A 163396-nucleotide genomic window follows, 5' to 3' on the forward strand; every position below is an offset into this window, starting at 1 on the left:
TCTCCCCGGCTTGTCTCTCGAGTCAAGAAGAAAACACACCCCCCCGACGGGTTCTCCCGGCCCCCCCCCCCCCCCCCCTCTCTTCCCCCCCCCCCCCCCCCCCCCCCGCGTCCACCCCTCCCACTGACGGGCCCCGCCCTCCGCGGCGGGGCCGAGATCGGGGACGCATGACAACCCGCACACACCCACCGACGACCGGCACCCGCCCACCGACGGCCCGCCGGCGCCCGTCGACACCCCGAGGACGACCGTCACGGACCCTGTGCGCCGTGCTGGCCACCGGCCTGCTGGCCCTCGGCGGCCTGCTGGCCGACCCCGCCTCGGCGGCCGGGGGACCCGACCTCGCCGCGGGAGCCCCCGCGGCGGCGAGCAGCTCCCACGGTGAGTACCCCGCGGCGAACATCACCGACGGCAACCAGTCCACCTACTGGCAGAGCGCCGGCAGCGACCTGCCCCAGTGGGTGCAGACCGACCTCGGCACCACCAACCGGGTGGACGAGGTCGTGCTGAAACTGCCGGCCGGCTGGGAGAAGCGCAGCCAGACGCTGTCCGTGCAGGGCAGCGCCGACGGCACCGGCTTCACCACCCTCAAGGCACCGGCCTCGTACGCCTTCGACCCGGGCTCCGGCAACACCGTCCGGGTGGGCTTCCCGGCCGCGCAGACCCGGTACGTCCGCGTGGCGATCACCGCCAACACCGGCTGGCAGGCCGCCCAGCTGTCGGAACTCCAGGTCCACGCGGCGGGGGAGTCGTCGGAGAACCTCGCCCGCGGACGGGCGTTCACCGCGAGCAGCCACACGGAGGTCTACACGGCGGCGGGCGCCGGCGACGGCAACCGGGCCACCTACTGGGAGAGCCGCAACCACGCCCTGCCGCAGTGGCTCCAGACCGACCTCGGCTCAACGCGGCGGATCGACCGCGTCGTGATCGGGCTCCCCGCCGGGTGGCCCGCGCGCACGCAGACGCTGAAGCTCCAGGGCAGCACCGACGGCTCGGACTTCACCGACCTGACCGCGAGCAGGCAGTACACCTTCGACGCCCGCACCGGCAACGCGGCGGACCTCACCTTCGACGCGCTCACCACGCGCTACGTGCGCGTCCTCGTCACCGCCAACAGCGTCCAGCCGGCCGCACAGATATCCGAACTGGAGGTGTACGGGCCCGCCACCGGCGACACCGAGGCGCCCACCGCCCCGAAGAACCTGGCCCTGACCGAGCCCGAGACCGGAAAGATCCGGCTGACCTGGGACCCGGCCGCGGACGACACCGGCGTCACCGGCTACGACGTGTACGCCGACGGCGACCTGCTCACCTCCGTCGCGGGAGACGTCACCGCCTACACCGACACCCGGCCGCCCGGCACCCGCGTCAGCTACACCGTGCGCGCCAGGGACGCGGCGGGCAACCAGTCCCCGGACAGCAACACCGTCACCCGCCCCGGGGACGACGGCGACACCGAGGCGCCCACCGCCCCGGCCCATCTGACCCTCACCGAGCCCGAGACCGGACGGATCGCACTCACCTGGGGCGCGTCCGTGGACGACAAGGGCGTCACCGGCTACGACATCTACGCCAACAACGCCAAGCGCGCCTCCGTCGCGGGCGACGTGACCACCTGGACCGACACCCAGCCCGCCTCGGCGACCGTCACCTACCACGTGCGGGCCCGGGACGCCGCGGGCAACCAGTCGCCGAACAGCAACAGCGTGACCCGCAACGGCAGCGGCCAGGCCTCCGACCTGGCCGTCGGCAAGCCGATCTCCGCCTCCTCGGTGATCCACACGTACGTCGCGGAGAACGCCAACGACAACGACACCGGGACCTACTGGGAGGGCGCCGCCGGCTCCTACCCGAACACGCTCACGGTCCGGCTCGGGGCCAACGCCGACGTCGACCGGCTGGTACTGCGCCTCGACCCGGGCTGGGGCAGGCGCACCCAGACCATCGAGGTCCTCGGACGCGAGCAGGACGCCTCCGGCTTCACCTCCCTGGTCGGCGCGGAGGAGTACGTCTTCGATCCGGCGCGGGACCGCAACAGCGTCACCGTTCCCGTCGGGAAGCGGGTCGCCGACGTCCGGCTGCGGTTCACCGCCAACAGCGGGGCGACGGCCGGTCAGATCGCGGACTTCCAGGTGATGGGGGTGCCCGCACCCAACCCGGACCTCGAGGTCACCGAGCTCGTGGCCTCGCCGGCCTCGCCCGTGGAGTCGGACGAGATCTCCGTCGCCGCCACGGTCCGCAACGGCGGCACGGCCGGCGCGCCGCAGAGCGAGGTCGCGGTGCGGCTCGGCGGCACGACCGTCGCCACCGCCCGGGTCGAAGCCCTCGGCGCGGGGCAGCAGACCACGGTCACCGCGTCCCTCGGGACCCGCGAGGCGGGATCGTACGAGCTGAGCGCCGTGGCCGACGAGGAGGAGCAGGTCGTCGAGGAGAACGAGACGAACAACACCCACGTCAGCCCGGACGCCCTCGTGGTCAGGCCGGTGGAGAGCGCGGACCTGGTCGCCGCCTCGGTCACCACCTCGCCGTCCTCCCCGGCCGCGGGCGACGACGTGACGTTCGAGGTGGCCCTGAAGAACCAGGGGACCGTCGCCACCGCGGGAGGCGACCACGCCATCACCCTCACCGTGACCGACTCCGGCGGCTCCACCGTCAAGACCCTGACCGGCACCCACAGCGGTGTCATCGGCGCCGGCGACACCGCACCCGCCGTGACCCTCGGGACGTGGAAGGCCGCCGACGGCTCCTACACCCTGAAGGTCGCCGTCGCCCCGGACACCGAGGAGGTCCCGGCCAAGCGCGAGAACAACACCTCCACGCGGCCCCTGTACGTCGGGCGCGGCGCCGACATGCCCTACGACACCTACGAGGCGGAGGACGCCGTGGCCGGCGGCGGCGCCGAGGTGGTCGGGCCCAACCGGACCGTCGGCGACATCGCGGGCGAGGCGTCCGGCCGCCAGGCCGTCCTTCTGGACGCCACCGGCGAGTACGTCGAGTTCACGGCCAAGGCGAGCACCAACACCCTCGTCACCCGCTTCTCGATCCCGGATGCGCCCGGCGGCGGGGGCATCGACGCCACGCTCGACGTCTACGTCGACGGCGTGCTGAAGAAGGCGATGCCGCTGACGTCCCGGTACGCCTGGCTGTACGGGGCCGAGGCCGCACCCGGCAACTCGCCCGGGGCGGGCCCGCCGCGGCACATCTACGACGAGGCGCACCTCATGCTCGGCGAGACCGTCCCGGCGGGGTCGAAGATCCGGCTCCAGAAGGACGCGGCCAACACCTCCACCTACGCGATCGACTTCGTGGACCTCGAACAGGCCGCGCCGGTGGCCAACCCCGACCCGGCCGCCTACGTCGTACCGGCCGGCTTCGGCCACCAGGACGTGCAGAACGCCCTGGACCGGGTCCGGATGGACGGCACGGGCACGCTGGCCGGCGTGTACCTGCCGCCGGGCGACTACCGCACGACGGGCAAGTTCCAGGTGTACGGCAAGGCGGTGAAGGTGGTCGGGGCCGGGCCGTGGTTCACCAGGTTCCACGCCCCCCGGGAGCAGGAGAACACCGACGTCGGCTTCCGGGCCGACGCCTCCGCCAAGGGCTCGGTGTTCGCGGACTTCGCCTACTTCGGCAACTACACCACGCGCATCGACGGCCCGGGCAAGGTGTTCGACTTCCAGAACGTGTCGGACATCGTGATCGACAACATCTGGAGCGAGCACATGGTGTGCCTGTACTGGGGCGCCAACACCGACCGGGTCACCGTCAAGAACTCCCGGATCCGCAACACGTTCGCCGACGCCGTCAACATGACCAACGGCTCGACGGACAACCGCGTCGTCAACAACGACGCCCGGGCCACCGGCGACGACAGCTTCGCCCTCTTCTCGGCGATCGACGCCGGCGGCGCGGACATGAAGAACAACCTGTACGAGAACCTGACGTCCACGCTCACCTGGCGGGCGGCCGGGGTCGCCGTGTACGGCGGCTACAACAACACCTTCCGCAACATCCGTATCGCCGACACCCTCGTCTACTCGGGCATCACCATCTCGTCCCTGGACTTCGGCTATCCGATGAACGGGTTCGGCCCCGACCCGACCACGTTCGAGAACATCTCGATCGTGCGGGCCGGCGGGCACTTCTGGGGAGGCCAGACCTTCCCCGGGATCTGGGTGTTCTCCGCCTCGAAGGTCTTCCAGGGCATCCGCGTGAACAACGTCGACATCGTCGACCCCACCTACAGCGGGATCATGTTCCAGACGGACTACGTGGGAGGACAGCCGCAGTACCCCATCAAGGACACCGTCTTCACGGACGTGACCGTCACGGGGGCGCGCAAGAGCGGCGACGCCTTCGACGCCAAATCGGGCTTCGGCCTGTGGGCGAACGAGATGCCGGAACCGGGGGAGGGGCCGCCCGTCGGTGAGGTCGTCTTCCACAACCTGCGGCTGAGCGACAACGCCGTGGACATCCGCAACACCACCTCCACCTTCACGATCATCCGAAACCCCTAGGAGGCCGGCAGCAGACCCAGCAGGCAATCTCGGCTGAAACGCGTAGCGCAAGTCCTTGCGGGGCTTGCGCTACGCTTGCGCGTATGACGCGACGACTTGCTCAGGTGGCGAAGAAGGTTGGGGTCAGCGAGGCCACGGTCAGCCGGGTCCTCAACGGCAAGCCCGGGGTCTCGGAGTCGACCCGGCAGTCGGTGCTCACGGCGCTGGACGTGCTGGGCTACGAGCGTCCGACGCAACTGCGCGGGGAGCGGGCCCGGCTGGTGGGCCTGGTCCTGCCCGAGTTGCAGAACCCGATCTTCCCGGCGTTCGCCGAGGTGATCGGCAGCGCGCTCGCGCAGCAGGGGCTGACCCCGGTGCTGTGCACCCAGACCAAGGGCGGCGTCTCGGAGGCGGACTACGTCGAACTGCTCCTCCAGCAGCAGGTCTCCGGCGTCGTCTTCGCGGGAGGGCTCTTCGCGCAGGCCGACGCGCCGCACGCGCACTACCGGCTGCTCGCCGAGCGGCGTATCCCGGTGGTGCTGGTGAACGCGGCCATCGAGGGGCTCGACTTCCCCTGTGTGGCCTGCGACGACGCCGTGGCGACGGAGCAGTCCTGGCGCCATCTGGTGTCGCTGGGGCACGAGCGGATCGGGCTCGTGCTCGGCCCCGCGGACCACATCCCCTCCGGGCGCAGGCTCCGGGCCGCCGCGCGGGCCGCCGGCGGCCGGCTGGACGACGCCTTCGTGGAACGGTCGATGTTCTCCCTGGAGGGCGGGCAGGCGGCGGCCTCGCGCCTGCTGGAGCGCGGGGTGACGGGGATCGTCTGCGCCAGCGACCCCCTGGCCCTGGGGGCGGTGCGGGCCGCGCGCCGGCGCGGTCTGCGGGTGCCGGACGACGTGTCCGTGGTCGGCTACGACGACTCCGCGTTCATGACCTGCACCGAGCCCCCGCTGACCACGGTGCGTCAGCCGATCGAGGCGATGGGGCGCGCGGCGGTCGAGCTGCTGGCGTCCCAGATCCAGGGCGCGGACGTGCCGCACCGCGAGCTGCTGTTCGAGCCCGAGCTGGTGGTCCGCGCCTCCACGGCCCAGGCCGTCGGTTTGCGCGCGGCGATTCCCGCATGACTGTCAATCATTTACGAAATCAGCGCGAGATATTGCGTCCACTTGTCCGTGGTGGTTGAGTGAGCGGCGCCCCACAACGCATCGGCGGTGGGGCGCCTTCCACGTTCATGCCCGAAGGGGTCACCCATGAGAAGTGCTCGGTTCCGCCGTGTCCGCAGTGCGGGCACCATGACCCTCGTCTCCGCGCTCACGCTCACCGCGCTGGCCGCCTGCGGCACGAGCAGCAGCAGCGGCGACTCCGGATCCTCCGGCGGCGGGTCCTCGGACCCCGCGGCCCCGCTGGACCCGAAGACGAAGGTCACCATCACCATCGACTGCATGCCCCCGGCGGCGAAGGCGGCCGAGCTGAAGCAGTGGAAGGAGGACGTCGAGGAGTTCAACAAGACCTACCCCAACGTCACCGTCGAGGGCCGCTCCACCCCCGGACAGTGCCTGGAGCCCCCGCGGTTCACCGCCATGCTGAAGGCCAAGTCCCAGCCGGACGTGTTCTACACCTACTTCACCGACCTGCCGCAGGTGCTCACGCACGACGGCGCCGAGGACATCAGCGCGTACGTCAACGACAAGACGGTGCCGCTGCTGGACGACATCGACCCGGACGTCCTCGGCACGCTCGAGCAGGACGGCAAGCTCTACGGCCTGCCCACCAGCAACTACACCATGGGCCTGCTGATCAACCGCAAGCTCTTCGAGCGGGCCGGCCTCGATCCCGACACACCGCCGCGCACCTGGGAGGAGGTCCGCGCCGCGGCCAAGAAGATCGCCGCCCTCGGCGACGGCATCGCCGGCTTCGGCGAGTACAGCGCGGGCAACACCGGCGGCTGGCACTTCACCGCGCAGATGTACAGCATCGGCGGCGACATCGTCGACGACAGCGGCAGGAAGGCCGCGTTCAACACCGAGCAGGGCCGGCAGATCGCCGAGAACCTGCACGCCATGCGCTGGCAGGACGACAGCATGGGCAAGACCCAGCTGCTGAAGTGGGGCGACCTCCAGAAGCAGATGGCCACCGACAAGCTCGGCATGTTCCTCGCGGCGCCCGACGACATCGCCTACATGGTCCAGCAACTCGGTGCCGAGTACCGCGACTTCGGCATGGGGCCGATCCCCGGGGGCCGGAACACCCTCGCCGGCGGCAACAGCTACATGATCAAGAAGGGGATCTCCGGCGACAAGATCAAGGCCGCGATCGCCTGGCTGAACTTCAAGAACCTCACGGTCGGCGAGGGGCAGTTCGACTGGGCGCGCACCAAGGCCGACGGCCTGCCGGTCGGCATCCCGCAGCCCAACTTCTGGCAGGGCGAGTCGAAGAAGAAGGACGACGCCGCGCGCGTGGAGCACGCCACGATGCCGGTCGCCAACTTCAAGGCGTTCATGGACGACCCCGTCCCGGGCAAGGCCGAACCGCCGAAGGCGCAGGAGATCTACAAGGTCCTGGACAACGTCATGTCCGGCATCCTCACCAACGAGGACGCCGACATCGACAAGCTGCTGGACACGGCCGAGGACCAGGTGAACCGGGTCCTCGCCCACCAGTGACCGGACCCCGGCGGGGCGGGACTTCCTCCTGACCCCGCCGGGCGCCGCCCCCCGGGCGGCACGGCCCCCGGTCATCCGCGGCGTCCGCGACAGCACCCCGGCAGACCAGCAGCAAGGAGCGACGATGTCGGCCCCCAGCGTCACCCCGAGAAAGGCGGCCAGTCACCGCCGCACCCCGCCGCCCGCAGCGGACCCCGGGCCCCCCGGCGGACGCCTCGGCCGCAGCCTGCGGCGCAACCTCACCGCCCACGGATTCCTCATCGGCGCGGTGATCTGCTTCGCGCTGTTCTCGTGGTACCCGATGATCCGCGAGTTCTTCCTGGCCTTCCAGAAGACGGACGGCGGCGAGGTCTCCTGGGTGGGGCTGGACAACTTCGCCACGGTCTTCAACGACCCGGCGTTCTGGCAGGCCTGGCGCAACACCCTGCTGTTCACGGTCCTCGCACTGCTCCTCGGCTTCGCGGTGCCGTTCGTGGTCGCCGTGGTGATCAACGAGTTCCGGCACGGCAAGGGCTACCTGCGCCTGCTGGTCTACCTGCCCGTCATGCTGCCCCCGGTCGCCTCGGTGCTGCTGTTCAAGTACCTCTACGACCCGGGGTACGGGCTGCTCAACGAGATGCTCGGGTTCTTCGGCGCCCCGGAGCAGCAGTGGCTCCAGGACCCCGACATCTCGATGCTCTCCGTCGTCATCGCCTCGACCTGGATGAACATGGGCGGCGCCGCCCTGATCTACCTCGCGGCGCTCCAGGGCATCCCCGGCGAACTGTACGAGGCCGCCGAACTGGACGGCGCGGGGGTGCTCCGGAAGATCTGGCACGTCACGATCCCGCAGACGCGGCTCGTCCTGTCCCTGATGCTGCTCATGCAGATCATCGCCACCATGCAGGTCTTCGTCGAACCCTTCCTGCTCACCGGCGGCGCCGGCCCCGAGGGATCGACCACGACGGTCGTGTACCTCATCTACCAGTACGCCTTCAACTTCAACGACTACGGCGCCGCGGCGGCCCTCGGCCTGCTCCTGCTCGTACTCCTCGCCGGGTTCTCGGCGGCGTACGTCAGGCTCAGCCGCGCCGAGAACGAGTAGGACCCGGGAGACCCAGCATGTCCGCACGCACGCTCATTTCGCCGGCCCAACTCGCCCGGCCCCGGGGCAGGGCCCTGTACTGGCTGACGTTCGCCGTCGTCGTCGGCGGCTTCACCCTCGTGTTCCTCGGCCCCCTGTACTGGCTGGTCTCCAGCGGCTTCAAGGACGCCCAGGAGGTGATCCGGACCCCGCCGACCCTGGTCCCCGGCTCCTTCGAGGCCGGCAACCACAGCCGGGCCTGGGAGGTCATGGACCTGGCCAGGCTGCTGTTCAACACCCTGTACTACGCCTTCGGCGCCCTGGCCTTCCAGCTCGTCCTGGACGTCGCCGCGGCCTACTCGCTCTCCAAGCTCCGCCCCGTCTTCGGCAAGGCCGTCCTCGGCATGATGCTGGCGACGCTGATGATCCCCGCGACCGTCCTCGTCGTACCGCAGTACCTCACCGTGCTCGACGTGCCCGTCGTCGAGCGCAACCTGCTCAACACCCCCTGGGCGATCTGGCTGCCGTCGGTGACGAACGCCTTCAACATCTTCCTGCTCAAGCGGTTCTTCGACTCGATCCCCAAGGAACTGCTGGACGCCGCCGCCATGGACGGTGCGAGCCCGATGCGCACCCTGTGGTCGGTGGTGCTGCCGATCTCCCGGCCCATCCTCGGCGTCGTCTCCATCTTCGCCGTCGTCGGGGTCTGGAAGGACTTCCTCTGGCCGATGCTCACCCTCCCCGACCCGGCCCTTCAGACCCTCAACGTCGGCATCTACTCGCTCTCCAACGGCGTCCCCGTGAACGTGCTGATCGCCGCGCTCACGATCGCGTCGCTGCCCACCCTGCTGATCTTCCTGATCTTCCAGCGCAACATCATGAGCGGCCTCACCGCCGGCGGGCTCAAGGGCTGACGCCCCGAACCCCCGCCCCTGGCGCCGTGTCCACGCCTTCGCCGCCGGCCCGTCCGACGCCCCGCCTCCTGGCCGGCGGCGAAGATCCACCCTGCCCGAAAGGAACCGCAACGTGGCAGCCCCTCTCCCGCCCCGCACCGACGACTGGTGGCGCGACGCCGTCATCTACCAGGTGTACCCACGCAGCTTCGCCGACGGCGACGGCGACGGCACCGGGGACCTCGCGGGCGTCCGGTCGAGGCTGCCCCACCTCGCCACCCTCGGTGTCGACGCCGTCTGGTTCACCCCCTGGTACGCCTCCCCGCTGGTCGACGGCGGCTACGACGTCGCCGACTACCGCGCCATCGACCCGGCCTTCGGCACCCTCGACGAGGCCGAGAAGCTGATCGCCGACGCGGCGGAGCTGGGCATCCGGGTCATCGTCGACATCGTCCCCAACCACGTCTCCGACCAGCACGCCTGGTTCCGCGCCGCCCTCGCCGCCGGACCCGGCAGCCCCGAGCGGGAGCGCTTCCACTTCCGGCCCGGCCGCGGGCCGGGCGGCGAACTCCCGCCCAACGACTGGCCGTCGCAGTTCGCGGGGAGCACCTGGACCCGCCTCCCCGACGGCGAGTGGTACCTGCACCTGTTCGCCCCCGAACAGCCCGACCTCAACTGGGCCCACCCCGACGTCCGCCGGGAGCACGAGGACATCCTGCGCTTCTGGTTCGACCGCGGCGTGGCGGGCGTGCGCATCGACTCCGCCGCCCTGCTCGTCAAGGACCCCGCCCTCGCCGACTTCCGGGAGGGCGTCGATCCCCACCCGTACATCGACCAGGACGAACTGCACGACATCTACCGCTCCTGGCGCGCCATAGCCGACGAGTACGGCGGCATGTTCGTCGGCGAGGTCTGGCTGCCCGACGCCGAACGCTTCGCCCGGTACCTGCGCCCCGACGAACTGCACACCGCCTTCAACTTCAACTACCTCACCTGCCCCTGGGACCCGGAGCGGCTGCGCCGCACCATCGACGCCACGCTCGCCGAGCACGCCCCCGTCGGCGCACCCGCGACCTGGGTGCTCAGCAACCACGACGTCACCCGCACCGTCACCCGGTACGGACGCGAGGAGACCGGCTTCGACTTCGCGGCCAAGGCCTTCGGCACCCCGACCGACCTCGCCCTCGGAACGCGCCGCGCCCGCGCCGCCGCCCTGCTGACCCTCGCCCTGCCCGGCTCCGTCTACCTCTACCAGGGCGAGGAACTCGGGCTCCCCGAGGCCGACATCCCCCTGGACCGCATCCAGGACCCGATGCACTTCCGCTCCGGCGGCACCGACCCCGGACGAGACGGCTGCCGGGTGCCGATGCCCTGGGCGGCCGACGAGCCGTGGTGCGGCTTCGGGTCGAGGACCGAGCCGTGGCTGCCCCAGCCGGCGGACTGGTCCCGCTACGCCGTGGACCGGCAGCGCACGGACCCCGACTCGATGCTCTCGCTGTACCGGGAGGCTCTGTCGCTGCGCCGGGCGGGCGAGGGCTTCGGCGACGGCCCGCTGACCTGGCTGCCCGCCGAGGAGGGCGTCCTGGCCTTCGGCAGAGGGCACGGGCTGCTGTGCGTGGTCAACCTCGCCGAGCCGTCCGTCGCCCTGCCGCCGCACGAGCGGGTGCTGCTCACCAGCGGCCCGCTCGACGGCGACGGCCGTCTGCCGCGCGACACGGCGGTGTGGCTGCGCGCCTGACCCCGCGGCGCCGGAGAGGGCCGGACGCGCCGGGGCGGCCCCCCGGACAGGCGCTGAGTGTCGTACGCACGGCGACGACGGACCACTTCGCACAGGACCCGCGCTCGAACTGGGAGCGCATGACGGCCGGTGACCTCTACATCGCCGACGACCCGGGACCGGGCGGGCGGCCTCGGCGTCCCTGGAGCCGGGGCCCCGGCGCGACAAGCTGGAGGCGGCCCGGCCGGTCACCATCGGGAACAACGTGTGGCTCGGCGGCGGCGCCATCGTGCTGCCCGGCGTCACCATCGGGGCTCGACTCGGTGATCGGCGCCGGCGCGGTGGTCACCGGGGACGTGCCCGCGCGCGTCGTCGCCGTGGGCAGTCCGGCCCGTGTGGTCCGGGAGCTGTGAGCCCGCCCCCGTGGCCACCGGACACACCGACCCGCGGCGCCGCAGCGCATCCTCGCGGCCACGCTGGAGCTGATCGCCGAGGAGGGCGTCGCGGGCGTCTCCCATCGGAAGACCGCCTCACGCGCCGCCGTCCCGCTCGGGTCGATGACCTATCACTTCGACGGCATCGACGACCTGCTGCGCGAGGCGTTCGCCCGGTTCACCGACCACATCGTCGCCGTCTTCGACGCGCACCTGGCCGGCCCGGCCGGTCCCGAGGAGGCGCGGGAGGCGGTCACCGACCTGGTGCACGCCCTCTCCGACGGGGAGCGGCGGGACCTGGCGCTCACCCAGGAGCTGTACATCCTCGCGGCCCGCCGGCCCGCCGGCCCGCGTACCGGGAACTCACCCAGGAGTGGATGCGGCGCAGCCGGGTCCACCTGGAGAAGCACTTCGACCCGGACACGGCCCGGCAGCTCGACGCCCTGATCGAGGGGCTGACCCTGCACCGGGCCCTGACCCGCGAGCCGCACGGGTGGGCCCTGGCCGCCGAGGCCGTGGCCCGGATCACCGGGGCCGGCGGCCCGGCCCGCTGAACGCCCGTGCGGCACGGACCTGACCGCCGTGCCGCACGGGCTTCCGTCGTGCGGCGGTTGTCAGACCGCCGGCGCCGGGTACGTCGGGTACTCCACGCCCGAGACGTGCTGGACGACGCGGACGACCTGGCAGGAGTAGCCGAACTCGTTGTCGTACCAGAGGTAGAGGATCGCGTTGTCGCCCTCGACCTTGGTCGCGCCGGCGTCGACGATCGAGGCGTGGCGCGAGCCGATGAAGTCGCTGGAGACCGCGTCGGGGGCGGCGATGAAGTCGATCTGACGCTTCAGCGGCGAGGTCAGCGACACCTCGCGGAGGTGGTCGAGGACCTCCTCGCGGCTGGTCTCGCGGGCGAGCTGGAGGTTGAGGATCGCGATCGAGACGTCCGGCACGGGGACGCGGATCGAGCTGCCGGTGATCCTCGCCTTGAGGTCCGGAAGGGCCTTGGTGACGGCGGAGGCCGCACCGGTCTCGGTGATGACCATGTTCAGCGGCGCCGAACGGCCGCGACGGTCGGCCTTGTGGTAGTTGTCCAGCAGGTTCTGGTCGTTGGTGAAGGAGTGGACGGTCTCCACGTGCCCGCGCAGCACGCCGAACTCGTCGTCCATCGCCTTCAGCGGCGGCACGATCGCGTTGGTGGTGCAGGAGGCGCAGGACAGGATCTGCTCGTCGGGCTTGATCGTGTCGTGGTTGACGCCGTGCACGATGTTGGGGACGTCGCCCTTGCCCGGCGCGGTCAGCACGACCTTGTCGATGCCGGGGCGCAGGTGCTTGGACAGGCCCTCGCGGTCGCGCCACTTGCCGGTGTTGTCGATGAGGATGGCGTTCTTGATGCCGTGCGCCGTGTAGTCGACCTGCGTCGGGTCGTCGGCGTAGATCACCTTGATGGCGTTGCCGTTGGCGACGATCGCGCTGTTCGCCTCGTCGACCGTGATCGTCCCCTGGAACTGGCCGTGGATGGAGTCACGGCGCAGCAGCGAGGCGCGCTTGACGAGATCCTCCCCGGCCCGTCCCGCACCGCCGCGCACGACGATCGCGCGCAGCCGCAGGCCGTTGCCCGAGCCGGTCTTCTCGATGAGCAGGCGGGCGACGAGACGGCCGATGCGGCCGAAGCCGTAGAGCACGACGTCGCGCGGCTCACGGCGGTCGATCTTGTCGGCGCCCGTGGCACCGGCCACGGCCTCGGCGGTGAACTCCGCGATCGACAGGCCCCGGTCGTCGTCCTTGTACGTCGCGGCGAGCATGCCGATGTCGATCTGGGACGGGCCCAGGTCGAGGGTGGTCAGGGCCTGGAGGAAGGGCAGCGTCTCGGTGACCGACAGCTCCGCGCCGGCGATCTGCCGGGCGAACCGGTGGGTCTTCAGGATGCTGACCACCGACTTGTTCACCAAGGAACGGCTGTGCAGCAGGACCGTGACGTCCCGCTCCCGGTGCAGCTTCCCGATCATCGGGATCATCGACTCCGCGATCTCCTCGCGGTTCTTCCAGTTGGTGAACGAGTCGTCGTTGACAGTCACAGTTCGCATCTTTCGAGCTAGGCGGCGCTCATATGTTAACCACACCGCCGGGGTGATCGATCAACGGGGGTCGCACGGAACCGGCCGGGCTCGTGGAGCCCGGCCGGTTCCGCCGGTGGACGCCTGCCGGTGGGCCTGTCGGTGGGCTGTTCGGCGGGGCCTGTCGGCGAGCCGGTCAGCGGGCGCCGGTCCAGTTGTGGGCGACGTCCACGACGAGGCGCCCGTCCAGCGTCAGCACGCGGAACGGCAGTCGGGCGCGCACGCCGAGCCCGAACTGGGTCTCGCCCTCGAAGCTGCCCCCGAACCGGGCGTCCCGGAAGGTGCGGTGGCCGTCGAGGTCGACGCCCGGGAGCGGGCGGCCCACCCGGCCGGGATACGTGGGTGTGCCGGTCTCCGGCCGGTAGGCGGGCGCCGTCACCCGGATCTCCAGCACGGCGCCGCCGGCGACGGGGAGGGGGCGGCCGGAGCCGGGCTGGTGGAGCCGGTCGACGTACCCGACGGTGTGGCCGAGCCGGCCGGCCTTCGCGCCGGGGACGTCGACGACCAGCCGGTCGAAGCAGGCGTGGCGTCCTGTGCGCACGTTCGTGACCGGGATCGCCGTGCCCGTGGTCCGGGTCTCGGGGAGGCTGCCCCAGCCGGTGGGGCAGGCCGTGGTGCGGGCCGCGGCGGGCGCCGTGGCGAGCGGGGCGGCGCCGGCCGCGACCGTGGCCGGGACGAGCGCGGCGCTCGCGAGAGCGGCCGTCACCCATGCTGATCTGCTTCGTCGCATTGTGTCCCCCCAGGGTGCGCATGTTCAGGTATTGGGTGAGACATACGGATTGCCCGGAAGGTTGCGGAAGATTGCGACGCCGTGCCGCGTCACGCTGCGGCACGGTGTGCCACGACGGCGCGTACGGCGGTGGGCCGGCCCCGGGCCGCGCGGCGGAGCCGGCGCGGCCCGGGGGCGGGGCGTCAGCGGTCTCGGTGCAGTTCCTCCTGGACCGGCGGCTCGGGCACCTCGCGCAGGTGCTGGGACTGGCCCGGCCGGCCGCCGGCCCGGGCCTGCTCGGCGCGTTGCGCGGGGGAGGTGCCGAGGTCGGAGTCGGGGTCCACGCGCACCGACCGGGCCACCTCGTCGCGGTTGGCGTAGTTCTCCGGCGGAATGCCGCGCAGTGCCTTGACCGCCTCCTGCGAGGCGCCGGCCTTGCGTGCCGCCTGGATCAGTTCGTCCTTGCCCGCGGGGAAGTCGACGTCCTTGATGGCGTCCACCACCTCGCGGGCGCTCGTGGTGTGGGACATGAGCACATCTCCCGGTCCGTGGTCCGACCTGCGTGCGCGTTCCGGGTAACCGCCGGGGCGGCGGTACTCACCTCCCGCCCGTCCGATCGAACCCGACCACATCGGATCATGCCGGGCGCTTTCGTTTCATTGGTTGGCCGAAGGGTGGCCGAAGGGGATTGCTCGGGCGGCGACCGGGTACGCGTGGACGGACCGCGCCCGTGCCGATCATGCCGGGGCGGGCCGCACGACCGCCGCTACCAGGGAACCTGCCATGGAGACACCCGCGAACGACAACACCGTCACGCCCGCCCAGCGGGCGCTGGACGCGCTCGCCGAGAACACCGAGAACACGGCGGCGCTCGACACGCTGGCGAGCAGCGACGTGCTCGTACCGGTGCCGGACGACGCCAGCGACGAGGACGCCGCGAACCCCGCCACGCTGGCCCTGCCGGTGCTGGAGCAGTCGGGCGGCGGGCAGGTGGTGCCCGTGTTCACCTCGGAGCTGGAGATGGCCGACCTGCTGCCGTTCGTCTCCCGCTACCGCATGGTGCCGCTGGGTGCCCTCGCCGCGCAGTGGCCCGCCGACGACCTGTCGCTGTCGATCGACGCCGGCTCCGAGCACCGTCTGACCCTCACCTCGGAGGGCGTGCGCACGCTGCTGGCACGTCCGTAGGCCCCCGGCCCCCGACGCGCGCGCCGGGCGGCGGATCAGCCGTCGCCCAGCGACCGCTCCAGCGCGGCCCGCTGCAACGGCAGCACCCGGGCGTGCACGTCGCGGCCCTTGCCGGTGAGTGCCACGTACACCCCGCGCCGGTCCTCGGCGCACACGGACCGCTGAACGAGTCCGTCCCGCTCCAGCCGGGCGATGAGCCGGGACAGCGCACTCTGGCTCAGGTGCACCCGTCCGACGAGGTTCTGCACCCGGCAGTGGCCGCCCTCCCCGGGCGCCGAGGCGAGGATGTCGAGCACCTCGAAGTCGCTCGCGCCCAGGCCGTGGGGGTGCAGCTCACGGTCTATCTCGCACATCGTGCGCGCGTGCACCGCGAGGATCTCCCGCCACCGCTCCTCGAGCCGTCCACCGGCCGCAGTGGCCGCCGTGCCTGCCATATCTGCACGGTAACACCACGACCGCCACTGGTTGACTGTGCAACTAGGCTTTCCGGAAGTCGGCGCCCCTCCCGGACCGGGGCGGGCCGGGAGGTTCTCCGCAGCCCGCCGGTGCTCCGCCGGACCTCAGGTCGATTCCCGCCGCACCAGTTCCGTCGGCAGGATCACCGCCGCCGGGTCGTCCCCGCCGATCTGCGCCAGCAGCACCCGGACCATCTCCGAGCTGATCCGGTCCCAGGGCTGCCGGATGGTCGTCAGCCGCGGGCTGGCCGCCACGGCCGCGGGGGAGTCGTCGAACCCGCCGACCGCGACGTCCTCCGGCACCCGCCGCCCCGCCCGTTGCAGGGCCGTCAGCACGCCCTGCGCCATCAGGTCCGAGGCGACGAACACCGCGTCCAGGTCGGGCGCCCGGGCCAGCAGCCGCTCCGCGCCCGCCTCGCCGCTGGCCCGGCTGTAGTCGCCGGAGACGACGAGCCGCTCGTCGGCCTCGATCCCCGCCTCGGCGAGCACCTCCCGGTACCCGGCGAGCCGCTCGACACCGCCCGGGGTGTCCGGCGGGCCGGTCACCACGCCCACCCGGCGCCGGCCCAGCGACAGCAGATGGCCCACCATCTCCCGGGCGCCGTCCCGGTCGTCCGCCGCCACATAGCTGACCTTGGAACCCAGCCCGATCGGCTTGCCGCACGCCACCAGCGGCACGCCCGCCGCCCGCAGCTCCTCGGCGACCGGGTCGCCGGAGCGGCTGGAGACCAGCAGCACGCCGTCGACGTGGCCCGCGGTGATGTAGCGGGTGATGCGCCGCCGTTCGGCGTCCGTCCCGGCCAGCATCAGCAGCAGCGGGATGTCGTGCGCGGCCAGCGCCTGGGTGCAGCCGCGCAGCAGGACGTTGAAGTTGGGGTCCTCGAAGAACCGCTCCTGCGGCTCGGTGAGCAGGAAGCCGACCGAGTCCGAGCGGCCGGTGATCAGCGAGCGGGCGTGCCGGTTGACGACGTAACCCGTTCTGCGGATCGCCGCGTTGACCGCCTCCTGCGCGGCCGGGCTGACGTAGTGCCCGCCGTTGAGCACCCGTGAGACGGTGCCCCGCGAGACCCCGGCCTCACGGGCCACGTCGTGGATCGTCGGTGCGCGGCGCCGGCCCCCCGTGTTGCTCATGGTCATGACTTTACGGCTCCGGACAGCAGGTCGAGGCTCCAGAACCGCTGGACGACCAGGAACAGCGCGACCAGCGGCACCACCGCGAGGAACGCGCCGGTGATCACCAGCGTGTACAGCGCGGGCGTGCTGGCCCCCTGCTCCAGCAGCGTGTGCAGGCCGAGCGTGATCGGGAACCGCTCGTCGTCGCTGAGCATGATGTACGGCAGCAGGAAGTTGTTCCACACGGCCACGAACTGGAACAGGAACACCGTCACCAGCCCCGGCACCATCATCGGCAGCGCGATCCGGGTGAAGATCCGCCACTCGCCGGCCCCGTCCATCCGCCCGGCCTCCACCACGTCGGCGGGCACGGCCGCCGCGGCGTAGATCCGCGCGAGGTACACGCCGTACGGGGAGAGGATCTGCGGGAGCAGCACCGACAGGTACGAGTCCGTCAGACCGGCCCCGGCCAGCAGCAGGTACTGCGGCACGGCGAGGATCACCGGTGGCATCAGCACGCCCGCCAGCAGCACGCTGAACAGCGCCTCCCGGCCGCGGAAGCGGTAGACGGCCAGCGCGTAGCCGCTCACCGCCGACACGGCCGTGGACAGCAGGGCGCCCAGCCCGGCGTACAGCGCCGAGTTGGCCATCCACCGCCAGTACACACCGTCGCGGTAGGCGCTGAGGTCGGCGAGGTTGTCGGCGAACCCGGTGCCGGGCAGGAAGGTGAAGGTGGAGAACAGCTCCCGGCCCGACTTGGTGGCCGCGATCACCACCCACGCCACCGGCAGCAGGCAGTACACCGCGCCCAGCAGCAGGGTGAGCGTCGGGACCAGCGCGGTCCGGCGGCGCGGCGGCCCCGCGGCGGTGCCGGGCGTGGTGCCCGCCGCCGGCCGGGTCCCGCGGACGGCGAGAGTGCTCATCGGGCTGCCTCCTGCCGGGTGCGGCGGTTGGCGGCGCGCAGGAAGCCGAAGGAGAGCGCCAGGGTGGCCAGCGCGATGATGGTCGCCTGCGCGGCCGCCGCGTGGACGTCCCCGTTGCCGAAGGCGTCCTGGTACACCTTCATCAGCGGACTCCAGGTGGTGGACACCGAGTTGGTCAGCGGCTTGAGCGTGGTCGGCTCGCTGAAGACCTGGAGCGTGGCGATGATCGAGAAGAAGAAGGTCAGCACCAGCGAGGGCGCCACCATCGGGATCTTGATCCGGAGCGCGATCTGGAGCGGGGTGGCCCCGTCCAGCTTCGCCGCCTCGTACACCTCCGCCGGGACGGCCCGCAGCGAGGTGTAGATGACGATCATGTTGAAGCCGGTGCCGCCCCACACGGCGATGTTCGACAGCGCGAGATACAGCGGCCCGCCGTCCAGCAGGTCAGGCTGCGGCAACCCCAGCTCGCCGAGCACGAAGTGGAAGGGGCTGACGTCCGGCAGGTAGAGGAAGCCCCACAGCAGGGCGGCCACGACACCGGGGACGGCGTACGGCAGGAAGATCGCGAGCCGGGTGAGGGGGGTGAGGCGGACCCGTTCCGCGTCGAGCATCAGCGCGAACAGCAGGGCCAGCCCCAGCATCACGGGGACGACGATGCAGCCGTAGCCGAGCACGCGCAGCGCCCCGGCCAGCAGCTCGCCGTCGGTGAGGGCGTCCGTGTAGTTGCGCAGGCCCGCCCACACCTCCGTGCGGGCCCCGGCGCCCAGGCCCAGCCCCGACACCTCCATCTTGCGGAAGCTCAGCCAGAGCGCGTAGCCGATGGGCAGGGCGAAGAAGAGGAGGAACAGCACCGTCGCCGGGAGGAGGAAACCGTAGGGGGCGCCCTTCGCCCCGTACGGCCTCCGGCGTGCCGTCGCGCCGCTCATCCAGCGACCTCGAAGCCCTGCTTCTTCAGGTCGGCGACCGTGTCCCGCTGCATGGTCCGCAGGGCGGCGGTGAAGTCCGACCTGTTCTTGGCGGCGGCCCCGAACGCGTCCTTGAAGGACGTGTAGGCGACGTTGACGTTCGGACCCCAGGCGGACGGCGCCGTGGTCTTCGCTATCTCGGCGGCCCGGGTGTAGAAGTCGGGCTGGTTGGAGAAGAACTCCGGCGGTTCGGCGAACGCGCCGCTGACCTGGGCGGCGGTGGCGGCGGGGTAGATGCCGCCCTCCTTGGCCAGCGCGTTGAGGGCGGCCTCGTCGGTGTTGAGCCACGCGGCGAACTTCGCGGCGGCCTCCTTGTGCGCGGAGTCCGTGGTCACGCCGGTGGAGGAGCCGCCCCAGCTGCCGGTGCGGCTCTCGCCCGCCGACCACTGGGGGAGCGGGGCCATGGCCCACTTGCCCTTGGTGGCGGGCGCGGCCGTGGTCAGCGTGCCGGGGGCCCACACGGCGCTGACCCAGGCGAGCTGCTCGCCGGTGTCGAGCGCCTTGTTCCAGGCCGGGGTGTACATGGGCTGGTTGTCGATCGCGCCTTCCGCGACCAGCCCGCCCCAGAAGTCGGCCACCTTGCGGGTCGCCGGGTCGTCGATGCCGACCTTCCACTTCTCGCCCTCGGTCGTCCACCACCGCGCACCGGCCTGCTGGGCGAGGCCCGCGAACAGGCCGGAGTCGTTGGCGGAGAAGGTGGTGAGGTCCTTGTCCGGGGCCTTCTTCTTCAGCGCGCGGGCGGTCTCGGCGAACTCCTCCCACGTGGTGGGGACGTCGAGGCCGTATTTCTCGAACAGGTCCTCGCGGTAGTAGAACATCATCGGTCCGATGTCCTGCGGCACCGCGTAGACCGCGTCCGTGCCCAGCGTGGTCTGCTGCCACACCCCGTCGGCGAACTCGCCCCGCACGTCCTCGACCTCGGCCGATATGTCGGCGAGCGCGTCGTTGCTGACCAGGGTCGGCAGCGCCTGGTACTCGGCCTGGACCAGGTCGGGCGCCTCGCCCGCCTGGTGCGCGGTGAGGATCTTGGTGACCAGCGTGTCGCCGGACGCCTGCTTCTTCACCGTGACGGAGATCTGCTCCTTCCTGCCCGGGCCCTCGTTCCACAGCTCGACGACCTCGTCCATGCCCGGTGTCCAGGTCCAGTACGTCAGCGAGACCGGCCCCGACCGGGCGTCGCCGTCGTCGCCGGACGATCCGCAGCCGGCGAGTGCGGTGGCGCCGAGCGTGACCGCGACGGCGGATGTCACGAGGCGTCGGCGCTTCGTGTACGGCATGGAACTCTCCCCTGACCTGGGCCCCCGCCATGGTGCGCGGGCCGGGCTCGTGTCTGTGAGCGTTCACAGTAGAGAAACGTTCCGGACACTTGTCAATGGTTGATGCTGTGCGGTTATGTTGGGCTCGCATCGCCGATCATGTGTGTGCACGTTCCCAAACGATCGATCACTTCGGGAGAGATTCCATGCCGGAGACCACCCCCAGGGGCCTCGCCGGGCTCGCCTTCGGCGGGGACTACAACCCCGAGCAGTGGCCGGAGAGCGTCTGGCAGGAGGACGTCCGGCTGATGCGGGAGGCCGGCGTCACGATGGTGAGCGTCGGGATCTTCTCCTGGGCCCTGCTGGAACCCGCCCCCGGCGCCTACGACTTCGGCTGGCTCGACCGGCTGCTCGACCTCCTCCACGAGCACGGCATCCGCGTCGACCTGGGCACGCCCACGGTGGCGCCGCCCGCCTGGTTCTACCGCGCCCACCCCGAGGCCCTGCCCGTCACCGCCGACGGCGTGCGCCACGAGTTCGGCTCGCGCGGCGCCATCTGCCACAGCAACGCCCACTACCGGGCCGCCGCCGCGAGCATCACCACCCGGCTCGCCGAACGCTACGGCGCCCACCCGGCCCTGGCCCTGTGGCACGTCCACAACGAGTACGGCGTCCCCGTCTCGGCGTGCTACTGCGACTCCTGCGCCGCGCACTTCCGCCGCTGGCTCGCGACGGCCTACGGCGGGGTGGACGAGGTCAACGAGGCCTGGGGGACCGCGTTCTGGGGCCAGCGGTACGCCGACCTCGAGCAGATCAACCCGCCCCGGCTCACCCCCACCGTCGGCAACCCCGCCCAGGCGCTGGACTACCGGCGCTTCGCCGACGCCACCATGCGCGAGAACTTCGTCATGGAACGGGACATCCTGCACCGGCTCTCCCCGGGCGTCCCGGTCACCACCAACTTCATGACCGCCCTCAGTCAGTGCGACTCCGTCGACTACTGGGCCTGGGGGCGCGAGGTCGACCTGGTCACCAACGACCACTACCTGATCACCGACGGCCGCCGCACCCACGTCAACCTCGCCATGGCCGCCGACCTCACCCGCTCGGTGGCCGGCGGCGCTCCCTGGCTGCTCCTGGAGCACTCCGCCTCGGGCGTCAGCTGGCAGCCCCGCAACCCGGCCAAGGCGCCCGGCCAGATGGCCCGCAACTCCCTCGCCCACGTGGCGCGGGGCTCCGAGGGCGCCCTGTTCTTCCAGTGGCGGCAGTCCCGGCGCGGCGCGGAGAAGTTCCACTCGGCGATGCTCCCGCACGGCGGCACCGACACCCGCGTGTGGCGCGAGGTCGTCCGGCTCGGCGCGTCCCTGGAGTCGCTGGCACCGGTCCGCGGCACCCGCACCGCCGCCGACGCGGCCGTCCTGTGGGACTGGCACTCGTGGTGGGCGCAGAACCTCGACTGGCGCCCCAGCGCGGACCTCGACGCCCGCGAACGCGCCGACGCCTACTACGAGGCCCTGTACGACCGGCACCTCACCGTCGACTTCGCCCACCCGGAAGCCGACGTGTCGGCACATCCCCTCGTCGTCGTCCCCGCCCTGTACCTGATGACCGAGGCGGCCGGGCGCAACCTCACCGCCTACGTGGAGAACGGCGGCACGCTCGTCGTCTCCTGCTTCTCCGGCATCGTCGACGAGCACGACGCCGTCCACGAGGGCGCGTACCCCGGTCCGCTGCGCGACGTGCTCGGCCTGACGGTCGAGGAGTTCTCACCGCTCCTCCAGGGCGAGCGGGTGCGCCTGACCGGTCCGGACGGCTCCACGCTCGATGCCGACGTGTGGACGGAGTGCGTCGTGCCGCGCGGCGCCGAGACGGTGTGGACGTACGCCGACGGCCTGACCGCCGGCCGGCCCGCCGTCACCCGGCACCGCCTCGGCGAGGGAACCGCCTGGTACGTCTCCACCCGGCTGGGCCCGGCGGGCCTGGACGCGGTGCTCGGCCGGGCCGCCGAGGACGCCCGCATCGCGCCGCGCGCCGAGCTGCCCCGTGACGTCGAAGTGGTCCGCCGCACCGGTGAGTCGGGGACCTATCTGTTCGCGATCAACCACACCGCCGCCGAAGCCGAGGTGCCCCTGGAGACCCCCGGCACCGAGCTGCTCACCGGTGAGCGCGCCGCGGGCCGCCTCGCGGTCCCGGCCCAAGCCGTCCGGGTCGTACGACTCGACGGCTGAGCCGACTCCCCTCCGCCCGTGCGAGCACCTCAGCCGCGGGCGGAGGGGCCGCCCCTCACCGCTCGGTCGAGGGACGCATCCCCTCTTCTCACGTCGAAGGGACGACGGACGACGATGTTCCATCCCGGACGCACACTCAGGGCCCTGCTGCTGCCGCCGCTCGCCGCCGGGCTCGCCCTGACCGCCCTGCCCGCCCAGCCGGCCGGAGCGGCCGGCACCCTCGCCAACGGCGGCTTCGAGGCCGACGGAACCGGCACCGCCGCACCGGCCGGCTGGTCCGAGTACGGCTCGGCCGCGGCCTCCTTCACGGAGGCGGGGGGCCGCGGCGGCGGCCACCGCCTCAGCCACTGGTCCGCCACGGCCTACAAGGTGGAGACCTACCAGTACCTGTCGGGACTCGCCGACGGCAGCTACAGGCTGACCGCGTGGGTGCGCTCCGGCGGCGGGCAGAACGCGGCGTACCTCGCCCTGAAGAACTGCGGCGGGCCCGAACAGCGCACGGACCTCCCGGTGTCGGCGTCGGGGTGGATCCGGATCGTCGTGCCGGTCAAGGTCTCCGGCAACCAGTGCACGATCAGCGTCAACAGTGACGCGAACGCCGGCAACTGGATCAATGTGGACGACCTCACCTTCGCGCCCGGCACGTCCGGCACCTCGATCAAGGGCGCCGACATCTCGTCGCTGCCCAAGAGCGAGGCCGGGGGCGGCGTCTACCGGACCGCCTCCGGCACGGCCGGCGACCCGGTGGCGATCCTGAGGTCCGCGGGCATGAACTACGCGCGCCTGAAGGTCTGGGTCCACCCGGCCGACGGCTACAACGACAAGGAGCGCGTCCTGGCGATGGCCGAGCGCGTCAAGGCGCAGGGCATGAAGCTGCTGGTCGACTTCCACTACTCGGACACCTGGGCCGACCCGGGCGCCCAGTCCAAGCCGGCCGCCTGGGCGGACCATGGGTACAGCCGCCTCAGGACGGACGTGTACCGGCACACCTACGACGTGCTGAGCGCGCTGAAGGCGCAGGGAACCACCGCCGACATGGTCCAGGTCGGCAACGAGATCAACGGCGGCATGCTGTGGAACGAGGGTTCCACCGACAACTGGACGCAGCTCGCCGGGCTGCTCAACAGTGGATACGACGCGGTCAAGGCGGTCGACCCCGGCACCCGGGTCGCCCTGCACCTCGCCAAGGGCGGCGACCTCTCCGGCACCCGCTGGTGGTTCGACAACGCCGTCGCCCACGGCGTGCGGTTCGACGCGATCGGCCTGTCGTTCTACGGCTACTGGCACGGCTCGCTCTCCGACTTCCAGACCACGCTGGACGACGCCGCCGCCCGCTACGGCAAGCCGGTCTTCGTCGCCGAGACGGCCTACCCGTTCCGGCTGGACAGCGAGGACGCGCACGAGAACATCATCGACAGGAGCGAGGAACTGGTCCCCGGCTACCCGGCGTCCACGGCCGGGCAGACCCGGTGGATGAACGACATCGCCGGCATCGTCGAAGCCGTGCCGAACGGCCGCGGCCTCGGGGTCTTCTACTGGGAGGCCACCTGGACCGCGGTCGACGGCAACGGCTGGGACCCCACCGACCCGGCCTCCGGCAACGGCTGGGAGAACCAGGCCCTGTTCGGCTACGACGACCGGGCACTGCCGGCGACGGCCTGGTTCCGGCACCGCTGAGATCCGCCGGCGGGGCCGGGGCGCCGGCGACCGGGAGGCCGGCGGCGCCCGCCCGGCCCCGCCCCGTCGGCGCCGGGACCGGGGCGCGGGCAGAATGGCGATCATGACTGCGTCCACCACCTTCGAGCCGGTCCTGGAGCGCATCGCCGAGGAGGTCCAGCGCACTCCCGGCAGCGGGCGGCCCGCCGACTACATCCCGGCGCTCGCCGCCCGCGACCCGCGCAGCTTCGGCATGGCCGTGGCCGAGCCGGACGGCACGGTGTACGGCGTGGGGGACTGGCGGCAGCCGTTCTCGGCGCAGTCCATCACCAAGGTCTTCACCCTCGCCCTCGTCCTGGCCCGCGAGGGCGGTGAACTCTGGGACCACGTCGGCCGTGAGCCGTCCGGCAACCCGTTCAACTCCCTGGTGCAGCTGGAGTACGAGAACGGCATCCCGCGCAACCCCTTCATCAACGCCGGAGCCCTCGTCGTCACCGACCGCCTGCACACCCGTACCGGCGACGCGGCCGGCGAACTGCTGTCCTTCCTGCGCGCCGAGAGCGGCAACCCCGCCCTGGCCTTCGACGAGGAGGTCGCCGCGTCCGAGACCGCGCACGGCGACCGGAACGCCGCCCTGGCCCACTTCATGGCCTCCTACGGCAACATCGACAACGACATTCCCGAGCTGCTCGACCAGTACTTCCGGCAGTGCTCCGTCGCCGCCTCCTGCGCCGACCTGGCCCTGGCCGCCGGCTTCCTCGCCCGGCACGGCATCCGGGCCGACGGCACCCGGCTGCTCAGCCGCAGCCAGGCCAAACAGGTCAACGCCGTGATGCTGACCTGCGGGACGTACGACGCGGCCGGCGACTTCGCCTACCGGGTCGGTCTGCCCGGCAAGAGCGGGGTCGGCGGCGGCATCATCGCCGTGGTCCCCGGCCGCTGCACCCTGTGCGTGTGGAGCCCGGGCCTGGACGAGCGCGGCAACTCGGTGGCCGGCGTCGCCGCGCTGGACCGCTTCACCACGCTCACCGGCCTGTCGGTCTTCTGACAGCGGCCGGTCCTCCAGGGCCGCGTGCCGTTCCTCCGGGAGCGGCGGCGGGCAGGCCCCCGCCCCGGGCGTCGCCGTCCCGCCCCGTCCTTACCCCGCAGTCCCGCCCGTCCTTACCCCGCCGTCACCGGCCGCTCACTCCTCCTCCGGGCGGCCGACGACGAGCCGGACGCCCAGCGCCACGACGCCCGCGCCGAGCCCGGCGGCGCCCGCGATCGCGAGGGACTCCGGCCAGCCGGGCCCGTCCTCCGGCCGGGACGCCACGACCGCCGGTGCGGCCTCGGGACCGGCCTGCCCCCGGACCCGCAGGGCGTCCAGCGAGCCCACCGGTTCCACGCGTCCGGCCGCCGCGAACCCCCAGTCCAGCAGCGCGCGCGCCTCCTCGTACACGGCGAAGCCGCCGCCCCGCTGCGGGTTCATCACCGTCACCACCAGGGTGCGCCCGTCGCGCCGGGCGGCGGCGACGAGGGTGTGACCGGCCCTGCTGGTGTAGCCGTTCTTGATACCGATGGCGCCGGGATAGCGCTTGACGCCGTCCGCGCCGGTCAGCAGCCGGTTGGTGCTGCGGATGCCGTAGGAGCCGCCGGCCCGGCCGGGGAAGCGGGCCTCGACCCGGGCGGAGTACCGGGCGAAGTCCGGGTTGCGCAGCCCGGCCCGGCCGAAGACCGCAAGGTCGTAGGCCGACGACACCTGGCCCGGCGCGTCGTAGCCGTCGGGGGAGACCACGTGCGTGTCGCGGGCGCCGAGCGCGCGGGCCTCGGCCTGCATCCGCTCGGCCGTCGCCTGCCAGCCGCCGGTGAGTTCGGCCAGGACGTGCACGGCGTCGTTGCCGGAGTTGAGGAAGACCCCGTTCCACAGGTCGGCCACCCGGTAGGTGCCGCCCTCGGCGACGCCGACCAGGCTGCTGCCCGGCCCGACGTCCGACAGCTCCGTGGCCCGCACCTCGTGCCGCACGCCCCCGGGCAGGACGGGCAGCACCGTGAGCGCGAACAGCGTCTTCAGAGTGCTGGCGGGCGGCAGCTTGCGGTGCGCGTCGTGCGCGGCGAGCACCGCGCCGGTGTCGGCGTCGGCCACGATCCAGGACAGGGCGGAGAGCTTCGGGACCTCCGGCGTCCCCGGGTGCGGCCGGACGTGCGTGCCGGAGCGGTACAGCAGCGCCGGTCGGGGCGCCGCCGCCCCCGGTCCGCCCTGGACCCCCGGGTCCGGCGGCCTGGACCGGGCGCCCGCGGCGGCGGGGGCGAGCGCCAGGAGCCCCGCCACGCAGAGAGCGCAGGCCGACACAGCGGTCCGGTAAGTGAATCCGACAGTCATACCGCAAACGTAGGAATGTGTCGGCCGAACGCCCTGCTGCCCGGGGCGCGTCGCGCCTGCGAGCACCCGGATGCCGCACGGCGCCCGCCGGGCTCGCGCTCATCCGCGCGCCAGAACCTCCGCCTCCCGCGCGATCCGGTCGAACTGCGCGCCCATGGCCTCGGCCAGGGCCTGGAGACCGGACAGCGGACGCACCATCACCATCAGCTCGTCGACGCGCCCGTCCTCGTCGAGGTGCAGGAAGTCGCAGCCCGTGACCTCGCGGTCGCCCACCCGGGCGGTGAACACCAGAGCGTGGTCGCGGCCGTCCGGGTCGCCGATCTCCCGCACGTAGCGGAAGTCCTCGAAGACGCGTACGACGCCGCGCAGGATCGCCGACGTGATCGCCTTGCCGCGGTAGGGCTTGAACACGGCCGGGCTGCTGAAGACCACGTCCTCGGCGAGCAGGGCCTCGACCGCCTCGATGTCGCCCGCTTCGACGGCCGCACGGAAGGGGTGCATCGCCGCCTCCTTATTCAAATAGTTGAGTAGGTGCAGAGGAGAATAGCCATCCGTTGCTAGCGTGTCGACATGTCTCTGAAGTACGCCGTGCTCGCCGCCCTGCTGGAGGGCGAGGCCTCGGGCTACGAGCTGTCCAAGGTGTTCGACGTGTCGTTCGCCAACTTCTGGCCCGCCACGCCGCAGCAGCTCTACCGCGAGCTGGAGCGACTCGCCGGTCAGGGGCTGATCGAGGCGCGGATGGTGCGACAGGAGCGCCGTCCCGACAAGCGGCTGTTCTCGCTCACCGAGGCCGGCCGGCGGCACCTGGGCGACTTCGCCGCCGAACCGACCCGGCGGCCGACCGCCGTCCGGGACGAGTTCCTGATCAAGGTGCAGGCCATGGACGGCGTCGGAGTGGACCCGCGCACGGCCCGCGCGCTGGTCGAGGAGCGCAGGTCCTGGGCGCTGGGCAAGCTCGCCCGGTACGAACGCGTGCGGGAGCGGCTGCTGAACGGCCGCACCGAGGAGGCCTACCTGCGAGAGGCGGAGCGCGTCGGTCCGTATCTGACCCTGCTGGCCGGGATCACCTTCGAACGGGAGAACGCCCGCTGGTGCGACCGCGTCCTCGCGGTCCTCGCCGAGCGCGCCCAGCCGGCCGACTAGGCTGGCGGGATGTTCCGCCCCGAGGGCCCCACGCTGCGCGAACTCGCCGTCCAGGCGCTGTCGTCGGTCGAGCGGGGATACGACCTGCTCGCCCCGAAGTTCGACCACACCCCGTACCGGACTCCCGACGCGGTGCTCGATGCGGTGGCGTCCGCCCTCGCGCCGATGGGGCCGTTCGACGCCGGACTGGACCTGTGCTGCGGCACCGGCGCCGGGACGGGCGTCCTGACCCGGGTGTGCCGCCGCAGCGTCACGGGCGTCGACTTCAGCGCGGGCATGCTGACGGTCGCCCGCGAGCGGCTCTCGCCGGGACGCGCGGGCAGGCCCGCGCGTCCCGGCGGGCCCAGGCCTGCGGGCCGGAGTCTGATCGCCGGGCCGCAGCGACCGGATGGACCGAAGCCATCGGATGCGGCGGAGCCGTCCGCGGGGCCGGATCTGTCCTGGGTCCGGGCCGACGTGCGTGCGCTGCCGTTCACCGCCGCGTTCGATCTCGTCGTCAGCTTCGGGGCCTTCGGACACTTCCTGCCGGGGGAACGCCCCGGCCTGTTCGCCCAGGTCCGCTCCGTGCTGCGGCCGGGCGGCTGCTTCGCCTTCCCCGTCGTGGCGCCCCCGCGGCCGGGCACCCCCGGCTACTGGGCGCTGCTCGGCTTCGACACGGCGATGCGGGTGCGCAACGCGCTGTGGCGGCCCCCGTTCGTCATGTACTACCGGACGTTCCGGCTCGGGGACGTCCGGCGCGAGCTGACCGGGGCCGGCTTCCGGGTCGGTCTGCACCCCTTGGAGGAGTTCGGCCGGCGCCCCGACGGCAGCCCGCGCGTCCGGCTCGTCGAGGCGCGGGTGCCGTAGCCGCGTCGCGTCGTGCCGCGTCGTGCCGCGCCCGCCGCCGGGTCAGCCCGCCGCCGGCAGGGTGAACTCGTAGACCAGGGCCTCCTGCTGGGCGTCCACCAGCAGGTCGGTGATCTCCAGCAGCCGCGCGTGCTGGTCCTGGACGAGCCGGGTGACCCGGACCGACGGGCCGTCCGGGAGCCGGGAGATGGTGTCCCGGTGGTGCAAGGTCAGGCCCGCCCGGCGCATCCAGTCGTAGACCCGGCGCAGCTGTGCCGAGGCGGCGCCGTCCGCGCGGTCGCGGTACCGGGCCAGCTCCTCCACCTCGGCGAGGGCCACGGACGAGAACGAGGTGACGGCCGTGCGCCGCCCGGACCCGTCGGCGGCGAGGGACGCGTAACGGTGGACCAGGGTCGGCCGGCCCGGCGCCAGCCCCAGGGCGGCGGCGTGCTCGGCCGGCGGCGGCTCCCAGGTGACGGTGGCGAGGTCCGCCGTGCGCGGGTCCGCCGGCCGCGCGCCGACCGGGAAGGACAGCGCCGCCGGGCTCTGCGCGGGCGGGCCCGGCAGCGCGGCGTGACTGCCCCGGCGGTCGGTGGCGACCAGCCCGTCCCGGCGCAGCACCTCCAGCGCCTGCCGTACGGTCTCCCGGCTGACCCCGAAGTGCTCGGCCAGCCGGCGCTCGCCCGGCAGCCGTTCACCCGGCGGAATGGTGCCGTCGTGCAGCTCGTCGAGGAGTTCCGTCGCGATCCGCCGGTACAGCGGCCGGCCGGCGGCGGCGGGGCCGGCGAGGAAGGGGTGGTGGGGGGTGGTGCGGGCCATGCCGCGCCTCCTGGTCGGTGACGTTCGGTAGCCATGCGGACTCGGTGCGCCACCAGAACTACCATTGGTCTAAACCAGCAGGGAAGGGCGGTCCGCGAGATCGGCCGAAATCCGACCGCCCGGTCAGAGCCGGGAGCCCAGCCAGCGCAGCTTGGCCGCCTCCTGGTAAGGGCCGCCGCCCTCGTGGTCGTTGAAGTCGTAGACCTCGATCGCCTTGTCCTCGTGCGCCCAGGCGTTGAAGGCCGCGAACACCGTCGAGGGCGGGCAGGTCTGGTCCTCCAGTGCCGCCGAGAACAGCGCGGGCGCCCGGCCGCGCGCCGCGAAGTGCACGCCGTCGAAGTAGGACAGCGTGCGCAGGGCGTCGGCGGTGCGGCCGCGGTGGGTCTTGAGGTAGAGGCCGACCTCGCGGTACGGGTGCCGGTCGGTGAGCGTCGTCGCGCGCGGGAAGTCGCACAGGAACGGCACGTCCGGCGCCACGGCCGCCAGATCCGGCACCAGGGCGCCGACGGCGAGCGTGATGCCCCCGCCCTGGCTTCCGCCGACGGCCGCGGTGCGCGCCGGGTCGGTCAGCGGGTGCGAGCGGGCCGCCTCCACGGCGCGCACCGCGTCCGTGAACACGCGCCGGTAGTAGTAGTTCTCCGGGGCGTCCAGGCCCCGGGTCATGAAGCCCGGGTACGCGGGCGTCCCGCCGACCGGGTCCGCGGTGCCGCCTCCGCCGCCCCAGGCACTGCCCTGGCCGCGGGTGTCCATCACGAAGTGCGCGCGGCCCGTGGACGCCCACAGCAGGTGCTCGTGGGGCAGGCCGCGCCCGCCGCCGTACCCCACGAACTCCACGACCAGCGGCAACGGCGCCTCGGTCCCCGCGGGCAGCACCAGCCAGCCCTTCACCGGGTGGCCGCCGAACCCCGCGAACGTCACGTCGTACACCGACACGGTGGTCAGGCCGGTCTCGACCGGTTCGAACCGGGCGTCCAGGTCGTGCGTGCGCGCCTCCGCGAGCGTCTTCGCCCAGAACGCGTCGAAGTCCTCGGGCGCGGTGGACGCGCTGCGGTAGGCGCGGAGTTCGTCGAGCGGGAGGTCGAACAGGGCCATCGAGAACCGCCTTCGGGAGGGGAACGGTGGACGCCGTGCGGATGATCACACCGTACGTGGGCGGTCGGCGCGCTGACCAGGGGCCGCCCGGCCGCCGCCGGGTGCCGCGACGGGGTGTCCGGTCAGGCTCCGCGGTGCGTCCACTGCGGTTCGACCCGAGCCCACGCGCGGTCCCACTCGGCCATGCGGTGCCGCATGGCGACGCGGCGCACCGCACCGCGCCCCAGGAGGACCGTCAGCACGGTCCCGGCCGTGGTGCACACGCCGATGGTGAGCGTGTTCTGCCACACCGTGGTGGAGTCGGCGGGCGGCGGCACGTACCGCCCCCGGGAGTCGAGCCACACCTCGACCGTGTCGCCGCGCCGGCTGTCCGCCGGGACGCGCGCCGGAGTGGTCCGCTCGGCACCGCCGGGCTCCGTCCAGCGCACCGTCGCCCGGTACGAGTGGTGACCGCCGGCCTCCACCGACGGGAGTGCGTCGGGGGTTCTGCCGACCACTTCGGCGCGCACCTGCCGGCGTTCGGCCCGCTGCTCCGCCGCGACCTCGCGTGCCTGGCCGTGCGCCCACCACGCGGCGGCCACACCGAGGACGGGCGCCCCCACGAACAGCAGCACGGCGACGGCCAGCACGGTCCACGCCTCGACGACGTCCGACCGGCGCCGCAGCGGGTTGCGCCGCCAGCGCCAGCCCCGTACCCGGGTTCGCATCTCGACCTCCTCGCGTCCACCGCGGTCGAGGGCGGGAGGGGGCGGCCGGACGAGGGCGCGACCGGCGCTCCCTCCGCAGCGCACCGCGCAAGGGTGCCCGCACTGCCATGGTGCCCCGTCCGGCGCCCGATCACCATGCCTCCCCGCCCCGGACCGCCGGTCAGGTGCCCGCACGGGGCGGTCGGAAACCGGGGGACGGTGACCCGCCGCGCGGACCCGTGGACGCAGCGTCGCCCGGAGCGGTCGGACCGGCCGGCGGGACGGCCGGGGACGGCCGCTCCGGGGTCAGCCGAAGCGCTCGATGCGGATGCGGTCGACGGGCTGTCCGCCTGCCACCAGCAGCCGCGAGGCGTGCTCCGCGAACGCGTTGGAGCCGCACACGTACGCCTCCCAGCCGCCGGCCGGCCGCTCGGCCAGCACGGGCGCCAGATGCGCCGCGGCCAGCCGCCCGACCGGCACGCCCGGCGGAGCGACGCGCGTGAACACCGGCGTGGTCTCGGTGCCGTACTCCCGCGCGTAGATCAGCTCCTCGGGGCTGCGCGCGGACACCAGCAGCCGCAGCGGCACCGTGAGCCGCCGCGCCCGGTGGTGCCGGACCATGGACATCAGCGGTACGACCCCGGAGCCGGCGCCGACCAGCAGCGCGGGCCGGTCGCCGGGCCAGGCGAAGAAGCCGCTCAGCGGGCCGCGCACCTCGACCCGGTCGCCGGGCCGGGCCACCGTGTGGAACCACCCGGACACCTCGCCGTCCGCGACGTGGTCGAGGGTCAGCTCGATGTGCCCGGAGTCGTCGGGGGCCGACGCCAGAGAGTAGTGGCGCTGGGCCACGTAGCCGTCCGCCGCGGTGAGCCGCAGCATCAGGTGCTGGCCCGGCAGATGCCCCGCCCAGCCGGGTACCGCGAACCGGAAGGTCGCCGCCCGCGGCGTCTCGCGCCGGATCTCGGTGAGCGTGGCGGTCTGCCACCGCGCGGCCACCTGCTCGCTCACCGCGATGCGGCCGGGCACCGCGAACCGCGTCGGGGGAGTGAAGGCGGGCACGGCCCGTGTCGCCGCCCCGGACACCGTCTCCGTCTCCGCCCTCGCCTGCGCCGTCTCCACCGTCTCCGTCTGCGTCGTCTTCGTCCCCGCCACCGTCTCAGTCACCGGAGTACCGCTGCTCCTCCCAGGGGTTGCCGCGGGCGTGGTAGCCGTTCTGCTCCCAGAAGCCCGGCTGGTCGTGGTCGAGCAGTTCCAGCCCGGCGACCCACTTCACGCTCTTCCAGAAGTACAGGTGCGGCACCACCAGCCGGGCCGGGCCGCCGTGTTCGGGGGCGAGCGGCCGGCCGTCGCAGTCCCACACGATCCAGGCGCGCCCGCCGGTCAGGTCGGCGAGCGGGAGGTTCGCGGTGTACCCGGTGTGGGCGTAGGCCACCGCGTGCGTGGCCGCCGGCAGGGGCCCCGCCGCCCGCAGGAAGGCGTCCAGGGACACCCCGCCGAACCGCATGCCGAACCGGGACCAGCCGGTCACGCAGTGGATGTCGCCCTCGTAGGCCGAGGCCGGCAGCCGGTGGGCCTCCTGCCACGTCCAGGTGCGCGGCTCGGCCACCAGGCCGCCGACGCGGAAGGACCAGTCGGCGGCGTCGAGGTCGGGCGTGACCTCGGCGGACAGCACGGGCCAGTCGTCGCCGGCGTCGTACTGGCCCGGTGGCAGGCCGGCGCGGTCGGTGCGCGGGCGGCCGGTGAAGCCTCGGGTGGTGTTCATGCGGTCGGTGCCTTCCGGGCCGCCGCTTCGAGCGGCCCGCGGGTCGGTCCTGGTCGGTGCGGGCACGGCACCGCGCGGTCGGTGCGCGGGGCGTACCCCACCACCGTACGTGCCCGGCGGCTACCGGTCGGCGCCGGGCCCCGGCCGGGCGTTGTACCGCGCCAGATACGCGGCGAAGCGCACCAGGTCCTCCTCCGGCCAGCCGGCGAGCCGCTCCCGGACGGCGGTCCGGCGCCGCACGGTGACCTGGGCCAGGGCGCTGCGGCCGGCCCCCGTCAGATGCAGCACCTGGACCCGGTGGTCGTCCGGGTCCCGGCGGCGCTCGACGAGCCCGGCGCGCTCCAGGGCGGCCACCTGGCGGCTGACGGTGGACTTGTCCAGGGCGTAGTGGGCGGCCAGGTCCGTGGCCCGGCAGCCGTCGCGCACCTCCAGGTGTCCGAGCAGCGTGTACGACACCAGCGACAGCTCCGGGTGCATGCGTCCCGCCGAGGCGCGGGCGCGGCGGGCGAACGCGGTCATCTCCCGCTGGATGGTCTCCACGGCCGCGTCCGCCGCCCGGCCGCCGGCGGCGACGGGCAGCTCGTCGGGCGTCTCGGCTGCGGACACGGCGCCTTCCTCGGGCGTCTCGGCTGCGCGCACGCGACCTCCTCGGCTCTTGGTTGCAGAGTACAACCACAAGTCCGCAGGCGCGGACGCCGACGGTGCGGGGAGGGGACCGGCGGCGGCTGATCATTGGGGTAGGGTGGCCGGCGGTCGCGGACCGTCCCGGCCGTCGGAACCGAGGAGGTGAGTCCCATCACCGCTGTGCCGGCCCGGGTGCTCTCACCTCTCGGCAGGGTCACCGTCAGCAGGTGACCGCGGGAGCGCCCTTCGTACGTCGAAAGGCTCCCCGCTTCCATGTCCTCCCCCTCTCCCGCCGTTCCCTCCCGTGACTCCGTCGTGGCCGCGCTGCGCGCCGCCGGGTGCGTCTTCGCGGAGGACGAGGCCGCCCTGCTCCGCGCCGCCGCCCGCACCCCCGGGGAGCTCACCGCCCTGGTGGACCGCCGTGTCACCGGCCTGCCGCTGGAACTCGTCCTCGGCTGGGCGGAGTTCCGCGGTCTGCGCGTCGCCGTGGCGCCGGGCGTCTTCGTCCCCCGCCGCCGTACCGAGTTCCTCGTCGCCCAGGCCCTGGCGCTCGCGCCCGGCGCCCGGCTCGTGGTGGACCTGTGCTGCGGTTCGGGCGCGGTCGGCGCGGCCCTGGCCGACGCGCTCGACGGGGCCGAGGTGCACGCGGCCGACATCGACCCGGCGGCCGTGGCGTGCGCCCGCGGCAACCTGGCGCCCTACGGCGGCCGGGTCCACGCCGGTGACCTGTACGAGGCGCTGCCCGCGGCCCTGCGCGGCCGGGTCGACGTCCTCACCGCCAACGTGCCCTACGTGCCCAGCGACGAGGTCGCCCTGCTGCCCGCCGAGGCCCGCGACCACGAGCCGCTGACCGCCCTCGACGGGGGAGCCGACGGCCTGGACGTGCTGCGCCGGGTCGCCGCCGGGGCGCCCCGCTGGCTGGCCCCCGGCGGCTGCCTGCTGGTCGAGACGAGCGGGCGGCAGACCGCAGCCGCCCTCGCCGCCTTCTCCGCCGCCGGACTGCGGGCGCGGGCCGCGGTGTCCGAGGAGATGCACGCCCATGTGGTGATCGGCGTCCACGCGCCGGCCCGGACGCCGCCGCCCGTCAGGCCGGGTGCGTCGCCCGGGCGATGAGCAGGGCCACGTCGTCGGCGTTCTCCGGCTCGTGCAGGGTGCGCAGCAGCAGGTCGCACACCTCCTCCAGCGGCCGGTCCGGGCCGTCCAGCAGCGTCAGCAGCGTGCCGAGCCGCTCGTCCAGCGGATGCCGCCGGGTCTCGACCAGGCCGTCGGTGTAGAGCACCAGCCGGTCGCCGGGTGCGAGGTCCACGGTGGTGGTGGAGAAGGGGACCCCGCCCACCCCGAGCGGCACCCCGGTGGGCAGCTCCAGCAGTTCCGGGCGCCCGCCGGCGCGCACCCGGATCGGCGGCAGGTGGCCGGCGTTGGCGATCCGGCACTGGCGCCGGTGCGGGTCGTGGACGGCGTAGACGCAGGTGGCGATGGACTGCTCCAGGCCGCCCGTGGTCCGCTCCAGGTGCTCCAGCAGCCGCGCCGGGTCCAGGTCGAGGGAGGCCAGGGTGTTGGTCGCGGTCCGCAGCCGGCCCATGGACGCCGCCGCCGTGATGCCGCTGCCCATGACGTCGCCGACCACGAGCGCCGTCTTGCAGTCGTCCAGCTCGATCACGTCGAACCAGTCGCCGCCGACCTCGCTGGTGGCCTCCGCCGGCTGGTAGCGGGAGGCGACCTCCAGACCGCCCGTCACGCGCGGGTGCCGCGGCAGCATGCTGCGTTGCAGGGTGAGCGCGGTGTCCCGGGCGTTCTGGTACCAGCGGGCGTTGTCGATCTGCACCGCGGCACGGCCGGCCAGTTCCCGGGCGAGCAGCAGGTCGTCCTCCCCGAACGGCATGGGATTGCGGGTCCGCTTCAGATCCAGCGAGCCCAGCACCTCGCCGCGGGCGATCAGCGGGACCGCCAGGTAGGAGTGGACCCCGGCCCGCCGCAGCAGCTCGGCCGCCTCGGGCGAGCGGGCGATGCGCGGCAGGTCCTCGTCCCGCACGTGCCGGACCATCACCGGACGCCCGGTGCGCACGCACTCGGTCACCAGCCGGTCGGGCCCGTACCGGGCGACCTGACCGGGCGGGTCGGCCGCCTGGAGGGCCTCGGGCTCGTCGGCGGCCTGCACGGCCAGGGCCCGGATCACCGCGGGCTCGGACGGTCCCAGGGTGCTGCGCCGGCCCTTGACCACCGCTTCCAGCAGATCCACGGCCGCGACGTCGGCGAGCGCCGGCACCGCCACGTCGGCCAGCTCGTGCGCGGTGCGGTCCAGCTCCAGCGTGGTGCCGATCCGGGCGGAGGCGTCGGCGACGACCGCCAGCCGCCGCCGGGCGCTCTCCGCCTCGACGTTCGCCCGGTACTGCTCGGTGACGTCCACCACCGACAGGGCCACGCCCAGCACCGTGCCGACGGCGTCCTCCAGCCGGTACACCGACACCGACCAGGCGTGGTCGTGCTCCGGGTCGGCGGGGGTCCGGCCGACGGTGGGCTGGTCGACCAGCGGCCGGCCCGTCTCCAGCACACGGCGTGCCGCGGCCTCCACCGCGCTCGGGTCCAGCCGCGGCAGCACCTCTCGGGTCGTCCGCCCGATGTGCTGCTCGGCCGGGATGCCGTTGATCTGCTCCAGCGCCGGGTTGACGGACACGTAGCGCAGATCCGTGTCGAGGACGGCCAGCCCGATCGGGGACTGCTCGATGACCCGGGTGGACAGCGCCACCTCCCGCTCCAGCCGCCGCACGGTGGTCTGGTCGGCGGCGAGCCCCAGGGCGTAGACGTCGCCCCGGTCGTCCAGCAGCCGCATGTTGCGGAACTCCACCAGCCGGGTGGTGCCGTCCTTGCGTCGGATCGGGAACGCCCCCGCCCAGCTCCGGCCGGTGGCCATGACGTCGGTGAACAGCTTCACCACGAGGTCGAGGTGCCGCTCGTGCACCATGACCCGGGCGGCGTACCGGCCCAGCGCCTCCTGCGCGGGGTAGCCGAACAGCTCCTCGGCCTGCGGGCTCCACAGCACGATCCGCCCCTCGGCGTCCAGCACCACCGAGGCCACGCCCAGGACGTCGAGCAACCCGCTCGGCCGCACGGGTCCGCGCGGCGGCTCCTCGCCCTGGAACGCGGGCGATCCGGCTGCACTCATCCCAGGTCCCGCCTTCGCCGATCCACGCGGCACGCCTCTTCGATGCCGACTCCCCTGTTCTACCGCGTTCTACCGCGGACAGCGGCCTTTCTCCGAGGCCACGGCGGCCGACCGGTGGAGACGGATGCCGTTTCGATATGCACATGGCGAGCATGGACACGCCAAACTGACGGAGTGCGCTGAGCCCCGTCCCCGCGTGCCGACCGTGCCCTTCCCGCGCGTCCGCCACCCCCCACGAGGAGCCGCCCATGCCCCCGCGCGCCCGGCAACGATGTCGCGCCGCCCTCACGGCGGCCGTCGCCCTCGCGACCGCCGCCGTCCTCGCCGCCGCCCCGCCCGCCCGCGCCGAGACCGCCGCCCCGCCCGCCCGCGCCGCGAACGCCGGCACCTGGACCGAGGTGGGGTCCGACCGGGCCCGGCCGCTCACCGAGAGCCAGGGGCTGACCTCCGTGGAGGTGCCGGCCGGCAGCCCCAACCGCTACACCGGCGTCGGCACCATCCCGCTCGGCGTCTCGACGCGGGGCTGGAACCACGTCGGCGACCCCGACGCCTCCTACGACGGCCACTACGTCGAGCCGTACCAGCGCGACGACGGCGCCGGAAAGATGTTCCGGGTGCAGGGCCCGGACGGCCGCTGGGCGGAGTACGTGCACACGCTCGCCCCGGGGGAGGCGCCGAACAACTCCTGGGCCGCGATCTCCCCGGACGGCCAGTGGATGCTCTCCGGCGAATGGGGCACCATGAACCGGCTGCTGGTCTTCCCGACCCCCGGCGTCAACCCGGCCACCTCGCCCGCCGCCGACCTGCCGTGGGCGGCCACCGTGCACCTGGACCGGGCCGTGCGCGACGTCCAGGGCTGCGACTTCGTCACCGCCACCCGGCTGCTGTGCTCCTCCGACGACCCGGAGGGCACCCTCTTCGGCATCACCAAACCGCTGCTGCGGATCGACCTGTCCGCCGCCCCGAACGGCACGGCGGACGTCACCGGCGAGGTCACGGCCCTGCGCCAGTTGCCCCTGCGCAGCTCCTGCCCGGGCGGCTTCGAGACGGAGGGCGTCGACTACGACCGCCGCACCGGCACCCTGCGGGTGATCGTGCTGTCGCCGGGCTTCTGCCTGCTGACCGACAGCAAGACCTACCGCTTCCGGCGCGACTGAGCGGACGGGCCCGGGCGGCCCGGCCTCGCACGGCCGGGCCGCGCCGGTAGTGCTCCGCCCGCGGTAGTGCTTTTCTTGGGGAGGGGGTGCGGTTCCGCGGAGCGCCCGCGGGCCGCGCCGCGGCCCGAGAGGAGCGATCACCATGGACGGCGAGCGACTGCACCCGGAATCCGTCTCGGTCGAGATCAGCGGATGCAGCAAGGAAGACGCCCGCGTCGTCTTCGACGCCCTGTGCGCCTGCTACTCGTCCGACCGGTGCGCGGAGGACGTGCCCCGGGAGTACCACGAGGTGCGCCCCACCGTGTGGCTCGGCACCTTCGACGTCGCCGACGCCCGCGAGGGCGACCACCGTCCCGCGCCGCTGCGGGCGTCGGTGGAGGCCGACGCGCACGGCGGCTACTGGGCGATCGAGCGCTTCCGCACCACCCTGGACTCCCTGTTCACCGTGCAGGACCTGACCGGGGCCTCCGGAGACCAGGAGCGGGAGCTGCACGTACGGCTGGAAAACCGCTGAACCGCGGGCCCACCGTGTGCGACGCCACCTTATGCAACTAGTTGCAAAAGGTGGCGGGCGTCCTCTACAACAGAGGCACGACACCGCGCACGGAGGGCCCCATGAGCCGTTACCCCCACCTGCTGAGCCCGCTCGACCTGGGCTTCACCACGCTGCCCAACCGGGTCCTCATGGGCTCCATGCACGTCGGCCTGGAGGAGGCCGAGCGCGGCTTCGAGCGCATGGCCGCCTTCTACGCCGCCCGCGCCCGCGGGGGAGTGGGCTTGATCGTCACCGGCGGCATCGCCCCCAACGACGAGGGCCGGCCCTACGAGGGCGGCGCCAAGCTCACCACCGAGGCGGAGGCCGAGCGGCACCGCGTCGTCACCGACGCCGTGCACGCCGAGGGCGGCCGGATCGCCCTGCAGATCCTCCACTTCGGCCGCTACGCCTACCACCGCGACCTGGTCGCGCCGAGCCCCCTCCAGGCGCCCATCAGCCCCTTCCCGCCCCGCGAGCTGACCGACGCCGAGATCGAACGCACCATCGACGACTACGCCCGCACCGCCCGGCTGGCCCGCGCGGCCGGCTACGACGGCGTGGAGATCATGGGCTCCGAGGGCTACCTCATCAACGAGTTCATCGCCGCGCGGACCAACCACCGCACCGACCGCTGGGGCGGCGCCTACGAGAACCGCATGCGCCTCCCCGTCGAGATCGTCCGCCGGGTGCGCGAGGCGGCCGGCGAGGACTTCATCCTGATCTACCGGCTGTCCATGCTCGACCTGGTGCCCGACGGCTCCACGCTGGACGAGGTGATCACCCTGGCCAAGGCGGTCGAGGACGCCGGGGCGACCCTCATCAACACCGGCATCGGCTGGCACGAGGCCCGCATCCCCACCATCGCCACCTCCGTGCCGCGCGGCGCCTACACCTGGGTGACCAAGCGCCTGATGGGCGAGGTGTCCGTTCCGCTGGTCACCACCAACCGCATCAACACCCCCGAGCTGGCCGAGCAGTTGCTCGCCGAGGGCGCCGCCGACATGGTGTCGATGGCCCGCCCGATGCTCGCCGACCCCGACTTCGTCGCCAAGGCCGCGGCCGGCCGGCCCGAGGCGATCAACACCTGCATCGGCTGCAACCAGGCCTGCCTCGACCACACCTTCAGCGGGCAGATCACCTCCTGCCTGGTCAACCCGCGCGCCTGCCACGAGACCGAACTGGTCCTCGCCCCGACCCGGCTGCGCAAGCGCATCGCGGTCGTCGGCGCCGGACCGGCCGGCCTCGCCTGCGCGGTCACCGCCGCCGAACGCGGCCACGCCGTGACCCTCTTCGACGCGGCGAGCGAGATCGGCGGCCAGCTCAACGTGGCCCGCCAGGTCCCCGGCAAGCAGGAGTTCGACGAGACCCTGCGCTACTTCCGCACGCAGCTCGACGCCCACGGCGTCGACGTACGCCTGGACACCCCCGTCACCGCCGACGGCCTCGACGGCTACGACGAGGTCGTCGTCGCCACCGGAGTCACCCCGCGCGTCCCCGACATCCCCGGCGTCGACCACCCCAGCGTCGTCGGCTACCTGGACGTGCTGCGCGACAAGGCCCCCGTCGGCGACCGCGTCGCGATCCTCGGCGCCGGCGGCATCGGCTTCGACGTCGCCGAGTACCTCACCGACGGCGGCGACAAGGCGCACGAGGACCCCGGGACGTACTTCCGCCACTGGGGCGTCGACATGGCGTACGGCGCCCCCGGCGGACTCGCCGCCCCCGAGCGGCCCGCCCCGCCGCGCACCGTCCACCTGCTCCAGCGCAAGACCACCAAGGTGGGCGCCGGGCTCGGCAAGACCACCGGCTGGATCCACCGCACCGAGCTGAAGCACCGCGGCGTCACCATGATCCCCGGCGTGACCTACGACCGGATCGACGACGCCGGGCTGCACCTGACCGTCGACGGCGAGAGCACGGTGCTCCAGGTCGACACCGTCGTGCTGTGCACCGGCCAGGAGCCGCGCCGCGACCTCTACGACGAGCTGCTCGCCGCCGGCCGCAGCGCACACCTGATCGGCGGCGCCGACGTGGCCGCCGAACTGGACGCCAAGCGCGCCGTCAAGCAGGGCACCGAGCTGGCGGCGGCGCTGTGACCGGGCCGCCGGCGGCGCGGGAGCGGCCCGGGCCGTCCCTAGGATGAGCCCATGTCACTCCCGCACGCGATCCTCACCGCCCTGCTCGAGAAGCCGTCGTCCGGGCTGGAGCTGACCCGCCGGTTCGACAAGTCGATCGGCTACTTCTGGTCGGCGACGCACCAGCAGATCTATCGCGAGCTGGGCAAGCTGGAGGCCGAGGGGCTGATCAGGGCCCTGCCGGCCGCACAGCCGGCCCGCGGGCAGAAGAAGGCCTACGAGGTCCTGCCGGCGGGCCGCGCCGAACTGGCCCGCTGGACCGCCGCCGCCCAGGACCCCAAGCCGCTGCGCGACGCCATGCTGCTGCGGCTGCGGGCGGCGGCCGTCGTCGGCACCGAGGGGATCGAGGCGGACCTGCGACGCCATCTGGAGCTGCACGAACGGCAGTTGGCCGAGTACGAGGAGATCGAGCGGCGCGACTTCCCGCCCGGCCGGGACAGCACCGAGGACCGCCTGCGGCATCTGGTGCTGCGCGCCGGCATCGACCTGGAGACCTTCTGGACCGGGTGGCTGCGGCACGCCCTCGCGGAGTTCGCCGACCTGCCCGGCTCCGAACCGGCCTGACCGGCCGTCCGGGACGTCGGAACCGGCGACTCAGAGCCGGTAGGTCGAGCTTCGGTACGGCTGAGACTCGGTACGGCTCAGATCCGGTACGGCAGAGACTCGGTACGGTTCAGAACCGGTACGGCTTGGAGCGGCGGCGCAGGAACCAGGCCGCGGCGATCACACCGGTGCCGACCAGCGCGCCCCCGGCCGCGAGCGTGATCGTGCCGTAGTCCTCGACCGCGCCGCCGAAGCCGCCCATCACCCCGCGCGAGGGGGAAGCCGAGGGGGAGGGCGTGCGGCTGGGCGACGGCGCGGGCGAGACGATGACCGTCTGGGTGCCCGCGGTGCTGTTGTTGGAGCACACCACGACGACCGTGTAGGTGCCGGGGCTGACGTCCGACCACGCGGCCGACTGGCCGGCGCTGGTCCCCGACAGCGCCACCTGGCGCCCCTGGGCGAAGCTCGACTGGCCGCTGCTGAGCAGCGAGGCGGTGCCCCAACTGCCGTTGAGCCGGCCGCAGGCGGTGGTGGTGACCGAGACCGTGGAGCCGGTGGTGCTCACGGAGATGCCCGGTCCCGCGGCGGCCGGCCCGGCGGTCAGGGCGAGGGGCAGCGCGGCCGCGGCTGCCACGGTCAGGCCGGAGCGGAGAAGTGGCTGAGAGATGCGCATGTGGACTGCCCTCCGGCGGCACGGTCGGCGGAACATCCCTGGCACCGCCGAAAGGGGAACGCCGTGCTGCCTCAGACGCAGCCAACAGGGCGCCGGTACGGCCCGCATGCCGAGCGCATCCGGCCAGGTGACGCGGGCATCCCGGCCCGTTCCCGTCCCCGGTGTGGTGTCAGCGGTCGCCGGTCGTCACCGTCCGCTCCGCGGAGAAGCCGCCCCAGGTCCCGTCGGGCAGCTTCGCCCGGACCCGCACCCGGTGCGTGACGCCGGCCTTCTCACCCGCGTAGAAGCGGTACTCGGCCCGGTCGCGCGGGGCGTCGCCGCCGAACACCAGCGAGGTGGCCGGGCGCCGGTCGAGCTGGACCTCGTACTCGGTGATCACCCCGTCGGTGCGGGGCGGCACCCAGGTCAGGTCGATGTAGTAGCCCCCGTCCGCGCCGTGGCTGCTCGCGCGCAGCTCCGTCGGCGCGCCGGCCCGCCCGTCGTCGCGGCCCGGGGTCGTCAGCCGGACGGCGGCGCTGGGCGGGGAGACGTTGTCGGCCGCGTCCCGGGCCCGGACGGTGAAGACGTAGCGCGTCCCCGGGCGCAGTCCGCCGACCACCGCCGCCGTCTGGCCCCCGCCCACGCTGTGGATCTTGCTGTCGCCCTGGTAGACGTCGTACGAGGTCACGTCCCGGTCGTCACGCGCCGCGGACCACGACAGCTGGACGGACCGGCCCCCCACGGCCCGGCCCCGCGCCCCGCCCGGAGCCGTCGGGGGCGCGTCGTCCGCCGCGGCCGCCGCCGGCGTCGTCGCGCGGACCTCACGGCTGCGCGGCCCGAGCCGGCCCTCGGCGTCCCGGGCCCGCACGGTGAAGACGTGGCCGGTCGACGGGGCCAGCCGGGTGACGTCCACCATGCGCTCCTCGCCGGACACCTCCTCGACCTTGGTGCCGCCGCGGTACACCTCGTAGCGCTCGGCCCCGGGCACGGCGTTCCACATCACGTGCACGCTGGTCGCGCTCCCGGCCTCGGCGGTGACCCCCGTCGGCGCCGCGGGCAGCGTACCGTCGCCGTCCTCGGCGGCGCCCCAGCCGCAGGACGCGACCAGGGCGAGGGTGCCGCCGAGCAGCACACAGCGGTGCAGCAGGGTCCGAGCCGTGGACGCTGCCGGAGACGGAACCCCTCGCACGATCGGACCTCCCGGGGAGATGAAGCGACGGCATTGGTCCGGACCAATATGACCCGCTGACGCGACCACATCAAGAGGGGGTGGTGGTCCACATCGCGTGGGGGATGGGGTCGGGATGGTTGCCGACGGCCCGGAAGCGTTACGTATGCTGATTCCTCCCGCGGTCGAACTCCCCCGGAGGGGCGACGAGTTCGGCCGACGGCGCGGATCGCTGTCGTCGCTCGTCCCGCGCCGGCACGGGCGGTCGGGCGGCCGGAACCGGTACGGTTCGGCCGCCCGCCCCCTGTCCCGGGCGACGCGCGGGGCTGCCGCGGTGCGCTCCAGTACTGGACGAGAGGTCGATTGAGGGCCACATTGGGCGGAATGTCCGTCATGTCCCCCAGGAGAGGCCTTCACGTGCGTGCCCAGTCGCTGACCCTGGTCGCTGCGAGCGCCGCCCTGCTCGCCTCGACGACACCCCCCGACGCCCCCCACCCGGCACGGCCCGGCGTCCAGGCACGCCCCGAGTCCCCGGCACGGCCTGAGTCCCCGCCACGGCCCGGCGCCCAAGCACGCCCCGAGTCCCCGGCACGCCCCGGCTCCCACGCACCGCACGACGGCGGAGTCGACGCCGCCGACCTGCTGGCGAAGGTGCGCGACTGCGCCCCCGTCTCGCACGGGCGCTACCGCAGCGACGCCGGTGCCCCCGCCGACATCCCGGTCTGCGGCACCCGGGACGCCGTCTTCTGGAAGGCCGACCTGGACATCGACTGCGACGGGCAGCCCGGCGAGCGGTGCAACGGCCGGACCGACCCCTACTTCACCGCCGCCACCGCCTTCCCGCAGTCCGACGGCCGCCCGCTGGACGCCGAGACCCTGCCGTACATCGTCGTGCCCACCCCGAGCGGCGTGTGGGACCACCGCGAGCACGGGGTGCGCGGCGGCTCCGTCGCCGCCGTGGTGTACGAGGACCGTGTGCGGTACGCGGTCGTCGGCGACGTCGGCCCCCGCGAGATCATCGGCGAGGCCTCCTACGCCGCGGCGAAGGCCCTCGGCATCGATGCCGACCCGAAAGCCGGGGGAGTGCCGTCCGGCGTCACCTACATCGTCTTCCGGAACAGCCGCGTCGAGCCGATCGAGGACGCCGCCGCCGCCGAACGCACGGGGGAGCAACTGGCCCGCCGCCTGCTGGACGGGGCCCCGGCCGCCGCCCCGCGAGCCTCCGTCCCTCGAGCCGCCGGCGACTGAGGCCGCCGCCCGCAGAGCTGCCGACGGCGGCCGGCCGGGCGTCCTCGGGCGCGCGGCTCCGCGTGGCGCGCGCCGGTACGGGGGGTGTGGGCCGACCGCTGCGAGCCGCGGGCCGTGCTTCCGGCGGTGGCCGGCCGGGCGGCCTGGGCGCGCCGCTTCGCGCGGGGCGCCCGTACGGGCTGTGGGCCGACCGCTGGACGTGTCGCCTGCGCCGGCCCGCGGACGCGCCGGTCGGGCGGGGCCGGCGGCCCGGTGTCCCGGCTCCCGTCGTCCCGGCCGGGTTACTGTGCCGCCCCCGGCGGGGCTGCGCCGCGCCGGCCGGGCCCTCGGGGCCGACGGCACAGAGTGTGCCGCCGGACCGCGTTCCGGGCGCGCGGGCGCGGCTGCGGGCGCCGGTCCGCTGTCACGTCTTGCGGTACGAGTACGCCTCCATCGCCGCCGCCTCCACCGCGGCCAGATCCGCACCGGTGGCCGCCGTGACGACCGCGGCCACCGCGCCCTCGACGAAGGGCGCGTCGACCAGACGGGTGGGCTCGGGCAGTTCGTCGCCCTCGGCGAGCAGCGCCTTCACGGTGAGCACCGCGCTGCCCAGGTCGGTGAGCACGGCGACCCCGGCGCCCCGGTCCACGGACGCCGCCGCGGCGGCCACCAGCTCCGCGCTGGTGCCGAACCCGCCGCCCGCCGTGCCCCCCGCGGGGGCGACCGGCACCGCCGTGCCCCCGCCGGACAGCGCCTTCGCCAGCTCGGCCACGGACGCGGCCACCTCCGCGCTGTGCGACACCAGCACGATCCCGACCAGCTTCTCGTCACTCACCGGCGGCCTCCGCGGTCTCGGCGAGGGCCGCCAGGAGCAGTGCGGCCGACGTGGCCCCGGGGTCCTGATGCCCGATGCTGCGTTCCCCGAGATAGCTCGCCCTGCCCTTGCGGGCCTGCATCGGCGTGGTCGCCTCGGCCCCCTCCTCGGCGGCGGACCGCGCCGCGGCGAAGGACTCGCCGAGCGCGTCCACGGCCGGCACCAGCGCGTCGATCATGGTCTTGTCCCCCGGGGCGGCCCCGCCGAGCGTCCTGACCGCCTCCACGCCCGTCCGCAACGCCTCGGCCAGCTGCCCCGCGCTCACCTCGGCGTCCTCGCCGAGCGCCTTGCCGGTGCGGCGCAGCAGCGTGCCGTAGAGCGGTCCCGAGGCGCCGCCGACCGTCGAGACGAGCTGCCGTCCGGACAGCATCAGCACCGCGCCCGGCGTGGCGGGGGGTTCCTTCTCCAGCGCCGCCACGACGGCCCGGAAGCCGCGCTGGAGATTGCTGCCGTGGTCGGCGTCGCCGATGGGCGAGTCGAGGGCGGTGAGCCGTTCGGCCTCCCGGTCGACCGACGCGGCGGCCGCCGTCATCCAGCGGCGGAAGAAGTCGGCGTCGAGCACTGGATCTCCTTGCCTGGTAGGTACGGAGTGTTCTCTTCCCCGCCGGGCGTCACATGCCCCACCGCAGGCCGGCCGTCTTCACCGGGGCGTCCCACAGCCGCAGCAGCTCCTCGTCCACCTGGCACAGGCTCACCGAGGCGCCCGCCATGTCGAGCGAGGTGACATAGTTCCCGACCAGGACGCGGGCCACCGCCACACCCCGCTCGCCGAGCACCCGCTGCACCTCGGCGTGGAAGCCGTACAGCTCCAGCAGCGGCGTCGCCCCCATGCCGTTGACCAGCACCAGCACGGGGTTGCGCGGGGTGAAGTCGTTCAGGATCGCGTCGAGGGATGCCTCGGCGATCTCCGCGGCGGTCATCATCGGCCGCCGCTCCCGGCCCGGCTCGCCGTGGATGCCGATGCCCAGCTCCAGCTCGCCGGGCGGCAGGTCGAACGTGGGGCTGCCCTTGGCCGGGGTCGTGCAGGCGCTGAGCGCGACACCGAAGCTCCGGGAGTTCTCGTTCACCTGACGGGCGAGGGCCTCGACCCGCTCCAGCGGCTGCCCCTCGTCCGCGGCCGCGCCCGCGATCTTCTCCACGAACAGGGTCCCGCCGACCCCGCGCCGTCCGGCGGTGTAGAGACTGTCGGTCACCGCCACGTCGTCGTCGACCAGCACCTTGGCGACCTGGATGCCCTCGTCCTCGGCCAGCTCGGCGGCCATGTCGAAGTTCAGCACGTCACCGGTGTAGTTCTTGACGACGAACAGCACCCCGGCGCCGCTGTCCACGGCCGCCGCGGCCCGCACCATCTGGTCGGGCACCGGGGAGGTGAACACCTCGCCCGGACAGGCGGCCGACAGCATGCCGGGGCCCACGAACCCGCCGTGCAGCGGCTCGTGCCCCGAACCGCCCCCGGACACCAGTGCGACCTTCCCGGCCACGGGTGCGTCCCGCCGCACGATCACCCGGTTCTCCACGTCCACGGTCAGCTCCGGATGGGCCGCCGCCATACCGCGCAGCGCGTCCGCGACGACGGTCTCCGGCACGTTGATGAGCATCTTCACGGGTACCTCCTGGGAGGGGGAGCAGGCCGGTCGCTGACCTGTGTCCGGGTCGGCGGGCCCGTCGGACGGTCGGGGTGAGCGTCGGCCGGGCGCCGCTGTCGGCAGTATCGGTCCTGCGGCAGCGAAGGTCACGCGCGAGAGCGGCATGGGCGCGTCCCGGGGCCGTCGCACGCAGGCCGGAGCACGTCGGACTCGCACGGGCGAATCCCGGCCTCACGTGGCGGCCACCGCGGAACCGAGGGTGGAATGCACGGAATGCCGGAGATCTGGGAGCGCTCCCGGGCGCGGATGCGGAACGGGGCTCCGGCGACGGCCGGAGCCCCGTCGTCTTCCAGCCGGGGATGTCGTCCGTTCCTCAGTCGATGGGGACGGCGTCCGTTTCTCAGCGGGTGGGAGGCTGTCCGCTGCTCAGTCGGTGGGGAAGTTGTCCGCCGTGCTGATCCGGCTCTTGAGCAGGGCACCGGACTCCGTCAGCACGCCACTGCTGCTGTAGTCGGTGCCGTCGCAGGTGCCCGGCTTGAACGCCGCGCTGCCCTCATCGGCGTCGGAGTACGTCCAGTTCGCGTAGCTGATCTTCAGCTGGTCGAGCAGGTCCAGCCACGCGATGCTGCTCGCCCGGTCCACCGCACCTCCGCCGGTGTAGCTCACCGTGCCGAACTCCGAGACGAACAGGGGGAGTCGAGAGGCGGCCCGGCTCACCGCGGCGCGGTAGTCGTCCTTGTGGCTCGCGGCGTAGAAGTGGAACGCGTACATGATGTTGGTCGCGTTCACCGGGTTGTCGACGATCTCGCTCTCGTCGGAGCCGTCGGAGACGCCCAGCGAGGACCAGCCGCGGGTGCCGACGATGATCACGGCGTCCGGGTCGGCGGCGCGGATCACCGGGATGACCTGCTCGGCGTAGTTCTTGATGGCCGTCCAGCTCACGCCGTTGGGCTCGTTGGCGATCTCGTAGATCACGTTCTTCTTGTCGGCGTTGCGGGCGGCGACCGACCGGAAGAACGTCTTGGCGTGGTCCAGGTTGTAGTTCGGGTCGCCCGGCGTCAGGGTGTGGAAGTCGATCACCGCGTACATGCCTCGGGCCTCGGCCATGTCGACCAGGCCGTTCACCCGGCTGGTGAAGCCGGCCGGGTCGGTCTCGTAGCCCTGCTCCTGCACGTACATGGCGACGCGGAACAGGTCCGACTTCCACTCCGTCGCCAGTGCGTCCAGCGACGCGTCGTTGTAGCACTTGCCGAACCACTGGATGCCGTGCGTGCTCATGCCGCGCAGCTGGATGGGGCGGCCGTACTGGTTGCACAGGTTCACCCCGCACACCTTCAGCTGACCGTTGATCCCCACCGGGGTGCCGGTCGCGGGTGGGTCGGTCGGGGGGTCCGTCGGCGGGTCGGTGACGGAACCCGTGCACGTCACGCCGTTGAGAGTGAAGGACGTCGGCTCCGGGTTGGAGCCCGTGAAGGACCCCACGAAGCCCAGGTCGGTGGATGCGCCGGTGGCCAGCGTGCGGTTCCAGTCGACGCCGGTGGCGCCGACCGTGGCCCCGGACTGCGACCAGGTGGCGTTCCAGCCCTGAACGACCCTCTGTCCGGAGTCCGGCATGGTGAACTTCAGCGTCCAGCCGGAGACGGGGTCGCCCAGGTTGGTGACCTTCACCCCGGCCTGGAAGCCGCCCTGCCACTGGCTGGTGACGGTGTAGTCGACCCGGCAGCCGGTGGCGGCCGCGGCTGGGGGGCCGGCCACGGTCATCAGGCCCAGCCCCGTCGCCGCGGCCGCCAGTAATGTCACGAAGCGTTTCACAGCGTTCCTCCTCGTGCGAAGCGGAAACCCGTTTGGGAGCGCTCCCAAACGCGCCGGTCCGAGACCGTACACGGTGCGCGGAGGCGCGTACAGGCATCCGGCGCACGCATCCGGCGGTCAGCGTGCTCGAACGCCGGAGGGGACGGGGCCCGAGGGCGCGGAACCGGCGGGAGCGCGGCCGGAGGAGGCGGGCTCGCCGGGGCCCCCCGGGGGGAGCGGCGTGCAGCTCGGCGGCGATCCGGCCGCGCCGGGGTCCAGCCTGTCGGGGATGTGCTCGACGCGGGAGTCGGCGGTGCGGCGGCGCAGTCGTCCGACCGTCCGGCGCGCGGCCGGACGGTCACGGGAATGTCACACCCTCACGCTAGTGTGCGCACGTGAGTCTTCAAGTCGTTATAGGTTTTGGACCCGCAGGTGCCGCAACTGCTCGGCTCCTGGCGGAAAATGGTCATTCCGTACGGGTCGTCACCAGATCGGGCCGCAGCCCGGAGCCCGGTATCGAGCACGTGGCGCTGGACGCGGCGGACCCCACGGCACTGCGCGACGCCGTGCAGGGCGCCACCGCGATCCACGGTTGCGCCGCACCGCCCTACCATCGCTGGACGAGCGACCTGCCACCGCTCACCTCGTCGCTGTGCGCGGCGGCCGAGTCCAGCGGCGCCGTCCTGGTCCTGCTGGGCAACCTCTACGGATACGGCCCGGTGGACGGTCCCCTGACCGAGCAGCACCCCCTGGCCGCGACCGGGCCCAAGGGGCGGGTGCGCGCAGCCATGTGGGAGCAGGCGCTCGAACTGCACGAAAAGGGGCGGATCAGAGCCGTCGAGGTGCGGGCCTCGGACTTCTTCGGGCCCGGTGTGACCGACGGCGGTCATCTGGCCGCACGGGTCATGCCCCGGCTGCTGCGCGGCAAGCCGGTCTCCACGCTCGGTGACCCGGACGCCCCGCACAGCTGGACCTATGTGCCCGACGTGGCCCGGGCACTGGTGGAGGTCGCCGGGGAGGAACGGGCCTGGGGCCGGCCCTGGCACGTTCCGACCCCGCCTCCGCAGTCGGTGCGGGAGATGACCGGCCGCCTCGCCGCGGAGGCGGGGACGGCACCGGTCGAGGTGCGCGGGCTGCCGCCCGCCGTGCTCGCCGTCGGATCGGTCTTCTCCCCGCTGCTGCGCGAACTCAAGGAGATCCGCTACCAGTTCGACCGCCCCTTCGTCGTCGACTCCAGCGCCTACGAGTCCGCCTTCACGGTGCGGGCCACGCCCGTCGACGAGCAGATCCGGGCGACCGTCGACTGGTGGCGGCGACGACTGGCCGGCAACGGGTGATTTCGGTGAGAGGGGGAGATTCCACAGTGGACGCAGCACGACCGCACCACGACGACGTGGCGATCGTGGGGATGGCCTGCCGGTTCCCGGGGGCGCGCAACGTCAACCAGTACTGGCGGCTGCTGACGGCGGCGGAGCCGCAGTTCGCCACGGTGCCGGACTCGCGATGGCGCACCGCCGCCTTCCTCAGCGACTCGCTGCGCGACGCGTCCGCGGCGTACACGGACACCATGGCGCTGCTGGCGGACGTCGGCCATTTCGACGCGGTGCACTACGGCATCCCGCCGCGGCGGGCCCGGGCCATGGACCCGCAGCACCGCCTGCTGATCGACCTCGCCCGCGAGGCGATCCAGGACGCGGGATGGGAGGCCGACGGCTTCGACCGCGAGGAGACCTCGGTGATCACGTCCCTCACCGAGAGCGGCTACCGGGAGATCAGCACCCTGCAGATCCGCATGCGCCAGCTCGCCGGCGGGGAGTTCGGGGCCCGCGCGGACGACGACCGGTTCCGGGAGACGGTCCGCGCGGTCGACGGGCTGCACGGCACCTCCGTGGCCGGCCTGCTGCTCAACATGGGGCCGAACACGATCAGTTCGGTCTTCGACCTGCACGGCGAGAGCTACGCCCTGGACTCGGCGTGCTCCGGCGGGCTGATGGCGGTGGCCAACGCCGTGTTCGCCCTGCGCTCGGGCCGCTGCCGCATCGCCCTGGCGGGCGGCGCCCAGCTGGTCCTCACTCCCGACCTGCTGGTGGGCCTGTGCCGGATCGGCGCCATCTCGCGCAGCGGCCGCTGTCTGCCGTTCGGTGAGGGCGCCGACGGCTTCGTCCTCGGGGAGGGAGCCGGAGTCCTGGTGCTGCGGCCCCTGCGGGACGCGCTGGCCGCCGGGGACCGCGTCTACGCGGTGATACGGGGTGTGGGGACCGCCAACGACGGGACCGTCCAGGGCGGCATGCACCCCCAGGCGGCCGGTCAGCTCCGGGCGCTGCGCCGCGCCTACCGGGACGCCGGCCTGCCCCCGGGCGCGGTGGGCTATCTGGAGGCGCACGGCACCGGGACCACGGTCGGCGACCCGGTCGAGGTCGGCGTCCTGCGCGAACTGCGCGGCGAGCAGGGGCCGCCCGCCTTCCTCGGCGCGGTCAAGGCCCTGGTCGGGCACTCGCTCAACGCGGCCGGGCTGGCCGGGCTGATCAAGTCGGTTCTGGCCGTGCACCGGGGCGTCGTACCGCCCCAGCCCGAGTTCACCCTCGCCGACCGCTCCGCCCTCGACGCGGCGCGGCTGACCGTCCCCACCAAGCCGACGGTGTGGCCGACGGCCGACGAGCCGCGCCGGGCCGGGGTGAGCGCGTTCGGCTTCGGCGGCACGGGCGTGCACCTGGTGGTGGAGGAGTGCACCGCGGCACCGGCCCGCCCGGCCCGGGAGGACGGCCCCCGCCTGCTGGTGCTCAGCGCCCGCGACCGCGCCGGACTGGCCGGTTACGCGCGGGAGCTGGCCCGCACCCTCACCGAGGACCAGCCGACCCTGTCCGAGGTGGCGGGCACGCTGGCCCGCCGGACGCCGCTCACGGAGCATCTCGCGCTGGTCGCGCGGGACGCGGCCGACGCCGCCGCCAAGCTGTCCGCCGCGGCCGACGCCGTGGCGGCGGGCCGGACCGGCGACCTCGGGCCCGGGCAGGCGGTCGGCACGGTGACCCCCGGCGACCCGTCGGAGGCGGTCGTCCCGCAGCCGTCGGCGCAGTCCGCCGAGGCACGCACCGCCGCTCTCGAACAGCTCGCCGCCCGCGCGGTCACCGGCTCCGGGCTCCGCCCGGCCAGGGAGCCCGTACCGCCGTGCACGCTGCCGCCCAGCCCGCTCGCCCCGCGCCACCACTGGGTGGTGGACGAGTCGGCCACGGAGCGGGCGGTCGACGCCGGTCCCGCCCGCCCGGCCGAGGCGGAACCACCGGCGCGGCAGGCCGGCCCCGCTCGGTCGCCCGTGACGGAGCGCGTCGCGCTGCCGGCCGACGGTTCCTCCGTGGCGTCCGTGGTGCTCGAGGAGGTGTCCCGGACCGGTGTCTTCCCCCTCTCCGATCTGAGCGAGCGGATGGAGCTGGTGGGGGACCTCGGCTTCGACTCCCTGATGCTCCAGGAACTGGAGGTCGCGATCGGCAGACGAATACCGGGCTTCCGCACCGACGAGATCTTCTCTCCCGGCCTGACCATCGAGCGGCTGATCACCCTGATCGACCCGGACCACCGGCAGGAACCGGCCTCCGACGGGCCCGTGACCCTGGAGACCGGGCCGGAGTGGGACCCGGCGACCGCGCGCGTGGACGACTTCCCGGAGGTCACGCGGTTCGAGGAACGGCTGGAGTCGGTCACCGGCAGCGGTGCGGACTTCCCGTACTTCCGGGTCCACGAGGGCACCATCCGCGACCGGACGGTGATCGGCGGCCGGCCCTACCTGTCCTTCGGCAGCTACAACTACCTGGGCCTGTCCGGCCATCCGGCGGTCAACGAGGCGGCCCGCCGGGCGGTCGACCGCTACGGCACCTCCGTCTCCGCGAGCCGGGTGCTCTCCGGGGAACGGGACCTGACCGTCCGCCTGGAGCGGGCGCTCACCGACTTCCTCGGTGTGGGGGACTGCCTGGCGCTGGTCAGCGGCCACGCCACCAACGTCACCGCGATCGGGCACCTCGTCGGCCCGCACGACCTCGTCGTGCACGACGCGCTCGCCCACGACAGCATCCTTCAGGGCTGCGCCCTGTCCGGGGCGGCGCGCCGCCCGTTCGCGCACAACGACATCGGCCGGCTGGAGCACATGCTGCGGCTGAACCGGTCCCGGTTCCGCCGTGTGCTGATCGCCGTCGAGGGCGCCTACAGCATGGACGGCGACCTCGTCGACCTGCCCGCCGTCATCGAGCTGAAGCGTCGCTACGGCGCCCTGCTGATGGTCGACGAGGCGCACAGCATCGGCACGGTGGGCGAAACCGGCCGCGGGGTCGGCGAGCACTTCGGTGTCGACCGGTCCGACGTGGACCTGTGGATGGGCACGCTCTCGAAGGCCTTCGCCAGCTGCGGCGGCTACCTCGGCGGCTCGGAGCGGATGGTGCGCTGGCTGCGGCACACCCTGCCCGGCTTCGTCTACAGCGTCGGTCTCACCCCGGCCAACGCGGCGGCGGCACTGGCCGCCACGGAACTGATCACCGCGGAGCCGGAACGGGTGGGCCGGCTCCGGCGCAACGCCGGGCTGTTCCTGCGGCTGGCCGCGTCGCACGGTCTGGCGACGGGCTCCAGCGCGGGCACCCCGATCGTGCCGTGTCTCCTCGGCGACTCGGCACGGACCCTGCGTGTCGCCGACCGGCTGTACTCCCGGGGGATCGTCGCCGACCCGATCTTCCATCCGGCCGTGGAGGAGGGGCTGGCCCGGCTGCGCTTCTTCCTCACCAGCGAACACGACGAGGACGACATCCGGCACGCGGTGTCGGTCCTGGCCGAGGAGGTGACGGCCGCGGAACGCGGGACGGGATGAGCGGCGCACGTCAGATCAGGGTGCGTTCGATCCGGCTGAGCGTGGCGTGCTTCCCGGCGTCCTCGCTCTCCTCCGACTCCTGGGCCGGGGACGCGTCCTGCTGCTCGGTGCCGTGCAGCCGCTGGGACAGGAGGTAGGCGATGATCTCCGCCTCCTGTTCCTGGACGTCGTCGTAGGTCGCGCGCAGGAGCATGTCACGCACGAGGTCGGGGTCGAGGTTGGGGAAGAGGAGGCGTGCCGTCGCCTCGTCCAGCCAGCCCGCCCCGCGGTGGCAGCAGATGATGTGGCCCAGCTCGTGCAAGATGATGTGCTCCTGATGCGCGCTGGTGGTGTTGGCGTCGTAGAAGATGAGGTCCTCGTCGCGTGCGGCGACCCACATGCCGCACGGGTGCGAGGCCGGCATCTGCATCGGCACCAGGGTGATCGGGCGGCCCCGCACCTCGCCGAGGTGGCGGCAGAGTTCGGCGACGTCGGACAGGTGCGGCAGGTCGAGTTCGGCGAGCCGGCGCGCACCGTCCTTGCGGAGCCGCTTGAGCTGGCTGCGGCGGTCCTGCTCGGCCGGCCGGCCCTTCCTCGGGGCCCTCACTCGCGCTCCGGGGACTCGGCGGAGTCGGTGTCGGTGACCGGCGGCAGGCCCTGCAACTGCCGGTACTGGTCCATGATGGCCGTGATGGCCTGGAGGTTCTCCTTCTTCATCCCGGCCGCCCGCATCGCCACGGCACGGACGCCGGACTGGCGCAGCGCCTCGATGGCGGCGACCTCGCTGAGGACGGACTTGGCGACCTCGTCGTCGAAGAAGTAGGCGACGGAGACGCCGAAGAAGCGCGCCAGGGCCGCGAGGAGATCGGGTGAGGGGTTGGAGCGCTTGCCCGTCCGCAGCTGCGACAGATACACGGCGCCGACCCGGAGTTCGGGGTTGGCCCGCTTCAGCTCCTCGGCCACCTCGGCGTTGGTCCAGTGCCTGCCCTTGGGGCGCACCGTCCTGAAGAGGTCGTCCAGGCGCACGGCCAGCAGGGGCCGGTCGTCAGTCTCGGACATGGTCGATCTCCCTCCCGTCACCTCCCCGGCATAGCCCTCGGCTAAGTGACAGTCTCGCAGATTAGCGGACAGTTGACAATCGGCCGAGACTCCGCCAACGTTGGAGCCCGCAGATAGCTGGCAGCTAACTTGGCCTACGGGGGTAGTCGAGTTGGCTCCGGCCATGTGGCCGGCCCGGCCCACGAACCCGGGGCCGGGCCGGTGGGCGGGAGAAAATCGCCCGGACCGGAGAGAAACGGGGACCCCACGGGGGAGAACGGGGAAACCACGGGGGAGGAAGAACGGGGGAAACGGGGGAGAGAAACGGGAGAACCCGCCCGGTCTGACGGGGGATACAGGCCGGGCGGGAGCTCTCAACCCGCGCTCTTGAGTTTACTGTAGGCGGCGGCGACTTTGGCGAGCCATGCGACTTCCGCCGAGAAGTTGTCCGTATCACGGTCCTCGAAGTCGCCGGCGTCCTTGTTGTCGTCAGGGATGACGCCGGTCCGCTTGGCCTTGAGCGCCTGTCTGATCTGTGCCGCCTCGGCGTAGGCCTGCCGGTGCTCCTCGCTCACGCCCGGGCCCGGCCCGGCCGCCTCGCCCGCGGAACGGTCGATGTAGGGCCGCAGGTCCCGCCACCCGTCCCGTATCTCCACCACCCGCCGGTGCAGGCGGTAGTCGAGGTCGGAGACTGCGGCGTTCCCGGCCGGCTCCAGGACGATGCCGGGGGACGCCTCGTACAGATCCCGCCAGAGCGGGTAGAGCGCGCGGTAGGACCGGTAACTGCGCATCCAGTCGGCCAGTTTGGCGACGGAGGCGCCCCAGGAGGACATCGTCAGGCTGAGCGAGAGCAGGAAGATGCCCGCCGCGCTGAACAGGGACGGGGTCACCGTCCAGGCGCCGATGTCGGCACCGGCCGCCGCGGTGAGGATGTTGACCGTGCGGGCCGTGCAGTAGAGGAAGAGGACCACGGCGGCGACCGACAGCAGCCGCAGTGCCTGCCGCAGCGAGGCGTTGTCGGTCATCCGCGCGTACGGCCCGCACTGCCGGAAGATGGTCACGCACGGCACCGCCTGGGAGACGATGAAGAACAACAGGTAGGCGAGCACCAGCGGCTGCCCGCTGCCGGTGTCGAAGTCCGAGGACGGCCGGCCGGGGCCGTCGGCCAGGAAGAACAGCGCCGCCAGCAGGGCGTCGAGGCCGACGCCGGTGATCAGCCAGTAACGGGTCTTCTGCGCCGCCTTCTCGTCGGCGGTCGCCCAGTGCAGAAGGATGATCTGGGCGCTGACGCAGAAGGCGACCGCGGACAGGTGCATCACCAGGATGGCGAGGTTGCCGACGCCGAGGAAGCTTCCGCCGCCCATGGCGACGGCGCCCATCGTGAAGGTCAGGCACTGGAACAGCAGCGTGACCACCAGCGTGCGGTAGGCGCTGTCCCGCCAGCTGCGCCGCGCCTGGCACAGCCGGTAGACGAGAGCGGCGTACGACGATATCGCCGCGATGACGAAGCAGATGGTTCTGATGGAGTTCACGGCCTGATTCCTGTGGGGGGCGCCGCGCCTGCGGGGTGAGGGAAGAGCTGGGGACGGGAGGGGAGGAGCGGTCAGCCGGTGGCGTCGTGGTCGCCCAGCGGCACCTCGAGGCCGATGCCCTCGGCGGCCACGGCGACGGCGAAGTCGAAGAACCGCGCCTCGTCCCGGACGCTGTCGTGCGTGCGGCTGAAGACCTGGAACACCAGCAGCCCGATCAGATTGCTCCACAGCACGATGCCGCGCTCGATGATGTCCGAGAACGGAGCCTCGGGCACGCCGCCGAACAGCTCCACGGCCGCCGGCAGCAGCAGCGGCGGACCGGACACCGCCCTCCGGGGCGGGGTGAGTTCACCGGCCTCGAGGGCGGAGCGCACGATGCCGGCGAGCACCGCGGGGGTGCGCGAGGCGGGCGGGACCGTCTCCTGCGGGGCGTGGTAGCCCGGCACCGGCGAACCGTAGATCAGCGTGAACTCGGCGGGGTTGGCGAAGGACCACTCCCGCAGCGCGCGGGCGGCCGCCAGCAGCCGGGCACCCGCCGGGCCGCCCGCCTTCCTCGCCGCCTCGTCGGCCTGCTCCATCGCGGCGCCGGACGCGTCGTAGGCGTCCACCACCAGCGCGGTCAGCAGGTCGTCCCGGTGCGGGAAGACGGCTTCCACCTCGGTGACGGAGAGCCCGCCGGCGTCCGCCACGGCAGCCGTGGACAGCCCCGCGGCACCTGCCTTCACCAGCACGCGGCGCGCGGCGTCCTTGACGGCCGCGGGCCGCGCCTCGTCGTTGTCATCGGCCCGGTCTGTTGCGGAAACCTCCATGGCCCACACCGTACCCGGCGGCACCGGCCGTGCCGATCTCCGGTACCGGGGCCGTCCGCGCCGTGCATCCCGATCCGGCCACCCCCGGCGAACAGCGGAAACGGGGCAAAGTCCAATGAAGGTCCCCGGACCCTCGCCGTGCGCCGACTCCCGGGCGGGGATGGCATGATGACGGCGACAGGGCGACGGCGGTCCGAGGAAGCCGGTGGGAATCCGGCGCGGTCCCGCCACTGTGATCGGCGAGCGGATCCCTGCGGGCCACTGCCCCCTCGCGGGCGGGAAGGCCGGGACGAGCGGTGACCCGAGAGCCAGGAGACTCACGCGGTCGCCTCCTCCACCCACACCGGGGCGGATCTCCCCGGGGAGAGGAAGGTGCGGCATGCCCGCGAACCGGTCCGGGAACGCCTACGGACCCCGGCCGTGCCGGGTCGTCGTCTGCCGGGACTGCTGCTGCGGCAGCGCCAAGGTCACCGGCGTCGACCACGCGGCGCAGACAGCGCGCCTGCGGGCCGAGGTGCCCGTGCGCGTCTCCGAGTGCCTCGACGCCTGCGACCACGCCAACGTGGTCGTCGTACAGCCCTCCGCCGCCGGCCGCGCCGCCGGCGCCCGCCCGGTCTGGCTGGGACTGGTCAACGACCCCGACGCGACCGACGACATCGCCGCCTGGGCACGCGCGGGCGGCCCCGGCGTCGCCCCCATGCCGGAGATCCTCGGCCTGTACACCATCACCCCGCCGGGCAGGCGGAACCGGCCGTGACCGGGACCCTCCACCGGCGCGGAGCCCGCCCCCGCCCGCCGCGGCCGGCCGCCCCCGGTGGCGCAGGTCACGTGTAGCGACGGGGCCGCCGGTGCATGTCGTACAGGACACCGAACGCGAGACGAGGAGCCCGGGACGATGCCGACGACGAGCCGCGGTGCCGGAGAGGAGAGCGCCGGGGCGCTGGACGGGATCCGGATCGCGGACTTCTCCCGGGTGCTGGCCGGGCCGTACGCCACCATGCTCCTCGCCGACCTCGGTGCCGAGGTCGTGAAGGTGGAGCGGCCCGGCACCGGCGACGAGACCCGCGCCTGGCGCCCGCCCGCCGACGCCGACGGCACCTCCACCTACTTCCTCGGCGTCAACCGCAACAAGCGCTCGGTCGCCCTGGACCTGAGCACCCGTGAGGGTCGGGAACGGGCCCGGGAGCTGATCGCCCGCTCGGACGTCGTCGTGGAGAACTTCCGGCCCGGCACCATGGCCCGGCTGGGACTCGGGCCCGACGAACTGCTCGCCGCCGACCCGCGTCTCGTCTACTGCTCCGTCACCGGCTTCGGCACCGGAGCGGGCGCGGCACTGCCCGGCTACGACCTGCTGGTGCAGGCCGTCGGCGGACTGATGAGCGTCACCGGCGACCCCGACGGCGAACCCACCAAGACGGGCGTGGCCCTGGTCGACGTCATCACCGGCCTGCACGCCTCGCTCGGCATCCTCGCCGCCCTGCGCCACCGGGAGCGCACCGGCCGGGGCCAGCTCGTCGAGGTGAGCCTGCTCGGCTCCCTGCTGTCCGCCCTGGTGAACCAGGCGTCCGGATACCTCGCGGCCGGCGCCGTGCCGGGTCGGCTCGGCAACGCCCACCCGAGCATCGCGCCCTACGAGACGTTCCCCACGGCCGACCGGCCGATCGCCCTCGCGGTCGGCAACGACGGGCAGTTCGCCGCGCTCGCCACCGCCCTGGGACGGCCCGGCCTCGCCGGCGATCCGCGGTTTCGCACCAACCCCGACCGCGTCGCGCACCGGTCCGCGCTGCGCACCGCCCTGCGGGAGCTGCTGCGCACGCACGGCGCCGACCACTGGGCCGAGGTGCTGCCCGCCGCCGGTGTGCCGGCCGGACCGGTCAACACCCTCGACGAGGCCTTCGCCCACGCCGCTCGGCTCGGCGTCGACGCCGTCGTCGACGTCGGCGGAACCCGCCAGGTGGCCCATCCGATCCGGCTCGGTGACACCCCGGCGAGCTACCGGCTCCCACCGCCCGAGCTGGGCGAACACACCGGCGCCGTCTTCCCCGAAGGGGAGGCCGGCGGCGGCTGACGCCCCGTCCGGCGTGGCCCGGCGACTGCTCTCGCCGACCCTGGGTACCCTCCGCCGCATGGCGGTCGACCCCAGGACGGAGCAGCCGCGCCGCGCGCCGGCGCGGACACGGACGAACCGCACGCTCGGGCGTGCGCTGGTGCGGTGGGCGACGACCACCGACCACAAGGTCATCGGCAACCTGTACCTGACGACGTCCTTCTGCTTCTTCCTCTTCGGCGGCGTCCTCGCCCTGCTGATGCGGGCGGAACTCGCCCGTCCGGGGCTGCAACTGGTCAGTCAGCACCAGTACAACCAGCTGTTCACCGTGCACGGCACGATCATGATGCTGCTGTTCGCGACCCCGCTGTTCGCCGGGTTCGCCAACGCGATCATGCCGTTGCAGATCGGCGCCCCCGACGTCGCCTTCCCCCGGATCAACGCCCTGTCGTACTGGCTGTACCTGTTCGGCGGCCTGATGGTGGTGGCCGGGTTCCTGACGCCCCAGGGAGCGGCGTCCTTCGGCTGGTTCGCCTACGCCCCGCTGAACAACGAGGTCTTCAGCCCCGGCACCGGCGGCGACCTGTGGGTCATGGGCCTGGTGGTCACCGGCGTCTCCACCACGCTCGGCGCGGTCAACTTCATCACCACCATCCTGTGCCTGCGCGCCCCCGGCATGACCATGTTTCGGATGCCGATCTTCACGTGGAACGTGCTGTTCACGTCGATCCTGGTGCTGCCCGCCTTCCCGGTGCTCACCGCCGCGCTGCTGGCGCTGGAGGCGGACCGGAAGTTCGGCGCGCACATCTTCGACGCGGCCGGCGGCGGGGCCCTGCTGTGGCAGCACCTGTTCTGGTTCTTCGGCCATCCCGAGGTGTACATCGTCGCGCTGCCGTTCTTCGGCATCGTCTCCGAGATCATCCCGGTCTTCAGCCGCAAGCCGATCTTCGGCTACGTCAGCCTGATCGGCGCCACCATCGCGATCACCATGCTCTCGGCCGTGGTCTGGGCGCACCACATGTTCGCCACCGGGGCCGTGCTGCTGCCGTTCTTCTCGCTGATGTCCTTCCTCATCGCCGTGCCCACCGGGGTGAAGTTCTTCAACTGGATCGGCACGATGATCCACGGCTCGCTGTCCTTCGAGACGCCCATGCTGTGGTCCCTGGGCTTCATGGTGACGTTCCTGCTCGGCGGGATGAGCGGGGTCCTCATCGCCTCCCCGCCCCTGGACTTCCACCTGACGGACTCCTACTTCATCGTCGCCCATCTGCACTACGTGCTCTTCGGCACGGTCGTCTTCGCGATGTTCGCCGGCTTCTACTTCTGGTGGCCCAAGCTCACCGGCCGGATGCTCGACGAACGCCTCGGGAAGATCCACTTCTGGACGCTCTTCACCGGCTTCCAGATCACCTTCCTCGTCCAGCACTGGCTGGGCCAGCAGGGCATGCCGCGCCGCTACGCCGACTACCTGGCCGCCGACGGGTTCACCGCGCTGAACACCGTCAGCTCCATCGGGGCGTTCCTGCTCGGACTGTCCACACTGCCGTTCCTGTACAACGTCTGGCGCAGCCGCCACCGGGGCCGCGAGGCCGCCGAGAACGACCCCTGGGGCTACGGACGTTCCCTCGAATGGGCCACGTCGTGCCCGCCGCCGCGCCACAACTTCCACGCGCTGCCCCGGGTCCGCTCCGAGTCCCCGGCGTTCGACCTGCACCATCCCGACATCAGCCGACACGACCAGAGGCAGGTGCAGTGAAGACCGAAGCCCGACTGTTCGCCGGTGTGGCGGCCTTCTTCGCCGTCACCGCGGCCGGCTACGGCTGGTTCTCCGAGGAGCCCGCCGGCACCGCCGTACTGACCCTCGCCTTCCTGATGGCCGCGCTCGTCGCCTTCTTCCTCTTCGTGCAGTACCGGCGGCGCGGGTTCAGGGCCCAGGACCGCCGGGACGCCGAGGTCGCCGACACCGCCGGCCCGCTGGACTTCTTCCCGCCGCACAGCCCCTGGCCGATCACCGTCGCCGTGGGCTCCGTGGTCGTCGCCCTCGGCGTCGTCTTCGGCCTGTGGCTGGCCCTGCTCGGCTTCGGCGTGCTGGGGCTCGGTGTGTTCGGCATGGTCTTCCAGTACGCCGGCCGGTAGGCTCAGCGCTCCAGCTCGCCCGCGGACGGCTCCGACGCCCGGTCCGGGGCGCCGCCGTCCCCACCGTCCCCACCGTCCTCGACGTCCTCGACGCCGACCCGGTCGTCGTAGTACCAGGCGCTGAGCGCCGACCGCAGCCGCCGTACCCGCGGTTCCTCGCCCTCCTCGTCCACCGGTGCGAGCGGTGCCGGCAGCCGGCGGGTGCGCAGCACGTAGTGCTCCTCCTCGTCCAGCGGCTCATGGGCCGGGGCGTAACCACCGGCCAGGGTCTGCCGGACCTCGCCCGTCTCCTCGCCCTCGGCCAGCCGCTCGGCGTCCTTCTCCTGGAGGGCCAGGCAGATCCGCTTCGTCACCATGAAGGCCACCGGCGGCAGCACCACGAAGGCGATGCGGAACACCCAGGTCAGCAGGTTCAGCGAGACGTCGAAGACATGGGCGAGGATGTCGTTGCCGCCGGCCGCCAGCAGCACCGCGTACGCGCTGATCGCGGCGACGCCCAGACCGGTGCGCACCGGCTTGTCCCGGGGCCGGTCGCACAGATGGTGCTCGTTCTGATCGCCCGTCACCCACCGCTCGAAGAAGGGGTAGGCGTACAGCACCGCGAACAGGGCGCCCGGCAGCACCACCGCGGGAAGGAACACGTTCCACATGATCGTGTGCCCGGCCACCGTCGTCTCCCACGGCGGCACCAGCCGCAGCGAGCCCTCCAGGAAGCCGACGTACCAGTCCGGCTGGGACCCGGTGGAGACCACGTCGGCGCGGTAGGGGCCGTACGCCCACACCGGGTTGATCTGCGCGACGCCCGCCATCAGCGTCAGCACGCCGAAGACGATGAAGAACAGGCCCGCTGAACTCGCCGCGAACTGCGGGAACATCGGCTTGCCCACGGCGTTGCGGTTGGTGCGGCCCCGGCCCGCCCACTGGGTGTGCTTCAGGTGGAACACCAGGATCAGGTGGAGCGTGACGAGCGCGAGCAGCAGGCCGGGCAGCAGCAGGATGTGCAGCGAGTACAGCCGCGGGATCAGATCGTCGCCCGGGTACTCGCCGCCGAACACGAACATGCTGACGTACGTCCCCACCACCGGGATGGACAGCATGATGCCCTGCGCGATCCGCAGGCCCGTCCCGGACAGCAGGTCGTCGGGAAGGGAGTAGCCGGCGAAGCCCTCGGCGAGCGCCAGCAGGAACAGCGTCACGCCGATCACCCAGTTGGCCTCACGTGGACGGCGGAAGGCCCCGGTGAAGAACACGCGCAGCAGGTGCACGCCGATCGCCGCGAGGAACACCAGCGCCGCCCAGTGGTGCAGCTGACGCATCAGCAGACCGCCGCGCACGTCGAAGCTGATCTCCAGCGTCGAGGCGTACGCCTCCGTCATGGTCAGGCCCTGCAACGGCACGTACGAGCCGCGGTAGACCACCTCGTTCATCGACGGGTGGAAGAACAGCGTGAGCCAGACACCGGTCAGCAGCAGGACGACGAAGCTGTACAGGGCGATCTCGCCGAGCAGGAACGACCAGTGGTCGGGGAACGCCTTGCGCAGCAGCTTCCCGCCCTCGACGACGGGGAGCCGTCCGTCGGCCCAGTCGGCGGTTTCCTCGGCAGCGCGACGGGCCCGCGCACCGGCGCGGGCCCTACTCCTCTTCGACAACACGGCGCATGGGTTCCCCACCGGCCGTGCGGGAAACTACACGGCGCTACGTGCGGTCACCCTTCGGCTTGCCGAACTGGTCGGGCGTGCCGTGCGGCGGCGGGCTGTGCGGCTCGGGCGAGGTCGCGGGCGAGACGGGGGAGCCCGTCCGGCTCGCGCTCTGCTCCGGACGTACCGCGCCGGGGTCGCCGGACGACGGCTCGGAGCCCGAGCGCAACTGCTCCAGACGGGACGCCAGCAGTTCGGTCACCGGCAGCCGGTCGGCGTGCGACCGCTCGTAGGCCAGCAGCTCCTCCACGTCCTCGACACCCAGCGACCGGATGCGGCTCTCCAGCCCGCCGATGGGCAGATGGTCGTAGTCGGGCAGCGGCAGGGCGCTGCGGGCGGGGTCGGCCATGGTTCTCACTCCCTCTGTACGGCGGCCTCGGTGCTGTACGGCCTCGGTGCTGTACGGCTCCGGCGGAGCGGCGGACGGCTGCGGGGGCGGTCAGCCCGGCCCGCCGCTGCCGAACGAGCCGCTCGTGCCCTCGTCCCAGCGGCGCCGTTCCTGCTCGGGTGCGGTCCGGCTGCCCTGGTGCCGCAGCTCGTGCGGCAGCAGCCGCTGGTCGCTGTGGGGCACCTCGTCGGGCTCGCGGGCCTCCCGGCTCTCGCGGACGGGCCCGCCGTCGGGCGGATGCGGCTGCTCGGCGGGGTCCGGCGGCGGCGGCTCGCGGCGCTTGACGCGGATTCCCATCGCGAAGGCGCCGATCAGCAGCGCCACCACCACGATGCCCGCCACGATCAGGCCGACGCCCATGGCGCCGGAGGTCGCGGCCAGGTTCGTCCATGCGCTAGTCATGGGGCGCGAGTACCCCGGGCGTCCGCCGCCAACCTGCTCAGTCCGACCGGGCCGATCGCGTCCGCGAACGGTTGGCCTTGCGGATGGCACCGAGCAGTTCGTCCTTCGACATCCTGGAGCGCCCCTCGACGCCGAGCCGCTTGGCGACGTCGTACAGATGCTGCTTCGAGGCCTTCTCGTCGACTCCCTCGCCGCTGCGTCCGCCCCGTCCGCGCGGCCGGCCGGACTGCGGGTCCGAGGGGCCCTTGCGGCCGCCCTCCTTGCGCTCCCAGTGGTCACCGACCTTCTCGTACGTGTGCTTCAGCGCGCCGTACGCCACCCGGTGGGCGCGCTCGCCCTCGCCGTACTGGTCCACGGCCGAGTCGTGCGCCTTGATCCAGGTGCGCTGGGCGTCCCGGGAGGACCGCTCCAGGGTCGACGGGAGTTCCTGCCGTCCCGGCATGTCGTCCACCTCCGTGATGGTCGCTTGCGGAGCGTCACGGGTGCCCCGGGGACGCGGCCGGAAAACGAGCCGGAACCCTTGGGAACACCGGCATCGGAGGGTTTGGCGGCCGATGCGGCGGCAACCCGCGCGGTGTGACCACGACGCCTTCACAGCAGGAGCTGTTCCGGTTCCTGGAGGACCGCTTCGCATGCGCTCAGGCGTGCACGGAGTGCGCGCGGGCCTGTGCGCTGCGCGCGAGCCTCGTGGACCCGGACGGCACCGAGAACCAGGAACTCGTACGACGCAAGGGCATCATGTGCGCGGAGGTGTGCGACGCGACCTGCCGCGTGCTGTCCGAGCAGAACCAGGCGGACGAGGCCGCGATCCGCGTCCAGGTGGAATGGTGCCGGCAGGTGTGCCTGGAGAGCGCGCACGTCTTCGACCAGCAGCCCGGCGCGGAGGAGAGCGCACAGGCGTGCCGCGCCTGCGCCCGGGCCTGCGACGAATTCCTCACGACGCTGCGCTGACGGACCACGGGCCGGGGAACGCCGCGGAGTGGGGCGTGGTGAGCGCCTCGGCAGGGCACGGCGACGGTGGCGCCAGGGCGATTGCGCCCAGGCGCGTGCGGTGCGCCACCGTGGCCGGTACCGGCTCCCGTGCACGTCCGGCACCGTACAAATCCGGACCATAGCCCGCCATACTGGACGGGCCAGGGGAGGGCGGAGCGACTGCGACGGGGGCGCGCTTCTATGGGGGACAGCACGCTGATCCAGGGCCGGTACCGGCTGCTCGACCTGATCGGGCGCGGCGGCATGGGAGAGGTGTGGCGGGCACGGGACGAGTCGCTCGGCCGCCGGGTCGCCGTCAAGTGCCTCAAGCCGCTCGGCGGCCACCACGACCAGTCCCTCGCCCGCGTGCTCCGGGAGCGGTTCCGGCGCGAGGCCCGCGTCGCCGCCGCCCTCCAGCACCGCGGGGTGACCGTCGTGCACGACTTCGGGGAGTCCGACGGCGTGCTGTTCCTGGTCATGGAGCTGCTGCGGGGCCGCAACCTCAGCCAGCTCCTGGAGGACAACCGGCACCACCCGCTGCCGCTGCCCGACGTCGTCGACATCGCCGAACAGGTGGCCGCCGCGCTCGCCTACACCCACGAGCAGGGCATCGTGCACCGGGACCTGAAGCCCGCCAACATCGTCCGGCTCGCCGACGGCACGGTGAAGATCTGCGACTTCGGCATCGCCCGGCTCGGCCGCGACGTCGGCTTCACCGCCCGGCTGACCGGCACGGGCGTCGCCATGGGAACCCCGCACTACATGTCACCCGAGCAGATCGGCGGCAGCGACGTCGACCTGCGCAGCGACCTGTACTCGCTGGGCTGCGTGCTCTACGAGATCGCCACCGGCGCCCCGCCGTTCGACCTCGACGACGCGTGGGCGGTCCTGGTCGGCCACCGCGACACCCCGCCGGAGCCGCCCCGCCGCCACCGCCCCGACCTGCCGCGCTCCCTGGAGCGGCTGATCCTCGACCTGCTCGCCAAGCGGCCCGAGCAGCGCCCGGCCGACGCCGGGGAACTGCTGCGCCGGATCACCGCCGAGCGCTCCGCCTCCGCCCGTCCGCCCGCCACCGCACGGGCGGGGGGCCCGGACCCGGAACCTCCGGGGGCGCCGGACGGCGCGGGGCTGCCCTCCTGGTCGCACGGCATGGCGGCCGGCCACCAGGCGGCCGGCCGCGGCCCGCGCCGGACCCCGCCCGACCACCCGGCGTCCGGACTGTCCGGCGCCTGGACGTCCGGCATCTCCGGCGCCTGGACGCCCGGCCGCTCCGGCGACCGGACCCCGCGACCGACGGCCGCCGAGACCGTGCCCGCACCCCGGGCCGGGGCCCCCGAGGTCCCGCAGGAGCGGACCGCCCCGGCGCCGGAAGCCGTCGCCGCTCTCGCCGCGCGGCACGACGCGGGCCTGAGCCTGGGCCGGCTCGGCCGCTGGATGCAGGCCGGCGAGGTGCACCGCGCGGTCGCCGCCGAACGCGAACACCTGCTTGGCCCCCGCCATCCGCACACCCTCGCCAGCCGCCACGAGGTCGCCTTCAGCCTCAGCCGCACCGGCCGCGCCGCCGACGCACTGCGCGTCTACCGGCAGGTCGCCGAGGCCCGTGCCGGCGTGCTCGGCGCCGACCATCCGGACACCCTGGCCACCCGCCAGGAGATGGCCTACGTCCTCGGAAGGCTGGGCCGCCACCGCGACGCGCACCGGGTCTACGCGGCCGTGCTCGCCGCCCGCGAGGCCACCATGGGCGCCGACCACCCCGACACCCTGCGCTGCCGGCACAACCTCGCCTTCAGCCTGGGCCGGCTGGGCCGGGCGGCGGACTCCCACCGGATGGCCCGCGAGGTGGCCGCCGCCCGCGCCCGGGTGCTCGGGCCCGGCCATCCCGACACCCTGGTCACCCGCTACGAGGTGGCCTACGCGCTCAGCCGGCTGGGCCGCTGGCAGGAGGCCCTGGAGGAGTACCGGGAGGTCGCCCGCGGGCGCGCGGACGCGCTGGGCCCCGACCACCCGGACACCCTCGCGACCCGCTACGAGATCGGCATCAGCCTGGGCCGCCTAGGACGCAGCGCCGAGGCGCTCACGGTGTACCGGGCGCTGGCCGAGGACCGCACCCGCGTGCAGGGCGCCGACCACCCGGAGACCCTGCGCGCCCGGCACGGCCTCGGCGTCAACCTCGGCCGGCTCGGCCGCTGGGAGGAGGCGCTGGCCGAATCCCGCGCGGTGTGCGCGCTCCGCGAACGGGTCCTCGGTGCCGATCACCCCGACACCCTGGTCAGCCGGCGCGAGGTCGCCGTGGGGCTGGGCTGGCTGGGCCGCTGGGCGGAGGCGCTCACCGCGTACCGCCGGGTGGCCGCCGCCCGCGAGCGCCTCCTCGGTGCCGACCACCCGGACACCCTCACGGCCCGCGACGACGAGGCGCACTGCCTGGAGCGACTGGGCCACACCATCGAGGCCGCCGCCCTGTACCGCCGCGTGGCGGTCCGGCGCCGACGCCCACCGGAGAGCCTCCGCCCGCCGGCACCCGCGTAGGGGCCCCGAACCCGCGGTCCGGTTCTCCGCGCGGGCGGTTCTCCGCGCCGGACGGTTCCTCGGCCGGCTGGCCGCACCGGCCGGCTCCCCGCGCGGGCGGCCCCCGTGTCCGCCGCCCCCTGGCACCGGCGATCACCACGTGTTACCAAGAGCCATGACCCCACACCCGGGACGCAGGTCCTACGACGCCGTGATCGTCGGCGGAGGCCACAACGGGCTCGTCGCCGCCGCCTACCTGGCCCGCGCCGGGCGCTCCGTGCTGGTGCTGGAGCGGCTGGAGCACACCGGCGGAGCCGCCGTGTCCACCCGGCCGTTCGCGGGCGTCGACGCACGGCTGTCCCGGTACTCCTACCTGGTCAGCCTGCTGCCCCGGAAGATCGTGCGGGACCTCGCCCTGGACTTCCGGGTCCGGACGCGCACCGTCTCCTCGTACACCCCCGCCGAACGGGACGGACGGCCCACCGGCCTGCTGGTCGGCGGAGGCGAGCGCCGCACGCGCGAGTCGTTCGCCCGGCTCACCGGCTCCGACCGCGAGTACACGGCCTGGCAGCGTTTCCACGCCATGACCGGCCGGCTCGCCGAGCGCGTCTTCCCGACCCTCACCGAACCGCTGCCCACCCGCGAGGAACTGCGCCGCCGGGTCGACGACGAAGGCGCCTGGCGGGCCTTCTTCGAGGAACCGGTCGGCGCCGCGATCGAGGAGCACTTCGCCGACGACCTGGTGCGGGGCGTGGTCCTCACCGACGCCCTGATCGGCACCTTCGCCGACGCCCACGACCCGTCGCTGAAGCAGAACCGCTGCTTCCTGTACCACGTGATCGGCGGCGGCACCGGCTCCTGGAACGTCCCCGTGGGCGGCATGGGCGCCCTCACCGACGCGCTGGCCGGGTCGGCCCGCGCGGCGGGGGCACAGCTCGCCACCGGGCACGAGGCCGTACGGATCGACACCGACGGCCGCACGGCGGAGGTCACGTACCGCACGGCCGACGGCGAGGGCGTCGCCGCCGCCCGCCACGTCCTGGTCAACGCCTCCCCGCACGAACTGGCCGCGCTGACCGGCGCCCCGCCGCCCCCGCCGGCCGAGGGCGCCCAGCTCAAGGTGAACATGCTGCTCACCAGGCTGCCCGCGCTGCGCGACGCCTCGGTCGACCCGCGCGAGGCCTTCGCCGGCACCTTCCACATCGCCGAGGGCTACACCCAGCTCGCCGAGGCGTACGCGCGGGCGGCGTCCGGCGAGCCGCCCGCCGCCCCGCCCTCGGAGATCTACTGCCACTCGCTCACCGACCCCACCATCCTCGGCCCGGACCTGGCCGCGAGCGGCCACCACACCCTCACCCTGTTCGGCCTCCACACGCCCGCCCGGCTCTTCGCCCGGGACAACGACGCCGCCCGCGCCGACCTGCTCAAGGCGACCCTGGCGCAGCTCGACGCGCATCTGGCCGAGCCCCTCACCGAGTGCCTGGCGACCGACGCGGAGGGGCGGCCCTGCATCGAGGCCAGGACGCCGCTGGACCTGGAGCGGGACCTCGGGCTGCCCGGCGGCAACATCTTCCACCGCGAGCTGGCCTGGCCGCACGCCCAGGACGGCACCGGCCGCTGGGGCGTGGAGACGGCCCGACCGAACGTGCTGCTGTGCGGGGCGGGCGCGGTCCGCGGCGGAGGGGTGAGCGGGGTGCCGGGACACAACGCCGCCATGGCCGTGCTGGAGCAGACCGGCGGCTGACGGACGCATGCGTTCCGGCGGGACGGGTACCGCGGGATAACGGAGATTCCGTGCGGATCCCGTACCAACCCCCACATGTGCGACGAGGAGACTGCCATGGCGGACCTCAGCCCCATCGACCTGCAGAAGGCCCTCAGTGGCATGGACTACCCGGCGAAGAAGAAGGCGCTGGTGGACTGCGCCCGCAAGAACCACGCCGACGACAAGGTCGTCAGCCGTCTCGACGGCCTGAAGCAGGACAACTTCGACGGCCCCAACGAGGTGCAGAAGGCCGTCTTCAACGAGTAGCCACGGCCCCGCGCCCACCGGCGGCCGGCCCGGCCGCCGGTCAGTCGGCCGACCGGGTCCAGCCCACCGCAGTGATCCGGGCCGCGTCCCGGGGACGCGCCTCGTCGAACAGGACGCCGCCGGGGGACTCGGCGCGCAGCCCGTCCACGTACGCCCCACGGCCCACGTAACGCTGGTCGGTGGTGTACCGCCAGCGCAGCGTGAGCCCGGAGGCGGGCGGCAGGTCGGCGGTCAGCCGGTGCCAGGCACGGCCCGACCAGCCGGTCGCCGTGCCGTCCGCGTGCTCCACCGGCCGCGCGCCCCGCCGGCCGGCCGTGAACGGCACGGGCCGCCAGGTGGCACCGCCGTCGCCGGTGGCCTCCAGGACGAGGACGTCGGACCGGGGCTCGGTGTCCCACCACAGCGCGCAGCGCAGCCGTGCGCCGCCCGCCGACGTGTCCAGCGGGGGCAGCGTGAGCGTCGCGGACGTCGAACCCGCCATGCCGGAGAACCAGGCGGTGCGCCCCCGCTCCGGGCGGACGGGCACGGCCCGCGCCAGCAGGTTCGCCGCCGCCACGCGGGGCGCCGAACCGGAACGCCAGCTGCGCACCGGGTGGACGGAGTTGCCCAGCACCACGAGGAACGAGTCGGTCGTCGGGTCGAGGACGAGCGAGGTGCCGGTGAACCCGGTGTGCCCGGCGGTGCGCGGCGTCGCCATCGCCCCCATGTACCAGTGCTGGTACAGCTCGAAGCCCAGGCCGTGCTCGTCGCCGGGGAAATCGGTGTTGAAGTCGGTGAACATCAGCTCGACCGACTCCGGCCGCAGGATGCGCGCCCGCCCGTAGGAGCCGCCGTTGAGCAGGGTGCGGCCCAGGACGGCGAGGTCCCAGGCACAGGAGAAGACGCCCGCGTGGCCGGCGACCCCGCCGAGGCTGAAGGCGTTCTCGTCGTGCACCTCGCCCCACACCAGGCCCCGGTCCAGACCCGACCAGGGCGCACGGGCGTCCTCCGTCGCCGCGATCCCGGGCCTCCAGGAGGCGGGCGGGTTGTAGCGGGTGCGGCGCATGCCGAGCGGGCCGGTCACGTCGTCGCGCAGCAGGGCGTCCAGGGGCCGGCCGGTGATCTCCTCCAGGACCAGCTGGAGCGAGATCAGGTTGAGGTCCGAGTAGAGGTAGCCGGTCCCCGGCGGGGCGACGGGCTCCTCGTCGAAGATCAGGGCGACCTTCTCCTCGTACGTCGGCGCCTGGTACAGCGGCAGCCACGGGCGGAAACCGGAGGTGTGCGTGAGCAGCTGACGGACCGTGACGCCCTGCTTGCCGGCCCGGCCGAAGTCCGGCAGGTACGAGGCGACGGGCGCGTGCAGCTCCAGCCGGCCCCGCTCGATCTGCTGCACGGCGAGGATCGAGGTGAACAGCTTCGACACCGACGCCAGGTCGAACACGGTGTCCTCGGTCATCGGGATCTGCTCGCCGGGCGGGAACTCGACGCCGGTGTCGGTCTTCTCGTCGTACGCCCGGTAGCGCACCGCCATGCCGATGGGCTCGTGCAGCGCCACGGTGCCGCCGCGGCCCGCGAGCAGCACCGCGCCCGCGTACCAGGGATGCCGGGGGGAGGGGCCGAGGAACGCCTCGGCGTCCTCGACGAGTTGCCGCAGGTGGGAGCCGAGCAGCCCGGCGCGCTCCGGTGAGCCGCGCCGCAGGGTGTGGTGGCGGCCCCGGTCCCCGACGGCCGCGGCGGGCCCCGCCGCGAGCGGGGCGATCGCCAGGGCGCCGCCCAGGGCCAGGGCGCGGGCGCCCAGTTGCCGACGGGTCAGTCCGCTCGCCGTCTCGTCCGCCATCGAGGAGCCTCCGTGTCCGGTCTGAAAGTATCTTTCCGGGGCCGCCGTGCGGAGTGAAACTTTCCTGTCAGCGACGGGCGGTGTCAATGGGGCGTGCGGCACGGGCCGCCCCCGGGCCTCCATGTGACGGTCGGTCAGCTCCGGACGCCCGGCCCGCTCGCGAGAAGACACGGGCGGACGCACGCGTCTTGACCCGCCCCCGGGCCGGGCCGAGGATCATCAGTCATGACGCCCGGACACGGCAGCACCGTCGACGGCGTGCTGCGACGCAGCGCCCGCCGCACCCCGGCACGCATCGCGGTCGAGTACGGCGACCGCACCTGGACCTACGAGGAACTCGACACCGCCGTCTCCCGCGCGGCGAGCGTCCTGCGCCGTCAGGGTCTGTCGCCCGGCGACCGAGTCGGCGCCTTCGGCCACAACTCCGACGCCTATCTGATCGCCTTCCTCGCCTGCGCCCGTGCGGGCCTGGTGCACGTGCCGGTCAACCAGAACCTCACCGGCGACGACCTCGCCTACATCGTCGGACAGTCCGGCAGCACGCTGGTCCTCGCCGACCCGGACCTGGCCGGCCGGCTCCCCGCCGGCGTACGGACCCTGCCGCTGCGGGACGCGGACGGCTCGCTGCTCGCGCGGCTGGATCCCGCGGACCCCTACGACGGTCCCGAGCTCGGCGCCGAGGACCTGGTGCAACTGCTGTACACCTCCGGCACCACCGCCCTGCCCAAGGGCGCGATGATGACCCACCGGGCGCTGGTGCACGAGTACCTCAGCGCTATCATCGCCCTCGACCTGAGCGCCGGGGACCGGCCCGTGCACGCCCTGCCGCTGTACCACTCGGCGCAGATGCACGTCTTCCTGCTGCCCTGCCTGGCGGTCGGCGCCACCAACATCATCCTCGACGCACCGGACGGCGACCGGCTCTTCGACCTCGTCGAGACCGGCCGCGCGGACAGCCTCTTCGCGCCGCCCACCGTGTGGATCGGCCTGGCCAACCGCCCCGACTTCGCCACCCGCGACCTCGGCGGCCTGCGCAAGGCCTACTACGGGGCGTCGATCATGCCGGTGCCTGTCCTGGAGCGGCTGCGCGAGCGGCTGCCGGGCCTGGCCTTCTACAACTGCTTCGGGCAGAGCGAGATCGGGCCGCTCGCCACCGTCCTCGGACCCGACGAGCACGAGGGCCGGATGGACTCCTGCGGCCGGCCCGTGCTCTTCGTCGAGGCCCGGGTGGTCGACGAGGACGGCGAGGACGTGCCCGACGGCACCCCGGGCGAGATCGTCTACCGCTCCCCGCAGCTGTGCCAGGGCTACTGGGACAAGCCCGAGGAGACCGAGGAGGCCTTCCGCGGCGGCTGGTTCCACTCCGGAGACCTCGCCGTCCGCGACGCGGACGGCTACCTCACGATCGTCGACCGGGTGAAGGACGTCATCAACTCCGGTGGTGTGCTGGTCGCCTCACGCCAGGTCGAGGACGCCCTCTACACCCACGAGGCGGTCGCCGAGGCCGCCGTGGTCGGCCTGCCCGACGAGCGGTGGATCGAGGCCGTCACGGCCGTCGTCGTCCCGCGCGGCGAGGTCACCGAGGCGGACCTGATCGCCCACGCCCGCGAGAGGCTCACCGCGTTCAAGGCGCCCAAGCGGGTGCTGTTCGTGGACGAGCTGCCGCGCAACGCCAGCGGGAAGATCCTCAAACGGGAGCTGCGGGACCGGTTCGCCGCCCCGCGGCCCTGATCCGTTCTGCCTGCGACCCCGCGGCCCTGGTCCGTCCTGCCCGCACCCCGTTACCCCGTATCCCTGACGGCCGTCCTGCCCGACGCCCTATCGCGGGCGCTCGTCGACGATCCGCCGGATCTTGCCCACCGACCGCTCCAACGTCTCCGGATCGACGATCTCCACGCCCGCCGACACTCCGATGCCGTCCTTGATCTGCCGCGCGATCTCCCGCGCCGCCGCCGCACGCACCTCGGGCCCGGCGTCCGGGCGGGCCTCCGCCCGCACGGTGAGGGCGTCGAGCCGGCCCTCGCGGGTGAGCCGGAGCTGGAAGTGCGGTGCGACGCCCGGCGTGCGCAGCACGATCTCCTCGACCTGGGTGGGGAAGAGGTTCACCCCGCGCAGGATCACCAGATCGTCGCTGCGGCCGGTGACCTTCTCCATCCGGCGGAACACCCGCGCCGTCCCCGGCAGCAGCCGGGTCAGATCGCGCGTCCGGTACCGGATCACCGGCATCGCCTCCTTGGTCAGCGAGGTGAAGACCAGCTCGCCCTCGCTGCCGTCCGGGAGCACCTCCCCGGTGACCGGGTCGACGATCTCCGGGAAGAAGTGGTCCTCCCAGACGTGCAGCCCGTCCTTGGTCTCCACGCACTCCTGGGCCACGCCCGGACCGATCACCTCCGACAGGCCGTAGATGTCGACCGCGTCGATCGCGAACCGCTCCTCGATCTCCCGCCGCATCTCCTCCGTCCACGGCTCCGCGCCGAAGACGCCGACCCGCAGCGAGGTCCCCCGCGGGTCGACGCCCTGCCGCTCGAACTCGTCCAGCAGCGTGAGCATGTACGACGGGGTGACCATGATGATCCCCGGCTCGAGGTCCTGGATCAGCTGCACCTGGCGGGCGGTCATGCCGCCGGAGGCCGGGACGACCGTGCAGCCCAGCCGCTCCGCGCCGTAGTGGGCGCCCAGCCCGCCGGTGAACAGCCCGTAGCCGTAGGCCACGTGCACCGTGTCCCCGGGCCGGGCGCCCGCCGCCCGCAGCGAACGGGCCACCATGTCCGCCCACAGCGACAGGTCGCCCTCGGTGTACCCGACGACCGTGGGGCGTCCCGTGGTGCCGCTGGAGGCGTGGAGGCGGCGGACCTTCTCGCGGGGCACGGCGAACATCCCGTACGGGTAGTTCTCCCTCAGGTCCGCCTTGGTGGTGAACGGGAAGCGGGCCAGGTCGGCGAGCGAGCGGCAGTCCTCCGGACGGACCCCGGCCTTGTCGAAGGACTCCCGGTAGAAGGGCACGTTCTCGTAGGCGTGCCGCAGCGACGAGCGCAGCCGCCGAAGCTGCAACGCCCGCAGTGCCTCGGAATCCAGCCGTTCCCCCGCGTCCAGCAGGTCCGTCCTCGCATCCGTCATCGGGACTTCTCCCTCGCCCACCACGTCATTCCGGACGACCGATCATTCGGTCGAGGTGCCGGAGATCAGTAATACAGGCCGCGCGCGCACAGACAAGGGGCCCGCCCCTACTTTTCCGGCCGCACACGCGTCACCGCCGCGGCCCGGCGAACCCCGTTGCGGCCCGCGGCCCGCCGGGGCGAGGATCGACGTCATGCCGATCTTCACCTCGTACGACGGGACCGGACTCGCCTACCACGTCCGGGGCGAGGGCGACCCGCTCGTCGTGCTCCCCGGCGGCCCGATGCGCGCCTCGGCCTACCTGGGCGACCTCGGCGGACTCGGCGCCCACCGCCGGCTGGTCCTGCTCGACCTGCGCGGCACCGGGGACTCCGCGACCCCGGCCGACCCGGCGACCTACCGCTGCGACCGGCTCGTCGCCGACGTCGAAGCGCTCCGCGCCCACCTCGGCCTGGACCGCATGGACGTACTGGCCCACTCGGCGGGCGGCAGCCTCGCCACGCTGTACGCCGCCGCGTACCCGGCCCGGGTGGCCCGGCTCGTGCTCGTGACGGCCACGCCCCTGGCGCTGGGCATGCCGGCCACGGCCGAGGACCGGCGGGCGGCGGCCCTGCTGCGCCAGGACGAACCGTGGTACGCCGAGGCCCTCGGCCCGTTCGAGGCCTGGCTGGCCGGCACCGGCGACTACGACCCGGTCTTCGCCCCCTTCTTCCACGGCCGCTGGGACGAGGCGGCCCGCGCGCACGAGCGGGCCGGGGACACCGAGACCAACGACGCCGCGGCCGTGGTCTTCGCCGCCGAGGGCGCCTTCGACCCGCCCGCCACCCGGGCCGCGCTCGCCGGCCTGCCGGCCCCCGTGCTGGTCCTCGCCGGCGAGCTCGACGGCGGCCCCCGCCCCGAACTCGCCCGGCGCGGCGCCGAGGCCTTCCCGCACGCCGAGTACGCGGTGCAGCCCGGCGCCGGGCACTACCCGTGGCTGGACGACCCCGAGTGGTTCGTAGAGCGCGTCGTCACCTTCCTGGACGGCCGGCACGAAACCTGATCCGCAAGGGTGTTCGTATCATGTATCGATGCACTGAACGGGTCATCGGCTCTACGGGGCATCTCGAGGGAAACGAGGGGATTTTGACACAGCAATTCCACAGAGGTGCCCTGCGAAGACTCGTGGGGGTGGTGGTCGGCGGACTGGCGCTGCTGGCCTCGATGCTGGTGGCCGTCACCCCGGCGCAGGCGGCCTCCGCGCTGCCCGCCGGCAAGAAGAACTGGGTGGTCTCGGTGGGCGGCCTCGACACCCAGGACGGGAACGACTTCCACAACTGGGTACGGCTCGGCTACTACCGGTTCGCCGAGGACGGGACCGTGGAGACCACCTACTGGGACTGGTACCAGCGGGACGAGCCAGAGCGTGTCCACGCCATGACCGCCGACTGCGGCGGGGACGTTCCGGCGTGCTCGGTCAGGACGGTCGAGGGCTTCGAGACCTCGCTTCCGCCGCAGGGCAGGTTCTCCGGAGTCTTCGACCACCTCGCCGACGGCACCCTCGTCGTGACCTGGGAGCGGGGCGCGGACGGGGCGGCACTGGACAGGAAGCTCGTGGAGCACTGGACGGTGGAGGCCGGTCTGGCCGGCGGCACGGCCGCCCGCATGACCAGTCCCACCTTCTACGGCCCTTACGGATCAGGCGTCGTCGTGCCGCAGCCCGGCACGGGACCGGGCCACTTCTCCAACTACAGCGCGACGTTCGGCGTCGGTTACGGCAGCAACGCCTCTCTCGCATGGGACAGCGGAGTTCCGCTGAGCCGACTGATCACCGACGAGACGTACGCGTCACAGCGATACCGGGGCGCCTTCGTCACGGCCAACGGCGGCCAGGTGAGACGCGAGGGCGCGGGTGGCGACTGGACGTTCGGCGGCGGGGCCGGCAACGGTGACAATCCGAACGATCCGTGGAAGCGGTGCACGACGGCGGACTGCATCGGTTACCTCCAGCCCGGCGCGACGAAATGCGGCGAAGCGGTGGAGGGCCACAACCGGGTCCGCTACATCGGCGCGATCGGCCAGGGACGGCAGAACACCGAGGAGTACTGGTGCCAGGGCCTGGCGGCGACCGAACTGGATCCGCTGGCCTGCTACCGGTACAACTCCCACCCGCGGCCGATGCTCCAGATCATCGACGACCTCGGCAGGTTCCAGGGCTGGGTCGGCGTCGAGGCGTTCAGCCATGTCGACACGCGCACCGGAGAACCCGACAGCGCATGGAGTTCGGGCTACTGGGGCGTCTTCGACATGGTGTCCCTCTCGACGATGCGGCCCGGCGTCCCGCACTCGGCGATCAGCCCGTTCTCCAAGTTCCGCATACCGTACGGGAACAGCTCCGCCACCGGGAGCCTGCGCTGGTACGACAGCCCCGAGCGCGTGGTGTTCATGGGGGTCAACCACGTGGTCAGCGGCTGCCGGTACGTCGAGGTGGTCGGCTTCCTCCCGGACGGGTCCACACGCCGGGGGACGACCAGCCGGTTCTGCGCGGGGATGTCCCAGGTGCCGGCCAACGCCCCCGCCGGCATGAGGAATTTCGTCCAGTACATCGACCACACCGGAGCCGAAGCCCCCACACGCGTCCAGATCACCTACTGGGTGGCGGACGGACTCTCCGGCCCCTACACCACGAAGGGCACGGTCCAGTGCACCCGACTCGGCGGGACGTGCGTCGCCGCGCCACGCGACCCGGGCCCGGTGACGGGGTTCCAGGTGGCTCACGGCAACAGCGTCGCCAACGGCTCGCTGACGTGGTACCAGCGGTCGGTGAGCTTCGAGGGCGACAACCACGTCGCGAGCGGCTGCCGCTTCGTGGAACTGATCGCCACGGGCGCCGACGGCTCGAAGCAGACGTCGACCACCAGACGCCACTGCGCGTCGGGCGGTGACCTCCCGTTCGGCCCGACGAAATTCGAGTTCCCCGACGTGCAGGGCGGCGTCGTGAACGTCGTCGTGACGTACTGGGTCTCGGAGGACGGCGGGAAGACGTACGCCACGAAGCAGACGCAGAAGTGCACGCGCACCGGATGCGTCACCGATCTCTCCGCACGTGACCGCGTCACGGAGTTCCAGCTGGTCTACGGAGCCAGCATCGCCCACGGCTCCCTGACGTGGCTCAACCGGTCCGTCGTCTTCCAGGGCAACAACCACGTCACCAGCGGATGCCGCCACGTCGAGTTCGTCGCCACCGGCGCCGACGGTTCCCAGGTACGGGGCACGTCCAGCAAGTTCTGCTCCGCCGGGGACCGGCCGTTCGGCCCGCAGACGCTCGACCTGTCCGGCGTGCCGGGCGGCGCCGTCAGCGTCCTGGTGCGGTACCAGGTCGACGACGGTGGCGGTGCCTCACCCAAGGTGTCCGTCACCTGCACGCGCGACGGGTGCGCCTAGCCACGGAGCGCCGCCGTCACCGGGTGCCCGGTGCGGATGGTTCCGGGCGACCGGCAGGCATCCCCGGCGGGCCTCACCCCGGCGAACTCCTCCCCACGTGGCCTGTTGGCACCCGGGGCCGCTCGCTAGGCTGGCCGCGGACGACGCAATCGGGAGGAGCACGGACGTGGCCGAGACCACTACCCACCAGCGCCCGCTCACCGGCTGGGACAAGCCGGAGCTGGACCTCAGCAACGCGCAGTGGCAGTCCAGCAGCCGGGGCCGGGGGGATGTCCAGATCGCCTTTGTCGAGGGCTTCATCGCCATGCGCAACAGCGCCCGCCCCGAGAGCCCCTCCCTGATCTTCACCCCCGACGAGTGGGGAGCGTTCGTGTCGGGAGCCCGGGAGGGGGAGTTCGATCTCACCTGAGCCCGGCCGCGGCTCCGCGCTCGCCTGAACCGGGGGTGTCGACCTCGATTTTCCGGACACGCGACCTCCAGCGCCCCTGGGCCGCCGGTGCCTGAGGAAGGCTGGCGCCCGACAGGGGACAGGGCGTACCCCGGAGGTGAGGAACCCATGAGCACCCTGCCGGTCATCGCGGCGGTCGACGGTTCGGACGACAGCATGCGGGCCCTGGACTGGGCCCAGGACGCCGCCCGCAGGCGCGAGGCCCCGCTGCGCGTGATCCATCTGCGCCAGTACGGCACCTGGGGCCGGCCCGAGGTGCTCGCCGTCGCCCCGCCCCCGCCGGAGGACGACCCGGTGCTCCAGCAGGCCCGGACCCGGATCGAGAATCGGCCCGGCGCACCCGCCGTCGAGTACGCCGCCATGGACGGCGTCCCGGCCGCCGCGCTCGCCGAGCTGGGCGCCGAGGCCCAACTGCTGGTGCTCGGCTCCCGCGGCCGAGGTGGATTCGCCAGCCTCCTGCTCGGCTCCACCTCGCTGGCCACCGCCCGCGACGCCGAGTGCCCCGTCGTGGTCGTGCCCCGCCCCGGCCGCGAGGTCCACGGCGAGGCCCCGGCCGGACCCGGCCCCCGCGTCGTCGTCGGCCTGCACGCGGACAGCCCCGACGAGGCCACCCTCTCCTTCGCCTTCGCCGAGGCCGCGCGGCGCGACGCCCGCCTCCAGGTGGTCGCCGCCTACCCGGCTCCGGTGCAGACCTGGGCCGCGCCCGGACAGGTCGTGCCGCCGGTGATCGACGAGGTGGCCCTGGACAGCGAGACCCGGGCCCTCGTCGACGGCTTCCTCGCCCCGCACCGCGAACGTCACCCCGGCGTCCCCGCCGAGCCCTACGTGGCTGCGGGGGACGCCGCCGGGCACCTGGTCGCGGCCTCCCGGGACGCCGAGCTGGTCGTCGTCGGCCGGCACCGGCGCCGTCTGCTGGCACCGGCCCGCATGATGGGCTCGGTCACCCAGGCCGTCCTGCTGCACGCGGCGAGCCCCGTCGCCGTGGTGCCGCCCGCGCCACCCGAGGACTGAGCCGGTCCCGGACGCGGCCCGGGCCGCCGCCCACGGCGAGCGCACGGGCCGCCACCGGCCCCGGCCGGACCTCGCCCGCACGCCGCGCGAGCCGCCCGGCCACGTACCATGGCGGCATGTCGTTCCTCCGCCGCCGCAGTGCCACACCCGCCGGGCCCGACTTCGACGTACTGGCCATGGACCCGGGTGACTGGCCCGGGAACCTGGGCGCCGGGCTGCTGCCCGCGCCCGACGGCACCTGCCAGGGCGTCTTCCTGCGCTACGACCTGTTCGGCGGCCGCGGCCCCGCGATGATCATCGGCAATCTGCCGGAGGGCTCCCCGGCCCGTGAGCTGCCCGAGGGACAGCCCCCCTTCGAGGTCGCGCAGCTGCTGCTGGCACTGGAGAACGACGAGGAGGTGACCGTCGTCGGCAGCGAGGACGTGCCGGTGATGCAGGGCGACAACCTGCTGATCGTGCGCCGCCTCAAGCTCTCCGAGGGCCGCATCTCCTGCGTGCAGTTCGACCGCAGCGACAAGGTCCTGGTCACCATCGCCGCCTGGGACCGCCCCATCACCGACGATCTGTACGCCCTGCTGAAGCCGCTCCCGGCGGAGCTGTTCCAGCAGGGCTGACCCGGCCGCCGCCCGACGGCTACGACCCCGCCGACAGCAGACGGACGTCGGCGGCCCGCACGAACGCCACCCGGTGGCCGTACTGGATCTGGTAGTAGGTGTCCCGTCCGGTCACCACACGGTGGGAGCCCTCGTCGAAGGTCACCGCGTAGTAGTACTCCCCGGGCATCTCGTCCCCGACGACGTAGGCCTGCCCCGCGGGCAGCCGGTACGGCAGCGGGGACACCGCCTGGGCCGGGACCCCGTCCGGATAGGCGGTTGCCTCCGGATAGGCCCGCCCGTACACCGGCACGCTGTCCCGGCCCTCCCGCGGGGTGACGACCCGCCCCTTCGCGGGCACCGCCGTCGGCTGGTCCGCCGGGTTGCGGAACCAGGCCTTCTGCCCCAGGTACCAGATGGCCGTCCAGTCGCCCCAGCGGTCGGCGACCGCGTACTGCTGGCCGGTGGAGACCCGCGACGACAGATCGTTCACCCCCGTGGACGGGGCGGTGCCCAGCCCGACGTCCCTGATCAGCGGCGCGTCCTCGCTGTGGTCGGCGTACAGCCGCACCGCGCTGGAACCGTGCACGGCACACGGCTCGCCCCGCCGCTCGCACCCCGTGAACACCGGCCGGTTGGCGGCGTAGTCGGGCCGGATCGTCACCACGTCGGCGTCCTTCCCGGCGGACGGCGTGAGGGGACGGCCCAGCAGCCGGAAGTAGTGCGCCCAGTCCCAGTAGGGGCCCGGGTCGGTGTGCATGCCGGGGATGGTGCCGGTGGTCGGGCCCGGCACGGTGTCGTGGCCGAGGATGTGCTGCCGGTCGAGCGGGATGTCGTACGTCCGGGCGAGGTGGCGCACCAGCCGCGCCGAGGACCGGTACATGGCCTCCGTGTACCAGGCGTCCGGTTCGGCCAGGAAGCCCTCGTGCTCCAGACCGATCGAGCCCGCGTTGACGTACCAGTTGCCCGCGTGCCAGGCCACGTCCTTCGCCTTCACGTGCTGGGCGATGTGGCCGTCGGTGGAGCGGAGCGAATAGTGCCAGGACACATAGGTCGGGTCCTGCACCATGTCGAGGACGCCCTCCCAGGCGCCCTCCGTGTCGTGCACGACGATGTACCGGATGCGCTGGCTCGCGGGCCGGTCGGCCCGGTCGTGGTTGCCGTAGTCGCCGTCGCCGAACTCCTCGTAGGGCGCCGGGATCCACTCGCAGGACACCGTGGGCGGGCACTCCGTGCCGGCCGACGCCGCCGCCCGCAGTCCGGTCCGCCCCAACTGCGCGGTGTCCGGTGCGAGTCCCGGGCGGGCGGTGAGCGCGACGCGCTGGCCCGCGTCCGTGGTACGGGCCGCGCCGTCCCGGATGACCGCGTACACGTCGTTCGCGTACGCCGCGGCCGTCGCCGAGTCCTCCGCTCCGGAGAAACGGGCCACCGCCCCGTACCAGTCGGCGGGGTCCGCACTGGCCGGCTCGCCCAGCTCCCGTTGTGCGGCGGCCAGCAGCGCGGCGCCCCCGGCGACGTTGGCGGCCGGGTCGGTGCGCAGCTCCTCGGGGCTCAGCCCGGTCAGCTCGGCCGCCCGGGGCAGCGTGGTCAGCCGCTCCGGCAGGTCCGCGGTCCGCGGCGCCGGGGGCCGGGGACGCAGCGGGGCGCGGGCGTCGTCGCCGCGGGGGTCCTCGGTGCCGTCGTGGTGGTGCGCGGACGCCTCGGCCAGGGCGGTGCGGGCGTCGGTCAGGTGCATCGGGCCGTACCCGCCGGTCACGCTCGGCGCGCCGCCGTGCGCGTCCCAGCGGGACTGGAGGTAGGAGACGCCCAGCAGCACGCTCTCCGGTACGTCGTGTGCGGCCGCGGCGGACGCGAACGCCCGCTGGAGCCGGTCCGGTGCGGGCGGTGCGCCGTCCGGCCGGGCGGCGCCGGGGGCCGCGCCGAGCAGGGGCAGCAGCAGTGCCGCCGTGGCCACGGCGCAGGCCGCGGTGCGGGCGCGTCCGCCGCCGGGGGCGGGCGCGGGGGAGGGGACGGGTCCTCGCAAGACGGCCTCCTGTGACCGTGGGGCATGACGGGACGTGCGGGGCCGGGCGTCCGTCAGTGGTACCCGGCGGTCCGACGATCCGTCAATCATGCGGGGACGTCTGCCTCTTCCCGGTGATTTCCCATGTCAGCGGGGGGTCGGGCGGGTTTCGCCGTGGCGGTGCGCGGGCCTGCGCGGCGTCAGTGGCGTACACCTGTGGCCCTTCGGCGGGCCCGTGCGGTCGGCGGCCCGCGCGGACCCGGCCGGACGGCACAGGCCCGCGGTGCGCCCGGACATGCGCACCGCGGGCCTGTGATCCCGGGTCAGCGGGTGCCGACCGCCGCGCGCACGGCCCGGCGGGCCAGCTGGCAGTCGTCGTGCAGCCGGCGCAGCAGCAGCCGCTGCTCCTCGCCGGAGGGCACGCCACCGGCGGGGACCGGCGGCGCCGGCTCCTGCATGGAGCGCTGCACGGCCGTCTCGTACGTCCGGATCTCCCGGGTCAGCACCAGCATCAGGTTCACCAGGAACGCGTCCCGCGAGGCCGGGCCCGCCGACTGGGCGATCTGGCTGATCTGACGGCGGGCCACCGGTGCGTCACCGAGGACCGCCCACAGCGTCGCGAGGTCGTAGCCCGGCAGGTACCAGCCCGCGTGCTCCCAGTCGACCAGCACCGGTCCGGCCGGTGACATCAGGACGTTCGACAGCAGCGCGTCGCCGTGGCAGAACTGTCCCATGCCGCCACGGCCGGCCGCGTGCGCGATGCCGTGCAGCAGCTTCTGAAGGTCGCCCAGGTCCCGGTCGGTGAGCAGCCCCAGCTCGTGGTACCGGGAGATCCGTGCCGCGTAGTCCAGCGGGGCGTCGAACGTCCCCGCGGGCGGCCGCCAGGCGTTCAGCCGGCAGATCGCCCCGAGGGCGGCCCGGATGTCGGCCCTCGGCGGCGTCTCCGCCGGGTGCCGCTGCAAGGCCGCGACCCGCCCCGGCATCCGCTCCACGACGAGCGTGCAGTTGTCCGGATCCGCCGCGATCAGCCTCGGCACCCGCACCGGCGGGCGGTGCCGGACGAACGAGCGGTAGGCCGCTATCTCGTGCCTGATCCGCTCGGCCCACGCGGGGGAGTGGTCCAGTAAACACTTGGCGACGGCCGTGCTGCGTCCGGTGGTGCCGACCAGGAGCACCGAGCGCCCGCTGCGGCGCAGCACCTGCACCGGAGCGAACTCCGGGCAGATCCGGTGCACCGAGGCGATCGCCGCGCGCAGCTGGGCGCCCTGAGGGCCGGACAAGTCGATTCTCCCGCTGAGCGGTTGGGTGCCGGGTCCCGCCGCGCGCCGCGTCCGGCCCGCCCCGAGCACGGGGGCCGCCGGGCGAGCCGGGGCGAGGTAGGGGCCGCTGCCCGCCGGTCGGGTGTGCAGCGGCCGGGACGGGGCGGACACGGGGGACGATGCTGCGTACATGGGCGAGACAGATCCCTTCGTGTGCCTGCTGTGCCTGTCGGTGGACTCCTCGAACCGCCGCGCTCGCTGAATCCGGCGAACCCGTCGTGCCCGTCGAAGTCGTCGCGCTGCCCTGACCCGGCCGCCGCGGACGCACCCTGGGGAATGCCCCTGCGGCGACCTGGTCGGGGTGGCGCGTTCCTACCTGACACCCGCTCGGCCCTGGCACACCATCTGGCGCACCCTGGCGAACCCTGGCGAATAGTCGCCGGGCAAGTCCTGCCGGGCTACTGTCAACTTCAGCCGAGTACCTGGGGGCTTGATGTGAGCGGACGACCCAACACCCGTCTCGCGGACCTGTTCGGCCTGGCCGGCTGGTCCAAGGGCGAACTCGCGAGGCTGGTCAACCGGCAGGCGGCGGCCATGGGCCACCCCCAGCTGGCGACGGACACCTCGCGGGTGCGGCGGTGGATCGACATGGGAGAGATCCCGCGCGATCCCGTGCCGCGGGTGCTGGCGGCTCTGTTCACCGAGCGTCTCGGCCGTGTCGTGACCATCGAGGATCTCGGTCTGGTCCGGCACGGGCGCGCGGGGAAACGGCAGGGCGACGGGAACGAGCGTCCCGACGGTGTGCCGTGGGCGCCCGAGCGGACGGCCGCGGTCCTCACCGAATTCACGGGAATGGACCTCATGCTCAACCGACGCGGCTTGGTGGGCGCGGGCGCCGCGCTCGCCGCGGGCTCCGCACTCAGCAGCGCCATGCACGACTGGCTGCACACCGACCCGGCCCTCGCTGCCGACGCTCCCGACCTCCACCGTCCCCTGCACACCGCCGACCCCGCCGGGTTCGACCGCTACGAGGCCGCCCCCGTCGGGTCGCAGGAGATCGAGGAACTGGAGCGCTCGGTCGAGGTGTTCCGCGCCTGGGACGCCGCACGCGGCGGCGGACTCCAGCGCAAGGCGGTGGTGGGCCAGCTCAACGAGGTGGGCGGCATGCTCGCCTACCACCACCCACCCCACCTCCAGCGGCGCCTGTGGGGCGTCGCCGCCAACCTCGCCGTCCTGGCGGGCTGGATGTCCCACGACGTGGGTCTCGAACCCACGGCGCAGAAGTACTTCCTCATCGCCGCGCACGCCGCGCGCGAGGGCGGCGACCGGCCCCGCGCGGGCGAGGCCCTGTCCCGGGCGGCCCGGCAGATGGTGCACCTCGGCCGGCCCGACGACGCGCTGCATCTGATGAAGCTCGCCACGTCCGGCTCCGGGGAGCAGATGCTGCCCCGCACCAAGGCGATGTTCCACACCATCGAGGCCTGGGCGCAGGCGTCGATGGGCAAGGGCCAGGCCATGCGGCGCACGCTGGGGCAGGCGGAGGACCTGTTCGTCTCCGACCGCAACGACACCGAGCCGCCGGACTGGATGCAGACCTTCAAGGACGAGGATCTGTACGGCATGACGGCGCTCGCCTACCGCACCCTGGCGGAGTTCGAGCCGGGTGCGGCCGTGCACGCGCAGTACTACGCCGAGAAGGCGCTGGAGCTGCGGGTCGACGGCCGGGAGCGGTCGAAGATCTTCGACCATCTGTCCATGGCCTCGGCCTGCTTCATCGCCGACGACCCCGAACAGGCGGACCGCTACGCGCGGTTGGCCCTGATGTCCATGGGCTCCAACTCCTCCCACCGCACCTGGGACCGGCTGCGCCAGATGTACCGGCTGACCGCCGAGTACGCCGGGTACCCGAAGATCGAGGAGCTGCGGGAGGAGATCAAGCTGGCCCTGCCCAAGGGGAAGGGGAAGGCCGGCGGCGGCGCCCCGGCGTGAGGACACCGGGGGGGTACGGGCACGGCGATCCGCGGTCCCGGCGCCGGCCAGGCCTCATCCGGACCTCTCCCGGCCGATCGGCGTCTCCCGGGTGATCGGGGAGCGGTCAGGGCAGGACCCGCGCGACCAGGAAGCAGGCGGTGCCGCGTGGGGAGCCGGGGCCGGACGCGCCGAGCTGCTCCAGGACGGCCCCTACACCGTCCTGTGCGGTGCGGGCGCCGGTGAGCCGCCGGCCCAGGGGGAGGAGCACATCGGGGGAGTCCAGGGGCCCCGCGGGGTGCAGGAGCAGCAGGTCGCCCGCTTCCAGGGGCACTTCGGCCTGTTCCGCCTGCTCAGCCTGTCCCGCCGGTGCGGGCAGCCTGCGGACCGTTCCCTCGCGGACGAGCAGCGGGGCGGGAAGGCCGGTGCGCGCCCACTCCAGGGTGCGGGAGCCGGGTGTGCAGCGGCAGCACACGGCGCTCGCCAGGGCCTGCCGCCCGGCGGTGTCCCGCAGTCCGGCCAGCGAGGCGAGCAGCGGGCCGGGCCGGGTGCCCGCCAGCGCCATCCCGCGCAGGGTGCCCAGCAGCAGCGCGGCCTGCGAGGCGTCCTCGGGCCCCGGTGCCGCCAGGGCGCCCATGCTGAGCAGTACGCCGCCGTCGGCCAGTTCGAGGACGTCGGACCAGCCGTCGTCCGGCAGTCCCCGGCCGGCGACCTCCAGGACCGGCGGACGGTGCGACGGGAGCCGCAGGAAGCCCTGCCACCTCAGCGGCGCGGCCTCCCGCGGCTCCGCCTCGGCCCGCTGCTCGTCCCGCGGCCGGTCCTGGCGGAGCGAGTCACGGGTCTCGCTCACCGCCCGCTGGCTGCGCCGCAGTTCGCTGACGTCCCGCAGCACCGCCCACATCGAGGCGGTGCTGCCGTCGGCGTCGAGCACGGGCTCGCCCATCATGTGCACGGTCCGCACGGTCGCGTCGGGGCGCACGATGCGGAACTCCCCGTCGATGGGCCGGGCGTCGACGAGACAGTCGGTGACCATGGCCGTCAGCCGCGGCCGGTCCTCGTCGCACACCAGGGACGGCAGTTCGTCGAGGGTGAGCGGTCCGGCCGCGGGATCGCGGCCGAGGATCTGGTAGAGCTCGCCGGACCAGTCCGCCTCGTCGGTCAGCAGGTTCCACTCGGCGCTGCCGACCCGGCTGAGCAGCGAACCCGTCCGGGGCGCCGAGGGGGCGGGAGAGGCCGGGGCGGGCAGCGGGCCGTCCCGCAGCTGTGCCAGGTGGGTGTCGAGGTCCTCCAGCTGGTGCAGCGCCAGGTCGTACAGGGCGCGCTGCCAGCGCACGCGTGGATTGGTCCCGTCGGCCGGCGTGCCGCGCCGCACGGCGTCGACGTCGCCCTTGAGCCGCCGCGCCTGCGTTATCAGCGCCTCGACCGAGCCGCCGTCGGGCGGCTGGGCGGAGGGGCGGTCCGCGGAGAGATGGGACGGCATGACGCACTCCGGTGTGCAGACGGTTCGGCTCGGCTGGGCGGAACCAGGGCTGGGGGAGGGACCGTTACGACTGTTGCACAGCTCGCGACGGGGTGTAAGGGATTTGGCGACACACGATACGGCGGTGCCGACGGCATATGCCATAGTCTCCGCGGAGTGACTGCGGCGCCCGAACGGTCTAGTCCCGGGCCCCCTCAAGTCGTAGAAGACATACGGGACTTGGAGGAGGCGTGGCGCGAAGTGACGGTCGTCCCGGTGTTCGACGTGCGGGTGTTCTAAAAGGTGTCGTCGGGTTCCGCGTACAGGGCGGGGCGCGCTGCCAGGGACACGGGTGTGCGGGCGCCGCTCTCCAGGGCGCGGACGCCCGCCGCGGCGACGGCGGAGGCGGCGTATCCGTCCCAGGCGCTCGGGCCGGTGACCCGGCCGCGCCGGGTGGCGTCGACCCAGGCCTGCACCTGGCGGTCGTAGGCGTCCGCGAACCGTACGATGTAGTCCTGCGGCACCTCCTCGCCGGTACGGCCCGCCGCCGTCACGACCATGGCGTGGGCGTCCCCGATCCGCGCGCTGCCCGCCTCGCACACGGCCTCGCAGCGCACCTCGTACCCGAAGCCGCAGTTGACGAAGACCTCCACGTCGACCAGTGCGCCCCGCTCCGTCTCGAACAGGACGAACTGCGGATCGGCCAGCCCCGCGGGCGCACCCGCCGGCGGCGCGGGGCGCAGCACGCTGACCGCGGTCAGCTCCTGGCCGAGCAGCCAGCGGGCGGCGTCGATCTCGTGCGAGACGGAGCTGGTGATCAGCATGGCGGAGGTGAAACCCGGCGGGGAGGACACGTTGCGGTGGGTGCAGTGCAGCATCAGCGGCCGGCCCAGCCGCCCGGCGTCCAGCAGCGACTTCAGCTGCCGGTACTCGGCGTCGTAGCGGCGCATGAAGCCGATCTGCGCCAGCCGCCGGCCCAGCCGCGCTTCCGCCTCCACGATCCGCAGGGCGCCCACCGGGTCGGGCACCATCGGCTTCTCGCACAGCACGGGCAGCCCGCGGGCGAACGCGGCGAGCAGTGCCGCCTCGTGCGCCTCGCCCGGCGAGGCGATCAGGGCGGCCCGCACACCGGGAGCGTCGAGGGCGGCCTCGGCCTCCGTGTGCACGGTGACCCCGTCGATGCCGGCGGACGCGTCCTTCGCCCGCTCGGCATCCGGATCGGCCACCGCGGCGACCCTGGCCCCGCTCACCACTCGGTCCAGACGTCGTATGTGGTCGGCGCCCATATGGCCGGCCCCCAGGACCGCCACCCCCAGCAGCTCGCTCACGCTCCGTCGGCTCCTCCCCCGCCCGCGGCCCACCCGCGCGGCGGATATGTGTACGGCGAACAGGGTTTCACGGTCGTCAAGACCCGGCCGTACACGGCCGCGCGGGCACCCCGGCGTCACCGGGTTCAGAAGCGCAGCACGCCCGCGATGCCCTCCATGTCCCCCAGCGTGCCGTCCGGGACGAAGCGGACCTCGGCGCCCGTCTCCAGGCACTGCTCGACGATCTCGTCCACGACGTCCTCACGGGCGTCGAGGTCACCGCCGTCGGCCGGTTCCAGATGGTCGCCGGCGTCCACGACCGTCGTCCGGTAGTTCTCCTCGACGGCCAGCAGCCGCACCCGGCCGGCCCGCGCGCTCTGCCAGATCTCGTCGACGCCGGCCGCGAAGTCCCGCCGCCCGCGGGCGGACTCCAGCTCCTGGGAGACCGCGTCGGCCGACCGGCGCGCCTCGGCGGCGAGCAGCGGCCGGACCGCCTGCCGGACGGCCTCCGGCGACCCGTGCGCCAGTCCGCCGTGCGGGACGTGCACCGCGCCCCGGGCGACGCTGCCGGCCCCTTCCAGGACGGCCAGCGCGGCCTCCGGACCGGTGACGTACAGCGGGCGCGGCTGCTCGCGCAGCACCCTGCCGAGTGCCGCGTCGGCCTCGCGCAGGAACCGGCGGGTGCCCTCGTCCCGGAAGGTGCTCGGGGAGTCGCCGGTGCGCTGCCGGCGCTCCGGGTCGAAGTTCTCCGCCGGCCGGGTCATGGGGAAGCCGGCGATGCGCTCCTCCACGACGCGGTCCGGGCCGCCGCTCCACAGGGTGACCCGGTCGGCCGCGACCGACAGCACCCAGAAGGGCCGCTCGGCGGTGTGGGCCGCTACCAGGTTGCGGGTGAGGAAGGTGTCCGAGAGCACCACACGCTCGGGCACACTGCGGCTGAGGGTCCAGACCTGGTGCTCGCCCGGCGCGGCGAAGATCGCCAGTCCGTCCTCGGCGTGCGTCAGGTCGACCTCGGCGAGTGCCTCGTCGAGCTGCCGGACGACCTCCAGGCGGCGCTCCCGGGTGACTGCGGGATCGGCCTCGAGCCGTTTCCGGGCCTCTCCGACGGCGTGGCGCAGCCGGAGCCGGTCCTGGGCGTTGTCGGGTTCCCGGCGGTGGGTCGGCGTCAGCACCGACACCGCCGGATAGGGGCGGGGGCGCCGGAGTTCGGCGAGGGCGGCGGGGGTGAGATCGTGCTCCATGTCAGCACGATAGGTCCGATGGGCGTATCAGGCATTCGGAGTAATCAGTGCATACCGAGCAATCTGCTTAATTGGTACTTCCGAGGCGGTTCTGGTCTGTGCTTTCCGGGCCCCGGCGCAGCGCGCGGGGCGGCCGCCCCGGTCGTCGGCTCAGGAGTCCTCGTCCGTCTCTCCCGCGGCGTCCTGGGAGCCGCAGGAGCTGCCGTGGGGCGGCAGCGAGCCGTGCAGCAGGAAGTCGTCGACCTTGCGGTGCACGCACTCGGAGGAGGCGTAGCCGGTGTGGCCCTCGCCCTTGTTGTCCAGCACCACGGCGGACGGACCCAGCCGCTCGGCCGTCTCCACCGTCCAGCGGTACGGCGTCGCCGGGTCCCCGCGCGTGCCGACCAGCAGCATTTTCGGGGTGTCCAGGTCCTTGACCTCGTCGCGGAGGAAGTCGGTGCCCTTGGGGCGGCCGTAGCACATCAGCACCTGGGTGAGCCGGTACCGGCCGAAGACCGGCGAGGCCTCCTCGTACCGCTCGCGCAGCCGGCCGAGGGAGCGGGTGACCTGCTCGGCGGTGGGGCGGTCCGGGTCGTCGGCGCAGTTGATCGCCATCAGCGCCGCGGGGAGGTTGTCCAGCGGGACGTCCTCGGGGTCGGTGAGGCCGCCGGACGGCCCCCGGCGGACCGGGAAGGTGACACCGCCGGAGACGAAGCCCTCCAGGCCGCGCGTGTCGCCGTCCTCCACGAGCTGCGCCAGGGCCCGGGACAGGGCGGGCCACAGCTCCCGGCTGTACAGCGCCTGCCCGACGGCGGCCACCAGGTCCTGACCGGAGAACGGTTCCCCGAAGGCGCTCGGCACCGGGTCCTCGTCCAGCGATCCGACCAGCTGGACGATCTGCCGCCGGGCGTCGCGGGCGTCCTGGCCGAAGGGGCAGGCGATGTCCTCGGCGCACCAGGTGAGGAAGTTCTCCAGCGCCCGCTGCTGCCCCTGCGCACCGGCCAGGCCCTGTTCGGTCAGCGGTTCGGTCAGGGTGTCCACGCCGTCCAGCACCACCCGGCCCACCTTGTCGGGGAACTGGGCGGCGTAGACCGCGCCGAGCCGGGTGCCGTAGGAGAAGCCGAGGTAGTTCAGCCTGTCGTCGCCGAGCGCCGCGCGCATCACGTCCATGTCGCGGGAGGCGTTGACCGTGCCTATGTGGGGCAGGACGGGGCCGGAGTGCTCGGCGCAGTCGGCGGCGGCGTTCCGCAGCTGCCGCAGGACGTCCTTCGGGTCGCGCAGGTTCTCGTCCCCGTCGGTCGCCTCCATGATCTCGACGGAGCCGGGGCCGCAGCTGACGGGGGAGGACCGGCCGACGCCGCGCGGGTCGAAGCTCACCACGTCGTAGCCGTTGGTGAGGTGCATGAAGTCCTTGCCGCCGGCGGCCAGTTCGCTGACGCCCGAGCCGCCGGGGCCGCCGAAGTTCAGCAGGACCGAGCCCTTGGAGTCGCCGGTCGCCCGGTAGCGGGCGAGCGCCAGGTCGAGCGTGCCCGCGCCGGGGCGGGCGTAGTCGAGCGGCACGGTGACCTTTCCGCACTGGAGGTCGTCGGGGGCGTCCAGGCCGTCGCACGCCGACCAGCGGATCTTCTGATCGTAGAACCGGGCCAGACCGGGCGCTCCGCCGTCGTCCGCCGCCACGGGCTGCGCCGCCACGGGCAGTGCGGTGGCGAGCAGTACCAGCCCGAGCATCCCGACGACCGTACGGCGCCGGACCGCGGCCCTGGGCCCTGTCGACAGCTTGACCAGCATCGATGCCTCCCGGGCGCCCCGTCGCGGACCGGAGGGCGGCGCCCTCGCCCACCATAAGCGGCACCCGGACGGCCCGCCTCCGGGCGGGCGGTCACCCCCGAGTGCCGCGTGCCCGGGGTACGGCCCGGCGTGGCGTCCGGCCTCTTTGCCGCTCGTTCGACAAACGGGCCACTCGATTGGGTGAAAGGCCGATAAGCCATAACTCGGATGGTGCGCCCGCGTTTTATCCGGTGCGGGTGAGTGCCCGCGACCAAGTCTGGAAGGCAGGGAACCTATGAGAAGGGTTACCCGATACGGTGCGCTCGCGGTCGCCGCCTCCGGTGCGATGGCCATGACGGTTCCGGGTGCGGCCTTCGCCTCCGACGGCGCCGCCGCCGACGGATCAGCGGCCGGCTCGCCCGGGGTGATCTCCGGCAACACCGTCCAGCTCCCGGTGCACGTCCCGGTGAACGTGTGCGGGAACACCGTGAACGTGGTCGGGCTCCTGAACCCCGCGACGGGCAACAGCTGCGCCAACACCGGCGGGGGCGAGCGGGCGAAGCAGAAGCAGGACGGTGGCTCCCGGGACGCCGGCCGGGGGTCGTCCGGTGGAGCCCGCGCCGAGGGGCGTGCGGCGGACTCGCCGGGCCTGGTGTCGGGCAACGGCGTCCAGCTGCCGGTCGAGCTGCCGGTCAACGTCACCGGCAACTCGGTGAACGTGGTGGGCATCGGCAACCCGGCGACGGGCAACGAGTCCGAGAACGGTCCGGGCGACCGTCCCGAGCGCCCGGACCGCCCCGCCGAGCCGGAGCCGGAGACCTCCGAGCCGCCGGCGGAGCGCGCCGAGCCCGGGCCGGCCCCGCAGGCCGCCCCGCCCCGGGCCACCTCGTCGCTGGCCGACACCGGGGCCGACGGACTGCTCCCCGCTGTGGCGGGCGGGGCCACGCTGCTCCTCGGCGGCGCCGTCCTCTACCGCCGCTTCCGTCCGGGCGCCGACACCTGACCCGGGCGGTCGGCGGTTCCCCTCACGAGCCGTCCGGCGTTCCGGCAGACACCGGGCCCTGGACGGACGCCGCCGGGGCAGGGCAGGCACCGAGGCCGGCAGGCGCCCGGGCCTGTAGGTGCCGCCGGAGCCTGGCGGGCATCGAGGCCGGCAGGCGCCCGGCGTGTCGGTGGAGCCGGGGCGTGGCGCGGCGTCGGCGTCACCCGTGTCCGCCGTGGAACCGGCGGTGCAGCGCGTGCACCTCCTCCACCAGCTCCGGCACGGGGCCGTCGACGGCCACGCCCGGCGCCACCTCCTGGATCGCCAGGGTCCGCACCGGCGGAGCGGGCACGCCCAGGTCGGCCAGCCAGGCCGACAACTGGTCGGACGAGGCGACGTACACGATGCGGCCGAGCCCCACCCAGGCGTGCGCGGCGGCGCACATCGGGCAGTGCTCGCCGGACGTGTACACCGTCGCGGCCGCCCGCTCCTGCGGTGTCATCCGGGCGGCCGCCCAGCGGGCCAGCGCGAACTCCGGGTGGCGGGTGCGGTCGCCGTCGGCCACCCGGTTGCGGTCCTCCGCCAGCACCGCGCCGTCCGCGCCCACCAGCACCGAGCCGAACGGCTCGTCCCCGGCCTCCAGTGCCTCGGCCGCCAGCTCCACGCACCGGCGCAGACGGGGCAGCTCGGCTTCCTTCACGACCATGGCGCGGGACCTGCCTTCCTCGTGAGTGATCTACGACCGATCACCCTACGGCGGCGGGCCTGGGGGCCGGACGGACCACAGGCCGGTCCGCGGGTGCGGATCGGCCTGCCTGCTGGTCCTTTCCTTCTCGGAACTACGGCTTGGGGGTGCTCTTCGCCGCCGTACCGGCGCAGACCATCCCGAGGACAAGGGCCAGCGCGCCGATGATGATGTTGTTCCACACGACGCCGGCATCCGGACTGCTGCCGACGATCCAGGGCGCGATGATCATCCACACGCCCATGGCGCACATGGCCCAGCTGAGGCCGTACATGCGCTCCGGGGCCCTGGTGAACCCGAGAGCCAGCAGCCCGATGGCGATGCCCACGATCAGGTTGTGGGTGGCGAGCGACGGCTGGCTCGTTGTGTAGTGGACTATCCACGGGGACACGGCACAGTACAGGCCGAGCAGGAACACCGGCCCGTCCACGAGTGCCACGTCACGGCCGCCCAGCATGCGGGCGTAGCGTGCCTGCATCTCCTGGGCGTCGGGGTGGGCCGAGATGTCCCCTCTGGGGTGCGAGACGTTGGCCATGAGTCGTCTCCTTATCGACTGGCAGAGCAGACCGCTTCTGTGCGGTATGCGGTAAGCGCCGCGTAGGTTCATTCTGCGCTTATTTGTCCCTTATGTGTAGGGGTGGCCGGGGAGAGGCCGGGCGGCCGGGGCGATCCGCCGCGGCCTGGACCCCCGGGCATCGGCGGCCGGTACATGACAGGAAAGATCCGGGGCAGGCGATTCGTACGCACGGAGTGCGTTCCCGTCGATCGTGACCGGTCGTGTCGACCGTCGTGGTCGTGTCGCTCGTTCGGTGTGGTGGAGGTGTGTGCCGCTATGGGCGCGAAGGTGTTGGAGCGGTTTCCCGCGGGGGCTCCGCGCGGTTCGTGGCCGGCGGAGGAGTACGCGGCGGCGCGGCGCGCCGAGGGCGAGCCAGCGACGGTCGTGATGGACCTGAAGTCGGACGCGTTCCTCGTGGTGGTGCCGGGGCGCGACGAGGAGTGAGACCGGCGCCGCCGGCCGAGACGAGGGGTGACACGGGCGTCGCCGGCCGAACCGGGCGGCGGGCCGAGAGCCGTGTGCGGTGCCGGCCCGGACGCTCAGGTCGCCCCCAGTGCGGCCAGATGGGCCTCGCGCACCGGTGCCGTCTGACCCTGCACCAGCAGGAACACGCCCTCACGGGCGAGGCGTTGGGCCGGGCTGTCCAGGCTCGTCGCACGGCCGCCCCCGGCGACGACCGCCGCGGTCGTCGCCGCGCGCATCAGGTCGTACGCCCGCGTCCGCACCGCCAGCCGCTCGTCCATGTGCTCGTGCGGGGCGGGGTGTTCGGCGAGTGCGTACGCCCGCTCCCGCGCCTCGTCCAGTCGGTCCCGCAGTGCGCGCGACGCCTCCCGGCCCCCCGGGGCGTCGGCCAGCAGCCGCAGCGCGGCGTATGCCACGCCGAAGACGGCCGGCGAGGTGTTGGTGCTGCGCGGGATGTCGACGCGCGCGAACTCCGCCTGAGGAATGCGCAGGGCGACGGAGTCCTCCGGCACCCACAGCCCGTCCAGGTCGAGCGAGACCGTACGGGCGGCCGTCAGCGCCGCCAGCCGCATCGGCGGTGACGCCCGCAGTCCCGGCTGCTCCCTCGCCTCGGTGAACGCGAACACCGCCTCGGCCGCCTCCGTGACGCCCGCGAGCAGCATCACGTCGTTCAGTCCCCAGCCGGTGTACCAGGGCACCGTGCCGTCGAAGCGCCAGCCGCCCCGCTCGGCCGTGGCCCGCACCGGGACCCGGGGGAAGGCGCGGAGGTGGGCGTACGCGATGCCGGACAGCAACTCGCCCGTCGCCAGGGGCCGCAGGAGCCGCTCGCGCACGGGCACGTCGCCCGCAGCCCTCGCCAGCATCCGCACGGGCGTGTGGTGCTGGGTCTGCACGAACCAGGTCGAGCAGCAGGCCCCGGCGAGGATCTCCTGGATCTCCCGCGCCACCGAGTCCGGTGCGCCCGCGCCACCGGACTCCTCGGGCGCGCTCACCCCGAGGATGCCGGACCGGCGGACGGCGTCCAGGTGGGAGACGGGGACACCTTCCTGGTCGACGCGCTGGGCGTGGGGGGCGAGGAGGTCGTCCGCGAGCCGGCGGGCGCGGGTGACGAGTGCGTGAGGCGTGGTGGTCATGAAGGGATTCTCGCGATCGCCGGGCCGCTCCGTGCCGGCCCCCTCCATGCCGGCTCCCCCCTCCATGCCGGCCTCCTGCACGCCGGCCCCCTCCGCGCCCTACCGCTCCGCGCCGAAGCGTCCCTCCCGCGCCGTACCGCTCCGCGCCGGCGCCCCTCCCGTGCCGTACCCCCTCCACGTCGGCCCGCTTCGGCGCAGCGGATCCCCGGCGCCGCGCCAGGTGTTTCGCACGGCGCCCGGCCGCTCGGCCCGCCAATCCGGCCGGTGGCTAGCTGAGTTGACTGGTCTAAACCCTTGACTGGTACAGACCAAAGCGGTTGAGTGTGCGTCCACACCCCCCACCACGGCCGCCCTCGCCGTGGCCGGTCCGGACCGGCACGTGCGTCCGAGGCTCCGCTCCGCCCTGCCCCGGTACGGGAGCGGCCGTGCCGCACGAAGGAGTTGATCCCTGTGTCGAGGCGCCGTCTGTCCGCCGCCGTGGCCGTGCTCGCCCTCGCGGGCGCCACGCCCGTCCTGCTGCCGGCCTCGCCGGCCGCCGCCGCCCCGTGCTCCAGCTACCCGAACTGGGTGGCCGGCAAGTCCTACGCCGCCGGTGACATCGTCCGCTACACCGACGGCAAGGCCTACATCGCCGAGCACGCCAACCCGGGCTACGACCCGACGATCAGCACCTGGTACTGGGAGCCGTACGCCTGTGACAACGGCTCCGGGACGCCCGTCGGCACCTTCGTGGTCACCGAGGCCCAGTTCAACCAGATGTTCCCCAACCGGAATTCGTTCTACAGCTACAGCGGCCTGACCGCCGCGCTGAAGGCCTACCCCGGCTTCGCCAACACCGGCAGCGACACCACCAGGAAGCAGGAGGCCGCCGCCTTCCTCGCCAACGTCAGCCACGAGACCGGCGGGCTGGTGCACATCGTCGAGCAGAACACCGCCAACTACCCGCACTACTGCGACTGGGGCCGGCCCTACGGCTGCCCGGCGGGCCAGGCCGCCTACTACGGGCGCGGCCCGATCCAGCTCAGCTGGAACTTCAACTACAAGGCCGCGGGCGACGCCCTCGGCATCGACCTGCTGAACAACCCCTGGCTGGTCCAGAACGACGCGGCCGTCGCCTGGAAGACGGCCCTGTGGTACTGGAACACCCAGTCCGGGCCCGGCACGATGACCCCGCACAACGCCATGGTCGGCGGCCACGGCTTCGGCCAGACGATCCGCTCGATCAACGGCTCCCTGGAGTGCGACGGCCGCAATCCGGGCCAGGTGCAGAGCCGGGTGAGCAAGTACCAGCAGTTCACGCAGATCCTCGGGGTCTCGCCGGGCGGCAACCTGTACTGCTGACGGGGCCCGCGCGCCCGCCGGTTCCCGGCCCCCGCCTCCCGGCCCCCGCCTCCCGGCCCCCGCCTCCCTGCCGGGCGCCGGGACCGGGGCCGGGGACTCGTGCCCCTCGTCCCGCTCCTGCCGCCCGTGCGGTGGCACCCGGCGGCAGGCGTACCGGGCCGCTGCCTTCGCGGGCGGTCCGGGGCCTTGCCCGCAAGCGGCCGGGGCCTTCCTCACGACAGCCGGGAGAACCGGGACGGCAGCCGGGAGAACCCCCCGGACGACAGCCGGGAAACCCTCCTGGCCCCGTGAGGAAGGCCCCGGCCGTCGTCGTCGGGTCCCGTCCCCGGCGGCCACCTCCACGCCACCGCCGGCCGGACCCGGGCGGCGGCGTCGGCCGGTCGGGGTTTGGCGTACGGCAGTTTTACGTATAACCTCTCCGGTCAACCGACCGGCCTCCGCGCCGTCGCCCGCCACCGCCTCCCGACGTCCGCCGCTCGCCCGAAAGGTCTTCGATGGCCCGCATCGCCCTGATCGCCCTCGTCGTCGACGACTACGACGAGGCGATCCGCTTCTACACCGAGGCGCTGGGCTTCCGCCTGGCCGAGGACGCGCCCCGGCCCGACGGCTCGCGCTGGGTCGTCGTCGAGCCGCCCGGGTCCGCGCCCGGTACCGCGCTGCTCCTCGCCCGGGCCAAGGGCGAGGCGCAGCGGGCCAGGGTCGGTGACCAGACCGGCGGACGCGTCGGTTTCTTCCTGTACACCGACGACTTCACCGGCGACCACGCCCGGATGACCTCCGCCGGCGTGACCTTCCTGGAGGAGCCCCGGCGCGAGCCGTACGGCACCGTCGCCGTCTTCCAGGACCTCTACGGCAACCGCTGGGACCTCCTCCAGCCCGCCGGCCCCTGACCAGCCCCCGTACATCCGCTCGAACCGACAGGCCGAGGAACACCGCACCATGTCATCTACGCGCATAGACACCGATGTCGTCCGCCGCCTCCCCAAGGCTGTGCTCCACGACCACCTCGACGGCGGCCTGCGTCCCGCCACCGTGGTGGAGCTGGCCGCCTCCGTCGGCCACACGCTGCCCACCACCGACCCCGACGAGCTGGCCGCCTGGTACTACGAGGCCGCCAACTCCGGCGACCTGGTGCGCTACATCGCCACCTTCGAGCACACCCTCGCCGTGATGCAGACCCGCGAGGGCCTGCTGCGCACGGCCGAGGAGTACGTCCTCGACCTCGCCGCCGACGGCGTCGTCTACGGCGAGGTCCGCTACGCCCCCGAGCTGATGCTCAAGGGCGGGCTGGCCCTGGCCGAGGTCGTGGAGACCGTGCAGGAGGGACTCGCCGCCGGCATGGCGAAGGCCGCGGCGGCCGGTACCCCCGTGCGCGTCGGCACCCTGCTGTGCGGCATGCGGATGTTCGACCGCACCAAGGAGACCGCCGACCTGGCCGTGGCCTTCCGGGACGCCGGAGTGGTCGGGTTCGACATCGCCGGTGCCGAGGACGGCTTCCCGCCCGCCGACCACCTCGCCGCCTTCGAGTACCTGCGCCGCGAGAACGTGCCGTTCACCATCCACGCCGGCGAGGCCCACGGCCTGCCCAGCATCCACCAGGCGCTCCAGGTGTGCGGCGCTCAGCGCATCGGCCACGGCGTGCGGATCACCGACGACATCCCCGACCTGGCCGGCGGCAAGCTGGGCCGGCTGGCCGGCTGGGTGCGCGACCGCCGCATCGCGCTGGAGATGTGCCCGACGTCCAACCTCCAGACGGGCGCCGCCACCTCCATCGCCGAGCACCCGATCACCGCGCTGAAGGACCTCGGCTTCCGCGTCACCGTCAACACCGACAACCGTCTGGTCTCCGGCACGACCATGACCCGCGAGATGTCCCTGCTGGTGGAGCAGGCGGGCTGGAGCCTGGAGGACCTGCGCACAGTGACGGTGAACGCCGTCAAGAGCGCCTTCATCCCGTTCGACGAGCGCACCGCGCTGATCCGGGACGTGGTCCTGCCGGGCTACGACGCGGCGCTCTGAAGCAGCCCGCGCACATAGGCGGCCTGTCCGACGTGCTGGAGATCGTCGGACAGGACGCTGATCAGCCGCACGCCCAGGGTGACCGGCGGGTCCCAGTTCTCGTCCACGATCCGCTCCAGGTCCTTGGCGGCCACGGAGCGCAGGGCGCCCAGCGTCTGCTCGTGCACGGCGTCGTAGTAGCCGGTCAGCAGGTCCGCCGAGTCCACCCGCACCTTGCCGACCTGCGCGGAGCCGTGCCCGTACCCGGTGTCGTGGCGGGGCAGGCCCAGCGCGAAGCGCTCCGCCCAGCCCTCGCTCTCCCCGGTGCCCCCGGTGAGCCACACCTGCTCCAGGCCGAAGGCGTCCGCGATGTGGTCGTCCTGGACCCGGGTGAGGTGCCAGACCAGCCAGGCCACGGAGTTGGCGCCGCCGGCCGGACGGGCGTTCAGGTCGTCGGGGCCGAGCCCCTCGACGGCGGCGTGGACCTCTTCCCGGATGCGGCCGTAGCCCTCGATGAGGATGTCCTTTGCAAGCATGCGTCCACCATGGCGCATCCGGCGCTCAGGCGCCGCCCGTGTCCAGCAGACCCATCAGCGCCTGCGCCGCCGGACTGGTGGCCTGCGGGGACGGCAGCAGGGCGATGGTCTCGTACTCCGTGCCGCCCGGGTCCTTCAGCGGCAGCGCGGTCAGGGACGCCCGCTTGTGCCGGAAGTGCCGGGGCACGACGGCGATGCCGAGGTTCTCGTCCACCAGGTCCAGCAGCCCGTGCACGTCGTTGACCTCCAGGGCGACCGTCCGCCGCACGCCCGCCGCCGCGAACGCCGCGTCGGTGACCCGGCGCGGGCCCCAGTCCGGGTGGAAGTCCACGAAGACCTCCTCGGCGAGGTCCGGCGGGCTCAGCACGGCGGAGCCGTCCGCCAGCGGGTGGCCGGGGTGGCACAGCACCGTCATCGGCTCGCTGTTGAGCGAGGCCGAGCGGAGCTGGTCCGGGTCCGCCTGCGTCCGGTAGGCGAACGCGAGGTCCAGCCGCCCGGCCGCGACCTCCTCCGCGAGCTCCCCGGACCCCGCCTGCCGCAGCCGGATCTCCACGTCCGGATGGCGCTGCCGGAACGCCGCGAGCAGCCGGGCCACGGGCACCCCGGCGATGCACTGCTCGGTGCCCAGCGACAGCGTGCCCCGCAGCACCCCCTGCACGGCGGCGACCGCCTCGTGCGCCGCCCGCACCTGCGCCAGGACGCGCCGGGCCTCGCCCAGCAGCGCCCGCCCGGCCTCGGTCAGCGTCACCCGCCGGGTGGTCCGCACGAACAGCGGGGTCCCCAGCTCCCGCTCCAGCGCCCGGATGGACGCCGACAGACCGGACTGGGAGACCAGCAGCCGCTCCGCCGCGCGGGTGAAGTGCTGGTCCTCGGCGACCGCCACGAAGTGCCGCAGATGGCGCAGTTCCATGATTGAGCAGCCTAGTCGCTGATTGAGCAGCCTAGTCGCTCAATCCCATCGGATCCTTCTGTTGGACCACTGCCCGCAGGCCGCGACAGAGTGGACCCGGTCCGACAACAGCCCGTACCTCGGGTGCCAACCCCTCTGGAGTCGCGTTGTACACCGCTCACCCCGACCGCTACGCGGACATGCCCTACCGGCGCACCGGACGCAGTGGCCTGAAGCTTCCCGCGCTCTCGCTCGGCCTGTGGCACAACTTCGGACCGGACCGGCCGGTCGAGACCCAGCGCGCCATACTGCGCCGCGCCTTCGACCTCGGCGTGACCCACTTCGACCTGGCCAACAACTACGGTCCGCCGCCCGGCGCCGCCGAGTCCGCCCTCGGCGCGGCCCTGGCCTCCGACTTCGCCCGCCACCGCGACGAGCTGGTGATCTCCACCAAGGCCGGCTATCTGATGTGGCCCGGTCCGTACGGCGAGTGGGGTTCGCGCAAGTACCTGCTGTCCTCGCTCGACCAGAGCCTGAAGCGCATGGGCCTGGACTACGTCGACGTCTTCTACTCGCACCGCCCCGACCCGGAGACTCCGCTGGAGGAGACGATGGGCGCCCTGCACTCGGCGGTGCAGCAGGGCAAGGCTCTGTACGTCGGCGTCTCCAACTACTCCGCGGAGCAGACCCGCGAGGCCGCCCGCATCCTCGCCGACCTGGGGACCCCGCTGTTGATCCACCAGCCGCGCTACTCGATGCTGGACCGCCGCCCCGAGGACGAGGGCCTGCTCGACGCCCTGGACGAGCTCCAGGTCGGCTCCATCGCCTACTCCCCGCTGGAGCAGGGGCTGCTGACCGCCCGCTACCTCGACGGCATCCCCGAGGACTCGCGCGCGGCGAGCGACAGCCCCTTCCTGAACTCCGACGCGGTGACCGGGGAACTGGTGGAGCGGCTGCGCGCCCTGGACGAGATCGCCAAGGCGCGGGGCCAGTCGCTGGCGCAGATGGCGCTGGCCTGGGTGCTGCGCGGCGGCCGGGTGACCTCCGCCCTGGTCGGCGCGAGCAGCCCGCAGCAGCTGGAGGACAGCGTCGCGGCCACTCGCGATCTGGACTTCGACGCCGGCGAGCTGGAGCGCATCGACGCGATCGTCCGGAGGTAGCGGGGCGATGATCTTCCCTGGTCGCCGGCGGCCCCGCCGAGGGGACCGCCGGCGACCGGGGGCTCGTCGCGTTTCGGCCAACGGCGGCCGTGAATATGCCAGGAGAGTGGCCGGAAACTCGTGGTGACTCTGTTTCAGCGGTCAACATACTCGTCTGCTAGGGCGTCTCACACCATGCGACGGCGTCCTCACGCACCGCACATGATCCGCACGGCCGCCCGTCCGGACCGGCCGGTGGGCCGAGCGACGGGGGAGGGGACCAGTGCACGACGAGTTCCTGTGCCATGTCACCGCGTACGGCGTCTGCGACGGACGGCGCATCGGCGTACCGCTGGGAACCTACCGTGCCCCCACCCTCGCCCTCGCCCTGTGGTGGCTGCGCGACCGGGCCTCCTGGATCGCCGAGCGCCTCGACCCGCGGCCGGACGCCCCGCACCTGCCCTCCGGCGCGCTGACCGAGGTCGCCGCCTCCGTGCCCGACGTGCCGGCCGTGCTGCGGGCCTGGTGCGCCGACGACGTACGGCAGGAACAGGTGGCCGACGAGCTGGCCGCGGGGCGGCTGGTGCGCATCGCCACCAGCGACGACACCACCGAGTACGAACTGCTCGCCGAGTCCGTGGACGCCCTGCGCATGCAGCGCGCGGCGCCACCGCTGCTGGTGCCCGTGGGCTGAGCCCGGCGTCCCGAGCACCAGGCACACATCTGGGCTAATCGGTAGAATTCAGGCATGGCTGAGCGGCCGGGCGCCCCGACCGCGCCCGAACTCGTCCTGGAGACCGACACCGGCTCCACGGTGATGAGTCCGAGCCGCGACTACCACGTCGGGCGCGACCCGTTGAGCGACGTCGTCCTCGACGACGACCGGGTCTCGTGGCACCACGCGGTGCTGCGGCCCGAGGACGGCCACTGGACGCTCCGCGACGAGCACAGCACCAACGGCACCTACGCCGACGGCGACCGGATCGACGCCCGGGACGTCGGCCCCGGCAGCGTCATCCGGTTCGGCAGCCCGGCGGACGGCCCCCGCGTGGTGCTCCTCGGCCGCCCCGCCCCGGCGGCTCCCGAGCGCCCGTCGGTCGTCTCGCACCCCGCGCTGACCTCCACCTACCGGCAGCCCACGAGCGTGCGTCCGCTGCCCGCCCGCACGGTCCGCATCGGCCGGGCCGCCGACAACGACCTCGTCGTCGACGACCTCATCGTCTCCCGGTACCACGCCGAACTGCGCTCGCGGCCCGACGGGACGTACGAGATCGCCGACCTCGGCAGTCACAACGGCACCTACCTCAACGGCCTGCGCGTCACCACCGCGGCGATCGGCCCCGGCGACGTGGTCGGCATCGGCCACTCGGACTTCTGCCTCGTCGGCGACATGCTCCAGGAGTACGTCGACACCGGCGAGGTCTCCCTCGACGTGCAGGACCTCAGGGTCGCCGTCGAACGCGGGCGCAGGACGCTGCTGGAGGACGTGTCCTTCCCGGTGCGGGAGGACTGCCTGCTCGCCGTCGTCGGACCGAGCGGCGCCGGCAAGTCGACCCTGCTGAACGCCCTCACCGGCCAGCGGCCCGCCGACCACGGCACCGTCCTCTACGACGGCCGCGACCTCTACCACGACTACGCCGAACTGCGGCAGCGCATCGGACTCGTCCCGCAGGACGACATCCTGCACCCCCAGCTGACCGTCCGCCGCGCCCTGTCCTACGCCGCCGAACTGCGCTTCCCGCAGGACACCGCCAAGCCAGAGCGGCAGGCCCGGGTCGAGGAGGTGATGCGCGAACTGGGTCTGGACCAGCGCGCCGACCAGCCCGTGCACAGCCTGTCCGGCGGACAGCGCAAACGGGTCAGCGTCGCCCTGGAACTGCTGACCAAGCCGTCGCTGCTCTTCCTCGACGAACCGACCTCCGGCCTCGACCCCGGCATGGACCGGTCGGTGATGCACATGCTGCGCGGCCTCGCCGACGACGGCCACACCGTCGTCGTGGTCACGCACAGCGTGCTCAGCCTCGACGTCTGCGACCGGCTCCTCGTCCTCGCACCCGGCGGCAAGGTGGCCTACTACGGGCCGCCGGACGAGGCGCTGCCCTTCTTCGGCTTCGCGCAGTGGCCCGAGGCCTTCGAGGCCTTCGAACGGGACCGCGAGCGGGACTGGGCGGGCCGGTTCGCCGACTCGCCGCTGTACCACCGCTACGTCCGCGACACCGCGCAGCCCCGGCAGCCGCGGTCCGGACCGGTCGTCATCACCGCGCCGCCCCGGCCCCGCAGCAGGACCGCCCAGCTCGGCACGCTGGTGCGCCGGTACGCCGCCGCGCTGAGCGCCGACCGCACCTTCCTCGCCATCATGGTCGCCCTGCCGTTCGTGATGGGCGCGATGGCCCGCGCGCTGGCCGGCGGCCGGCTCACCCAGGACACGGCGATGAACGCGCTGCTGATCCTGTGCGTCGGCGGCGTGCTCACCGGCGCGGCCAACGCGGTCCGGGAACTGGTCAAGGAACGGGTGATCTACCAGCGGGAACGGGCGGTGGGCCTGTCCAGATCGGCGTACCTCATGTCCAAGGTCGTCGTCCTGGGCGCGATCACCGTCGTCCAGGCGGTGGTGCTGACCCTGGTCGCCCTCCTCGGCGTGGACCTCGGGGCGCCGGGCGGGACAGGGGTGTTCCTGCCACCGCTCGTGGAGATCACCGTGGCCGTCGCCCTGCTGGCGTTCACCGCGATGATGCTCGGGCTGCTCGTCTCCGCGCTGGTCCGCAAGGAGGAGGTGACGATGCCGCTGCTGGTGCTGCTCGCCATCGTCCAGGTCGTCTTCTGCGGCGCCCTGCTCGGACTGGACGGCGTGCCCGGCCTCGAGCAGCTGGCGTGGCTGGTCCCGGCCCGCTGGGCGTTCGCGGCGATGGCCGGCACGATCGGCCTCGGCCGCATCGTGCCCGGCGAACGGACCGCCGACCCGCTGTTCGAGCACGCGGCGGGCGTCTGGCTGCTCGACATCGGCATGCTCGTCGTGCTCAGCGTCGTCTTCGGCTTCGTCGTCTCCCGGCTGCTGCGCCGCCACGAGCCCGTCGTCATGCGGAAGTAGGCGCCCCGATGACCACTCCCGGTTTCCGGCCCAGCCACGTCGTCCCGCGGCACGGACTGCCCGCGTGGGAGAGCCCCGACCCCGGCAGGCCCACCGTGCCCCTCGACCCGCTGCTGCCGGTGCAGCTGGTCGAACGCACCGGCGACTGGGCGCACGTGCTGTGCTCCAACGGATGGTCGGCCTGGGTGGACGGCAGGCTCCTGGTCGCCGTACCGCAGGACCCGCCCGCCGCCGGCGGCCCGCAGGACCGCACCGCCGATCCCCGGCCGCTGCTCACCCGCGCCGAACAGGGCCTGGCCCGCTACCGCGCCGCCGTCGAGGAGCTGGCGGGCGGCACGCTCGACGGCGAGTCCTTCCGCGCCCGCACACGGGGGCTGCGGGTCGGGGTGGTGGTGGACGGCGAGTCGGTGTGGCTGTACGACACCGACCGCTCGCAGTGGGTCCACGGCGACGGCACCCGGCTGAACACCTACGCCACGGACGACGCCCTCGCGGACCGGACGTCCGGCGCCCACGACGATGCCGTACCGCCGGAGGCGGACGCTCGGCGAGGCGCTCGGGGAAGCGCACCGGACCAGGCGGCGCCGGCCCGGCCGACCCGGGCCGCACCCGAGGCCGGGCCCGCGGGCCGGCCCGCACCCGGCGGGGCGGAGCCCGGGGCGGAGCGGCACTACTCACCGACCCGCCTCGTACCGGAGTCCGCCGCCCCCGGCTCACCCCCCGCCCCGGCCGGCCCGCCCCCGGTGCGCCCTCCAGCCGCCGGCGGCGCCGCCGGCGGCCGCGCCCCGGACGCCGAGCCCACGCGGCTGGTCGGCGGGGCCGAGCCCACGCGTGTGGTCGGCGGGGCCGAGGGCGACGGGGGGCGGCCGTACCCGGACGCCCATGGCACGGGGCCGGCCCGGGAGGAGGGCGACGAGCGTCGTGCGGGCGGCGAGGGGCCGCCGGAGCGGGAGGCCACGCGCCTGGTGGGCGAGGGCGAGCCGCCTCAGGCGCCCGCTCCCACCCGGATCGTGACCGGTGACGGGGAGCACCGGTGAGCGAGCGCACCAGCGTCTTCTCCGGGCGTCCGTCGGAACTGGTGGGGCGGCGGATCGCGGGGTACCGGATCGAGCACGAGATCGGGCGCGGCGGCATGGCCGTCGTCTACCGGGCCCGCGACCTGCGACTGGACCGCACCGTCGCACTGAAGCTGCTCGCCCCGGAACTCGCCCGCAACGACACCTTCCGGCGTCGCTTCTCCCACGAGTCCCGTGCCGCCGCCGCCATCGACCACCCGCACATCGTGCCGGTCTTCGAGGCGGGCGAGACCGACGGCGTGCTGTACATCGCCATGCGCTACGTCCCCGGCAGCGACCTGCGCCACCTCCTGGACCGCCATGGCCCGCTCGCGCCCGCCCCGGCGCTGCGCATCGCCGTCCAGGTGGCCTCCGCGCTGGACGCCGCCCACGAGCACGGGCTGGTCCACCGGGACGTCAAGCCCGGCAACATCCTCATCGCCCGCGGCACGGACGGCGAACACCCCGAGTACGCCTACCTCACCGACTTCGGGCTGACGAAGAAGTCGCTGTCGCTCACCGGCTTCACCACGGTCGGCCAGTTCGTCGGCACCCTCGACTACGTCTCCCCGGAGCAGATCTCCGGCCGCCCGGTCGACGGCCGCTGCGACGTCTACGGGTTCGCCTGCGTCGTCTACGAGACCCTCGCCGGGCGCCCGCCGTTCCGCCGGGACGACGACCTGGCCCTGCTGTGGGCCCACCAGTACGACGACCCGGCACCCCTCACCGACGCCCGGCCCGAGCTGGGCGCCGCGGCCGACGCCGTGTTCGCCGAGGCCCTCGCCAAGCGCCCCGAGGACCGGCACGAGTCCTGTCTGGCGTTCGTCGCCGCGCTGCGCGGCGCGATCGGCCCCGAGGGCCCCGAACCGCACCCCCCGGCCGGCGGCGCGGCCGACCGTCCCGCGCCCCCGCCCCGCTGGGCCGAGCCGGTCTTCGGACGCCGGCGCTAGACGCATCGGCTGGAGCGTGCGGACACCCCCTAGGACGCGCGGACACCCCCTAGGAGCTGTCCGGTCGATCATGTGACTACCGCGTGGTCGTGTCGTTGATGTGGACATGGGGCGGGGCGATCTGACGGGTGTCGAGTGGGAACGGCTACGGCCGTTCTTGCCGGTGAGCAACAGGCGTTGCGGCAGGTGGAGGGACCACCGGCAGGTGATTGACGGGATTCTTCACAGGGTGCGGACCGGCGTGCAGTGGCGTGACCTGCCCGAACGGTTCGGCCCATGGAAGACCGTCTATGAACGCCACCGTCTGTGGTCGGCCGACGGAACCTGGGAACGCCTGCTCCAGCAGGTACAGGCCGAGGCCGACGCGGCCGGGGAGATCGACTGGGACATCTCGGTCGACTCCACTATCGTGCGGGCGCATCAGCATGCTGCCGGCGCACGCGCCGAACTACCGCCTGCCCCCGCCTCAAAGGGGGGGCGCAGCAGCAGAACACAGGGCGAAACGCCGTGGCGGAGCCTCGTCGCCCGCTTGGTGGAGGTGGCGCAGAGGGTGAGGGCCTGGGCCGCTCGCGCGGCGGGTTTACCACCAAGCTCCACCTCAGCACGGACGGCCGCTGCCGCCAGCTGTCCCTGATCGTCACACCGGGACAGCGGGCGGACTGCACTCAGTTCAAGCCCGTGCTGGAGAAGATTCACGTCCCGCGGATCGGGCCGGGCAGGCCGCGCAGGAAACCTGACAGCCTCGCGGCGGACAAGGCTTACAGCAACGGCCCGTGCCGCGAGTACTTGCGGTGCCGGGCCATCCGGCACACGTTCCGGAGAAGACCGACAGCCAGACCGCCCGACTGCGCAGCGGGTCGCGCGGCGGACGGCCACCCGGCTTCGATGAAGAGCGGTACAAAAAACGCAACACTGTCGAGCGAGCTATCAACCGACTGAAACAACACCGGGCAGTGGCCACTCGCTATGACAAGCGTCGCTACGTCTACCTCGGCACCATCACCGCAGCAGCCCTCGTCATCTGGCTCCGCACGTGAGCGCCCGAATCACCCTGGAGATCGGCATGTACATTGTCTCGTCGTGATCGAAAGCGTGGGCGGGCGAGTCGTCGCCGACAGGTACGTGCTCGCCGACCGGCTGGGTAGCGGCGGGATGGGCACGGTGTGGCGTGCCTGGGACCATCTGTTGCAGCGGACGGTGGCCGTCAAGGAACTCCACGCCGTTGGCGGCGGGTACGAGCAGCAGGCGGCGATGCGGCGTGTGCTGTCGGAGGCGCGGGCGATCGCCCGGGTGACGCACGCGCATGTGATCGACATCTACGATCTGGTGGAGTTCGACGGCGGTCTGTGGATCGTCATGGAACTAGTGCCGGGGGGCTCGCTGAGCGAGCGAGTGCGATCGAGCGGGCTCCTGTCACCGGCGGAGACGGCCCGCGTCGGCCTGGAGGTCCTGTCCGCGTTGGATGCGGTCCACGCGGCCGGTGCGCTGCACCGTGACGTGAAACCGGCCAACGTACTTCTGCGCGCGGACGGCAGCAGCGTGCTCACCGACTTCGGTATTGCCGCCCTGTCCGGTCACACAGGTCTCACGGGTGCGGGGGGCGTGGTCGGTTCGGCCGAGTACATGGCCCCGGAACGTCTGCGCGATCAGCCCGCCGGACCGGCCAGCGATTTGTTCTCCCTCGGCGTCACCCTGTGCTTCCTCGCCTCCGGTCAGACTCCCTTCGCCCGCGGGGATCTCACGGCCACCGCGTTCGCCGTCGCCTTCGAACCCCCCTCCGTCCATGTCCAAGGCCCGCTGGGCGACGTCATCGAGCAGTTGCTCGACAAGGACCCGGCCATGCGGCCGTCCGGCGCACAGCTCGCGGACGCGCTGCGATCGATCGTCGACGGCGCTCCCCGAACGGTGCAGGCGACTCTGCGGCAGCCGGTGCCGCCCGTACGCGCGAACCGGCGCCGCACGTCGGCCGCAGGGGCGAACCGGCGCCGCACGGCGATCATGGGGGCGATCGCCGTGGTGGTGCTCCTCACCGGAGCGGGCGTGACCGCATACGTCACCGGAGACGCCCCCGGCTCTGGTTCGCCCCGGCGGACCGGGCCTACGTCCACCGGTCTCCATGCAGGCTTGCGTGTGGATGCGGTGATGCCGCTTCCGGGTGCGCGGGGCAGGTTCTGGGTGTTCTCCGGCAGCGAGTACATGGTCGTCGAGGCGGGTGCGGATCCGGCGTCGGCGCGGCGGGTGAGCGGGCCGGCTCCGATCGCGCAGTGGCGCAAGACGTTCGGCGGACTGGACCGCTTCACGGACAGGATCGACGCGGTCCTGCCCGTTCCCGGTGACGACCATCGCTTCTGGGTCTTCTCCGGCGACCAGTACCTGCTCGTCCACATCGCGGGCGACCGCTCCGGCAAGGGCCGCCTCCAAGAACCACGCCCCCTCACCGACTGGAGCGACAGCATGGGAGGGGCCCCGGGTTTCTCGCAGCGTGTGGATGCGGTGATGCCGGTTCCGGGTGCGCGGGGCAGGTTCTGGGTGTTCTCCGGCAGCGAGTACATGGTCGTCGAGGCGGGTGCGGATCCGGCGTCGGCGCGGCGGGTGAGCGGGCCGGCTCCGATCGCGCAGTGGCGCAAGACGTTCGGCGGACTGGACCGCTTCACGGACAGGATCGACGCGGTCCTGCCCGTTCCCGGTGACGACCATCGCTTCTGGGTCTTCTCCGGCGACCAGTACCTGCTCGTCCACATCGCGGGCGACCGCTCCGGCAAGGGCCGCCTCCAAGAACCACGCCCCCTCACCGACTGGCCGTCCTTGAAGCCGTTCCGAACGGTTGACCCGACCGGACTGGACACTTGACCGGAACGCGGCCGTCATGACATTGCAGACACGGGAGGAAGAACACCCTCCGCGAGTCACCCGACAGTGACATGATCGGGCGGACAGCTCCTAGGAGCGGTCGGCCGCACCGCCCACCGCGCCCCGCCCCCGCCGCACCGCCCACCGCGCCGGCAGCGCGCCGACGAAGCCGGCGACCAGACCCCACAGCAGGGCCAGGCCCAGCGCCCGCCACAGCCGCGGCCGCAGGAACAGGTCACCCGACAGTCCGCCGCCCAGGTCGCCGATACCGAGCACCGACAGCCCGAAGCGGGCGGAGATCCGTCCGACGAGGCAGATCATCAGCACCGTCAGCGCCAGCGCGACGGCCATGTGCACCCCGTGCCGCCACGCCGGCAGCCGGCCGGGCGTGCGCGCCGCCTTCACGAACCCGGCGGCCGGCAGCAGCACGGCGGCGGCCACGAGGAGCCACCACGCCCGGCCGTCGTGCTCGGCCAGCGTGCCCAGGTCGAGCGTGGAGACGTCCGGTGTGCGCAACACCTCGTCCAGGACCCGCGGCATCGGCAGCCCGAACGGTCCCTCCACCCGTCCCTCCCAGGCCGCGCCCATCCCGATGGTCAGCGCCGGCCACACCAGGTTGGGCAGCCCCAGCAGCAGGACCGCGAACGTCTCCGCCGGGTGGCCCCGGGTCGCCGCGACGACCAGTCCCACCACCGCGCCGATCACCACGTAGGCGAGCAGCAGCAGCACCATCGCGTACGCCGCGGGCCGCACCGAGGTCTCCCAGCGCAGGACCCGCCCCGGAAGCGGCGCGCCGTGCGCGGCCAGCAGGGCCAGCGCGAGGACGCCCGCCAGCCACACCGTCCCGAACAGCACGGTCAGCGGCACGTCGGTGGTGAAGCCGACCTTCGGGGCGAGGCCGAACAGGTCGCCGAGCTCGTCCAGTCCCTCGCCGAGGGAGATCTCGAAGGTCTGCCGCGCGGCGAAGGCCAGGCCCAGCAGGGCGAGCAGCCACAGCACGGCGATCCGGCCCGCCCAGCCGGCCAGCTCCGCCGCGCCGGCCACCGCGCGGTGGCGCAGCGGCCGCAGAAAGCCCCAGGCGATCACCAGCGCGCCGGTCAGGGTGACCGACAGCGGGATCACGGCCAGCGACGCCTCGGTGCCGGCGAGCTGTCCGGCGTCGCCGGACAGTTCGACCGCCCCGCCGACGGCGGTCACGACGGTCGCCGTGACGACCCGGGGGAAGGCGTTGCCGGGCAGGTCGGTGGCGCCCGCCGCCCACAGTCCGAGCGCGGCGACGACTCCCATGGCGACCAGCCCGGCCAGGACCGTGCCGAGCGCCTGCACCCAGCCGTGGCGGGCGACCGTACGGCCGGCGGGGGAGGGGGTTGGCGAACTCACCCTGCCACGCTAAGCAGCGCCCGCGGGGGGCGCCCGCCGGGCAGGGCCGTCCGCGTCCGCTTGCGCCCACCCCCGGACCGGAGCACACAATTGGAGGAGATACCGAGATAGCGCGCATATCGGCTGAAACCTCGTCAGAGTCGTTCAGGTCTTCGCGGAAGAAGAGCTCGTGAGCGTCGAACCGCCGTCGTCCGGCCGTCCCACCGGACCGCCCTCCGGGCCGCTGTCCGGGCCCTCGTCCGGATCACCGACCGGCCCCTCCCAGCCGCCCTCCGGCGGCCCCCCGCCCCCGCCCTCGGGCGGCGGCAGCTCCATGGGTCCCGAGCCCGGGCCGCCGCACCGCCCGTGGTGGCGGTCCGCGCCGCGCGTCGCGGTGCTGGCCGCGGTCGTGGTGGCCGCGGTCGTCCTGGCCGTGGTCTTCTCCCGCACCGGCGGGGACTCCGGCACGCCGGCCGGCTCCGACGCCGAGGGCGAGGTGTTCCTCCAGGCGGCGGGCACGCGCGGCCCCGACCCGTTCACCGGGTCCACGGCGAAGGACAGCTCCGTTCCCTCCGAGACCCCGAGCCCCGCCACCGAGTCCGGACCGGCCAACGAGCTGCGCGGCGTGAACGGCGGCGACCCCGGGCTGTACGGCGGCACCCGCAACGTCGCCAGCTGCGACGTGGAGAAGCAGATCGACGCGCTGCGCGCCGAGCCGGACAAGAACCGGGCGTTCGCCTCGGTGGCCGGGGTCGACCCCTCCGACGTGCCGGCCTACCTGCGCGGGCTGACCCCGGTGCAGCTGCGGGTGGACACCCGCGTCACCAACCACGGCTTCCGCGACGGACGGGCCACCCCCTACCAGGCCGTCCTCCAGGCCGGCACCGCCGTCCTCGTGGACGACCGGGGCGTGCCCCGCGTGCGCTGCGCCTGCGGCAACCCGCTGACCGAGCCGGTCGCCCAGCGGACGACACCGAGGACGACGGGCGACCCCTGGCCGGGGTACCGCCCCTCCGGCGTGGTCGTCGTCGAACCGGCGCCGCGGCCAGTGGAGGTGTTCGTCCTCTACGACCCGGAGCGCGACGAGTGGATCGCCCGGCCCTCCGGCGACACCGGCGCCCAGGACCGCGAGACCGAACCCCCCACCGACCCCGCCTCCCCGTCCCCCGGCGAGACGTCCCCGACGCCGCCGGGCACGGACCCGACCGGCCCGGCCTCGCCGCCGGAGACCGGGGACGGCACCACCGAGGGCCCGACCTCCGAGGATCCCGGCACCCCCGAGGACCCGGGGACACCCGAGGACCCGGGCACGCCCGAGGACCCCGGCACGACCGAGCAGCCGCCGCCGAACGACCCGGGCACCCAGTCCGCCCCCTCCGCCGAGGTGCCCCCGTCCCCGGCCGGTCCGCTCGCCGCGTGACGCCCCGGCTCCCGCCCGGCCCCGCCTCCGACGCCGCCCCGCCGCCGTTGTCCGGCTCCCGGCCGGGCCGCCCGTGACCAGCCCGGGTACCATCCGGATGCGCCCCGAGACTGTGACGATGCCCGCAGTGCCGCTCCGGGGGACTGCGGAGCCGAGGCCGGGGTACGAGGACTGGTGCAGCAGCGTCCGGCCAGTCCGGCATCCGAGAGAGAAACGCATGATCGAGCACCTGGACGGGGCAGTGATACCGACTGGTTTCGACGTGCCCGTGGACCCGCTACGGCGGGCGGCGCACTACACCGGTGACCCCGGAAGCATCGCCGAGGCGCGTGCCTTCGCCTCGCTCTTCCTCGACCAGCTCAGGACCGAGTGGTGCGCCAGGATCGGCCCGCGGGCCGACGGCGCGGTGCTCCTGGTGGTGAGCGAGCTGGTCACCAACGCCGACCGGCACAGCAAGGGCCCGTACATCCTGGAGCTGGAGGGCACGGACGCCACCGTGACCGTCTCCGTCTACGACAGCAGCGGATCGATTCCGCGGCGCTTCCCCCGGGACCCCGAGCGCGTCGGCCGCCACGGCCTGGAGATCGTGCACGCCCTGGCCAGGGAGGTCGTCGTCGAACGCGTCCCGGTCGGCAAGCGCGTGCGCGCCGTGGTGCCGCTCCAGGAGGACTGAGCCCGCGCCTCGCCCCGTGCCGCCCCCTGCGGTGCCGAACCCGGTGCTGCCCCCTGCGGTGCCGAGCCCGCCGCCGCCGTGCGCCGGTGCGTGTCCCAGGGGCGGCGGCAGGGGGCCCTCCCGCTCTCGTCGTCGTGCGCGTTCGCGCCTCTCGTGGCGACCGGACGGCTCAGGCGCAGCCCAGTTCGCCCAGCATGCCCTCGCGCAGCCGGGTGATGATCCGCTTGATCAGCCGTGACACGTGCATCTGCGAGCACCCGAGCTTCTCGCCGATCTCGGCCTGGGTGGCCTCCTCGACGAACCGCATATGGATGATCTGCCGGTCGCGTTCGCTCAGCTCCGCCATGAGCGGGGCCAGCGCGTGGAAGTCCTCGACGAGCCGCAGCCCGTCCTCCTCGACGCCGATGAAGTCGGCGAGCACCGCCTCGCCGCCCTCGGGACCGTCACCGGTGAGCGCCGCGTCGAGGGAGGAGGAGTTGTAGCCGTTGGACGCGATCTGCCCCTCGATCACCTCGCTCTCGCTGATGTTCATCAGCGTGGCCAGCTCGCTGACGGTGGGCTCGCGGTCCAGCCGGCTGGACAGCTCCTCGCGGGCCTTGGCCAGCTCCACGCGCAGCTCCTGGAGCCGGCGCGGCACGTGCACCGCCCAGGTGGTGTCGCGGAAGAAGCGCTTGATCTCGCCGACGATGTAGGGCAGCGCAAAGGAGGTGAACTCGACCTCGCGCGACAGCTCGAACCGGTCGATGGCCTTGATCAGACCGATCATGCCGGTCTGGACGATGTCCTCCATGTCGTCCCCGCGGCCGCGGAACCGGCCGGCGGCGAACCGCACGAGCGACATGTTCATCTCGATGAGGGTGTTGCGCGCGTACTGGTACTCGTGCGTGCCCTCTTCGAGTTCGGTCAGGCGCTGGAAGAACTGGCGGGACAACTCCCGCGCGTCCCGCGGGGCGACGGTCCGGGGGTCCACGACGCCCGGCAGCGACCCGCCGTCCGTCCCGGTCCCGCCGGCCTCCTCGGCGTCCTGTGCCTGCGAGCGGATCACGGCGGTGTCCATTACCTCTCCCACGAAAGTCACGGTTCGGTCTACCTGAGTCCTTCGGGCTTGCGTGTACCCAGGTCAGGGCAGCACATACCTGCCACCCGCGCGGGCGGCGGAAAACCGTCGCTCTTTTCGTAGGCCACACATACTCATTTCATGGTATGTCCGCATTTCTCGGAGCGCATCAGAGGAGGCACAGGGCCATCGCGTTCTCCTCAGGGCGGAACGCCGCACCCTTCCGCGCGGGCCCGGCGCTCCTAGGCTGTAGCGGTGAGCAGCCAAGCGCCGAACGAAGCCCGCGTCATCCCTCTGCGCCCGCCCGCCGGCCCTCCGGGAACGCGCCCCACCGCACACCCGGGAGCTCCCGCCGCGCGTCCGGGTCTCCGTCCCGCCGCCGGCCCGGCCCGGCCGGACACCCCGCCGCCCACGGACCGGGAGCCGCTCTGGCGCGACCTGGTCGGCGACGTCCTGCGCCGTGAGCGACTGGCACAGGAGCGCACCCTGAAGGACGTCGCCGAGGCCGCCCGGATCTCCATGCCCTATCTCTCCGAGGTGGAACGCGGCCGCAAGGAGGCCTCCTCGGAGGTGCTCGCGGCCGCCGCCCAGGCCCTCGGCCTCGGCCTCGGCGATCTGCTGTCCCGGGTCCAGGGAGAGCTGACCCGCCTGACCTCGCGGCCCACGGTCGGCCGCCGCGGCACACCCACGGCACGCCGCGACGGGCTGTGCCTGGCCGCTTGACGGCAGGCACCCGGAGGCCGGCGCCGCGCGGCGCCGGCCCCGCGTCTCAGACCGTCACGAGACGCCGGCTGAGCACCTCGTCGGCCAGCCCGTACGCCACCGCCTCCGACGCCGTGAACACCTTGTCGCGGTCCATGTCCGCGCGCAGCGCCGCCACGTCGTGTCCGGTGTGACGGGCCAGCACCTCCTCCACCTGCGACCGGATGCGGACCATCTCCTTGGCCTGCAACGCCAGGTCGGACACCGTGCCCCGGGCGCCCCCGGTGGCCGGCTGGCCGAGCAGCACACGCGCGTGCTCCAGCACGAACCGCCGGCCCGGGTCCCCGCCGGCCAGCAGCACGGCCGCCGTGGAGGCCGCCTGCCCGACGCAGAACGTCGAGATCGGCGCCCGCACGAACGTCATGGTGTCGTAGATCGCCATGAGCGAGGTGAAGGAGCCGCCGGGCGAGTTGATGTAGACGGCGATCTCGTTCTCCGGTGCCGCCGACTCCAGATGCAGGAGCTGCGCGATGACGACGTTGGCGACGCCGTCGTCGATCTCGGTGCCGAGGAAGATGATCCGCTCCGACAGCAGCCGGCTGAACACGTCGTAGGACCGCTCGCCCCGCGGGGTGCGCTCGACGACGTTCGGAATCGTGTACGTGCCCATGCCTACAGCCCCATCCGTCGCCTCGGGGCGGCCGGGCGGACGTCCGCGAGGGACTCCACGACCCGGTCCACCATGCCGTACTCCCTGGCCTGCTCGGCCGTGAACCAGCGGTCCCGGTCGCCGTCGCGCGCGATGGTCTCCGGCGACTGCCCGGTGTGCTCGGCGGTGATCCGCTCGATGGTCCGCTTGGTGAACTCCAGGTTCTCCGCCTGGATCTCGATGTCGGCGGTGGTGCCCCCGATCCCCGCCGACGGCTGGTGCATCATGATCCGCGCGTTCGGCAGGGCGTACCGCTTCCCGGCGGTGCCGACGGTCAGCAGGAACTGGCCCATGCTGGCGGCGAATCCCATGGCGAGCGTCGAGACGTCGTTCGGGATCAGCCGCATCGTGTCGTAGATGGCCAGCCCCGCGTGCACGGAGCCGCCGGGGCTGTGGACGCACAGGGTGATGTCCGTGCGCGGGTCCTCCGCGGACAGGACCAGCAACTGGGCGCAGACCCGGTTCGCGGAGACCTCGTCGACCTGGGTGCCCAGCAGGACGATGCGCTGGGCGAGCAGTTGGGCGGCGAGATGGTCGTCGAAGCGGGTCGGAGAGGTGTCGCCCTCCTCCGCCCGCGGCAGCGGGGCCGGCAGCGGGCCGGCGGCGGTCAGTGGAGGCATCGGCGCTCCTTGTCGAGTCGTCGGGAGAAGTCGCACGCGGCGGGTCGGCGCCGCGCTCCCCACTGTCGACCGGCGAGGGCCCCGGCCGGGGATTTCTCTGCCCGCGGCAGATTCGCCACGGGCAGAGCGGCCCGGAACACCGGGCGGGCGGACGCCGTCCGGCGCACCGGATTCCGGGCGGTTCGGCCGATGGGCGATGACTTTCCGGGCCAGGGCCGGTCCCTACTGACGACCGTGTCCGACGAGCGTGTCCCACTCACAGGAGGAACTCATGGCCAGCGACGGATTCACCACCTGCCTCTGGTTCGACGAGCAGGCCGAGGAAGCCGCGCACTTCTACGTGTCGGTCTTCAAGAACTCCAGCATCGGCGCCGTCACCCGCTACCCCGAGGGGTCCATGCGCCCCGCCGGTTCCGTGATGACGGTCGACTTCACCGCCAACGGCCAGAGGTTCGTCGCGCTGAACGGCGGACCGCAGTTCACGTTCACCGAGGCGATCTCCTTCCAGGTCATGTGCGACTCCCAGGAGGAGATCGACCACTACTGGGCCAAGCTGCTGGAGGGCGGGGGCGAGGAGGGGCCCTGCGGCTGGCTCAAGGACCGCTTCGGGGTCTCCTGGCAGGTCGTCCCGCACCGGCTCAACGAGATGTTCGCCGACCCGGACCCGGTGAAGGCGGCGAACGCGAGCAAGGCGATGATGACGATGCGCAAGCTCGACCTCGCCGCCCTGGAGCGGGCCTACGCGGGGCAGTGACCCGCCGGGCCGTCCGCGCGGCGCCGGTCCCGCCGGCCCCTTGCACGTCCTTCGCCGGTTGCACGTCCTGTGCCGGCCGGTCGTCGCCGCGCGCCTCAGCGGCCCGCCGCCTCGCCGACCACCCGGGTGATCTCCCGGGCCATCCGCAGGATGCCGGGGGAGCGCACCGGGCAGGGCCGGGGCGTGGACGTGGTGGGGGCCAGGCAGAAGTGCAGATGGTCGTCGTCGCGGTGGAGCGCGGTGCGGCCCCGGGCCGGGTCGGTGCAGTAGCCGGGGCGGGCCCGTTCGTCGGCCGTGCACGGCAGGTGCCGCACCCAGGTGTGGCGGGCCCCCGCGGCGCTCACCGTTCTCCCGGCGTCGGCGACCAGGTCCCCGAAGGCGCGCGCCGTCCGTTCGTAGACGCCGTTGACCAGCCGGACCCGCTCCGGGGTCATGGGGTCCGGGCCCTGCAACACCCACACCAGGCGCGGCCGGTGCGCCCCGCCGGCCGCCGCGATCTGCCGGGTGAGCCGCTCGGCGTCGGCCTCGTACCGCTCGGCGTAGCGCCGGTGCGAGGCGTCGTAGGTGATCCCGTCCATGCAGGGCGTGTAGCCCCAGGAGTTGCCCCAGAACTGGAGGACGACGACGTCCGGCCGCAGCGACCGCACCAGGGCCGCCGCCTTGTCCCGGGCCGGCACCAGGGACCGGCCGGGCACGCCCTCCAGATAGTCGCAGAGCGTGGTGCCGGAGTACGGCGCGCTGGTGTGGACGGCCCGTAGCCGCCCGCGCAGTTCCCGCCCGAGGACCTCCTGGTTCTCCATGGCCAGGGAGTCACCGAGGTACAGCACGCGGGGTGGCGGCCCGGTCGGGGCGGAGCCGGTGGCGGAGGCACCGGGGGAGCGCACGCCGGGAGACGGGGCCCCGGAGGGGGTCTCGGGCGAGGAGGCCCCGGGCGTGGCGGCGGCCCGCTGGTGCGTGGTGGCCGACGCCCGCGGTGCCGGGGGCGGTGCCCCGGCCGGCTCGGACTCCGGGTCCCCGCACGCGCCGAGCAGTACGGCGGCCAGCACGGTCCCCACGATCCACGGCTTGCGCATACGGCAGCTCCCGCCCCGGCCGACGCCCCGAAGGCCCCAGGCAAGCACACCGGGGCCGCCCGCGGAAGACACCCGCGTGACAGAAGGGCGCCGTCCGGCGCGCGCGGCGAACGGTGGATGACTAGCGTGAGGAAACGGACGAACCACTCATGCGGGAGGCTGCGTCATGGCCGGTCAACCTGAGGGCGCCCCTTGCTGGGCCGATGCGATGTTCGGCGACCTCGAGGGAGCCAAGCGCTTCTACGCGGAGGTCCTCGGCTGGACGTTCGGCGAGTCGCCGGAGTTCGGCAACTACACGACCGCCTACGCCGACGGCAAGGCGGTGGCCGCCGTCGTCCCGCCCATGTCCGGCCAGGCGGGCCACTCGCAGTGGTGCCTGTACTTCGCGTCCCGGGACGCCGCCGCGACGGCGGCGAAGATCCGCGAGCACGGCGGCAAGCTGCTGATGGAGCCGATGCAGGTCGGCGACTTCGGCACCATGTGCCTGGCCCGCGACCCCGGCGGCGTGGTCTTCGGCGTCTGGCAGAGCGGCACCCACGAGGGCTTCGAGGCGATGGCCGTTCCGGGAGCCTACTGCTGGTCGGAGATCTTCACCCGCGACCCCGGGCCGTCCGACGCCTTCTTCCCCGCCGTCTTCGGCTACCGGTCCCAGCGGATGGAGGACGACTCGATCGACTTCCGGCTCTTCGACCTCGGCGACCGCCCCGTCCTGGGGCGCATGCAGATGGGCGACGACTTCCCGCCCGAGGTGCCGCCCTGCATCAACGTCTACTTCACCGTCCCCGACTGCGACGCCGCGGTGTCCCGGGCCACGAAGCTCGGCGGCACCCTCGACTCCGGGCCGATGGGCTCGCCCTTCGGCCGGTTCGCGGCGCTGCGCGACCCGCAGGGGGCGAGCTTCTCGGTGATCGACCTCACGACCACCGAGGGCGAGATGCCGAGGATCACGGACCTGCCCTGAGCCCCGCCCGGGAGCCCCGCGCGGCCATGGCATGATCGGGCCCATGCGTGAACGTGTAGTGGCCGCGTGCGACGGGGCCTCCAAAGGCAATCCCGGACCGGCCGGCTGGGCCTGGGTCGTCGCGGACGAGACCGGGACACCGGCCCGCTGGGAGGCGGGTCCGCTGGGCCGGGCCACCAACAACGTCGCCGAGCTGACCGCGCTGGAACAGCTGCTGGCGGCGACCGACCCGGACGTGCCGCTGGAGGTCCGCATGGACTCCCAGTACGCCATGAAGGCCGTCACCACCTGGCTGCCCGGCTGGAAGCGCAACGGCTGGAAGACGGCGGCCGGCAAGCCGGTCGCCAACCAGGACCTCGTCGTGCGCATCGACGGACTCCTGACGGACCGCACGGTGGAGTTCCGCTACGTGCCCGCGCACCAGGTCGACGGCGACCGGCTCAACGACTTCGCCGACCGGGCCGCCAGCCAGGCGGCCACCGTCCAGGAGCCGGCGGGCAGCGGCCTCGGCTCGCCGGAGCCGCCGCCCGCACCCGACGCCCCGGCGCCCCGGGCCCCGCGCCGCAAGCCCGGGGCGGCCCGCAAGGGCGGCGCCTCCTCGGCGCGGACCATCAAGGCGAAGTTCCCCGGGCGCTGCCTGTGCGGCCGCTCGTACGCGGCCGGCGAGCCGATCGCCAAGAACGACCGGGGTTGGGGGCATCCGGAGTGCCGCACGGCGGCGGCCGGATAGCCCCGGCGGCACCGCCCCGGGCGCCCCGCCCGGTGCCCGGGGGAACCCACCGTGCGTCCGGTGCGGCTCACACGGCGCCCCGCCAGCCGCCGGTCTCCTGGCCGCGGCGCTCGATGAACTGCTTGAAGCGCGTCAGGTCGTCCTTGGTCTGCCGCTCCACGAACCCGAGCTTGTCGCCCACCTTCTCGGTGATGCCGTCCGGATGGACGTCCATCTGGAGCATCACCTTGGTGCGCTCGTCGTCCAGGCGGTGGAAGGTGACCACCCCGGCCTGCCGCGCCTCGCCCGCGACCGTGGTCCAGGCGACCCGTTCGTCCGGGATCTGCTCGGTGATCTCCGCGTCGAACTCCCGGCGCACGCCCCGCACGTTCGTGACCCAGTGGGTGAGCGTGTCCGTGCGCTGCTCGATGCGCTCCACCCCGCCCATGAACTCGGGGAAGCTCTCGAACTGCGTCCACTGGTTGTAGGCGGTGTGGACGGGGACGCGGACCTCGATGGACTCCTCGACCTGCGACATGCGTAGTGCCTCCTCGTTCCGTGTCGTGGGTTGTCCGGCAGGTCGTCGTGAGTACCCGTCATGTGCGGGGCGAATCGCCGACGGGGGCGTCAGTCGGTGTCGAAGGTGTAGTGCGCCGTGTGGTCGAGCAGGTCCGCCGGACGCACGTCGTTCCACGGCTTCATCGGCTCGTCGAGGTCCACCACGTCCGGGGTCCCGCCGGCCGGCACGTACCCCGCGCCGGGGTGGCGGTGCTGCCACTCGGCCCACAGCTTGTCGACGTAGGCGTGGTGCAGCCAGAACACCGGGTCGTTGGGGGAGGCACCGGTGGCCATGTGGCCGCCCACCCAGACGTGCACCCGGTTGTGGAGATTGACGCCCCGCCAGCCCTCCAGATGGTTGCGGAAGCCGTCGGAGGCACTGTTCCAGGGAGCCATGTCGTACGTCGGTATGGACAGCACCGACTCCACCTCCGCCCGGGTGGGCAGCCGGAGCCCGCCGCCGCCCAGCGACCGGCGCAGGAAGGTGCGCCCGTCCACACGCACCGTGATCGGCCAGTTCCCCGAGTCCGCGGCGAACGGCCCGTCCGTCACCCGCCCGTCGCGGCTGCGTCCGGTGCCGCCGAGGAAGTCCGGGGCCCACAGAGAGGCCCGCGCCGAACGGTCGGTGCTCCAGTCCCAGTACGGCAGCGCCACCGAGGCGTCCACCGACTGGAGGGCCCTTTCGAAGTCCAGCAGGAATCTGCGGTGCCAGGGCAGGAAGGACGGGGAGCGGTGCCCGGTCCGCTCGCCGTCGTCGGTGTCGGCGAGGATGAAGGCGTTGTGCGTCGAGACGAACGCGTCGTAGCGGCCTGTGCGCTTCAGCTCCAGGACGGCGTCGACGAAGCGGCGCTTCTCGTCGGTGGTGAGGCTCGCCTGGTTCTTGCGGACGGTCATGTGCGGAGGGCTCCCGGTCGTCGTGCTCAGGGGTCAGTGGGCGGGGGTGGGGAAGGGGACGAGCGGTGCCCCCTGCAACTCGTCGACGGCGGCCCGGGCGGCGGCGAGCGGGCTCGGCACCGGGTCGTAGTGGCTGACGACGCTGATCCAGCTGCCGTCCGCGTTCCGCATCACGTGCAGCTCCACTCCGTCGACGAACACGGCGTAGCCGGGGCCGTGGTGATGGCCGCCCCCGGCGGCGGGGCGGCCCTGTATCCGGCGGCCCCGGTACACCTCGTCGAAGGCGGTGGGGGAGTGGTGCCCTTCCCCGGCCGCGGACCACGAGGCGGGCGACGCCGCGGACCCGGAAGGGGCCGCGGCGGCCGAGGTGCCGGCCGCCGTGGCGAGGACGGCCGCGGCGGTGAGGGCCCGGCGGCGGCTGAGTTCTGGCATGCGGATCTCCCGGAGGTGCGCTGGCTGGAGGGACCCGGTATGCCTATCGGTCCGGTCGGCAAGCGGGGAAATCCGCGGACGGCGGTTGGCCGCGATCCGGACAAGTCCCCACAAGCCGTACAGCGTTGAACCAGAACGATCTTGCCCGGAGAGTGCGTCCCCGGGACTCGGAAGGGGGAATTCCTTCCCTTCGGCCCCCGGTCCGGGCGGTTGTTTCGCACGATGGCACGGCCCCGGCGGTCCGCCCCCTCCCGGGAAAGTGACGCGAACCCGCAGCCTGACCCCGCGCGGGCCGACTGCTACTGTGCGCTGCGAAAAGACCGATATGCGTAGATATCAGGGGTGTGTGTGAAGGTCGTCTGCGTCGGTGGCGGGCCCGCCGGCCTGTATCTGTCGATCCTGCTGAAGCTCCAGGACCCGTCCCACGACGTCACCGTGTACGAGCGCGACCCGCAAGGCTCCACCTACGGCTGGGGCGTGACGTACTGGCGCCCCCTGCTCGACCGGCTCCGCGCACACGACCCCGCATCGGCGCGCACCGTCGAGGAGGCGTCCGTGCGCTGGCGCGACGGCGTCGCCCGCGTGGGCGGCCTGACCACGCGTCACCGCGGCGACGAGGGCTTCGGCATCGGCCGCCACCGGCTGCTGGAGATCCTCGCCGCCCGCGCCCGCGGCCTCGGGGTGCGGCTGGAGCACGGCCACGAGGTCCGCCCCGACGACCTGCCCCCCGCCGACCTCGTGGTCGCCGCCGACGGAGTCGGCAGCGCGCTGCGCACCCGGCACGCCGGCCACTTCGGCACCGAGGTGCGCTCCGGCCGCAACCCCTACCTGTGGCTCGGCACCACCAAGGTCTTCGACGCCTTCACCTTCGCCTTCACCGAGACCGCCCACGGCTGGATCTGGGCCTACGGCTACGGCTACGACCCCGGGCACAGCACGTGCGTCGTCGAGTGCGAGCCCCGCGCCCACACCGGACTCGGCCTGGACCGGGCCGAGGCCGGCGAGGCGCTGGTGCTGCTGGAGAAGCTGTTCGCGGACGTCCTCGACGGCCACCCCCTCACCGGCCGGCCCTCGGCCGACGGCGGCGCCGGCTGGGCGGCCTTCCGCACCCTCACCAACCGCACCTGGTCCCGCGGCAACCTGGTGCTGCTCGGCGACGCCGCCCACACCACCCACTACTCCATCGGCGCCGGCACCACCCTCGCCCTGGAGGACGCGATCGCGCTGGCCGAGGCGCTGCGCACGCACCCCGCCCTGCCGGACGCCCTCGCCGGCTACGAACGGCGGCGCAAGGCCGACCTGCTGCCCGTGCAGAGCGCGGCCCGGCTCAGCGCCCAGTGGTACGAGAACCTGACCCGCTACATCCACCTCCCCCCGGAGCGGATGTTCGCCCTGCTCGGCCAGCGCCACTCGCCGCTGCTGCCCCACGTCCCGCCGCAGCTGTACTACCGCATCGACCGGGCCGTGGGCCGGCTGGAACCGCTGCGCCGGCTCAAGCGCCGACTGGGACCGCGGGTGGCGCGGGCGGTGCACGCACGGCGGATGACAGACTGACGCCCATGGAAGAACGCACATTCGACAGGTCGGGTCAGCACGCGTCCGTGGTCGGTCTCGGCACCTGGCAACTGGGTGCCGACTGGGGAGACGTCGACGACAAGGAGGCCCTCGCGGTCCTGGAGGCGGCGGCCGAGGCCGGCGTGACCTTCTTCGACACCGCCGACGTCTACGGCGACGGCCGCAGCGAGGAGACCATCGCCACGTTCCTGCGCGGCCGCCCCGATCTCCACGTGCTGGTCGCCACCAAGATGGGCCGCCGCGTCGAGCAGATCCCGCAGAACTACGTCCTGGACAACTTCCGCGCCTGGAACGACCGCTCCCGGCGCAACCTCGGCGTCGACGTCCTGGACCTGGTCCAGCTGCACTGCCCGCCCACCCCCGTCTACTCCACGGACGAGGTCTTCGACGCCCTCGACACCCTCGTCGCCGAGGAGCGGATCGCCGCCTACGGCGTCAGCGTCGAGACCTGCGCCGAGGCGCTCACCGCGATCGCCCGGCCGAACGTGGCGAGCGTCCAGATCATCCTCAACCCGTTCCGGATGAAGCCGCTCACCGAGGTGCTCCCGGCGGCCCGGGAGGCGGGCGTCGGCATCATCGCCCGCGTGCCGCTCGCCTCCGGCCTGCTGTCCGGCCGGTACACCAAGGACACCGTCTTCGCCGCCAACGACCACCGCACCTTCAACCGGCACGGCGAGGCCTTCGACCAGGGCGAGACCTTCGCCGGCGTCGACTACGCCACCGGCGTGGAGGCCGCCGCCGAGTTCGCCGCCCTCGCTCCCGAGGGATACACCCCGGCCCAGCTCGCCCTGCGCTGGATCATCCAGCAGCCCGGCGTCACCACCGTGATCCCCGGCGCCCGCTCGCCCGAGCAGGCCCGCGCCAACGCGGACGCCGCCCGGCTGCCGGAGCTGTCCCCGCAGACCCTCGACGCCGTCCGCGGCCTGTACGACCGGCGGATCAAGGACCAGGTCGAGAGCCGCTGGTAGGGAAACCCCCTCCGGCCGGCCGCCGATCACGGCACCAGGAGCAGCTCCCGTTCCTGCTCCTGGTCGCCGGAGGCCGCGCCCTCGTCACGTGTCCGGAAGGCCCGCGCCAGTGTCTCGCTCGCCGCCGACACGGCCTGCGGCGTGCCCTGCACGGTGACCGTCACCGGCTCGGACAGCCGCCCCCCGCCCGCCTCGGCGGTGCCGGCCGCCTCCGGGGTGAGCGGAGCGGTGAAGGTCGCCGTGCGCACCGTCGCCCGCTCGTCCGCCGGGGCGTCCTGCGGCGCCCCGAACACGTGCTCCAGCACCCGGACCACCGTCCGCGCGTCGTCGAGGCCGCCCCCGCTGAGCGTCACCGTGAGCTGTGTGTCGGACATCCTGTGCGACCTCCTCGGGCTCGGGCTGCGGTCGCCGCCCGTGTAACCGCCGGCCGGCCGGTCAAACCGTCGGCTCCGGCGCACGGGACCCGGCGCGCGACACGGCGCCTGACTCCGGGGAACCCGGGAAGAGGAGACAGCACAACCGGGTGACCAGGAGGAGAACAGTGGCGGACACGGGTGCGGCAGCAGAGGGGACGACGAGGCGCCGGGGGCGCAACGAGACCGAGGAGGAACGTGCCGACCGGATGTGGACCGAGCTGATCCAGGAGGTCCGCGTCGCCCAGATGGGTGTGCAGATCCTGTTCGCCTTCCTGCTGACCGTGGTGTTCCAGCCGAAGTACGAGGACCTGTCGGACACCGACCAGACGATCTACCTGGTGACGGTCGTCCTCGGCGCGTGCGCGACCGGCGCGCTGATCGCCCCCGTCTCGCTGCACCGCCTCGTCTCCGGCCGGCGCATCAAGCCGCAGGCGGTGCGCCTGGCCTCCCGGCTGACCCTGCTCGGGCTGGCCCTGCTGCTCGCCACGACGACCGCCTCGCTGCTGCTGATCCTCCGCGTCGCCACGAACGACGGTTTCGTGCCGTGGATCGTCGCGGGCGTGGTCGCCTGGTACCTGCTGTGCTGGCTGGCCATACCGGTGTGGACCCGCTACCGCCACACCGCGGACTGACGGCGCCCGCCGGCCGGGCACGGACCGACGGCTCCGGTCGGCCGGGCGCCGCCCGCTCAGCCGGCCAGGATCTCCGCCAGGGCCTCGTCGACGCGGATCTCCTCCTCGCCCGGCCGGACCACGCCGTGGGTCTCCCGCAGGAAGGCCGCGACCGCCGGCGCCCACGCGTACACCACGGCGTGATGGCGGCCCCCGTCGGGCCGGGGGTCGCCCAGCAGCTCCATCCGCAGCTCGTCCCACATGCCCCGGGACACCGGCCGCAGCCGCACGTCCCCCACGCCGACCGGACGCAGCAGTCCCTCGCCGACCATCTCCCGGTCCAGCGTCCAGCGCGCCAGCACACGGCCGTCGGCGCTGAACACCACCGTGACCGCGAACGGGTCGGCGGCGTCGTACCCCAGGTGGGCGAGGACGGGGAAGCGCTCGGCGTCACCGGCCTGAAGCTGCACGACCAGGGTCTTGTGCACGAACGAGTTCACTGCGGGGCCTCCGGGGAAGGGGCGTGAGGTCTCGGGAGCGGACGTAGAGCCTCCTAGTACCCCGTCCCCGCGTGAGATGCGCCGACGTTCGGGTGAATCCGCGCCCCGCCGGATCACGACCCGCCCAGCGCCTCGCGCAGCGCCGGCAGCAGCGTCTTCTCGGACCAGTCCAGGAACCGGGGCTGGGAGTCGCCGCCGATCTGCACCAGGGCGATCTCCGTGAAACCGGCCTCGGCGTACGGGCGCACGGCCTCGACGAAGGCGTCCGGGTCGTCGCCGCACGGAATGGACTCGGCGACGTCGTCGGGCGTGACGAACTGGGTCGCCTGCTCGAAGGAATCGGGGTGCGGCAGCTCCGAGTTGACCTTCCAGCCGCTGCCGAACCAGCGGAACTGGGCGTGCGCCCGCTCGATCGCCGCGTCCCGGTCGGTGTCGTAGCAGACGGGCAGCTGGCCCACCCGCGGCTTGCCCTGGCCGCCGTGCCGGTCGAAGGCCTCCAGCAGCCCCGCCTTGGGCTCCGTGGCGATCACCAGGTCGGCGAGTTCCCCCGCGAGCCTGCCGGACCGCTCCCCGGAGACGGCGATGCCGATCGGCGGCGGGCTGTCGGGCACGTCCCACAGCCGGGCCGACTCCACGTCGAAGTGCTCACCGCGGTGGTTGACGTGGCCGCCCGCGAAGAGCGCACGGATGATCTCGACGGCCTCCCGGAGCATCTCGTGCCGTACGTCGACCGACGGCCAGCCGCCGCCCACCACGTGCTCGTTGAGGTTCTCGCCGGCCCCCAGCCCCAGCCGGAACCGCCCCTGGGACAGCAACTGCATCGTCGCCGCCTTCTGCGCCACCACCGCCGGGTGGTACCGGAACGTCGGACAGGTCACGTACGTCATCATCGGGATGCGCGACGTGGCCTGGGCCGCCGCTCCCAGCACGCTCCACGCGTACGGCGAGTGACCCTGCTCGCGCAGCCACGGGAAGTAGTGGTCGGAGGTCACCGAGAAGTCGAACCCGGCCTCCTCGGCCCGCACCACATGGGCGACGAGGTCACGGGGGCCGGCCTGCTCGGTCATCATCGTATATCCGATTTGCACCATGAACGCCGAGTCCCCCGGCCCCCGCCACCGGAAACGGTCCGTCCCCCGGTCGGCCCCGGTCGGCCCCGGTCCGTCCCCGGGTCAGCCCCGCGGTTCCCGGAACGTCCTCAGGAACGTCCGCAGCGCCAGTTCGTTCGCGGCGTCCTCCCAGTCGGCGGCCGGGGTGGTCCAGCGCAGCGAGAAGCTGCGCCCCCCGCCGAGCAGGTAGCCGCGGCCGAAGGTGCGGACCCGGGTGCCGTCGTCCTCGGCGAGCCACTCCATGTCGGCGGCCTCGCGCCCGCGGTAGGTCGTCGCCCGGATGTCGCCGACCCGCTCGTAGCCGTCCGACCGCTTGAGGCCGGGCTCGACGTCGTCCCGCCAGACGGCCACCGGGTCCGCGCCCGCCCGTTCGCTGTACGTCACCGCCAGCGTGCGCGGATCACCGGAGGCGCCGAGGACCACGCGGTAGGCCACGTCGGACACGCGCGTGGTGTCCAGCCGGCGCCAGCCCTCGGGAAGGGCGACGGAGAAGCCCTCCGGCGCCCGGTAGGTCCGGAAGCCGGCCGGCAGGGCCGTGGCCGACGGGGAGGGCGCGGTGGGCGTGGCGGGCGGGGGAGAGGACGACCGCGGCGGCGCCGTGCTCGGGGCCGGGGTGCCGGGCCCGGGGAGGCCGTCCGGGGGAACCGCCGGGGCGGACGGGCGGGGCCGGCCGGCGGCGTCCGACGCGCCGGTGCCGGGCGGTCCGTACGTGGCGGCCAGCACGGCGACCGTGACGGTGACGACGGCCAGGGCGGTCCCGGCGATCATCGTCCGCCTGCTCCACCGGTGCCCGGCGTGGCAGGCGGCGGCGTAGGCCCCCCGCAGCCGCGGGCGCGGGACCGGCGGGGCGGCGGCGCCGGCCTCCTCGTTCAGCACCCGGACCAGGGCCTCGCGGATCACCGGGCGGGTCAGCCGGTCGCGGCAGTCCTTGCGCAGCAGTCCCTGCACGGCCTGCGTGAGCGGTCCGGCGCGCAGTGGTGTCCGCAGCGGCAGCCGGTCCACACCCCGGAGGGTCTCCTCGGGCCTGCCCCGGTCACGGAACGGCGGACGGCCCTCGAGCATCGTGTAGAGGATCGCGCCCAGCGCCCACAGGTCGGCCGCCGGGCCGATCCGCTCGTCGCGGGCCTGCTCCGGGGAGGCGTACGACGGTGCGGTGAGCCGCGGCGCGAGGGTGGCGCCGGCCAGGCCGAACCCGGTGACCTGGACCGGGCCCTCCTCGCGCACGAACACCTGGCCGGGACTGAGCTCCCCGTGGGTGATGCCCTGGCCGTGCGCGGCCTCCAGCACGTCCAGCAGCCCCAGTCCGATGCGCGCGGCCCGCACGTAGTTGAACGTGGGCCGTTCCGCCATGAGTTCGCTCAGCGGCACCCCGCCGGGCCACTCGGTCACCGTCCACAGCGCGCCGTTCTCCACGACGGCGTCGATCACCGTGGTGACCTTGCCGGAGCACAGCAGGCTCATGGTCTCGCAGGTGCGGATGACCCGGCCGGGGGCCCGGCGCACCGCCTCGCCCGTGGGATCGTCCGGCAGCCGCACCTCGGTGACCAGGCAGGGGCGGTCCGACTCTATGTCCTCCCCGGACCAGCACACGCGGTTGGTCTCGCTGTGGACGATCTCGAGAAGGCGGTACCTTCCGGCGACCCGTGCGTGTGTGGAGTCGTGCGCCCTGCCCATGGCCATCCCTCGTTCGCGCCCCTGGCTCTCGCTGTGACCAGAGGTACGGTGAGGTGGGCCCCGAGCGTTCAAAAGGCACCCCGACTCCGCCGGTTTTTCTCGCCCTTGCGTAAAGGGCGAGCAGGTGTGCGAGAAAAAGCAGCCAATCCGTGGAGACCGCGTCCCACCTCGGCACCCTGCCCCCGGCACCGGGCCGGGAATTCGGCGGCGGACTGCCCGCCGACCGGAATTCTCCGCCCGACCAGGCGGTAACCCGCGGTAAATGCAACGGCGTCCGATACCCGGAACTCCACGTTCCCGGGCTGGAATTCACCGCTTGGCCACCGCGGGCCCCACCGGGGGCTCAGCGCAGCCCGAACCGCTCGGCCCAGGCCGCCGTGTCCGCCGTGCTCGCGTTGCCCCCGCACACCACCAGACCGATGCGGGCCCCGCCGCCCACCCGCTCGACCACCCGGCGGGCGGCCGGCAGCAGGCACCCGGCGGCCGGCTCGGTCCAGACCTTGGCGTGCTCGGCGAACTCCAGCGACCCGCGCACGGCCTCCCGGTCCGGCACCACGAGCACCTCCGTGACCAGCGCCGACACATGCTCGTACGTCAGCTGCGACACCGCCGGGGCGCTGAGCGTGGACACCAGCGAGGACAGCGGCACCGGCACCGGACCGCCCGCCGCCAGCGCCCGCGACATCGCCTCGGCGCCCTCGGTCTCCACGCCCCAGACCCGTACGCCCGGACGGCGTGCCCGCAGCGCCGCCGCCACCCCGGCGATCAGTCCGCCGCCCCCGATGCTGACCAGCACGTCGGTGAGGTCCCCGGCGTCCTCGGCCAGCTCCAGGCCGACCGTGCCCTGTCCGGCGACGACCACCGGATCGTCGAAGGGGTGGACCGGGGTCAGCCCCTCCTCGCCCAGCCGTGCGGCGAGCGCGAACGCGCCGTCCATGTCGTCGGCCAGCCGCACCGACGCCCCGGCGTGCTCCGCGATCTCCACCGACCGGGCGGGCGCCGCCCGCGGCATCACCACCGTCGCCTTCACGTCGAGGGCGGCGGCCGTCACCGCCAGGGCGATGCCGTGGTTGCCGCCGCTGACCGCCACGACACCGGCGGCCCGCTCCGCCTCGCTCAGCGACAGCAGCTTCGCCACCGCGCCGCGCGCCTTGAAGGAACCGGTGCGCTGGAGCAGTTCCAGCTTCGCCTCGACCGGGACGCCCAGCAGGCCGGACAGGCCGGGGCTCGGCACGGTCGGGGTGCGCACGACGTGCCCGGCGATGCGCTCGGCCGCCGCGGTGATCTCCGTGATGCCGATCATCTGTCGTCCTTCCGGCGCGCTCAGTGCTGCTGGGGCTTCTGCGGCGGCGCCTCGCTCGGCCGGACCACGACGTACCCCTGGCCCTGGAGCACCAGCTGGACCGCCTCGCCGGAACCGCCGCGCAGCATCGACCCGATGGACTGCGACCGGTGCAGCGTGGTCTGCAGGCCCGCGGTCCAGCCGACGACCGCGTCGGTGTCGACGTACACCGGGTACTGCGGGGAGACCGGGATGACCAGCGGGTCGCCCTCGCAGATCAGCGCCAGCTTGCCCTGTCCGGTGAAGACGCTGTTGAACAGGCCGCCGCCGCTGATGCCGGCGCCCTTGACGGTGGCGATGCGGTAGGACAGCGTCGCGTCGAAGCACAGCACGTTGCGGCCGTTGACGGTGAACTCGTCGCCGGGGCCGACCTCGACGACGAAGCAGTTCTGCGCCTCGTGCGCGAACCAGGCCTCGCCCTGTCCGCGCACCGCCATCAGCGGCAGGCCCTCTCCGGTGACCGCGCGCTTGAGCATGCCGCCCACGCCCTGGCCCTTGCGCTCGAACTGGAGGTTGCCGCGGTAGGCGACCATGGCGCCCTGCCGGGCGAGCATCTCGCCGTCGACGACGTACCGGACGCATTTGGAGTTCTCGACGGTCATGCCCGGCGCCTGGGCGGGCTGCACCATGTGCTCGCTGGAGAAAAGGTCACCCTTCATACGCGCATCCTGTCCCGGACGACCCCCTTCCGCCAAGATCGCCTCCGAGCGGAGAGTCCCGGTCAACCGCCGAACAGCTGCGTCCAGTACGTGCCCGCCCGGCCGCCCCCGGCCAGCCCGACGCCGATGTGGGTGAAGGCGTGCCCCAGGATGTTGGCCCGGTGCCCTGGGCTGTTCATCCAGCCCTCCACCACGTCGGCCGGGGAGCGCTGGCCGCAGGCGATGTTCTCGCCGACCGTGCTCCGTGCGGCACCGGCTGCCGCGGCCCGGTCCCCGGGCGAACTGCCGTCGGGTGAGGTGTGGGAGTAGAAGTCGCGCGCCACCATGTCGTCGCTGTGCGCCTGCGCCGCCGCGGTCAGCCGGGGGTCGGCGGCCAGCGGCGGCAGCCCGGCCCGGGCCCGCTCACGGTTGGTCAGCTCCACGACCCGCACCTCGGTGCGGGCCAGTCCGTCCGGGGTCAGCGGCGTGGCCCACAGCGCGGTCCAGTAGACGTCGCCCGACCGCCCGTCGGCGGCATGGGCCAGACCGGCGTGACGGAACGCCGGGTCGTGCAGCGTGCGCCGGGCCCGGTCGGTGCGCAGGCAGTACGCGACGAACTCCGCCGGCGTGCGCGGGCCGGAGACCAGGTGCTCGCCCACGGTGAAGAACCGGTAGCCGGCGCCCAGGACGCGCTGGTAGACCGAGACCCCGTCCCGCGTCTGCACGGTCAGCCCGCCCGCCGCGGCCATGGCGGTGGCGTGGGCGCGGGCCGCCGAGGCCAGCCGGGCGTCGAGGGTGACGGCCGGGGCGCCGGCCGCTGCGCGGGCGGCGTTGACGGCGTCCAGGAACCCGTCGGGTGCGGTACCGGGCGGTGCGGCGGCGGGCGGGTCGTCGACGACGTCCACGCCGAAGTCGCGGGCGAGACCGGCCAGTCCGTCGGCGTAGCCCTGGCCCAGGGCGCGCAGCTTCCAGCGGTCGCCGCGCCGGTAGATCTCGGCGAGCAGCAGGACGCTCACCCGCCCGGCCGGCGGTGGTGCGAAGCGGGCGAGGGCACGGCCCCGTGCGTCGGTCACGTGCAGTGTGGGCGGGGGCAGCACGTGCGGCGGTGTGGTGGGTTCGGCGGGGCTGACGGCCACGGTGACGCGGGTGGCACCGGGGCGCAGCCGCGCCGGGTCCACGGTGAGCGTGCCGTCCCGCAGCCGGGCACCGGGTGCCTCCGGCTGGTTGTAGAAGACGAAGTCGCCGTCGCCGGCCACCTTCCCGCCGTCGTCCGTGACGAGCGCCGACACGTCGAAGGCGCCGCTCACCCGCACGCCCACGGCGCCGGCCGGCAGGGGCAGGTTGCCGCCGGGGACCAACTCGTGCATCGTGCCCGCCCTGTCTGCCGGTTCGCGCTCCGATGGGGTGCCCAGGATGACGTACCCGGCGGCCCCCCGGTTCCCCGCCCCGGGACCGGAGCCGTACGGTCCCCGCGGCGGGCCGCATCCGCGCGCGCCGGGGCGGCGCGGACGGCCCTCGGGCTGCCGGGTGCCGGAGACCGGTCGGGGCCGGAGGCGTCAGCCCCGTGTCGTGGGCTCCGGTGCCGCCAGGCCCTGGCGGTAGGCGATGGCCACCGCCTCCGTACGGCTCGACGCGCCGAGCTTGGCCAGGATGTTGGAGACGTGCACGCTCGCCGTCTTCGCGCTGATGAACAGCTCCTCGCCGATCTGACGGTTGCTGCGCCCGAGAGCCAGCAGCCGCAGCACCTCCCGCTCCCGCGCGGTCAGCGCCGGCGACCGCTCCCCGGCGGGCCCGGCACCCGCCGGGAACGCGCGGTGGACGAGGGCGTCCAGCCGCTCCCGCAGCGGTGCGGCCCCGAGCCGCTCGGCCGCCCGCCGGACGTCGGCCGCCGCCCGCGCCGCCTCCTCGCGCCGGTCCGCCGCGAGGAGCGCCTCCACCAGCCGCAGCCCGCACCGCGCCCGTTCGTACGCGTCGCCGTAGGAGAACGCGGCGACCGCCTTCTCCCAGGCCGCCGGGTCCGGTCCGGACACGGCCCGGGCCCACTCCGCCTCCGCCCGGGCCAGCCACGCCTGCCCCTCCGGGCCCTGCGGGACGCCGTCCTCGCCGCGCGTGGCGGAGGTACGGGCCAGCTCCACCAGCTCCGTCGCGGTGTCCGCCCAGCGGCGCGCCGCCTCCGCGCCCCCGGTCCGCCGTAGCTCGCCGGCCGTGTCGGCGACCGCGGACAGCGCGAGCGCGGCGAGCCGGACCGTGGCGTCGGGCAGTCCCCCCGACTTGTCCGTGAGCGCCTCCACGGCCTCCCTCATCCGCCGCACGGCCTCCTCCGCGTCCCCGCGCAGCGCGGCGGCGTCGGTCAGCACGACGCCCGCGACGAGCGTGCCCACCCAGTCGAACGGCCCGCTCAGCAGGGCACGGGCGCGCTCGACGGCCCCGAAGTCCCCGCGCGCCAGCGCCCTGTACAGCAGCGGCCCGGTCACCGCGGTCGGCGCGGCCCCGTCCTCGTCAGCGGTGCCGCCGTCCGCGGTCCCACCGGGACCGTCGTCCCAGTGGCCCAGCGTGTACCGCGCCAGCCGCTGGAGGTAGCGCATCTCCTGCGGATAGGGCGAGGACAGCAGCCCCGAGCGGCGCGCCCGGTCCAGTCCCTCCGCCACCCACGTCAGGCACCCCTGGAGATCGCCCGCCTCCAGGCCGGCGATGGCCAGGTTGAACAACGCCCGCAGCTCCACCGGCGCGTTGCCCGCGGCGCGGGCCAGCTCCCGGGCCTGCCGGAGGCGTGCGCGCCCCGCCTCCGTGCGCCGGCCGCCGTCCTCCATGCCCGCCAGCGAGATCAGCAGATCCGCGCGGGCGTCGGTGACACCCAGCTCCTCGGCGACGCGCAGGGCCCGGTGGGCCACTTGCAGCGCCGTCCCGGTCTCGCCGACCTGACGGGCGGCCGTGACATGGGTGGCCGCCGCCCACACCCACGTCGGCGACGGCGGCTCGGCGGGGATCAGGGACAGCGCCTCGCTGCTGTGGGAGAAGGCGGCGCCGCGGCGGTCCAGGTTCAGCAGGTTGCCGGCGAGCGTGTACCGCACCCGGGCGGCCAGCTCCAGATCCGCGTCCCGGCCGAGGCCGTCCAGCGCGGACCGGGTGAGGGAGACCGCCCGGTGCAGCTCCCCGGCGTGCGCCGCCGCGGCGGAGGCGCGCAGTGTCAGCGTCACCGGGTCGGTGCCCGCGGGCCGCGCGGACGCCTCCACCTCCGGCCACAGGTCGAGGGCCGCCTCCAGGTGCCGCAGCTCCTCGGCGGGCGCGCCGACGCGCCGGGCGTGGTCCGCGGCCTCCAGCGAGGCGGCGAGCGCCCGGGCCGGGTCGTGACTCTCGCGGTGGTGGTGGGCGCGCTCGGCGGCGTTCTCCGGCCGGCGGTCCCGCCCGGCCAGCAGCCGTGCGAACGCGCCGTGCAGCCGGGCCCGTTCCCCGGGAAGCAGGTCGGCGTAGACGGCCTCCCGGGCCAGGGCGTGCCGGAAGGCGTACGTCCCGCCGTCGCCGGGCACCAGCAGCTGCCGCCCCACGGCCTCGCGCAGCGCCGCCTCCAGCTCCTCCTCGGGCAGGCCGACGGCGTCCCGCAGCAGGTCGTGCCCGACCCGGCGCCCGGCGACGGCCGCGGTGCGCAGCACCTGCTGGGCGGTGTCGGTCAGTTGCTCGAAACGGATCAGCAGCACGTCGGCCAGTCCGCTCGGCACCCCGCCCGCCCCGGCGTCCGTGGCCGCGACCAGTTCCTCGGCGTAGAAGGCGTTGCCCTCGGCCCGCTCGACGATGCGGCGGACCGTGGTCTCCGCGAGCGGCGCCGCGGGCAGCGCCCGGACCAGGCGGGCCACCTCGGCGTCGGCCAGGGGACGCAGCTCCAGCCGCTCGACCGCGGGCAGCCGCACCAGTTCGGCCAGCAGCGGGCGCAGCGGGTGGCGGCGGTGCAGGTCGTCGGCGCGGTAGGAGGCGAAGACGGACACGGGGTGGACGGGCGCACCGCCCGTGGGCCGGTGCAGCACTCCCCGGCTGAGCAGGAAGCGCAGCAGATCGCGGGAGGACTGGTCGGCCCAGTGCAGGTCCTCCAGGACCAGCAGCAGCGGCCCGGTGTCCGCGAGGTCGGCCAGCAGCGCGGCCACGCCCTCGAAGAGCCGCAGCCGGCCGTCCGGGTCCCGCCCGCCGTCCGCAGCCCCGCCCAGCAGCCGGTCCACCACGGGATGCCGGGCGAGCACCGGGGAGAGGCGGCCGTCCGCCGCGAGCACGCCGAGGATCTCGGTGAACGGCAGATACGGCAGACCCACGTCACCGAGGTCCACGCAGTGCCCGGTGAGCACCGTCGTCCCCGCCGCGCCGGCCCGGGCGGTCACCTCCCGGAGCACCCGGGTCTTGCCGACACCGGCGTCCCCGGCGATCAGCGCGGCGCGCGGCGCGTCGGCACGGGCGCGTTCGAGCAGGCCGGTGAGACGCGTGAGTTCGTCGTCGCGCCCGACGAGCGGCGTGTCGAATGAGGTCTGCGGCACGCTCCCATCCTGGCACGCCGCGCCGGCGGCACCCGTGGTGCGGGGACGCCCGGACCCGGCCGTCCGGACCGCGGGGCGGCGGCCGGCCGCCGCCGGCCGGTGTCGTCCGGTGTCGTCCGGGGCGGACCGGGGGACTCTGATCGCGACCGAACGTCGGTGACAGAGTGAGGAGCCAGCATGACGCGGCCGGTGACGGCGGGGGTCGACGGATCCGAGGAGAGCCTGGCGGCGCTGGCCTGGGCGGCCAGGGAGGCGATCCGGCGCGGAGTGCCGCTGCGCGTCGTGCACGCCTGGCGGTTCCAGCAGATGGAGGCGGCCGGGGTGACCGACCGGGAGGCGCAGCAGCGGTGGGTGCGGGACACGGTGACCCGGCAGGTGGGGGCCGTCGTCGAGCGGCACCGGGAGCTGCCGGTGACCGTCGACGTCGTGGACGGGCACGCCGTGGAGACGCTGGTGGCCGCGGCGGCCGACGCCGAGCTCCTGGTGCTGGGCTCGCGCGGGCACGGCCGTCTCGTCGGCTTCCTGGTCGGCTCCGTGGGCCAGCAGGTCATCGGCGAGAGCCCCCGCCCCGTGGTGCTGGTGCGGGCCGGTGACCGCGCCGGCGAGGAGGCGGCCGGGCGGGAGGTCGTCGTTGGCCAGCACGGTGACCCGGAGGACAGCGCCGACGTGCTGCGCTTCGCCTTCGAGGCCGCCGCCGCCCGCGGCGCGACCGTGCGCGCCGTCCGGGCCTGGACGCTGCCGCCGGTCTACGCCTACAGCCCGGCCTCCCTGAAGCTCCTGGACGAGGCCGGGGGCCCGGAACCGTACGAGCGCAAGGCGCTGGACGCGGCGCTGCGGCCGTGGCGGGAGCGCTTCCCGGACGTGCCGGTGGCCGAGCACGTGGAGCTGGGCAGTGCCGCGCAGGTGCTGCTCTCCGTGGTGGGCGGCGCCCAGTTGCTGGTCGTCGGCCGCCGGGCGACGCGTTCGGCGGTGGGCGCCCGGATCGGCTCGGTCGCGCACGGCGCCGTGCACCACGCCGACTGCCCGGTGGCGGTGGTCCCGCACCGGTGAGTCACTCCGCAGTCGGCTCCAGCGCGGCGCGGGCCCCGGGCAGGATGTTCTCGATGTAGTCGCGCACCGCCGTGTCCAGGCCGATGTCGTGCTGGGCCCGCTCGGACAGGTACCAGCGGTGCTCCAGCAGCTCGTGGTAGATCTCCGCCGGGTCCATCGCACCGCGCAGCTCGGGCGGCACCGCTCGCACGGTCGGCCGGAACACCTCCCGCACCCAGCGGTGGGCGAGCACCTCCGGGCGGGCGCCCAGGGGGTCGCCGGGGGCGTGGTCGTCCTGGGTGGCCATCCACGATTCCAGGTCGTTCAGCAGCCGCCGGGCCTGGTTCTCCTCGGCGTCCAGGCCGGTCAGGCGCAGCAGTTGCCGCTGGTGGTGGCCGGCGTCGACGACCTTCGGCACGAACGTGACCGTGTCGCCGTTGGAGGCGTGCTCGATCTGCATCTCGGCCACGTCGAAGCCGAGGTCGTTCAGCCGGCGTATCCGGCGCTCGATGTAGTGGTACTTGCCCGCCGGATACACGGAGGTGCGGGTCAGCTCCTCCCACAGGCCCCGGTAGCGGGCGCAGATCTCGGTGCCGAACTCCACCGGGTCCACGGACGGGTGCAGGGCGCCGGACGCCTCCAGGTCGAGCAGCTCGCCGCTGATGTTGACGCGCGCCAGGTCCAGGTCGTAGTCGCGCTGCCCGTCGCTCAGCCGCGGGTGCAGCTCGCCGGTCTCGGCGTCGACCAGGTACGCGGCGTAGGCGCCCGCGTCGCGCCGGAAGAGCGTGTTGGACAGCGAGCAGTCGCCCCACGCGAACCCGGCCAGGTGCAGGCGCACCAGGAGCACCGCGAGGGCGTCCATCAGGCGGTGCATGGTCGCCGGGCGCAGGGTCGTCTCGAACATCGACCGGTACGGCATGGAGCCGCCCAGGTGCCGGGTGATCAGCACCGGCTCCAGCGGCTCCCCCGCCTCGTCGGCGCGGCCGGTGACGACGCCGAGCGCGTCCACGGCGGGGATGCCGAGCCGGTCCAGGTCGCGCAGCAGCCCGTACTCCCGCACCGCGGGCCGCTCGGCCAGCTCCTTCACGGCGATCACCTCGTCGCCGGCCCGGGCGTAGCGGACGACGTGCCGGGAGATGCCGCGCGGCAGCGGCACGAGGTACTCCTCCGGCCACCGCTCCAGCGGCAGGTGCCAGGGCAGTTCGAGCAGGAGCGCGGGGTGCTCCGGGTTGGTGGCGCTGATCTGCAAGGCCATGGCCCGACTCTAGAGCGCCCGTTCCCGGGCCAGTCGCGCGGCGTCCTTCACCGGGCCCCGGTGCACCGGGCCGTGGCCGGGGAGCAGGACGTCGGCGTCCAGTCCGGCGAGGACGTCCAGCGAGGCCACCGCGCGGGCGCGGTCGCGGTGGAACATGCCGGGCAGCAGCTGCGGCCCGGCGGTGCGGGCGGTGGGGTGGGCGCTGACCAGGGCGTCACCGGAGATCACCACCCCGGTGTCCGGCAGGTGGTAGGCGCAGTGACCGTCTGTGTGCCCCGGGGTGTGCACCGGCACCGGCCTGCCGGGCAGGTCCAGGGCGCCCTGCCGGGGGAAGGGAAGCGGGGCGGCGACCGGGAGCCGGGCCGTGCCTCCGGAGCGGACCGCGCGCAGGGCCCAGGGCAGCACACCCGGCCGCCAGCCGTTGCGCAGCACGGTCGGGACGGAGACCTGGTGGAGGAAGTCACGGCGGGCGTGCGGCACTTCCGCCTCGTGGAGGTGGACCGGGACGCCGTGCGCCGACCGCAGGTACTCGGCCGACCCCAGATGGTCGTTGTGGGCGTGCGTGATCAGCACCGCCTCCACCGCCTCCGGTGAACTCCCCACCGCCGCGAGGGACTCCAGCAGCGCCCGCCGGTCACCGGGATACCCGGTGTCGACCAGGGTCACCGCGTCGCCCTCGGTGAGGATCACCCAGTTCGTATGGGTGCCGTGCACCAGGTAGGTGCCGTCCGCCGCCTGCCGTACGGTGGCTCGCATCGCTCTCCCGAGGTTTGGAAACCCGCTGTCGGGGACAGCCAACCAGACCGTGAGCGGCGGCCGGGGCAACCGGCCGGGCGGCGCACCGCGCCTTGCTCAGCGCACGCCGTGCGGACGGAACTGCACACTGATGCGCGGTCCCGCGACGCGGGTCGTCTTGGGCACGCAGTGCTCCCAGGTCCGCTGGCAGGAGCCGCCCATGACGATCAGGTCGCCGTGGCCCAGCGGCCGGCGCACGGTGGCGGCGCCGCCGCCCACCGGCCGCAGCAGCAGGTCCCGGGGTGTGCCCACGGACAGGATGGCGACCATGGTGTCCTCCCGCGCGCCCCGGCCGATGCGGTCGCCGTGCCAGGCGACGCTGTCCCGGCCGTCGCGGTAGAGGCACAGCCCCGCGGTGGTGAACGGCTCGCCCAGCTCCCCGCCGTAGTGCGCCGACAGCGCGTCGCGCGCCTCGTCCAGCACCGGATGCGGCAGGGGGTCTTCCGCACCGTAGAACGCCAGCAGCCGGGGCACGTCGACCACGTGGTCGTACATCGTGCGCCGCTCGGCGCGCCAGGGGATCTCGGCGGCCAGTCGCTCGAACAGCGCGTCGGCGCCGCTCAGCCAGGCCGGCAGCACGTCGATCCAGGCGCCGGAGCCGAGGTCGGTGCGGTGCAGCCCGTCGAGGGGACCGAGCCGGACCTCGTCGGTCTGGTCGAACAGCGAGCCCTGGAGGTGCCTGGTCATATCGCCAGCGTACCCCTCGTTCGAAAGTATGTTCCATTGACGGGTCCGGGAAGGCCGGCTCCGGCCCTGTTGGATACACCGGTGCATCGGATACATTCGCGTATCCGACGGGCACCGGCGGCCGTGAGGGCCCCGGCGGCAGGGCGTGAGGGGCGGGTATGGCGGCACGGAGCACGGCCGGGCGCGTGACCAGGCGCCGGGCCCGCACCCGCGCCGACCTCCTCCGGGCCGCGTTCACCGTCTTCGCCGCGAAGGGCTTCGGCCATGTGTCGATCGAGGAGGTCTGCGAGGCCGCCGGCTACAGCAGGGGCGCCTTCTACTCGAACTTCTCCAGCCTGGACGAGCTGTTCTTCGCCCTCTACCGCGAGCGCGCCGAGCTGATCGCCGACCAGGTGTCCGGCGCCCTCGCCGCCGACGGGCCGGACCTCGACGTACCGGCCGCCGTCGACCGCGTCACCGAGGTGCTGCTGCTCGACCGGGACTGGCTGCTGGTCAAGACCGACTTCCTGGTGCACGCCGCGCGCGACCCGGCCGTCGCCCGCACCCTCCTGGAGCACCGGGCCCGGCTGCGGCGGGCGATCGCCGAGCGGCTCGCCCGGGCCCGCGGTCGCACCGCGCTGCCCGCCGTGCTCGGCGACGTGGACGGCGCGGCCCACGCCGTGGTCGCCGCGTACGACGGCGTCACCGTGCAACTGCTGCTGGACCGGGACGTCGAGCGTGCCCGCGCCTGGCTGGCACACCTGCTCACCGCGCTGCTCACCGACGGCGGCGGCACCACCGGATGAACACCTCACCGTCGACACGGTCGACACGGCCGGGAACGGCCGGGACGGTCGGGAACGGCCGGAATCGTCAGGAACGGACAGGACGGACAGGAAGGGACGGTCGCCATGGATGCCGACGTCATCGTCGTCGGAGCGGGCCTCGCGGGCCTGGTCGCGGCGCACGAGCTGACCAGCCGGGGACGCAGGGTCGCGCTCGTCGACCAGGAGAACGCCGCCAACCTCGGCGGGCAGGCGTTCTGGTCCTTCGGCGGGCTGTTCCTCGTGGACTCCCCGGAGCAGCGCCGGCTCGGCGTCAAGGACTCCGTCGAGCTGGCCTGGAGCGACTGGCAGGGCAGCGCCCGTTTCGACCGCACCGAGGACGAGGACTCCTGGGCCGTGCGCTGGGCGCGGGCCTACGTCGAGTTCGCGGCCGGGGAGAAGCGGTCCTGGCTGGACGGGCACGGCATCAAGCTGCTGCCCACCGTCGGCTGGGCCGAGCGCGGTGACCTCGGGGCACACGGACACGGCAACTCGGTGCCGCGCTTCCACATCGCCTGGGGCACCGGCACGGGCGTGGTGGAGCCGTTCGTGCGCTACGCCGAGCAGGCCGCCCGCGACGGACTGCTCACCTTCCACCACCGCCACCGGGTCGACGAGCTGGTCGTCGAGCAGGGCGCCGCCCGCGGCGTGCGCGGCACCGTCCTCGCCCCGGACGACTCGCCCCGCGGAGTCGCCTCCAGCCGCGACGCGGCCGGCGAGTTCGAACTGACCGCCCAGGCCGTCGTCGTCACCTCCGGCGGCATCGGGGCCGACCACGACATCGTCCGCCGCCACTGGCCCGAACGCCTGGGCACGCCGCCGCGCGAGATGGTCACCGGCGTCCCCGCGTACGTGGACGGGCGGATGCTGGACATCAGCGCCTCGGCCGGCGTCCGCCTGGTCAACCGCGACCGGATGTGGCACTACACCGAGGGGCTGCGCAACTGGGACCCGATCTGGCCGGGCCACGGCATCCGCATCCTGCCCGGACCGTCCTCGATGTGGTTCGACGCCCTCGGCCGCCGTCTGCCGGAGCCGTACCTGCCCGGCTACGACACCCTCGGCACCCTGAAGCACCTGCGCACCGCCGACGGACTCGCCGAGCACGACCACTCCTGGTTCGTCCTGACCCGGCGGATCGTGGAGAAGGAGTTCGCGCTGTCGGGCTCCGAGCAGAACCCCGACATCACCGCCAAGGACCGCAAGGGCTTCCTGCGCGAACGCCTCCTCGGCAAGGGGGCCCCCGGCCCCGTCGCCGCGTTCCTGCGGCACGGCGCCGACTTCGTCACCGCGCCCGGCTTGGAGGAACTGGTCGAGAAGATGAACGCGCTGACCGAGAAGCCGCTCCTCGACGCCTCCCTGATCCGCCGTCAGATCGAGGCCCGCGACGCGCAGCTCGCCAACCCCTACGCCAAGGACGCCCAGATCCAGGGGATCCGCAACGCCCGCCGCTACATCGGCGACCGCCTCGGCCGGGTGGCCACCCCGCACCGCATCCTCGATCCCGCCGCCGGCCCCCTGATCGGCGTCAAGCTGCACATCCTCACCCGCAAGACCCTCGGCGGCATCCAGACCGACCTGGACTCCCGCGCCCTGGGCGGCGACGGCGAGCCGATCGAGGGCCTGTACGCCGCCGGGGAGGTCGCCGGCTTCGGCGGCGGAGGGGTGCACGGATACAACGCCCTGGAGGGCACCTTCCTCGGCGGCTGCCTCTTCTCGGGCCGCGCGGCCGGCCGGGCCGCGGCGCAGCAGACGGCGTGAGCGCCGTGCGGGCGGCCGGTCCACACCGGCCGCCTGCTTTCCTGCGCACCGCGGAGAGTGCCGCCCTGCTCGCGTACCGCCGGGAGGGCCCTGCTCGCGTACTGCCGGGAGACCGCCTCACGTTCCGCTGAGAAGCCTCGTCGCGTACCGTCGGGGGCCGCCCTCGCGTTCCGCTGAGAAGCCTTATCGCGCACCGCCCAGGGGGCGGGCCAGCACGGCCGCGTGGCTGGTGTCCGGCGACTTGGCCGCCGTCAGCAGGGTGACCGGGCCCTTGCGCGTCAGCTCACGCACCCCGTCGAGGGCCTCGGCCGCCTCCGTGCCGTCCAGTTCGTCCTCGTAGCGCGCGGCGAACTCCTCGTAGGAGCCCTCGCCCGCGTGGTACCAGCGGCGCAACTCAGCCGACGGGGTGAGGGCCTTGGGCCACTGGTCCACCTCCGCCGCGTCCTTCGCCATGCCGCGCGGCCACAGCCGGTCCACCAGGACGCGCACGCCGTCGCCGGGCTCCGGCGGGTCGTAGATCCTGCGGACCCGGACGGCCCCGGTGCCGGGGCCGCGCCTTGTCATCCGGACCGCCGCCGTGAGGCGAGGCGCCGCTTCAGCGCGCGGCGTTCCATCTCGTCGGTCCCGCCCCAGACACCCAGGGTCTGGCCGGTGTCGAGCGCCCACTGAAGGCAGGGCTCCCGGACCGGGCAGCGGCGGCAGACTGCCTTGGCCTGCTCGGTCTGGAGCAGCGCAGGTCCTGAGGTGCCGATCGGGAAGAACAGGTCGGGGTCCTCGGTACTGCACGCGGCGTGCTCTCGCCAGTTGTCCATCAACGTCACCTGCGATCGATGTCGAATCGCGCCCTCGAGTACGGCTTACTCGCTTGCGGGTGACCTGTCGATGGCGGAGTGAAACCGGGCGAACGCCTGGGAATCCGGGAGCGGCGGGCACCGGCACCGGCCGACGCGTCCGCCACCGGCGCGGCGCCTCAATCGGCGCAGCGCCCCTGTCCGCGCGGCGCCCCTATCGGCGCAGCGCCCCGGCCGCCGCCGTCACCACGGCCCCGGCCACCGCCGCCAGCGCGGGCGAGTCGAGCCGCCACTGCTGCCAGTACAGCGGCACGTCGACCGGCCGGTCCGGGGCCAGGTTGGTCAGCCGCCCGGCGCGCAGCAGCGGCGCGGCCTGCGGTTCGGGCACCATGCCCCAGCCCAGGCCCGCGGCCACGGCCTCGACGAACCCCTCCGACGTGGGCACGTGGTGCCGGGCCTCGCCCGCCGCGCCACGGCCCCCGCCGAGCCCGCGCACGAAGCCGTCCTGGAAGTCGTCGCGCCGGTCGAAGACCACCACCGGCGCCTCGGCCAGCACCTCGGGCAGCGGCCCGTTCAGCCACCGCGCGGCGAAACCGGGGCTCGCCGCCGGCACGTACCGCATCCGGCCCAGCGCCCGCACCGAACAGCCCGGCACGGCGTCCGGCGACGAGGTCACCGCGGCCATCACCGTGCCCTCCCGCAGCAGCGTCGCGGTGTGGTCCTCGTCCTCGCGGCGCAGCTCGAAACAGAGCCGCGGCTCCGGCGGCACCCGGGTGAGCGCGTCCAGGAACCAGGTCGCCAGCGAGTCGGCGTTCACCGCCACCGACACCCGGACCGGCTCCCCGGCGGCGCCGCTCAGCCCCAGCTCGGCCTGGGCGTCCCGCTCCAGACGCGCCACCTGGCGGGCCAGCCGCACCAGCACCGCGCCGGACCCGGTGGGCCGTACCGGCTTGGTGCGCAGCAGCAGCACCCGGCCGGTGCGCTGCTCCAGGGCCTTCACCCGCTGGCTGACCGCCGAGGGCGTCACGTGCAGCGCCGCCGCCGCCGCGTCGAACGTGCCCTCGTCCACCACCGCCAGCAGGGTGCGCACCTGGTCCAGCGGGAGGTCCGCCATCGCCGTCGTCGTCCCCGGAACCCTCGTCATCACGAGTGCTAAGGATACGTAAGAATCTTTAGCTGTACCGCAGAGATCCTTCCGCTTAGCGTCGAGGCCATGACCAACTCCCTGACCGCCGCCGCCGCGGGCTTCGGCACCGGCCTGTCGCTCATCGTCGCCATCGGCGCCCAGAACGCCTTCGTCCTGCGCCAGGGGCTGCGCCGCGACGCCGTCCTGGCGGTCGTCGGGATCTGCGCCCTGTCCGACGCCGCCCTGATCGCCCTCGGCGTCGGCGGGGTGGGCGCCGTGGTGGTGGCCTGGCCGGACGCGCTGACCGTGGTCGGCTGGATCGGCGGCGCGTTCCTGCTCTGCTACGGGGCGCTGGCCGCCCGGCGGGTGTTCCGGCCGGGGGCCGCCCTGACCACGCAGGGCGAGGCCGCGGGGTCCCGGCGGCGGGCGGTGCTCACGTGCCTGGCCCTGACCTGGCTCAATCCGCACGTCTACCTCGACACGGTGTTCCTGCTCGGCTCCGTCGCGGCCGACCGCGGCGAGCTGCGCTGGACCTTCGGCCTGGGCGCGGCACTGGCCAGCCTCTGCTGGTTCGCGGCGCTCGGCTTCGGGGCCCGGTTCCTCGGGCGGTACCTCTCCCGGCCCGCTGCCTGGCGGGTCCTGGACGGCCTGGTGGCCGCGACCATGATCGCCCTGGGCCTCACGCTGATCGCCGGGGCCTGAGTCCCGGGCGCGCCCGCACCTGCGATAGTGACCCCGAGCGAAAGATGTAACGAGCATGCAGGAAGCGCGTGGACACCGGCGAGAGCAGCAGCGAGAGCAGAACCGAACCCCGGGACGGGGCTTGCGACCCGGTGCCCCGGCCGCGCGGGTGGCGCCGCTGGGCGATGGACACCCGGCCGCTGCGCCGCCCGGCCTACCGCCGGCTGTGGGCGTCGACCGTCGTCACGGCCGTCGGCAGCCAGCTCACCGCGGTCGCCGTGCCCAAGCAGATCTACGACATCACCGGCTCCTCCGCCTGGGTCGGCGCCGCGAGCCTCGCCGGACTGCTGCCGCTGATCGTCTTCGCGCTGTGGGGCGGGGCGGTCGCCGACAGCATGGACCGCCGCAAGCTGCTGCTGATCACCAACGCCGGCATCGCCGCGACCTCACTGCTGTTCTGGCTCCAGGCCTTCACCGGGCTGGAGTCGGTGGGCGCGCTGATGGTGCTGCTCGCCCTCCAGCAGGCCTTCTGGGGGCTGAACGCCCCCGCGCGCAGCGCCTCCATCGCGCGCCTCGTCCCCGCGGAGGAACTGCCCGCGGCCAACGCCCTCGGCTCGACGGTCATGCAGACCGGACAGGTGGCCGGACCGCTTCTCGCTGGCGTCCTCATCCCCATCGTCGGCCTGCCGGAGCTGTACCTCATCGACGCGCTCGCGCTGTGCGTCACGGTGTGGGCGGTGTACCGGCTGCCCGCGCTGCCGCCGCTGACCGGTCCGGCGAAGGGACGGGCCGGCCTGCGGGAGATCGTGGCCGGATTCCGCTACATCGCCGGGCACACCGTGCTGCTGCTGTCCTTCCTCGCCGACATCGTCGCCATGGTGTTCGGCATGCCCCGCGCCCTCTTCCCGCAACTCGCCGCGGAGACCTACGCGGGGTACGGCGAGGGTCTCGCCCTGGGGCTGCTGTTCGCGGCCATCCCCATCGGCGCGGTGGCCGGCGGGCTGTTCTCCGGCACGTTCTCCCGGGCCCGGCGGCACGGCTGGATGGTGATCGGAGCGGTCGTCGTGTGGGGCGCCGCCGTCGCCGGCTTCGGGCTGAGCGACAGTCTGTGGCTCGCGGTGCTGTTCCTGGCACTCGCCGGGGTCGCCGACATGGTCTCCATGGTCTTCCGCGGCGCGATCCTGCTCTCCGCCGCCACCGACGAGATGCGCGGCCGGATGCAGGGGGTGTTCACGGTCGTCGTGGCGGGCGGCCCCCGGCTCGCCGACGTCCTGCACGGCACGGCGGGCTCGGCCTTCGGTGCCCGTACCGCCGTCACCGGCGGCGGACTGCTGGTCGTGGCGGCGATGCTGGGGCTGGCCTGCGCGGTGCCGGCGCTGCGGCGCTACCGGGTGTGACGGCTCACGGCACGGGGCGCCGGTGTGTCGCGTACTCCATCAGCTTGCCCCGGGTCGTCTCCAGCCGGTGGGCGAGGATCTCGGCGACCGAGCGGACCAGCGTCAGGCCCAGCGCGGGGTCCTCCTCGCACAGGGCGAGGACCCGGGCCGCGTCGAACTCGTAGGCCCGCACCGGGCTGAACGCCTCCGCGCCGAAGTCCCACTCGTGCGGCGGGAACAGCCAGGACCAGCCCAGCAGATCGCCCGCCCCCAGGCTCGCCACCGTCACCGCCCGGAGGGACGACACCCGCTGGGTGAGGGAGACGGCGCCGGACCGGATCACCCAGAACCGGTCGGCCCGCTCGCCCGCTTCGAAGATGTGGGCGTCCTCCGGGAAGGCCACCTCATGGGCGAGCGCCATCAGCCGCTGGCGCTGGGGCGGAGGTAGGGCGGTCAGCAGCTTGATCGCTTTGGTCATGACACGGAGCCTCTCGCCGACGGTCCGGTTCCGGTGCTTTCCCTACGCCCATTTCAGCGGTTGCCGGGCCCCTCAGCACCTCGGCGGCCGGCGGATCCGGCGGAGATTCCGTGCCGACCCCGCAATCGCCGGCCCGGCCGTCCCATCCGGCGCGTCCGCCTCGTCCGTCACCGCCGGCACGTCCTGCATGACGGCATGAAGAAGCCCTGGCTGGACGGGGGAAGCCAGCCAGGGCCGTAAGCGGTGGCGCCGGAGGACTGCGGCGGTCGACCCCGTCACCACGTATGCATGAACGCTAAACCATCTCTCTCCGTTCCGGGAAACCGGGAGGGCACCCCGTGACGCGTCTCACTCCGTGGTCACAGCATCGACCTCCGGGCCGCCGTCCGCCGCCACGACCCGGACCGTCTCCAGGGCCGGATCGGTCGCGGCGGTACTCGGCAAAGGCCTCCGGGACCGGCGCCCGGCTGTGTTCGGCCGTCATGGGGGTCCGGCTTCCCGTCCGCGGGCCCGTCAACCGGCCGGTCCGGACGGCGTTCCCCGCCGGCCCGGGGTCAGGACCTCGTCCAGCACCCGCAGCACGGCCTCGTAGGCCAGCGTCCGCACCGCCGCCTCGCGGGCGCCCTCCGGGTCCGTCGGCCGCAGCTCGTCCCGGCGCGTCCGCCAGGCCCGTTCCTCCCGTACCGCACAGGCCCTGGCCCGCTGCATGCGCCGCAGCAGTTCGTCGGAGTCCACAACGTCGGTCATGCGGTCCGCGTACCCCGGTACGGCGCCGGGATGGCCGCTCGGCCGAAGGGAGGGGAGCAAGTTTGGAGTCTTCCGGACAGGTCAGCCGGAATGCAGACAGTACGCCCCTTTCCCCACCCTCCATCCCACCGACCAGGGAGCTGACGGATGCGCGAGAGGCACCTCACCGAACCGCCCGGCGACCAGGGCGGTACCGACCGGACCCGGTGCACGGGACCGTGCCGGCCCGCCGAGGCCCGCCGTGCCGTGGAGCGCGCCGTCGCCGAGCACCGGCACTCCGGGCGGGCCTGTGACGCCCATGCCCTCTCGGACGCCGTGCTGGTCGCCTCCGAACTGACCACCAACGCGATCCTGCACGGCGGCGGCGTCACGGACTTCCGCGTCGACGTCGTCGAGCCGGGGGTCCGGCTGTCGGTGAGCGACCGCAGCGACGCGCTGCCGGTCACCGCGCCGCCGGTCGACGAGCGTGGACACCGGCGCCTGGGCGGCCGGGGCTGGCCGATCGTGTGCCGGCTGGCACGCGACGTGTGCGTCTCCGACTTGCCGACCGGCGGCAAGCGCATCACCGTGGTGGTACCGCTTACCTGAGACTTTCAGCAGAAGCGGAGTTTGCTCCCCCGGGTGGGGGGCAGTCGCAGTTTCGTGCTTCGGACCGGAGGCGCAGCAGCGGGAGCGGTATGGCTGCCCGGCCCCTCCAGGTGATCCGGACCGGCCGGCCACGTTCCCGCGGAAAGTCCCTGAGACCACCGTTCAGGAGCGAATCCGCATGCTCATCGAAACGCCCACCAGCCGTCCCGCCGCACCCGAGCCCACCGCCGCCGGCCCGCCGACCGAGCCCGCCCGCAGGCGCCACGACGACGCCCCCGACACGGCCGCGCTCTTCGCCCGGCTGGCCGCCCTGGAGGACGGCCCCGAACGGGACGCCGTCCGCGACGAACTCGTCACGGCGTGGCTGCCCATGGCGCACCGCATCGCCGGTCGGTTCCGCGACCGCGGGGAGTCCATCGAGGACCTCCGTCAGGTCGCGGCGCTGGGGCTGGTCAAGGCCATCGACCGGTTCGACCCCGAGCGGGGCGCGTTCGAGAGTTACGCCGTGCCCACCATCACCGGTGAGGTCAAGCGGCACTTCCGGGACCGCATGTGGGCCCTGCGCGTGCCCCGCCGGGTCCAGGAACTGCGCAACAAGGTGCGCGTGGCGCGCCGCGAACTGACGCAGAACCCGGGCAGCCCCGAACCGTCGGTGGCCGACATCGCCGCCCACACCGGGCTGACGGAGGAGGAGGTCGGCGCCGGGATGGAGGCGCTGGAGAGCTTCAGCACGCTGTCGCTGGACGCCGAGCTGTCGGCCGGCGACGACGGCTACAGCCTGGCCGACACCCTCGGCGCCGCCGACTCCTCGTACGACGTCGTGGTCGACCGCGAGTCGGCCAAGGAGAGCCTGCGCCGGCTGCCCGAGCGGGAGCGGGCCATCCTCTACATGAGGTTCTTCGAGGACATGACCCAGAGCCGGATAGCCGACCGGCTGGGCATCTCCCAGATGCATGTCTCCCGCCTCATCAACCGCAGCTGCGCCCGGGTGCGCGACGAGGCGATGGGGCAGCGGACGGCCCGCCGGACCAACGGCCGGCAGGCGACCGCCTGGAACCGAGGCTGAAGGAGGAGCGGATCAGATGCTGAGGCCCCACCCCGCCGTGCTCCGCCGGCTCGTGGACGAGTACGAGGCCGTCATGGCCGCCGAGCCCCCCACCGGCTCGGCCGAACCGAGCCCGCGGGCGCGGGACCTGGCGTACACGCTGTGCGTGTCGACGGGGACCCGCGACGTACGCCTGGCCCTGGAAGCCGCGCACCGCTGGCTCGCCGCGGCACCGGCCGATCCGCCCGCCGCCGTCCCCGTCCACTCCGCGGTGCGCATGCCCGCCGGCGTGTCCGACTGACGCGCACCGGTCGGTGGTGGCCCGGACGCCGGGATGCCCGGTGTCCGGGCCACCACCTGCCGGGGCCACCGCACGCCCGAGGCTCCGGCACTCCGGCCGAACGCCGGTGCCGGCCGTCTCTCACCGGCACCGTCCGTTCGTCGGTGCGGCCGTCCGCCGGTGCCGGCCGCTTCTCACAGGCACCGTCCGACCTCAAAGCCGGCGCCCGTCGGTGCCGCCGTCCGCCGATGCCGGGCGTCCGTCCCGGTCGGTGTCCGTGCGAGGCCGGCGCGTGGCCGGCACGTACGACGACAGCCCGGGCGTCCGGCTGCCCGGGAGGGGAGGATCACATGAACGTACGCGCACCCGCGCTGACCGTCGGCCGCGTCCGCGCCCGCCGGGCGGCGAACGGCAGAACCACGGAGGGCGCCGCGCGGGCCGGACTGGCCGCACGGGGCGTCATCTACCTGCTCGTCGGTGCCCTGGCGCTGCGGATCGCCTTCGGCGACGGCGGTGAGCAGGCCGACCGCTCGGGCGCGCTGGCCGAACTGTCGGAGCAGCCCTTCGGCTCGGTCCTGCTGTGGGCGCTGGGCCTCGGACTGGCCGGCATGGCCCTGTGGCGGCTGTCCGAGGCGCTGTTCGGCGCCGTCGGCGAGGACGGCCGCACGGCGCGCAAGCGCCTGGCGGCCGGCGCCCGGTGCGTGTTCTACGTCTTCGTCTCCGCCTCCGTCCTCGCCTTCGCGGCCGGTTCCGGCAGCGGCTCCACCGGCTCCAGTGACCAGCGGTCCCGGGACGTGACCGCCCGCCTGATGCAGGTGCCGGCGGGGCAGTGGCTGGTCGGCCTGGCCGGCGCCGCCGTCGTGGCCGCCGGAGTGGTGATCGCCGTCCAGGCCGTGCGCCGCAGCTACCGGAAGAAGCTCAAGGCGGGGGAGCTGGACCCCCGTGCGCGCCGGCTGATCGACCTCACCGGCGTCGGCGGCGGCGTGGCGCGCGGCCTGGTGTTCGCCGCGGCCGGCGCGTTCGCGATCCGGGCGGCCGTGGACTACGAGCCCGGCCGGGCCAAGGGCCTCGACGACACCCTGCGCTCCTTCGCCGACACGCCGCTCGGGCCCTGGCTGCTGGTCTGCGTCGCCGCGGGGCTGGTGCTGTTCGGCGTGTTCTCCTTCGCCCTCGCCCGCTGGCGCCGCGTCTGAGACGCCCCGCGCGGGGAACACGCCCAGGATGAACGAACACGAGATCCCGCCGGACGGCCGTCCCGTGGACGTCTACCTCGACCTGCTGCGCGTCCGGATGGACACCGACGACTACCGGCTGCTCCTGAGGGTGGTGGAACCCGTTCTGCGGGCCATCGACGAGGACCAGCTGCCCACCATCGACTTCTCCCTGGACGGCGGTGAGGCCGAGGCGCTGCCCCAGGAGATCCGCGACGAGGCCGCCCTCGTCATCGCCACGGCCGTCACCGGGCGGCTGGACAACGAGGTCGTCGAGATCAGCACCGACGAGACCGGGCCCGTCAGAGTGGTCACCGACGCGGCCACCGCCGCCGACCCGACCCGGCTCGGCGAGATCGCCGACTACCTCAAGCAACGCCACCGGCAGAACGAGGAACTGCGTGGCATCGCCGAGGCGAGCGGCCTGCCCACCGACTTCTGACCGGTCACCGGGCATCACACCGCGAGATCCGGGCACGCCCGGGAGGGGGCCGCACGCCGGGGCCCCCTCCCGAGCGCGGCGCGGTCCCCTCACGGGTGCGGCGCGGTCCTGCCGTCCGTCACCGCTTCGGCGCCGTGACCGGCACGCCCAGCGGCTTGGCCAGGCCGACCACGGCCTCGTCCAGACGCTCCAGATGCCGCAGCACCCGGCCGGTGATCCTGCCGTACCGCGGGGCACCGGCCGCGTCCGGCTTCAGCAGGGAGGCGATGCTCGGCCCGCTCTCCACCCCGGCCGCGGCCTGCCGGTCCTCGACCCGCGCGGCGATCGCCTCGATGTTGCGCACGGTGCGCCGTACCGCCCCGCGCAGCCGCGGGTCCGCCGCGATCGACGGATGGGTGGGCAGCAGCTCGGCCGTCGCCGCCAGCGAGCGTGCGTGGTAGGCGCAGGTCTCCAGGAGCGCGACCACGTAGCGGGCGGTGTCCCGCCGGGCCCGCAGCGGCGTGACCGGATGGGTCAGCGGCTGGGTGGCCGCCCGCAGATCGCCGAGCGCCTGGTCCAGGTCCCTGGCCCGGTCCAGCAGGTCGGCCGCCGGGCCGCCGCTGAGCTGGTCGACGGCGCCCTCGGTGACGTCCTTCAGGCGCTCCAGCACCGTGCCGAGCAGCTCGTCGGTGCGCCGGTCGGTGCGCACGGGCAGCACCAGCGCCGCCGCCACCACCCCGCAGGCCGCGCCCAGTGCCGTCTCCTCCACCCGCAGCAGCAGCACCGACATGCTGTACGTGTGCAGCAGGGTGTACAGCAGGCCCAGCATCGCGGTGACGAAGAACGACATCAGGGTGTACGACAGCGGCGCCGTGTAGAACATCGCGAAGATCAGCAGCAGGACCAGGGCGAACGCCAGCCAGGTGCGGTTCCCGACCAGGCCCGCCAGCGCGATCCCGGCCACCACCCCGAACAGCGTGCCCAGCACCCGCCGGTAGCCCTTGACGAGGATCTCACCGGTGGAGGCGGTGTTGAGGAAGACGATCCAGCAGGCGAGGACCGCCCAGTACCAGCGCTGCGCGGACAGCAGCTCACCGCCGACGATGGCCAGCGACGAGCCGACCGTGACCTGCACGGCGGCCCGCGTCGTGGGCCGGCGCAGCCCGGTCTCCTCCTCGGGCTCGCCCTCCTCACCGGCGTCGATCGAGGCGTCCTCGGCGTCCAGCTCCTCACGGGAGCGGGCGGTGGCGGGGGAGTCGTCCGACTCGTCCTGCGGGCCGTCCAGGGCGATCCGCAGCCCCATGATCGCCCGTGCCGCCTCGCCGAGGCCGCGGAAGACGTCCTGCACGGCCGGCGAGGCCGGCGGCAGGTTCTCCTCGTCCCGGTAGCCGAGCAGCCGGTTGCGCAGCTGGGACAGCGCCGTCCCGCGGGCCCGGTCGGGCGGGACCAGCACCAGCGCCCGCAGCGCGCCGAGGTCGCGGCGCAGCAGGGCCGTCGCCTCGTCCGGCCCCGGCAGCCGCCCCAACGACGGCGCCGGGGCACCGGGCAGATGCAGCGTCAGGGTGTCGGCCCGCTCGGCGCTGCGCGCGGTGAGCAGCAGCAGCCCCAGCCGCTCGGCGGCGATCTCGGCGTCCGCGATGCGCCGCTGCACCAGCCGCGCCGTGGCCGGGTCGGGCGTGCCCTCCTCCAGCCGGGACTGGATCATCAGCGCCGTCTCGTGCAGCCGCGCCGTGCCGTCGCGCACGTCCTTCAGGACCTTGTCGATGTCGTCCGGCTCGGCGTCCAGCAGATCGATCTGCGCCTGGACCAACTGCGCCAGGCGGGCCCTGAAGGCCTGCCGCAGCCGTTGCAGGATTCCCGCGGGCGTCGCCGGGACGATCGCGAAGCGCACCACGGCACTGCACGCGAAGGCGACGGCGACGGACGCGCACAGCCCCGGCAGCGCCGCGAGGGAGGCGCCGACGAACAGGGACACGAAGTAGACCTGGAAGGCGATCAGCCCCAGCGCGTGCCCCCGGTCGCCCCAGCGGCGGCCGTAGACGGCGCAGAAGATCAGCACGACGAAGAAGGCGTCCCCGACCACGACCCGCGAGGCGAGCAGCGCGCCCAGCGTCACCGAGGCCAGTGCCACCGGCAGGCCCAGTGCGAGGGTGACGGCCTGCGCCCCGCGCTGCTTCTCCCGGATGGCGAACGTGGCCGCCATCGCCGCCATCGCGCCCGCCACCAGATGGGCGACGTCGGCCCCGAACGGGGCCAGCACTGCCAGCGCCAGCGTGATCGCGCCCACCGTGCGCAGCGCGGCGATCAGCCGCAGCAGGCCGGGGTCGGACGCCGCGACGCGGTCCCGCAGCCGTGTCCGACCCGAGCGTCCCGCTGTCCTCACGCCGCCGCACTCTCTTCCGTCCGCCGCAGAGATCCACTTCTCAGCATGTCATGCCGCGAGCGGACCCCCGGGCCCGGGTCACCGGGCGGGCCGCACCGACCCCTCCACGTGCGCCCGTACCTGCTCCGGTGTCAGATAGGCGTCCGTGTACTCGAAGTCCTTCAGCTTGGCCGGCTTGCGGGCCTGGAAGCCGGTGCGCACGAAGTCGTCGCCGGCGACCGCGTTGAGCAGCCAGTTCGTCATCACCCGGGTCTTGGCGACGCCCGTGCGCAGCGCGGACCAGTGGTAGCCGCGGGCGACCGCCTGTGCGGGCAGGCCCCGCAGTTCCACACCGAGCGGCTTGGAGACCGCGTCGGTGCCGCCGAGGTCGACGACCAGTCCCAGGTCCTTGTGCACGTACGGCCGCATCGGCTGTCCTCGCAGGGCGGCGATGACGTTGTCGGCGACGTGCCGGCCCTGCCGCAGGGCGTGCTGCGCGGTCGGCGGGCAGACGGCGCCCTCCCGGCCCTTGGCGAGGTCCGGCACGGCGGCGGAGTCGCCCAGCGCGAACACCCCGTCGTGGTTCGGCAGGCACATCTCGGACGTGACCGCGAGCCGCCCCTTGACCGTCTCCGCGCCGAGCGTGGCGATGAGCGGACTGGCGACCACACCGGCGGTCCAGATGAGCGTGCGGGTGGGGATCACCCGGCCGTCGGTGAAGGTGACCTCCTCCGCCCCGGCCTTCTCGATGGAGACGCCCAGCGAGATCTCGATGCCGCGCCGGCGCAGGATCTCCTGGGCGCTGCGCCCGAGCTTCTCGCCCAGTTCCGGCATGAGCTTGGGCGCGATGTCGATCAAGTGCCACTTGATCAGGCTCGGGTCCAGGCGCGGGTAGCGCTTGACCGCGGCGTGCGTCAGCCGTTGCAGGCAGGCGGCCGTCTCGGTGCCCGCGTAGCCGCCGCCGACGACCACGAACTGGAGCCGGGAGGCGCGCTCGGCCGGGTCCTGGCTGGCGTCGGCCAGGTCCAGCTGCGAGATGACGTGGTCCCGGATGTACGCGGCCTCGGCCAGCGTCTTCAGGCCGAAGGCGTGCTCGGTGAGCCCCGGGATGTCGAAGGTTCGGGTGATGCTGCCGGGCGCCAGCACGATGTAGTCGTACGGCTCGTTGACGATGCGGTCGGTGATGGTGCGCACCACGCACACCTTGGCCTTCAGGTCCACGCCGATGGCACCGCCCGGGATGATCCGCGTCCGGTACTTCTTGCTGCGGCGCAGCGACAGCGCGATCGACTGGGGCGTCAGCACCCCCGAGGCGACCTGGGGCAACAGCGGGAGATAGAGCTGATAGGCGAACGGCGTCACCAGGGTGATCTCGGCCTCGCTGGGAGAGAGCTGCCGCTCCAGACGGCGGACGCACTCCACGCCGGCGAAACCTGCGCCGACCACCAGAATCCTGGGTCGTGTCACGGTGTTCATCCCTTTCTGCGGCTCCAGGCGGTCTGCCTCGAACGCCATGCGCCTGCCCCCGTCGCGGTGCTTCGCACCTCATCGATCCCATCGTGCTGCCGCGGGTTCCGCCAGTCGAGCGGGGCGGACAGCGCAACGCCGGCGAACCGGTCCGGAACCGCGGGCAGGGGGCCGGGCAGCGGTGCTCAGGCGCCGGTGCCCAGATGGCACAGCAGAAGGCACACGTCGTCGTCGCGCTCGGAGTCGCTCAGCAGCGGGTGCAGGATGCCGTCCGCCGTGCCCTCCAGGTCCAGGTCCAGCTCCACGGGGCCGAAGGAGCCGAGCGCGGACGCCAGCCGCTCGATGCCCGGGTCTATGCCGCGCGCCCGCCGCTCCACCAGCCCGTCGGTGTACAGCGCCAGCGTCGAACCGGGCGCCACCGCCACCGTGTGGTCGGCGATCTCCTGCCGCAGCGGGATGCCGAGCATCGCCCCGGGCTTGTCGTCCAGGATCCGCACCCGCCCGTCCGGGCCGCGCAGCACCGGCGGCGGATGGCCCGCCGCCGCCCAGGTGAGGGTGGGCTCCTGAGGGTGGAACCGGGCGATGACCGCGGTGGCGTACAGATCGGGCTGGAGGTGGTGCAGGAAGTCGTGCAGCCGGGTCAGCAGCAGGCCGGGGGAGCCGCCGTCGACGGCGTAGGCCCGCAGCGCGGTGCGCAGCTGGCTCATCATCACGGCCGCGCGCAGTCCGTGGCCGGTCACGTCGCCGACCACGGTGATGACGCCGCCGTCGGGCTGGGGGAACGCGTCGTACCAGTCGCCGCCGATGTTCAGCCCGTGGGTGGCCGGCAGATAGCGGGCGGCCAGCTGGAGCCACTCCGGCGCGGGCAGCTCGGTCAGCAGCGCGCGTTGCAGCGTCTCGGCGATGTCGCGGTTGTGCTGGTAGCGCCGGGCGTTGTCGATGGCGATGCTCGCCCGCCGGGTCAGCTCCAGCAGCATCACGGCGTCGTCCGGGTCCCAGCGCTCCGCGGGCGGGGCGAGCGTGACCACGCCGAGCGGCGCCTTCCGCGTCGGCAGCGGGATGCACAGCAGCGGCCGGGCCGGGTCCAGCGCCGAGGGCGGCTGGTCCTCGACGCCGGGCAGGCCGCCGGGGTGGTCGGCGGCGTACTGGGGCCGTCCGGTACGGGCGGCGAGCACCGCCGCCGCCGGGCGCGGGGCCGTGCTCTGCTCGTCCTGGTCGAACAGCCACACGTCGACGCGGGAGGCGTACCGCGGCACCAGCAGGTCCGGCAGGCGCCGCACGATCTCGTGGTGGTTCAGCGACGTCGTCAGCACCGCACTGGCGTCCGCCAGGAACGTCAGCCTGCGACGGGCGGCCTCCGCCTCGTTGCGCGCCTTGCGCTCGGCGGCGAACGCCTCCCGCTGGGCCCGGCCGGCGGCGTCCAGCTCGGCGTGCAGGGCGACGACACCCTGGTTGGTCTGCTGGAGCTCCTCCCGGTGGAAGGCGACGAGGCGTTCCTGCTCGGCGAGCTTGTCCAGCACCAGGGCCGTATCCTCGTCGGCGCCCAGCAGCGCCTCCGACAGCGCGGCGGGATCGTCCGCCACCGCGTCGGCGTCATCGGCCGCGGCCGGCTCCCGGCAGGTCACCGTCGTCCGCCACGGCGGCTCCCCGGCCGCGCTCGCCTCCCGGGACGGCGTGATCAGGGCGTGCAGCCGCCCCTGGCCGCCGGAGCCGGTCTCCGTCTCCAGGGTCAGCCGCCAGGTGCCGCCCTTGGTCAGGCACTGGCGCAACTGGGCGCTGAGCGACGCGGTGAGCCGCGTGCGCTCCAGGGACGGCACGCCGTGGGCGGCGGCCAGGCGGGCGACGGCGATACGGGCCCGTGCCGCGTCGGTGACGCGGGAGATCTGCCAGGTGCGCATCATGGGCGGTCCGGCGGGGTCGGAGTGAGAACGGCGACGGCGGTGTCGTCCCGCACCGGGCGGGCGGAACTGCTGGCGTCCCGTATCGTCACGGCGGCCGTCACGGCCGGGTCCACCGCCGGCGCGCAGGCCTCCGGCGCCGGGACCCAGCGACTGGGCAGCCCGTCGCTGTGCAGGATCAGCATCCGGTCCTCCGCCCAGTCCGTCTCCTCCTCCCGCACCGTCGCCGGACGGTGCACGCCGACGATGCCGGGCCGGGACACCAGCGGACGCCAGGTGCCGCCCTCGCACAGCCGCGCCCCGATGTTGCCGATGCCGGCGAACCGCAGCCGCCCGGCCCGCGGATCGACCTGCGCCACCGCGACGGCCGCGCCGCGGGTGCCGCCCAGCGCTCCGTGCAGCCGCCGCAGGACCTCGGCGGGCGGCAGACCCGCCGCGGCGTGCAGCGCCTGGGCGGCGGCCGACGAGGCGTGGGCGGCGTCGGGGCCGTGGCCCAGCCCGTCGGCCAGCATCAGGGTCAGGCGGTCCTCCGCCCGCACCCACGCCCAGGCGTCACCGGAGTAGTCCCCGCCGGCGTACGGGACGTTCACCCCGCCGGCCCGCACCCGCGCCGGCGGCCGCCCGGCCGTGCGCAGGCGCGGGGGAGTGCGGCCGACCCGCGCCAGCGCCACCGTGCCCCGCCCCAGCGCGCTGTGCACCTCGAAGGCGTCGGCGATGCGCCGGCAGGTGCCGAGACCCGCGCCCAGCGACTGGGTCGTGGTGTACCCGTCGCGCAGCGCGGCGGACACGTCGGCGATCCCCGGCCCGTGGTCCACCGCCGCTATCTGCACCATCCGCCGCTCGGCGCCGTCGGGCGCCGGCTCCGGCGCCGGCACCACGTCCACGAGCACCTGGCCGCCCCCGGCGTGCTTGAGCAGATTGGTGGCCAGCTCCGTCGCCACCAGTGCCGCCGCCGCCGAGCGCGGCTCCTCCAGCCCGGCCAGCGCCGCCGCGTGCTCGGCCGCCACCCGGGCGTCGTGCACCCGCGTCGAGTCGTGCACCGGCACGTCCCACACCCGCGGCATCAGGTCTCCTCGCGCGGGCGCGGCGGCCGGCCCGTCCAGGAGGTCACCCGGACGGTGGTGCCGTCGCCCGGCGCGCTCTCGATGGCGAACTCGTGCACCAGGCGCCGGGCGCCGCCGAGCCCCATGCCCAGCCCGTCGCCGGAGGTGTAGCCGTCGCTGAGCGCCTGGTCCACGTCGGGGATGCCGGGGCCGTCGTCCGTGAAGGTCAGCCGCAGTCCGTTCGCCGTCCCGTCGACGAGGTGTTCCGACAGCATCGTGCCGCCCCCGCCGTACACGAGGGTGTTGCGGGCCAGTTCGCTGGCCGCCGTGACCAGCTTGGTCTGGTCCACCAGCCCGAAGCCGACCTGGGCGGCGGCCTGCCGCACGTGCTGACGCACCCACACCAGGTCCATGTCCGACTGGATCGGCAGGCGGGCCTCGACGCCCGCTGCCATGTCCATCACGGCCTCTCCAGGCGCGCGCCGCCGGACCGCGAGGAACGGATGGGCTGCTTCAGCAGCTCCATGGCCACCTCGGTGCTCAGGGCGGTGCGCAGCCCGGGCAGCGTGAGACCCAGCTCGACCAGGGTGATGGCGACCGCGGGGCGCATGCCGACCACGACGGTCCGCGCCGCCAGCAGCTCGGACTGGGCGGCGATCTCGGCCAGCACCCGGCCGAGGAAGGAGTCGACGATCTCCACGCCGGAGATGTCGATGATCACACCGGTGGCGCCGCTGGACGAGATGGTCTCCGACAGATCCTGCTGGAGCTGCTGCGCGGAGCTGTCGTGCAGGTCCCCCTGGAGCGTCACCAGCAGGACGTCACCGAGCCGGAGAACGGGTACGTGCCCCGAGACGGGGCCGGGGAAGGAGTGGCTCACCGGTGCCCCGCACCGTTCGCGTCGGGCTGCACGATGCCGGCGCCGAGCTGGTGCAGCGCGTACCCCAGCGCGTCGGCGAGACCGGCCCGGGTGACCACGGTACCGAGGTCCAGGCCGAGGTGGACGATGGTCTGCGCGATCGCGGGACGGATGCCGGAGACGATGCACTCCGCGCCCATCAGCCGCGCCGCCGCGACCGTCTTCATCAGGTGCTGGGCGACCAGGGAGTCGACCGTCGGCACCCCGGTGATGTCGAGGATGGCGAACCGGGCCTGCTGCTCGACGATGGAGTCCAGCAGGGTCTCCATGACCACCTGGCTGCGGGCGCTGTCGAGCGTGCCGATCAGCGGCACGGCCACGATGCCGTCCCACAGCTTGATCACGGGCGTGGCCACCTCCAGCAGCTGCATCCGCTGCCGGTCGATGAGCGCCTGGGTCTCGCTGAGCGCGGTCTGCATCACCACCACGCGCAGGGTGCCCATCAGCACGCTCAGGGCGGTCGTGCAGTCCCGTGCGTGGTCCGCCGAGGCGTCCGTCAGATCACCGAGCAGGAGATTCTCCACGGGCTGGCGCAGCGCGGCCAGCTCGCCCGAGACCTGGGCGGGGCTCAGTCCGGCCCGGGAGCGGGCCGCTCCCATGCGGGCCAGCTGCTCGCGGACCGTGGTGAAGCCGGCCGCGTCCGGGTCCTCCACCCGGGCCGCGTCCGCGACCTGGGCCAGCGCGTCCACCACCGCCTTGCCCGCCTCGACCGCCTCGTCCCGCGAGACGGTGAACACCGCCCGGAAGACCGGCTCGTCCGCCCAGCGCTGCGCGATCTGCTCACGGCGGCGGCGCAGGAAGTCCCTGACCTCCTGAACCGGCGACCCGGGGGTTCCCTCCGCTGCGTGCTCCGGCACCTGTTTCACTCCTCATCGCCTTGCGTCGCACGGTCCGCCCGGACGAAGCCGGCGGCGTGTCTCTGCCGGGCGACAACTGTAACCATCCGCCGACCTCGTACGACACCGGATCCCGAACGTGCGACGCGCCCGGACGGGCCCGGAGGAGCCCGAAGGGCACGGAGGTCGGCGACGGCGCAGGCTGGACGGCACCCGTCCCCGGGTGACGAAGGGAACGGCGGTTCGGTCAGTCCTGCTGCTCCGGTCCGGGCCCGCGGTCGACCAGCTCCAGAGCGTCGTCCACGGTCGGCGAGACCGGCACCGTGATGCTGACGCCGGTGAGGTCCAGGATCCGCCGCACGGCCGGGGCGGGGTCGATGATGTGCACACTGCCCGGCAGCTCACGGGCCTCCTGGTAGACGCGGAGGATGATGTTCATGCCGGAGGAGTCCATGAACGGCACCCCGGACAGGTCCAGCAGGAAGTGGCGCCGGCCGTGGTGCAGCTGGTTGGCCAGATGGTGCTGCAACTCGGTCGCCGTGTCGACGTCCAGATAACCCTCCACCTTCAGCAGCGCCACGTCCGGCCGGGGGAGCGTCACTTCGACGGACAGCGGGTTCTGGGCAATGGGCACGTGTACCTCCAACGAATGGGCCGCCGGGACGGAACGGCCAGGGCCGGTTACCCCTGCGGACGACGTCCATGCATGCCGGTTCCGGGACGCGCACGGTGATCAAGATCACCCGTGTCGCGTCCCTTCCCGCGGCCGTCGTCCCACCGCGCACCGCGCTTACCCCGGGAACCGGACGCCATGCCTCGACCGGACGCCGTGCCTCCGCACGCGCCCGGCCCCCTCAGCCGAGCCGGACGCCGACCAGGCAGGTGTCGTCGTCGGTGTCGGACCTGCTGTACGTGAGCAGCCGGTCCAGCTGCTGGTCGAGCGTGCTCGGCGCCGCGCGCACGCTGCTCAGCAGCTGGGTCAGCGACTCCTCCACGGAGCGGTCGCGGCGCTCGACCAGGCCGTCGGTGTACATCAGCAGCGTGTCCTCGGCCGCCAGCTGCACCTCGGCCTCCTCGTACCCGGCGTCCGGCACCGCGCCCAGCAGCATGCCCCTGACCAGCGGCAGCGGCGCCGCCTGCGCGCCGCGCACCAGCACCGGCGGCAGATGGCCCGCCCTGGCCCAGCGCAGCGTGCGCCGGGCCGGGTCGTACAGCCCGCACACCGCCGTGGCGGTGACCGCGCCCGTCAGATGGTGCGCCACGATGTTGAGCCAGGACAGCAGCTGGCCGGGCCCGGCCCCGGTCACCGCCAGACCGCGCAGCGCGTTGCGCAGGACGACCATGCTGGTGGCCGCCTCTATGCCGTGGCCGGCCACGTCCCCCACGCTCAGCAGCACCAGCCGGTTGGGCAGCACCACGGCGTCGTACCAGTCGCCGCCCACCATCTGCTCCGTCTCCGCCGGCCGGTAGCGGACGGCCACCTGGAGGCCGGGCATCTCCAGCGGCGCCTGCGCCGGCGGCATGATGGCGTGCTGCAACTGGAGGGTCAGCCGGGCCCGTTCACTGGCCTGCTGCTCGGTGTGCGCCAGCTGGTCCCGGGTCGCCGCCAGCGCCACCTCCGTCCAGTGCTGGGCGGAGATGTCCTGGAATGCCCCGCGGACGACGAGCAGACGGTCGTCGGTGTCCAGGACGGGCTCGGCGACGACCCGGATGTGCCGGGTCACACCGTCCGGCCGCTGCAAGCGGAACGCCGCCGACGCCGGGCGCCGGTGGTGCAGCAGCGTGCGCAGGAACCGGCGGATGGTGCCGGCGTCGTCCGGGTGGGCGTGGCCGGGCAGCTCCTCCAGGGGCACGGGGATGCTGGACCGCGGGCGGCCGTACAGGTCGAACAGCTGCCCGTTCCAGGTGATCTCCCCGGTGAGCAGGTTCTCCTCGAAGCCGCCGATCCGGCCGAGCCGCTGGGCGTGCTGGAGCAGGCTCGCCAGCCGCGCCGTCTCGTCCTCGATGCGCCAGATGAGCAGGACCGCGTTGCCGTGCCGGCTGATGCTGATGTCCGCCACCGCCGACAGCGGCACCTGGTCGACCAGCGCGGTCAGGTTCATCCGCCGGGCCCGGAACGGCTCGCCGGTGGCGTACACCCGCTCCACCCGCTGGAACAGCTCGCTGTCGCCGGCGGCCATCGGGTACGCCTCCAGCAGCAGCGCGCCGTTGACCACGGCGCGGGCCCGCCCGGCCGGATCCAGGAAACGGTTGTTGACGTGCTGGATCCGGAAGTCCACCAGGTTCCCGGCGCCGTCCAGGTGCGGCACCAGGACCAGGGCGGGGTCGTGCAGTCCGTCGGCCAGGTCCATCAGCTCGGCCGCGTCGGGCAGCACCCGCGGTTCCTGGCCGGGGGCCGGGGCCGGGGTGTACGTCTCCAGCGTGTGGGCGCACAGCTCGGCCAGGGCCTCCACCTGACGGACGACCTGCGGCGGCTGCGGTGCCAGCGGCTCGGGCCAGGCGATCTCCAGGACGCCGTGGATCCGGCCGCCGGTGCCGGCCGGCACGGCGACCCGGCCACCGCGCGGATGCTGGTGCCGGCCGACGCTGGGCAGCCCGGTCTCCGCGAGGGACGTGATCCACCGCCCCGCGCGGTCGCTCAGTCCGCGCCGCGCCACCGTCGCCACGTCCGGCGGCACGTACCGCCAGCGGGCGGCCTCCGCCGGGGAGAAGCCGGCACTGCCCGCCAGGGTCAGCGACCCGTCGGAGCCCGCCGCCCAGATGGCCACCGCGACCGCGCCGAGCGGGCGCAGCGCCTGCTCCAGCAGGGCGTCGGCGACGGCCTGGGTGTCGTTCGCGGCCAGCGCGCCGCTCTCGGCGGCCCGCAGGCGCACGGCGGCCGACCCGGCCGGCTCGGCGGCGCCGGCGGATTCCGCCGGGCCGGTCGCCGTGCCGCCGTGGCCGTCGGCGGTGGCCGCGGCGGCGGAGGTGGCCGCCAGGAACGCGTCCGTCACCTCCGACATCCGGTCCCGGGCCGCCTGGTTGATGACGTCGACGGCGAACTCCAGCTGCGTCACCTGCGCCTGGTCGGCCAGCTCGGCCAGATGCCGGGCGGCCTGTGCCGGACCGCACCGCAGACGCTCGACCAGGACGCCCTTGGCGAGTTCGATCAGGGCACGGCCCTCGGCCTCCGCCTGGGCGGCCCTGACCTCGCGGCTGAGCCGCTCCACGGTGGCCGCCAGCCGGCCCACGGGCGAGGCGCCCGCCGGACCCGTGGGACCGGCGCCGGCCCGCTCGGGCAGACCGCTGTCGCGCGGCTCGCCAGGGGACGGCTCGCGCGGATGCTCGGAAGTGCTCACGGTGCGACTGCTCCTCGGCCGGCGGGCGCCGCGGCGCGCGACGGAGGGCGGCGCGCGCCGCCCGGCCCACCGGAGTACGGTACGGGCGCCGGCGTGCTCATGCGGGCAGCCAGCGGCGGACGCGGGCCATCAGGTCGTCGGCGTCGACGGGCTTGGTGACGTAGTCGCTGGCCCCCGCCGCGAGGGACTTCTCCCGGTCGCCGGGCATCGCCTTGGCCGTGACGGCGATGATGGGCAGCTCGGCGTACTGCGGCAGCCGGCGGATCTCGGCGGTCGCCGTGTACCCGTCCATCTCCGGCATCATCACGTCCATCAGCACCAGGGCGACGTCCGGGTGGTCCAGCAGCGTCTCGATGCCCTTGCGCCCGTTCTCCGCGTGCAGCACCCGGAAGCCGTGCAGCTCCAGGATGCCGCTGAGCGCGAAGAGGTTGCGGGCGTCGTCGTCGACCACGAGCACCGTGCGGCCGGCCGGCGCGTCCTGCCCGGGCGGCGGCACGGACCGCAGCGGCTCCTCCGGCCGGACCAGCGACAGCACGTCCCCGGGCTCCTCCGCCGACAGATGCAGCGCGATCCGCTCGCGCAGCTCGTCCAGGCCGCCCAGGAACTCCAGCGCCCCGCCCGGCGCCCCGGAGCGCAGCTTCTCCTCCAGCGCCGGGTCCGCGCGGTGCCCGCGGTGCACCAGCACCGGCACGCTCGCCAGGGCGGAGTCGCCCCGCAGGGCCGACAGGAAGCGGGCCGCCTCGTCCTGCGGCATGCCGAGGTCCAGGACGACGCAGTGGCAGGGTTCGGCGGCGAGTGCCCCGGCGGCCTCCTGCGCCCCCACGGCGGTGATCACGTCCAGCGGGGGGCGGGCGCCCGCGTCGTCCGGGCCGTGCGTCAGGTCCGCCACGACGCTCTCCGCGACGAGGGTGAGCAGCCCGCGGGGCCGCTCCTCCACGACGAGCAGCCGCCGGGGGCGCTGCCGGTTCCCGGCCGCGAGCTGGGGCGCCGGCACCGGACGGGCCGCCGTGTCCCCGGGCCGCGCCGGGGCGAGCGCGGCGCCGCGGCGGTCCAGCAGTTCCTCGTAGTCCGGACGGGCGACGGGCAGGTACAGGGTGAAGGTGCTGCCCTGCCCCGGGGTGCTGTCCACGGTGACCGCGCCGCCGAGCAGCTGGGCGATCTCCCGGGTGATGGACAGGCCCAGCCCGGTGCCCCCGTACTTGCGGCTCGTCGTGCCGTCCGCCTGCTGGAAGGCGCCGAAGATCGACTCCAGTTGCTGTTCCGGGATGCCGATGCCGGTGTCCTTCACCCGGAACGCCACGACCGCGCCGCCCCGCACCACGCCCGCCGGGATCTCCTGGTCGGCGGCGGGCTCGACGACCAGCTCCACGCCGCCCCGCTCGGTGAACTTCACCGCGTTGGACAGCAGGTTGCGCAGCACCTGGCGCAGCCGGGAGTCGTCGGTGAGCAGGTCGGCCGGGGCGCCGGGCGCCGTCGTCACCGTGAAGTGCAGGCTCTTCTGCGACGTCATCGGCCGGAAGGTGGCCTCGACGTACTCGATGAGCTGCCGCAGCGTCACCCGTTCCGGGGCGACGTCCATCTTGCCCGCCTCGACCTTCGACAGATCGAGGATGTCGTCGATGAGCTGGAGCAGGTCCGAGCCCGCCGAGTGGATGATGCCCGCGTACTCGACCTGCTTCGGGGTGAGGTTGCGCGAGGGGTTCTGGGCGAGCAGCTGGGCGAGGATGAGCAGGCTGTTGAGCGGGGTGCGCAGCTCGTGGCTCATGTTGGCCAGGAACTCCGACTTGTACTTCGAGGCCAGCGACAGCTGCTGGGCCCGGACCTCCAGTTCCTGCCGGGCCTGTTCGATCTGGAGGTTCTTCGCCTCGATGTCCCGGTTCTGCGCCGCCAGCAGCGACGCCTTCTCCTCCAGCTCGGCGTTGGAGCGCTGCAACTCCTCCTGCTGCACCTGGAGCTCCGTCGAGCGGGCCTGGAGCTCGGCGGTCAGGCGCTGGGACTCGGCGAGCAGTTCGTCGGTCCGGGCGTTGGCCACGATGGTGTTGACGTTGACGCCGATGGTCTCCATCACCTGGGCCAGGAAGTCCCGGTGGATCTGGGTGAACGGGGCGACCGACGCCAGTTCGATCACGCCGAGGACCTGGTCCTCGACCACGATGGGCAGCAGCACCAGGGCGGTCGGCACGACCCGGCCGAGGCCGGAGGAGATCGTGACGTAGCCGGGCGGCAGCTCGTCGACCGTGATGGTGCGGCGGCTGCGCGCGGCCTGCCCCACCAGGGTCCTGCCGAACGGGATGCGGGCCGGGCGGTCGTCGTCGGGGTAGCCGTAGGAGCCGACGAGCCTCAGCTCGGGCCCGTCGGCGCCCTCCTCGGCGAGGTAGAAGGCGCCGTACTGGGCCGAGACCAGCGGCGCCAGCTCGTCCATGATCAGTTCGGCGACCACGGGCAGGTCCCGGTGGCCCTGCATCAGCCCGGAGACGCGCGCCAGATTGGTCTTGAGCCAGTCCTGCTCCTGGTTGGCCCGGGTGGTCTCGCGCAGGGACTCCACCATCGCGTTGATGTTGTCCTTGAGCTCGGCGACCTCCCCGGACGCCTCCACGTTGATCGAGCGCGTCAGGTCGCCCTCGGCCACGGCGCTGGCGACCTCGGCGATGGCGCGCACCTGCCGGGTGAGGTTCCCGGCCAGCTCGTTGACGTTCTCCGTCAGCCGCTTCCAGGTGCCGGAGACGCCCTCCACCTCCGCCTGGCCGCCGAGGCGGCCCTCGGTGCCGACCTCGCGGGCGACGCGGGTGACCTCGTCGGCGAACGCGGAGAGCTGGTCGACCATCGTGTTGATCGTGGTCTTGAGCTCGAGGATCTCGCCGCGGGCGTCCACGTCGATCTTCTGCGACAGGTCGCCGCGGGCCACGGCCGTGGTCACCAGCGCGATGTTGCGCACCTGGCCGGTGAGGTTGTTGGCCATGGAGTTGACGTTGTCGGTGAGGTCCTTCCAGGTGCCGGCGACGTTCGGCACGTGCGCCTGGCCGCCGAGGCGGCCCTCGGTGCCGACCTCGCGGGCGACGCGGGTGACCTCGTCGGCGAACGCGGACAGCGTGTCGACCATCGTGTTGATGCCCTCGGCCAGGGCCGCGACCTCGCCCTCGGCCTCCACCGTGATCCGCTGGGACAGGTCGCCCTTGGCCACCGCGGTGGCCACCTGGGCGATCGAGCGGACCTGCTGGGTGAGGTTGGACGCCATCACGTTGACGTTGTCGGTCAGGTCCTTCCAGGTACCGGAGACGCCCCGCACCCGGGCCTGGCCGCCGAGGTTCCCGGCCGTGCCGACCTCGCGGGCGACGCGGGTGACCTCGTCGGCGAAGGCGGAGAGCTGGTCGACCATCGTGTTGATGGTGTTCTTCAGCTCGAGGATCTCGCCGCGGGCGTCGACGGTGATCTTCTGCGACAGGTCGCCCTGGGCCACGGCGGTGGCCACCTGGGCGACGTTGCGGACCTGGTTGGTGAGGTTGCCCGCCATGAAGTTCACCGAGTCGGTGAGGTCGCGCCAGGTGCCGCGCACCCCCTGGACGTCCGCCTGGCCGCCGAGGCGGCCCTCGGTGCCGACCTCGCGGGCGACGCGGGTGACCTCGTCGGCGAAGGCGGAGAGCTGGTCGACCATCGTGTTGATGGTGTTCTTCAGCTCGAGGATCTCG

At 73.7% G+C, this 163396-nt stretch carries 143 protein-coding genes, 3 pseudogenes and 1 riboswitch; of the genes and pseudogenes, 68 read left to right on the plus strand and 78 right to left on the minus strand.

Annotated features, from left to right (window positions below; genetic code table 11):
• Positions 1-269: 269 nt before the first annotated feature.
• From ACZ45Q_RS24300 to ACZ45Q_RS24335, 8 genes and pseudogenes are all read left to right on the plus strand, one after another.
• A complete protein-coding gene (locus tag ACZ45Q_RS24300; RefSeq protein ID WP_468264915.1) occupies positions 270-4517 on the plus strand; it encodes a discoidin domain-containing protein in 4248 nt (1415 codons plus the stop codon).
• A gap of 83 nt (positions 4518-4600) precedes the next feature.
• Entirely contained in the window at positions 4601-5620 is a 1020-nt protein-coding gene (locus ACZ45Q_RS24305; RefSeq protein ID WP_468264917.1) for a LacI family DNA-binding transcriptional regulator, read from the plus strand.
• A gap of 126 nt (positions 5621-5746) precedes the next feature.
• Entirely contained in the window at positions 5747-7159 is a 1413-nt protein-coding gene (locus ACZ45Q_RS24310) for an ABC transporter substrate-binding protein (protein ID WP_468264919.1), read from the plus strand.
• Between the two features lie 124 nt (positions 7160-7283).
• Positions 7284-8243 carry a carbohydrate ABC transporter permease gene (locus tag ACZ45Q_RS24315; protein WP_468264921.1) on the plus strand — a complete coding sequence of 320 codons (960 nt, stop codon included), beginning with the start codon at positions 7284-7286 and terminating at the stop codon, positions 8241-8243.
• A 17-nt stretch (positions 8244-8260) separates the two neighbouring features.
• Positions 8261-9136, plus strand: coding sequence for a carbohydrate ABC transporter permease (locus tag ACZ45Q_RS24320; RefSeq protein WP_468264923.1), 876 nt, complete (start codon positions 8261-8263; stop codon positions 9134-9136).
• A 112-nt stretch (positions 9137-9248) separates the two neighbouring features.
• On the plus strand, positions 9249-10853 hold the full coding sequence (locus tag ACZ45Q_RS24325) for a glycoside hydrolase family 13 protein (RefSeq protein ID WP_468264925.1): 1605 nt from the start codon (positions 9249-9251) through the stop codon (positions 10851-10853).
• 119 nt (positions 10854-10972) lie between these two features.
• Positions 10973-11245, plus strand: a pseudogene (locus ACZ45Q_RS24330) (DapH/DapD/GlmU-related protein).
• 10 nt (positions 11246-11255) lie between these two features.
• Positions 11256-11820: pseudogene (locus tag ACZ45Q_RS24335) on the plus strand (TetR/AcrR family transcriptional regulator).
• Between the two features lie 60 nt (positions 11821-11880).
• On the opposite strand, the gene ACZ45Q_RS24340 reads toward ACZ45Q_RS24335, so the two are convergent.
• From ACZ45Q_RS24340 to ACZ45Q_RS24350, 3 genes are all read right to left on the minus strand, one after another.
• Positions 11881-13335 (minus strand): glyceraldehyde-3-phosphate dehydrogenase, encoded by a 1455-nt coding sequence (locus tag ACZ45Q_RS24340; protein WP_468264927.1) that lies wholly within the window; start codon positions 13333-13335, stop codon positions 11881-11883.
• A gap of 175 nt (positions 13336-13510) precedes the next feature.
• Positions 13511-14104 (minus strand): AMIN-like domain-containing (lipo)protein, encoded by a 594-nt coding sequence (locus ACZ45Q_RS24345; protein ID WP_468264929.1) that lies wholly within the window; start codon positions 14102-14104, stop codon positions 13511-13513.
• Positions 14105-14286: 182 nt separating this feature from the next.
• Positions 14287-14613 carry a DUF2795 domain-containing protein gene (locus tag ACZ45Q_RS24350; RefSeq protein ID WP_468264931.1) on the minus strand — a complete coding sequence of 109 codons (327 nt, stop codon included), beginning with the start codon at positions 14611-14613 and terminating at the stop codon, positions 14287-14289.
• Positions 14614-14866: 253 nt separating this feature from the next.
• On the opposite strand from ACZ45Q_RS24350, the gene ACZ45Q_RS24355 reads away from it, so the two are divergent.
• Positions 14867-15268, plus strand: coding sequence for an SseB family protein (locus ACZ45Q_RS24355; RefSeq protein ID WP_468264933.1), 402 nt, complete (start codon positions 14867-14869; stop codon positions 15266-15268).
• A gap of 35 nt (positions 15269-15303) precedes the next feature.
• Here ACZ45Q_RS24355 and ACZ45Q_RS24360 read toward each other — a convergent pair whose 3' ends face one another.
• The 5 genes from ACZ45Q_RS24360 to ACZ45Q_RS24380 form a co-directional block, all read right to left on the minus strand.
• Positions 15304-15702 carry a MarR family winged helix-turn-helix transcriptional regulator gene (locus ACZ45Q_RS24360; protein WP_468264935.1) on the minus strand — a complete coding sequence of 133 codons (399 nt, stop codon included), beginning with the start codon at positions 15700-15702 and terminating at the stop codon, positions 15304-15306.
• 126 nt (positions 15703-15828) lie between these two features.
• Positions 15829-16860 (minus strand): LacI family DNA-binding transcriptional regulator, encoded by a 1032-nt coding sequence (locus ACZ45Q_RS24365; protein ID WP_468264937.1) that lies wholly within the window; start codon positions 16858-16860, stop codon positions 15829-15831.
• Complete coding sequence (locus ACZ45Q_RS24370) at positions 16857-17759, minus strand: carbohydrate ABC transporter permease (RefSeq protein ID WP_468264939.1); 903 nt, start codon at positions 17757-17759, stop codon at positions 16857-16859. The genes ACZ45Q_RS24365 and ACZ45Q_RS24370 overlap by 4 nt, the downstream gene beginning before the upstream one ends.
• Positions 17756-18685 carry a carbohydrate ABC transporter permease gene (locus tag ACZ45Q_RS24375; RefSeq protein WP_468264941.1) on the minus strand — a complete coding sequence of 310 codons (930 nt, stop codon included), beginning with the start codon at positions 18683-18685 and terminating at the stop codon, positions 17756-17758. The genes ACZ45Q_RS24370 and ACZ45Q_RS24375 overlap by 4 nt, the downstream gene beginning before the upstream one ends.
• Entirely contained in the window at positions 18682-20001 is a 1320-nt protein-coding gene (locus ACZ45Q_RS24380) for an ABC transporter substrate-binding protein (protein WP_468264943.1), read from the minus strand. The genes ACZ45Q_RS24375 and ACZ45Q_RS24380 overlap by 4 nt, the downstream gene beginning before the upstream one ends.
• 185 nt (positions 20002-20186) lie before the next feature.
• On the opposite strand from ACZ45Q_RS24380, the gene ACZ45Q_RS24385 reads away from it, so the two are divergent.
• The 3 genes from ACZ45Q_RS24385 (at position 20187) to ACZ45Q_RS24395 (ending at position 24912) form a co-directional block, all read left to right on the plus strand.
• Positions 20187-22208, plus strand: a complete 2022-nt coding sequence (locus ACZ45Q_RS24385) for a beta-galactosidase (protein WP_468264945.1) — start codon at positions 20187-20189, stop codon at positions 22206-22208.
• A 114-nt stretch (positions 22209-22322) separates the two neighbouring features.
• Positions 22323-23885: a glycoside hydrolase family 53 protein gene (locus tag ACZ45Q_RS24390; protein ID WP_468264947.1), complete on the plus strand. Its 1563-nt coding sequence runs from the start codon at positions 22323-22325 to the stop codon at positions 23883-23885.
• A gap of 94 nt (positions 23886-23979) precedes the next feature.
• A complete protein-coding gene (locus tag ACZ45Q_RS24395) occupies positions 23980-24912 on the plus strand; it encodes a glutaminase (RefSeq protein WP_468264949.1) in 933 nt (310 codons plus the stop codon).
• 135 nt (positions 24913-25047) lie between these two features.
• Here the strand turns inward: ACZ45Q_RS24395 and ACZ45Q_RS24400 are convergent, their stop codons facing one another.
• Both ACZ45Q_RS24400 and ACZ45Q_RS24405 read right to left on the minus strand, forming a co-directional pair.
• Positions 25048-26223, minus strand: a complete 1176-nt coding sequence (locus ACZ45Q_RS24400) for a D-alanyl-D-alanine carboxypeptidase family protein (RefSeq protein ID WP_468264951.1) — start codon at positions 26221-26223, stop codon at positions 25048-25050.
• A 99-nt stretch (positions 26224-26322) separates the two neighbouring features.
• Positions 26323-26724 (minus strand): nuclear transport factor 2 family protein, encoded by a 402-nt coding sequence (locus tag ACZ45Q_RS24405; protein WP_468264953.1) that lies wholly within the window; start codon positions 26722-26724, stop codon positions 26323-26325.
• 69 nt (positions 26725-26793) lie between these two features.
• On the opposite strand from ACZ45Q_RS24405, the gene ACZ45Q_RS24410 reads away from it, so the two are divergent.
• Together ACZ45Q_RS24410 and ACZ45Q_RS24415 are read left to right on the plus strand one after the other, a co-directional pair.
• Complete coding sequence (locus ACZ45Q_RS24410; protein ID WP_468264955.1) at positions 26794-27366, plus strand: PadR family transcriptional regulator; 573 nt, start codon at positions 26794-26796, stop codon at positions 27364-27366.
• A 9-nt stretch (positions 27367-27375) separates the two neighbouring features.
• On the plus strand, positions 27376-28212 hold the full coding sequence (locus tag ACZ45Q_RS24415; RefSeq protein WP_468264957.1) for a class I SAM-dependent methyltransferase: 837 nt from the start codon (positions 27376-27378) through the stop codon (positions 28210-28212).
• A 42-nt stretch (positions 28213-28254) separates the two neighbouring features.
• On the opposite strand, the gene ACZ45Q_RS24420 is transcribed toward ACZ45Q_RS24415, so the two are convergent.
• The 6 genes from ACZ45Q_RS24420 to ACZ45Q_RS24445 form a co-directional block, all read right to left on the minus strand.
• Positions 28255-29010: a GntR family transcriptional regulator gene (locus ACZ45Q_RS24420; protein WP_468264959.1), complete on the minus strand. Its 756-nt coding sequence runs from the start codon at positions 29008-29010 to the stop codon at positions 28255-28257.
• A 123-nt stretch (positions 29011-29133) separates the two neighbouring features.
• Positions 29134-30102, minus strand: a complete 969-nt coding sequence (locus tag ACZ45Q_RS24425) for an acetylxylan esterase (protein WP_468264961.1) — start codon at positions 30100-30102, stop codon at positions 29134-29136.
• Between the two features lie 122 nt (positions 30103-30224).
• The gene (locus ACZ45Q_RS24430) at positions 30225-30809 is read right to left on the minus strand and encodes an Rv1733c family protein (RefSeq protein ID WP_468264963.1); all 585 of its coding nucleotides are present in this window, start codon (positions 30807-30809) and stop codon (positions 30225-30227) included.
• A 285-nt stretch (positions 30810-31094) separates the two neighbouring features.
• Positions 31095-31847 (minus strand): ferredoxin reductase, encoded by a 753-nt coding sequence (locus tag ACZ45Q_RS24435; RefSeq protein WP_468265218.1) that lies wholly within the window; start codon positions 31845-31847, stop codon positions 31095-31097.
• A 97-nt stretch (positions 31848-31944) separates the two neighbouring features.
• Complete coding sequence (locus ACZ45Q_RS24440) at positions 31945-32550, minus strand: sulfite oxidase-like oxidoreductase (RefSeq protein ID WP_468264965.1); 606 nt, start codon at positions 32548-32550, stop codon at positions 31945-31947.
• 120 nt (positions 32551-32670) lie between these two features.
• Complete coding sequence (locus tag ACZ45Q_RS24445; RefSeq protein WP_468265220.1) at positions 32671-33156, minus strand: MarR family winged helix-turn-helix transcriptional regulator; 486 nt, start codon at positions 33154-33156, stop codon at positions 32671-32673.
• A gap of 291 nt (positions 33157-33447) precedes the next feature.
• Between ACZ45Q_RS24445 and ACZ45Q_RS24450 the strand changes: the two genes are divergently transcribed.
• Positions 33448-34287: a putative protein N(5)-glutamine methyltransferase gene (locus ACZ45Q_RS24450; protein ID WP_468264967.1), complete on the plus strand. Its 840-nt coding sequence runs from the start codon at positions 33448-33450 to the stop codon at positions 34285-34287.
• Here ACZ45Q_RS24450 and ACZ45Q_RS24455 read toward each other — a convergent pair.
• Positions 34259-36337 (minus strand): SpoIIE family protein phosphatase, encoded by a 2079-nt coding sequence (locus tag ACZ45Q_RS24455; RefSeq protein WP_468264969.1) that lies wholly within the window; start codon positions 36335-36337, stop codon positions 34259-34261. The genes ACZ45Q_RS24450 and ACZ45Q_RS24455 overlap by 29 nt on opposite strands.
• A gap of 248 nt (positions 36338-36585) precedes the next feature.
• On the opposite strand from ACZ45Q_RS24455, the gene ACZ45Q_RS24460 reads away from it, so the two are divergent.
• The 4 genes from ACZ45Q_RS24460 to ACZ45Q_RS24475 all read left to right on the plus strand — a co-directional run bounded on the left by ACZ45Q_RS24460 (position 36586) and on the right by ACZ45Q_RS24475 (position 40728).
• Positions 36586-37494, plus strand: a complete 909-nt coding sequence (locus ACZ45Q_RS24460; protein ID WP_468264971.1) for a hypothetical protein — start codon at positions 36586-36588, stop codon at positions 37492-37494.
• Positions 37495-37636: 142 nt separating this feature from the next.
• Positions 37637-38008: a hypothetical protein gene (locus ACZ45Q_RS24465; RefSeq protein WP_468264973.1), complete on the plus strand. Its 372-nt coding sequence runs from the start codon at positions 37637-37639 to the stop codon at positions 38006-38008.
• A 101-nt stretch (positions 38009-38109) separates the two neighbouring features.
• Positions 38110-40125 carry an oxidoreductase gene (locus ACZ45Q_RS24470; RefSeq protein ID WP_468264975.1) on the plus strand — a complete coding sequence of 672 codons (2016 nt, stop codon included), beginning with the start codon at positions 38110-38112 and terminating at the stop codon, positions 40123-40125.
• Between the two features lie 51 nt (positions 40126-40176).
• On the plus strand, positions 40177-40728 hold the full coding sequence (locus tag ACZ45Q_RS24475) for a PadR family transcriptional regulator (protein ID WP_468264977.1): 552 nt from the start codon (positions 40177-40179) through the stop codon (positions 40726-40728).
• A 109-nt stretch (positions 40729-40837) separates the two neighbouring features.
• Here ACZ45Q_RS24475 and ACZ45Q_RS24480 read toward each other — a convergent pair whose 3' ends face one another.
• On the minus strand, positions 40838-41380 hold the full coding sequence (locus ACZ45Q_RS24480) for a hypothetical protein (protein WP_468264979.1): 543 nt from the start codon (positions 41378-41380) through the stop codon (positions 40838-40840).
• Between the two features lie 169 nt (positions 41381-41549).
• Positions 41550-42548, minus strand: a complete 999-nt coding sequence (locus ACZ45Q_RS24485; RefSeq protein ID WP_468264981.1) for a fibronectin type III domain-containing protein — start codon at positions 42546-42548, stop codon at positions 41550-41552.
• Between the two features lie 396 nt (positions 42549-42944).
• Here ACZ45Q_RS24485 and ACZ45Q_RS24490 point away from each other — a divergent pair, with 396 nt between their 5' ends.
• Complete coding sequence (locus ACZ45Q_RS24490) at positions 42945-43775, plus strand: glycoside hydrolase family 75 protein (RefSeq protein ID WP_468264983.1); 831 nt, start codon at positions 42945-42947, stop codon at positions 43773-43775.
• Positions 43776-44178: 403 nt separating this feature from the next.
• Here the strand turns inward: ACZ45Q_RS24490 and ACZ45Q_RS24495 are convergent, their stop codons facing one another.
• From ACZ45Q_RS24495 to ACZ45Q_RS24510, 4 genes are all read right to left on the minus strand, one after another.
• A complete protein-coding gene (locus ACZ45Q_RS24495; RefSeq protein ID WP_468264985.1) occupies positions 44179-44589 on the minus strand; it encodes a PTS-dependent dihydroxyacetone kinase phosphotransferase subunit DhaM in 411 nt (136 codons plus the stop codon).
• Positions 44582-45190 (minus strand): dihydroxyacetone kinase subunit DhaL, encoded by a 609-nt coding sequence (dhaL, locus tag ACZ45Q_RS24500; protein ID WP_468264987.1) that lies wholly within the window; start codon positions 45188-45190, stop codon positions 44582-44584. Before dhaL ends, ACZ45Q_RS24495 begins: the two co-directional genes overlap by 8 nt.
• 49 nt (positions 45191-45239) lie before the next feature.
• Positions 45240-46232, minus strand: coding sequence for a dihydroxyacetone kinase subunit DhaK (dhaK, locus tag ACZ45Q_RS24505; protein WP_468264989.1), 993 nt, complete (start codon positions 46230-46232; stop codon positions 45240-45242).
• 408 nt (positions 46233-46640) lie between these two features.
• Positions 46641-48026, minus strand: a complete 1386-nt coding sequence (locus ACZ45Q_RS24510; protein ID WP_468264991.1) for a cellulase family glycosylhydrolase — start codon at positions 48024-48026, stop codon at positions 46641-46643.
• A gap of 374 nt (positions 48027-48400) precedes the next feature.
• Here ACZ45Q_RS24510 and ACZ45Q_RS24515 point away from each other — a divergent pair, with 374 nt between their 5' ends.
• Positions 48401-49342 (plus strand): NAD-dependent epimerase/dehydratase family protein, encoded by a 942-nt coding sequence (locus ACZ45Q_RS24515; RefSeq protein ID WP_468264993.1) that lies wholly within the window; start codon positions 48401-48403, stop codon positions 49340-49342.
• A gap of 71 nt (positions 49343-49413) precedes the next feature.
• Positions 49414-52851 carry an aminotransferase class I/II-fold pyridoxal phosphate-dependent enzyme gene (locus ACZ45Q_RS24520; protein WP_468265222.1) on the plus strand — a complete coding sequence of 1146 codons (3438 nt, stop codon included), beginning with the start codon at positions 49414-49416 and terminating at the stop codon, positions 52849-52851.
• 10 nt (positions 52852-52861) lie between these two features.
• On the opposite strand, the gene ACZ45Q_RS24525 is transcribed toward ACZ45Q_RS24520, so the two are convergent.
• The 4 genes from ACZ45Q_RS24525 to ACZ45Q_RS24540 form a co-directional block, all read right to left on the minus strand.
• Positions 52862-53437 carry a toxin gene (locus tag ACZ45Q_RS24525; RefSeq protein WP_468264995.1) on the minus strand — a complete coding sequence of 192 codons (576 nt, stop codon included), beginning with the start codon at positions 53435-53437 and terminating at the stop codon, positions 52862-52864.
• The gene (locus ACZ45Q_RS24530; RefSeq protein WP_468264997.1) at positions 53434-53889 is read right to left on the minus strand and encodes a helix-turn-helix domain-containing protein; all 456 of its coding nucleotides are present in this window, start codon (positions 53887-53889) and stop codon (positions 53434-53436) included. The genes ACZ45Q_RS24525 and ACZ45Q_RS24530 overlap by 4 nt, the downstream gene beginning before the upstream one ends.
• A 353-nt stretch (positions 53890-54242) precedes the next feature.
• Positions 54243-55400 carry an MAB_1171c family putative transporter gene (locus ACZ45Q_RS24535; protein ID WP_468264999.1) on the minus strand — a complete coding sequence of 386 codons (1158 nt, stop codon included), beginning with the start codon at positions 55398-55400 and terminating at the stop codon, positions 54243-54245.
• Positions 55401-55471: 71 nt separating this feature from the next.
• The gene (locus tag ACZ45Q_RS24540; RefSeq protein WP_468265001.1) at positions 55472-56209 is read right to left on the minus strand and encodes a TetR/AcrR family transcriptional regulator; all 738 of its coding nucleotides are present in this window, start codon (positions 56207-56209) and stop codon (positions 55472-55474) included.
• 196 nt (positions 56210-56405) lie between these two features.
• Positions 56406-56527, plus strand: a riboswitch (cobalamin riboswitch).
• A gap of 61 nt (positions 56528-56588) precedes the next feature.
• On the opposite strand from ACZ45Q_RS24540, the gene ACZ45Q_RS24545 reads away from it, so the two are divergent.
• The 4 genes from ACZ45Q_RS24545 to ctaF all read left to right on the plus strand — a co-directional run bounded on the left by ACZ45Q_RS24545 (position 56589) and on the right by ctaF (position 60392).
• Positions 56589-56966, plus strand: a complete 378-nt coding sequence (locus ACZ45Q_RS24545) for a (2Fe-2S) ferredoxin domain-containing protein (RefSeq protein WP_468265003.1) — start codon at positions 56589-56591, stop codon at positions 56964-56966.
• A gap of 138 nt (positions 56967-57104) precedes the next feature.
• On the plus strand, positions 57105-58277 hold the full coding sequence (locus ACZ45Q_RS24550; protein ID WP_468265005.1) for a CaiB/BaiF CoA transferase family protein: 1173 nt from the start codon (positions 57105-57107) through the stop codon (positions 58275-58277).
• 58 nt (positions 58278-58335) lie between these two features.
• Positions 58336-60012: an aa3-type cytochrome oxidase subunit I gene (gene ctaD / locus ACZ45Q_RS24555; protein ID WP_468265007.1), complete on the plus strand. Its 1677-nt coding sequence runs from the start codon at positions 58336-58338 to the stop codon at positions 60010-60012.
• Positions 60009-60392 (plus strand): aa3-type cytochrome oxidase subunit IV, encoded by a 384-nt coding sequence (gene ctaF / locus ACZ45Q_RS24560; protein WP_468265009.1) that lies wholly within the window; start codon positions 60009-60011, stop codon positions 60390-60392. Before ctaD ends, ctaF begins: the two co-directional genes overlap by 4 nt.
• Positions 60393-60394: 2 nt before the next feature.
• Here ctaF and qcrB read toward each other — a convergent pair whose 3' ends face one another.
• The 4 genes from qcrB to ACZ45Q_RS24580 form a co-directional block, all read right to left on the minus strand.
• Positions 60395-62044, minus strand: a complete 1650-nt coding sequence (gene qcrB / locus ACZ45Q_RS24565) for a cytochrome bc1 complex cytochrome b subunit (RefSeq protein ID WP_468265011.1) — start codon at positions 62042-62044, stop codon at positions 60395-60397.
• A 43-nt stretch (positions 62045-62087) separates the two neighbouring features.
• Positions 62088-62438, minus strand: coding sequence for a DUF8129 domain-containing protein (locus ACZ45Q_RS24570; protein WP_468265013.1), 351 nt, complete (start codon positions 62436-62438; stop codon positions 62088-62090).
• 90 nt (positions 62439-62528) lie between these two features.
• Positions 62529-62879, minus strand: coding sequence for a DUF6479 family protein (locus tag ACZ45Q_RS24575; protein WP_468265015.1), 351 nt, complete (start codon positions 62877-62879; stop codon positions 62529-62531).
• Between the two features lie 37 nt (positions 62880-62916).
• Positions 62917-63321: a ChaB family protein gene (locus ACZ45Q_RS24580; protein WP_468265224.1), complete on the minus strand. Its 405-nt coding sequence runs from the start codon at positions 63319-63321 to the stop codon at positions 62917-62919.
• Between the two features lie 134 nt (positions 63322-63455).
• On the opposite strand from ACZ45Q_RS24580, the gene ACZ45Q_RS24585 reads away from it, so the two are divergent.
• The 4 genes from ACZ45Q_RS24585 (at position 63456) to ACZ45Q_RS24600 (ending at position 68388) form a co-directional block, all read left to right on the plus strand.
• Complete coding sequence (locus tag ACZ45Q_RS24585; protein ID WP_468265017.1) at positions 63456-63830, plus strand: four-helix bundle copper-binding protein; 375 nt, start codon at positions 63456-63458, stop codon at positions 63828-63830.
• Between the two features lie 222 nt (positions 63831-64052).
• A complete protein-coding gene (locus ACZ45Q_RS24590) occupies positions 64053-66377 on the plus strand; it encodes a serine/threonine-protein kinase (protein ID WP_468265019.1) in 2325 nt (774 codons plus the stop codon).
• Between the two features lie 154 nt (positions 66378-66531).
• On the plus strand, positions 66532-68100 hold the full coding sequence (locus ACZ45Q_RS24595) for a phytoene desaturase family protein (RefSeq protein ID WP_468265021.1): 1569 nt from the start codon (positions 66532-66534) through the stop codon (positions 68098-68100).
• A 96-nt stretch (positions 68101-68196) separates the two neighbouring features.
• Positions 68197-68388, plus strand: coding sequence for a DUF2795 domain-containing protein (locus ACZ45Q_RS24600; protein WP_468265023.1), 192 nt, complete (start codon positions 68197-68199; stop codon positions 68386-68388).
• Between the two features lie 40 nt (positions 68389-68428).
• Here ACZ45Q_RS24600 and ACZ45Q_RS24605 read toward each other — a convergent pair whose 3' ends face one another.
• Positions 68429-70204 carry a serine hydrolase domain-containing protein gene (locus ACZ45Q_RS24605; RefSeq protein WP_468265025.1) on the minus strand — a complete coding sequence of 592 codons (1776 nt, stop codon included), beginning with the start codon at positions 70202-70204 and terminating at the stop codon, positions 68429-68431.
• Between the two features lie 225 nt (positions 70205-70429).
• Here ACZ45Q_RS24605 and ACZ45Q_RS24610 point away from each other — a divergent pair, with 225 nt between their 5' ends.
• Positions 70430-71935 (plus strand): acyl-CoA synthetase, encoded by a 1506-nt coding sequence (locus ACZ45Q_RS24610; protein ID WP_468265027.1) that lies wholly within the window; start codon positions 70430-70432, stop codon positions 71933-71935.
• Between the two features lie 87 nt (positions 71936-72022).
• Here the strand turns inward: ACZ45Q_RS24610 and paaK are convergent, their stop codons facing one another.
• Positions 72023-73321, minus strand: coding sequence for a phenylacetate--CoA ligase PaaK (gene paaK, locus ACZ45Q_RS24615; protein ID WP_468265029.1), 1299 nt, complete (start codon positions 73319-73321; stop codon positions 72023-72025).
• 193 nt (positions 73322-73514) lie between these two features.
• On the opposite strand from paaK, the gene ACZ45Q_RS24620 reads away from it, so the two are divergent.
• The 5 genes from ACZ45Q_RS24620 (at position 73515) to ACZ45Q_RS24640 (ending at position 78817) form a co-directional block, all read left to right on the plus strand.
• Positions 73515-74363 (plus strand): alpha/beta fold hydrolase, encoded by an 849-nt coding sequence (locus tag ACZ45Q_RS24620; RefSeq protein WP_468265031.1) that lies wholly within the window; start codon positions 73515-73517, stop codon positions 74361-74363.
• A gap of 122 nt (positions 74364-74485) precedes the next feature.
• Positions 74486-76744, plus strand: a complete 2259-nt coding sequence (locus tag ACZ45Q_RS24625; protein ID WP_468265033.1) for a hypothetical protein — start codon at positions 74486-74488, stop codon at positions 76742-76744.
• Between the two features lie 166 nt (positions 76745-76910).
• Positions 76911-77153 (plus strand): DUF397 domain-containing protein, encoded by a 243-nt coding sequence (locus ACZ45Q_RS24630; RefSeq protein ID WP_468265035.1) that lies wholly within the window; start codon positions 76911-76913, stop codon positions 77151-77153.
• A gap of 147 nt (positions 77154-77300) precedes the next feature.
• Entirely contained in the window at positions 77301-78203 is a 903-nt protein-coding gene (locus ACZ45Q_RS24635; protein WP_468265037.1) for a universal stress protein, read from the plus strand.
• A 116-nt stretch (positions 78204-78319) separates the two neighbouring features.
• On the plus strand, positions 78320-78817 hold the full coding sequence (locus ACZ45Q_RS24640; protein ID WP_468265039.1) for a hypothetical protein: 498 nt from the start codon (positions 78320-78322) through the stop codon (positions 78815-78817).
• A 19-nt stretch (positions 78818-78836) separates the two neighbouring features.
• Here the strand turns inward: ACZ45Q_RS24640 and ACZ45Q_RS24645 are convergent, their stop codons facing one another.
• Both ACZ45Q_RS24645 and ACZ45Q_RS24650 read right to left on the minus strand, forming a co-directional pair.
• Entirely contained in the window at positions 78837-80819 is a 1983-nt protein-coding gene (locus ACZ45Q_RS24645; RefSeq protein ID WP_468265041.1) for an N-acetylmuramoyl-L-alanine amidase, read from the minus strand.
• Positions 80820-81121: 302 nt separating this feature from the next.
• A complete protein-coding gene (locus ACZ45Q_RS24650) occupies positions 81122-82249 on the minus strand; it encodes an aminoglycoside phosphotransferase family protein (protein WP_468265043.1) in 1128 nt (375 codons plus the stop codon).
• Positions 82250-82552: 303 nt separating this feature from the next.
• On the opposite strand from ACZ45Q_RS24650, the gene ACZ45Q_RS24655 reads away from it, so the two are divergent.
• Entirely contained in the window at positions 82553-84046 is a 1494-nt protein-coding gene (locus tag ACZ45Q_RS24655) for a DNA-binding protein NsdB (protein WP_468265045.1), read from the plus strand.
• Between the two features lie 106 nt (positions 84047-84152).
• Here ACZ45Q_RS24655 and ACZ45Q_RS24660 read toward each other — a convergent pair whose 3' ends face one another.
• The 4 genes from ACZ45Q_RS24660 to ACZ45Q_RS24675 form a co-directional block, all read right to left on the minus strand.
• Positions 84153-85505 (minus strand): SpoIIE family protein phosphatase, encoded by a 1353-nt coding sequence (locus ACZ45Q_RS24660; protein ID WP_468265047.1) that lies wholly within the window; start codon positions 85503-85505, stop codon positions 84153-84155.
• A 275-nt stretch (positions 85506-85780) separates the two neighbouring features.
• The gene (locus tag ACZ45Q_RS24665) at positions 85781-86812 is read right to left on the minus strand and encodes a Gfo/Idh/MocA family protein (RefSeq protein ID WP_468265049.1); all 1032 of its coding nucleotides are present in this window, start codon (positions 86810-86812) and stop codon (positions 85781-85783) included.
• 125 nt (positions 86813-86937) lie between these two features.
• Complete coding sequence (locus ACZ45Q_RS24670) at positions 86938-88032, minus strand: baeRF3 domain-containing protein (protein ID WP_468265051.1); 1095 nt, start codon at positions 88030-88032, stop codon at positions 86938-86940.
• A 150-nt stretch (positions 88033-88182) separates the two neighbouring features.
• Positions 88183-89799 (minus strand): alpha/beta hydrolase, encoded by a 1617-nt coding sequence (locus ACZ45Q_RS24675; RefSeq protein WP_468265053.1) that lies wholly within the window; start codon positions 89797-89799, stop codon positions 88183-88185.
• Positions 89800-90073: 274 nt separating this feature from the next.
• Between ACZ45Q_RS24675 and ACZ45Q_RS24680 the strand changes: the two genes are divergently transcribed.
• Positions 90074-90781 carry a chaplin gene (locus tag ACZ45Q_RS24680; RefSeq protein WP_468265055.1) on the plus strand — a complete coding sequence of 236 codons (708 nt, stop codon included), beginning with the start codon at positions 90074-90076 and terminating at the stop codon, positions 90779-90781.
• A 199-nt stretch (positions 90782-90980) separates the two neighbouring features.
• On the opposite strand, the gene ACZ45Q_RS24685 is transcribed toward ACZ45Q_RS24680, so the two are convergent.
• On the minus strand, positions 90981-91466 hold the full coding sequence (locus ACZ45Q_RS24685) for a nucleoside deaminase (protein WP_468265057.1): 486 nt from the start codon (positions 91464-91466) through the stop codon (positions 90981-90983).
• Positions 91467-91599: 133 nt separating this feature from the next.
• On the minus strand, positions 91600-92040 hold the full coding sequence (locus ACZ45Q_RS24690) for an SPW repeat protein (protein ID WP_468265059.1): 441 nt from the start codon (positions 92038-92040) through the stop codon (positions 91600-91602).
• A gap of 297 nt (positions 92041-92337) precedes the next feature.
• Here ACZ45Q_RS24690 and ACZ45Q_RS24695 point away from each other — a divergent pair, with 297 nt between their 5' ends.
• Positions 92338-92505: a hypothetical protein gene (locus ACZ45Q_RS24695; protein ID WP_468265061.1), complete on the plus strand. Its 168-nt coding sequence runs from the start codon at positions 92338-92340 to the stop codon at positions 92503-92505.
• Positions 92506-92600: 95 nt separating this feature from the next.
• Here the strand turns inward: ACZ45Q_RS24695 and ACZ45Q_RS24700 are convergent, their stop codons facing one another.
• A complete protein-coding gene (locus ACZ45Q_RS24700) occupies positions 92601-93656 on the minus strand; it encodes an acyl-CoA dehydrogenase family protein (protein WP_468265063.1) in 1056 nt (351 codons plus the stop codon).
• Between the two features lie 450 nt (positions 93657-94106).
• Between ACZ45Q_RS24700 and ACZ45Q_RS24705 the strand changes: the two genes are divergently transcribed.
• From ACZ45Q_RS24705 to ACZ45Q_RS24715, 3 genes are all read left to right on the plus strand, one after another.
• Positions 94107-94997, plus strand: coding sequence for a glycoside hydrolase family 19 protein (locus tag ACZ45Q_RS24705; protein ID WP_468265064.1), 891 nt, complete (start codon positions 94107-94109; stop codon positions 94995-94997).
• Between the two features lie 494 nt (positions 94998-95491).
• Positions 95492-95887, plus strand: a complete 396-nt coding sequence (locus ACZ45Q_RS24710; protein ID WP_468265066.1) for a VOC family protein — start codon at positions 95492-95494, stop codon at positions 95885-95887.
• 49 nt (positions 95888-95936) lie between these two features.
• Positions 95937-97016, plus strand: a complete 1080-nt coding sequence (locus ACZ45Q_RS24715) for an adenosine deaminase (RefSeq protein ID WP_468265068.1) — start codon at positions 95937-95939, stop codon at positions 97014-97016.
• Here the strand turns inward: ACZ45Q_RS24715 and ACZ45Q_RS24720 are convergent.
• Positions 96998-97531 (minus strand): mycothiol transferase, encoded by a 534-nt coding sequence (locus ACZ45Q_RS24720; RefSeq protein ID WP_468265070.1) that lies wholly within the window; start codon positions 97529-97531, stop codon positions 96998-97000. The genes ACZ45Q_RS24715 and ACZ45Q_RS24720 overlap by 19 nt on opposite strands.
• Positions 97532-97556: 25 nt before the next feature.
• Positions 97557-98441 carry a LysR family transcriptional regulator gene (locus ACZ45Q_RS24725; protein WP_468265072.1) on the minus strand — a complete coding sequence of 295 codons (885 nt, stop codon included), beginning with the start codon at positions 98439-98441 and terminating at the stop codon, positions 97557-97559.
• Positions 98442-98587: 146 nt separating this feature from the next.
• Here ACZ45Q_RS24725 and mgrA point away from each other — a divergent pair, with 146 nt between their 5' ends.
• From mgrA to ACZ45Q_RS24760, 7 genes and pseudogenes are all read left to right on the plus strand, one after another.
• Entirely contained in the window at positions 98588-99580 is a 993-nt protein-coding gene (mgrA, locus tag ACZ45Q_RS24730; RefSeq protein ID WP_468265074.1) for an L-glyceraldehyde 3-phosphate reductase, read from the plus strand.
• A 262-nt stretch (positions 99581-99842) separates the two neighbouring features.
• Positions 99843-100253 carry a hypothetical protein gene (locus ACZ45Q_RS24735; RefSeq protein ID WP_468265076.1) on the plus strand — a complete coding sequence of 137 codons (411 nt, stop codon included), beginning with the start codon at positions 99843-99845 and terminating at the stop codon, positions 100251-100253.
• A 54-nt stretch (positions 100254-100307) separates the two neighbouring features.
• Positions 100308-102647 carry an FHA domain-containing protein gene (locus ACZ45Q_RS24740; RefSeq protein ID WP_468265078.1) on the plus strand — a complete coding sequence of 780 codons (2340 nt, stop codon included), beginning with the start codon at positions 100308-100310 and terminating at the stop codon, positions 102645-102647.
• Positions 102648-102655: 8 nt separating this feature from the next.
• On the plus strand, positions 102656-103684 hold the full coding sequence (locus ACZ45Q_RS24745; RefSeq protein WP_468265080.1) for a hypothetical protein: 1029 nt from the start codon (positions 102656-102658) through the stop codon (positions 103682-103684).
• A complete protein-coding gene (locus ACZ45Q_RS24750) occupies positions 103681-104652 on the plus strand; it encodes a serine/threonine-protein kinase (RefSeq protein ID WP_468265082.1) in 972 nt (323 codons plus the stop codon). Before ACZ45Q_RS24745 ends, ACZ45Q_RS24750 begins: the two co-directional genes overlap by 4 nt.
• Before the next feature lie 106 nt (positions 104653-104758).
• Positions 104759-105689: pseudogene (locus ACZ45Q_RS24755) on the plus strand (IS5 family transposase).
• A gap of 43 nt (positions 105690-105732) precedes the next feature.
• Positions 105733-107502: a protein kinase domain-containing protein gene (locus ACZ45Q_RS24760; RefSeq protein ID WP_468265084.1), complete on the plus strand. Its 1770-nt coding sequence runs from the start codon at positions 105733-105735 to the stop codon at positions 107500-107502.
• Between the two features lie 90 nt (positions 107503-107592).
• Here ACZ45Q_RS24760 and ACZ45Q_RS24765 read toward each other — a convergent pair whose 3' ends face one another.
• Positions 107593-108882, minus strand: coding sequence for a streptophobe family protein (locus tag ACZ45Q_RS24765; protein ID WP_468265086.1), 1290 nt, complete (start codon positions 108880-108882; stop codon positions 107593-107595).
• A gap of 169 nt (positions 108883-109051) precedes the next feature.
• Here ACZ45Q_RS24765 and ACZ45Q_RS24770 point away from each other — a divergent pair, with 169 nt between their 5' ends.
• Positions 109052-110281, plus strand: a complete 1230-nt coding sequence (locus ACZ45Q_RS24770; protein WP_468265088.1) for a DUF6777 domain-containing protein — start codon at positions 109052-109054, stop codon at positions 110279-110281.
• A 217-nt stretch (positions 110282-110498) separates the two neighbouring features.
• Complete coding sequence (locus ACZ45Q_RS24775) at positions 110499-110954, plus strand: ATP-binding protein (RefSeq protein WP_468265090.1); 456 nt, start codon at positions 110499-110501, stop codon at positions 110952-110954.
• Between the two features lie 169 nt (positions 110955-111123).
• Here ACZ45Q_RS24775 and ACZ45Q_RS24780 read toward each other — a convergent pair whose 3' ends face one another.
• Complete coding sequence (locus ACZ45Q_RS24780; RefSeq protein ID WP_468265226.1) at positions 111124-112011, minus strand: RNA polymerase sigma factor SigF; 888 nt, start codon at positions 112009-112011, stop codon at positions 111124-111126.
• Positions 112012-112266: 255 nt separating this feature from the next.
• On the opposite strand from ACZ45Q_RS24780, the gene ACZ45Q_RS24785 reads away from it, so the two are divergent.
• Positions 112267-112734, plus strand: coding sequence for a helix-turn-helix domain-containing protein (locus ACZ45Q_RS24785; protein WP_468265092.1), 468 nt, complete (start codon positions 112267-112269; stop codon positions 112732-112734).
• A 46-nt stretch (positions 112735-112780) separates the two neighbouring features.
• Here ACZ45Q_RS24785 and ACZ45Q_RS24790 read toward each other — a convergent pair whose 3' ends face one another.
• Positions 112781-113383, minus strand: coding sequence for a ClpP family protease (locus ACZ45Q_RS24790; RefSeq protein ID WP_468265094.1), 603 nt, complete (start codon positions 113381-113383; stop codon positions 112781-112783).
• Positions 113384-113385: 2 nt separating this feature from the next.
• Positions 113386-114042, minus strand: coding sequence for an ATP-dependent Clp protease proteolytic subunit (locus ACZ45Q_RS24795; protein ID WP_468265096.1), 657 nt, complete (start codon positions 114040-114042; stop codon positions 113386-113388).
• 271 nt (positions 114043-114313) lie between these two features.
• Here ACZ45Q_RS24795 and ACZ45Q_RS24800 point away from each other — a divergent pair, with 271 nt between their 5' ends.
• On the plus strand, positions 114314-114796 hold the full coding sequence (locus ACZ45Q_RS24800; RefSeq protein WP_468265098.1) for a VOC family protein: 483 nt from the start codon (positions 114314-114316) through the stop codon (positions 114794-114796).
• Between the two features lie 95 nt (positions 114797-114891).
• On the opposite strand, the gene ACZ45Q_RS24805 is transcribed toward ACZ45Q_RS24800, so the two are convergent.
• Positions 114892-115869: an SGNH/GDSL hydrolase family protein gene (locus ACZ45Q_RS24805; RefSeq protein ID WP_468265100.1), complete on the minus strand. Its 978-nt coding sequence runs from the start codon at positions 115867-115869 to the stop codon at positions 114892-114894.
• 166 nt (positions 115870-116035) lie between these two features.
• Here ACZ45Q_RS24805 and ACZ45Q_RS24810 point away from each other — a divergent pair, with 166 nt between their 5' ends.
• Together ACZ45Q_RS24810 and ACZ45Q_RS24815 are read left to right on the plus strand one after the other, a co-directional pair.
• Complete coding sequence (locus tag ACZ45Q_RS24810) at positions 116036-116830, plus strand: VOC family protein (protein ID WP_468265102.1); 795 nt, start codon at positions 116036-116038, stop codon at positions 116828-116830.
• A 31-nt stretch (positions 116831-116861) separates the two neighbouring features.
• On the plus strand, positions 116862-117560 hold the full coding sequence (locus tag ACZ45Q_RS24815) for a ribonuclease H family protein (protein WP_468265104.1): 699 nt from the start codon (positions 116862-116864) through the stop codon (positions 117558-117560).
• A 67-nt stretch (positions 117561-117627) separates the two neighbouring features.
• Here the strand turns inward: ACZ45Q_RS24815 and ACZ45Q_RS24820 are convergent, their stop codons facing one another.
• From ACZ45Q_RS24820 to melC1, 3 genes are all read right to left on the minus strand, one after another.
• Positions 117628-118077 (minus strand): SRPBCC family protein, encoded by a 450-nt coding sequence (locus tag ACZ45Q_RS24820; RefSeq protein ID WP_468265106.1) that lies wholly within the window; start codon positions 118075-118077, stop codon positions 117628-117630.
• A gap of 89 nt (positions 118078-118166) precedes the next feature.
• Entirely contained in the window at positions 118167-118991 is an 825-nt protein-coding gene (melC2, locus tag ACZ45Q_RS24825; protein WP_468265108.1) for a tyrosinase MelC2, read from the minus strand.
• 33 nt (positions 118992-119024) lie between these two features.
• Positions 119025-119423: an apotyrosinase chaperone MelC1 gene (gene melC1 / locus ACZ45Q_RS24830; protein WP_468265110.1), complete on the minus strand. Its 399-nt coding sequence runs from the start codon at positions 119421-119423 to the stop codon at positions 119025-119027.
• Positions 119424-119765: 342 nt separating this feature from the next.
• On the opposite strand from melC1, the gene ACZ45Q_RS24835 reads away from it, so the two are divergent.
• Positions 119766-120977 carry an FAD-dependent monooxygenase gene (locus ACZ45Q_RS24835; RefSeq protein WP_468265112.1) on the plus strand — a complete coding sequence of 404 codons (1212 nt, stop codon included), beginning with the start codon at positions 119766-119768 and terminating at the stop codon, positions 120975-120977.
• Positions 120978-120982: 5 nt separating this feature from the next.
• Complete coding sequence (locus ACZ45Q_RS24840) at positions 120983-121966, plus strand: aldo/keto reductase (RefSeq protein ID WP_468265114.1); 984 nt, start codon at positions 120983-120985, stop codon at positions 121964-121966.
• A gap of 26 nt (positions 121967-121992) precedes the next feature.
• Here ACZ45Q_RS24840 and ACZ45Q_RS24845 read toward each other — a convergent pair whose 3' ends face one another.
• Positions 121993-122340: a hypothetical protein gene (locus ACZ45Q_RS24845; protein WP_468265116.1), complete on the minus strand. Its 348-nt coding sequence runs from the start codon at positions 122338-122340 to the stop codon at positions 121993-121995.
• Between the two features lie 167 nt (positions 122341-122507).
• Here ACZ45Q_RS24845 and ACZ45Q_RS24850 point away from each other — a divergent pair, with 167 nt between their 5' ends.
• Positions 122508-123014, plus strand: coding sequence for a DUF6328 family protein (locus tag ACZ45Q_RS24850; RefSeq protein ID WP_468265118.1), 507 nt, complete (start codon positions 122508-122510; stop codon positions 123012-123014).
• 56 nt (positions 123015-123070) lie between these two features.
• Here the strand turns inward: ACZ45Q_RS24850 and ACZ45Q_RS24855 are convergent, their stop codons facing one another.
• The 7 genes from ACZ45Q_RS24855 to ACZ45Q_RS24885 form a co-directional block, all read right to left on the minus strand.
• Positions 123071-123493 (minus strand): SsgA family sporulation/cell division regulator, encoded by a 423-nt coding sequence (locus ACZ45Q_RS24855; RefSeq protein WP_468265120.1) that lies wholly within the window; start codon positions 123491-123493, stop codon positions 123071-123073.
• Between the two features lie 113 nt (positions 123494-123606).
• A complete protein-coding gene (locus ACZ45Q_RS24860; protein ID WP_468265122.1) occupies positions 123607-124584 on the minus strand; it encodes an LLM class F420-dependent oxidoreductase in 978 nt (325 codons plus the stop codon).
• Positions 124585-124665: 81 nt separating this feature from the next.
• Positions 124666-126276 carry a serine/threonine-protein kinase gene (locus ACZ45Q_RS24865; RefSeq protein WP_468265124.1) on the minus strand — a complete coding sequence of 537 codons (1611 nt, stop codon included), beginning with the start codon at positions 126274-126276 and terminating at the stop codon, positions 124666-124668.
• A 343-nt stretch (positions 126277-126619) separates the two neighbouring features.
• Entirely contained in the window at positions 126620-127579 is a 960-nt protein-coding gene (locus tag ACZ45Q_RS24870) for a threonine/serine dehydratase (protein ID WP_468265126.1), read from the minus strand.
• 20 nt (positions 127580-127599) lie between these two features.
• Entirely contained in the window at positions 127600-128277 is a 678-nt protein-coding gene (locus ACZ45Q_RS24875) for an AIM24 family protein (protein WP_468265128.1), read from the minus strand.
• Positions 128278-128339: 62 nt separating this feature from the next.
• Positions 128340-129623 (minus strand): CAP domain-containing protein, encoded by a 1284-nt coding sequence (locus ACZ45Q_RS24880; protein ID WP_468265130.1) that lies wholly within the window; start codon positions 129621-129623, stop codon positions 128340-128342.
• Positions 129624-129812: 189 nt separating this feature from the next.
• Positions 129813-132773, minus strand: coding sequence for an ATP-binding protein (locus tag ACZ45Q_RS24885; protein WP_468265132.1), 2961 nt, complete (start codon positions 132771-132773; stop codon positions 129813-129815).
• 177 nt (positions 132774-132950) lie between these two features.
• On the opposite strand from ACZ45Q_RS24885, the gene ACZ45Q_RS24890 reads away from it, so the two are divergent.
• Positions 132951-133823 (plus strand): universal stress protein, encoded by an 873-nt coding sequence (locus tag ACZ45Q_RS24890; RefSeq protein ID WP_468265134.1) that lies wholly within the window; start codon positions 132951-132953, stop codon positions 133821-133823.
• Position 133824: 1 nt separating this feature from the next.
• Here ACZ45Q_RS24890 and ACZ45Q_RS24895 read toward each other — a convergent pair whose 3' ends face one another.
• From ACZ45Q_RS24895 to ACZ45Q_RS24905, 3 genes are all read right to left on the minus strand, one after another.
• A complete protein-coding gene (locus ACZ45Q_RS24895) occupies positions 133825-135057 on the minus strand; it encodes a DUF4032 domain-containing protein (RefSeq protein ID WP_468265136.1) in 1233 nt (410 codons plus the stop codon).
• A gap of 9 nt (positions 135058-135066) precedes the next feature.
• A complete protein-coding gene (locus ACZ45Q_RS24900) occupies positions 135067-135813 on the minus strand; it encodes an MBL fold metallo-hydrolase (RefSeq protein WP_468265138.1) in 747 nt (248 codons plus the stop codon).
• Between the two features lie 96 nt (positions 135814-135909).
• Complete coding sequence (locus tag ACZ45Q_RS24905; RefSeq protein ID WP_468265140.1) at positions 135910-136539, minus strand: alpha-ketoglutarate-dependent dioxygenase AlkB; 630 nt, start codon at positions 136537-136539, stop codon at positions 135910-135912.
• Positions 136540-136697: 158 nt separating this feature from the next.
• Here ACZ45Q_RS24905 and ACZ45Q_RS24910 point away from each other — a divergent pair, with 158 nt between their 5' ends.
• On the plus strand, positions 136698-137324 hold the full coding sequence (locus ACZ45Q_RS24910; protein WP_468265142.1) for a TetR/AcrR family transcriptional regulator: 627 nt from the start codon (positions 136698-136700) through the stop codon (positions 137322-137324).
• Between the two features lie 105 nt (positions 137325-137429).
• Positions 137430-139103 carry an FAD-binding dehydrogenase gene (locus ACZ45Q_RS24915; protein ID WP_468265144.1) on the plus strand — a complete coding sequence of 558 codons (1674 nt, stop codon included), beginning with the start codon at positions 137430-137432 and terminating at the stop codon, positions 139101-139103.
• Between the two features lie 183 nt (positions 139104-139286).
• Here ACZ45Q_RS24915 and ACZ45Q_RS24920 read toward each other — a convergent pair whose 3' ends face one another.
• The 3 genes from ACZ45Q_RS24920 to ACZ45Q_RS24930 form a co-directional block, all read right to left on the minus strand.
• Positions 139287-139667 carry a DUF488 domain-containing protein gene (locus ACZ45Q_RS24920; RefSeq protein WP_468265146.1) on the minus strand — a complete coding sequence of 127 codons (381 nt, stop codon included), beginning with the start codon at positions 139665-139667 and terminating at the stop codon, positions 139287-139289.
• On the minus strand, positions 139664-139915 hold the full coding sequence (locus tag ACZ45Q_RS24925; protein WP_468265148.1) for a WhiB family transcriptional regulator: 252 nt from the start codon (positions 139913-139915) through the stop codon (positions 139664-139666). The genes ACZ45Q_RS24920 and ACZ45Q_RS24925 overlap by 4 nt, the downstream gene beginning before the upstream one ends.
• Before the next feature lie 193 nt (positions 139916-140108).
• The gene (locus ACZ45Q_RS24930) at positions 140109-141038 is read right to left on the minus strand and encodes a LysR family transcriptional regulator ArgP (protein ID WP_468265228.1); all 930 of its coding nucleotides are present in this window, start codon (positions 141036-141038) and stop codon (positions 140109-140111) included.
• 69 nt (positions 141039-141107) lie between these two features.
• On the opposite strand from ACZ45Q_RS24930, the gene ACZ45Q_RS24935 reads away from it, so the two are divergent.
• Entirely contained in the window at positions 141108-141722 is a 615-nt protein-coding gene (locus ACZ45Q_RS24935) for a LysE/ArgO family amino acid transporter (protein WP_468265150.1), read from the plus strand.
• A 68-nt stretch (positions 141723-141790) separates the two neighbouring features.
• On the plus strand, positions 141791-143098 hold the full coding sequence (locus tag ACZ45Q_RS24940; RefSeq protein ID WP_468265152.1) for an MFS transporter: 1308 nt from the start codon (positions 141791-141793) through the stop codon (positions 143096-143098).
• A gap of 4 nt (positions 143099-143102) precedes the next feature.
• On the opposite strand, the gene ACZ45Q_RS24945 is transcribed toward ACZ45Q_RS24940, so the two are convergent.
• Together ACZ45Q_RS24945 and ACZ45Q_RS24950 are read right to left on the minus strand one after the other, a co-directional pair.
• On the minus strand, positions 143103-143555 hold the full coding sequence (locus tag ACZ45Q_RS24945; RefSeq protein ID WP_468265154.1) for a cyclic nucleotide-binding domain-containing protein: 453 nt from the start codon (positions 143553-143555) through the stop codon (positions 143103-143105).
• 513 nt (positions 143556-144068) lie between these two features.
• Positions 144069-144302, minus strand: coding sequence for a hypothetical protein (locus ACZ45Q_RS24950; protein WP_468265156.1), 234 nt, complete (start codon positions 144300-144302; stop codon positions 144069-144071).
• A 147-nt stretch (positions 144303-144449) separates the two neighbouring features.
• On the opposite strand from ACZ45Q_RS24950, the gene ACZ45Q_RS24955 reads away from it, so the two are divergent.
• The 5 genes from ACZ45Q_RS24955 to ACZ45Q_RS24975 all read left to right on the plus strand — a co-directional run bounded on the left by ACZ45Q_RS24955 (position 144450) and on the right by ACZ45Q_RS24975 (position 147868).
• On the plus strand, positions 144450-144890 hold the full coding sequence (locus ACZ45Q_RS24955) for an ATP-binding protein (protein ID WP_468265158.1): 441 nt from the start codon (positions 144450-144452) through the stop codon (positions 144888-144890).
• 178 nt (positions 144891-145068) lie between these two features.
• Positions 145069-145956: a SigB/SigF/SigG family RNA polymerase sigma factor gene (locus tag ACZ45Q_RS24960; RefSeq protein WP_468265160.1), complete on the plus strand. Its 888-nt coding sequence runs from the start codon at positions 145069-145071 to the stop codon at positions 145954-145956.
• Positions 145957-145972: 16 nt separating this feature from the next.
• A complete protein-coding gene (locus ACZ45Q_RS24965; RefSeq protein ID WP_468265162.1) occupies positions 145973-146236 on the plus strand; it encodes a DUF5133 domain-containing protein in 264 nt (87 codons plus the stop codon).
• A 329-nt stretch (positions 146237-146565) separates the two neighbouring features.
• Positions 146566-147408, plus strand: coding sequence for a DUF1206 domain-containing protein (locus tag ACZ45Q_RS24970; RefSeq protein ID WP_468265164.1), 843 nt, complete (start codon positions 146566-146568; stop codon positions 147406-147408).
• Positions 147409-147436: 28 nt separating this feature from the next.
• On the plus strand, positions 147437-147868 hold the full coding sequence (locus ACZ45Q_RS24975; RefSeq protein WP_468265166.1) for a hypothetical protein: 432 nt from the start codon (positions 147437-147439) through the stop codon (positions 147866-147868).
• A gap of 118 nt (positions 147869-147986) precedes the next feature.
• Here the strand turns inward: ACZ45Q_RS24975 and ACZ45Q_RS24980 are convergent, their stop codons facing one another.
• The 10 genes from ACZ45Q_RS24980 to ACZ45Q_RS25025 form a co-directional block, all read right to left on the minus strand.
• Positions 147987-150230, minus strand: a complete 2244-nt coding sequence (locus ACZ45Q_RS24980) for an FUSC family protein (protein WP_468265168.1) — start codon at positions 150228-150230, stop codon at positions 147987-147989.
• A 78-nt stretch (positions 150231-150308) separates the two neighbouring features.
• Positions 150309-151685, minus strand: coding sequence for an NAD(P)/FAD-dependent oxidoreductase (locus ACZ45Q_RS24985; protein ID WP_468265230.1), 1377 nt, complete (start codon positions 151683-151685; stop codon positions 150309-150311).
• Positions 151686-151861: 176 nt separating this feature from the next.
• Positions 151862-153577 (minus strand): PP2C family protein-serine/threonine phosphatase, encoded by a 1716-nt coding sequence (locus ACZ45Q_RS24990; protein WP_468265170.1) that lies wholly within the window; start codon positions 153575-153577, stop codon positions 151862-151864.
• The gene (locus tag ACZ45Q_RS24995) at positions 153574-154638 is read right to left on the minus strand and encodes an anti-sigma regulatory factor (RefSeq protein WP_468265172.1); all 1065 of its coding nucleotides are present in this window, start codon (positions 154636-154638) and stop codon (positions 153574-153576) included. Before ACZ45Q_RS24995 ends, ACZ45Q_RS24990 begins: the two co-directional genes overlap by 4 nt.
• Positions 154638-155078, minus strand: a complete 441-nt coding sequence (locus ACZ45Q_RS25000) for an anti-sigma regulatory factor (RefSeq protein ID WP_468265174.1) — start codon at positions 155076-155078, stop codon at positions 154638-154640. Before ACZ45Q_RS25000 ends, ACZ45Q_RS24995 begins: the two co-directional genes overlap by 1 nt.
• Positions 155078-155497, minus strand: coding sequence for an STAS domain-containing protein (locus tag ACZ45Q_RS25005; protein WP_468265176.1), 420 nt, complete (start codon positions 155495-155497; stop codon positions 155078-155080). Before ACZ45Q_RS25005 ends, ACZ45Q_RS25000 begins: the two co-directional genes overlap by 1 nt.
• Positions 155494-156393, minus strand: coding sequence for an STAS domain-containing protein (locus ACZ45Q_RS25010; RefSeq protein ID WP_468265178.1), 900 nt, complete (start codon positions 156391-156393; stop codon positions 155494-155496). Before ACZ45Q_RS25010 ends, ACZ45Q_RS25005 begins: the two co-directional genes overlap by 4 nt.
• Before the next feature lie 226 nt (positions 156394-156619).
• A complete protein-coding gene (locus ACZ45Q_RS25015) occupies positions 156620-157006 on the minus strand; it encodes an STAS domain-containing protein (protein WP_468265180.1) in 387 nt (128 codons plus the stop codon).
• A 220-nt stretch (positions 157007-157226) separates the two neighbouring features.
• A complete protein-coding gene (locus ACZ45Q_RS25020) occupies positions 157227-159710 on the minus strand; it encodes a SpoIIE family protein phosphatase (protein ID WP_468265182.1) in 2484 nt (827 codons plus the stop codon).
• Between the two features lie 97 nt (positions 159711-159807).
• On the minus strand, positions 159808-163396 hold a 3589-nt coding region (locus tag ACZ45Q_RS25025; protein WP_468265184.1), incomplete at its 5' end, for a hybrid sensor histidine kinase/response regulator.

It is taken from the genome of Streptomyces sp. NPDC031049 (assembly GCF_055571015.1).

Excerpts from the sequence above, each read along its gene's own strand:
- ACZ45Q_RS24425 (WP_468264961.1), bottom strand. The coding sequence starts at position 30,102 with ATGGCCCTGTTCGACCTCCCGCTCGACGAACTCCGCGCCTACCGCAGC.
- ACZ45Q_RS24905 (WP_468265140.1), bottom strand. The coding sequence starts at position 136,539 with ATGACCAGGCACCTCCAGGGCTCGCTGTTCGACCAGACCGACGAGGTC.
- ACZ45Q_RS24455 (WP_468264969.1), bottom strand. The coding sequence starts at position 36,337 with ATGAGTGCAGCCGGATCGCCCGCGTTCCAGGGCGAGGAGCCGCCGCGC.
- ACZ45Q_RS24315 (WP_468264921.1), top strand. The coding sequence starts at position 7,284 with ATGTCGGCCCCCAGCGTCACCCCGAGAAAGGCGGCCAGTCACCGCCGC.
- ACZ45Q_RS24800 (WP_468265098.1), top strand. The coding sequence starts at position 114,314 with ATGGCCAGCGACGGATTCACCACCTGCCTCTGGTTCGACGAGCAGGCC.
- ACZ45Q_RS24820 (WP_468265106.1), bottom strand. The coding sequence starts at position 118,077 with ATGTCGCAGGTCGAGGAGTCCATCGAGGTCCGCGTCCCCGTCCACACC.
- ACZ45Q_RS24975 (WP_468265166.1), top strand. The coding sequence starts at position 147,437 with ATGAACGAACACGAGATCCCGCCGGACGGCCGTCCCGTGGACGTCTAC.
- ACZ45Q_RS24945 (WP_468265154.1), bottom strand. The coding sequence starts at position 143,555 with ATGACCAAAGCGATCAAGCTGCTGACCGCCCTACCTCCGCCCCAGCGC.
- ACZ45Q_RS24955 (WP_468265158.1), top strand. The coding sequence starts at position 144,450 with ATGCGCGAGAGGCACCTCACCGAACCGCCCGGCGACCAGGGCGGTACC.
- ACZ45Q_RS24620 (WP_468265031.1), top strand. The coding sequence starts at position 73,515 with ATGCCGATCTTCACCTCGTACGACGGGACCGGACTCGCCTACCACGTC.
- ACZ45Q_RS24345 (WP_468264929.1), bottom strand. The coding sequence starts at position 14,104 with ATGCGACGAAGCAGATCAGCATGGGTGACGGCCGCTCTCGCGAGCGCC.
- ACZ45Q_RS24540 (WP_468265001.1), bottom strand. The coding sequence starts at position 56,209 with ATGGAGGTTTCCGCAACAGACCGGGCCGATGACAACGACGAGGCGCGG.
- ACZ45Q_RS24930 (WP_468265228.1), bottom strand. The coding sequence starts at position 141,038 with ATGACGAGGGTTCCGGGGACGACGACGGCGATGGCGGACCTCCCGCTG.
- ACZ45Q_RS24465 (WP_468264973.1), top strand. The coding sequence starts at position 37,637 with ATGGACGGCGAGCGACTGCACCCGGAATCCGTCTCGGTCGAGATCAGC.
- ACZ45Q_RS24845 (WP_468265116.1), bottom strand. The coding sequence starts at position 122,340 with ATGTCCGACACACAGCTCACGGTGACGCTCAGCGGGGGCGGCCTCGAC.
- ACZ45Q_RS24780 (WP_468265226.1), bottom strand. The coding sequence starts at position 112,011 with ATGGACACCGCCGTGATCCGCTCGCAGGCACAGGACGCCGAGGAGGCC.
- ACZ45Q_RS24740 (WP_468265078.1), top strand. The coding sequence starts at position 100,308 with ATGGCTGAGCGGCCGGGCGCCCCGACCGCGCCCGAACTCGTCCTGGAG.
- ACZ45Q_RS24875 (WP_468265128.1), bottom strand. The coding sequence starts at position 128,277 with ATGAAGGGTGACCTTTTCTCCAGCGAGCACATGGTGCAGCCCGCCCAG.
- ACZ45Q_RS24805 (WP_468265100.1), bottom strand. The coding sequence starts at position 115,869 with ATGCGCAAGCCGTGGATCGTGGGGACCGTGCTGGCCGCCGTACTGCTC.
- ACZ45Q_RS24970 (WP_468265164.1), top strand. The coding sequence starts at position 146,566 with ATGAACGTACGCGCACCCGCGCTGACCGTCGGCCGCGTCCGCGCCCGC.
- ACZ45Q_RS24715 (WP_468265068.1), top strand. The coding sequence starts at position 95,937 with ATGTCATCTACGCGCATAGACACCGATGTCGTCCGCCGCCTCCCCAAG.
- ACZ45Q_RS24915 (WP_468265144.1), top strand. The coding sequence starts at position 137,430 with ATGGATGCCGACGTCATCGTCGTCGGAGCGGGCCTCGCGGGCCTGGTC.
- ACZ45Q_RS24480 (WP_468264979.1), bottom strand. The coding sequence starts at position 41,380 with ATGCGCATCTCTCAGCCACTTCTCCGCTCCGGCCTGACCGTGGCAGCC.
- ACZ45Q_RS24405 (WP_468264953.1), bottom strand. The coding sequence starts at position 26,724 with ATGCACCCCTTCCGTGCGGCCGTCGAAGCGGGCGACATCGAGGCGGTC.
- ACZ45Q_RS24370 (WP_468264939.1), bottom strand. The coding sequence starts at position 17,759 with ATGAGCACTCTCGCCGTCCGCGGGACCCGGCCGGCGGCGGGCACCACG.
- ACZ45Q_RS24600 (WP_468265023.1), top strand. The coding sequence starts at position 68,197 with ATGGCGGACCTCAGCCCCATCGACCTGCAGAAGGCCCTCAGTGGCATG.
- ACZ45Q_RS24990 (WP_468265170.1), bottom strand. The coding sequence starts at position 153,577 with ATGATGCGCACCTGGCAGATCTCCCGCGTCACCGACGCGGCACGGGCC.
- ACZ45Q_RS24410 (WP_468264955.1), top strand. The coding sequence starts at position 26,794 with ATGTCTCTGAAGTACGCCGTGCTCGCCGCCCTGCTGGAGGGCGAGGCC.
- ACZ45Q_RS24390 (WP_468264947.1), top strand. The coding sequence starts at position 22,323 with ATGTTCCATCCCGGACGCACACTCAGGGCCCTGCTGCTGCCGCCGCTC.
- ACZ45Q_RS24685 (WP_468265057.1), bottom strand. The coding sequence starts at position 91,466 with ATGGTCGTGAAGGAAGCCGAGCTGCCCCGTCTGCGCCGGTGCGTGGAG.
- ACZ45Q_RS24745 (WP_468265080.1), top strand. The coding sequence starts at position 102,656 with ATGACCACTCCCGGTTTCCGGCCCAGCCACGTCGTCCCGCGGCACGGA.
- ACZ45Q_RS24660 (WP_468265047.1), bottom strand. The coding sequence starts at position 85,505 with ATGCCGTCCCATCTCTCCGCGGACCGCCCCTCCGCCCAGCCGCCCGAC.
- ACZ45Q_RS24650 (WP_468265043.1), bottom strand. The coding sequence starts at position 82,249 with ATGTACGCAGCATCGTCCCCCGTGTCCGCCCCGTCCCGGCCGCTGCAC.
- ACZ45Q_RS24305 (WP_468264917.1), top strand. The coding sequence starts at position 4,601 with ATGACGCGACGACTTGCTCAGGTGGCGAAGAAGGTTGGGGTCAGCGAG.
- ACZ45Q_RS24355 (WP_468264933.1), top strand. The coding sequence starts at position 14,867 with ATGGAGACACCCGCGAACGACAACACCGTCACGCCCGCCCAGCGGGCG.
- ACZ45Q_RS24460 (WP_468264971.1), top strand. The coding sequence starts at position 36,586 with ATGCCCCCGCGCGCCCGGCAACGATGTCGCGCCGCCCTCACGGCGGCC.
- ACZ45Q_RS24400 (WP_468264951.1), bottom strand. The coding sequence starts at position 26,223 with ATGACTGTCGGATTCACTTACCGGACCGCTGTGTCGGCCTGCGCTCTC.
- ACZ45Q_RS24700 (WP_468265063.1), bottom strand. The coding sequence starts at position 93,656 with ATGACCACCACGCCTCACGCACTCGTCACCCGCGCCCGCCGGCTCGCG.
- ACZ45Q_RS24420 (WP_468264959.1), bottom strand. The coding sequence starts at position 29,010 with ATGGCCCGCACCACCCCCCACCACCCCTTCCTCGCCGGCCCCGCCGCC.
- melC2 (WP_468265108.1), bottom strand. The coding sequence starts at position 118,991 with ATGACCGTCCGCAAGAACCAGGCGAGCCTCACCACCGACGAGAAGCGC.
- melC1 (WP_468265110.1), bottom strand. The coding sequence starts at position 119,423 with ATGCCAGAACTCAGCCGCCGCCGGGCCCTCACCGCCGCGGCCGTCCTC.
- ACZ45Q_RS24475 (WP_468264977.1), top strand. The coding sequence starts at position 40,177 with ATGTCACTCCCGCACGCGATCCTCACCGCCCTGCTCGAGAAGCCGTCG.
- ACZ45Q_RS24935 (WP_468265150.1), top strand. The coding sequence starts at position 141,108 with ATGACCAACTCCCTGACCGCCGCCGCCGCGGGCTTCGGCACCGGCCTG.
- ACZ45Q_RS24860 (WP_468265122.1), bottom strand. The coding sequence starts at position 124,584 with ATGGTGCAAATCGGATATACGATGATGACCGAGCAGGCCGGCCCCCGT.
- ctaD (WP_468265007.1), top strand. The coding sequence starts at position 58,336 with ATGGCGGTCGACCCCAGGACGGAGCAGCCGCGCCGCGCGCCGGCGCGG.
- ACZ45Q_RS24900 (WP_468265138.1), bottom strand. The coding sequence starts at position 135,813 with ATGCGAGCCACCGTACGGCAGGCGGCGGACGGCACCTACCTGGTGCAC.
- ACZ45Q_RS24520 (WP_468265222.1), top strand. The coding sequence starts at position 49,414 with ATGGCCTGCCGGTTCCCGGGGGCGCGCAACGTCAACCAGTACTGGCGG.
- ACZ45Q_RS24995 (WP_468265172.1), bottom strand. The coding sequence starts at position 154,638 with ATGCCGCGGGTGTGGGACGTGCCGGTGCACGACTCGACGCGGGTGCAC.
- ACZ45Q_RS24350 (WP_468264931.1), bottom strand. The coding sequence starts at position 14,613 with ATGTCCCACACCACGAGCGCCCGCGAGGTGGTGGACGCCATCAAGGAC.
- ACZ45Q_RS24895 (WP_468265136.1), bottom strand. The coding sequence starts at position 135,057 with ATGGCCTTGCAGATCAGCGCCACCAACCCGGAGCACCCCGCGCTCCTG.
- ACZ45Q_RS25000 (WP_468265174.1), bottom strand. The coding sequence starts at position 155,078 with ATGGACATGGCAGCGGGCGTCGAGGCCCGCCTGCCGATCCAGTCGGAC.
- ACZ45Q_RS24360 (WP_468264935.1), bottom strand. The coding sequence starts at position 15,702 with ATGGCAGGCACGGCGGCCACTGCGGCCGGTGGACGGCTCGAGGAGCGG.
- ACZ45Q_RS24870 (WP_468265126.1), bottom strand. The coding sequence starts at position 127,579 with ATGATCGGCATCACGGAGATCACCGCGGCGGCCGAGCGCATCGCCGGG.
- ACZ45Q_RS24795 (WP_468265096.1), bottom strand. The coding sequence starts at position 114,042 with ATGCCTCCACTGACCGCCGCCGGCCCGCTGCCGGCCCCGCTGCCGCGG.
- ACZ45Q_RS24385 (WP_468264945.1), top strand. The coding sequence starts at position 20,187 with ATGCCGGAGACCACCCCCAGGGGCCTCGCCGGGCTCGCCTTCGGCGGG.
- ACZ45Q_RS24470 (WP_468264975.1), top strand. The coding sequence starts at position 38,110 with ATGAGCCGTTACCCCCACCTGCTGAGCCCGCTCGACCTGGGCTTCACC.
- ACZ45Q_RS24910 (WP_468265142.1), top strand. The coding sequence starts at position 136,698 with ATGGCGGCACGGAGCACGGCCGGGCGCGTGACCAGGCGCCGGGCCCGC.
- ACZ45Q_RS24590 (WP_468265019.1), top strand. The coding sequence starts at position 64,053 with ATGGGGGACAGCACGCTGATCCAGGGCCGGTACCGGCTGCTCGACCTG.
- ACZ45Q_RS24680 (WP_468265055.1), top strand. The coding sequence starts at position 90,074 with ATGAGAAGGGTTACCCGATACGGTGCGCTCGCGGTCGCCGCCTCCGGT.
- ACZ45Q_RS24595 (WP_468265021.1), top strand. The coding sequence starts at position 66,532 with ATGACCCCACACCCGGGACGCAGGTCCTACGACGCCGTGATCGTCGGC.
- ACZ45Q_RS24965 (WP_468265162.1), top strand. The coding sequence starts at position 145,973 with ATGCTGAGGCCCCACCCCGCCGTGCTCCGCCGGCTCGTGGACGAGTAC.
- ACZ45Q_RS24380 (WP_468264943.1), bottom strand. The coding sequence starts at position 20,001 with ATGCCGTACACGAAGCGCCGACGCCTCGTGACATCCGCCGTCGCGGTC.
- ACZ45Q_RS24790 (WP_468265094.1), bottom strand. The coding sequence starts at position 113,383 with ATGGGCACGTACACGATTCCGAACGTCGTCGAGCGCACCCCGCGGGGC.
- ACZ45Q_RS24440 (WP_468264965.1), bottom strand. The coding sequence starts at position 32,550 with ATGAACACCACCCGAGGCTTCACCGGCCGCCCGCGCACCGACCGCGCC.
- ACZ45Q_RS24610 (WP_468265027.1), top strand. The coding sequence starts at position 70,430 with ATGACGCCCGGACACGGCAGCACCGTCGACGGCGTGCTGCGACGCAGC.
- ACZ45Q_RS24690 (WP_468265059.1), bottom strand. The coding sequence starts at position 92,040 with ATGGCCAACGTCTCGCACCCCAGAGGGGACATCTCGGCCCACCCCGAC.
- ACZ45Q_RS24695 (WP_468265061.1), top strand. The coding sequence starts at position 92,338 with ATGGGCGCGAAGGTGTTGGAGCGGTTTCCCGCGGGGGCTCCGCGCGGT.
- ACZ45Q_RS24375 (WP_468264941.1), bottom strand. The coding sequence starts at position 18,685 with ATGAGCGGCGCGACGGCACGCCGGAGGCCGTACGGGGCGAAGGGCGCC.
- ACZ45Q_RS24675 (WP_468265053.1), bottom strand. The coding sequence starts at position 89,799 with ATGCTGGTCAAGCTGTCGACAGGGCCCAGGGCCGCGGTCCGGCGCCGT.
- ACZ45Q_RS24365 (WP_468264937.1), bottom strand. The coding sequence starts at position 16,860 with ATGACCATGAGCAACACGGGGGGCCGGCGCCGCGCACCGACGATCCAC.
- ACZ45Q_RS24880 (WP_468265130.1), bottom strand. The coding sequence starts at position 129,623 with ATGCACGAGTTGGTCCCCGGCGGCAACCTGCCCCTGCCGGCCGGCGCC.
- ACZ45Q_RS24920 (WP_468265146.1), bottom strand. The coding sequence starts at position 139,667 with ATGACAAGGCGCGGCCCCGGCACCGGGGCCGTCCGGGTCCGCAGGATC.
- ACZ45Q_RS24865 (WP_468265124.1), bottom strand. The coding sequence starts at position 126,276 with ATGGGCAGGGCGCACGACTCCACACACGCACGGGTCGCCGGAAGGTAC.
- ACZ45Q_RS24550 (WP_468265005.1), top strand. The coding sequence starts at position 57,105 with ATGCCGACGACGAGCCGCGGTGCCGGAGAGGAGAGCGCCGGGGCGCTG.
- paaK (WP_468265029.1), bottom strand. The coding sequence starts at position 73,321 with ATGACGGATGCGAGGACGGACCTGCTGGACGCGGGGGAACGGCTGGAT.
- ACZ45Q_RS24950 (WP_468265156.1), bottom strand. The coding sequence starts at position 144,302 with ATGACCGACGTTGTGGACTCCGACGAACTGCTGCGGCGCATGCAGCGG.
- ACZ45Q_RS24605 (WP_468265025.1), bottom strand. The coding sequence starts at position 70,204 with ATGGCGGACGAGACGGCGAGCGGACTGACCCGTCGGCAACTGGGCGCC.
- ACZ45Q_RS24530 (WP_468264997.1), bottom strand. The coding sequence starts at position 53,889 with ATGTCCGAGACTGACGACCGGCCCCTGCTGGCCGTGCGCCTGGACGAC.
- ACZ45Q_RS24640 (WP_468265039.1), top strand. The coding sequence starts at position 78,320 with ATGTCGTTCCTCCGCCGCCGCAGTGCCACACCCGCCGGGCCCGACTTC.
- ACZ45Q_RS24985 (WP_468265230.1), bottom strand. The coding sequence starts at position 151,685 with ATGAACACCGTGACACGACCCAGGATTCTGGTGGTCGGCGCAGGTTTC.
- ACZ45Q_RS24450 (WP_468264967.1), top strand. The coding sequence starts at position 33,448 with ATGTCCTCCCCCTCTCCCGCCGTTCCCTCCCGTGACTCCGTCGTGGCC.
- ACZ45Q_RS24815 (WP_468265104.1), top strand. The coding sequence starts at position 116,862 with ATGATCGGGCCCATGCGTGAACGTGTAGTGGCCGCGTGCGACGGGGCC.
- ACZ45Q_RS24575 (WP_468265015.1), bottom strand. The coding sequence starts at position 62,879 with ATGACTAGCGCATGGACGAACCTGGCCGCGACCTCCGGCGCCATGGGC.
- ACZ45Q_RS24960 (WP_468265160.1), top strand. The coding sequence starts at position 145,069 with ATGCTCATCGAAACGCCCACCAGCCGTCCCGCCGCACCCGAGCCCACC.
- ACZ45Q_RS24775 (WP_468265090.1), top strand. The coding sequence starts at position 110,499 with ATGATCGAGCACCTGGACGGGGCAGTGATACCGACTGGTTTCGACGTG.
- ACZ45Q_RS24670 (WP_468265051.1), bottom strand. The coding sequence starts at position 88,032 with ATGGAGCACGATCTCACCCCCGCCGCCCTCGCCGAACTCCGGCGCCCC.
- ACZ45Q_RS24395 (WP_468264949.1), top strand. The coding sequence starts at position 23,980 with ATGGCGATCATGACTGCGTCCACCACCTTCGAGCCGGTCCTGGAGCGC.
- ACZ45Q_RS24720 (WP_468265070.1), bottom strand. The coding sequence starts at position 97,531 with ATGCTTGCAAAGGACATCCTCATCGAGGGCTACGGCCGCATCCGGGAA.
- ACZ45Q_RS24710 (WP_468265066.1), top strand. The coding sequence starts at position 95,492 with ATGGCCCGCATCGCCCTGATCGCCCTCGTCGTCGACGACTACGACGAG.
- ACZ45Q_RS24890 (WP_468265134.1), top strand. The coding sequence starts at position 132,951 with ATGACGCGGCCGGTGACGGCGGGGGTCGACGGATCCGAGGAGAGCCTG.
- ACZ45Q_RS24320 (WP_468264923.1), top strand. The coding sequence starts at position 8,261 with ATGTCCGCACGCACGCTCATTTCGCCGGCCCAACTCGCCCGGCCCCGG.
- ACZ45Q_RS24545 (WP_468265003.1), top strand. The coding sequence starts at position 56,589 with ATGCCCGCGAACCGGTCCGGGAACGCCTACGGACCCCGGCCGTGCCGG.
- ACZ45Q_RS24840 (WP_468265114.1), top strand. The coding sequence starts at position 120,983 with ATGGAAGAACGCACATTCGACAGGTCGGGTCAGCACGCGTCCGTGGTC.
- ACZ45Q_RS24725 (WP_468265072.1), bottom strand. The coding sequence starts at position 98,441 with ATGGAACTGCGCCATCTGCGGCACTTCGTGGCGGTCGCCGAGGACCAG.
- ACZ45Q_RS24570 (WP_468265013.1), bottom strand. The coding sequence starts at position 62,438 with ATGGCCGACCCCGCCCGCAGCGCCCTGCCGCTGCCCGACTACGACCAT.
- ACZ45Q_RS24635 (WP_468265037.1), top strand. The coding sequence starts at position 77,301 with ATGAGCACCCTGCCGGTCATCGCGGCGGTCGACGGTTCGGACGACAGC.
- ACZ45Q_RS24580 (WP_468265224.1), bottom strand. The coding sequence starts at position 63,321 with ATGCCGGGACGGCAGGAACTCCCGTCGACCCTGGAGCGGTCCTCCCGG.
- ACZ45Q_RS24415 (WP_468264957.1), top strand. The coding sequence starts at position 27,376 with ATGTTCCGCCCCGAGGGCCCCACGCTGCGCGAACTCGCCGTCCAGGCG.
- ACZ45Q_RS24310 (WP_468264919.1), top strand. The coding sequence starts at position 5,747 with ATGAGAAGTGCTCGGTTCCGCCGTGTCCGCAGTGCGGGCACCATGACC.
- ACZ45Q_RS24430 (WP_468264963.1), bottom strand. The coding sequence starts at position 30,809 with ATGCGAACCCGGGTACGGGGCTGGCGCTGGCGGCGCAACCCGCTGCGG.
- ACZ45Q_RS24810 (WP_468265102.1), top strand. The coding sequence starts at position 116,036 with ATGGCCGGTCAACCTGAGGGCGCCCCTTGCTGGGCCGATGCGATGTTC.
- ACZ45Q_RS24925 (WP_468265148.1), bottom strand. The coding sequence starts at position 139,915 with ATGGACAACTGGCGAGAGCACGCCGCGTGCAGTACCGAGGACCCCGAC.